Raw genomic sequence first — 223,615 nt, 5'->3', positions numbered from 1 at the left:
CGTCGACGGTGGTGGGCGGCGCGGCCACGCGGAAGGACTCGTCGGACCAATGGCCCAGGTCGATCTGGCGGCAGCGCTCGCTGCAGAACGGACGCCAGAGGTTGTCCGGCGAGAACAGGCTGTCGCCGCCACAGGTCGGGCAGGGGACGATGCGCGGCGCCGCAGTGGCGGGGATGAATCGCTCGGTCATGACGATACGGCTGTCAGGAACACAGGGTGAGTTCGAAGGTGGCGTCGACGGGTGCCGGTTTCAAGCGCCCGTCTTCGTCCTGGCGCATCAGCCGGATCGAGACCATCAGGCGGTGGCCGCTGATCTCCGGGACCAGGCCCAGGCTGGGGTCGATGCGCATGCGCAGCAACTGGAAGCTGCGTCCGGGCGGCAGGCTTTGCTGGTACTGACCGGCGTGGGCCGCCACCTTGTGCGGCGAGCCGCTGTCGCGCAGCAGGCCCAGCAGCACGTTCAGCGCCTCGGCCATCGGCATCAAGGTCTGCGCCCACTGCATCAGGTCATTGCGCCGCCGCACCGGCAGCAACTGCTGCCAGGCGTAGTAGGCGGGCAGGTCGAACTCGCAGGTGCCGCCGGGGATGGAGATGCGGCTGCGGATGCTCATCAGCCATTCATGGGTCGTGAGCGCGTGGCCGGCCTTGCCGGGGAGCTGGTTGAGCTTGTCGAACGCGGCGTCGATGCGGCCGACCACCTCGTCCAGCACCGCTTCCGAGACCGCCGGGTTGCCCCGGTAGCCGTTGAATTGGGTGCGATGGCGCTCCAGTTCCTTGAGCAGGTCCGCTTTCAAGTCGGCGCGCGACGCGACGTCCATCACTTCGAAGATGGTGGCGAGCGCGTAGTGGTGATCCAGCGCGGTGTCTCGCGCCATCAGCTGTCCCAGCCGATCGAACAGGTGTTCGAGCCTGAGCATCGTGCGGATGCTCTCGTTGAACGGGTATTCGTAGAGGACCAAGTCGACCATCCCTTTGCGGCAAGCGGCCATTGTTCCACAGCATGCCGGCGCATCACCCCGATCGGGGCAGGGGTGGTCAGAACAAGGGACTGGCGAGCAGATCCCTGAGCTCTTGATGGAGTTCAGGCAGCGTGAGCCCCTCGTTATGGATCACGGCGTCGGCGGCGGCGCGCCGCTGAGTGCGCGTGGCCTGCTGGGCGAGGATGGCCCGCACGGCCGCCTCGCTCAGGCCCGACCGCGCCATGACGCGCGCGATCTGTGTCTCCTCGCGGCAGTCCACGACCAGGACGCGGTCCACCAGACGGCGCCAGCGGCCGGACTCGACCAGCAGGGGGACATCGAACACCACCCGCTGGCCTGGCGCCGCGAGCGCGGCCTGGCGGGTTGTCTCGGCGCCAATCATCGGGTGCAGGATGGCTTCGAGCGCCTGCTTGGCTGTGGGGTCGCGGAAGGCCAGGTCGCGCATCGCGGCGCGATCCAGCGCGCCGTCTGCGGAGACGAAAGCCGGGCCGAAGCGCGCCTCGATCGCCGCCATCGCCGCGCCCCCCGGGACGGTCAGCGCGCGCGAGATGGCATCCGTGTCCACCAGCAGCGCGCCTCCGAGCTCGACCAGCGCCGCCGCAACGGTGCTCTTGCCGCTGCCGATGCCGCCGGTCAGGCCGATGCGCACGGTGGATGGGCCGCGAGAACGATCAGACCGGCTGCAGGCCGAGCCATGCGGCCACGCGCGTGGTCCCGGTCAGCAGCACCGCCAGTCCGCCTCCGGCGAGGAAGGGGCCGAAGGGCACATAGCGGCCCTCGCGCAGACCGCCGCTCATCTTCAGGCCGATGCCGACGAAGGCGCCGATCAGCGATGCGAACAAGGCCACCGGCAGCACCATCTGCCAGCCCAGCCAGGCACCCAACGCGGCCAGCAGCTTGAAATCGCCGTAGCCCATGCCTTCCTTGCCGGTCGCCAGCTTGAAGACCCAGTAGATCGTCCACAGCGCCAGATAGCCCACCACCGCGCCGATCAGCGCATCCTGCAGCGAGACCGGAATCCACTGGGCATAGGCGGCGATCAGGCCAGCCCAGAGCAGCGGCTGGTTGATGCTGTCGGGCAGCAGCGTCGTGTCCCAATCGATGCCGGCCAGCGCCACCAGCGCCGCGGCGAAGCCGCAATACAGCAGCGTCGCCGGCTGGGCGCCGAAGCGCCACGCGACACCGGCGAACAACAGGCCGGTCAGCAGTTCGACGAAGGGATAGCGCTTGGAAATCGGGGCCTTGCACGAGGCGCACTTGCCGCCCAGCCGCAGCCAGCCAAGGACCGGCAGGTTCTCGTGCCAGCGCAGCCCGTGGCCGCAATGTGGGCAGCGGGATGCCGGGCGGATCAGCGAAAAAACCGGGAGCCGATCGAGTGCCTCGCGCAGCGGCACGGCGGACGCGGCCAGCCGCTGGGCCTGGGCCGCGTCGAGTCCGGCGTGCGTGCGCAGGTCGTCCTCCTGCGACAGCTGATCGGCGCAGTCGGACAGCCAGGTGCGCTGCAGCATCACCGGCAGCCGGTAGATCACCACGTTCAGGAAGCTGCCCACGCACAGGCCGATGAGGCCGAGGTACGCGGGCGAGAGCAGCGCTTCCAGCAGAGGCTGGTCCAGCACTTAGACCACCGCGCCCAGCTTGAAGATCGGCAAGTACATCGAGACGACGATGCCACCGATCAAGCCGCCGAGGAAGACGATGATCAGCGGCTCCATCAGGCTGGACAGCGCCTTCACCGCGTCGTCCACTTCTTCTTCGTAGAAGTCGGCCGCCTTGCCCAGCATGTGATCCAGCGATCCGGACTCCTCGCCGATCGATGCCATCTGCAGCACCATGATCGGGAAAATGCCGGTGGTCTGCATCGAGGTGGTCAGCGAGGCGCCGGTCGACACGTCGCGCTGGATCTTCTCCGTCGCCTCGACGAACACCGCATTGCCCGAGGCGCCGCCGACGGAGTCGAGCGCTTCGACCAGCGGCACACCTGCGGCGAACATCGTCGCCAGCGTGCGCGTCCAGCGGGCCACCGCCGACTTGTAGATCAGCTGTCCGAAGATGGGGACTTTCAGCAGCAGCCGGTCCATGAACTTCTGCATCTTCTCCGAGCGTTTCCAGCTCTGAAAGAAGAAATAGAGGCCGCCGCCGATCACGCCGAAGATCAGCCACCAGTACGCGACGAAGATCTCCGACATCGCCATCACGAACAGCGTGGGAGCGGGGAGGTCCGCGCCGAAGGACTTGAACACGTCCTTGAAGGCCGGGATGACGAAGATCATGATCACGGCGGTCACGACGAAGGCCACGATCATCACCGCGATCGGGTAGGTCAGTGCCGACTTGATCTTGCCCTTCAGCGCGACGGTCTTTTCCTGGTAGATCGCCAGGCGATCCAGCAGCGCTTCCAGGATGCCGCCCTGCTCGCCGGCCTCGACCAGGTTGCAGTACAGCGCGTCGAAGTAGAGCGGGTGCTTGCGGAAGGCGGCCGACAGCGAAGTGCCGGTCTCGACATCCTGCCGGATGTCGGTCAGCAGCTTGGTCAGCCGCGGGTTCGGCGAGCCCCGCGCCACGATGTCGAAGGCCTGCAGCAGGGGCACGCCGGCGCGCATCATCGTCGCCAACTGGCGCGTGAAGACGGCGATGTCCTTCTGCTTGATGGACTTGCCGCCTGAACTGCGGCGCTTCTTGACCTTCGTGACCAGGATGCCCTGGCGGCGCAGCGAGGCGCTGATGACGGCCTCGCCGCCGGCGCGCATCTCACCGCGGACGATCTTGCCGTTGCGGTCCTTGCCTTCCCATTCGAAGACGAATTCCTTGATGCCCTTGGAAGAGCTCCTGCCGCTCGCGGTGGTCGTTGCCATATCACCTCCTGCCGTCGCGCCGGTTGACCGGCGCTCCCAATCTTTGACTCGTTCGAACGGTCCCGGTGGCCCGATGCCAGACGCGCAAACGCGGCGCCCGCGAGCGCCGCGTCATCCGCCTGGCCTCATTCGTTGGTGGCCGCCAGCACCTCTTCCAGTGTCGTGACGCCCGCCCGGACCTTCACCAGCCCCGACTGCCGCAGATCGCGCACGCCATCCGCGCGCGCCTGCTCGGCAATGTCCATGGCCGTTCCCTCGGACAGGATGATCCGCTGGATTGCCTCGCTGATGGGCATCACTTGGTAAAGGCCGACACGTCCCCGATAACCATTGTTGCAACTTGAGCAGCCCACCGCGCGGTAAGGCTTCCAGCTGCCGTCCAGATCGCTCTCCGCGAAGCCGGCGCGCAGCAGCGCGTCGCGCGGATAGTCGGCCGGCGCCTTGCAGTTCTCGCACAGCCGCCGCGCCAGGCGCTGCGCGGTGATCAGCAGCACGCTCGACGCGATGTTGAACGGCGCCACACCCATGTTCAGCAAACGGGTGAGCGTCGTCGGCGCGTCGTTGGTGTGCAGCGTCGACATCACCATGTGGCCGGTCTGCGCGGCCTTGATGGCAATGTCCGCGGTTTCCAGGTCCCGGATTTCGCCGACCATGATGATGTCGGGATCCTGGCGCAGGAAGGCCTTCAGCGCTGCGGAGAAGGTCAGCCCCGCCTTGTCGTTGACGTTGACCTGGTTGATGCCGGGCAGGTTGATTTCCGCCGGGTCCTCGACGGTCGAGATGTTGGTGCCGGGCTGGTTCAGGATGTTCAGGCAGGTGTACAGCGACACCGTCTTGCCCGAGCCCGTGGGACCGGTCACCAGGATCATCCCGTAGGGCCGGTGGATGCACTGCAGCAGCCGTTCCTTCTCGATCTTCTCGTAGCCCAGCGCCTCGATGCCGAGCTTGGCCGAGGAGGGATCCAGGATACGGATCACGATCTTCTCGCCGAACAGCGTCGGCAGCGTGGAGACCCGGAAGTCGATCGCCTTGGAGCCGAACTTGAGCTTCATCCGCCCGTCCTGGGGGATGCGTTTCTCGGAGATGTCCAGCCGCGAGATGACCTTGATCCGCGACGCCAGCTTGTCCTTGATCGCGATCGGCGGCTGCGTGATCTCACGCAGTTCCCCGTCGACGCGGAAACGGACACGATAGTGGTACTCGAAGGGCTCGAAATGCAGGTCCGACGCCCGCATGTTGATGGCGTCCACGAGCATCTTCTGAAGGAAGCGCACAACCGGCGCGTCCTCCACGTCGGTGATGTCCTGCGTTTCCTCGGGAGGCGGTGCGTCGTCCTCGGCGATGTCGAAGTCGAAGTCCTCGCCGGAGATCGCCTCGAGCGCTTCCGACGCCGAGGCCGCCGAGATGCCGAGCAGCTTCACCAGCTTGTCGTGCTCGACGATGATCCATTCCGGAGTCAGCTGCGTCGCGAACTTGATGCGTTCGACGACCTCCTGCTCGGTCGGATCCGCGCCGCCGATGAACAAGCGATTGCCCCGGCGCGCCAGCACCACGACCTGGTACTGCGCGGCCAGCTTGGCATCGATGATGTTCTGCGGGAGCTTGTGCGCATCGACGGCGCTCAGGTCCAGCAGCGGCAGCGCCAACGCGTGCGACAGCGTGTGGGCCAGGTCGGTCGGGGACACGCCGCCGGAGCCGATGACGGCATTGACGAAGCTGGTTTTCTTCTCACGGGCGAGCTTGACCAGGTCCTCGGCGGCCTGTGGCTTGAGCTTGCCGGCATGCACCAGCACGCGCGCAACGCCGGACAGGGCGGACTGAGGGGGTTCGGCCAATGTGGTGTCCACGGATATCGCCATCGGGTTGGTCTTGCCGTAGGCCGGCGGTGAGCCGGGAGGAACCCCTCACTTTACCCCCATGGACGGAGGGGTGGCGGCAGGGTGCTCCCGGGCATTCGATGAAGTTACACGCTTCGTGCAATTTCGGCGTTGGGCACTGGAAATTGAGCGCGAAATGTGCGAAGGGGAGGCCTTCCGGCGGAGCGTCTACCAGTGGAACGTCAGACCCACGCTGCCCTGCGGCGAGGCGTTGATCCGCGACCCGCCCCCACTGGCGGCGAGGCGCCCCAACTCGCCGTAGACGCTGGCGGACGGAGAGAGGGTCAGCGTGAAGCCCGCCGCGAGTTCGGTGGCGGCGCCGCCGCCGTTGGTCGCGACGTCGGTCGTCCACGCCGGACCGGCGAAGCTCGTGAGGTCGCGTCCGCCGCTCGTGCGGTACAGGTTGAGGCGCGCGTAGGGTTGCAGGCGGCCGGCGCTGGTCGCCATCTCGCCTTTGAGGCGCAGGCCCAGCCGTCCCGTCCACCGGCCTTCGACCGCCTGCCGCACCGTGGCGCCGCTGATCTGCGCGTCGTCGAAGCGGCTCTTCTGATAGATCAACTGGGCTTGGGGTTCGACGCTCCACCCGATGGAGACGGGGAAGGCCTTGCCGGCTTCGACGGAGGCGGTGATCCCGCCAGCACGAACGGAGGAGTTCGTGTCATCGCCGGGGCGCACCTGGTAGCGATGGCTTCCCAGTTGCAGCACGCCATCGGCGTAGATGCCGTCGGTACCGCTCCACGTCGCGTAGCCACCCAGATGACGCAATTGCAGGCGGGTGGTGCCGGCGCGTCCATCGGTCTCGCCGAACCGGCCATCCACGTCCGCCCGGCTGTCCATCAGACCGAAGAAGACGCCCGCGCGCCATGCGGCGTTCGCCAGCAGATCGGTGCCGGCCTGCATGCCGGAGACGTGATCCCGGCTTCGCGGAGCGGCGTCGCCGGTCTGGCGGATGTCGAGGTCGCTGTGCAGGGCCCGTGCCCAGGTGCGGCGACCGGCGTGGTCGCCCGTTTCGTCGCCCATCCGGCGGTGAAGATTGCCCAGCATCGTCATGTCGGCCTGGCGCAGCTGCGCCGGCAGTGCGGCGTAGACCGGCACGTCGGTCCGATACGTGGAGCGCAGATACCAGTCCTGACCAGCGCCCGCCGCGTCGGCCGCGTGAAGTTCGTACCTGTAGGCGCCGGCGTCCACATGACCGCCATCCAGCGCGAACGCGTCCTTGGTGGTCTGCGCTGTCGTCGTGGCGCCATTGATGGCTTCGACGATCCGGATGCCGTCGCCGGAAGTCGGTGCGCCCAGACCGCCGACGTTGGTGATCTGCAGCGTGGTGTGGCCGCTTGCCGTGCCGCCATTGACCACGATGCGATCGGTCGGCGAGCCGGAATCGCCCAACGCGCTGCGAAGTTGCACCGTGCCGCCCTGGCCGGCCCAGTCGCCGGTGACGGTGAGCGTGTGGGGCGAGAAGACCTCTGCGGACGACGGCATCGCGATGTGGCCCGCGAGTTCGAGGCCGCTCAAGGTGGAGTCGGCGGTCATCGTCCATTGACTCGTGCGGTCGACGGCGAGACGGGCACCCGCGATGCCGCCCGCGAGGCGTGACGATTCGAGCAGCCGCAGGTTCAGCGAGCTCGAGGCATCGGCGGAGACACTGCCGTTCAAGGTGCTGCGACTTGCCGTCGCGGTGAACGTGCTGCCGTTGATGGCGTTGAGCAGATGCTGCCCGTCGATGGCGCTTGCCGTGGTGTCGTTCAACGAGAGTGCGCCACCCGAGGCGCCGTCGACACGGATGAGATCGCCCGAGGTGTTGCTGATGACGAAGCGGTCAAAGCGAGCTTGCTGCGAGGCGCCGGGGGTGAAACCGATGGCGACGCCCGCCGCCCGGATCGTGCCGCCGCCGGTCGCGGCGATGGCGGCGTTGTCGCCGATGAGCAGTGCGCCGTAGCTGGTGGTGTCGGTCGTGTTGATCTGCAGCGTGCCCGTTGCGCTGATCGCGCCACCCACGTCGGCCAGCAGACCGGCCGCATACGCTTCGGGATTGCCCGCGGGAGTGTCCGCCTGCGTGGCGCCGCTGACGCTGATCGTCATCGCGCCAGCCAGATTCACTTGCGAGCCGCTGTCTCTCGCGGAGATGCCCTGGCCATTGACGCTGCTGACGGTGATGGTGGTGGTTGACGTTGCGCCTGCATTCACGATGCCGCCCGTCACCGTCCGGATGCCGGATCCGTTGACGCCGTTCACGGTGATCTCGGCTGGGCCGTTGTAGGTGATGGTGCCCGCCGTCTTCACCTTCAGGCCCGACGCCTGGAGCCCACTGGCGCTGAGGTTCAGTCCGCCGTTCAATGTGACGGCGCCTGCGGTGTCGGCGACAACGGCGTCGGACCTCGAATCGCCCATCGTGCTGACGGTGACATCGCCGTTGGCGATCAGGGTTCCGCTGATCGCGCGCAAGCCCGGCGAGTAGGCGCCGCCGCTGCCCATCGTGATCTGGCTCGCGCCGTTGAGTGTGATCGTGCTGCCGGCATCCTGGGCCAGCACGCCATGATTACCCGAGCCATCGGGCAGCGTGATCGACAGCGGTCCGTCGACGGTGATGGACGCGCCCGCGGCTGCGACGAGCCCCAGGTTGCCGGCCCCGTTGACGCCGGTTCGGCCGATGGTGGCGCCTTGTTGCAGGCCAATCTGCGAGCCGGGCCCGGCGGCGTAGACACCGGATATCGCGTTGCCCGACAGCAGCATGGAGACCGCGGACGGCGCATTGATCGCTGCGCCGTTCAGCGAGGACAGAACGCCCGTGCCAGATGCCGCGCCAGCGCCCGAATAGCTGCCGCCTGCGGCGGAGCACGTCGAGCCATCACTGGCCTGCAGCCAGGCGCCGGTCTTCACGGTGCATGACGCGAAGGCCTCGTGGGGGACGAACGCCGCGGCGATCAGTGCCGCGATCAGCAGGCGGGAGGGTGCGCCGGCATCGAGAGCAGGCAACGAGATGGGAGAGCGGCGTCCTCGCATGATGGATTCCTTGACAACACGAATGGCATTCGGCTGGCTCAAGGAGATGGGTCCCGCGAGCCGTGGCCGGGGACGTGAATGTAGGGAGCGACGCAGCGCGCGTCCTGTCGGACTTCCAACGATGCGATGTCGGGGTGACATCGAAGGCCGGGCAAGGCGCTGGCGCGCAGGTCGGGCTTCGATCGGACAAGGAAAAGCCCAGACAAAGAAAAAGCCCAAGTGGGTGATCCACTTGGGCTTTTCATTGAATCCTGGTCGGGGTGAGAGGATTCGAACCTCCGGCCTCTACGTCCCGAACGTAGCGCTCTACCAGGCTAAGCTACACCCCGTTTTGGTCATTCGATCGAGATTCTGTTCAAGAACTTCTCTCCACCGACTGAGCCGCAAATTCTAGCAGGCTTTCTTTCCACTTGGAAAGAGGGAGTGCCGACAAATGTTGTCTCGCCTGTGCGACCTCCGCGCGAGCCGCCTCGCGGGTCGCCTCCAGGGCGCCGGTGCGGCGCACGATGCCGACGATGTCCTGCAGGCGCTCGACCTCGCCGTGCTCGATCGCGTGCCGGATGAGTGCGCGATCGTCGGGCGTGCCGCGCTCCATGGCGATCAGCAGCGGCAGCGTGGGTTTGCCTTCACGCAGATCGTCGCCCACGTTCTTGCCGAGCGCCTCGCTGGTGCCTTCGTAATCAAGCGCATCGTCGATCAGTTGGAAGGCCGTGCCCAGCGAGCGACCGTAGCCGGCGCATGCCTCCTCCAGTTCGGCCGGCGCGTCGGCGAGCACTGCGCCCAGACGCGCGCTGGCCTCGAACAGCTTGGCGGTCTTGTAGCGGATGACACGCAGGTAGTTGTCGACGGCGACATCCGGGTCATGCATGTTCATCAACTGCAGGACCTCGCCCTCGGCGATCACATTGGTCGCGTCGGCCAGCACCTCGAGCACCCGCATGCGGTTCACCGAGACCATCATCTGGAAGGCGCGCGAGTAAAGGAAGTCGCCGACCAGCACGCTGGCGGCATTGCCGAACAGCGCGTTGGCGGTCTGCTTGCCGCGGCGCAGCGCGGATTCGTCCACGACGTCGTCGTGTAGCAGCGTCGCAGTGTGGATGAACTCCACCACGGCCGCCAGTTCCCGGCTGGCGGGGGAGTCGGCGCCCAGAGCGTTGGCGAACATCAGCACCAGCTTCGGCCGCATCCGCTTGCCGCCGGCATGAATGATGTAAGCGGAGATCTGATTGATCAGCGCGACGTCGGAGCGAAGCCGTTGTGCGATCACGGCGTCGACTTCATTCATCTGCGCGTTCAGCGCCTCGAGGACCTCGGCAACTGGGGTAGAGGCCATGGGCTGCACTCTGGACTCACTGTGAGGGGAAGCGCGGATTATAGGAAGGCGCGGGCGTATCCCGGACCGCGCCGTCGCCGCCTTCGCACAGCGCGAGCGCCGCGTGGCGAAAGGCGCCGCGTTCATGGCGAACCGCACGCGGGAGGGCGTGAAGGCCCATGGCTGCGGGCTTTGCGGGCACCCCGGGTTTGCGTCCGGCGGCATGCCTGTGCTACATTCTCGGGCTCCGCATCTCCATGCGGTGTTTTTTCTTGGGCGGTCGGCGAGTCTCTCGTGGTCCGCTCGCATGTGAAAGGGCTGATATGTACGCGGTCATAAAAACCGGTGGCAAGCAATACAAGGTTGCTGCTGGCGAAAAGATCAAGGTAGAACAGATTGCTGCGGAAGTTGGCCAAGAGATCGTGATTGACCAGGTGCTGGCTGTCGGAAACGGCGCTGACCTGAAGATCGGGACTCCCTTGGTTGCTGGCGCCAGCGTCAAGGCCACCGTGGTGGCTCATGGCAAGCACGACAAGGTGCGCATCTTCAAGCTGCGTCGTCGCAAGCACTACAAGAAGAGCCAAGGCCATCGCCAGACGTTCACCGAGCTGGAAATCAGCGCGGTCAACGGCTGATCCCCTGACTCTCTCGTAATCTGATCAAGGAGTAATCCATGGCACAGAAAAAGGGCGGCGGCTCGACACGAAACGGCCGCGACTCGAAGCCGAAGATGCTTGGCGTCAAGGTGTACGGCGGCCAGACCGTCTCGGCAGGCTCGATCATCGTCCGCCAACGCGGCACGAAGTTCCACGCCGGCACCAACGTGGGCATGGGCAAGGACCACACGCTGTTCGCGCTGATCGACGGCACGGTGTCCTTCGCCGTCAAGGGCGAAAACAACCGCTCGACCGTCGTCGTCACGGCGATCTGAGCTTGTTGATGTCCTGACGCCGCGTCGCGGGGGTGATCCTCCCGCGCTCGGCGGACGCAGAGCCCCGGCTTCGCCCGGGGCTTTGCTTTTTCGGAACTCGCCACGCCGCGAGGTCCGCGCCGACCGCGAGCTCCGGCGAAACCTGACTCGCCCCGATTCAAAGCATGAGCTCGCGCGGGAGCGCGAGGGCGTGAATTACGATAGCCCGGCTCCGGGACTGAAGGCCATCCATGAAGTTCGTTGACGAAGCCACCATTGATATCGCTGCCGGCAACGGCGGCGCGGGTTGCGCCAGCTTCCGCCGCGAGAAGTTCATCCCCTTCGGCGGCCCGGATGGCGGCGACGGCGGCCGCGGAGGCAGTGTCTACGCGATGGCCGACCGCAACCTCAACACGTTGATCGACTACCGCTACGCGCGCCGTCACGAGGCGCGCAATGGGGAAGCCGGCCGAGGCTCGGACCAATTTGGCGCCGCGGCCGAAGACATCATCCTCAAGGTGCCCGTCGGCACCATCGTGCGTGATCTGGAAACCGACGAGATCATCGCCGAGTTGCTCGAGCCGGACGTGCCGGTGCTGCTGGCCAAGGGCGGCGACGGCGGGTTCGGCAACCTGCACTTCAAGACCAGCACCAACCGCGCGCCGCGGCAGAAGACGCCCGGCTGGCCCGGCGAAGTGAAGAAGGTCAAGATGGAGTTGCGCGTGCTGGCCGACGTCGGCCTGCTCGGGCAGCCCAATGCCGGCAAGTCGACGCTGATCGCGGCCGTCTCCAACGCCCGGCCCAAGATTGCCGACTACCCGTTCACCACGCTCTATCCGAACCTGGGTGTCGTGCGCGTCGCGCCGGAGAAGAGCTTCGTCATCGCCGACATCCCCGGCCTGATCGAGGGTGCCGCCGAAGGCGCCGGCCTTGGTCACCAGTTCCTGCGCCATCTGCAGCGCACCCGGGTGCTGCTGCACGTGGTCGATCTGGCGCCGTTCAATCCGGACGTCGACCCGGTCGCGGAGGCCAAGGCCATCGTCAAGGAGCTGAAGAAGTACGACGAGGCGCTCTATGAGAAGCCGCGCTGGCTGGTGCTGAACAAGCTCGACATGGTGCCGGCCGAGGAGCGCGCCGCGCGGGTCAAGGACTTCGTGAAGCGCTACAAGTGGAAGGGGCCGGTGTTTGAGATTTCCGCGCTGACGCGCGAGGGCTGCGAGCCGCTGATCCGCGCCATCTACGAGCATGTGGCGGCGCTGCAGGCGCCGCCGGTCGAGGATCCGGATGCGCGTTTCGACGAACCGGTGATCGATCCGCCGAAGGCCTTCCAGGAGACGCGCAAGACGCGCGCCGCCAAGGTGAAGGCGATCAAGGCCGCGAAGGCGGGAGCCGAAGGCGCGCCGGCCGCCGCGAAATCGACGAAGGGCAAGAAGGGCGGGTCGCCGGAGAAGGCAGAAAAGCCGCCCGAGCGCGATCCGCGTTTCGACCCGCTGCCCTGACTTCCGGTTTCACCCCTCCGATCCCCTGATCCTTCCAGCGCATGAGCAACGGCAATCCCCACGGTGAACTGACTGGTGTCCTGAAGGACGCGCGACGAATCGTCGTGAAGGTCGGATCGAGTCTGGTCACCAACGAAGGCCGAGGCGTTGATGCCGAGGCCATCGGCAATTGGTGCCGCCAGCTCGCCGAACTCGCGCGCGAAGGGCGCGAGGTTGTGATGGTCTCGAGCGGGGCGATCGCCGAGGGCATGAAGCGCCTCGGATGGGCGAGCCGCCCGAAGGAGCTGCATGAACTGCAGGCGGCGGCGGCGGTCGGCCAGATGGGCCTGGCGCAGATGTACGAAACCAAGCTGCGCGAACAGGGGCTCACCAGTGCGCAGGTGCTGCTCACGCACGCCGACCTGGCGGACCGCGAGCGCTATCTGAATGCCCGCTCGACACTGCTGGCGCTGCTGCAGCATCGCGTGCTGCCGGTGATCAACGAGAACGACACCGTCGTCAACGACGAGATCAAGTTCGGCGACAACGACACGCTGGGCGCGCTGGTCGCGAACCTGGTCGAAGCGGATGCGCTGGTCATCCTGACCGACCAGAAGGGGCTGTACTCCGCCGATCCGCGCAAGGACCCGAACGCGCGCTTCATCGATCGCGCGACGGCTGGCAAGCCCGAGCTCGAGGAGATGGCTGGCGGCGCCGGCTCCAGCATCGGGCGCGGCGGCATGATCACGAAGATCCTGGCCGCCAAGCGCGCGGCCAGCAGCGGCGCGAACACCGTGATCGCCTGGGGGCGCGAGCCCGACGTGCTGCTGCGCCTCGCGGCGGGTGAATCGATCGGCACGGCGCTGCTGGCCTCGACGGCGAAACTGGCGGCGCGCAAGCAGTGGATGGTCGACCACCTGCAGCTGCGCGGCAAGGTCGTCGTCGACGCGGGCGCGGCCATCAAGCTGCGCGAGGAAGGCAAGAGTCTGCTCCCGATTGGCGTGCAGGAGGTGTCGGGGGAATTCCACCGGGGCGATGTCATCGCCGTCGTGGACATGGCCGGCAAGGAGCTGGCGCGCGGACTGACCAACTACGGCAGCGCCGAAGCGAGGCTCATCGCGCGCAAGCCGTCATTCGACATCGAGCGCGTGCTCGGCTACTCGGCCGAGCCGGAATTGATCCATCGCGACAACCTCGTGCTGCGCTGACGCTGAGCGTCGCGAGCCGAAAAGACAGGCGCCCCGCGGGGCGCCTTCGTGTTTCTGTCTCGGTGAGAAGCCTCAGCCCTTGCCGGACTCCGAGCTGCCGTCCTGAGTGATGCCGGGCGGGGCGGCGCCATGTGCCTCCTGGGGCTCGCGCGGCGCGGATCCAGCAGCGTCCGGTGGACGCGGGTGACCCGGGTCCTGCCGCTGATGATCCTGCGGCTCGCCGTGGCTGCCATGCCGGTCGCCGCGCGGTGGCGGCCGCATGCCGGCGCGCAGGTAGCGGTTGTGATGGTTCAGCCTCGGCAGGAACCGCGCGAGCTCCGTCAGCGCCATCTGGTAGACGCCGCGCTTGAACTCGATCACGGCCTCGAGCGGCACCCAGTACTCGTTCCAGCGCCAGGCGTCGAACTCGGGGTGGTCGGTGGCGCGCAGGTTCATGTCGCTGTCGCGCCCCATCATCTGCAGCAGGAACCAGATCTGCTTCTGGCCGCGGTAATGGCCGCGGGCGTCGCGCCGGATGAAATGGTCCGGCACTTCATAGCGCAACCAATCCCGCGTACGCGCGATGATGCGCACATGGTCTGCAGTGAGGCCCACTTCCTCATGCAGCTCTCGAAACATCGCCTGCTCGGGCGTTTCTCCATGCTTGATGCCCCCTTGGGGGAACTGCCAAGAATGGGTGCGTATGCGCTTGCCCCAGAACACCTCGTTCTTGTGGTTGAGCAGGATGATGCCGACGTTGGGCCGGAAGCCTTCACGGTCGAGCATAATCAACCTCAAATCATTCGTTGGATTGATTATTGCACCGGGGCTACAGCCCGGCGCGATCATCGCTAACCCTCGGTGGTGAACGGTCTTTCCGCGGCGGCATGGCTGACCGCGGACTTTTATTTTCTGCGCCCATGAAAGCCTCCCAGTTCTTCATCTCCACGCTCAAGGAAGCCCCCGCCGACGCGGAAATCGTCAGCCACAAGCTCATGATGCGGGCCGGCATGATCAAGCGCCTGGGCGCCGGCATCTACAACTACATGCCGATGGGGCTGCGCGTGATCCGCAAGGTGGAGAACATCATCCGCGGCGAGATGAATCGCGCCGGCGCGGTGGAGTTGCTGATGCCGGTCGTGCAACCGGCCGAGCTGTGGCAGGAGACCGGCCGCTTCGACAAGATGGGCCCCGAGCTGCTGCGCGTGAAGGATCGCCATGGCCGCGACTTCATCATCCAGCCGACGTCGGAAGAGGTCATCACCGACATCGCCCGCCAGGAGCTGCGCAGCTACAAGCAGCTGCCCAAGAACTTCTATCACATCCAGACGAAGTTCCGCGACGAGCGCCGGCCCCGCTTCGGCATCATGCGCGGGCGCGAGTTCACGATGAAGGACGCGTACTCGTTCGACCGGGACAAGGACGCGGCCGGCCGCAGCTACGACAACATGTACGCGGCCTACTGCCGCATCTTCGACCGGCTGGGCCTGCAGTACCGCGCCGTCGCGGCCGACACCGGCGCGATCGGGGGCGATCGCTCGCACGAGTTCCAGGTCATCGCCGAGACCGGCGAAGACGCGATCATCTACTGCCCGACCAGCGACTACGCGGCCAACATCGAGCTGGCCGAGGCGCTGTCGCTGATCGCCTCGCGTGGTGCCGCGACGCAGGCGCTGACGAAGACGCCGACGCCCGGCAAGGCGACCTGCGCGGATGTGGCCGAGCTGCTGAAGCTGCCGCTGTCGCAGACGGTGAAGTCGCTGGTGCTGGCGACCGACGAATTCGATGAGCACGGCACGATCGTCAAGTCGCAGGTCTGGCTGCTGCTGGTGCGCGGCGACCACGACCTGAACGAAGTGAAGGCCGGCAAGCTCGAAGGCCTGAAGGGCGGTTTCCGCTTCGCCACCGCCGCCGAGATCGACGCCCATTTCGGCTGCAAGCCCGGCTACCTGGGCCCGATCGGCCTGAAGCAGCCGGTCAAGGTCATCGCGGACCGCACGGTCGCGAACATGTCCGACTTCGTCTGCGGTGCCAACGAGGCGGACTTCCACTTCACCGGCGCGAACTGGGGCCGCGATCTGCCCGAGCCCGACCTGGTCGCCGACATCCGCAATGTCGTCGAGGGTGATCCCTCGCCGGACGGCAAGGGCGTGCTCGCGATCCAGCGCGGCATCGAGGTTGGCCATGTGTTCTATCTCGGCACGAAGTACTCGGCCGCGATGGACGCGACCTATCTGGACGAGAACGGCAAGCCGCAACTGATGGAGATGGGCTGCTACGGCATCGGCGTCACCCGCATCCTGGGCGCGGCGATCGAGCAGAACCATGATGAGCGCGGGATCATCTGGCCCGACGCGATCGCGCCGTTCACCGTCGTGATCTGCCCGATCGGGATGGACCGCAACGAGGACGTGAAGGCCGCCGCGAGCAAGCTGCATGACGAGCTGCTTGAACTGGGCGTCGACGTGCTGCTGGACGACCGCGGCGAGCGGCCGGGTGCCATGTTCGCCGACTGGGAGCTGGTTGGCGTGCCGCATCGCGTGGTGATCTCCGACCGCGGCCTGAAGGAAGGCCAGGTCGAATATCAGGGCCGGCGCGACGCCGCGGCGACCAAGCTGGCGCTGGCCGAGGTCGTCGCTCACCTGAAGCAACGCCTGGCGTGAGCCCGGCCCGTCCGCCGCAGCGCGTCGCGGTGGTGGACGCGCTTCGCGCGCTGGCGCTGCTGCCGGTCGTTGCGATCAACTGGGTGGGCTACCCCGCGCTGCCCGACGGCGGCCCCATGAGCCCGCCTTCCCCGGTGGGAAGCCCGGTCGCGGAGGCGCTGAGCTGGTTCCTGCATGCGCTGGTCGCGGGCAAGGGCATCGCGCTGCTGGCCTTCCTGTTCGGGTATAGCCAGGGACTGTCGCAGACACGCGGCGCGCAAGCGCTGGCCAAGCGCCGGCGGCGGCTCGCGAAGATGCTGACGCTGGGCCTGCTGCACGGGACGCTGCTCTACATGGGCGACATCCTGACCCTCTATGCGATCGCCGGCTCGGTGCTGGCGCTGTGGGCGGGGCACTCGATGGCGAGGCTCAAAGTCAGACTGCGAGTGCTGATCGCCCTGGAGCTGGCCGTCATCGCGCTGACCGTGGTGCTCGCCAGCCTCCCCTTGTCCGGTGAGCCCTCGATGTCGCTGTCGGTGCCGGCCCCGTGGGGGGATTGGGTGCTGCGCAACGCCGGCCACTTCCTGGCGACCACGATCGCCTTCGCGACGCTCGGCCTGCCCGTGCCGCTGCTGCTGATGACGGCGGGACTGATGGCATCACGGCTTCGTCTGTTGTCGCATCCGCGCTGGGAGCCCGCGCTGCGTCGCTGGTCGCGCCGCTGGCTCTGGCTGGCCGTGGCGGTGAACGTCGCGTTCGTTTCGCTGCTCTGGCCAGGCCTGCGCGACGGCGACGTCGCGATCACGAGCCGCTTCGCGATCTTCTATCTCTATCCGACCCTGCTGCTGCTGAGCGCCGCGGTCCCCGCCCTCGTGTTGCGGCTGCGGCAGGAGCCCCGCTGGCTGGAAGCGCTGGCGCCACTTGGCCGGCATACCCTGACGCTTTATCTGCTCAGTTCGGTGCTGAGCTGCGCGCTGTTCAGTGGCGCCGGCCTGGCGTGGCAGCCGGGCACTGCCGTCGTCGCCGGGCTCGCCCTGGCTTACTGGGTCAGCGGCCTGCTGGTTGCGCAGGCGCTCGGACCGCGACGTTTGCCGCTGGAGCGCTGGCTCTCTCGCTGACGGCCGGGCGCGGCGCCGTTATGCTGCCGCGCCGCCTTCCCTGACTTTCCGATCGAATCCGATCCCGTTGTTTCCGTGACTGTTCCTGGCTCCAAGACGATGTCTCCGACCACGCGTCGCGCGCTGCTGTTGGCGGGCGCCGCGGCCTGCCTGCCTCGCCCGGCTTTCGCCGGGGCGCAGGTCGAGGAGCCGCTGGCCGATTCGGTCCGCTCGGCGTTGTCGGCGGCGATCGCCTCGGACGCACCGCCCAAGCCGCGCTTCGACGCGATCGAGCCGCGGCTGGCCTACCTGCGCTGGCTCGGGGAAATGAGCGAGCGCATGAAGCGCAAGAAGAGCGAAGCGCAGACGCGGATCGAGTTCCTCGAGACGATCTGGTACGAGAGCGCGCGGGCGGGCCTCGAGCCGGCGCTGGTGCTGGGCCTGGTCCAGGTCGAGAGCGGCTTCCGCAAGTACGCGATCAGCGTCGCCGGCGCGCGCGGCTACATGCAGGTGATGCCGTTCTGGTCCAAGCTGATCGGCGACGGACAGGCCTCCCGGCTCTTCCACATGCAGACCAACCTGAGATTCGGCTGCGTGATCCTGCGCCACTACCTGGACCTGGAGAAGGGCAACCTCTACCTGGCACTGGGCCGCTACAACGGCAGCCGAGGGCGGCCGGAATACCCCAACATGGTGATGGGCGCGCGCAAGGGCTGGCTGATGCCCGGCCAGACCTGAGCGGCCGGCGCGGCCGCCACGGGGCCTCAGGCGTTCGGACGCAGTCCTTGCCAAGCGCGCGGCGTCGCGCCGGGCAACTGGGCCAGTTCGAGTACCCGCTCGACGGTTTCGGCGACCATCTCCTCGATCGAGGCGGGATGTAGATACAAGGCTGGGAGCGGCGGGAAGATGATGCCGCCCATCTCGGTCACCGCGGTCATGTTGCGCAGATGGGCGAGATTGAAGGGCGTCTCGCGGACCATCAGGATCAGCCGGCGGCGCTCCTTGAGCGTGACGTCGGCGGCCCGCGTCATGAGGTTGTCCGACAGCCCGTGGGCGACGGCAGCCAGCGTTCTCATCGAACACGGGGCGACCACCATGGCCGCCGTCGGGAAGCTGCCGCTGGCGACACAGGCGCCGACGTCGCCGGGTGCATAGGCGAAGTCCGCCTCGCGCTCGAGCGCGTCGCGCGCCAGTCCGAGCTCGTGATGCGCGTTGAGCACACCGGCGGGGCTGAGCACCAGATGCGTTTCCGCGCCGAGGGCGCGGGCACGGCGCAGCAGCTGCAGTCCGTAGGCCGCGCCGGTTGCGCCGGTGATGCCGACGATCAGGCGCGGACGCTGCGGCGCGGGCGTCGTCATCAGGCCTTGGCCAGCAACTGCTGCAGCTCGCCGCTCTCGTACATCTCCATCATGATGTCGGAGCCGCCGACGAACTCGCCGTCGATGTAGAGCTGCGGGATGGTGGGCCAGTTGGCGTATTCCTTGATGCCCTGGCGGACGGCCTCGTCCTCGAGCACGTTGAAGGTCTTCAGCTCGGAAGCGCCGCTGGCCTTCAGGATCTGGATCGCGCGACCGGAGAAGCCGCACATCGGGAACTGGGCCGTGCCCTTCATGAAGAGCATGACGCGATTGCCCTTGACCAGGTCATCGATGCGTTGCTGAACGTCGCTCATGGGGAATCCTCTGGAAGCTTGGGGGAAGGCGGGTACGCAAGCGCGGCAGGTGCCGTGCCAAGCCCGCTTCTGGATAGCGAGCCGCAAGGGAGCCGGCACCGGCGCTGCGCGATCCGGCGATTATCGGGCAGCGGACAAGCCCGCGCTCGGCGCGGCCCAAGGCGCCCGGACCACGCTCAGATGCCGCTGGCGATCAGAAGCTGTAGCTGACGCCGAACTGGACGATCGGCTTGTAGCGCAGGTCCGAGGACAGATCGGACTGGGGCGCGCTGTTGCCCAGCCGCAGGCCCGCGGCTCCGCCGCCGACCATGCCCACGTCGGCGCTGAAGCCCCAGCCGCCGCGCAGCGAATAGCTGGTGTAGCCGACGCCCACGTACGACAGCGACAGGTTGGGCTCGCGCTCGGGGCCGGTCAGCAGGCTGAGGCTGCGGCTGCCGGCGGAGAGCGACGGCGTGAGCGTCGCGCCGCGTCCGAGCGCGAGGCCGGAGCTGCTCTGCAGCAGCGACATCGGCCCCAGCATCAGCCCGCCGGTGGCGCGCAGGCCACCGCGCGTGCCGGCGCCCAGGCCGGAGCCGGTCAGATAGTAGTCGGCCAGCAGGTTGGCGCTCAGCAGCCGGCTGCCGCGGCGGGCGTCGAAGGAGAGGCTCTCGTCGTCCTGGCTCTGGCTCACCTGCAGGCGCGCCTGCCAGCTCGTGAAGGCGTGTGGATTCGGCTTCAACTGCAGGCCCTGCTGAGCCCATGCGGCGCCGGCCATGCAGACACTGCCGGCCAGGACCACGGCAAGGCGCAGGAGCAAGGGGGCGGCGCGCATGACAGGTCTCCCAGACTGACGGAATCCGCCCGACCAATTTCGGGCGTCGTTTCGAATCATGCTACGCCCGAGCCGGTTACGGCGCCAGATCGAGTTGCGGGGGTTTCACCGCGGTGTTGCAGATTCCCGGCGCGGTTTCCCGCAGTGTGGAAACAAGGTGTGAGGCCGGTTGCTTTCGGCCGCGCGGCAAGTCAGCCGGGCCAGCGGCCGCCGCTCGCGCGCGGCTGGCCGCCCAGGTCGCGGCGGTTCTCGACGTCGACGAAACCGCGTTCGCGCAGGAGTGCCATCACGGCGTCGGCCTGGTCCCAGCCGTGCTCCAGCAGCAGCCAGCCGTCCGCGCGCAGCCAGGCCGGCGCCCCCTCGATCAGGTGGCGCAGGTCGTCCAGACCATCCCCTTCGGGGGTGAGCGCCGTGCGCGGTTCGTGCTTCAGCGCGTCCAGGTGCTGGTCGTCCCCCGCCACGTACGGGGGATTGCTGACGATCAGGTTGAAGGGAACCTGTCCCGCCAGGGGCTCGAACCAGCTTCCCAGGTGTCCGTCGACCTGCAGGCCGAGCCGCTGTGCGTTGTCCAGCGCCACGGCGAGCGCGCCCGGACTGAAGTCGACCATGCGGACATCGGCGTCCGGCCGCTGCGACTTGATCGACAGCGCGATCGCGCCGGTGCCGGTGCCCAGGTCCACGACGCGCTGCGCGCGCGGGCCGTCCAGGCGCTCCAGCGCCCACTGCACCAGCAGCTCGGTGTCGGGGCGCGGGATCAGCGTGTCCGGCGTGACGCGCAGGGTCAGGCCGAAGAACTCCTTCTCGCCGGTGAGATAGGCCAGCGGTACGCCGTCCAGACGGCGTGCCAGCCAGTGATGGAAGCGCTCCGCCGCCGCCGCGTCGAGCAGGTCCGTGTCGTGTCCGATCAGCCAGGCGCGCGAGACCCCCAGCAGCGCCTGCAGCAGGTATTGCGCCTCGGCGCGCGGCAGGCCGGCGGCGATCGCGGCACGCTCGGCGCCGGCCAGCGTCGTCAGCGGGGCGCCTTGTGTGGCGCTCATGCCGCGCCGCCTTCCAGCGCCGCCAGTTGCTCCGCCGCCTGCGCCTGCTGTAGTCCCAGCAGCACGTCGCGCAGATCGCCATCCATGATGGCGCCGAGCTTGTACAGCGTCAGATTGATGCGGTGGTCGGTGAGCCGGCCCTGCGGGAAGTTGTAGGTGCGGATGCGGTCGCTGCGGTCGCCGCTGCCGATCAGGCTCTTGCGCTGGGCGGCCTCCTTGGCGGCGCGCTCGCTGCGGTCCTTCTCGCGCAATCGCGCGGCGAGCACCGCCATCGCCTTGGCCTTGTTGCGGTGCTGGCTGCGATCGTCCTGGCACTCGGCGACCAGGCCGGTGGGCAGGTGCGTGATCCGGATCGCGCTGTCGGTCTTGTTGACGTGCTGCCCGCCGGCGCCGCTGGCGCGGAAGGTGTCGATGCGCAGGTCGGCGGGATTGAGCTGGATCTCCTCGGCCTCGTCCGGCTCGGGCATCACGGCGACGGTGCAGGCGCTGGTGTGGATGCGGCCCTGCGACTCGGTGGCCGGCACGCGCTGCACGCGATGGCCGCCCGACTCGAACTTCAGCTGGCCGTAGACGCCGTCGCCATCGAGCCGCAGCACGATCTCCTTGAAGCCGCCCAGATCCGACGCGTTGGCCGACAGCACCTCGCAGCGCCAGCCCTGGGCTTCGGCGAAGCGGGTGTACATGCGGGTCAGGTCGCCGGCGAACAGCGCCGACTCGTCGCCGCCGGTGCCGGCGCGGATCTCGAGGAAGGCGGGCCGGTCGTCGTCCGGATCCTTGGGGATGAGCGCGAGCTGGAGTTCCTGGTCGAGCTGCTCGAGGTCCGCCTGGGCGGCGGTGATCTCCTCGCGCGCCATCGCCGCCATGTCGGCGTCGCCGCTGTCGAGCAGTTCGCGCGCCGCGGCGAGGTCCTGCTCGCGCTGGAGGTAGCGCCGGTAGCGCTCGACCAGTGAGGCCACCTCGGCCTGCTCGCGCGTCAGCGCGCGGTAGCGCTTCATGTCGGCGGCGATGCTGCCGTCGGCGAGCGTGGTGTCGAGTTCCGCCAGCCGGTAGCCGAGGCGGTCGAACTGCTGGCGCAGGGCGTCTTTCATGTGGGGAATGGGGGAGCGGAAGGGGTGACCGGTGCGGTCACGGAAGCGGCGCAAGGGCTCGCGAAGCTGCGAGCGGACAGTGAGCGCCGCTACGAGTCCGCTTCGTCGCCGAGGAGGTCCGGCCGCAGCGCCGGGGTTCTCGCGCTGCCGCGCAGGAACAGCCGCGAGACGGTCTGCGCCATCTGCAGGCGCTGCTCGCCGTCGCTGGCGTTGAGCTCGGCCATCGCGCCATGCAGCATCTTCTGCGTCAGGCCGCGCGAGAGCGCCTCCAGCACGCTGTCGATGTCCTCCCCCTTGGCGATCAGCTTGCGGGCACGCTGGATCTCGGCTTCGCGCCAGCTGTCGGCCTGCTGGTGCAGCGCCTGGATCAGCGGCACCGTGTGGCGCTGGCCCAGCCAGTGGATGAAGCTCTGCACGCCCGTCTCGATGATGGCCTCGGCCTGCTGGACCGCCGCCTGGCGCTTCTCGCCGGCGGTCTGGACCAGCTTGGACAGGTCGTCCACGGTGTACAGGTAGACGTCGTCGAGCTGGGCGACCTCCTGCTCGATGTCGCGCGGGACCGCCAGGTCGACCATGAACATCGGCCGGTGGCGGCGCTTCTTCAGCGCGCGCTCGACGGCGCCCAGGCCGATCAGCGGGAGGCTGGAGGCGGTGCAGGAGATCACCGCGTCGAATTCATGCAGGCGGTCGGGCAGGTCGGCCAGGCGGAAGGCTTCGGCGCCAAGATGAAGGGCGAGCTTCTCGCCGCGCTCCAGCGTCCGGTTCGCCACCGAGATCGACTTCGGTCCCTTGGCCGCGAAATGCGTGCCGACCAGTTCGATCATCTCGCCCGCGCCCACCAGCAGCACGCGCAGGTCAGCCAGGTTCTCGAACAGCTGAGCGGCCAGCCGCACCGACGCGGCCGCCATGCTGATCGAGTGGCTGCCGATCTCGGTCGAGCTGCGGACTTCCTTGGCCACCGAGAAGCTGCGCTGGAACAGCTGATGCAGCGTGGTGCCGAGGGTGCCGGCCGAATCGGCCTCGCGCACGGCCTGCTTGAGCTGGCCGAGGATCTGCGGCTCGCCCAGCACCATCGAATCCAGTCCGCTGGCGACCCGGAACGCATGGCGGGCGGCGGCGCTGTCCTCGACCACGTACGCATGGTCCATCAGCGTCGCGCTGCCGACGCCGCCCACCTGGGCGAGCCAGTCGACGGCGGGGCGGACCATGTCGGCGTCGCCGGCGACGTAGAGTTCGGTGCGGTTGCAGGTGGAGAGGATGGCGGCTTCGGCCGAGGGCGCCGCGCGGCGGCGGCCGGCGGCGATCTGGTCCTGGAAGCGGGTCAGCGTCGGCGCCAGTTGCTCGAGCGTGAACGCGAAACGTCCGCGCAGATCGAGCGGCGCGGACGTGTGGTTCAGACCGAGGGCGAAGACGGACATGGGCGCGATTATAAAATTCCGCCCCGGCCCGTGCACCGCGCGGGCCTTGGCGGCGCGCACTTCGCCCGGGGGAGCCCCGGAAAGCGTCAAGAACGGCCCTTTCGCCGCCAATTCCGTCACCCATTTCCCTCGCGCGGAGCGAACCGACCCGTGGACCCACTCGACGCCGTCTGGCATTTCGGCAACCTGATCCTGCCCGCCTGGGGTGTGGCCGCGCTGATGGCGATGGCGCTCAAGCTGATCTGGCGCGAGACCACCGCCGGCATGCGCTGGCGCACGCTGACCGGCTGGGGCGGCTTGGGCGGGACCATGGGCACGGCCGCGGCGCTGATGCTGCTGGGCAGCGACGGCACGATGGCCGGCTACGCGCTGATGCTGATCGGCATCACCGCCGCCCAGTGGGGCGTCAGCTACAAGCGCTGATCAGGCGTCCGCGGCGAGCGGCACCTCGCCGCGCAGCGAGTGCGCGAAGGCCTCGGTGATGCGCATCGGGATGATCTGGTGCATCAGCCGCTCGTTGCCCTTGAAGTTGACGATGCGGTTGCACTCGGTGCGCCCCATCAGCTCGGTGGCGTCCTTGCGCGCATGGCCCGAGACCAGCACCGGCACCGTCTTGCCGACCATGCTCTCGTTGTAGCGCACGGCGGTGGCCTCGATCTCGGCCTGCAGCTCCTGCAGGCGGCGCACCTTCACTTCATGAGGCGTGTCGTCCGCCAGATTGGCGGCCGGCGTGCCGGGGCGCGGGCTGAAGATGAAGCTGAACGAGGCATCGAAGGCGACGTCGCGCACCAGTTGCATGGTCTTCTGGTGGTCTTCGTCAGTCTCGCCGGGGAAGCCGACGATGAAGTCCGACGCGATCCGGATGTCCGGCCGCACCGCGCGCAGCTTGCGCACGATGCTCTTGAACTGCAGCGCGGTGTAGCCGCGCTTCATCGCCATCAGGATGCGGTCCGAGCCGTGCTGCACCGGCAGATGCACATGGTTCACCAGCTGCGGGATCTTGCCGTAGGCGTCGATCAGGCGCTGGCTGAACTCGTTGGGATGGCTGGTGGTGTAGCGGATGCGCTCGATGCCGGGGATCTCGGCCACGTATTCGAGCAGCAGCGCGAAGTCGGCGATCTCGTCCGAGCCGCCCATCGTCCCGCGGTAGGCATTGACGTTCTGGCCGAGCAGCGTCACCTCCTTGACGCCCTGGTCGGCCAGGCCGGCGACTTCCTCGAGCACGTCCTCGAAGGGGCGGCTGACTTCCTCGCCGCGGGTGTAGGGCACGACGCAGTACGAGCAGTACTTCGAGCAGCCTTCCATGATGGACACGAAGGCGGATGCGCCCTCGACCTTGGCGGGCGGCAGGTTGTCGAACTTCTCGATCTCCGGGAAGGAGATGTCCACCTGCGGGCGGAGCTGCTCCCGGCGCTGGGCCAGCATCTGCGGCAGGCGGTGCAGGGTCTGCGGGCCGAAGACGACGTCGACATAGGGCGCGCGCTCGATGATGGCGGCGCCTTCCTGGCTGGCGACGCAGCCGCCGACGCCGATCATCACGCCCTTGGCCTTCAGGTGCTTGATGCGGCCCAGGTCGGAGAACACCTTCTCCTGCGCCTTCTCGCGGACCGAGCAGGTGTTGAACAGGACGAGGTCGGCCTGCTCGACGTCGGTGGTGGGTTCGTAGCCTTCGGCGGCGCGCAGGACGTCGGCCATCTTGTCCGAGTCGTACTCGTTCATCTGGCAGCCGAAGGTCTTGATGAAGACTTTCTTGCTCATGGGGCGGGACGTCCGTGGTTCAGGGCTTGCGCCAGACCTGGCTGGCCTGGTCGAAGACCAGGCGGGAGGCCTGCTCGGGCGTGGTCGGCCAGGTCTTGTTGGCCAGTTCGACGTCGTTGAGCAGCCAGACTTCCATCAGCAGGCCGTTGATGTCGGTCGTGTAGAGCACGGTCGCCTTCTGGTCGAAGAGCGAGCCTGGCGTCGCGACCAGGTCGACGGCGTTGCGGATGCGGGCGCCGGGCGCGAGGCGCGCCGGCTTGCCGTTGAGCCGGACGTCGGGCGTGACGCCGAAGACGATCTCGCCGCGCAGCGCGCGCTGCGGAAAGTAGCGGTGTCCGGGAGCGGCCTGCGCCTGGGCGGTCGCGGGCACCGCGAGCGGGGCGATGCCGGCGAAGGCCGTGACGAGGGCGAGGAGGGCAGTGCTGGCGGCGGCCGCCATCGGCAGGCGACGGCGGGGCAGGTCGGGCGAGGCACAGCGGGACATGGTGTAGATCCAGTGGCTGCGGAAATGCGCAAGGGCGCAAGTGTAGCGGCGGCCCGTCCGCCGGGGCGGGACCGGCCTCGCGAGCCGTTACAGGCGGCCGGGGATGGCGGCCTGCGCGATGGCGGCGGGCGCCGGCTCGGGCAGCACGTAGACAACGCCATGGCCGCGCCCCAGCACCGGGGTCACGACGCGGTCGAAGAACTCGCCGGCGACGATCACGCAGCCCAGCGAGATCCGGTTGTCGTCCGGAGAGGGTGAGGCCAGGCGCTCGGCGCGGCGCTCCTGGGCCGGGCTCGGGCGCAGGCGGTGGATGGCGAAGGCGGCGTCGTAGTCGACCCAGATGACGGTCTCGCCCTTGAGGTTGGGGCCGGGCTGGCTGTCGTAGCGCCCGGCGGGCGTGGTGCGCCAGGCCGGCGGGATGCCGGCGGCGACCATCTGGCCGACGCCCGGCGCGACGCTGTCGCCGCGGGCCAGGCCCAGCAGCGCGGGTGCGGTGCCGGCGAGCCGGCCATCGGCGTGGAAGACGAAGAGCCGGGCCTCCTTCTTGTCGACGACCGCGAAGGGCAGCCCCCGGGCATCGCCGCGTTCGAAGGCGGTGCGCGCCATCGCGCGGGCTTCCGGCGAGACGGATTCGCCGCGGAAGTCGACGGCGGGCGCGGCCCCGGCGGCCATCGCGAACAGCGGCAAGCCCGCCAGCATCCAGACCAGTCCGCGCCGCAGCGCGGGCCCCAACGACCCGATCGACTTCATGTACTGCCCGATGTCCTTCTGGCGGACCGTTTCTGCTTGCCTCGGCAAGGGCCGGGCTGTCCGCTGGGGCCGCATATTAAGGAGCAACGGCCTGTTTCAAATGTCGATCTGTGCGCGGAAACGCCCGGACTTTCCCGGGAATTTGTAAACCGGGCGAAGAGCGGCAGGAATCGGCGTACGTTAGCGGGCGCCAAACCCCGTACGCGTACGGCCATTACCGGCCAGCAACATCGGCGCGCGCGCGGACACACAAAATCCGCGCTCCACCTCGCCTGGCGCGTGCCGGCAAGAAGAGAGCAACGATGACAACGATCGTGGGAATCCGGCCATGCTGATGGCCGCCGTGCGCGTCGCGCTGCGACGCCCGTACACCTTCTTCGTGCTGGCGCTGCTGCTGCTGATCCTTGGTCCGCTGGCGGCGATGCGCACGCCCACGGACATCTTCCCGGAGATCCGCGTCCCGGTGATCGCCGTGGCCTGGCAGTACACCGGGCTGCCGCCGGACCAGATGGCGGGACGCATCTCGACGCTGTTCCAGCGCTCGCTGACGACCACCGTCAACGACATCGAGCACATCGAGGCCAACACCTATCCCGGCGTCTCGGTGGTGAAGATCTTCTTCCAGCCGGGCGTGAACATCTCGGTGGCCAACGCGCAGGTGACCGCGATCGCGCAGGTCGCGGTGCGCCAGATGCCGGCCGGCACGACGCCGCCGCTGATCCTGAACTACAACGCGGCCACGGTGCCCATCCTGCAGCTCGCGCTGTCGGGCAAGGGGCTGTCGGAACAGCAGCTGTTCGACCTGGGTTTCAACACCATCCGCACGCCGCTGGTGACCGTGCCCGGCGCGGCGCTGCCGCTGCCCTACGGCGGCAAGCAGCGCCAGGTGCAGATCGACGTGAACCCCGCCGCGCTGCAGGCGCGCGGGCTGTCGGCGCAGGATGTCGCCAGCGCGCTGGCGGCGCAGAACGTGCTGACGCCGATCGGCACGCAGAAGATCGGCGAGCTCGAATACACGCTGCAGCTCAACAGCGCGCCCTCCGCGATCGAGGATCTGGGCCGGCTGCCGGTGAAGGTGGCCGGCGGCTCGACCGTCTACCTGCGCGACGTCGCCGACGTGCATGACGGCAACGCGCCGCAGACCAACATCGTCCACGTCGACGGCGGCCGCTCGGTGCTGATGTCGGTGCTGAAGAACGGCGCGGCCTCCACGCTCGCGATCGTCGACGGCGTGCGCGCCAAGCTCGCCGAGCTGCGGCCCTCGCTGCCCGATGAACTCGAGGTCAAGCCGATCAACGACCAGTCGGTGTTCGTGCGGGCGGCCATCAAGGGCGTCGCCATCGAGGGCGCGATCGCCGCCGCGCTGACCAGCGCGATGATCCTGCTGTTCCTGGGCAGCTGGCGCTCGACGGTGATCATCGCGGTGTCGATCCCGCTGTCGATCCTGGGATCGATCATCGGCCTGGCGGCGATCGGCGAGACGCTGAACCTGATGACGCTGGGCGGCCTGGCGCTGGCGGTGGGCATCCTGGTCGACGACGCGACCGTGACCATCGAGAACATCAACTGGCACCTGGAGCACGGCAAGGGCGTGGAAGCGTCGATCATGGATGGCGCGCGCCAGATCGTGACGCCGGCCTTCGTGTCGCTGCTGTGCATCTGCATCGTGTTCATCCCGATGTTCTTCCTGGAAGGCGTGTCGCGCTTCCTGTTCGTGCCGATGGCCGAGGCGGTGATCTTCGCGATGGTGTGCTCGTTCATCCTGTCGCGCACGCTGGTGCCGACGATGGCCAAGTACCTGCTGCGTCCGCATGCGCCGCTGACCGATGGCCACGGCCACTTGGCGCAACCGCCGTCGCGCAATCCGCTGGTGCGCTTCCAGCGCGACTTCGAGGCGCGCTTCGAGCGCGTGCGCGAGGGCTATCGGGCGCTGCTGGAGACGGCGCTCGGCCGGCGCCGGCCCTTCCTGGTCGGCTTTGCCGCGGTGGTGCTGGTGTCCTTCGCGCTGGTGCCCTTCATCGGCAGCAACTTCTTCCCGCAGGTGGATTCGGGCCAGATCCTGATGCATGCGCGGGTGCCGGTGGGCACGCGGGTGGAGGAGACCGCGGCGCGCTTCGCGCGCATCGAGCAGGCGATCCGCCGCGTCATTCCGTCCGAAGGCATCGAGACCATGGTCGACAACATCGGCCTGCCGCCGTCGTCGATCAACCTGACCTACAACAACACCGGCGTGCTGGGCACCTCCGATGGCGACTTCCAGATCGCGCTGAAGGAAGGCCACCCGCCGACGGCCGACTACGTCCGCCGCCTGCGCGAGGCGCTGCCGCGCGAATTCCCGGACACGACCTTCTCGTTCCCGCCGGCCGACATCGTCAGCCAGATCCTGAACTTCGGCGCGCCGGCGCCGATCGACGTGCAGGTGCGCGGGCGCGACGTCGACGCGAACTTCGTCTACGCACAGCAGTTGCTCAAGCGGATCAAAGCGATCCCCGGCGTGGCGGACGCGCGCATCCAGCAGTCCAACAAGGCGCCGGTGTTCAACGTCGACGTCGATCGCACGCAGGCGCAGCTGCTGGGCCTGACCACGCGCGACGTCGCCAACAGCCTGGTGGTGAATCTGGCCGGCAGCAGCCAGGTCGCGCCGACCTTCTGGCTGAATCCGCAGAACGGCGTGAGCTACTCGATCGTGATGCAGACGCCGCAGCACCAGCTCGATTCGCTCGCCGCGCTGGGCAATCTGCCGATCGGCAACGGCGCGGCGGCGGGCGGCTCGACGCTGGGCGGGCTGGCCAGCTTCCAGCGCGCGACCGGTCCGGCGCTGATCAGCCAGTACGACGTGCAGACCATGGTGCAGATCCACGCGACGACGCAGGATCGCGACCTCGGCGCGGTCGCGGGCGACATCCGCCGCGTGCTCGCGGAGACGAAGGCCGAGGTGCCCAAGGGCTCGAACGTGCAGTTGCTCGGCCAGGTGCGCACGATGGACCGCGCGTTCTCGGGCCTGCTGTTCGGGCTGCTCGGCGCGGTGGTGCTGATCTACCTGCTGATCGTCGTGAACTTCCAGTCCTGGCTGGATCCGGCGGTGATCGTGTCGGCGCTGCCCGCGGCGCTGGCCGGCATCGTGTGGATGCTGTTCGCGACCGGCACCACGCTGTCGGTGCCGGCGCTGACCGGCGCGATCATGTGCATGGGCGTGGCCACGGCCAACAGCGTGCTGGTGATCAGCTTCGCGCGCGAGCGCCTGGAGGTCCTGGGCGACGCCACCGCCGCCGCGCTGGAGGCGGGCTTCGTGCGCTTCCGGCCGGTGCTGATGACGGCGCTCGCGATGGTGATCGGCATGCTGCCGATGGCGCTGGGCCTGGGCGAAGGCGGCGAGCAGAACGCGCCGCTGGGACGCGCGGTGATCGGCGGGCTGATCTTCGCGACCTTCGCGACGCTGGTCTTCGTGCCGGTGGTGTTCAGCCTCGTGCATCGCCATCACCGCGGGACCGCGGCCGCTGCCGGCTCCCTCGAACCGAACGACTTGACCGCCGGCGCCGCGACCGCGCTGCCCGGGGCCGGAGATCCCTCCCATGCGAACTGATGCCAAGGCCGCCGAGGCCACCCGTCCTCCACGTTTCAAGCTCGCCGCGACTGTCGCGGTGATGGCGGCGATCGTCATCGTCGCGGCCGGCCTGTGGTCCCGCAGGTCCAACGCCGAGCAACTGCGCGGCGCGGCCGAGGCGCGCGGCCAGCCGACTGTCGCGCTGATCGCGCCGCAGCCGCTGGCCGAGGGCGGGCTCGAGTTGCCCGCGCGCATCGAAGCCTGGTCGCGCGCACCGATCTACGCGCGCGTCAGCGGCTACCTGAAGCGCTGGAACGTCGACATCGGCGGCAAGGTGAAGGCGGGACAGCAGCTTGCCGAGATCGAGACCCCCGACCTCGACCAGCAACTGATGCAGGCGAAGGCCGAGCTCGCGACGGCGCGCAGCAACGCGGCGCTGGCGGCGAGCACGGCCAAGCGCTGGCAGGGGCTGCTGGCGTCGGATTCGGTGTCCAAGCAGGAGGTGGATGAGCGCACCGGCGACATGGCCGCGAAGCAGTCGCAGGCGGCGGCGCTGCAGGCCAACGTCGAGCGCATCGAGGCGCTGAAGCGCTTCACGCAACTGAGCGCGCCCTTCGATGGCGTCGTGACCGCGCGCAATACCGACGTGGGCGCGCTGATCAACGTGGGCGGTGCGCCGGGGAGCGAGCTGTTCGTCGTGTCGGACATGCGGCGGCTGCGGGTCTACGTGAACGTGCCACAGCGACAGGTCGCGCAGGTGCGCACCGGCGACAAGGCTGTGCTGACCGTGCCCGAGCGGCCGGGCCAGCGTTTCGCGGCGACGGTGCAGTCGCTGGCGCAGTCCATCAACACGGCGAGCGGGGCGATGCTGGTGCAGCTCGCCGTCGACAACGACAAGGACGAACTGCTGCCGGGCGGCTTCGCGACGGTGCGCTTCGAAGGGGCGGCCAAGGGCGAGGCGGCCCAGGCGGCGGGCGGCGTGTCGCTGCCGCCGGGCGCGGTGATCATCAACAAGGATGGCGTGCAGGTCGCGACCGTCGACGCGGGCAACCGCGTGCGCCTGCGCAAGATCACGATCGCGCGAGACATGGGCACCCGGATCGAAGTGGGCGCGGGGCTCAGTCCCGCTGATCGCGTCATCGCGAATCCTCCGGACGGGCTCGCCGAGGGCGACCTCGTGCGCGTCGCGCAGCCGGCGGCATCGCCGACCGCGTCGACGTCCGTGGGCGCGCCGAAGGGACGGTCATGAGCACGTGCGGCAAGCGGCACCTGAGCGCGGGGATCGCGCTCGCCGTGACGGCATGGCTGGCCGGCTGCGCGCAGGCGCCGCGGACGCAACTGCCCGACGTGCCGATGGCCTCGGCCTTCAAGGAGGCGCGTGGCCCTTGGATTGAAGCGGGCGGCTCGACGGCGGCGATCGCCTTCGACGGCTGGTGGCAGGGATACGGCGATCCCGAGCTCGACGCGCTGCAGCGGCGGCTGATCGAGAACAGTCCCGATCTCGCCTCGGCGCTGGCGCGCTATCAGCAGGCGAAGGCGGCCACCGACAGCCTGCGCGCCGCGCAGTCGCCGACGCTCAACACCTCGCTCAATGCGCAGCGCGACCGGCAGTCGGAGAGGCGGCCGCTGCGGGTGCTCGGGCCGACCTCGCCCGATTGGTACAACAGCGCGACGCTGGGCCTGGACCTCAGCTATGAGGTCGATCTGTGGGGCCGGGTGTCCCGGCAGGTCGAGGCGGGTGTGGCTTCGGAGCGCGCCGCCGCGGCGGATCTCGCCGCCGCGCGGCTGGCGCTGCAGGCGCAGCTGGCCGACTCGCTGCTGCAGCTGCGTGGACTCGATCGCGACAACGCCTTGCTCGCCGATGCCGAGGAGGCCTACACGCGCGCCTTCGATCTGATCTCGCGCCGGCACGAGGCCGGCATCGCCTCGGGCCTGGATCAGGCGCGGGCGCAAGGGCAACTGGAATCGGCGCGCTCGCAGCGGCGCCAGTCGCAGGCGCAGCGCGCGGTGCTGGAGCACGCGATCGCCGCGCTGGTCGGCGCGAACGCGTCGAGCTTGCGCATCGAGCCGGCGCCGGCGCTGCGGCTGGCGACGCCGGTGGTGCCGCCCGGCTTGCCGTCGACGCTGCTGGAGCGGCGTCCCGACATCGCGGCCGCCCGCCAGCGCGTCGTGGCGGCGACGGCGACGCTGGGCGTCGCGCGGACGGCGTTCTTTCCGTCGGTCGTGCTGAGCGCGCAGGGCGGCTTCCAGAGCAGCGATCTGGGCCGCTTCATCGAGGCGCCCAACCTGTTCTGGGCGATCGGTCCGACGCTGGCGATGAACCTGCTCGACGGCGGGCGGCGCAAGGCGGAGGAAGCGCGCGCGAAGGCGGCGCTCGATGAATCGGCGCAGCGTTATCGCGGCACGGTGCTGGCGGCGTTCCAGCAGGTGGAGGACCAGCTCGTGCTGCTGGATCGCTATGGCGAGGCGCTCGAGGCGGAGAAGAGATCGGTCGATGCGGCCGAGCGCGCGCTGGCGCTGGCGACGAACCGCTATCGCGCGGGCGCGGCGGCGTATCTGGAGGTCGTCACCTCGCAGACGGCGGGCCTGCAGGCCAGGCGCAGCGCGGTCGATCTGGAGACCAGGCAGAGACGGGCGACGGTGGCGCTGGTGAAGGCGCTTGGCGGTGGTTGGAACGCCGAGACCGAGTTGAAGGCCAGTGCTGCGCGCTGATCGAGTCGCCGTGCTTTGATGTACCCGTAACGCCAGATCGGCAAATGTAAAACGCCTTTCCGAAATCTGGCGTTCTCGTTAGTCTGCGCCCCGTTGTCGACATGGCCGCGCCTGCGCGCTGGCGTGTCGGCACATGGCCGCTGCCCACGGCCACCGTCCCCGATGCGGATCCTGCTGGTCCGCGCCGCGCGAGGCGGGATCGGCTGTTGGGTGTTCCCGAGCAGTTTTTTGATTCACCGGTGACCGGTGGTGGCGGAGCCATGCCCGCGCCCCGGTTCGCCTCAACGAGACATTGGGAGACAAGCGATGAAGCGCATTCATTTGAACGAGTCCACCGACTTGGTCGCACCGAAGCCGCCGCAGGCCGGCCCACTGCGCGCGCCGAGTCCACGGCACGGTCTGGCGGCCATGGCGGTCGCGGTCGGTGTCGTGGCGCCGATGGGCGCCGCGCAGGCCGTCGACTGGCCGTCAGGCTTCTCCAAGTGCGCCGATGAAGGCGGCACCTGCAAGGTCGGCGATACCGCTCGGCAGGTGTCCTTCGGCGTGAAGGACAAGTGGGTGATCAAGACGCTCAGCGGCAGCGTGGCGTGCACGTCGGCGACCTTCGGCGGCGCCGATCCCAACCCGGGCGTGAACGAGAAATGCGCGGTGGGGCCGGCGGGCTCGCCAGCTCCTGCGCCTTCGCCGTCTCCAGCGCCAGCCCCTGCGCCTTCGCCGGCTCCCGCTCCATCACCGGCTCCGGCGGGGCAGAGCGGCGGCTACGCGGGCGCGGTCACGGGCGGCGGCAGCACGACGCCGGTCACCGTGAAGACCGCCGCCGAGATGCAGGCCGCGATCAACGCCTACAGCGGCAGCGGCGGCCTGGTGATCCGCTACGCGGGCACCTTCGACTTCGGCACCATTCCCGATCCCTGCGCGCAATGGAAGAAGCCCGCAGGCGCGGTCGTCGAGATCAAGAACAAGAGCGACGTCACCATCGAGGGCGTCAACGGTTCGGCGGCGAACTTCGGTCTGGCGGTCAAGGCGGCGGCGAGCAACATCATCATCCGCAACATGACGATCGGACTGCTGCCCGGCTCCATCGACGCCATCGGCATCGAAGGGCAGAGTGGCAAGTTCCCGAGCAATGTCTGGATCGATCACAACACGCTGTTCAGCTCGCTGGCCGAGTGCTCGGGCGCGGGCGACCTGGAGTTCGACGGCCTGGTCGACAACAAGGCGGGCGCGCATCACCTGACCTACTCGTACAACTACATCCACGACCATCACAAGGTCGGGCTGATCGGCTCGAGCGACAGCGACGCGAGCGACCGCTACATCACTTTCCACCACAACGTGTACAGCAACGTCGGCTCACGCATGCCGCTGCAGCGCGCGGGCTATACGCACCTGTACAACAACCTCTATTCGAAGGTCCTCACGTCGGGCGCGAATATCCGGATGGGCGGTTACTCGCTGATCGAGGGCAACTACTTCGAGCAATCGCAGAATCCGGTGACCTCGCGCGACAGCCCCTCGATTGGTTATTGGGAACTGCGGAACAACAACGTGAAGAGCCCGGCCGATTTCGCGACCTACGGCATCACATGGGTGGCGAGCGAGTCCAGTCCGTCGCGCGACGCGACCGACTGGAAGTCGACGGCGAACTTCCCGGTGGGGATTCCGTATTCGTACACCGTGCACGACCCCGCGTGCGTCAAGCAGAAGCTTCCGAGCGTGGCCGGAGCAGGGAAGAACCTGGCGACGCTGAGCTGCAATTGATGGGCTGATGAATAAGGGCCTTCGGGTGCGAAGGCCCTCGGCGCCGATATTCAATTGCGGCCCAAACGAAAAACCCCGCAAGACTTGCGTCTTGCGGGGTTTTGTATTTGGTGGCGCTTCAGGGATTCGAACCCCGGACCTGCGGATTATGATTCCGTCGCTCTAACCGGCTGAGCTAAAGCGCCTTGCGAAGAACGCGACTATAGCAAGCTTTTCGCGGACAATGCAAGTCCCGCCGACGCCGACAACAAAAATAGTTCGGCGGCCCGTCCCTCGCGAGCACCTCATGTTCAGCTTCCTCAAGAAAAAACTCGGCTTCGGCTCGTCCGATCCCACACCCGCGCCCGAACCCGCGCCGGCTCCCGAAGCCGCCCCTGCGCCCGCGCCGATCGCAGCCCCCGCCGTCGAGTCCCCCCCGGCTCCGCCGCCCGCCGTCCCGCAAGTCCTGGCCCCCACGCCTGAACTGGCGCCTCAGCCGGCACCTCCGTCCGCGCCTGTCCCCGCGCCGGCTCCGACTCCGACTCCGACTCCGACTCCCGCTCCCGCTCCCGCTCCCGCTCCCGCTCCAATCGTCAAGCCTGTCCTCGCCCCAGTACCGGCTCCCGCTCCCGTCGTCAAACCCGCCCCTGCGCCGGCACCGGCCCCGGTGGCCGCGCCCGCTCCGGTCGTCGAGCCCGAGCCCGAACCCGCGCCTCGCAAGAGCTGGATGGACAAGCTCCGCCAGGGGCTGCGCAAGACCGGTTCGAGCATCGCGCAGGTCTTCACCGGCACGCAGATCGACGACGCGCTCTATGAGGAGCTTGAGGCCGCGCTGCTGATGGCCGACACCGGCGTGAAGGCCACCGAGTTCCTGCTCGAGGACCTCAAGCGCCGCGTCAAGGAGGCCAAGGCCACCGACCCCGCCGCCGTGCGCCACCTGCTGGTGGACGCGCTGACCGAACTGCTGCAGCCGCTTCAGCGCCAGTTGGTGATCGGCGAGCAGTCGCCGATGGTGATGATGGTCGTGGGCGTCAACGGAGCCGGCAAGACGACCAGCATCGGCAAACTCACGCGCCACCTGGCCGACGCCCAGGCCAACGTGCTGCTCGCCGCCGCCGACACCTTCCGCGCCGCCGCGCGCGAGCAGCTCGCCGTCTGGGCCGATCGCAACCGCGTGCAGATCGTCAGCCAGGAAGGCGGCGATCCGTCCGCGGTGACCTTCGATGCGGTCGTGGCTGGCAAGGCGCGTGGCTGCGATGTCGTGATCGCCGACACCGCCGGCCGCCTGCCGACGCAGCTCCATCTGATGGAGGAGCTCAAGAAGATCAAGCGCGTGATTGGCAAGGCGCAGGAGGCCGCGCCGCACGAGGTGCTGCTGGTCGTCGACGGCAACACCGGTCAGAACGCGCTCACCCAGGTCAAGGCCTTCGACGACGCGCTCGGCCTGACCGGCCTGATCGTCACCAAGCTCGACGGCACGGCCAAGGGCGGCGTGCTGGCGGCCATCGCGCGCGAGCGCCCGATCCCCGTCTACTTCATCGGCGTGGGCGAGAAGCTCGAGGACCTGCAGACCTTCGATCCCCGCGAGTTCGCGCTCGCGCTGCTGGAATGACGTCGAAGTCCCCGGTCGCCAATCCGTCGAAGGACGGCAGTGATTGGGGACGGTGAGGTGTGAGGTTTCGGCGCTTGCCGCCGGGGCCTCATACCTCGGCGGCCAACGCCCGGGCCTTCGCAGGACACGTGAAGGCTCGGACAGCAAAAGAGCTCCCAAGTGGAGCTCTTTGCATTTACATCGGGAAGCCGCCGCCCCCGCCGCCCATGAGGTTCTTCAGCCCGCCCATCTTCTTCATCATCTTCATCAGGCCGCCGCCCTTCATCTTCTTCATCATCCCCTGCATCTGGTCGAACTGATTGAGCAGGCGGTTGACCTCCTGGATCTGCACGCCGGCGCCGGCGGCGATGCGGCGTTTGCGGCTGGCCTTGGTCTTGCCGTCCATCAGCAGCGCGGGCTGGCGGCGTTCCTTGGCGGTCATCGCGTTCAGGATGCCTTCCATGCGCTTCATGTCGCGTTCGGCCTTGTCCATGTCGGCGGCGCCGGCCTTGGCGGTCATCTGCGTGGGCAGCTTGTCCATCAGTCCCGACAGCCCGCCCATCTTCTTCATCTGCGAGATCTGCGCCAGGAAGTCGTTCAGGTCGAAGCCGTCGCCCGACTTGAGCTTTTCCGCCAGCTTCTGCGCCGCTTCGACGTCCACGCCCTTCTGGACTTCCTCGACCAGCGCGACGATGTCGCCCATGCCGAGCACGCGGCCCGCGTGGCGGTCGGCGTCGAAGACCTCCAGGCCGTCGATCTTCTCGGACACGCCCGCGAACTTGATCGGTGCGCCGGTGACCTGCTTGACCGACAGCGCCGCGCCGCCGCGCGAGTCGCCGTCGAGCTTGGTCAGCACGATGCCGGTCAGCGGCAGGGCCTCCTTGAACGCCTTGGCCGTGTTGACCGCGTCCTGACCCTGCATGGCGTCGACGACGAACAGCGTCTCCACCGGCTTGAGCGTCGCGTGCAGGTCGCGGATCTCGGCCATCAGCGCCTCGTCGATCGCCAGACGGCCGGCCGTGTCCACCAGCAGCACGTCGAAGAAGTGGCGCTTCGCGTGGTCGAGCGCGGCCAGCGCGATGTCATGCGGCTTCTGGTCCGGCGCCGACGGGAACCACTCGGCGCCCGCCTGCTTCGTCACCGTCTTGAGCTGCTCGATCGCGGCCGGGCGGTACACATCCGCCGAAACCGTCAGCACCTTCTTCTTGCGTTTCTCGGTCAGGTGCTTGGCCAGCTTGGCGGTCGTTGTCGTCTTGCCGGCGCCCTGCAGGCCGGCCATCAGGATGATGGCGGGCGGCTGTGCGGCGAGGTTGATGTCGGCGATGCCCTCGCCCATCGTCGCCGCCAGTTCCTTATGGACCACGGAGACCAGGACCTGGCCCGGATTCAGCGAGCCGGCCACCTCCTGGCCCAGGGCCTTCTCCTTCACGCGGGCGACGAAGTCGCGCACCACCGGCAGCGCGACGTCGGCCTCCAGCAGCGCCATGCGCACTTCGCGCAGCATGTCCTGCACATTGGACTCGGTGATGCGGGCTTGGCCTCGCATCGTCTTGACGAGCCGGCTCAGTCGATCGGTCAGGGTGGATGCCATCGTAGAAGCGCCCCCGTGAAAGAGGGCGCGCGTCATTACACTTTGCGGATGATTTTATCGTTCGCCTCCGCAGAGCCCAGCGGCCCCCTCCTGGCCGCCCTCAGCGCCGCCGGGGCTCTGGCCTACGCGGCGGCCGCCGCCTTCGCTCACCGGCGGCCGCTCACCTGGCGCCCGGTGCTGATTCTGGCCTGGGTGCTGCACCTGGCCGCGCTGGTCGTGGACGTCGGCGGCATTGGCGCCGCGCCGGTCAATGGCGGCCACGCCGCGCGCTTCGGCTTCGCCCCCTCGCTGTCCATGACGGTCTGGCTGGTGACCGGCGTCTACCTGGTCGAGAGCCGCTTCCTGCCGCTCCCCTCGGCCCAGCGCCTGCTCAGCGTGCTCGGCCTGGCGGTGATGCTGGTGGCCTGGATGTTCCCCGGCGAATACCGCCCCCAGGCCGGCTCGCCGCTGGCGCCGCTGCACTGGGCGATGGGGCTGGCCTCGTACGGGCTGTGCGGCGTCGCGGTGATGCACGCGGTGATGCTCAATCGCGCCGAGCGCCAGATGCGCGCGCAGAAAGGGCAGGGCGCGCCGATGCTCGGCACGCCGCTGCTGCGCCTGGAGCGGCTGACCTTCCAGTTCGTCGGCGCCGGCGTCGTCGTGCTGTCGATCGCGCTGCTGCTGGGCGTGGCGTTCACGCCGCACTGGAAGTGGGACCACAAGACGCTGTTCGCCGTGCTGGGCTGGCTCGTGTTGACCGGCCTCCTGACCGGCCGGCGCGTGTTCGGCTGGCGCGGCAGGCGCGCCACGCGCTGGCTCTACTTCGGCGCCGCGCTGCTGCTGCTGTCCTATGCGGGCTCGCGCTTCGTGCTCGAGGTCATCCTCCAGCGTCCGCCCACCTGACCCCTTCCGGCCTCCTCATCGTGATCAAGCTGCTCTTCTGGATCGTCCTGCTGGCGGTGGTCGCCTTCGTGCTCGGCTTCAAGCGCGGCCGTCCGGCGCCGCGCGAGGAGCAGCCGGACCGCCGTCCCGCCCCGCCGCAGGCGCTGCCGGAGTCCATGGTCCGCTGCGCCGAGTGCGGCACGCACCTGCCCGAGAGCGAGGCGCTGCCCGGCCGCGGCGGCCACTTCTGCGGTGCTGCGCACCGCGCCGCGCACGAGGCCCGCCTCGAGGCGGCCGACGCCGCCCGCGCGCGCGGCGGCGCCTGACGCCGGCGGCCCGCATGGCGACCTCCGAGTCCGGCAGCGCGATCAGCGCCAGCACCATCCAGCGGCTGTACCGCGCCTTCATGGGCGCGCGCGCGGCGCTGGGCCTGGCGCTGCTCGCGACGCAGTCGATCGCCAGCCTGATGGGCGCCAAGCCCACGGGCTGGGCCGCGCTGTTCTCGCTGGTCTACGGCGCGCAGGCGGTGCTCGCGTGGGTGCTGCCGCGCTGGTTCGGCGGTGGCGACACGCCGCCCAAGGATCGCGCCGGACTGACGACACGCCAGTTCATGGTCAGCATCGGCGCGGACCTGCTGCTGTTCACGCTGCTGCAGGTGCGCGATCCGGTCGGCCCGTATGGCGCTCTGTTCTTCATGCCGGCGCTGATGGCCGGCGCGTTGCAGCCGCGGCTGCGCGCGCTCGCCTGCGCCGCGCTGCCCAGCCTGGTGCTGCTCCTGCTGTCGGGCTGGGCGGTGTTCAACGACCATGACGGCGCGCTGCACATCAGTCAGGCGGGGCTGCTTGGCTGCGGCCTGTTCGTCGTCACGCTGCTGGCCAACGAGATCGCCGCCCGCCTCGCCCGCGAGGAGCGCGCCGCGCGCGGCAGCCTCGAGTACGCGCGCCAGCAGGCCGATCTGAACCGGCTCGTCATCGAGGAGATGGAGGAGGGCGTGCTCGTGGCCGATCGCCGCGGCCTCGTGCGCACCGCCAATCCAGCGGCCCGCGCGCTGCTGTCGGAGGGCGCGTCGCTGCGTTCGGGCTCGTTCCGGCTCGACGCGGCGCCGGCGTGGAAGCCGCTGCTGCGCGCGATCGAGAAGGCCTTCGCCGGCGAGCTCTGGCCCGAGTCCGGCCGCGACCTGCTGCTCGACTTCGGCCGCGGCTCGCAGCGCTCGCTGCGGGTGCGGATGCGCTTCACGCTGCGCCCGCTGGATGGCGACGACCTGTGCGTGCTCTTCCTCGAGGACAACCGTCACCTCGAGGCTCGCAACCGCCAGGAAAAGCTGGCCGCGATGGGACGCGTGTCGGCCGGCATCGCGCACGAGATCCGCAATCCGCTCACTGCCATCGCGCAGGCCAACGCGCTGCTGTCCGAGGACGTCGCGCAGGAGCCCCGGCTGGAGCAGTTGACGCGGATGATCGCGTCCAACGTCGAGCGGCTCAAGCGGCTGGTCGACGACGTGATGGAGGTGGCGCCCGGCATCGCGCCGGTCGCGCTGACGCTGGCCGCCGCGCCGCTGGTGCGCGAGTACTGCGCCGACTGGAGTGCCACGCAGCGCCTGCCCGAGGGCGAGGCCAGCCCGCTGCGCGTCGAGGTCCAGCGCGACACGCTGCTGGTCAGCTTCGAGCCGGAGCATCTGCGCCGCGTGCTGATCAATCTGCTGGACAACGGCCTGCGCCATGCGCGCCCCGGACCCGGCGCGCTGCGCGTGCAGCTGGCCGAGGACGGCGAGTGGGTGCGGCTGTCAGTGTTCAGCCGCGCCGAGCCCATCCCGGCCGAGGTCGAAAGACACTTGTTCGAGCCCTTCTTCTCGACGCGCAGCCGTGGCTCGGGCCTGGGCCTGTACATTTGCCGCGAGCTCTGCGAGCGTTACGGCGCGCGCATCGATTACCACCGGCGCTCCGCCGACGCGGGCAGCGGCCCGGATGCCGGAATGAACGAGTTCCGCGTGCTGCTGCCGCGGCCGTCCTCGACGCCGTCCATGCTGGCCTCGATCCCGTCGATGGGGCCGGACTCCCACTTCCCCGATACCGAACTCCATGAGCGCTGATCCCCGCCTGCTGGTCGTCGACGACGAGCCCGACCTGCGCACCCTCTACGAGATGACGCTGCTGCGCGAAGGCTTCACGCTGGACAGCGCCGGCACCGTCGAGGACGCGCTCGAGCGGCTGAGCGCGCGCCGCTACGACGCCGTCATCACCGACATGCGGCTGCCCGACGGCAGCGGGCTGGACATCCTGCGCTGGCTCGAGCAGCAGGGGCGCAGCGAGCGCGCGCTGGTCATCACCGCCTACGGTTCGGCGGAGAACGCCGTCGAGGCGCTCAAGGCCGGCGCCTACGACTACCTGACCAAGCCGGTGGACCTGCGCCAGTTCCGCATGGTCGTGGCCTCGGCGCTGGGCCGCGCGCCCAAGGCCGAGGGCACCGTGCCCAAGCCGTTCTCGTCCGCGCCCGCACCGGTGGCGCCCGCGGCTCCCGTCGCTCCCGTCGCTTCCGCGGCGGCGCGGACTTCCTTCAACGACGACGAGCCGGACGCGTTCGCGCCCACCCAGCCGGCCGGGCTGGATCCGCTGCCGGCGCGGGAAGCGCCCGCGGCCGCGCGCGCGCCGGCGCTGGAGCGCCGCAAGGCGCCGCGCACGCCGCCGCTGACCGGATCCGCGTCGGCGCTGGACCGGCTCGTGGGCGACTCGGCGCCGATGCGGCAGGTGCGCGATCTGATCGAGAAGGTCGCGCGCAGCATGGCGCCGGTGCTGCTCAATGGCGAGTCGGGCACCGGCAAGGAGCTCGTCGCGCGCGCGATCCACGACGTCAGCGCGCGCCGCCCGCAGCCCTTCATCGCGGTCAACTGCGGCGCCATCCCGGAGCAACTGCTCGAAGCCGAGTTCTTCGGCTACCGCAAGGGCGCATTCACCGGCGCGACCGAGGACCGCGAAGGCTTCTTCCAGGCCGCGCAGGGCGGCACGCTGTTCCTCGACGAAATCGGCGACCTGCCGCTGGCGATGCAGTCCAAGCTGCTGCGCGCGCTGCAGGAGCGCTCGGTGCGGCCGGTCGGCGCGGTCGCGGAAATGCCGGTCAACGTGCGGCTGCTGAGCGCCACGCACAAGGATCTGGCCGCCGAGGTCGGGGCGGGGCGCTTCCGCCAGGACTTGTATTACCGGCTCAACGTGATCCAGATCCGCGTGCCGCCGCTGCGCGAGCGCATGGAGGACCTGGCGCCGATCAGCGCCCGCATCCTGCAGCGCATCGCCGCCGACGCCGGCGTGTCACCGGTGCCCGCGCTGACGGGCGCGGCGCTGGCGACGCTGTCGCGCTACAGCTTCCCGGGCAATGTCCGTGAACTGGAGAACCTGCTGCATCGCGCGCTGGCGCTGTCCAGCGGCGAGGGCATCGACCTGGCCGACCTCGGTCTGCCCGACAGCGTGCTGGGCCCGGACGACGCGGCCGGCGAGCCGCCCTTCGCCGCGATGGCGCCCGCGTCCGGCGCCGCGCCGTCGGCCGAGGCGAACGGCGGCGCGGCGCTGCCGACCGACCTGGCGAAATACCTCGACGAGGTCGAGAAGCAGATCCTGCTGCGCGCGCTCGAGCAGCACCGCTACAACCGCACCGCGGCCGGCGCGAGCCTGGGGCTGTCGCTGCGGCAGATGCGCTACCGGATGGCGCGGCTGGAGATCTCGGTCGGCGGCGACGAGGCTTGAAAGGCCTTTTGATGCCACGCCCGGCGCCTCGCGCTGGGCGCATGGCGACCATGACCCCACCGCCGATGGCGGCTAAGGGAAGGTCCTAGGCGGTACTTGTCCTAGCCCCCGGGGACGCGGGGCCGGACCGTCATCGAACCGCCATCGCCGCGAGTGCAGCAACCATCGACGTTTGCAGACCATTCCGTCCCGCAACCCGCGTCAATCCTCGCGCTCCGAACTCGATGCGCGAATCCATCGGGCCTGTGCGGGGTCAGGTCTTCCCGCTAGCCCAGCGCATGGACCGAGTCAAGCGGTGACGCCACTAGCGGTAGTTCCTTGAAGGTCCCGCGACCACTAGATATAGTGTTTTGCATGCTATCCTGCTGACCTTCGCAAACACGGCGATGAATGCTCCAACAGATGTCTTGCCCGCGGCGCCGGCCCCCCAGCCGGAGCACCGGGACTCCCAAGCCCAGGCGCATCAACAGCATCGCGAACATCACCTGACCCCCTGATCGTTTGGCCCCTCGCTTACCCGGGGCCGGGCGAAGCCTTTTTGTTTTTTCGAATCCAGAACAGACGAGGATCCCATGCAGACTGTCGCCGCCACACCGACTGCTGAAACGGGCCTGGCTCAGACTCCGCGCGAGTCCGCCGCCGCTTCGGCCAGCTTCCCGCAGCACCAGATCATCCGCCGCAACGGCGCGGTGGTGCACTTCGAGCCGAGCAAGGTGGCCGTGGCGATGATGAAGGCGTTCCTGGCGGTGCACGGCACCAGCGGCGCCGCCTCCGCCAGCGTGCGCGAGACGGTCGACGCGCTGACCGAGTCGGTCGTGAAGGCGCTGGTGCGCTCGCGTCCGGGCGGCGGCACCTTCCACATCGAGGACGTGCAGGATCACGTCGAACTGGCGCTGATGCGCGGCGGCCACCACGAAGTGGCGCGCGCCTACGTGCTGTACCGCGAGCGCCGCACCCAGGAGCGCGCCGCTCAGGGCGAGCAGCGCCAGGCCGCGGTGCTGGAGTCCGGCATCTCGGTGACCGAGAACGGCGTGCGCGTGCCGCTCGACCTGAACAAGCTGTCCGCGCTGATCTCGTCGAGCTGCGAGAACCTGGGCGCCGACGTCAAGCCGGATCCGATCCTGGCCGAGACCAAGCGCAACCTGTACGACGGCGTCCCGATGGACGAGGTCTACAAGGCCGCGATCCTGGCCGCCCGCACGCTGATCGAGAAGGACCCGGGCTACACCCGCGCCACCGCCCGCCTGCTGCTGCACACGATCCGCAAGGAGATCCTGGGCCGCGAGGTCACGCAGGCCGAGATGGCCACCCAGTACGCCGACTACTTCCCGACCTTCATCAAGAAGGGCGTGCAGGCCGAGCTGCTGGACGAGAAGCTGCAGCAGTACGACCTGGCCAAGCTGGGCGCCGCGCTGAAGGCCGAACGCGACCTGCAGTTCGACTACCTGGGCCTGCAGACGCTGTTCGACCGCTACTTCCTGCACGTGGACGGCACCCGCATCGAGATGCCGCAGGCCTTCTTCATGCGCGTGGCCATGGGCCTGGCGCTGAACGAGATCGACCGCGAAGCGCGCGCCATCGAGTTCTACGAAGTCCTGTCGACCTTCGACTTCATGAGCTCCACGCCGACGCTGTTCAACTCCGGCACGCGCCGCTCGCAGCTGTCGAGCTGCTACCTGACGACGGTGGCCGACGACCTGGACGGCATCTACGAGGCGCTGAAGGAAAACGCGCTGCTGTCCAAGTTCGCCGGCGGCCTGGGCAACGACTGGACCCCGGTGCGCGCGCTGGGCTCGCACATCAAGGGCACGAACGGCAAATCGCAAGGCGTCGTCCCCTTCCTGAAGGTGGTCAACGACACCGCCGTCGCGGTGAACCAGGGCGGCAAGCGCAAGGGCGCCGTCTGCGCCTATCTGGAGACGTGGCACCTGGACATCGAGGAATTCCTCGAGCTGCGCAAGAACACCGGCGACGACCGCCGCCGCACCCACGACATGAACACGGCGAATTGGATTCCCGACCTGTTCATGAAGCGCGTCATCGAAGGCGGCGAGTGGACGCTGTTCAGCCCGTCGACCTGCCCGGACCTGCACGACCTGTTCGGCAAGGCCTTCGAGACCGCCTACACGGCCTATGAAGCCAAGGTCGACCGCGGCGAGCTCAAGCTCTACAAGCGCATGCCGGCCCGCGACCTGTGGCGCAAGATGCTGACGATGCTGTTCGAGACCGGCCATCCCTGGATCACGTTCAAGGACGCCTGCAACGTCCGCAGCCCGCAGCAGCATGTCGGCGTCGTGCACTCGTCCAACCTGTGCACCGAGATCACGCTGAACACCAACGACAACGAGATCGCGGTCTGCAACCTCGGCTCGGTGAACCTGGCGCAGCACCTGAAGGACGGCAAGATCGACCAGGAGAAGCTGAAGAAGACGGTGGCGACGGCGATGCGCATGCTCGACAACGTCATCGACATCAACTACTACGCGGTCAAGAAGGCGCGCGACTCGAACCTGCGCCACCGTCCGGTGGGCCTGGGCATCATGGGCTTCCAGGATGCGCTCTATCAACTGCGCGTGCCCTACGCGTCCGACGCCGCCGTCGAGTTCGCCGACCGGTCGATGGAAGCCGTCTGCTACCACGCCTACTGGGCCTCGACCGAGCTGGCCGCCGAGCGTGGCCGCTACAGCAGCTACCGCGGCTCGCTGTGGGACCGCGGCATCCTGCCGATCGACTCGCTGGACCTGCTGGCCGAAGCCCGCGGCGGCTACGTCGACGTGGACCGCTCGTCGTCGCTGGACTGGGACGCGCTGCGCGCCAAGATCGCCCGTGACGGCATGCGCAACAGCAACTGCGTGGCGATCGCGCCGACCGCGACGATCTCCAACATCATCGGCGTCGACGCGTCGATCGAGCCCTGCTTCGGCAACCTGTCGGTGAAGTCCAACCTGTCGGGCGAGTTCACCGTCGTGAACGAGCACCTGGTGCGCGATCTCAAGAAGCTGGGCCTGTGGGACGACGTGATGGTGATGGACCTCAAGCACTTCGACGGCTCGCTGCGCCGCATCGACCGCGTGCCCGAGGACCTCAAGCAGCTCTACGCGACCGCCTTCGAGGTCGACACCGTGTGGCTGGTCGAAGCCGCCGCGCGCCGCCAGAAGTGGATCGACCAGGCCCAGAGCCTGAACATCTACATGGCCGGCGCGTCGGGCAAGCGCCTGGACGAGACCTACAAGCTGGCCTGGCAGCGCGGTCTGAAGACGACCTACTACCTGCGCACGATGGGCGCGACGCATGCCGAGAAGAGCACCGTGCAGAACGCGGGTCAGCTCAACGCGGTGAGCAGCTCGATCGGCGGCATGAGCGCCGCGCCGGCCGCGAGCGCGCCCATCGCCGCCGCGCCGGTGCAGACCGCGACTGCGCCGTCGATCGATGACGTGACGCCGGCCACCGACGTCAAGTTCTGCGCCATCGACGACCCCGGTTGCGAGGCCTGCCAGTAATCGGAACAGGAGCTGCCGGCGCTGCGCGCTGGCAGCTCCGACGCTCGCGATGCGAGCGTTCATCGATGTTTGCGGCGATCGGCGATTTTTTCCGCCGGTCCTCGCGAGCGATCGATGAACGCTTGATCAGACCTTCGCTCCGGCTCCCGCCGCGCGCCGTGATCGCGCGGCATCGCACTCATCAGGAGATGCGGCGCACACGGTTCAGCGCATCGAATGCGATGCGGACCAGCAACAGCGAAGCGGCGTCAAAGTCAAGAAGTCCTTTGTGTTTGAACACAACACTCCGATAATCCGCGACCATAGGAAGACCACCATGCTGGTTTGGGAAGAAGACCGTCAACCTTCGAGCAACGCGCCGCAGTCGGGCGCATCGATCCACGCAGCGACGCACGCCGTCGCGCGTGATGCCGCCGCCTCCGCGGCTGGCTCGGTGTCCTCTTCCGCGGCGTCGATCGGCAGCGCCAGCGAGCGCCGCGTGAACGTCGCCGACAAGCGCATCATCAACGGCCAGACCGACGTCAACCAACTGGTCCCGTTCAAGTACAAGTGGGCGTGGGAGAAGTACCTCGCCACCTGCGCGAATCACTGGATGCCGCAGGAAGTGAACATGTCCCGCGACATCGCGCTGTGGAAGGATCCGAACGGCCTGAGCGAGGACGAGCGCCGGATCATCAAGCGCAACCTCGGCTTCTTCGTGACCGCCGATTCGCTGGCCGCCAACAACATCGTGCTGGGCACCTACCGCCACATCACGGCTCCCGAAGCGCGCCAGTTCCTGCTGCGCCAAGCCTTCGAGGAAGCGATCCACACCCACGCCTATCAGTACATCGTCGAGTCGCTGGGCCTGGACGAGAGCGAGATCTTCAACGCCTATCACGAGGTGCAGTCGATCCGCGACAAGGACGAATTCCTGATCCCGTTCATCGACGCGATCATGGATCCCAACTTCGTCACCGGCACCCCGGAAGCAGACCAGACGCTGCTCAAGTCGCTGATCGTCTTCGCCTGCCTGATGGAAGGCCTGTTCTTCTACGTCGGCTTCACGCAGATCCTGGCGCTGGGCCGTCAGAACAAGATGACCGGCGCCGCCGAGCAGTACCAGTACATCCTGCGCGACGAGTCGATGCACTGCAATTTCGGCATCGACCTGATCAACCAGATCAAGCTCGAGAACCCCCATCTGTGGACCCCGGAATTCCGCGCCGAGATCAAGGCGCTGTTCCAGAAGGCCGTGGAGCTCGAGTACCGCTACGCCGAGGACACCATGCCGCGCGGCGTGCTGGGCCTGAACGCGGCGATGTTCAAAGGCTACTTGCGCTACATCGCGAATCGTCGCGCGACGCAGATCGGCCTCGAGGCGCTCTTCCCGAACGAGGAAAACCCGTTCCCGTGGATGAGCGAAATGATTGACCTGAAGAAGGAACGCAACTTCTTCGAAACGCGAGTGATCGAATACCAATCGGGTGGCGCGCTGTCCTGGGATTGAGTCCCGGGGCGGAGCGACCCTCGAGCATTGTTTGTTGAAGAAGAGATCAAGCTTGGCGATGCGCCGACCGACCGACATAGAAGCGGCGGAGGCGCAGCGCAACCCGATTCACCGCACCGCGGAGCGCAACTCCCGCGCGTCGTGGGCGGTGAATACCTGCACCGGCATCAACCGGTTGATGACGGGCAGGGCTATTTCCACTTGATCAAGGAGAACTGAAATGGCAACTGCGAAGAAGGCCGCTCCGGCCAAGAAGGCGGCTCCGGCCAAGAAGGCCGCCGCGAAGAAGGCTCCGGCCGCGAAGAAGGCCGCTCCGGCCAAGAAGGCTCCGGCCGCCAAGAAGGCCGCTCCGGCCAAGAAGGCTGCCGCGCCGGCGAAGAAGGCCGCTGCCGCCAAGAAGGCTGCTCCGGCGAAGAAGGCCGCTCCGGCCAAGAAGGCTGCGGCTGCGAAGAAGGCCGCTCCGGCGAAGAAGGTCGCTGCTGCCAAGAAGGCGGCTCCGGCCAAGAAGGTCGCCGCGAAGAAGGCTCCGGCCGCCAAGAAGACCGCTGCCGCCAAGAAGCCGCCGATCAAGGCGACCGCTGCCAAGGCTGCGAAGCCCGCCGCGAAGAAGGCTGCTCCGGCGAAGAAGGCCGCTGCCCCCAAGAAGGCCGCTGCTGCGAAGAAGGCTGCTCCCAAGGCCGCCGCGAAGCCCGCTGCGAAGCCGGCCGCCAAGAAGGCTGCTGCTCCGAAGAAGGCTGCCGCCAAGCCTGCCGCTGCCCCTGCCGCGAAGCCCGCTGCTGCGCCGGCTCCTGCCGCGAAGACCGCGCTGAGCCCGCAAGCCGCGTGGCCCTTCCCGACCGGCAACAAGCCCTGAGCTTGAACGATGACCGGACCCGCGGGTCCGGTTCATCTCCCTCGAAAACCCGGCGCAAGCCGGGTTTTTTCTTTGGGGTCAGGGATAGAAGAGTTCGACCGAGTAGCCGCTGATCTTCAGCGCGCCGCTGTCGAAGACGAGCTGCAGCTGCTGGTCCGCGCCGCCGGGCAGCGAGGCGCGTCCAGCCTGCATCTCCGCCGGGGACAGCATGCGCCGCACGACGAGCGCGCCGCTGGCGTCGGTCAGGCTCAGGTCCACCCACGGCTGGGCAACTTCCCAGTTGCTGCGGTTGCGCAGGCTGATGCTGAAGCGGTAATGATTGGCCGTGCCTGCCGGATTGAGGCTGCTGCTCTCGACGCTGAGCGCCTCGATGTGCTGCCAGGGCTTGAGTTCCTGGCCCATCGCCTGCGCCATCGACACAAGCACCGGCTTGGCCGCCGGATACTGCGCAGCGATCGCCTCGCGCGCATGCCACAGCAGCTGACCCATCAGGCCGAGCGCCAGCACGGTCGTGGCCGCGACCAGCGCGATGCGGACGCCGGGACGGTTCCAGCGGCGGGCCGCCTCCGCCTGACGCATGAAGCTGGGCAACTGATCAGGGAGCACGCTCGGCGCGCCCGGCTCGGCCGCGGCTTCCGCGGCGGCGCGCGCGGCCATCAACTCCGACTCGGCGGCCAACACCGTCATCGTCGTCTCGGGACTCGCCACCGGCGCGCGTGCGCGCGGCCGGCGCTTGAAGGGATTCCACGAGCGGCGTGGCTTCGCGGCCTTGGCGGCACGCTTGGCCTCGGCGATCGTCTCCTCGTCCGGCGGCATCATCGACGAGGTCGGCTCAAGCGAGGGCTCCAGCGCCGGCTCGTCCGCGCGCAGCTGCGCGGCGGTCGCCGGGCTGAGCGCGAAGGTCACGTCGGGCCGGTCGTCGTCGATCATCGGCGGCGGCAGCTCGTCCTCTTCGAAGCGCATGCCCTTGGGTTCGGGCAGATGGGCGCGCGGATCGGGCGCTGGAGGCGGCTGGTCGAGGAAGGGCTCGCGGCGCGCCTCGTGGGCCTCGTCGTCGAAGGCGCTGCTGGCGGCATGGAAGCGCGACTCGAGCAGGCTGTCCGCCGGATCGTCGTCGGCCACGCGCCGTGGGGGCGCGAAGGGGTTCAGTGCCTCGTCGTCATCGGCGATCCAGCCGCTGTCGCGATGGCTGGGCGGCGAGGGCGGCGCAGGCGCGAAGATCGGCGTGGGTTGCAGCGCCATCGGGGGCGGCGCCACGGGCGCAGGCAGCGGCGCCGGCCGGCTCGGCTGGAAGTCGCCATGAAAGGGTGGATGGGACGCAGCGGGCGCCACGGGCGCGGGTGGTGCCGGCTGACGCGCGACAGGGGCCGGCTCGGCCGGCGCACCCAGCGGCGGCCAGGGCGGCGGGCTGTCGCGCTCCAGGTCGAACAGCTGTTCGCGCGCGTCGAACACCTCGGCGCAACGGCCGCAGCGCACCCAGCCCTCGGAGACGCGCAGCTGGTCCTGCACCACCCGGAAGATGGTGCCGCAGGTCGTGCAGCGGGTCGCGAGATTCATGGGTGCGATGATGCCACGAAGCAGGGTCAGTCCTTGCCGCGCCCCGCCCGTGGGTGACACGCGGTCACCAGGTGGCGGATGGCGCGCAAGCGGCTGTTCATCGGGTCAAACGGGCGTCGGGGGGGAGGCTGGCGGTCAGGCGGCGCGGCGCGCGGTCATCAGGATCCAGCCGTCCTCGCGGTCCGAGACTTCGAGCTGGACGTACGGCGCATACGCCGCCTTGAGCTCGTCGGCCTGGCGCTCGAGGATGCCGGCCAGCACCAGATGGGCGCCTGGCCGCAGATGGTTGCACAGCAGCGGCGCGAGCAGCTTCAGCGGCGTCGCCAGGATGTTGGCCAGCACGACGGGGTACTCGCCCTGCGCGGCATCGGGCATCGCGGCGTTCAGCGTCACGCCGTTGTCCTTGGCGTTGTGCGTCGAGGCGATCAGCGCGGCCGGGTCGATGTCGACGGCGTCGATGGACTTCGCGCCGAACAGGCCAGCCGCGATGGCCAGGATGCCGGAACCGCAGCCGTAATCGAGCACGCGATCCCAGTGGGCGGCCTCGGCGCCATGGCGCGCGATCCAGCGCAGGCACATGCGCGTCGTCGGATGGGTGCCGGTGCCGAAGGCCAGGCCCGGATCCAGGCGCATGACCTGCCTGGCCTGCGCCGGAGCCTGGTGCCAGGACGGGACGATCCAGAACTCGGGCGTGATCTCCACCGGCGCGAACTGCGATTGCGTCAGCCGCACCCAGTCCTGCTGCGCCACGGTCTGGATCGCCTGCACGTGGACGTCGGTGGCCCAATCCTGCGCCAGGATCAGCGTCGCGGCCTCGGTGGCCTCGGCTTCCTCGGCGAACAGCGCCTTCACCACCGAGCGCTCCCAGCCCGCGCGCGGCGCCGGCATGCCGGGCTCGCCGAACAGCGCGCGCTCCGCGGGCGTGTCGGCATCGGCATCCTCGACGGAGACGGCCAGCGCGTCGATCTCCATCAGCGCGTCGCTGACGGTCTCGACATCCTCCTCGCGGCAGATCAGCACGAGTTCGTGCAGCAGGGGATCGTTGGCGTGGTCTTCGCCGTGGTTTTCGCTCATGGCGGCTCCGGAACTTCGGGGACTTCTGAAATGGAGAAGCCCTCAAGGCGGACCAGCGTCCACGCTTGAGGGCCTGCGCATTGTCGCTCAGCGACGGTCGGCGCCGATGGGGCTCAGCGCTTGTGGGCGGCCATCCACTGCTCGAGGTAGTGGATGTCCGTGCCGCCTTCGATGAACTTGGCGTCGGCCATCAACTCGCGGTGCAGCGGGATGTTGGTCTGGATGCCTTCGACGACGGTCTCCGACAGCGCGATGCGCATGCGGGCCAGGGCCTGCTCGCGGGTGTCGCCGTGGACGATGATCTTGCCGATCATCGAGTCGTAGTTCGGCGGCACGAAGTAGTTGGTGTACGCATGCGAGTCCACGCGCACGCCGGGACCGCCTGGCGGGTGCCACATCGTGATACGGCCGGGGGACGGGATGAACTTGACCGGGTCCTCGGCGTTGATGCGGCACTCGATCGAATGACCGCGCATCGTGATGTTGCGCTGGGTGAAGGGCAGCTTCTCGCCGGCGGCGATGCGGATCTGCATCTGCACGATGTCGACGCCGGTCACCAGTTCGGTCACCGGGTGCTCGACCTGCACGCGGGTGTTCATCTCGATGAAGTAGAACTCGCCGTTTTCGTACAGGAACTCGAAGGTGCCCGCGCCGCGGTAGCCCATCTTCTTGCAGGCCGCGGCGCAGCGGTCGCCGACGCGCTCGATCAGGCGGCGCGGGATGCCGGGCGCCGGCGCTTCCTCGATGATCTTCTGGTGGCGGCGCTGCATGGAGCAGTCGCGCTCGCCCAGCCAGACGGCGTTCTTGTGACCGTCGGCCAGCACCTGGATTTCCACGTGGCGCGGATGCTCCAGGAACTTCTCCATGTAGACCTGCGGGTTGCCGAAGGCCGCGGCCGCCTCGGCCTTGGTCATCTGCACCGCGTTGACCAGCGCGGCCTCGGTGTGGACCACCCGCATGCCGCGGCCGCCGCCGCCGCCAGCGGCCTTGATGATCACCGGATAGCCGATCGCGCGGGCGATGCGGACGATCTCCTTGGGGTCGTCGGGCAGGGCGCCTTCGGAGCCGGGGACGCAGGGCACGCCAGCCTTGATCATGGCCTGCTTGGCCGAGACCTTGTCGCCCATGGTCCGGATGTTGTCCGGGGTCGGGCCGATGAAGGTGAAGCCGCTGCGCTCGACGCGTTCGGCGAAGTCCGCGTTCTCGGACAGGAAGCCGTAGCCGGGGTGGATCGCTTCCGCGTCGGTCACCTCGGCCGTAGCGATGATGGCCGGCATCGACAGGTAGCTCTGCGCGGAGGGGGCGGGGCCGATGCAGACGGCCTCGTCGGCCAGCTTCACGTACTTCGCGTCGCGGTCCGCTTCCGAATACACGACGACCGACTTCACGCCCAGCTCGCGGCACGCGCGCTGGATGCGGAGCGCGATCTCGCCGCGATTCGCAATGAGGATCTTCTTGAACATCTCGGGCGCCTTACTCGATGATGATCAGCGCCTGGCCGAATTCCACCGGTTGGCCGTTCTCGATCAGGATCTTCGTGATCGTGCCGGACTTGTCGGCCTCGATCTCGTTCATGATCTTCATCGCTTCGATGATGCAGATCGGGTCGCCTTCCTTGACCTGCTGGCCGACTTCCGCGAACGGTTTGGCGTTGGGGCTCGACGCGCGGTAGAAGGTGCCGACCATCGGCGACTTCACGACATGGCCGGCCTCGACGGCCGGCGCTGGCGCGACCGCCGGGGCAGCCGGCGCGGCGGCGGCCGCTGGGGCCATCGGGGCGGCGACCATCTGCGGCGCGGCCTGCATCATGGGCATGCCCGCCACGACGGGCTGGCCATCGGACTTGACGATGCGCACCTTGCCATCGGCTTCGGTGATTTCAAGTTCAGAGATGTTCGACTCGGAAACCAGGTCGATCAGGGTCTTGAGCTTGCGCAAATCCATAAGAACTCTCCAACGGGGATCGGTTGTGATCTTCGGTGACGTCTTCCGGTCCGTCATGCGGGTCGACGGACCGCGGCGCTCAGGGGGACGAGGCCGGCCGGCTCAACTGCTCGATCGCGAACTGCAGCGCCAGCCGGTAGCCGGCCGGGCCGAGCCCGCAGATCACGCCTTGCGCGATCGCCGACACGTAGCTGTGGTGGCGGAACGGTTCGCGCTTGTGGACATTGGACAGGTGCACTTCGACCACCGGCAACGCCACCGCCGCCAGCGCATCGCGGATCGCGACGCTGGTGTGGGTGTAGGCCGCCGGATTGATGAGGATGAAGCGCGTGCCGTCGCGTCCGGCCGCCTGAATGCGGTCCACCAGCGCACCTTCGTGGTTGCTCTGGTAGCTCTCCAGCGCTACGCCGGCTTCCTGCGCGATCCGGCGAAGATCTGCATCGATCTCCGCCAAAGTGGTCGCGCCATACACCCCGGGCTCGCGGGTGCCGAGCAGATTGAGGTTGGGGCCGTGTAGTACCAGGACTTGCATTCAGCGACCGGTCCCGCCAATTAGAGCGAAGACACTAGAAGCGTAAAAGGGTGGACTTTACGCCTTTTGACCCCAGATCCCTGCAGCAGCGCAAAAATAAATGGCTTGACCCGGCGAGGGGCGGCCGCTATGGCCGCTCGCCCCTGCTTCTCGGGGTTGACCCGGAGTCAGGCCGCGACGGAGCGCGCCATCTCGCGCAGTTCGTCGAGGTGGGTGGCGCCGAGTTTGCGCCAGATCGGTTCGCCTTGCGGGCCGAACGCGACGGTAAATGGCAGGCCGCCCTTGGCGTTGCCCAGCGTCTTCGACAAGTCGGTCCCCGTGAGCCCGGCCAGCGCGACCGGGAATTTCAACGGAATCTTTTCAAGGAAGCCGCGCACCGGCGTCGGCGCGTCGACCGCCAGACCCAGCACCTGCCAGCCCTTCGGCGCGAACTCGTCGTGGAACTGATTGATCTCCGGCAGCTCCTTGACGCAGGGGGCGCACCAGGTCGCCCAGAAGTTCAGCAGCAGCGGCTTGCCGCGCAGGTGATTGGCGGGCTGATAGGTTTGCTGGTCGAGCGTGTCGAAGCTGGCATTCCAGAAGGCGGCGGCCTGCGCGGAGAGCGGTCCGGCCGCGTTGCCGGCCGCTTCAGCGGCTTGGCGTTCGTGACGCAGCGCGACGAACGCCCCGCCGCCAGCCGCCAGCACGCCGGCGGCGCCCAATCCCAGCACTGCGCGTCGTTGCATTCAATGGTCCTCGTTGGTCATCAATTGGCGCAGGGCCGCCAGATCGCCGCGTTCGGTCCGGCCGCGCGCGTCGGGCTTGAGCGCACCGCGCAGGTCGTCGTGGTCCAGGATGGTCAGGGCGATCGTGACCCGTTCGTTCAGCGCGCGGCAGGGCGCGTCCAGGATCAACTGGTCGACGGTCTGACCCTTGGCATTGCGCGACTGGCCGACGTCATAGTCGATGCCCTGGTTGAGCAGCGCGATCTCCGCCGATTTGCTGTCATCGCAATACAGCTGCAGATGGATATGGGAGAGCCGCGTCGCAGTGCCGCGCCACACGGCGCCGCTCAGGTGCGGGCGGAATTCCGCCAGACGCTCCATCCAGGTGGCGGCCAGTTCGCGCAGCGCCTGCAATTCGGCCGGCTGCGTGTCGGCGCAGAAGATGTCCAGGTACTCGCGCACCTGGTCCTCGAGTTCGTCGTTGCTCGGCAGTGCGGTGCGGGGCGGCAGGCCCAGCACCTTCAGCGCACGCGACTTGGCGGGGCCGTATTCCAGGCCTTCCTCCACCACCAGCCGGGCGGCGGCAGCGGCGATCTCGGTGGTCAGTTCGGTGGTCATGGCGTTCTGGTCGCTCGGCGGGAAGCTCGGCGGGAAGTCCGGGCGGGAGCGCTCAGGGTACCTCGACCGCGCCCATCCGGGCCTCGATGGTGCCAGCCCGGCCGATCACGTAGGGCGAGCCAGGGCGTTTCTCGAACCGCTTGGGCGCCGGCAGCATCACCGCCAGCCGGGCCGCCTGGTTCGGACCGAGCTTCGACGCGTCGACGCGGTAGTAATGACGGGCCGCGGCCTGGGCGCCGAACACGCCTTCGCCCCATTCGACGTTGTTCAGATAGATCTCGAGGATGCGCTGCTTGCTCAGCAGCGCCTCCAGCATGAAGGTCAGCACGAACTCCTGGCCCTTGCGCACGAGGGTGCGCTCGGAGTTCAGGAACAGGTTCTTGGCCAATTGCTGCGTGATCGTCGAGCCGCCGATGACCTTGGGGACCGGCGGCGGCCGGCTGGAGCTGGCCTTCGTGAGCCGGGCGGCGCGCTTGTCGGCCTGCTCCTGAGCGCGCTGGTTCTTGTCCCAGGCCTTCTCGATCGCGTCCCAGTCGACGCCGCCATGCTCGCTGAAGCCGGCATCCTCGCTGGCGATGACGGCGCGCTTGAGGTGGCGGCTGATCAGGTCGTCGTCGACCCACTGCTGCGCCCAGAGGATCTGGTGCTTCTCGCGCAGCAGGCGCAGCGCTTCCGAGCGCTGGAAGGTGGTCGACTGCGGCGACACCACCGCCATCAGCGCGATGCGGGCGGCGAAGAACAGCTGCAGGCAGACGAGGCTGACCAGCAGCATGCCGGCGAAACGCCAGAACTGCTTCATGCCGGCGCCTCAGTGCGCGCCGAGCTGCCGCCGCACGCCGGCCAGCACGGTCGCGCTGTCCGGGCGCACGCCGCGCCAGACGAAGAAGGCCTCGGCGGCCTGTTCGACCAGCATGCCGAGTCCGTCGAGCGTGAGCCCGCCCGGGCCCGCCTGATCGGCCGCCCAGGTCAGGAAGGGGGCGGCGGAGGCGCCATACATCATGTCCACCGCCAAGCCGCCGCGTGCCAGCACCGGCAGGTCCGGGTCCGGTAGCGGCAGGCCCGCGCCGCTGAGCGAGGCGCTGGTGCCGTTGATCAGCACGTCATGCCGGCCTTCGGGCGCGGCGGCGTCCAGACCCCCCGCGCTCAGGCGCACGCCATGCTGGCCGGCCCAGTCGCGGTGGCTCTCGGCGAGCGCCAGCGCCTTGTCCGCGCTGCGGTTGACGATGCGGATCTCCGCCGGCCGGCCGCCGATCAGCGGACCCAGCACGCCGGCCGACGCGCCGCCGGCGCCGATCAGCAGCACGCGCAGCCCGCGCAGCGGCCGCTGCGCGTTGCGTTCGATGTCGGCGACCAGGCCGGCGCCGTCGGTGTTGTCGCCGAGCCAGCCGCCCGCCGCCTCGTCATCGAAGCGCATCGTGTTGACCGCGCCGGCCAGTTGCGCGCGCGGCGTCTTGCGCGCGGCGAGGCGGAAGGCTTCGAACTTGAACGGCACCGTGACATTGCAGCCGCAGCCGCCCGCCGCGACGAAGGCGCGGATCGAGGCTTCGAACGCGTCCAGCGGACACAGGAGCCGTTCATACACCAGCGACTGGCCGGTCTGCGCGGCGAAGGCGGCATGGATCTCGGGCGATCGGCTGTGCGCGACCGGATTGCCGGCGACCGCGTAGCGGTCGACGCCGGCGTCGAAGGCGGAAGGGGCAGCGCTCATGACGGCTCGGGCTCCAGGCTCTATCTCTCTATCTATATAAGGGGGCGGCCGTCAGGACGGCTGCGCGCTGAGTGTCGTCTCGAGGTTCTCGTCGCGGGTGAAGCGGAAGCGCGAGGTGATGACCAGCACTTCGGCGCCCTGGCGCATCTGCGCCGTGAACTGGCCGAACGGCGCGCTGGCGCGGACGATGGCGACGGCGCGCCGGTCCAGCACCGCATTGCCGGAGCTCTGCACGATGTCGGTCTCGACCACGCGGCCGCGCGCGTCGACGTGGATGTTCATGGTCAGCTCGCCGTAGAGCTTGCGTCCCTGGTAGGTCGGAAAGTCGCGGGTGCCGCGGGCTTCGATGCGGCGGCGGAGCTGGTCGTAATACTGCGCGTAGACCACTTCGCGGGTGGCCGGGCTGACATAGCGCTTCTTGGGGCGCGAGTTCTCGTCGTTGACGCGCTTTTCGATCTCGGCGAGCAACTGCACGAGCTGCCGGCGGCGTTCGGCCTGCTGGCGCGCCTCGGGCGTGCCCTTGTCGCGCAGCGGATCGGGCACCGGCAGGATCGCGAGCTCGCGCCGCACGCGCGTCAGCAGCTGCTCCTGCGCTTCCTGCAGCTGCTGGATCTGGCTGTGCTGGACCTCGGTGCTGTCGCCCGTCTCGATCCTGGGCGACGGCGGCAGCGGCGAGGTGGCGCGCACGTCGCCGGCCACCTCGCCGCCGCCGGCCAGGCTGGCCTGCGCGAGCGCCTGCGCCTTGACGGGCGCCTCCTGGCCGCGCGCGTTGACGAGGATCACCTCCAGCGGTGTGTCCTGGAACAGGCGGTCGAACTGGTCGGGCGCGACGAACTTCAGCGTGCCCAGTCCGACGTGCACGCCGACCGAGAAGATCAGCGCGGCGGACAGGGGGCTGAGCTTGGACAGGGCGGCGAGCTTGGGCATGGCGTCGGGGTTCAGGCCGCGCTGGACGGCGCGGGGGCCGCGGCGGTGCTGCCGTCGGTGCCTTCGTCGTTGACGTCGATCGCCAGCGTCAGCACGCCGCTCGGCTCTTCGTCTTCCTCGGTGTCATCGGCTCCGGCCGGGGCGGCCTCGGCATCCAGGCGCTCGACCAGGCTGGCGTGGACGTCCAGCGTCAGCTCGTCCAGTCCGGTGATGCGCACCTTCACGTGGCTGTTGCGCGGCAGGCTCTCGCAGCCGAGCGCGCGGAACACCAGCGGCAACTCGTCGGCGCGCACCAGGCCGTCCTTCAGCACGGAGGCGGTGAGCTCGGTGATGCCCTGCTGCTGCAGATGGCGCAGCGTCCAGTAGCGTTCGATGCCGGACTGGAAGCCGTTGTAGGCGCTGTAGGCGGCGTCGAAGCCCGAGATGATCGAGAACAGCTGCGCGTCCTTGGGCTTGAACGGTGCGGCCAGCGCGGCGGTGCGGCCGTGGCGGGCGCAGGCGATGATCTGCCACTGGTTCACGAGGTCGACGTAGCGGCGCAGCGGCGAGGTGGCCCAGGTGTACTGCGCCACGCCCATGCCGGCGTGCGGCGCCGGCTTGGTGCCCATGCGCACCTTCATGCCGGGCGCGAGGCTGGCCTGGCTGCGGTAGATGCCGGGCACGCCGCAGTCGGCGAGGATGCCGCCCCAGCTCGAGTTGGCCAGGATCATGGCCTCGGCCACGATCAGGTCCAGCGCGGCGCCGCGTTGCCGCACGCTGATGGTGACTTGCTCGGTGCCCGCCGGCTCGTGTGCGCCATCGCTGTCGAGGCGGAAGTTGTAGTCCGGCCGGTTGAAGGTCTCGGGCTTGCCGCGCACGACCTCGCGCTTGGCCTTCAGGTCCTTGGCCAGGCGGTAGGCGAAGGCCAGCTCCGCCGCGAAGGCGTAGTCCGCCGGCGCGGCGCCCGTGAGCGTCGCGTCGGTGATGACGTGGTCGAGCTTGTCGTGGCGCAGATTGGCGGCGATGGGCACGCGCTCGAGCCTGGTCTCGCGGGCGGTGATCTCGAGCGTGGCCTCGTCCATGGTCAGGTAGATGCTGACGGCGGGGCAGTCGCGGCCTTCGATCAGCGTGTAGGCCTGGACGACCTCGTCGGGCAGCATGGTCAGCTTCCAGCCCGGCATGTAGACGGTGGAGAAGCGTTCGCGCGCGACCTTGTCGACCGGCGAGTCCGGCTGGATCGCCAGGCCCGGCGCCGCGATGTGCACGCCGAAGATCACCGTGCCGGTGCCCAGGCCCTGGACGGACAGCGCGTCGTCGATCTCGGTGGTGGCGGAGTCGTCGATCGAGAAGGCCTGGACGGGCGCCAGCGGCAGCTCGTCCTTGATCTCGGGCGCGGACAGCGCGGGGAAGCCGGTGCCTTTGGGGAAGTGCTCGAAGAGGAAGCGCTTCCAGTGGAACTGGTAGGGGCTGGCGATGGCGCCGGCGTCCTTGAGCAGGTCCAGCGGCGCTTTCTGGCTGCGCCGGGCGGCTTCGACGACGGCCTTGTACTCGGCGCCGTTCTTGTCCGGACGGAACAGGATCTTGTAGATCTGGTCGGCGATCGGCGCCGGGCACTGGCCCGCGGCCAGCTCGACGGCCCACTGTTCGATCTGGGCGGCGATCTGCTTCTTGCGCTCGATGCCCAGCAGCGCGGCCTTGACGATGTCGGCCGGCGCCTTCTTGAACTGGCCCTTGCCGACGCGGCGGAAGTAGTGCGGCGCCTCGAACAGCCGGAACAGCGCGCCGGCCTGCTGGCTGAGCGTCGCTTTCGCGTCGAAGTAGTCGCGCGCCAGGTCGGCGAAGCCGAACTCGCCTTCGGGCGCGAACTCCCAGGCCAGATCGAGGTCGATCTCCTGGGCCAGACGCTGGCCGTCCGCAATCAGTTCGGCCGGGGAGGGCTTGTCGAACTTGAGCAGGACATGGGCGGCTTTCACTTTGACGCGCTTGCCCGAATCGAGCTCGATCTGCATCGAGGATTCGGCTTCGGACAGGATGCGGCCGGCGAGAAATTTTCCGGCGTCTTCGAACAGGGCAAACATAGCTGCGGGATTGTCGCTGATCGTGGAGGGGGGACCCGATGGGTGCGCGTGGGGGGCGTGTCAATTCGTTGTCAACGCGCGGTCACGCCGGCTTCGCATACTCGCCGCGCTCTGTCCGCCTTCATGCCACCGCGTTTCCACACCCTCATTGCCGCGCAGTTCTTTTCCGCGTTGGCCGACAACGCGCTCCTGATCGTCGGCATCGCGTTGCTGCGCGAGATGGGGCAGCCGGCCTGGTGGGCGCCGCTGCTCAAGCTGTCCTTCACCGTGGCCTATGTGGGACTGGCGCCGGTGGTGGGCCTGATCGCCGACGCCTGGCCCAAGGTCGCGCTGATGACCTGCATGAATGGGCTGAAGGCGGCGGGTGTCGGCGCGATGGCCCTGGGGCTGGACCCCTTGCTGGCCTTCGGCATCGTCGGCACGGCCGCGGCCTGCTACGCGCCGGCCAAGTACGGGCTGATCACGGAGATCGTGCCGCCGACGAAGCTGGTTGCGGCCAATGGCTGGATCGAGGTGTCGGTCGTGTGCTCGGTGCTGCTGGGGACGCTGGTGGGCGGGCTGCTGGTGAGTCCGTGGTGGATGGCGGCGATCGGCACGCTGGGCGCCGGCCGGCCGCTGGTGGCATCGCTGTGCGCGCTGCTCGGGATTTATGGGCTGGCGGCACTGCTCCAGCTGCGCGTGCCGGAGAGCGGCATCCGGTATCCAAGGCCGCCGCGCCGGGCGCGGGAGATCCTGGGCGATTTCCGCGTGGCCAATCGCGCGTTGTGGCGGGACCGGCTGGGCGGACGGCTGTCGCTGTCGATGACGACGCTCTTCTGGGGCGCGGGGGCGACCTTGCAGCTGGCCGTGCTGCAGTGGGCGCAGGAGGTGCTCGGGCTGCGCTTGAATCAAGGGGCCTACCTGCAGGCGACGGTGGCGATCGGCGTCGTCGCGGGGGCGGGCCTTGCCGGGCGGTGGATCGCGCTGCACCACTCGCTGCGGGTGATGCCGCTGGGGCTGATGCTGGGGGCCTTGATGCTGGCGACGCCGTGGGTGACGTCGCTGGGCGGGGCGCTGCCGGCGATGGTGCTGGTGGGGGCGGTCGGCGGCGCGATGGTGGTGCCGATGAATGCGCTGTTGCAGCACCGGGGCGTGCAGATCCTGAGCGCGGGCCGTTCGATCGCGGTGCAGGGCTTCAACGAGAACCTGAGCATCCTGCTGATGCTCGGGGCCTGCGCGGTGCTGCAGGCGCTCGGCGTGCCGCTGGTGTGGCTGATGAGCGGCCTGGGGCTGTTCGTCTTCCTGTGCGTGCTGGTGCTGATGATCCGGCGCCGCGCGCGTCACGAGACGCTGGTGCCCGGTGCCGCCGAGGGCGGCATCTCCGGTTGATTCAGAGCGCCCGCGCTTGCATCCGCGAGAGCTGCGATCCCGCGCGCAGCGCGATGGACGTGCCGTCGATCGCCGAGGCGTAGACCTGCTCGATTCCTTGCACGATGCTGTCCCAGTCGAGCGACTCCGCGCTCTCGCGCGCCGCGAGCGCCATGGCGCGCAGCCGCGGCGGCTCCTCGAGCAGCGCGAGCGTGCGGGCATGGAAGGCATTGGCATCGTTGAACGGCGCCAGTCCGCCGTTGACGCCGTCGCGCAGCAGCAGCGCGGCCGCGGCGTATTGATAGGCCATCACCGGCATGCCGCTGGCGAGCGCTTCCGGCGTGACGTTGCCGTAGGTCTCGGTGATCGAAGGGAAGACGAACAGATCGCCGCTGGCATAGCAGGCGGCGAGGTCCTCGCCATGGCGCATGCCGGCGAAGACCACGTTGGCCGATGGCGGCAGCGCCTGCTCGAGTTCGGCGCGCGCCGGCCCATCCCCCACCAGCACGAGCCGCGCGCGCGGCTGGCGCTGTCGGATCGCGGGCCACAGGTCGACGAGCAACTGGAGATTCTTCTCCGCCGCGAGCCGCCCCACGTGCACGAGCACCGGATCCCCCGGCGCGGCGCCCCAGCTGTCGCGCAGCGCCTCGCTGCGGCGCGACGGATGGAAGAGCTGTGTGTCGACGCCGCGCGCGATCACGCTCACGTGGCGGAAGCCCTGCGCCATCAACTCGCTGGCGAGCGCGGCATTGGGCACCATCGTCGAGTGGCAACGGTTGTGGAACTTGCGCAGGTAGGCCAGCAGCGGCCGGCGCAGCCAGCCGATGCCGTAATGCTGCGCATAGGCATGGAAGTTGGTGCGGAACTCCGACACCACCGGCAGCTTGAGCTGGCGCGCGGCCTGCAGCGCGGACCAGCCCATCGGCCCCTCGGTGGCAATGTGGACGATGTCGGGCCGCTTGCTGGCCCAGAGGTTCACCAGCGTGCGCTTGGACACGACGCCCATGCGCAGGTGCGGGTAGCGCGGCACCGGCAGGCCGCGCATCAGCACCTCGTCCACGGGCGCGCCGGCCTGTGCGGGCGCGCCGGCCGGGGCCTGCCGAGGGCGCAGCAGCTGCACCGCGTGATCGCGCGCCTGCAGCCCCTTCACGACGCACGCGATGCTGCGCGCCACGCCGTTCACCTCGGGCGGATAGGTCTCCGTCACGACCGCGACGCGGAAATGCCGCTGGCGGGTGGGGAGCTCGTCGACTTCGAGTTCGATCGGCGGGGTCGTCATGGCGCGGATGATGGGCACCCAACGCAACAGTTCTGTGACGGCGCGCACCGTCACGCGCCTGAAACACCCGATGGACACAGTCGCCACGCGTCCGTCATCGAGCCATCGCCGCACCGTCACGGCGTTGCCATCGATCGGCGTCACGCTCCACCGCTCATCTCAAGGACGAGGCCCGCATGAAGGACTTTCTGGCACTTCTGAACGAACAGCGTTGGGACGACCACCGCTACTACCACCATTGCCGCATCAACCAGTCGCTGCATCTGCTGAGCGCCTGCTGCTTCGTGATCGCCTATGGACTGCTGCTGGTCGATCCCGCCTGGTCGGCGCTGCTGGCGTGGGGCGTGTCGATGACCAGCCGGCAGGCCGGCCATTTCTTCTTCGAGCCCAAAGGCTATGACCACGTCAACCAGGCGACCCACGAGCACAAGGAAGAGATCAAGGTCGGCTACAACCTGCGCCGCAAGGTCGTGCTGATGGCGCTGTGGGCCGCGTCGCCGATCGCGCTGTGGCTGCAGCCGGGGTTGTTCGGTCTGTTCGAGCCGGCCGCCAGCTTCGTCGACTACCTGCACCAGCTCGGCCTGGTGTGGTTCTGGTTGGGCGTGGGCGGCCTGGTGTTCCGCGTGCTTCAGCTGGCGGTGATCCGCGACCTGCGCACAGGCCTGGCCTGGGCGGCGAAGATCATCACCGACCCCTTCCACGACATCCAGCTGTACCACCGGGCGCCGTTGCAACTGTTGCGCGGAGAGCGGCTCGATCCGGCGCTGTGGCCGCGCGGCGATGGGCACAATGCCGGCAACGGCGAACAGGCGGCCTGACTCATCCGCGCGAAGATGCGGGGCTCCGGCCGGCCCGCCGGGCCCAAGGAGTCTTCCGCATGACCTCAGCTCAACGGCGCCCACGGGCGCCGATGTCTTTGGTGCTGACGGCCGCCGCCGCCATCGCGGCGCTGGCTGGCTGCGCCACGCCACTGCCCAATACCGGCAATCTCCGGACCGTCGGCGGTCCGATCGTCTACACCAAGGTCGGCCATGGCGAGCCGACCGTGGTCTTGCAGTCCGGCCTGGGCGACGGGCGAGATCCCTGGGCGGGCATCGTGCAGTCGCTGCGCGGCGAGTACAGCGTCTTCGCCTACGACCGGCCCGGTTACGGTGAAAGCACCGCCACGCCGCCGGTGCCGCGCAATCCCTGCGGCATCGCGACCGAGCTGCACGGCCTGCTGCAGAGCGCGGGCATCAAGCCGCCGTACGTGCTGGTCGGGCACTCGATCGGCGGTCTCTATCAGTACGCCTACTCGCGCCTGTATCCCGAGGAGGTGGCGGGGCTGGTGCTCGTCGACGCGACGCATCCGATGCATCTGCGGCGCATGCAGGTCGAGGTACCGGTGATGGCCAATGCGCTGGACAGCATGAGCCGGCGCGTGTTCCGGGGAATGATGCAGGCGGAGTTCCTGCAGCAGCAGGACTGCGTCGATGCGCTGCTGCAGAAGCCGCGGCCGGACGTGCCGGTGCGCGTGCTGACGCGGACGGTGTATTCGCCGACGGAGACGGCGAGCGGCTTCGAGACCATGGTCCACGGCCTGGAGCCGAACTGGCTGCCGCTGGTCGGAGGCAAGGAGCTCCAGCCGGTGGAGGGGGCCGGGCACTACATCCAGCGCGACAAGCCGGAAGCGGTGGTGGAGGCGATCAAGGAGGTCGTCAAGGCAGCGCGGGAGCGGGCCCATCCTTCCCTGCCTCCCGGCCCGGAAACAGCCCTCGGATCACCCCCAGGAACGCCGCCAGCACGCTGACGGTGACACCGGTGGTGACGGCGATCAGGACTTGATCGGACCACATCTCGATGCCGAGCGTGGCCTTGATGCTGCCTTGGAGCAGCAACAGGCAGGTCCACATGACGATGCAGGCTGCCGCCATGCCATAGGCCTTGGCGGCGTAGATTTGCCGCAGGCGGCGATTGGCAGCCATGTCCGCCGCCTGCTGGGCTTTCGCGTCGGTATCGAGGGATTTCTCGCGGGCCCTGTACGGCCCCTCTTCATGCTCGAGGTGATCCGGCGAAGAGCTGCACGCACCTAGCATCCAGTCATTCAAACGGGCGTCCATGATCAAAGCGTCGGGTCGTTGCGGATGTCTTCGTTGAGCATGGGCCCGCCGTCCGCCGGTCCCTGGGACCAAGCCGAGTTCGGCAGGTGGGTGAGGTCGGAGAGGGCGAGACCGGACTTGTCGCCATAGGCGGACACAATGGCATCGACAAGCTCCCTCGCCTTGACCGCCGTCTCCGGCAGATAGGGTTCATTCCACACGAGCGGGTCGTCATGCTGGGTGAGAGTCCGGATCAACTGGCCGACGCGTTGTGATCCGTACGCGTTCAGTTGGTACTCGATCGATGGAAGCACAGGACCGTGCTTCTCGCGGATGAACGTGTCCTGGAAGAGTGGACGTCCCAGACCCTTGAGATGCCACGCTTGGGCGAAGTACATGAGCTTCTGCAGCTTCATCGAGTTCAGGCCGTGCAGTTGGCCATCGATGGCTCGCTGGATGAAGGCATTGGCGACGGAATAGGCGGAAAACATGCGACGACTCCTCACGGCACCCGCGAATGCGCATGCCAGGCGGAGCAGTCTAGGAATCGCGCCTCGCCAATGACAGCGGGCCGCGCTGACATTCGTCAATGAACGCCCGGAAGCCCGCTTTGGGGGGAAGGCGTCAGCTTCGATTCAGTTTCGACTCAGCTTCACGCGCATCAGCCGTGCAAGCCCAGCGTTTCCATCAGCACGCGGCGCTTGATCGCCTGGTTGCTCGGCAGCGCGGGGCTGCTCCACCAGCCGCCGTCGCGCATCGCGCGGGCCGCGGCGACGATGCGGCGCTGGACCTCGGCGAAGTCCTCGTCGCTGAAGTCCAGGCTGAAGATCAGCCGCCCCGTTCCCACCCAGCTCAGGGCCAGGCCTTGCTCGCGCAGGAAGTACTGCAGCATCCAGTTGTAGCGCGAGGGCTCGGTGTAGCAGAGCGTCCAGATCGACGACATGTTGGCCGCGCGCAGCGGCAGCTGCTCGGCCTGGAGCGCGGCGTTCAGGCGCGTGCGGCGCGCGTCCTGCTGCTCGTCCTGCGCGTCGATCTGGCGCAGCCGCTCGGGGTCCTCCAGCGCGTCGAGGAACACGGACATCGCCCCCATCACATGCGGATGCGTGTTGAAGGTCCCGCGCGCGAAGCAGATGTCGGCTGGACGCTCCTCGCGGAAGCGCTTCATCCACGCCGCGCGGCCGCAGACCACGCCCACGGGCAGGCCGCCGCCCAGCGTCTTGCCGTACGTGACCAGGTCGGCCTGCACGCCGAAATAGGCCTGCGCGCCGCCGGCTCCCAGGCGGAAGCCCATGAAGACCTCGTCGAAGATCAGCGCGATGCCGCGCTCGGTGCAGACCTCGCGCAGCGCGCGCAGCCAGGCGGCGTACGCGGCCTTGTCGTAGGACGCCCGGCGCGAGCTGTCCACCAGCGAGCCGTCGCCCGGCGCCGGCTTGTTCGGATGCAGCGCCTGCAGCGGATTCACCAGCACGCAGGCGATGTCGCGCCGCGTGCGCAGCACCTGCAGGCTGCGCGCATGCATGTCGCGCAGCGTGTAGGTGCGCTCGGCCGGCAGCGGATTTCCGGGGCCCGGCTGCGCCTCGTCCCACCAGCCGTGGTACGCGCCGCAGAAGCGCACCAGATGCGTCTTCCCCGTGTGATAGCGGGCCAGGCGCACTGCCTGCATCACCGCCTCGGTCCCGGACATGTGGAAGGACAACTGGTCCATCCGCGCGTGCGCCAGGATGCGGCGCACGTTGTCCTCCACCAGCGGGTGATAGACGCCGAGCACCGGCCCGAGCGCCTCGACCCGCTTCGCGCCTTCGGCGATGCAGTGCTGATAGAAGCGGTAGCCGAACAGGTTCACGCCATAGCTGCCCGCCAGGTCGATGAAGCGCTCGCCATCGAGGTCGGTGAGCCAATGGCCGTCGCTGGACGCCATCACCGGGCCCAGCGGCAGCTCGCGCTGCACGAGCGGGCTGAACGGCGGCGGCACGCGATAGCTGCTGGTGAACTGCAGGTCGGGCAGCGAGGGCTTCATCGCCTGCGTGGCCGCGATGCTGCGCGCGTGGCGCGTCTTCAAGGTGCGCGACAGCGCGCTGAAGCTGGCACGCCGCCGGGCGACGATCTCGGCGGGCGCGTCGTCGGCGCTGAAGAATCGCGCGTCGTCGAAGCGCTGCGTCTTCATCAGCCGCGCCAGCCGCACCGCCATGCGCGAATGGCCCGCCAGCGACGGATGCTTGGCGCGCGACAGCTGCAGCCGGCGCCAGCCGGCGGGCGCGCAATAGAGCGCCGTCAGCCCCGCCACGGCGGCGGCCACCGGCAGCAGATCGAAGGTGAAGAACGTCGCGGACATGGGCATGGACCTCCGGAGCCTCGTTCAGCTGTCACACAGCGTTGGCAAATTACGGAGATATGTATCCGACGGAATTGACATGTCCATGAAACTGGCCCGCTGGCGCGATCGTCTGACCCAGCAGGAAGACCTCAATTTCCTTCTCACCAACCGGGTGCCGCGCCTGGCGCTGACCCGCTTCATGGGCTGGTACAGCCGCATCGACAGTCCCGCGCTGACGCGCCTGAGCGTCGCGGTGTGGCGGCTGTTCACCGACCTGGACCTGAGCGAGGCCGAGCCGCCCGCGCGGGGCTACCGCTCGCTGCGGGATGTCTTCACGCGGCGGCTCAAGCCGGGCCGCCGGCCGGTCGATCCGGCGCTGGCGGCCCTCGTCAGCCCCTGCGACGCCATCGTCGGCGCTTTCGGCCCGGTGACGCGCGGCATGGCGCTGCAGGCCAAGGGCATGGACTACCGCATCGCCGAGCTCTTCGGCGACGCCGCGCGCGCCGCGCCCTATCTCGACGGCAGCTACCTGACGCTGCGGCTGACCTCGGCGATGTACCACCGCTTCCATGCGCCGGCGGACCTGCGCATCCAGCGCGTGACCCACATCGCCGGCGACACCTGGAACGTCAATCCGATCGCGCTGAAGCGGGTCGAGCGGCTGTTCTGCCGCAACGTCCGCGCGGCGGTCGAATGCGCCTTGCCGGACGGCACGCCGATCGCGCTGGTGCCGGTGGCGGCCATCCTCGTGGCCAGCCTGCGTCTGCACGCGCTCGATCTGACGCTGCGGCCGGACCATCCGGGACCGCACCGCTTCGAGCTCGGCCACGATCACGTCCGCGGCGAGGAGATGGGCTGGTTCGAGCAGGGCTCGACCATCATCGTGTTCCTGCCGCCGGGCGTGAAGCTGTCGCCAGCCTTGCGCACCGGGTCGCGTCTTCGCATGGGCGAAGCGATCGCGCATCTACCATCCGCGGATGGCGATGAATGACACGATGCAGCCTCCCGCGCTCCGCGCGCTCGACGTGCCCTACGGCGGCGACGAGCACGGGCTGATCTGCGGCTTCTGGATCCACCCCGGGCAGCCGACCGAGGCGCTGCCCACGCTCGCGCTGGCGCAGGCGCGGCTGGCGCGGCCGGAGGGCGGCTTCCTGTGGCTGCATCTGAACCTGGCCCACGCCGGCGCGCTGCCCTGGCTGCGGCGCCACGCGGCACTGGCCGAGAGCTTCGACGAGGCGCAGCAGCAGGGCTCGCGCTCCTCGCGCATCGAGCGCGTGGGCGATCACCTGTTCGCGGTGCTCAACGACGTGACCTTCGATTTCGCGTTCGATGTCGGCGACGTCTCGACGCTGTGGATGCAGGTCAGCGAGCATCTGGTGCTGAGCGTGCGGCGCGCGCCGCTGCGCTCGGTGGACCGGCTGCGCATGGCGATCAAGCGCGGCGACCAGCCGCGCTCCAGCGTCGCGCTGCTCGATCATCTGCTGCGCGATCAGGCCGACGAGCTGCAGCGCATCGTGCGCCAGGCCACCGAGCGCGTCGACGACATCGAGGACGCGCTGCTGGCCGGCCGCCATGTCGGCCATGAGACCGAGGTCGCCGCGCTGCGCCGGCTGATGGTGCGGCTGCAGCGGCTGCTCGCGCCGGAACCGAGCGCGCTGCTGCGCATGCTCTCCAATCCGCCCGGCTGGGTCGCGGAGCAGGACAAGCAGCAGCTGCAGCAGGCGAGCGAGGAGTTCGCGCTGGTGCTGCGCGACATCCAGGCGCTGCAGGAACGCATCCGCGCGGTGCAGGACGAGACTTCGGCGCGCGTCGCGCAGGAGAACAACCAGACGCTGTACGTGCTGACGATGGTGACGGTGCTGGCGCTGCCCATCAACCTGATCAGCGGGCTGTTCGGCATGAACGTCGGCGGGTTGCCGCTGCTCGAGCACAAGCACGGGTTCTGGGTCGTCGTCGGTCTGATCGTCGTGCTGACGGCGGCGCTGACCGTGCTGGTGCTGCGCGCGACAGGCCGGCGCAAGTAGCCCGCGCGGCGGGCGCGGTCAGAGTCCGAGGAAGGCCGTCAATTCATCGAGGTGGTCGTCGAAGTTCGCCAGACCGTGATCGCTGCCCTCGAGCAGCTTGATCCGGCAGCGCGCATAGCGCGCCTGCATCTCGCGCCAGTCGAGCACCTCGTCGCCCTTGGCGATCACCGCCATGATCCGGTCCGGGTGCGCGAGCTCGCCGGCGCTCAGCGCGACCAGTTCCCCGACGAACTCGGGCCGGAAGAAGAAGTGCTCCTCCGGGTTCTGCCAACAGGTCTGCTTGCCGATGTAATGGGCGAGGTCCCGCGCCGGATCGACGGCCGGATTCAGCAGCGCGGTCCGCGCGCCGGTGCGCTGCGCGACCCAGGTCGCATAGAAGCCGCCGAGCGAACTGCCCATCACCGCCATCGTGTCGCGCGGCCAGTCGCGGATCAGCGTGTCGACGAGTGCCATCGCCTCGCGCGGCGAGGGCGGCAGCTGCGGTGCGGCGAAGACCAGGTCCGGCCGGTGATCGGCGGCCCAGCGCGCCATCCGCTGGGCCTTCGCCGAGCGTGGCGACGAGCGGAAGCCATGCAGGTAGAGCAGGTGGGTGCGGCGCGCGGGCGTGGGGGAGGGCGCTGACATCGAGGCGGGACTCATGGGCCGGCAGTGTAGGGCGCGCACATTCGTCAAGAACGGGAAGGGTCACTTCCGGCAGGGGGTGTCCCGCGGGCGATCATCGCCACCCGCGCGGTTGACGAGGGCCGCGCGCTCGTTAGTGCGCATTGACGCGACGGCGCCCGCCCCGCACATTGCCGGCTTCGCCGGGACGCACGCAGCCACGGGACTGCGGCGCCCGCTTTCTCAACCGGGCCCGGCCGGCCGTTCCGGACGGACCCCCGACCACATCGATCCATGATCCATCGGGACACGATCCAGCTGACGGCCATCGCGGCCGCGGCCTTGCTGCTCACCGCCTGCGCCACGACCGGCACGACCAGCTCTCCTTCCGCGCCGGCCGCCCCGGCGCAGGCGGCTTCCGCGCCGGCCACCGCCGCCTCCGGCGCGCCGGGCCAGCCAGGCGCCAGTTCGCCGATGACCGCGCCGCGTCCCCCCGCCGATCCCTCCGCGCCCAAGCCCTATGCCGAAGTCAGCCGCGACGCCAAGCGCACCGACGGCCTGTTCCCGGTGGTGCGAAAGGACGAGAAGGTCTGGCTCGAGATCCCGCGCGCGATGCTGAACAAGCCCTTCCTGTTCACCATCAACATCTCCAGCTCGATCGGCGAGCGCGGCTTCTACGCCAGCCAGATGGGCCCCGAGATGCTGGTCGAGTGGCGCCGCGTGGGCAACATGATCCAGCTGGTGGCGCTGAACACCGAGTTCCGCGGCGAAGGCGGCGGCAAGCGCGCCGTCGACGAGGCCTTCTCGCCCAGCCTGATCGCCGCCGGCCCGGTCGCGAGCGCCGACCACCCCGAGCGCAAGGCCTTCCTGGTCGACGCCGGCATGCTGCTGACCGACATCCCGGGCATGTCCACGCGCATGGAAATGGCCTACCGGCTGCCCTACAACGTCGATCGCAGCAACTCGTACTTCGAGCAGACCCGCGCCGACGAGCAACTGACCACGCTCAACGCCAAGGTCCATTACTTCACGCCGCGCATCCCTGCGCCGCCGCTGGTCCCGCCGCCGGTGCCCGTGCCGTCGCCGCCGCAGTCGGCGCCGGATCCGCGCTCGATGTTCATGGGCTTCGTCTACAACTTCCGCGCGCTGCCGGCGGAGCCGATGGCGCCGCGCCGCGCCGACGGCCGGCTGGGCCACTTCACCGAGACCTTCACCGACCTGGGCGACGACGTGAAGCCCAATCCGCGGGTGCACTACATCAACCGCTGGCGCCTGGAGAAAAAGGATCCGGCGGCGGCGCTGTCCGAGCCGGTGCAGCCCATCGTCTACTGGATGGACAAGAACATCCCGCCGAAATACCGCGCCGCGGTCGAGGCCGGCATCCTCGAATGGAACAAGGCCTTCGAGAAGATCGGCTTCAAGGAGGCGATCGTCGCGAAGCAGCAGCCCGACGACGCGGACTGGGACAACATGGACGCGTCGCATGCGTCGATCCGCTGGTTCGTGGGCGCGGACGTGGGCTTCGCCATCGGCCCGAGCCACATCGATCCGCGCACTGGCGAGATCCTGGACGCCGACATCGGCATGAGCGACGTGTTCGCCCGTGGCGGACGCGCCTTCATCAGCGAGGACGCGCCGCGCGGCATGAACGGCCAGATGGTGTCGTCGCTGGGCGAGGAGGCGCAGGCGCTGGCCGCGCTGAACAAGGGCTGGCGCGAGGGCCGCAACGCGACCTACTGCACCTACGCGCATGACGCGGCGGCGGAGATGGATTTCGCGTTGGACGTGCTCGAGGCGCGCGGCGACATCGCGCCCGACAGTCCCGAGGCCGAGGCCTTCATCCAGGCGCGGATCAAGGACGTGATCATGCATGAGGTGGGTCACACGCTGGGGCTGAAGCACAACTTCAAGGCCTCGACGCAGGTGACGCAGGCGCAGCTCAAGGACAAGGCCTGGACCGAGGCGCATGGCCTGTCGGCCTCGGTGATGGACTACAACGCCTACAACATCCCGCTGGAGGGCGAGGCGCCGACCACCTACAACAACACGACTCTGGGCGCCTACGACTACTGGGCGATCGAGTACGCCTACAAGCAGCTGCCCAGGGAGCAGGAGGCGGCCGAGCTGCAGCGCATCGCGTCGCAGAACACCCAGCCTGGCCATGCCTACGCGGACGACACCGACGCCGGCGGTTTCGGGCCGTTCGACGGCATGGATCCGACGATCAACCGCTTCGACCTGGGCGACGATCCGCTGGCCTATTTCCGCAAGCGGCTGAAGCTGACGCAGGAGCTGTGGACGCGGGTGCAGAACCGGCCGCCGGTGGCCTCGGATGATCCGCTGCGGCAGCGCCGCCAGCTGGCCAGCGGCTTCAACCAGCTGGCGCGCGCGTCGGACCTGGTGGGCAAGTACGTCGGCGGCATGTACACGCACCGCGACGTGCCGGGCTCAAGCGTCGCGGCGATGCGGCCGGTCGATCCGGCGCGTCAGCGCGAGGCGCTGCGCTTCCTGGCCTCGGGCATCTTCAGCGCCGACAGCTTCCGCTTCAAGCCGGAGTTCCTGACCTCGATCACGACGGACTACGTCGAGTTCAACCGCGCGGGCTTCGTCAACATCCCGGCGGCGGTGGCGCGGGTGCAACTCGGCGCGCTGGACCGGCTGCTGCAGGCGCAGACGGCGATCCGCCTGATGGAGCTGCCGAACTACGTGCCGGCGTCGCAGCGCAAGGGGCTGATCACGATCAACGAGGTCTACGGCACGCTGCAGGCCTCGATCTGGAGCGAGCTCAAGAGCGGCGCCGACATCGACCCGCTGCGCCGCAACCTGCAGCGCGAGTATCTGCGCCGGCTGCAGGCCAACCTGACCAAGGGCGGGGCGGCTTCGGGCCAGTTCGCCGATGCCTACGCGATGCTGCGCCTGCATGCCGTGCAGCTGCAAAGCGAGCTGCGCGCGGCGCAGGGCAAGGGCTCGCCGGAGACACGCGCCCATCTGGCCGAGAGCCTGGACATGCTCAGCAGCGTGCTGAAGGCGACGATGCTGAGGACCTGAGGGCGGACGCAGCCACTGGGCTCGGTCCATCAGCGCAAAGGCCGGCGAAAGCCGGCCTTTTCCGTTGGCGTTCCGTCGCGGAACGCGGTGCCCGTGTCATGCCAGGGGCATCAATTCTTTTCATGGGCCCGGCGGGCATTCGGGCGCCGGGCTCAGCGGTTCGGGCAAGAGGTCGCCGCCGGGCAGGATGCGGGCGACGCGGATCACGCATCGGCGGGCCTCGCGCTGCACGTCCAGCCAGGCTTCGTAATTGACGCCCGGCTCGGGCACGAAGGTCGCGCGGATCTGCGGGCAGGTACCGCCTTCGCTGCCCACTCCGCCGTACCCGTAGTCCACGGACACCGGCATGTCCGCGTCGATGAAGCGCTCGACGTGATAGCCGTTGAAACCGCGCCTGGACTCCGTCTGCTTGGAGGGCGCCATGCCGATGGTCTGGTCCTCCGGGCGCGAGCCGATCGACGTCAGCGCGGTCAGCAGATTCCCGCTGCCCGCGGCCTTGCGGGAATCCGGCGCGACGCAGGCCGCGCCGTTGGTCAGCCCGCCGATCAGGCCGTTGTCCTGGAACATCCGGATGCGGGCCTTGCCGGCCAGCGTTGACGGGCGCCGGTTCGAGGCGATGGCGAACAGGTTGGAGGCGGGAGGGCCGCCTTCGGCCTGCGCGCCGGACGAGGCAGGCGAAGCAGGCGAGCTCGCAGAAGCGCCCGGCGCCGCCGATGCTGCCGCGGCGCCAATCTCAGCGGCGAGCCGCTCGACCATCTGCGCGGCGGCCAACTGCTGCGCCGTCGGCGCTGGCGGTGCAAGGACCTGCTCCAGCCGTTGCCGGCCGGAGTCCTCGCCGAGCGCGGCGGCGAAGACCGGCGCGCAGACGGCGCGGAACTCGGCTTCCATCGGTGCGGCCAGACGCTGCGCACGCGCGTCGCGCACGCGGGGCTGCTCGTAATTGAGCTCGGCCGCATAGGGCACGCCTTGCGCGTCCAGCGACGCGAAGCGCAAGGTCCCGCCTTCGATGATGCGGCCGGGGTCGCATTGGACGAAGCGGCGGTACGCCGTCGAGAACTGCCGGTTGGCGGGGCGGCCCGGCGCGGGCGTCACCACTTCCCGCACCCAGTAGGTCTGCCAGGTGCCCGGTCCCGTCGGCGGCGCCTTGGTCAGCGGATGCTCGATGGCACGCAGCGCCGCGGCGGGCACCGGCACCGCCGCCGAGATCAGCCGCTCGATGGTGCGGCTGCGGTCGCGCCCGAGATCGGCCGGCCCCAAGGATTGCGCGGTCACGGGCGTTGCGTCGTTCCACACCGTGATGAGCCGCCGTTCGCTCAGGCCATAGCCGAACAGCGTCCCATTGGGATAGTCGACAGCCTGGAGGACCGAGCCATAGGCGTCGGTGTAGGCGAACGCCGGCGCGTGGCAGATCACGGCGAGGGTCGCCGCGCACAGCGCGGTCAGGCGGGGACGGCGTGGTCCCGATGCTGCTTGATTCATTCCAGCCGGGCCTCCCTGGCCCCCTTCAATCAGAAGGGACCCACCTTAGCGAGGTAACGCCGGCCAGACCATCGCCCTTGGGGGAGAGGGACGGCATGAAGGCCGTCTGCGTGAAGGAATGCGGCGCGCCGTGCCGCAGAGTGATGCAGGAAGCAGACAGCGCGCCGGCATCATCCGGCCGCGGAGCGCGGGCTCAGTGCTGATCGCCGACCGGGTAACGCCGCTCCGCGGCGACGATGTCCCACACGGCGATGAACATCGCCGCGATCAGCGGGCCGATGACGAAACCATTGATGCCGAACACCGCCATCCCGCCCAGCGTCGACAGCAGCACGACGTAGTCCGGCATCTTCGTGTCCTTGCCGACCAGCAGCGGCCGCAGCAGGTTGTCCACCAGCCCGATCACCACCGTGCCGAACAGCAGCAGCCCCACGCCCGACGCCACCTGTCCAGTCGCCAGCAGGTAGATCGCCACCGGCGCCCACACCAGCGCCGCCCCCACCGCCGGCAGCAGCGACAGGAAGGCCATCAGCACCGCCCACAGCACCGGCGCGTGGATGCCCAGCACCCAGAACGCGAAACCGCCCAGCGCGCCCTGGATCGCCGCCACTGCAATGTTGCCCTTCACCGTCGCGCGGATCACCGTCCGGAACTTCTCGCCCAACTGGCGCTTGTAGGAGTCCTGCAGCGGCAGCGCGTCGCGGATGCGCAGCGACAGCTGCTCGCCATCCCGCAGCAGGAAGAACAGCAGATAGAGCATCACGCAGAAGCTCACCAGGAAATCGAAGGTGTCCTGGCCGAAGCCCAGCGCCTTGGTCGCCATGAACTGGCTGCCCTGATTCAACGCCGCGCCCAGCTTCTCCTGCAGGTTGGACAGATCGTGCAGGCCGAGCCGCCCCAGCACCTCCAGCAGCCACGACGGCAGCGCCGCGTAGACCTGCGCCACGTAGGTGCCGAAGTTGAACTTGCCGGACTTCACCATCTCGAAGACCACGGCCGCCTCCCGCACCAGCGCGCCCATCACGTAGGTCATCGGCAACACGACCAGCAGCAGGATCACTAGGATCGTCAGCCCCGATGACACCCCCGAGCGCCCTGTCTTGCGCAGCAGCCGCCGGTACAGCGGCTGGAACACGATGGCCAGCGCCACCGCCCACAGCACCGCGCTCAGCATCGGCCACAGGATCCAGCCGAACGCCACCGTCACCAGCGCCAGCAGGCACAGGAAGGACCGGTTCTGCAGCGCAGGCACCAGCTTGCCAGGACCACTCATCGTGTCGTTGCTCCTTGGGGGTCAGGCGGGCCCTCGGCCCGCGGGGGCGCAGGATCGCCGGTTTACTTCAGCGCGTCCAGCAGCTTTTCGTGGATGCCGCCGAAACCGCCGTTGCTCATGCACAGCACATGGTCGCCCGGCCGCGCCACGCGCTTGACCATGGCCACCAGCGCATCGACATCGGCGCCCACCAGGCCTTGCTCGCCCAGCGGGGCCAGCACCTCGGCGGCGTCCCAGCTCAGGCCGTCCTGGTTGCAGAAGCTGAGGTCGGCTTCCTCCAGCGCCCAGGGCAACTGCGCCTTCATGGTGCCCAGCTTCATCGTGTTGGAGCGCGGTTCGAAGACCGCCAGGATGCGTTCCTGCGGCGCGATGCGCCGGCGCAGGCCGTCGATCGTCGTGTGGATCGCTGTCGGGTGGTGCGCGAAGTCGTCGTAGACCTTCACGCCGCCGGCCTCGCCGCGCAGTTCCAGCCGGCGCCGCACGTTCTTGAACGCGCCCAGCGCCTCGGCGGCCCGCTCAGGATCCACGCCCACATGCTCCGCCGCCGAGATCGCCGCCAGCGCATTGAGCTGGTTGTGCTCGCCCAGCAGCTCCCAGTTGACGTGACCGACCTTCAGGCTGCCCCGCAGCACGTCGAAGGACTGCGGCTCGCCGCGGGCGCGCAGCGCGCCGGGCTCCTCCTTGCGCGCGCCGAAGCGCTGCACCTCGCTCCAGCAGCCGCGCGCGAGCACCCGCTGCAGCGATTCCTCCCGCGCGTTCACCACCAGCCGCCCCGCCGCGGGCACCGTCCGCACCAGGTGGTGGAACTGGGTCTCGATGGCCGCCAGGTCCGGGAAGATGTCCGCGTGGTCGTGCTCGAGGTTGTTCAGGATCGCCGTGCGCGGCCGGTAATGGACGAACTTGCTGCGCTTGTCGAAGAAGGCGGTGTCGTATTCGTCGGCCTCGATGACGAAGTATGTTCCGCCCCCCAGGCGCGCCGACACGCCAAAGTTTTGCGGCACGCCGCCGATCAGGAATCCGGGTTCGAGCCCTGCCGACTCCAGGATCCAGGTCAGCATCGACGTCGTGGACGTCTTGCCGTGCGTGCCGGCGACGGCCATCACGTGCTTGCCTTGCAGCACGTGCTCGGCCAGCCACTGCGGTCCGCTGGTGTAGGGCAGGCCGTCGTCCAGGATCGCCTCCATCAGCGGGAAGCGGCCTTCCGACGAGCGCGTCACCACGTTGCCGATGACGAACAGGTCCGGTTTGAGCGCCAGTTGCTCCGCGCCGAAGCCCTGGATCAGGTCGATGCCCAGCGCCTCGAGCTGCGTGGACATCGGCGGATAGACGTTGGCGTCGCAACCGGTCACGGTGTGGCCGGCCTCTCGCGCGAGCGCCGCCAAACCGCCCATGAAGGTGCCGCAGATGCCAAGGATGTGGATATGCATGTCTGTCTCTCAGCCGCTGTACCAATGGGTAAGCAAGCGTAATGCCTGTCGCTAAACGAAAAGTTTGCGACAACCTGGTCCGTCGTTTGCCCTGGCGCGTGAGGGAATGGTGTCAAACCGGTGTTGTGTGGGCGTCAGCGCAGGGCCTGACGCGCCGCCTCCAGCGTGGCGTCGATGTCCGCGTCGGTATGGGCGGCGGACACGAAGCCGGCCTCGTAAAGCGCCGGCGCCAGGTACACGCCGGCTTCCAGCATCGCGTGGAAGAAGCGGTTGAAGCGCTCCTTGTCGGTGACCATCACCGCGGTGTAGTTCTGCGGCAGCTCCGGCAGCAGGAAGAAGCCGAACATCCCGCCCTCACTGTCAGCGCTGAACGGCACGCCGTTCTCGGCAGCGACCGTTTTCAGGCCGTCCACCAGGCGGCGCGTGCGCGCGGACAGGGCCTCGAAGAATCCCGGCTTTCTGATTTCGCGCAGCGTCGCCAAGCCGCAGGCCGTGGCCACCGGGTTGCCCGACAGCGTGCCCGCCTGATAGACGCCGCCCAGCGGGGCGAGGTGGCGCATGATCTCGCGGCTCGCGCCGAAGGCCGCCAGCGGCATGCCGCCGCCAATGACCTTGCCGAACACGCTGATGTCCGGCACGAAGCCCGGGATCAGCTCGGCATAGACGCCCTGCGCGCTGCGCAGGCCGACGCGGAAGCCGGTCATGACCTCATCCAGCACCAACAGCGCGCCGTGCTCGCGGCACAACTCGCGCAGACGCTTCATGAAGGGCACGCTGGCGCGCACGAAATTCATGTTGCCGGCAATCGGTTCGACGATCACGCACGCCAATTCCCGGCCGTGCAGCGCAAAGGCTTCTTCGAGCTGGGCGACGTTGTTGTATTCCAGCACGATGGTGTGCTGGGCGGTCGCCTCGGGCACGCCGGCCGAGGTCGGATGGCCGAAGGTCGCCAGGCCCGAGCCCGCCTTCACCAGCAGCGCGTCGGTGTGGCCGTGGTAGCAGCCCTCGAACTTGATGAACTTGTCGCGCTGCGTCGCGCCGCGCGCCAGGCGGATGGCGCTCATCGTCGCCTCGGTGCCGGAGCTCACCAGCCGGATCTGCTCGCAACTGGGCACCAGCGACAGGATCTCCTCGGCCAGCTCGATCTCGCGCTCGGTCGGCGCGCCGAACGAAAAGCCCTCCAGCGCCGCGCGCTGCACCGCCTCGAGCACCGCCGGATGGCCATGACCCAGGATCATCGGGCCCCAGGAGCCGATGTAGTCGATATAGCGCTTGCCGTCGGCGTCGACGATGTGCGCGCCTTCCCCGCGCGCGATGAAGCGCGGCGTGCCACCCACCGCGCGGAACGCGCGCACCGGCGAGTTCACGCCGCCAGGAATGACGCGCTGGGCGCGGGCGAACAGGGTCTCGTTCTGGCTCATATCGGAAATTCGGTACTGCTTGAAAAGCTGATGCTCGAAAAGCCGAAGGCGCCGCGCGGGCGCCTTCGTCAGTCTCAATGGATCCGGCGCGGGCCGCGGCTGGGCGGCTCCTCGATCGCCAGGTCCTCGGGGGAGGGGGCCGCTTCGGCGCCTTCCTCACCCTCTTCGCCGGGCGGCAGCGCCCAGAAGAAGCGGTCGGGCACCACGTTGCCCATGCCGGGGCGGAAGCCCGCCTCCAGGGACTGGTCCAGGAAGGCCAGCGCCTCGCCGACGGCATCGTGGGGCTCGGAGCCGACCGACAACAGCGCCGCCAGCGCCGCCGACAGCGTGTCGCCGGAGCCGACGAAGCTGGCTTCGAAGCGCTCGAACTTCTCGCCGGTGATCGCGCCCTGGGCGTTGGCCAGGACGTTGTCGATGTATTGATTCGGCAGCTGGATGCCGGTCACCAGCACGTGCGCGGCGCCGTGCTGCTGTGCCGCGACCGCCAGCTCGCGCGGCGAGGCGGGGCGGTCGGCGTCCCAATCCGGGAGCAGGCAGTCGAGCAGCGTCTTCTGGTTGCCCACCAGCACCAGCGTCTGCGGCAGCACCAGCTCGCGGAACGCGTCCAGGTAGCTCTGCTGCTGTTCCTCGTCGAGCCAGGAGATGCTCGGCAGATAGGCCACCAGGGGCACGTCGGGATAGTCGGACAGCACTTCCGCGACCGAGGACACGCCCTCGGCGCTGCCCAGGAAGCCGACCTTCCAGGCGGCGACGGGGACGTCCTCGAGGATGGAGCGGGCCTGCTCGACGATGCAGTCGCCGTCCAGCGTCTGGTGGTCGAAGACCTCGGCGGTGTCGCGCATGACGATGGCGGTGACCACCGGCAACGCATGCGCGCCCATCGCGGCGATGGTCGCGACGTCGCCGGCGCTGCCGCCGGCCCCGCTGGGGTCGGACGCGTTGAAGCTCATCACGCAGGCCGGCGGCGGGGACTCTTGCTCGTCGATGGCGGCGGCGTCCTGGGGATCTTGCTGGTGCGGGTCTGGGCGGCTCATGGATGGTTGGCGCGAAGCCGTGAACTGATGCGCATAACGTGAAGAAGCACCGCTACCGACTGTTGTTTCATCGGTACTTCCGCCCACCGGCTCGGACCGGGTGCGTGGCTACAATCTTTCGATCATTGTAGTGATGCAAAGTCAACCCATCGTGAGCGAAGCAAGGACCTGGATGTGCCTGATCTGCGGCTGGATCTATGACGAGGCCGCGGGCGATCCCGAACACGGCATCGCCGCCGGCACGCGCTGGGAGGATGTCGACATGAACTGGACCTGCCCCGAATGCGGTGCCCGCAAGGAAGACTTCGAAATGGTCCAGATCTGATCCATCGATGGTCCGGCGCCTGGCGCCGCGCGAGTCTCAGGCGTCCTCGCCTGTCGCGAGCCTGAAATCTCTCTGACAACCGACACCTGAACAATACGGAGAACAGCTTGGATTCGAGCGCGAGCCCCCGCACGGCGACCAAGGTGCTGGTCATCGACGACAGCAACACGATCCGCCGCAGCGCCGAGATCTTCCTGAAGCAGGGCGGCCATGAGGTCGTGCTGGCCGAGGACGGTTTCGATGCGCTGGCCAAGCTGAGCGATTACCAGCCCGACCTGGTGTTCTGCGACATCCTGATGCCCCGCCTGGACGGCTACCAGACCTGCGCCATCATCAAGCGCAATCCGCAGTTCGCCTCGGTGCCGGTGATCATGCTGTCCTCCAAGGACGGACTCTTCGACAAGGCCCGCGGCCGCATGGTGGGCTCGCAGGACTACCTGACCAAGCCGTTCACCAAAGACCAGTTGCTGCAGGCCGTGCAGCAGCACCGCAGGGAGGGCTGACCGCCACGGCGGACGACCCTCCACCCCCGACCCCATACCCCCGTAATCCAACGACGCTCACGCCAGGCTCGACCGACGACCCCATCGACGCGATTCGACGAGCCATGCAAGAGGGAAATCCCATGCCCATCCACAAGATCCTGCTGGTCGACGACTCGAAGACCGAGCTGCACGCGCTGAGTGACCTGCTGACCAAGCGCGGCTTCACCGTCCGCACCGCCGAGAACGGCGAAGAGGCCATGAAGCGCCTGGCCGAGGACAAGCCCGACCTGATCCTGATGGACGTGGTCATGCCCGGCCAGAACGGCTTCCAGCTGACCCGCGCGATCACCCGCGACGAGCGCTACGCCGATGTGCCGGTGATCATGTGCACCAGCAAGAACCAGGAGACCGACAAGGTCTGGGGCATGCGCCAGGGCGCGCGCGACTACGTCGTCAAGCCGGTCAAGGCGGACGACCTCCTGGCCAAGATCAAGGCGCTGGGCTGACACCATGGCCAACAAGCAAGCACTGCGCGAACTTCAACAACGGCTGGCGCAGCGCATGCAGGCGGCGCGCGAGGCGCCCCAGGCCGCCAGCTGGCTGGCGGTGGAATGCGCGGGCCTGGGCCTGCTGCTTCCTCTGAAGCAGTCCGGCGAGATCTTCACGCCCGTGCCGCTGCAGGCCGTGCCCTACACCCAGCCGTGGATGCTGGGCGTGGCCAACCTGCGCGGCGGGTTGCACACAGTGGTGGACCTGTCGGCCTTCCTGGGCCTGCGCGGTCCGGCCCCGCTGACGTCAGCCCACCGGCTGGTGTCGATCAACCCGGACCTGGGCATCAACTGCGCGCTGCTGGTGGACCAGCTGCTGGGGCTGCGCGGCGACGAACAACTGCAGGCCGAGCCCGACGCGGGCGGCCATCCCGATTTCGCCCCTGCCCGCATGCGCGACGGGCAGGGCCGGCGCTGGCAAGTGCTGGACCTGGATGCCTTGACGCAGCATCCGCAATTCCTGCGCATTGTGTTGAACTGAAGAGCCAGACGACGGTCCGTTTCCGGCGCCGATTCGACGAACGAGATGAACGAGGGTGAGATGAGCTTCCTGGACAAGATCAAGAACAAGGGCAAAACCGAGGGCAACGACGAAGTCGACGCCAGTTCCCGCACGGAGCATCCCGCTTCGGTGCCGGCGGACACGCAAGACTTCCAGCCCTCGATCATCACGGCGGCCCAGCCCACGCCGGAATTCCAGGACACGTCCGCGGGCTATCAGCCTTCGGCCAGCGCCCCGGAGGCCCAGACCCCGATGCCGGCGGTCAAGCAGCCCGAACACCGCCGCACCGGCCTGTTCACGGCGCTGGTGGCGGTCGGTCTGATCGGCACGGCCACCTTCGTGTCGACGGCGCTGATCAGCTCCAACCGCTCGGCGGCGCAGGTGCGCGGCGCCGGTCAGGCCGCGACGCAGTCGCAGCGTCTGGCCAAGGCGGTCTCGACCGCGCTGCTGGGCAACAAGAACGCCTTCCCCGAGATGAAGGAGGCGTCGGAGATCCTGACCGGCGTGACCGGCTCGCTGCATGACGGCAGCGGCGAGTTGGCCAAGGCGCCGGGTTCGGTCGAGCCGCTGATCGAGAAGATCCTGCCGATGGTGGCGCGCGCCGACAAGAACACCAAAGTGATGCTGGCGCAGGAGAAGGTGCTGACGCAGGTCGGCGCCGCGCTGCGCGCGATCAACCGGCAGTCGTCCGACCTGCTGGAAAGCGCCGAGGCGGTGGCCTCGCTGTCGCTGCAGAGCTCGGCCCCGACCGGCGAAGTCGCCGCGGTCGGACAGCTGGTGATGCTGACGCAGCGCATCGGCAAGTCCGCCAACGAATTCCTGACGCAGGAAGGCGTGAGCCCCGAGGCCGTGTTCCTGCTCGGCAAGGACTTGAACGCCTTCCGCGAGATCGCCCAGGCGCTGCTGAACGGCAACCCCGAGCTGCGTCTGAACGGCGCCAAGGACCCGCAGGTGCGCGAGCGCCTGAAGGTGCTGCTGACCCAGTACGACCAGACCCGCACGCAGGCCACCGCGATCCTGTCGAACCTGCAGGGCCTGGTGTCCGCGCGTGAGGCGCAGACGGCGATCCTCAACGACTCCGAACTGCTGCGCAAGGACCTGGACGACCTGGGTCAGGGCCTGGAATCCGCCGGCGGCATGAACCCGCTGGTACTGATCGGCATGGTGGCCTCGCTGGCGCTGCTGGTGGTGGGCGCGCTGGGCTTCCTGCGGCTGTACGTCTCCGACCAGGCGCGCCGCGCCCAGATGGCGGAAGAGCAGCGCCGCGAGGCCGAGGCGCAGGAGCAGGAAGCCAAGCGCGTCAACGACGCGAACCAGGCCGCGATTCTGCGACTGATGAACGAACTGCAGACCGTCGCGGAAGGCGACCTGACGCACCAGGCGACGGTGACGGAGGACATCACGGGCGCGATCGCCGACTCGGTGAACTACACCGTGGAAGAACTGCGCTCGCTGGTGCATCAGGTGCAGACGACGGCGGTGCGGGTGACGGACACGACGGCTCAGGTCGACCAGACCTCGACCGAGCTGCTGGCCGCGTCGACCGAACAGCTGCACGAGATCCGCGCCACCGGCGAGGCGGTGCTGCAGATGGCGCACCGGATCAACGACGTGTCCGCGCAGGCGCAGCAGACCGCCGACGTGGCCCGCCAGTCCCGGCAGGCCGCCGAGCAGGGTCTGCAGGCGATGCAGAACAACATCGGCGGTATGAACCAGATCCGCGACCAGATCCAGGAAACCTCCAAGCGGATCAAGCGCCTGGGCGAGTCCTCGCAGGAGATCGGCGAGATCACCGAGCTGATTTCGGACATTACCGAGCAGACCAACGTGCTGGCGCTGAACGCGGCCATCCAGGCCGCGTCCGCGGGCGAAGCGGGCCGCGGCTTCTCGGTGGTGGCGGAAGAAGTGCAGCGGCTGGCGGAACGCTCGGCCGACGCGACGCGCCGGATCGCGGCGCTGGTCAAGACCATTCAGACCGACACGCACGACGCGGTGGCCGCCATGGAGCGTTCGACGCTGGGCGTGGTGGAGGGCACGAAGCTGTCCGACGCGGCCGGCCGCGCGCTGGAAGACATCGACTCGGTGTCGCGTCGCCTGGACGAGCTGATCGGCCAGATCTCGGCGGTGGCGCAAAACGAAGCGCGCGCCGCCAACGAGGTCGGTGCCAACATCCAGCACATCTTCGCGGTGACGGAGCAGACTTCCGACGGTACGCGTTCGACCGCCCAGATGGTGCATGAGCTGTCGCGGTCGGCCGAGGCGCTGAAGCAGTCGGTGGCCCGGTTCAAGGTGTCCTGACCGGCGGCGCCGGCAGATCAGGGAACGCCCCGCACCTCGACGACATAAAAGACAGAACATAGAGCGAGCATGGACCTTACGCGCGAATCCGAGTTCCCCGCCGACCTGAGCCCCTTGGCCTGGGTCCAGGAGGAGCTGCGCCGCACGCTGGAATCGGTGCACAAGGCCCTTCGCCGGGTGCTGCGTGACACCGATGCGCGGTCGACGACCCTGGGTGGCGATGGCCAGCCCAGCCCGGCGCTGCAAGGCGCGGCCCAGCAGATGCACCAGGCGGCCGGCGTGCTGTCGGTGGTCAGCCTGCCGGCGGCGGCGCACCTGCTGCGCGCGGCCGAGGCGACGCTGTTCCGCCTGGCCGAGCATCCGGCCGGCGTGACCATCGCCGAGGTCGAGGCCGTCGAACGGGCCGACTTCGCGGTGCTGGCGTTCATCGCCAAGACGCTGGCCGGCGGCCAGCCCAGTTCGCTGGCGCTGTTCCCCGCCTACCAGACGCTGCAGGAACTCAACGGGGCGGGCCGCATTCACCCGGCCGACCTGTGGACCGAGGAATTCCGCTGGCGCGAGCTGCCGCTGGACCGCAAGGTCCGCGCGCTGACGCCCGAGCAGATGCGCGCCCCGTTCGAGGCGCTGCTGCTCAAGCAGATGCGGGCGCCGGCGCCCGGCCAGGGCCAGTTGCTGAGCGACCTGTGCGCCGGCTTGGCGCTGACCCAGTCGCAGCCGAACGGGCGCACGCTGTGGATGCTGGCCGCAGGCCAGTTCGAGGCCCAGTCGCGCGGTCTGCTGCCGGTGGACACCCTGGTCAAGCGGCTGGGGTCGCGCCTGCTGGCGCAGCTGCGCGCCGGCTCCGACGCGGCGCCATCCGAGCGCCTGGCCAAGGACCTGCTGTTCTTCTGCGCGGCCGCCAAGCACGCCGAGCCCGGCGCCGCGCCGCGTCTGGACGCGGTGCAGCAGGCCTACGGGCTGGTCGAGCCGGCCGCCGTCGACTACCGTGACGACACGCTGGGCCGCATCGATCCGAACTGGGTCGCCGCCGCCAAGAAGCGCGTCGCCGCCGCGAAGGAATCCTGGGCCTCCGCCGCCGAAGGCGAGACGCATCGCCTGGGCGGCCTGGACGAGCAGTTCGCACAGGTCTCCGAATCGCTGCAGAAGCTGTTCCCGAGCGGCGAGGTGCTGGGCGACACGCTGCGCCGCGCCGTCGTGGCGACGCTGCGCTCGGGCCGCGCGCCCGAGCCCGCGCTGGCGATGGAAGTCGCCACGTCCATGCTGTATCTGGAAGCGGCCCTCGAGGACGAGGCCTTCGACCAGCCCGAGCAGGGCGAGCGCGTCAAGAGCCTGGCCCGCCGCATCGAATCGAGCGGCCACGGCGAAGCGCCGCTGCCGCTCGAGAGCTGGATGGAGGAGCTCTACCGCCGTGTCGCCGACCGGCAGACGCTGGGCTCCGTGGTGCATGAACTGCGCGCCAGCCTGTCCGAGGTCGAGCGCCAGTGCGACGAATATTTCCGCGACCCGAGCAAGCGCGACCTGCTGATCCCCGTGCCGGGACAGCTGCAGGCGATGCGCGGCGTCTTCAGCGTGCTGGGGCTGTCGCAGGCCGCGCAGGCGACGCTGCGGATGCGTGATCAGGTCGACGAACTGGCCAATACCGAGGTCGATCCGACACTGCCCGGCCCGCGTGCGCAGTTCGACCGGCTCGCCCACAACCTGGGCGCGCTCGGCTTCCTGATCGACATGCTCAGCGTGCAGCCGCAACTGGCCAAGCGCATGTTCCGCTTCGAGGAAGACACCGGGCTGCTGCAGTCCCTGGTCGGCCGCGAGAGCGAGCAGCACGCCCCTGCGCTGGAAATGGCCGCCGACGATGCCGCGGCGCAGCCGCAGCTGCTCGACCAGTTGCAGGCGACGGCGCAGGCCGTCGCGCAGGGCGAGCGTCCGGCTGAGGAGCTGGCGCGCGACCTGGAGCGGATCTCCAACGAAGCCCGCGCCGCCGACGACCTCGGCCTGGCGCAGGCGGCGCAGCAGGCGCAGCAACAGCTGCTGGCCTCCGGCGGCGACGCCGCTGGCAGCCACGCGGCCGAGTCGCTGCAGCAGTTCATCGAGGCGGCCGCGCCGGTCGCCCCGCCGGCGCCCGCGCCAAGCGCCCCGATCCCGCAGGCCGAGGCCGCCATCGACGAGGAGATGCTGGGCATCTTCCTGGAAGAGGCCGCCGAGGTCGTGACGACCGCCCGCGAGGCGCTCGCCGCGCTGGCCCGCAGCGGCAGCGACAAGGAACAGCTCACGACGGTGCGCCGCGCCTTCCACACGCTGAAGGGCAGCTCGCGCATGGTCGGGCTGAACGAGTTCGGCGAAGCCGGCTGGGCCTTCGAGCAGCTCTACAACCATCGCCTGTCGGAGCATCCGCAGGCCGATTCGGATCTGCTGCGCGCCAGCAACGAGGCGCTGGACGCCTTCCAGGCCTGGGCCGAGGCCATTGGCGACGGCCGTCCGCACGGCTTCCACAGCGCGCCGTTCCGCGCCGCGGCCGATGCGCTGCGTCTGGAGAACCGCTACGCGCCGCTGGCGGTGTCGGCCGAGCCGGCCGCTCCGGCTGTGGAGATCCCTGAACTGGTCGAGGTGGCGGAAGTCGCCGAGCTTCCGGCGCTGGCCGAGGTGCCCGATGTGGTCGACGTCGTCGAGGCCGCCGAGGTGCCGGAGGTCCAGGAGATCGCGGCGCTGGACACCGCGCACGAGGTCGATCTCTCGGGCCTGTCGGCGCTGCCGGAACTGTCGCTGGCCGACGAGGTCGCCGCGCCGGCGCTGGCGGCGTCCGACCTGCCCGCGCTGGACCTGCCGGGCCTGGACGTGGCCCCGCTGCCGGTGCCCGACCTGGACGTGGTCACCGCGATCGACGCCGCCGCGGCGAGCGACCTGTCGCTGGACTTCCCGAGCGAAGTGCCCGAACTGACACAGGCCGTGCCGGAGCTCGTCGCGACGGTCGACCTGGACGCGCTGTCCGCGGCCGATCTGCCCGCGTTGACGGTGGAGCCGCCGGTGCTCGACACGCCGATGGCGCTGCCAACGGTGGCGGACGAGGTCGAGCCGGCGCTGCTGGAACCGGCTGCGGCCGAGATTCCGGCCGCCGACGCGACCGTCACGATGGACCTGCCCGAAGGCTGGCCGTCGGATGCCTCGCTGCTCGAGATCGAGGCCACGACGCCGATGACGCTGGACGAGGTGGGCATCGAGCCGGCCGCCGGCGAGCCAGCGCTGGACCTGCTGGATCTGTCCGACCTGAACACCGAGCCGGTCGCCGCGATCGAGCCGCTGTCCGCGCCGGATCTGTCGCTGACGCTGGATCTGGGCAACGAACTGGTGTCCGCGCCGGCCGAGGAGGCCCAGGCCGCCGAAGCGCCGTCCGCACCGCAGACGCACGAGGCCTTCCCCGACGAGGCGACGCTCGACCTGAGCGGTCTTGATCAGGCGGATGACACGGCCGCCGCGACGCCGCCGGAAGGCCTGTCGCCGCGCAGCCTGTCCGACCTGGACCTGCCCGATCTCAGCCTGGACACGCCGGCAGAGCCGGCGGAGCCCGTGACTCACGCGGCGCCCGCGCTGAGCCTAGTGGGCGGCACCGCCGTCACGCCGCCCGCGGACGAGGCCGCCGCCGAGGCGCCCGCCGCCGAGGACAGCGACGAAGGCGTCAAGGTCATCGGCCCGCTGCGCATCAGCATCGCGCTGTTCAACATCTTCCTGAACGAAGCCGACGAGCGTTCGCGCCGCCTGCAGGTGGAGTTGAGCGAGTGGGCGCTGCTGCCGCAATCGCCGCTGCCGCAGGACGCGGAAGCGCTGGCGCACGGCCTGGCCGGCAGCGCCGCGACGGTGGGCTTCGATGATCTGTCGACGCTCGCCCGCGCGCTGGAGCACACGCTGGAGCGTGCGCAAGGGCATGAGGTCGCCGATCCGGCGCTGTTCCAGCGCGCCGCGGACGAAATCCGCCGTCTGCTGCACCAGTTCGCCGCCGGTTTCCTGAAGGAGGCCGATGCCGGCCTGCTGGCAGAGCTGCAGGCCTTCGAGCCAGGCGCCGCGCTGCCCGATGGCCACGCCGACAGCGATGAAGGCCTGTTGGCCATGTCGCTGGAGGAGGTCTCGACGGCCTCGCTGCCGCCCAGCCTGCTGAGCGTGCCGGCCGAGCCGGTCGCCGTGACCGGTCCAGCCTCGTTCCACGAGGCCGCCGAAGCCACCGACGACGATTTCGACTTCAGCCAGCCCGACCAGATCGAGCCGGAGCTGATGCCGTTCTTCGAGGAAGAGGCCGAGGACCTGGTGAGCCAGCTGCACGCCGCGCTGCGCGAGTGGGCGGCCCAACCGGCCGACACCGGCCGCGCCGCCGCCTGCATGCGGGTGCTGCACACCTTCAAGGGCGGCGCCCGTCTGGCCGGCGCGATGCGCCTGGGCGAGCAGGCGCACCGTCTGGAATCGCAGATCGAACATCTGGTGGCCAATGGCGAGCCGAGCTACGAGCAACTGCTCGCGCTGCAGGACGCTGGTGATGGCCTGGAGCACAGCTTCACGACGCTGCAGCGCACCTGGCGCAACCCGGCGCCGGTGACGCCCGCGCCGATGGCGCCGCCGGCACCGGCCGCTCCGGTGGCCGCGCCGGTGGTGGATCTGCCCGCGCCGATTCCGCCGACCGAAGCGGTGGAAACCGTGCAGGCGCCGGCTGAAGGCTCCGACGCGATTCCCGCACCGGTGGCCGAGCCCGAAATCGCTCAGCTGTCGGACGCCGCGGAGCTCGTCGAACCGGCACCGCAGGTCGCCGAAGCGATCGACGAGCCTGTTGTTGAGTCTGCCGCCGAACCGGTGGTCGAGGCCGTCGAGCCCGTGGCCCAGGCGGTCGTCGAAGCGCCGGCCCCCGCGCCCGCCGTGGCCGCGCCGCCCGCCGACATCGAGATCGACTGGGCTCACTTCAGCGAGGTCGCCGAACTCGGCCAGCCGCTGGAGAGCGCCCCGGTGGCGCCCGCCGCGCAAGTGCGCGTGCGTGGCGTGCTGCTGGAACGCATGGCTGCGCTGTCCGGCGAAGTGTCGATCCGCCGCGCCCGTCTGGAATCCGAAATGGGCCAGATGCGCACGTCGCTGTCCGACCTCGACGACAACCTGGAGCGCCTGCGCACCCAGCTGCGCGAGCTCGAATTGCAGGCCGAGGCCCGCATCGCCGCGCGCCAGGAAGCCGCCCATGCCACCGGCAAGGACTTCGACCCGCTCGAATTCGACCGCTACACCCGCTTCCAGGAACTGACCCGGATGCTGGCCGAGTCGGTCAACGACGTGGCGACGGTCCAGCGCGGACTGCAACGCAACGTCGCGGCCGGTGAAGACGAACTGGCCGCCCAGGCACGGTTGAACCGCGAGCTGCAGGACGATCTGCTGCGCACGCGGATGGTGGAGTTCGACAGCAGCTTGGCCGAGCGCCTGCACCGCGTCGTCCGCCAGGCGTCCCGCGAGAGCGGCAAGCAGGCGCAGCTCGAGATCCGCGGTGGCGGCGTCGAACTGGACCGCGCGGTGCTGGAGCGTCTGACCGGCGCCTTCGAGCACCTGCTGCGCAACAGCGTCGTGCATGGCATCGAGACGCCGGAGGTGCGCCAGCAGGCGGGCAAGGCGCCGGCGGGCCGCATCGTGCTGAATCTGCATCAGGAAGGCAACGAGATCCAGGTCCGCTTCAGCGATGACGGCGCCGGCCTGAACCTGGCCCGCATCCGCGCCCGCGGCGAGAGCCAGGGCCTGATCCAGCCGGGTCAGGAGCTGAGCGACGCGCAGTTGATGGACCTGATCTACGAGCCGGGCTTCTCGACCGCCGAGTCGCTGACCGAGATGGCTGGCCGCGGCGTCGGCATGGACGTGGTCCGGTCCGAGGTGAACACGCTGGGCGGCTACGTGCTGACGCAGTCGACCGCCGGGCAGGGCGCCAGCTTCGAGCTGCGCGTTCCGCTGACGACGGCGCTGACGCAGGTCGTCGTGCTGCGCTACGGCGATCGCAAGGTCGCGGTGCCGGCCAGCCTGATGCTGTCGGTGCAGCGCCTGTCGGCCGAGCAGGTCGAGCAGGCCTATGTCGACGGCTCGCTGATGGCGGCCGGCGAGCGCATGCCGTTCTACTGGCTCGGCGGCCTGATGCACCACAGCGACCGCGGCACGCCGCACGGCAAGACGCTGCCGGTGGCGCTGGTGCACAGCGCGCAGCAGCGCCTGGCGCTGCATGTCGACGAAGTGCTGGGCAACCAGGAAGTCGTCATCAAGAACCTGGGCCCGCAGCTGATGCAGGTGCCGGGCCTGGCGGGCATCAGCCTGCTGGCGTCGGGCGACGTGGCTCTGATCTACAACCCGGTGGCGCTGGCCAACCGCTATGGCCATGCCGCGCAGCAGCGCGTGCACGACGCCGAGGCGGCCGCGCGCCAGGTGCTGATCGAGGAGTCCAAGGTCGCGCTGGCGCCGCTGGTGATGGTGGTGGACGACTCGCTGACGGTGCGCCGCGTGACGCAGCGCCTGCTCGAACGCGAGGGCTACCGCGTGCTGCTGGCCAAGGACGGTCTGGACGCGATGGAGCGTCTGGCGGGCGACGAGCTGCCGGCGGTGGTGCTGTCGGACATCGAGATGCCGCGCATGGACGGTTTCGACCTGGTGCGCAACCTGCGTGCCGACGCGCGCCTGGCGGGGCTTCCCGTGATCATGATCACGTCCCGCATCGCGCAGAAACACCGCGACTATGCACAACAGCTCGGAGTCGACGATTACCTGGGCAAGCCCTATGACGAGGAGCACCTGCTGGGTCTGATCGCCCGATACACTTCGCACCAATCCGCCGGAGCACCGGCGAGGGCGTAGCGTCCGGACTCCCCGGACATCGGTCGAAGCCGGCGCCAATCCCACACGCCACGCTGAGAACACCATGTCCGGGGTCGTCGACCATCTTGCCGAACTGACGGGCTTCCGTGATCGCGACGTCATGGACGTCACGCTAGTCACCGCGCTGCGTGATCTGCTCAGCGGCCCGGCGGCGGCGGTGGCGATCTACCGCGTCGTCGGCGAACCCGGCCAGCAGCGCTGGCTGACCCGCGCCCGGCTCCATGCCGGCGATGCCGTCGCCACGGCGGACTCTCTCTGGGTCGATCCCGACACGCTGCCCGCGCTGGGCGCCTTTCCGCGTCGGCTCGACTGCCTGACCCAGCGCAGCGTGCTGCAGCAGCGCGAAAACAACCTGTGGGTGACGCTGTTCCCGCTCGCGACCGAGCGCGAGATCGTCGGCGTGCTGGAACTGCACACCGCGCGCCGGCTGAAGGCCGACGCGCAGCGCATGGTGAGCAGCGTGCTGCGGATCTATCACAACTTCCAGGGCCTGCTGGACTACAGCGAGCGCGACACGCTGACCGGCCTGCTCAATCGCAAGACCTTCGACGAGAGCTTCCTGAAGGCCGTGTCGGAACTGCCAATGCGTTCGGCCGCGCCGGACGAGTCCGGCGACGACCGCCGCCATGCCGCGGTGCATCCGCGCTACTGGCTGGGCGTCATCGACATTGACCACTTCAAGTCGATCAACGACCGCTTCGGCCATCTGATCGGCGACGAAGTGCTGCTGCTGCTCTCGCGCCTGATGCGCAGCAGCTTCCGCTTCAACGACCTGCTCTACCGTTTCGGCGGCGAGGAGTTCGTCGTGCTGATGCGCTGCGAGGACGAACCCGACGCGGCCCACGCGTTCGAGCGCTTCCGGCACAACACGGCGCACTACGCGTTCCCGCAGGTGGGGCGCATCACCGTCAGCATCGGCTTCACGCAGATCCGCGGCGGCGACTCGCCGGCCGCGGCCTTCGAGCGCGCGGACAAGGCGGTCTATCACGCCAAGGGCGCTGGCCGGAATCAGCTGCAGAGCTATGCCGCGCTCGTCGCGCAGGGCACGATGGTCGAGCCGAGCCATCTGAGCGACGTCGAGCTCTTCTGAGCTGCGACGCGGCGCCGTCCTCCCAGGCCCGCCCGCGCCATCCGCCACCTTGTTTCCCGGCCGTCCCCGGGCAAGTCCTGACCCTGGCCGTACGCCCTCAGGCAACCGCCTTGCAGCGGGCCGGGCGCCGGCGTGGCGTTCGCCGCACGCGACCTGTGAGCGGGGACTTGCTTTTCCTGCGCGGCCCCTCTAGCGTTAGGCCCATGTGAGCGTCCCCCGCGAGGGGCGCCGCGTGACGCCCCGCTCGAAGGGCGCGAGAGAGAAGCGCGACGAGCCGTCGCGATGTCGAATGCAGTGGGGTGGATGCCAGTGCCGTTGTCATCGGTTGAGCGCAGGCATCCACGGGGTGGTATGCAAACGGGCCACGACGCCCGACCTTCCATGCGCTTGCTGACCTTTCCGGTGGCTGCAGGGCTGTTGCTGGCCGGCTGTGTCGCCTTCGTGGCCACTGCCTACGGCGAGTACCGCAGTCTGGGCGAACTGACGCGTCAGGAGGGCCTGCGCGCGCATGCGCTGCGCACGCAGCAGCTGATCTCCGACCTCAATGCGCTGCTCATCGACCTGGAGACCGGCACCCGCGGCTTCCTGATCACGGGCGATGCCGTCTTCCTGCAGCCCTATGAGCGGGCACGGCAGGATCTGGACGCGAGCTACAACCAGCTCAAGGAGGCGCTGGCGCGCTCGGGCGACGCGCAGGAAGCGGCCTTCACGCGGCTGGACCGCTTCATCGCCGAGCGCCGGCTGCAGGTCGAGAGCAACGTTGAGAACCGCTGGCGCCGCGGCGAATCGGCGCTGAAGGACCGCCAGGCCTATGTCGCGGGCAAGCAGTTGATGGATGAAATCCGGGGCGAACTGGGCCGTTTGAAATCCTTGCAGCAACGCCGGATCGACGGCATCGAGTCGGCGGTCGCGCTGCAGACGCGGGAGACCACCTTGCTGGCGCAGGTGCTGCTGCTGGCCGGGGGACTGATGGTGGCGGCGGCGATGGGCGCGCTGTGGGTCGAGCGCGAACGCCGCGACAGCGCCGAACGCGCGCTGCGCGAGAGCCATGCGCGGCTGGAAGGGGCGGTCGCTGAGCGCACCCGCGAGCTGAGCGAGGCGCTCGGCCGCATCCAGAGCTTCGCCGCGGAGCTGGATCGCAGCGTCGAGGCCGAGCGGCGCCGGCTCGCGCGCGAGGTCCATGACCATCTGGGCCAACTGGGGACGGCGGCCAAGATGCTGGCCCTGTCGATGGCGCGCAAGATCGCGCCGGCCAAGGAGCCGATGCATGACGAGATGCTCGCCATCGCCGACGAGGTCATCGGTGCCGCCCGCCGCATCTCCAACACCTTGCGGCCGCCGTTGCTGGACGATTTCGGCTTCGGTGCCGCGGTGCAGCATTACGTGCAGGGGCTGCAGCGGCAGAGCGAGCTGGTCGTGGACCTGGACCTCGCGCCGGACGACGCGCTCAGCAGTGAGCAACACAACCAGTTGTTCCGCCTGCTGCAGGAAGCTGCCACCAATGTGCTGCGGCATGCGCAGGCGCACCAGCTCTCCATCGAATCCCGCGTGGAGGACGGGGCCTACCGGCTGCGCATCGAGGATGACGGCGTCGGGCCTGGGGATGTGCGCGCCGATGCGTCCGGCTTGCGCAACATGCGGGAGCGCGCCGTGCTCGCCGGGGGGGAGTTGAGCTTCGGCCCGGCCCCCCGGCGCGGCACGCGGATCGAGGTCCGCGTGCCGCTGGCGGCCGCGGATCGGCAGGAGGACGGTGCCGGCGACGGCCCGGATCGGGAGAACGAGGAGGGCTGGAATGAGGTTTCTGATCGTTGACGACCATCCGATCATGCGGCTCGGGGTCAAGCAGTTGATCCAGGGCCAGTGGCCGCAGGCAGTGATCGACGAAGCGTCGACCATCGCCGAGGCGCTTCAGCAGGGTCAGGCCCACAAGCCCGACGCGCTGGTGCTGGACCTGTCCCTGCCCGACGCCAGCGGCACCGAGGGCGCGAGCCGCATGCTGCGGGCGCTCAAGGGCGTGCCGGTGCTGGTGCTGAGCCTGAACGCGGAGTCGGCCTACGCGGCGCGGCTGCTGCAGATGGGCGTGTCGGGCTACCTGCCCAAGGACAAGGCTTCGGAGGAGCTCACCGTCGCGCTGCAGCGGCTGCTGCAGGGGGGGCGTTACGTCACGGCGGCGATGGCGGACCACCTGCTGGGCTTGCTCAGCGGGGCCACGCCCAGCCAGCTTCCGCACGAGCAGTTGTCGGCGCAGGAGCACCGCGTGATGCTGCTGATCGCCGCGGGCAAGACGCCGGCGGAGATCGCCGACACCATGCACCTCTCGGCCAAGACGGTGGGGACTTACCGGGCGCGGATCCTGGAGAAGACCGGCTGGCGCAACAACACCGAACTGACCAAGTACTGCGTCCAGCACGGGCTCACCGACATCCAGTGAGCGGGCCGCGGCTGTAGGCGATTGCCGGACAAATGCTGCGGACGGACCCCGACAGCAGCTTGCGCGGGGTGCCGCTGATGCGCGCGAGGGGCCTCGCGCAAGATGCCGGACAGGCGGTGACGACCGGTTGCCGCCGCGCTCCGGAGATCCCTTTCATGGATATTTTTCTCGTCGAGGACTCGTCGGCCATCCGGCGCCTCCTGGCACGGCGGCTCGAGGACATGCCCGGCGTGCGCGTCGTCGGCGAGGCGGATTCCGCGCCTCAGGCGATCGCGCTGATCGACTGGCTGCAGCCCGACACGGTGCTGCTGGACATGACGCTGCTGACGGGGACGGGGGTCGACGTGCTGCGCGCGCTGCGGCGCAAGGGCTTCGGCGGCCGCATCCTGATGTTGACGCACCATGCGATGGACGCCTATCGCGACATGTGCATGCAGGCCGGCGCCGACGGCTTCTACGACAAGGGCAGCGGCCTGGAATCGCTGTTCGGCGACCTCGACGAGCTGCTGCAGAGCGAGCGCGCCACGGGCCGGCAGTCGCGGCCCTCGGCGCTGCTGCGCGACACGGCCACGGGCTTGCTGGGCCAGGTGGCACTGCTGGAGCGGCTCGACCAGGTGCTGCGCATGGTCAACGCGGAGGCCGGCAAGGTGGCCGTGACCGTCATCGTGCTCAAGGGGCTGGAAGCGCTGCTGCGCAGCCAGGGCGTGCAGGCGGCGGCGCCGGTGCTGGTCGAGATCGGCCGGCGGCTGTCGGGCTGCGCGGGTCCGGCGGATCTGCTGGCCCGGCATGCCAACGAGCAGTTCGCGCTCGTCGTCTCGCGCGCCGGCTCGCCGCAGGAGGCCGAGGCGATGGCGGAACGGATCCGGGAGTCGCTGGTCCATCCCTTAGACCTGGGCGGGCATCCAGTGCGGCTGGACAGCCATGTCGGGCTGGCGCTGTATCCCCGCGACGCGGTCTCGGCGCGCGGTCTGCTGATCCTGGCCGAGGCGCGCGCGCACGGCGCGCGACTGCCGGAGCGGGGCAGCGCCGTCGTGCACTGACCCGCCGCGGGCCGCGCTTCATTCGAAGGCGCGGTCCTTCACGACGGCGTAGCGGTCCATGGTCGCCATGCGCGCCGTCTCGTGACGCACGATCGGCTCGGGGTAGTCGCGGCCCAGCACGACGCCGCAGGCGGCCAGTTCGGCCGGCTTTGCGAGCCAGGGCGCGTGGATCAGCTTCGGCGGCAGTTTCGCGAGCTGCGGCAGGTAGCGCTTGATGAACTTCCCGTCCGGATCGAACTTCTCGCTCTGATTCACCGGATTGAAGATGCGGAAGTAGGGCTGCGCATCACAGCCGCTCGACGCGGCCCACTGCCAACCGCCGTTGTTGGCGGCCAGGTCGAAGTCGATCAGCTGCTTCGCGAAATAGGCTTCACCGCGGCGCCAGTCGATCCCGAGGTCCTTGATCAGGAAACTCGCGGTGACCATGCGCAACCGGTTGTGCATGTAGCCGGTTTCATTGATCTGATGCATGGCCGCGTCGACCAGCGGATAGCCGGTTCGGCCCTGGCACCAGGCCTCGAAGTCCGCGTCGGCATCAGGCCCGTCGGCCCACTGGATGCGGTCGTACTCGGAGCGGAACGCGCGCTCGGCCACGCGCGGATGGTGGTGCAGCACCTGGTGGTAGAAGTCGCGCCAGATCAGCTCGGACAGCCAGGTCCTGGCGCCCTCGCTGCCGCCGTCCGGTGCGTAGCCGCGCTGCCAGGCCTCGCGCGCCAGGCGCCGGATCGAGATCGTCCCGAAGCGCAGATGCGTGCTCAGATAGCTCGGGCCCTTCGCCGCCGGGAAGTCGCGCGTGTCGGCGTAGCGGTCGATGCGCTCGAGGAACTCGTCGAACAGGCGCCGCGCGCCCGCGCTGCCGCCCGTCAGCGCCGCGGACAAGCCGGCGGGCTCGAAACCGATGTCGCCCAGTGAGGGGATCGCGCGCGGCGCGATGCCGGCGCGGTTGGCGAGCGCCGTCAGATCGGCGAGCCGCGCCGCATGCCGCTCGACGGGATAGCTGTTCAGGAAGAAGGGCGTGATCTCGCGCAGCCACGCGTTCTTGTAGGGCGTGAAGACGCCGTAAGGCTTGCCCGAGCCGGTCAGGATCTCCGAGCGCTCGAAGACGACGTGGTCCTTGAAGCTCTCGACCTGCACGCCGCGCGCGAGCAGCGCCTCGCCCACGGCGGCGTCGCGGCGCAGCGCGGCGGGCTCGTCGTCGTGGTTGAAGTACAGCGCGTCCACGCCCAGCGCGGCGGCCAGCGCCGGGATCTCCGCCTGCGCGGCGCCGTGGCGCACGATCAAGCCGGCGCCGGGCGCCAGCGCCGCCAGCTCGGCGTCCAGCGCCCGCAGCGCATCCAGGATGAATGCCACGCGGCGGTCGGCGCGCGGCAGCGCGTCGAGGATCTCGGTGTCCAGCACGAAGGCGCAGTAGACCCGTTCGTGCCGCCGGAGCGCGTGGTACAGCGCGGCGTGATCGTCCGCGCGCAGATCGCGCCGGAACCAGACAAGGGCGTTCATGGAGACGGAGTGTCGGTGAAATAGAATCCGCGCCTATGTCCAAGGAACGCATCGACCTCACCAATCAGTTCCTGATCGCCATGCCAGGCATGGTGGACGAGACCTTTGCCGGCTCCGTCGTGTATCTGTGCGAGCACAACGAGAAAGGCGCGCTGGGATTGGTCATCAACAAGCCGATCTCGCTCACGCTGGGCAACCTGTTCGAGAAGGTCGAGCTCGAACTGAACGACGAGGACATGGCCGCGCGGCCAGTGTTCTTCGGCGGCCCGGTCCAGACGGAGCGCGGCTTCGTGCTGCACGAGCCGCTGGACGAGCAGGGCAACCACTACAACGCGACGCTGGCCGTGCCGGGCGGGCTCGAAATGACCACCAGCCGCGACGTGCTGGAGGCGCTGTCCAGCGGCGCGGGTCCCAAGCGCGTGCTGGTCACGCTGGGCTACAGCGGCTGGGCCGCCGGCCAGCTCGAGGAGGAGATCGGCCGCAACGGCTGGATCACCGTCGACGCGACGCCCGAGATCATCTTCGACACGCCCATCGAGGAGCGCTACGACAAGGCGCTGGCGCTGCTGGGCATCGATCCGCGCATGCTCAGCCAGGAGGCCGGGCACGCATGAGAACCGTGAGCCCCCCAGTCGCTTCGCTCCTGCCCCCGAGGGGCGCTGCCCGACTTGGGGCGGCCCGGCGGCGGGCATGACAGGTCGCGTCGCCATGAGCACGGCCGCGTCTCCTGCTTCTTTCGTTTCTCCTCTCGCATTCGACTTCGGTACCAAGCGTCTCGGCGTGGCGACCGGCAACCGGATGCTGGGCAGCGCGCGCGGGTTGCGGACGATCACGGAGCAGGGCGATGCGCGCTGGGCCGCGATCGCGGCGCTGATCCAGGAGTGGCAGCCCGATGCGCTGGTCGTCGGCGTGCCGCGTCATCCCGACGGCGCCCCGCATGAGATGACCGCCCGCGCGCTCAAGTTCGCCGGGCAGTTGCGCGGCCGCTACCGGCTGCCGGTGGTCGAAGTCGACGAACGCTACACCAGCGCGGAAGCCCAGTCCCAGGGCGCGCGCGACCTCGATGCCGCCAGCGCGGCATTGATCCTCGAACAATTCTTCCGGGAACACCCATGAGCACATTGCACCTCGATGCGGAAGCGCTCTACGCCGACCTCGCGCGCGGCGTCCAGCGCCTGCTGCAACCCGACTGCGCGCTGGTCGGCATCTGGTCCGGCGGCGCTTGGCTCGCCGAGCGCCTCCAGCAGGACCTGAAGCTGCCGGGCCAGCACGGCGTCATCTCCAGCGCGCTGCATCGCGATGACTTCGGCAGCAAGGGCATGAACGCCAGCGCCGATCACACCAAGCTGCCCTTCGAGGTCGAGGGCCGCCACATCCTGCTCATCGACGACGTGCTCTACACCGGCCGCACCACGCGCGCCGTCATCAACGAGCTGTTCGACTTCGGCCGGCCCGCGAGCGTGACGCTGGCGGTGCTGGTGGACCGCGGCGGCCGCGAGCTGCCGATCGAGCCGGCCTTCTCGGCCGCGCGGGTCGCGGTCGCGCCCAACCAGCGCCTGAGCCTGGCCAAGGACGAGGCGGGCCGATTCAGCTTCGACGTGAAGGGGGACTGAACCCATGCTGAGCAAACGCAACCCCCAGCTCAACAAGCATGGCGAGCTGATCCACCTGCTGTCCACCGAGGGCCTGCCCAAGGCCATCCTGCATCAGATCCTGGACACGGCGGGGACCTTCCTGTCGGTCAACGACCGCGAGGTCAAGAAGGTGCCGCTGCTGCGCGGCAAGTCGGTGTTCAACCTGTTCTTCGAGAACAGCACCCGCACCCGCACCACCTTCGAGATCGCCGCCAAGCGCCTGTCGGCGGACGTGATCAACCTGGACATCGCGCGCTCCAGCACCGCCAAGGGCGAGACGCTGCTGGACACCGTGTCCAACCTGTCGGCCATGCATGCCGACATGTTCGTTGTGCGCCACAGCGAATCGGGCGCCCCCTATCTGATCGCGCAGCACTGCGCGCCGCATGTCCACGTGGTCAACGCCGGTGATGGCCGCCACGCGCATCCGACGCAGGGCCTGCTCGACATGTACACGATCCGTCACTACAAGAAGGACTTCAGCAATCTGACGGTGGCGATCGTCGGCGACATCGTCCACTCGCGCGTCGCGCGCAGCGACATCCACGCGCTGACCACGCTGGGCGTGCCGGAGATCCGCGCCGTCGGACCGAAGACGCTGGTGCCGGGCGACCTCAAGGACATGGGCGTGCGCGTCTGCCACGACATGGCCGAGGGCGTGAAGGATGCCGACGTCATCATCATGCTGCGCCTGCAGAACGAGCGCATGGGCGGCGCGATGCTGCCCAGCGCGGGCGAGTACTTCAAGAGTTTCGGCCTCACGCCGGAGAAGCTGGCGCTGGCCAAGCCCGATGCCATCGTCATGCATCCGGGCCCGATCAACCGCGGGGTGGAGATCTCGTCCACCGTCGCCGACGGCCAGCACAGCGTGATCCTGCCGCAGGTCACCTTCGGCATCGCGGTGCGCATGGCGGTGATGTCCATCCTCGCGGGGAACGAAGCATGAAGATCCTGATCCAGAACGGCCGCCTGCTCGATCCCGCATCGGGCCTCGACCAGACCGGCGACCTCGCCATCGCTTCGGGCCGCATCGTCGGCCTGGGCCAGGTCGGCGACTTCAACGCCGAGCGCGTCATCGACGCCACGGGCCTGGTCGTCGCGCCGGGCCTGGTGGACCTGGCCGCGCGGCTGCGCGAGCCGGGCCACGAACACGAGGGCATGCTGGAGAGCGAGCTTGCCGCCGCGGCGGCCGGCGGCGTGACCAGCCTGGTCTGCCCGCCCGACACCGATCCGGCGCTGGACGAGCCCGGCCTGGTCGAGATGCTGAAGTTCCGCGCCCGCAAGCTCAGCCGCTGCCGGCTGTTCCCGCTGGGCGCGCTGACGCGCGGCCTGGCCGGCGAGGCGCTGACCGAAATGGCAGAACTGACCGAGGCCGGCTGCGTCGGCTTCTCGCAGGCCGCCGAGCCGGTGCGCAACACGCTGACCTTGCAGCGCGCGATGCAGTACGCCGCGAGCTTCGGCTACGCGCTGTGGCTGCATCCGCGTGATCCCTGGCTGAGCGGCGGCGTCGCGGCGAGCGGCGCGGTGGCGACGCGGCTGGGCCTGTCCGGCGAGCCGGTCGCGGCCGAGACCATCGCGCTGCACACCATCCTGGAACTGGTCCGCGTGACCGGCTGCCGCGTCCACCTGTGCCGCCTGAGCAGCGCCGCTGGCGTGGAGCTGGTGCGAGCCGCCAAGCGCGATGGTCTGCCGGTCACGGCGGACGTCTCGATCAACTCGCTGCATCTGACCGATGTCGACATCGGCTACTTCAACCCCTCGATGCGCGTGCTGCCGCCGCTGCGCCAGCAGCGCGACCGGGACGCGCTGCGCGCCGCGCTGGCCGACGGCACGATCGATGCGCTGGTCAGCGATCACAACCCGGTCGCGGCGGACGAGAAGTCGCTGCCCTTCGCCGAGGCCACGCCGGGCGCGACCGGTCTGGAACTGCTGCTGAGCCTGGCGCTGCGCTGGGGCCAGGACGAAGGCCTGTCGCTGGCGCGCACGCTGGACACCATCACCGGCCGTCCGGTCAAGGTGCTGGGCGGTGCGCTGGGCTCGCTGTCCGCGAGCGCGGGGCGGCTGGTCGAGGGCGGTGTCGGCGACGTCGTTGTCTTCGACGCCGAGGCCACGGGCGCGGTGACGCCGGAGCGCCTGGTCAGCCAGGGCAAGCACACGCCGTTCTCGTTCGACATCACCGGCTTCGAGCTGCCGGGCCGGGTGCGCTACACGCTGGTGGCCGGCACGGTTGCCTTTGAATCGCTGGTCACCGGCGTCGAGCGGACGGTCTGATGCGCGCGCTTGTCGGTGTGTGGCGGGCGCTGCGGATGCTGGCGCACATCGGCCACGGCGTGTATCTGGTGCAGGTGCGTTGGCGCGGTTTCGACGTGCCGACGAAGCAGCGGTATGTCGGCTGGTGGTCGGGCAAGCTGCTGAGGGTGCTGGGTGTGAAGCTCGAGTCGCCGGGCCCGCAGGCGCCGGCGCCGCGCCTGATCACGGCGAATCACATCTCGTGGCTGGACATCGCGGCGATGCACGCGGTGATGCCGGAGGCGCGTTTCGTCTCGAAGGCGGACATCGCGACGTGGCCGCTGGTCGGCTCGCTGGCGACGGCGGTGGGCACGCTCTACATCGAGCGTGCCAGCAAGCGCGACGCGCTGCGCGTGGTGCACAAGACGGCGGAGGCGCTGGCTGCTGGCGAAACGGTGGCGGTGTTCCCGGAAGGCACGACGGGAGCGGGTTACCCGCTGCTGCCGCTGCACGGCAATCTGCTGCAGGCGGCGATCAGCACGCATACGCCGCTGCAGCCGGTGGTGCTGCGCTGGCACCAGCCGGGCAAGCCGTACAGCGAGGCCGCGCAGTACATCGGCCAGATGTCCTTGATGGAGAGTCTGTGGCGCATCCTGACCGCGAAGGACCTGGCGGTGGAAGTACGCTCGCTGCCGGCGATGCCGACGGAAGGCCTGGATCGCCGCCACTTGGCGGAGGCCCTGGCCGAGCGGATTTCAAGCGCACTCCCCAGGCCCTGAGTCCTCGGTCGTTCGGGGACGGCAAGGCATGGGGTTTCGGCGCTTGCCGCCGGGGCCCCATGCCTTGGCGGCCAAGCGCGCCGCTGTTCGCAGGCAGGCGGTCACCGAAGAACGCGGGTACGCCGGATGCCCTGGCCCGGCCGAATTGATGTGAGGAACCGGCGATGCTGCTGTGCTTCGACGACGAACAGGAATTGGCCACCCGTCTGGCCCGGGAACTGGGTCGCCCATTGGGTGTGATTGCGCGCCACCGTTTCCCGGATGGTGAGGTCCGCCTGGTGCTTCCGAAGCCGTTGCCATCGGACATCATCGTGCTGCGCGGTTTGCAGCATCAGCCCAATGACCGGCTGGTCGAGTTGCTGATCGCTGCGCCGGCGGCGCGAGGCTGGGGTGTCAAGCATCTGATGCTGGTGGTCCCCTACCTGGCCTACATGCGGCAGGACATGGAGTTCACGCCGGGTGAGGCGGTGAGTCAGCGCCATGTGGCGGCGCTGCTGTCGGCGCAGTTCGATCGTGTGGTGACGGTGGATCCGCACCTGCACCGGATTGCGAGCCTGGATGAAGTGATGCCGCCGGGGCGCGGGGTCGCGCTGTCGGCGGCGGCCTTGCTGGGCCGTTTCATCGCGGGGCAGGTGCCGGGTGCGGTGCTGGTGGGCCCGGACGAGGAGTCGGCGCAGTGGGTGGCCGAGGCGGCGCGCGCTGGCAAGCTGGAGCATGCGATTGGCCGCAAGGTGCGGTTTGGGGATACGCAGGTGCAACTGGCATTCCCTGATCTGGATGTGCGGGGTCGCGCGGTGGTGCTGCTGGATGACATGGCGTCGACGGGCCGGACGCTGATCGGCACGGCGCGCGAGGCGCTCGAGCGGGGCGCGGCGAGCGTCGACGTGGCGGTGACGCATGCGCTGTTCAATGGCGATGCGCTGCCGGCACTGCGCGAGGCGGGAGTCCGGCATGTGTGGAGCAGCAATGCGGTGCCGCACGAGAGCAATGCGGTCTGCGTCGCGGAGCTGCTGGCGACGGCGTTGCGGAGGAAGTGACTGTCCGGATGATCCGGGCGCTCCGAACGAAAAAGCCCGGCATCGCCGGGCTTTCGTCTCGTGGAGGGGCGCGAGAAGCGGCGTTACGCCTTGCCCTGGCTGGCCACGGCGGCGGCGGCCTTGGCCGCGGCTTCCGCGTCGCCGAGGTAGTAGCTCTTGATCGGCTTCAGGTCCTTGTCCAGCTCGTAGACCAGCGGAATGCCGTTGGGAATGTTCACCCCGACGATCGCGTCGTCGGCGATGCCGTCCAGGTACTTCACCAGCGCCCGGATCGAGTTGCCGTGCGCCGCGATCAGCACGCGCTGCCCCGACCGGATCGCCGGCGCGATCTGCTCGTTCCAGTAGGGCAGCACCCGCGCCACCGTGTCCTTCAGGCATTCCGTCAGCGGAATGTCCGAGGGCTGCAGCCCCGCGTAGCGGATGTCGCCGCGCTCGCTGCGCGGGTCCGAGGCCTCCAGCGCCGGCGGCGGCGTGTCGTAGCTGCGGCGCCAGACCAGCACCTGCTCGTCGCCGTACTGCTTGGCCATGTCGGCCTTGTTCAGCCCCTGCAGGCCGCCGTAATGGCGCTCGTTCAGGCGCCAGCTGTGACGCACCGGCAGCCATTGGCGATCCATCTGGTCCAGGCAGTGCCACAGCGTCCAGATCGCGCGCTTGAGCACCGAGGTGTGCGCGACGTCGAAGTCCAGCCCGGCCTCCTTCAGCAGACGGCCCGCCTGCTTGGCCTGTTCCACGCCGGTCGGCGTCAGATCCACATCGGTCCAGCCGGTGAAGCGGTTCTCGAGATTCCAGGTCGATTCGCCATGGCGAATCAGCACGAGCTTGTACATGGGTCTTGAATGGGGGTTCGTGAAGGGGGCCGGGGACCGGCAGGCCCGGCGGATTCTAGGGGCTGCCTTTCGTCGATCCCGGCCGCGCCCGCCGCGCCCAGGCTTCCGGAGCGCCGACGCGTGCTTTCGTTTCAGGCGAAACAACGGCGTTTCTATAATCCGCGGCTTTTGGATTCACCGTACAGGCCCCGCCTTGAAGTTTCTTCTTGAAAACTGGTATCTCGTGCTCGCCGCCCTGGTGTCGGGCGGTCTGCTGCTGTGGCCGATGCTGCGCGGCAAGGGCGGCGGCGTGGCGACCTCCGAGGCCGTGCGCCTGGTCAACCGCGAGAAGGGCGTGCTGATCGACGTCAGCGAGCCCGACGAATTCGCCGCCGCGCACGCCACCGGCGCTCGCAACGTGCCGCTGTCGACGCTGACTGGCACGGAGCTGCCGGCTAAGCAACTGCCCGGCAACAAGGCCCTGCCCGTGGTGCTGATGTGCAAGACCGGCGCGCGCGCGCAGCGCGCCGCTGGCATCCTTCAGAAACAGGGCTACGCGAACGCGGTCGCGGTCCAGGGCGGTCTGGCCGCCTGGCGCGAAGCGAGTTTGCCGGTCGAGAAGTCCGCGGCCTGACCGCCCTGGCGACCGCACCGGCCCCTGGGCCGGCACACGAAGACGCTCGACACGATTCTTGGAGAACAGGCGATGGCCGCCGTGAAGATGTATACGACCCTGGTCTGCCCGTACTGCGTGCGGGCGAAGTCCCTGCTCAAGCAACGCGGCGTGGACCGGATCGAGGAGGTCCGCGTGGACCTGGATCCGGCGCAGCGCGACGCGATGATCCAGCTGACCGGCCGGCGCACCGTGCCGCAGATCTTCATCGGGGACACCCATGTCGGCGGTTGCGACGACCTGATCGCGCTGGACCAGCGCGGCGGACTTCAGCCGCTGCTGGCCGCCTGACCGGCTGGCGTGCGGCCAGCCTCCGGCTCGCCGCGCGACTCTCGCGAACCCTTCACGGAGCGTCCCGGGCGCTCGGTCATAATGCCCGCCACGGCTCGCCGCTGGCGGGCTTTTTCATTTGGATGACCCTCATGGCCGACGACACCAACACCCCCGTGTTCCAGATTCAGCGCATGTACCTGAAGGACCTGTCGCTGGAGCAGCCGAACGCCCCCGCGATCCTGCTAGAGCAGGCGCCGCCGCAGGTCGACATCAAGCTCTCGCTGGCCGCCGAGCCGGTGGCCGACGGCCTCTTCGAGGTCAGCGTCACCGCCACCGTGACCACGACGGTGCAGGACAAGACCCTGTTCCTGATCGAGGCCAAGCAGGCCGGCATCTTCGAGATCCGCAACCTGCCGCAGGACCAGCTGGAAGGCATCCTGGCCATCGTGTGCCCGCAGATGATCTATCCGTACCTGCGCGCCATCGTCTCCGACGTCTGCACCCGCGCCGGCTTCCCGCCGGTGATGCTGACCGAAGTGAACTTCCAGGCGATGTTCGAGGCGCAGCAGGCGCAGATGGCCGGCGGACAGATCAACGGCGAAGCCGCTGTCCCGAACTGAGCCCCGGCCCATGAACGCGCCGGCCTCGCGGACCCGTCCGCCGGCCGGCGTGTTTCATTCCGAGCGACGAATCGAGTGTCCGACTCTGAATCCGAATCCCGATGCCTGACTCCCGATCGCAGGATCCGACGATGACTGCTCCGCGCATGAAGATCAGCGTGCTGGGCGCCGGTGCCTGGGGCACGGCGCTGGCGATCGCCGCCAGCGCACGTCACGAGGTGACGCTGTGGGCGCGCGATGCCGCCGCGGTCGCCGCGATGCGCGCGGCCCGGCGCAATGCGCGCTATCTCCCTGAGTCGCCGCTGCCTGAGGCGCTCGCCTTGACCGGCGATCTCGACGCCGCGCTCGCGCATGGCCGCGAGGGATTGATCGTGATCGCGACGCCGATGTCGGGCCTGCGCGGCATGCTGGCCCGGTTGCCCGATGGTGCGCGGGCGCAATGGCTGTGCAAGGGCTTCGAAGCCGGGACCGGGCTGCTCGGGCACGAGATCGCGCGCGAGGTCGCGCCGCGGCTGGCCACCGGCATCCTGTCGGGACCGAGCTTCGCGCAGGAGGTCGCCGCGGGGCAGCCGACCGCGCTGGTGTCGGCGTCCGGCGACGCGGCGCTGGCGGCGCTGGGCGTGCAGGCCTTCCACAGCGAGCGGCTGCGGGTGTACTCGTCGGCCGATCCGGTCGGCGTGGAGGTCGGCGGCGCGGTGAAGAACGTCCTCGCGATCGCGGTCGGCATCGCTGATGGACTGCGGCTGGCGGCTGAAGCGAAGGGGCTCAAGGGGCCTGGACTCAACGCGCGTGCCGCGCTGATCACGCGCGGTCTGGCGGAGATGCAACGGCTCGCCCTGGCGCTCGGCGCGCAGCCGGAAACGCTGCTGGGACTCGCCGGACTGGGCGATCTGGTGCTCACCGCGACGGGGGATCTGTCGCGCAACCGGCGCGTCGGTCTGCTGCTGGCCGAGGGCCTGGACCTGCCGGCCATCCTCGCCAAGCTGGGCCACGTGGCTGAAGGCGTGTACAGCGCGGCGACCGTGCTGGCGCGCGCCCGGCGGGCCGGCGTCGACATGCCGATCACCGCCGCGGTCGTCGAGGTCCTGGAGGGCCGCCTGACGACGCACGCGGCCATGGACGCGCTGATGGGCCGGCAGGCCAAGGCGGAGTGGCAATGAGGCGCCGTGAGCTGCTCTACGCCGCGGGCGCCGCCGCGCTGGGCGCGATGTCAAGTGGCGCGGACGCCGCAGCGGGCTGGCCGTCGCGGCCGATCCGGCTGGTCGTGCCATTCCCGGGCGGCAGCTCGCCGGACCTGATCGCGCGCTATCTCGCCGAGCCGCTCGCGCAGGCGCTCGGGCAACCTGTCGTCGTCGACAACAAGCCTGGCGCTGGCGGCAACATCGGCACCGGCGCGGTCGCCAAGGCCGCGCCCGATGGCCACACGCTGCTGTTCACGATCCAGGGACCGCTGATCACCGCGCCCTTGCTGTCGAAGGGGCTGCCCTACGACCCGCAGCGCGAACTGCGTTCGGTGAGCTTCATCGCGAGCTCGCCGAACGTGCTCGCCGTGCCGCCGTCGCTGGGGGTGGACACGCTGGCGCAGTTCGTGGCGCTCGCCAGGCGCCGGGCCGGTGAATTCAACTACGGCAGCGTCGGCAACGGCAGCGCCGCGCATCTGGCGATGGAGGCCTTCATCGCCCGCGCCGGATTGCGGATCGTCCATGTGCCGTATGCCGGCTTCCCGCAGGTCGTCAACGCGATGCTCGCCGGCCAGGTGCAGGCGGGCTTCATGGTGCCCGCGATCGCGATGCCGCAGGTCAAGGCGGGCAAGCTCAAGGCGCTCGCGGTGACGAGCGCCGGACGCTTTGGCGCGCTGGCCGAGCTGCCCACTGTCGCCGAGTCGGGCTATCCCGGGTTCGAGGCGACGTCGTGGCAGGCGCTGCTCGCGCCCGCCGGCACGCCGGATGCGATCGTGCGGCGGGTGTCGGATGAAGTGGTGCGCATCGTCCGCGGCGAGACGTTCCGGCACGAGTTGCTGCCGCTGTATTTCAGCGCCGCCGGCACCTCGCCCGAAGGGCTCGACGGCCTGATGCGCGACGAGCGCGTGCGCTGGGGCGCGCTGATCAAACAGTTGAAGCTCGAGCGCGAGTAGGACGCCCGATCACACGCCGTCCGCGTAGCCGTTCTGGCGCCAGCCCTCGAAGACCGAGACCGCCACCGCGTTGCTCAGATTCAGGCTGCGCTGGCCTTCGCGCATGGGCAGCCGCACGCGCTGTTCCAGCGGGAAGCCATCGCGCAGCGCCGGCGGCAGGCCGGAGGTTTCGCATCCGAAGATCAACCAGTCCCCTGGCTTCAGCGCCACCGTCGGCAGCAGCCGGCTGCCGCGCGTCGTGAACGCGAACATCCGTGCCGCATCCGGCTGCTCCGCCGCGAGGAAGCTCGCCCAGTCCGCATGCCGCAGCACCGGCGCGTACTCGTGATAGTCCAACCCGGCGCGCTGCAGCAGCCGGTCCTCCATCGAGAACCCCAGTGGCTCGATCAGATGCAGCCGGCAACCGGTGTTGGCCGCCAGCCGGATCACGTTGCCGGTGTTGGGCGGAATCTCCGGATGGACCAGCACGATGTTGAACATGGAGGGAACGCTCTTCTCGAAAAGGGAATGGGATCTCGCGGACCACGGCTATGGCTACGGCTACGGCGTGCGCGCCGCCACCCAGGCCTGCACGTCCGCCGCGCCGGCGCGCCGCAGCGCGTCCGCCGCCTCGTGCAGCGTGGCGCCGCTGGTCATGACGTCGTCGACGATCGCGACCCGCAGTCCGCGCACCGGCTTCACGACGGCAAAGGCGCCGCGCAGGTTGCGGCGGCGCTCGTCCAGCGGCAGTTGCGCCTGCTGTCCGGTGTGCCGCACCCGCATCAGCGTCAGCGCGCAGAGCCGGGATTGTCGCCGCGCGCCCGCGAGGCGGCGTGCGAGCTCGTGCGCCTGGTTGTAGCCGCGCTCGCGCAGCCGCTCGGCGGACAGCGGAATCGGCAGGATCAGATCCGGCGGCTCGACCGCCGCCAACGCCAGCGCGCGCGACAGCCTGCCGGCCAGCAGCGGCGCGAGTTCCAATCGCGCGCCGAACTTCAGCCCCAGCAGCAGCCGGTCCCACGGGAAGCAGTAATCCATCGCCGCGACGCAACGTGACAGCGGCGGCGCATGCGCCGCGCAGCGCCCGCAACGAGCCAGACTCGCGCCGGGCGGCAGCCGCAGGGCGCAGCGCGCGCATCGCGGCCCATCCGCGACGGGATGCAGCGCCTGGCAATCGGAACACAAGGGTCCCCGGCACCAGCAGCGGCACAGCACGCATTGCCCGGGCCATTCGAAGGCCCGTCCGATCCCCGCGATCCCGCGCGCCATCGAGGATCGCGCCAATGACCAGCGCCGCCAGAGGTCAAGCATGGCCGCCTACAATCGCGCCCCATGACTGGGAACGAGGCCTTGCCGCCAAGCACACAGCAGATCGATGCGGGCGCGGCGCGGCGGCAGCGCCGCCGCCTGGCCGCGTCCGGCGAAGCGCCCTGGCTGCATCAGGAAGTGGCCTCGCGCATGCTGGACCGCCTGCCGGTGATCCGTCTTCAACCGACCGCCGTGCTGCAGAGCCGCCCTTCGACGGGCGGTGGCGACGCCGGCCTGCGCCAGCACTATCCGCAGGCGACGCAGCTGTGGCTCGAGCCCGAATCCGACATCCGCGCGCTGCAGCAGCCGCGCGCACGGCGCGGCTTCATGCAGTCGGTGATGGACAAGCTGCGCGGCGGCAGCGCCACCGAGCTCGTCGCCGAGCCGCCGGCCGGTGCCGCGCAGCTCGCGTGGTCCAACATGGAATTGCATGCCGAGGCCGACAAGCCCGCGCTGGTCAAGCGCTGGCACGCGGGCCTCGCGGTCGAAGGCTGCCTGATGTTCTCGTGCCTGGGGCCCGACAGCTTCATCGAGCTGCGCCCCATCTACGCCCGCGAGGGCTGGGGCCCGCCGGCGCCGGACTGGGTCGACATGCATGACCTGGGCGACCTGCTCGTGCATGCCGGCTTCGCCGATCCGGTGATGGACCAGGAGCACCTGCGCCTGACCTGGGGCTCGCCGCAGGACCTGCTGCGCGACCTGCGCGCGCTCGGCGGCAACCTCGCGCCGGCCCGCATGCGCGGTCTGCGCACACAGGCCTGGCGCGACCGGCTGCTGGCCGCGCTCGAGTCGCTGCGCGGCCCCGACGGCCGTCTGGCGCTGAGCATCGAACTGGTCTATGGCCACGCGTTCAAGCCTCAACCGAAGGTGAAGGTCGCGGCCACCACCGAGGTGTCGCTGGACCAGATGCGCGCCATGGTGCGCGGCGCGGGCAAACACTGACCCCCATCGCGCGCGGGCTCGGCTAGGCCGCCGCGCACCGTGCGCCGTCAGAGCGGATGTCAGAGGGAAAGAGCGTCCATTCTGAGGGTAATCCTGGGCCGTTCGGCGCGCGGGGGGCGGTCATAGTGCGGCAGGGGAGTGGACTAGAATCCGCGCCCGACTGGAGTACGTCTGCTGGCCCCGTAGGTTTCTGCCACCGCTTGGCATCGAAGCCCGCGCTACAAGCGGGATCGAGCGCCGCAGCCGCCTGGAAGAGACACCGGGTGACACGAGCTTGAGAAAGACAGGATAAAGAGACGACCATGACGATTGACAACAGTTGTGTGCAACTGGGGCGCCGCTGCAGCCAGCTCGCGTTCGGCCTGATGGCCGCGCTGGCCAGCCGGGCCGCCCTGGCGGTCGGAGATCTCCCCGGAGGCCCGGCCGTCAACCAGCTGAACCTGCAGCCGCCGGTCACCAAGATCGCGCACGAGCAGATGTGGCTGCACAACATGATGCTGATCCTGTGCCTGGCGATCTTCATCGCCGTGTTCGGGGTCATGTTCTATTCGATCTTCAAGCACCGGAAGTCCAAGGGCGCCGTCCCCGCCAACTTCCACGAGAGCGTGAAGGTCGAGATCGCCTGGACCATCGTCCCCTTCATCATCGTCATCCTGATGGCGCTGCCCGCGACCAAGGTCGTGGTGGCGATGAAGGACACCACCAACTCCGACCTCACCATCAAGGCCACCGGCTACCAGTGGAAGTGGGGCTACGACTACCTGAAGGGCGAGGGCGAGGGCATCGGCTTCGTCTCGACGCTGGACGCCTCGCACCGTGCGCTGTCCGACAGCGGCAAGCCCGGCGACGTCGACAACTACCTGCTCAAGGTCGACAACCCGCTGGTGGTGCCCGTGGGCAAGAAGGTCCGCATCATCACCACCGCCGACGACGTCATCCACGCGTGGATGGTGCCGGCCTTCGGCGTCAAGCAGGACGCGATCCCCGGCTACGTGCGCGACACCTGGTTCAAGGCCGAGCAGACCGGCGACTTCTACGGTCAGTGCGCCGAGCTCTGCGGCAAGGAGCACGCGTACATGCCCATCCACGTGCGCGTGCTCAGCGCCAAGGACTACAGCGCCTGGGTCGCGGGCGAGATGAAGAAGATCGCCGCCAAGGCCGACGATCCCAGCAAGGTCTGGACGATGGACGAGCTGATGGCCCGCGGCCAGAAGCTCTTCGACGCCAACTGCGCGGTCTGCCACAAGGCCGACGGCAAGGGCGCGGGCCAGTTCCCGGCGCTGGACGGCTCCGCGATCGTGAAGAACGAGGATCACACCCAGCAGCTGCACCTGGTGCTCAACGGCAAGGGCCAGATGCCGGCCTGGAAGACGGTGCTCAAGGACAGCGAGCTCGCGGCCGTCGTCACGTACACGAAGAACGCGTGGTCCAACAAGACGGGCCAGATCGTGCAGCCGTCGGAAGTCGTGGCCGAACGCGCCAAGTGACCCGACCCGCCACCGAGGAATTGACATGAGTGCAGTGCTCGACCACCCGACCGGTCATGCCCATGACCATGACGATCACCACGACCATCACGCCCCGACAGGCTGGCGGCGCTGGGTCTTCGCCACGAACCACAAGGACATCGGCACGATGTACCTGCTGTTCAGCTTCACGATGCTGATGATCGGCGGCATCCTGGCGCTGTGCATCCGCGCGGAGCTGTTCCAGCCCGGGCTGCAGTTCTTCAATCCGGAACTGTTCAACCAGTTCACCACCATGCACGGGCTGATCATGGTGTTCGGCGCGATCATGCCGGCCTTCGTCGGCTTCGCGAACTGGATGATCCCGCTGCAGATCGGCGCGTCGGACATGGCCTTCGCGCGGATGAACAACTTCAGCTTCTGGCTGATGATCCCCGCCGCGCTGATGCTGGTGAGCTCGTTCTTCATGCCCGGCGGCGCGCCCGCCGCCGGCTGGACGCTCTACGCGCCGCTGACGCTGCAGATGGGCCCGTCGATGGACGCCGGCATCTTCGCGATGCACATCCTGGGCGCGTCCTCGATCATGGGCTCGATCAACATCATCGTGACCATCCTCAACATGCGGGCCCCCGGCATGACGCTGATGAAGATGCCGATGTTCGCGTGGACCTGGCTGATCACCGCCTACCTGCTGATCGCGGTGATGCCGGTGCTCGCGGGCGCGATCACGATGACGCTGACCGATCGCCACTTCGGCACCAGCTTCTTCACGCCCTCGGGCGGCGGCGACCCGGTGATGTACCAGCACATCTTCTGGTTCTTCGGCCACCCCGAGGTCTACATCATGATCCTGCCGGCCTTCGGCATCGTGAGCCAGATCGTCCCGGCCTTCGCGCGCAAGCGGCTGTTCGGCTACGCCTCGATGGTGTACGCCACCGCCTCGATCGCGATCCTGTCCTTCATCGTGTGGGCGCACCACATGTTCGCCACCGGCATGCCGGTGACGGGCCAGCTCTTCTTCATGTACGCGACGATGCTGATCGCGGTGCCTACCGGCGTGAAGATCTTCAACTGGCTGGCGACGATGTGGCGCGGCTCGATGACCTTCGAGACCCCGATGCTGTGGGCCGTGGGCTTCATCTTCGTGTTCACGATGGGCGGCTTCACCGGCCTGATCTGCGCGATGGCGCCGATCGACATCCAGATCCAGGACACCTATTACGTCGTGGCCCACTTCCACTACGTGCTGGTGGCCGGCTCGCTGTATGCGCTGTTCGCCGGCGTCTACTACTGGGGGCCGAAGTGGACCGGCGTCATGTACTCGGAGACGCGCGGCAAGATCCACTTCTGGGGCTCGCTGATCACGTTCAACGTGACCTTCTTCCCGATGCACTTCCTGGGCCTGGCCGGCATGCCGCGCCGCTATGCCGACTACCCGATGCAGTTCGCCGACTTCAACATGCTGGCATCGATCGGCGCCTTCGGCTTCGGGTTGATGCAGGTCTACTTCTTCCTGTTCGTGGCGATCCCGATGATGCGCGGCAAGGGCGCGAAGGCGCCGCAGAAGCCCTGGGAAGCGGCCGAGGGCCTGGAGTGGGAGGTGCCGTCGCCGGCGCCGTTCCACACCTTCGAGACCCCGCCCAAGATCGACGTCACCGCGACGAAGATCATCGGCTGAGCCCCGGACGCCCCTGGACGCCGACATCGAGGACCGAGCCATGGCCCTGACGCCCGAGCAACGCCGCAGCAATCTGCGCCTGGCGCTGATCCTGGCCAGCGTGGCCGCCGTGTTCGCGATCGGCTTCGTCGTCAAGATCGCGTTCTACGGCGTGTCCTGAGCGGCGCGAACGAGCGATGAGCACGCCCAAGCTGTCCGCCTGGATCCGCCGGGAGAACCTGCGGATGACCGGCAAGCTGCTGGTGGTGGTGGCGGTGATGTCGTGCTTCGGCTATGCGCTGGTGCCGATGTACCGCGCGATCTGCACGGCGCTGGGCATCAACGTGCTGTCGCTGTCCGAGCGCCAGCACGCGGTGCGCGCCGAGGACGTGAAGAACACGCAGGTCGACTACAGCCGCCAGATCACGATCGAGTTCGACGCCAACGCGCGCGGCCCCTGGGACTTCAAGCCGGCCACGCGCCACCTGGTGGTCCATCCGGGCGAGTTGACGACGGTGATGTACACCTTCCAGAACATCCAGACGCGGACCATGTCGGCGCAGGCGATCCCGAGCTACGCGCCCAAGCAGGCGACGCCGTATTTCAACAAGCTGGAGTGCTTCTGCTTCAACGAGTACACGCTGAAGCCGGGCGAGCAGAAGGAATGGCCGGTGGTGTTCGTCATCGACCCGAAGATCCCGAAGGACGTGCGCACGATCACGCTGTCCTACACCTTCTTCGAGGTCGCGGGCAAGGGCAAGGCGCAGGCGGCGGCCCCTGCCGTGCGCGGCGAGCCGCGCAGTTGAGCGCGACCGGTGGAAACGACGATGTCCGAAGACCTGAGGCCGGGCGAGGATCTGAAGCAGGCGATGCAGCGCAGGGGATCCTTCCTGGGCACGCTGCGCGCGGTGGCCTGGTCCTTCTTCGGCGTGAGGAAGGGATCGGACTACGAGAAGGATGTGTCGCAGCTCAATCCGCTGCACGTGATCGCGGCCGGCGTCATCGCCGCGGCGCTGTTCGTGGTCGGATTGATCCTGCTGGTCCGCTGGGTGGTGAGCAGCGGTGCGGCAATGAACTGAGAACCGAGTTCGAGGAGAAGAACGCATGTCGGCAACGACGACTCATGGGAATACGCCTTACTACTTCGTGCCCGGCCCGTCGCGGCACCCGGCGATGGCCGCCTTCGGCCTGTTCTGGGTGATCCTGGGCGCGGCGCAATGGATCAATGGCCATGACTGGGGCAAGTGGTCGCTGCTGGTGGGCCTGCTGTGGTGGGCCTTCACGCTGAAGCAGTGGTTTGGCGACGCCATCCGCGAGAGCGAGGGCGGCCTGTACAGCGACCGCATCGACGTGTCGTTCCGCTGGAGCATGGGCTGGTTCATCTTCTCGGAGGTGATGTTCTTCGCGGCCTTCTTCGGCGCGCTGTTCTGGTCGCGCGGCTACAGCATCCCGACGCTGGGCAGCCTGGACAACGCGCTGCTGTGGCCGGACTTCAACGGCCTGTGGCCCAGCGTCGCGGCTGGCGCGACGGCCTCGCCGGCCGGCACGGTGGAGGCGTTCTCGACCATGGGCCCGTGGCCGATCCCGACGATCAACACGGCGCTGCTGCTGACCTCGGGCGTGACGCTGACGATCGCGCACCACGCGCTGATCGCCGGCCACCGCGCCAAGACCATCGGCTGGATGTGGGCGACGGTGATCCTGGGCCTGACCTTCCTGGGCTTCCAGGCCTACGAGTACGTGCACGCGTACCACGAGCTCAACCTGAAGCTGAACTCGGGCATCTTCGGCTCGACCTTCTTCATGCTGACCGGCTTCCACGGCTTCCACGTGTTCGTGGGCATGCTGATGCTGCTGTTCATCACGCTGCGGCTGATGAAGGGGCACTTCACGCCGGACCGCCACTTCGGCTTCGAGGGCGCGGCCTGGTACTGGCACTTCGTCGACGTGGTGTGGCTGGGCCTGTACGTCGTCGTGTACTGGATGTGATGGCGCTGCACAGCGCGCGATGAAGAAGCGCCGCTCGATGCGGCGCTTTTTCTTTTCGCACGGTCCGGCGATCGGTCGGCTACTTGCCGACGGGCAGGCCGGTCGGATGGATCCAGCCCATCCAGGCGCTGAAGAGGATGAACAGGAACAGCGCCACCGAGAGCGCGACCCGCACCGCCAGCGCCCGGGCCATGGTGGCCCGGCCCTTGTGCTTGCGCAGCATCAGGACGCCCGCCGAGAACAGGGCGCCCAGGATGCCGATGAACGCGATGAGGACGATGAATTTCATGGCGGACGATTATTCCCACCGAAGCGCGGCCGCGACATCGGGCCGGCCCCGAAGGCGCCATGGCGCCGTGGTGATGGCGACGCTGGCCGGCGTGGCGGCGGCGGTGTCGCTGGGGCTCTGGCAACTCGATCGCGCCGATCAGAAAAAGGCGATGCAGCGCGCGATCGACGAGCGCGGCCGGATGGCGCCGCTGTCCACGGCCGCGCTGCCGCCGGCCGACCAGCCGCCCGCGCCCGCGCTGGAGCACCGGCGGGCCGCGCTCGCCGGCCGCTGGGACACGGCGCACACGGTCTACCTCGACAACCGCGTCATGGACGGCCGCACTGGCTTCTACGTGGTGACGCCGCTCCGGCTCGAGGGACGCCAGGACGCGATCCTGGTGCAGCGCGGCTGGGGGCCGCGCAACGCCGCGCAGCGCGAGGCACTGCCGCCGGTGTCGACCTCCACGGGCGATGTGCGGATCGAGGGGCGGCTGGAGGCCGCCGTGTCGCGCGCCTATGCGCTGGGCCGGGACGCGGAGACGGGACCGATCCGGCAGAATGTCGACCTCGCGGCCTTCCAGGCCGAGACGGGCCTGCGCCTGCTGCCGCTGGTGCTGCTGCAGACGGAGCCCGACCGCGTGGATGGCGCGCAGGCCCGGCAGCCGCCCGTGCCGCCCGCCGACGGGCTGCTGCGCCACTGGCCGCCGCCGGCGGTCGACCTCCACAAGCATTACGGCTACGCGTTTCAATGGTTTGCGCTCGCGGCGCTGATCCTGGGTCTTTATGTCTGGTTCCAAGTCCTCGCTCCCTACCGCGCTGGCCGAGCCGCCCGTGCCCACGAGTCTCCCGATGACCAACGCCCTGTCTGACGGCCAGGATCATGGCCGCGACGCCGCGCCGGCGCCCGCCGACACGCCGCTGCCGCCGGCCGGCCCGGTGACGCTGGCGGTGCACACGCTGCCGATGCCCGAGCTCGACCCGCCCCGGCGATCGCGCTGGACGCTGTGGCTGGTGCTGCTGGTGTGCGCGGCGCCGGTGGTGGCGTCCTACTTCAGCTTCTACGTGCTGGACCTGCGCGGCCGAGCCTATGGCGACCTGATCACGCCGACGCGCGACCTGCCGGCGGCGATGGCGCTGACGACGCTGCAGGGCGCGCCGGTGGCGGCGGACTCGCTCAAAGGCCAGTGGCTGCTGACCTACGTGCCGGACCGCGCCTGCGACACGGGCTGCGAGCGCATGCTGTTCATGCAGCGTCAGCTGCGCGAGATGCTGGGCAAGGACCGCGACCGGCTCGACAAGCTGGTGCTGGTGCCCGACGACGTCACGCTGACGCCGGCGCAGGTCGACGCGCTGACCGCGCATGGCGCGCCGGCCACGGTGCTGCGCGCCAGCCGCGCCGCGATCGAGGGCTGGCTGATGGCCGCGCCGGGCCACCGGATGGGCGAGCACCTGTTCCTGGTCGATCCGATGGGGCGCTGGATGCTGCGCTCGCCGGCGGCGCCGGATCCGTCCTCGATGAAGAAGGACCTCGAGCGCCTGATGCGCGCCAACGCCGGCTGGGACAAGCCGGGCCGTTGAGAACAGGAACGCAGGCGCGCATGAACGGATTGGCGATCGGTTTCGATTTCGAGCCGCTGCTGGAGCTGCTGGCGATGGCCGCGCTCATCGGCGCGGTGCCGCTGCTGGCGTGGCAGTGGCGCCATCGCGGCGATCCGGCGGCGAAGCGGCTGCGCGCGCTGACGCTGCTCGCGACCTTCCTGACCTTCGACCTGATCCTGATCGGCGCGCTGACGCGGCTGACCGATTCCGGGCTGGGCTGCCCGGACTGGCCGGGCTGCTATGGCAGCGCGTCGCCGCTGGGCGCGCGCGACGAGATCCATGCCGCCCAGTCGGCCATGCCCACCGGGCCGGTCACGCATGGCAAGGCCTGGATGGAGATGGTCCACCGCTACATGGCGGGCGGCGTCGGCTTCCTGCTGGTGGTGCTGGCCGGGCTGAGCTGGTGGCTGTGGCGGCGCAGCCGGCGCGAGGGCGGGACGACGCCATCGCCGTGGTGGGCGACGCTGTCGCTGGTCTGGGTGCTGGTGCAGGGGCTGTTCGGCGCCTGGACGGTGACGATGAAGCTGTTTCCCGTGATCGTCACGACCCACCTGCTGCTGGCGCTCGGATTGCTGATGCTGCTGGCCTGGCAGGCCGAAGCCTATGAGCCCCGGCCGCTGCGCTGGCCGGCGGGCCTGCGGCGCGCGTTCGCGGCGTTCACGCTGCTGGTGATCGCGCAGGTGGCGCTGGGCGGCTGGGTCAGCACGAATTACGCGGTGCTGGCCTGCCAGGACTTTCCGACCTGCCAGGGACAATGGCTGCCGCCGGCCGATTTCGGCCATGGCTTCACGCTGTGGCGGGAACTGGGCCGCGGCGCGCAGGGCGGTTTCCTGCCCTTCGAGGCGCTGACGGCCATCCACCTGACGCACCGCGGTGGCGCGATGATCGTTCTGGCCGCGATGCTGGCGCTGGCCTGGACGCTGTGGCGCCACGACGGCGACGATCGCCGCGAGGCCCGCCGCTGGGCGCGCCGCCTGCTGGCGGTGGGCGCGTGGCAACTGGCCTCGGGCCTTTCCAACGTGGTGCTGGGCTGGCCGCTGGTGGCGGCCCTGGCCCATACCGGCGGCGCCGCGGCGCTGCTGCTGATGTGTTCCATCGTGCTGGCGCGGCTGCGCGCCGGCACCCTGACGGTGAATCTGAAATGAGTTCCGCGACGCAGGCCGCCATGCCCTCCCGCTGGTGGCAGTTCTACCAACTGACCAAGCCCAAGGTCGTGCAGCTGATCGTGTTCTGCGCGGTCATCGGCATGGCGCTCGCGATCCCCGGACTGCCGCAGGGCAGCGAGTGGACACGGCTGGTCGCGGCGACCGCCGGCATCTGGCTGGTGGCCGGCGCGGCGGCGGCGTTCAACTGCTTGATCGAGCAGCACATCGACGCCAAGATGAAGCGCACCGCCTGGCGGCCGACCGCCCGCGGCGAGTTGAGCCGCAATCAGACGCTGGCGTTCTCGGGGCTGCTGTGCGCGCTGGGCTCCGGGATCCTGTACCTGCTGGTGAACCCGCTGACGATGTGGCTCACCTTCGCCACCTTCGTCGGCTACGCGATCATCTACACGGTGATCCTGAAGCCGATGACGCCGCAGAACATCGTGATCGGTGGCGCCTCGGGCGCGATGCCGCCGGTGCTGGGATGGGCCGCGATGCGCGGCGAGCTGGGCGCCGAGGCCTGGCTGATGTGCCTGATCATCTTCCTGTGGACGCCGCCGCACTTCTGGGCGCTGGCGCTGTACCGCAGCGAGGACTACCGCAAGGCCGGCCTGCCGATGCTGCCGGTGACGCATGGCAACGAGTTCACGCGGCTGCAGATCTTCCTGTACACCTGGATCCTGTTCGCCGCGACGCTGCTGCCCTTCCTGACCGGCATGAGCGGCTGGATCTATCTGGCCGCGGCCATCGTGCTGGGGCTGATGTTCTGCCATCACGCGTTCAAGCTGTGGCGGGCCTACTCGGAAGCGCTGGCGCGCAAGACCTTCCTGTTCTCGATCCTGCATCTGTCGCTGCTCTTCGGCGCGCTGCTGCTCGATCACTACGTCAGTCCCTGGCTCGCCTGAACGGGCGGGACCTCCTTTTCGGATCGGATGTGCCGATGATCTCGCGACGTCATCTCTGCGCCGGCGCCCTGGGCGCCGCGGCGCTGCTGTCAGGCTGCGACAAGCTGGGCTTCTCGTCGGCGCCCAAGACCAGCTTCCAGGGCGTGGACCTGACGGGCGCCTCCTACGCGCGCGGCTTCAGCCTGCCCGATCAGAACGGGCGCACGCGCACGCTCGAGGACTTCAAGGGCAAAGTCGTCGTGGTGTTCTTCGGCTTCACGCAATGCCCGGACGTGTGTCCGACCACGCTGGCCGAGCTCGCCCAGGTGAAGAAGGCGCTCGGACCCGACGGCGACAAGGTGCAAGGCGTGTTCATCACCGTCGACCCGGAACGCGACAAGCCGGAATTGCTCAAGGCCTATCTGGAAAGCTTCGATCCCGCCTTCGTCGCGCTGCGCGGGACGCCGGAACAGGTCAAGGAAGTGGCCAAGGAGTTCAAGGTCTATTACGCCAAGGTGCCAGGGAAGACGCCAGACAGCTACACCATGGACCACACGGCGGCCAGCTTCCTGTTCGATCCGCAGGGACGCATCCGGGTGTTCTCGCGCTATGGGGCAGGGGCGACGGCGCTCATGGGGGATATCAGGGCGCTGCTCGCGGGGCAGTGATCGAGCGATCGGCCGGCGAGGGCCAGGGGGCCGGCCCTCATACGTCTCGCAGGCTCCACAAATCGGGCCGGCCCCCTGGCCCTCGCCGGCCTCCGGCACGAGACGGGACCTGCGGACGCGGAATGCAGAAGGCCTCGCACTGCGAGGCCTTCGTGCTTGGGCGCGGGAGAGCGCTTAGGCGGTGGCCGTCATGGCCTTGCGCATCTTCTTCATCGCCGCCACCTCGATCTGGCGGATGCGCTCGGCGGAGACACCGTATTCAGCCGCCAGTTCGTGCAGCGTCATGCCGCCCGAGCTGTCATCGTTCACCTTGAGCCAGCGCTCCTCGACGATGCGCCGGCTGCGGGGATCCAGCACGTCCAGCGCCTGCTGCAGACCATCGCTGGCCAGGTGATCGCGCGAACGCGACTCCAGCACCCGCGTCGGCTCCTGCGTGTCGTCCGCCAGATAGGCGATCGGCGCGAAGCTCTCGCCGTCGTCGTCGGTCTGCGGCTCCAGCGCCACGTCGCCGCCAGACAGCCGCGTCTCCATCTCCAGCACCTCCTCACGCTTGACGTTGAGCTGCTCCGCCACCTGGGCGATCTCACTCTCGGTCAGCGAGGCGCGCTGCTGGTTCTCGGCGCCTTCCTTCAGCGCATGCTTCATCGAGCGCAGATTGAAGAACAGCTTGCGCTGCGCCTTGGTCGTCGCGACCTTGACCATGCGCCAGTTCTTCAGGATGTACTCGTGGATCTCGGCCTTGATCCAGTGCATCGCGTAGGACACCAGGCGGACGTTCTGGTCCGGGTCGAAGCGCTTGACCGCCTTCATCAGACCGACGTTGCCTTCCTGGATCAGGTCGCCCTGCGGCAACCCGTAGCCCAGATATTGGCGCGAGATCGACACCACCAGCCGCAGGTGCGACAGCACCAGCCGGCCCGCGGCATCCACGTCGCCCTTTTCCTTCAGGCGCGTGGCGTAATCCTTCTCTTCCTCCGGCGTCAACAGCGGAATGCGGTTGATCGCCGTGATGTACGCATCCAGATTCCCCAGCGAAGGCACCAGGGACCAGGGATCGCGGACCGTCAATGCGAGGTTGGTGGACATGTGTTCATTTCTCCTTATCGGACCCGGTCCTCCGGGCCGATGAGCGGGAATATTAGCACTCATGCCCGACGAGTGCTAAAGCTCCTCGATTCGGGTCGGTCCCGGAAGGGGTTCCTCATCGAATGAGTGTGGACGGCCCGTCTTAGAGCCTGCTTAAGTCATTGATTTACCGAAGAAACAGGCAGCTCGAAACTGAAAGTCGAGCCCTCTCCGGGCACGCTGGCGACCTGCAGGCGGCTGCCCATCAGTCCCAGCAGGCGCTGCGTGATGACCAGCCCGATGCCGGTGCCCTCGATGCCGCCGACCTCCCGGCCCAGCCGGTTGAAGGGCTGGAAGAGCTGCGCCATCTGCGCCTCGGTCATGCCCGGGCCGGTGTCGGTGACGCTGAGTTCCACCCTCTCATCCCCGGATCGCCGCGCGCGCAGCCAGACCCGGCCGCCGTCATGGTTGTATTTGATGGCGTTGCTCAGCAGGTTGGTGAGGACCTGGCGCAGGCGGGTGTCATCGGCGCGCAGGACGCAGGCTTCAGGCGCGAGTTCGACCTCGATCGAGATGCCGCGCCGCCGCCGCTGGCTCTCGACCATGGCGAGGCTGTCCGCGGCGATCGGCTCCAGGTCATGCGTCTGCATCTGCACGCGCATCTGCCCGGCGTCGAGCCGGGACAGGTCCAGCGTGTCGTCGATCATCTGCAGCAGATGCCAGCCCGACTGCTGGATCTGCGCGAGCCAGCCGCGCTGACGCGGGCTGAGGTCCGGATCCCGATCCGCCTCCAGCAGTTGAGCGAAGCCCAGCATCGCATTGAGCGGTGTGCGCAACTCGTGGCTCATGCGGGACAGGAACTCGTTCTTGGCGCGGTTGGCGGCGAGCTCGGCCTCATGGGCGCGCTCGAGTTCGGCCAGCCTTCGCTGTTCGCCGATGTCCTCGACCACGCCCAGCAGCCGGTACGGCTGCCCCTGCGGATCGCGCAGCAGGCTGACGGTGGAGCGGACCGTGATCACCTGCCCCTGGGCGCCGACGTAGCGCTTGATACGGCTGTAGCGGTCGAGCTCGCCTCGGATCAGCGCCATCCCGAGCCGGCTGTCCTCGGCGCGGTCGTCGGGATGGGTGATCGCCATGATGGAGCGCGCCTTCAACTGCTCGGCGCTCATGCCCAGCAGGTGGCAGAAGTAGGGGTTGATCTCCTGCGGCCGGGCGTTGACGTCGCAGGAGACGACGCCGATGGGCGCGTGCTCGACGATGGTCCGGAAGCGCTCCTCGCTGGCGCGCAGGCGGTGGGTGGCCTCGTCGACACGGCGCGCGATCCGGGCGGTGTTGCCGGTGACGGAGAGCAGCAGCAAGCCCAGCAGCGCCGTGCCCACCAGTCCGGCCAGGGCGAAGGGCAGGGCGGCGCCGCCGTCGAGCGCCGGCAGGCCCGCCGGGCTGTAGACGATCAGCCGCCAGGCGCGGCCGGAGAAGTCGAGGTCGCGCGTGCGGCTGGGCAGCGAGGCGGGCAGGCGCAGGCAGCGTTCGTCGCCAGCGAGCAGCGGATGGCGGCTGCCCGCGGTGATGTCGAGCAGGCAGTAGTCCAGCCCGCCCGCGCGCGGCCCGAGCGCGTCGTGCAGCAGCTCCTCGGGTCTGAGCGTCGCGAAGGCCAGGCCCAGCGGCCGGCGCGCGCGGCCGGCGGCGTCGCGCGGCTCGGCGCTGCCGCCCTCATAGAGCGCCCGGTAGATCACCACCCCCATCAGCGTCACGCCGACATCCTGCGACAGCGCGAAGCTCTCGCTGGCCGACGGCTGGCCGGTGGCGATCGCCCGGTCCTGCGCTGGATGCGCGGCGGCGATCGCGCGGATGTTGGCGCCCAGCGCCGGCCGGTTGCGGGCGAAGGGCGCGATCAGGCGGATCGGCAGGACGTCCGCCGCGGGATCCACCGGCAGGTCGCCAGGCCGCCGGCGCTCGTAGACGCGATAGGTGTCGTAGCCGTCGGCGCGGGCGGCGCGTTCGAAGGCGGTGATGTCGCCCGGCGCCACGAACGGCGCCCAGCCAACCGCGTAGACCGCGCCACCGCCGCGCGCGCGCTCGGCGTGGGCGCGCTCGAAATCGGCCCGGCTGATGCCGGGCGCGACCATGAGCAGGCTGTGGTTGGCCTCGAGCGCCGTGAGCGGCATCGCGAGCGCGTTCGCCATCGTGTTGAGCGCGTTGGCCGCCTCGAGGTCGAAGGCATGTCGGCGGCGGCCCTCCTCGTTGCGGACGACATGCAGGGTGGCGCCGAACAGCAACGCGCAGGCCACCACGAGCGGCAGCGCGACGCTCAATCGCCGCGGCGCCCAGTGCGCGCGCGGGCGGCCGAACAGCGCCAGCGCGACCGGCGCGCCGATCAGCACGCCGATCGCGTCGCCCACCCACCAGCCCAGCCAGTGCGGCAGCAACTGCGGCGTGCCGATCGCGCCGGTGAGCCACAGCCCCGCGACACCGATGCTCGGCGCGATCAGGCAGGCGATGCCGGCCGTGGCCAGCAGGAAGCGCAGCAGCTCGGCGGGCTCGCACAGCGGGGGATCGCGCTCGGTCCAGCGCTGCGCGAGCGCGGCGCCCACCCAGGCCTGCAGCGCGCCGCCGATGCCCACGACGATCGGCTGCAGGCCGTTCAACTGCCCCCGTTCGAGTCCGATCGCGGCGCTGACCGCCATGCCGCCGGCGACGATGCCCGGCAGCACGCCGGGCCCCCATCGCAGCACGGCCGCGACGGCCAGTCCGGCCGCCGGAAAGATCGGCGAGAAGTAGTCCGGCGGCAGGATCAGCGCCAGCGCCAGGACGCCGAGCACCGCATAGGCCAGCGCGAGCGTGGCGTTCAGCGTCAGGAACCGCAGAGGGAATCCACGGAGACCACCAGGCGGAGCGGAAGGAGACGCATCGGTCATCCCCAAAGCCTACCTCCGGCCCGGCGGAGGCGGCATCGCGAGTTCCCCAGGACCGGACACCTGTCCTCGGGCACCAACGGCTTCAGGCTGGCGGCGCCCAGCCCAGACCGAGGCTCTTCTGCAACGCGACGAAGTCCTTCAGCAGCTCGGCCTCGCTGTCCAGCGATTTGAGGCGCGCGTCGGTGTCCAGGCGCCGCGCGTCCAGCAGGTCGACCTGGCTCGCGGCGCCGGCGTCACGCCGCTGGCGGGCGAGGTCGAGGGTACGGCCGGTTGAACCCGCCTGCGACTGCAGATGCCGGACCGCTTGGCGCTGCCGGCCGAAGCGCGTCAGCGCGGTGTTGGCGTCCTGCAAGGCGCCCAGCACGGCGGCCTGATAGTTCGCGGCGGCTTCGTCGCGGCCGGCCTCGGCCTGCCGCACCGCGGCGGCGGTCCGGCCGAAGTCCAGGAAATTCCAGCTCAGATAGGGCACCGCGGCCAGCGCGACCTTGTCCGCACGGAAGAGCTGTGCGGGCGCGTTCGCCGCCACGCCGACATTGCCGAACAGGCTCAGCTTCGGAAAGTACTTGGCGGTCTCCTGGCCGATCTGGGCGGTGTGGCTGGCCAGACGGCGCTCGGCCGCGCGGATGTCCGGCCGGCGCCGCAGCAATGAGGCGGGATCGCCGATGGCGACTTGCGCGGGCGCGCTCGGCAAGGCCGGATCGTCCGCCGCGAGCGCCGCATCGAGCGCGCCCGGCGCCTGGCCGGTCAGCAGCGCGAGGCGATCCAGCGAGCCGGCGATCGCCGCCGCCACGTCCGCGAGCGCCGCTTGCGTGCCCTCGCCCTGCTGGACGCGTTGCTCGACCTCGTCGCTGGTCGCGACGCCCTGGCCGCGCCGCTGGCGGACCAGCGCCAGCGCCTGTTCATCGGAGGAGGCCTGCGCGCTCAGCAGTGTCCGGCGCCGCTGCTGAGCGCGCAGGCCGACGTAGGCCGAGGCGACTTCCGCCGTCAGCGAGACCTGCGCGTCGGCCAGGTCGGCGCGCACGGCCTCGGCCTGGGCGGAGGCGGACTCGATCGCGCGGCGCGTGCCGCCGAAGAGGTCGACCTCCCAGCTCGCATCGAAGCCAGCGCTGTAGAGATGCAGCGAGGACTCGCGGTCGGTGCCCGGCCCTTGCCAGACACCGGCGCCGAGCGCGGTGGCCGAGGCCTTGGGCCGGCTGCCCGCTTCCTGCTGGTCGAAGCTGGCGCGGGCGGCGCGCAGGCGCGCCTCGGCGGCCTGGAGCGTCGGACTCCGGGCCAGCGCCTGATCGACGAGCGCGTCGAGCGCCGGATCGTTGAGCGCGCGCCACCACGCCGCGACGGCGGGCGAGGCGCCGGTGACGCTGGCGGCATCGCCGGTATCGCCGGTGTCGCCAGCATCACGCGCGAAGCGCGGCTGCTGGAGCGCGACGCTGGCGACCGCGGGGGCGCCTCGATAGTCGGGGCCGACCGAGGCGCAGCCGGCGAGCAGCAGCATCGCCACGGCCGCCGCGGCGGCGGACAAGGGGGTGAGCGCCGTCCGGCCCAGGGGACGGGGGAAGGGGAAGGCGAAGGGAAGTCTGGCGTTCATGGCGGAGTCGGGGGGCGTCTCAATGCGCGTCGCGGGTCGCGGGCGCGGGCGGGCGCGCCATCGCGCCTGCAGGCCCGGCAGGTCCGGCGGGCCTGGGCGTCCTGAGCGTGAGCGCGAGCGGAATGCACAGCAGCAGCGCGGCCGCGAGCACGTGGAAGGTTTCGGAGAAGGTCATCACGCTGGCCTGCTGGTGGATGCTCAGGACCAGCTCGCGGATCGTCTGCAGCTGCGCGTGGGCGAAGTCGCCGACCTGGGCGAAGCGGCTTGCCGCGCCAGCCGCGAGGCGCTCCTGCAGCAGCACCGAATTGGCGTTCAGCGTTTCGCTCAGGCGCTCGACGTGCAGGCTGTTGCGGCGGTCGATGAAGGTGCCGGCGATGGCCAGTCCCACCGAGCCGCCAAGGTTGCGCGCCATGTTGTAGATGCCGGCGGCGTCGCCGGAGTCCTCGCGCGATACCGTCGCCATCGAGACCTGGTTGAGCGGCATCATGCACAGCACCTGTCCCAGGCCGCGCAGCAGCTGCGAGCCGACGAAGTCATGACCGGCGCTCTGCGCCGTCAGGCCCACGTCCAGCAGGCAGCTCGCGGCGAAGCAGAGCAGGCCCAGGACCACCAGGATGCGCAGGTCCATCCGCGTGATCAGGCGCGGCAGGACGGGCATCATCAGGAAGGCCGGCACGCCGGCCAGCAGCATGATCGCGCCCGACTGCTGCGCGTTGTAGCCGGCGATCAGCGCCAGGAACTGCGGCACCAGATAGGAGATGCAGTACAGGCCCGCGCCGACCGTGAACACGATGACGATGACGCTGGCGTAGTGGAGGTTGCGCATCAGCTTCAGCCGCAGGATGGGCCGGGCCGCGTAGCGCTGCGAGAGCGCGATCATCAGCATGCCGGCCGCGGAGACCAGGCTCAGCGCCACGATCATCGAGGACTCGAACCAGCGCTCGCGCTGGCCTTCCTCCAGCACCACCGTCAGCGTCGACAGCCCGATCGCCAGGCCGGCGATGCCCAGCCAGTCGGCGCGGATGAACTCCTCGAGATGCGCGCGCTGCGCCGGCAGCCCGAGCAGCAGCAGCGCCAGCAGCGCGGCGCAGACCGGCACGTTGATGAAGAAGCACCAGTGCCAGCTGGCGTTCTCGGTCAGCCAGCCGCCCAGCACCGGCCCGAGCAGCGGCCCCAGCAGCACGATCAGGCCGAACAGCGTCATGCCCACCGGCAGCTGATGGCGTGGCAGCCGCGTGCGGATGATGGTCTGCGCGGTGGGGATCATCGCGCCGCCGGTGAAGCCCTGGCCGATGCGCGCCAGGATCAGCGTCGCGAGGTTGCCCGATAGCCCGCACAGCACCGAGAACAGCGTGAACAGCGCCGCGTTGCCGACCAGGAAATTGCGCAGTCCGAAGACGCGCGTGAGCCACGCGGCCAGCGGGATCATGACGATCTCCGACATCAGGTAGCCGGTCGAGATCCAGGTCCCCTCGGTGCCGGTAGCGCCGATGGCGCCCTGGATCTGCGGCAGCGCCGAGTTCGTGATCGAGATGTCCAGCGTCGCCATCAGCGCGCCCAGCGCGCCCGCCGCCACCGCGATCCAGTCGCCGGCGTGGGCGTCAGGCTCCGCGTGCGCGAGCGCTTCAGCCATGGCGCGCCCCGCGCGTGTCGATCTCGGCGGTCACGGACAGGCCCGGCAGCAGCCGCTCGCGCAGCGCCGGCTCGGCCTGCACGCGGATGCGCACCGGCACGCGCTGGACGATCTTGGTGAAATTGCCGGTGGCGTTCTCCGACGGCAGCAGCGCGAACTGCGCGCCGGTGCCGGGCGAGAAGCTCTCGACGGTGCCGTGCAGGTCCGCATCGGGCAGCGCGTCCACATGCAGCGTCACCGGCTGGCCGGCGCGCATGCGGCCGATCTGCGTCTCCTTGAAGTTGGCGACCAGATAGACGTCCTGCGTCGGCACCACGGTCATCATCCGCGTGCCCGGTTGCACGAACTGGCCCACGCGCACGGTGGTGTCGCCGATGCGGCCGTCGATGGACGCGCGCACGACGGTGTCGTCGACGTCCAGGTGGTTCTGGCGCAGCGCGGCCTCGGCGGCTTCGACCTGCGCCTTCGATTGCGCGACCTGCGCCTGGCTCGACTTCAAGCGGCCGTCAGCGGCCTTCACCGCGGCCTGGGCGGCGGCCAGGCTGGCCATCGCCTGGTCGCGCGTGTTGCGCAGCTCGGCCAGCCGTTCGGCGCTGGTGGCGCCGGTGGCGGCGAGCGGCGTGTGGCGCGTGACTTCGTCCTGGGCATGCGCCAGCGACAGGCGCGCGGTGTCGGCCTGGGCCTTCGCCTGGGCGAGCTGGCCCTGCTGCTGGAGGATGTCCGCCTCGTAGCGGCGGATGTCGGCCTTGCGGCCGTCGATGGTGGCCTGCGACTGATCGGCCGCGGCCTGGTATTGGCGCGCGTCCAGCTTGACCAGCGGATCGCCGCGCTTCACCGCCTGGTTGGCCACGACGTAGACCTGCGTCACATAGCCGCCGACCTTGGGCGCGGCGGTGACGCCGTCGGCCTTCAGGTAGGCGTCGTCGGTGCTCTCGATGAAGCGGCCGACGCTCCACCAATGGGCGCCGTAGGCGCCGGCGGCGACCAGCGCGGCGACGGCCAGGGTCATCAGGAGGGGCTGGCGGCCGCGGGCGGGCGCAGCGGCCGGCGCAGGGACCGGCGAAGGCGCCGGCGAGGATGCCGGCGCGGAAGGAGACCCGTTCGGGCCGGCGGGAGTCTGGAGCGACATGGGACAGGCCGGCAGCGCCGGCGCGATGAATTATTCCGGTCGATATCTTTTTCCAGTCGGAATATTTATGTCAAGTGCTATATTTTTGGTTCCATGACCCAACGCCCTGTCCGAGCCCCCCGTCACCGTGCCGAAGCCGCCTATGCGCGCGGCGAGGAAACCCGCCGCCGCATCATTGATGTGGCGCTGCGGCTGTTCAGCGAGCGCGGCTTCGAAGGCGCGTCGACGCGCGAGATCGCCAAGGCCGCGGGCGTCAATGCGCCGGCGCTGCAGTACTACTTCGACAACAAGGAAGGCGTGTACCGCGCTTGCGCGCAGTACATCGCGGACAGCTCGGCCGCGCATTTCGGGCCGGTGGTGACGCGCACGCGGCAGGTGCTGGACGACCCCGGCGCCACGCCGGACCAGCTCTTCGAGGCCTTTGGCGGGATGCTGGACGCGCTGACGGATTTCCAGCTGCTGCCCGACGATGCCGAGTACCGCCGCCTGTTCATCGCGCATGAGCAGATCGGCCACGCGCCGGGCGTGCTGTTCGAAATCTTCGACAAGACGCTGCGGCCCCAGATGGGCGAGCTGTCCGCGCAACTGGTGTCGCGCTATTGCGGCATGCCGGTGTCGGACCCGCTGCTGGCCATGCGCGTGATGATGCTGTGCGGCCAGGTGATGGTGTTCTCGCTGGGCCGGCGCACGATGCTGACCAAGCTGGGATGGGAGCGCTTCGGCCCGGAGGAGGTCGCGACCATCAAGCGCGCCGCGCGCGTGCACAGCCGCGTGCTGATGGACAGCTGGCGCGGGGAATCGCCACACGCCGCTGTCCCCTGAACGCGTGGGCAAGCCACGGGCCCGGCTGGCTGGACTTCCTGCGGGCTTGAGCCTCTAATCGTCCGGTCATCAGCGGGCCGGGAAGAGGCGCATCAGCGCTCGCCGGCCCTGTCACGCAGGGGGGCTGCGATGTCCGACGCCAGCAGGATCGATGGGGTCGCGGGACGATGGCGCTTGGCCGCAAGGCCGCGCGCCTGGGCGCTCATGCTCGCCGCGGCACTGCTGCTCGCGCTGCTGCCCGGCTGCGAGCGCGCCGATGACGCGCCGCTCGCGCCGTCCGGACGGCCCGAATCCCTCGTCATCGCGCTGACGCCCTATGCCGGCGCGGCACCGGCTTTCGTGGCGCTGGCCGAGGGCTTCTTCGAGCGCGAAGGTCTCACCGTCACCGTCCAGCGGCATCCCTCGGGCAAGGCCGCGCTGGACGCGGTGCTCGAAGGCAAGGCCGATCTCGCCACCGTCGCCGAACTGCCCGTCGCGCTGGCCGCGGTGCGCGGACATCCGGTGACCATCCTCGCCACGCTGTCCACGCAGAGCGACCATGCCATCGTCGGCCGCACCGACCTGGGGGTCGGATCGCCGGAGTCGCTCAAGGGCAAGCGCATTGGCGTGAGCGCGGGCACCAGCGGCGATTTCATGCTCGACGTGATGCTGGTGCGCCAGCGGCTCTCGCGCGCGGACGTGCGCGTCGTCGACCGCAAGCCGCAGGAGCTGGCCGGCGCGCTGGCCAGCGGCGAGGTCGACGCCATCGCGACCTGGGAGCCCTACATCGACGATGCGCGCCGGCAGCTCGGCGATCGCGCCGCGGTGTTCCCGAGCGATGGCGTCTACGACTCGAGCTTCAACCTCGCGGCGCTGCGGCGCTTCGCGCTGCAGCGCGGGGAGACGGCGCGGCGCGTGCTCGCCGCGCTGCAGCGGGCCGAGCAACTGCTCGCGCGCGACCCGGCCGCCTGCGAGCCGATCGTGGCGCGCTCGCTGGGCAAGGCGCCGGGCGAGACGCGCCAACTGCTCGCGCGCAGCCGCTTCGCGCTGACGCTGGAGCAGCATCTGCTGGTGGTGCTGGAGGACGAAGGGCGCTGGGCGCTGAAGAACCGCGTCGCGACGGCGGCGCAGGCGCCCAACTTCCTCGACGCGGTGTACCTCGACGGCCTGGCCGCGGTGAAGCCGCGCGCGGTCACGATCATCCGGTAGCGGCACGCCATGAAGATCTCCACCCGCTTCGCGATCGTCGGCGCCGCCTGCGCGGCCGCGGCGCTGGCCATCGCGATCGCGCTGGGCATCTCCGGCCGCCAGGTGGAGCGGGGCATCCACAAGAACCGCGCCGCGGCCGACATCGTCGAGTCCGTGGCGGGCCTGCGCTACCTGTCGCTCGAGTACGCGCGTCAGCCCGAAACCCGCATCGAGGTGCAGTGGGCCAGCGCCTACCGCTCGCTGGGCGCGGTGCTGGGCCGGGCGGCGGACTTCGATTCGCGCGAGGAGCAGGAGAGCGTCGCGCAGATCCGCGAGGCCTACGACAAATCGCCGGCGGTGTTCGCCGAGCTGGTGCGGGCGCAGCGCGCGCGCCAGGCGGGCGAGGGCGATCACCTGGTCCTGGACGAATGGGCCGGGCGGCTGACCGCCGCGATGGCGCGCAAGTCGCTGATCATGATGACCGAGTCATTCCGGCTGCAGGACATCAGCCGCGAGGAAGTCGGGGCCGCGCAGCAGCGCGCCTTCGCGATCGTGCTGGGCTTGCTGGCGGCGCTCGCGGCGACGCTGGCGGGCAGCATGTTCTTCGTCTTCCGCGGCATCGCGCGGCCGCTGGCCCGGTTGCGCGAAGGCATGCGGCGCGTGGGCGCCGGCGATCTGGCGCACATCGTCGGCGACACCGGCTCGGACGAGATCGCCGAGCTGGCGCGCGAGTTCGACCGCATGAGCGCGCTGCTGCGCACCACCACGGTCTCGCGCGACCGCCTCGCCGACAGCGAGGAGCGGACCCGGCTGATCCTCGATGCCGCGCTCGACGCGGTCGTCGGCATCGATGCCGAGGGCCTCATCACGCACTGGAATCCGCAGGCGCAGGCCATCTTCGGCTGGAGCCGGGACGAAGTGGCGGGCCGCTCGCTGGCCGATGTCGTGGTGCCGGAGCGCTTCCGCGACGCGCATCGGGCCGGTCTGCGGCGCTATCTCGAGACCGGCGTGGCGACGGTGCTGGACCGGCGCGTCGAGCTGCGCGCGCTGCGGCGCGACGGCAGTGAATTCCCCATCGAACTGGCGATCACGGCGCTGCGCGCGAGCGGCGGCGGCGTGAGCTTCAACGCCTTCCTGCGGGACATCACGGAGCGCAAGCTCGGCGAGGCCCGGCTCAAGGCGCAGCTGGCGAGGCTGGATCTGCTCAACCAGATCACGCGCGCGACCGGCGAGCGGCAGGATCCGCACAGCATCTTCCAGGCGGTGATCCGGCATCTGGAGGACCATGCGCCGGTCGACTTCAGCTGCGTGTGCCTGCGCGATCCGGAGGGCGGCACGCTGCGTGTCACCGGCGTGGGCATCAAGAGCGCGCCGCTGGCGATGGAGATCGCGCTGCCGGAGCAGGCGGCGCTCTCGATCGACGGCAACGGCCTGTCCCAGTGCGTGAAGGGCCACCTGGTCTACGAGCCCGACGTGAACGCGGTGCCTTTCCCCTTCCCGCAGCGCCTGGCGCGGGGCGGGCTGCGCTCGCTGGTGATGGCGCCGCTGCAGTCGGAGAACCGCGTGTTCGGCGTGCTGGTGGTGGCGCGGCGCGAGGCGCAGGCGTTCAGCAGCAGCGACTGCGAGTTCCTGCAGCAGCTCAGCGAGCACGTCAGCCTGGCCAGCCACCAGGCGCAGCTGCACGCGGCGCTGCAGCAGGCCTACGACGACCTGCGCCAGACGCAGCAGGCGATCCTGCAGCAGGAGCGGCTGCGGGCGCTGGGCCAGATGGCCAGCGGCATCGCGCACGACATCAACAACGCGATCTCGCCGGCCATGCTCTACACCGAGAGCCTGCTCGAGCGCGAGCCCGGGCTGAGCGCGCCGGCGCGCCGCGCGCTCGAGAACATCGCCCGCGCGATCGACGACGTGGCCGCGACGGTGGCGCGCATGCGGGAGTTCTACCGCCAGCGCGAGAGCGGGCTGGCGCTCGCGCGGGTGCGGCTGAACGAGCTGGTGCGGCAGGTGGTGGAGCTGACGCGCGCGCGCTGGAGCGACATGCCGCTGCAGCGCGGCGCGGTGATCCGGCTGCACACCGACCTGGCTGCCGAGGATCCGGTGGTGCTGGGCACCGACAACGAGTTGCGCGAGGCGCTGATCAACCTCGTCTTCAACGCCGTCGACGCGATGCCCGACGGCGGGGAGCTGACGATCCGCACGGCGGTCGAGCTGGCGTCCGGGACCGCGTCGGGGGTGCTGTCCAGCGCGGTGGCGCTGGAGGTCGCCGACACTGGCATGGGCATGGACGAGGCGACGCGGCGCCGCTGCCTGGAGCCCTTCTTCACGACCAAGGGGGAGCGCGGCACTGGCCTGGGTCTGGCGATGGTCTATGGCATCGCGCAGCGGCATGGCGCCGATCTCGACATCCGCAGCGCGCCTGGCGAGGGCACTCGGGTGGCGCTGCGCTTCAGCGCGCCGCCGGAGGACGCCGGCGCCGCCCCGCCGCCACCGGCCGAGTCCGAGGACCCGCCGCCGCCGCAGCGGATTTTGCTGGTCGACGACGATCCGCTGCTGCTGCGGTCGCTGCGCGAGACGCTGGAGGCGGACGGCCATGCGGTCGAGACGGCGCACGCGGGGCAGGCCGGCATCGATGCGTTCCGCGCCGCGATGCATCGCGGCAACCGCTTCGAGGTCGTCGTGTCCGACCTGGGCATGCCGCACATCGATGGCCGCCAGGTCGCGGCGGCGGTCAAGGCGGCGTCGCCCGACACGCCGGTGATCCTGCTCACCGGCTGGGGTCAGCGGCTGGTCGACGAGGGCGACATGCCACGGCATGTCGACCAGGTGCTCAGCAAGCCGCCCAAGCTGCGGGAGCTGCGCCGGGCCTTGTGGCGCGCGATCAGGGAGACCTCGTGAGGGGCGCGGCCTGGCTCCCGGCGCGCTGGCCGCTGCGGCTGCAGGTGGCGGCGCTGGTCGTGGCGGTGTCCTCGCTGCCGCTGGCGCTGTGGGCCTACGTGGACCTGAGGCACAGCCGCGAGCGCATGCTGGACAGCCTCAAGAGCCTGCTGGAGGCGCGGGCCGACCAGATCGTGCGCGAGGTCGATGCCTTCCATCGCGGCTACCGCAACGCTTCGCAGCGCCTGGTGCGCCTTCCGGAGTCCGGCGCATTCTGCGACGCCGATCCGCCGCGGCGGGCCGCCCTGCTGGCCGGCGTGCAGGGGGCGCTCTCGACCTTTCCCAACAGCGACGCGGCCGTGCGCGGCGCTGCGCTGATCGACGCGCGCGGGCGTGTGATCGCGGCGACCGAAGAGAAGCTGGTCGGCGCCGAACTCGGCGAGCGGCCCAACGTCCAGGCGGCGTTGGCCGGGCGCGAGGTCATTTCCGATCCCTACATCTCGTCGCCGCGCAGCGGTGCCGCGCCGACGGTGGGGTACTTCGCGCCGCTGGCGGGCCCGGACGGCGTGCGCTGCGTGGCCGCGATCTGGGTGCGGGCGGAGGCGTTCTGGCAGGCGGTCCGCAGCTCGAATGAGCAGGCGGGCAAGGACAGCTTCGCCGTCATCTTCGATCACGCCGGCATCCGCATCGCCCACACCTACAGTGAGGACATCGTGTTCCGGCCCGGCGGCGCGCTGCCGCCGGCGGAGCTCGAGCAGTTCGTGGCCAAGCAGCGCTTCGGCGCGCGCACGCGGGAGCTGCTGACCGACGTGCGGCCCTTCCCCGAGCAGTTCGAGCGGGCCCGTTCGGCCGCGCCGGACCTGGCGGTCTTCCGGGGCTGGGCGCCGGTGAACGCGCAATGGAACTACGGCGTGGCGCGGCGCTTCCGGACGGTGGACTGGACCGTGTTCTACATGGTGCCGGAGCGGGCCTTCGTCGCGGAGATCGACGGCATGACGCGCCAGCGGCTCGCGCTGGCCGCCGTCATCATCGCGGGCTCGGGTGTGGCCGGCCTGCTGCTGGCGGGCGGCATCCTCAGGCCGATGCGCTCGCTGGCGCGCGCCGCCCGGTCGCTGGCCGCCGGCGACATGAGCATCCGTGTTCCGAGCACGCGCGCCGACGAAATGGGCGATCTGGTGAATGCCTTCAACGCGATGGCGGACGATCTGCAGACCAAGGCGGAGCACGTGGCGCGAGCCAACGATGCGCTCGAGGCGCGCGTGCGCGAGCGCACCGCCGCGCTGAGCGCGGAGGTGGCCGAGCGGCAGGGCGCGGAGGCGCGCCTGCAGGCGCAGCTCGAGCGGCTGCAACTGCTGGACCAGATCACCGCGGCGATCGCGGAGCGGCTCGATCTGCCCAGCATCTATCAGGTGGTGATCGGCAGCCTGGAGGACCGGCTGCCGGCCAGGCTCGTGAGCGTGCTGACGCTGGATGCCGAGCGGCGCATGCTCGCGCCGGTGCGCACCGGCACTGGCTTCGAGGCGCTGGCGGGCGCGCCGGGATCGGGCGATGGCGTGGTGCCGGTGGGCGGCACCGACGTGGCGCGGGCGCTGGAAGGGCAGTTGGTCTACGAGCCGGATCTCACGGAGCTCTCGCTGCCGCTCGCGCGGCGCCTGGTCGATCACGGGCTGCATTCGATGGTGCTGGCGCCGCTGCGGGCTGGCGACAGTACGTTCGGCCTGCTGCTGGCGGCCCGCAAGCCGAGTCACGGCTTCACCAGCGCGGAGTGCGAGTTCCTGCGCCAGCTCAGCGCGCACGTCGCGCTGGCGGCGCGCCAGGCGCAGCTGCACGGCGACCTGCAGCGCGCGTACGACGAGCTGACGCAATCGCAGCAGACGGTGATGCAGCAGGAGCGGCTGCGCGCGCTGGGGCAGATGGCCAGCGGCATCGCGCACGACATCAACAACGCGATCTCGCCGATCGTGCTCTACACCGATGAGCTGCTCGAGCGCACGCCGGGCCTGGACGAGCGCACGCGCTCGCGGCTGGCGGTGATCGCCCGCGCCATCGACGACGTCGCCGCGACGGTGGCGCGGATGCGCGAGTTCTACCGCCAGCGCGATTCGACCGCGCGCCACGGTCGGCTGCAGTTGAACGAGCTGGTCCCGCAGGTGGTGGAGCTGACGCGCGCGCGCTGGAGCGACATGCCGCAGCAGCGCGGCGCGGTGATCCGGCTGGTGAGCGAGCTCCACCCCGCGCTGCCCGAGATCCTGGGCGGCGAGAGCGAGTTGCGCGAGGCGCTGATCAACCTGATCTTCAACGCGGTCGACGCGATGCCCGATGGCGGCGTGCTGACGCTGCGCACGTCGATGCGGCCGGCGGCCGACGCTGGCGCCGATGCCGGCCCGGCGGCGCGGCGGCATCGGGTGCTGATCGAGGTGTCCGACACCGGTGTCGGGATGGACGAGGCGACGAGGCGGCGCTGCCTGGAGCCCTTCTTCACGACCAAGGGCGAGCGCGGCACCGGCCTGGGCCTGGCGATGGTCTACGGCGTCGCGCAGCGGCATGACGCGGTGCTGGAGATCGACAGCCGCGTCGACGGCGGCACCACGGTCCGTCTGGCGTTCGCGGCGCCGGAGACCGTGATGGCCGCCGCGGCTGAGCCGGTGGACCTGGCGCCCGCGCGGCCGCTGCGTGTCCTGCTGGTGGACGACGATCCGCTGATCCTGCGCTCGCTGCGGGAATCGCTGGAAGGCGACGGCCATGCGGTGGTGACGGCCGATGGCGGGCAGGCGGGCCTGGACGCGTTGCGGGACGAGGCGGCCGGCGGCTTCGACGCGGTCGTGACCGACCTCGGCATGCCCTATGTCGACGGCCGGCGCGTGGCCCTGGCGGCCAAGGCGCGGCGGCCGGGGCTGCCGGTGATCCTGCTGACCGGCTGGGGACAGCGCCTCATCGCGGATGGGGAGACGCCGCCTGGCGTCGACCTGGTGCTGGGCAAGCCGCCCAAGCTGCGCGAGCTGCGGACGGCCCTGGCGCGGCTGGTGCCGCAGCCGGCCTTGAAGGGAGAGCACGCATGAGTCCGAACGGTCCCGCGGGTCCAGCGAGTCCCGCGCCGGTGCGTCTGCTGATCGTCGATGACGAGGCGCGCCACATGGAGGCGCTGCGCGACACGCTGAGCGGCCATGGCTACGAGGTGGCCGGCCACGCGAGCGCCGCGTCGGCGCTGTCGGAGCTCAGGCGGCGGCCGTTCGACGTGCTGCTGACCGACCTGGTGATGCCTGGCATGACCGGCATCGAGCTGCTGCGCGCGGCGCTGCAGATCGATCCGCAGCTGGTGGGCATCGTGATGACGGGCGAGGGCAGCATCGCCACCGCGGTGGAGGCGATGCGCTCGGGGGCGACGGATTACGTGCTCAAGCCATTCCGGCTGGCGTCCATCCTGCCGGTGCTGGGGCGCGCGGTGGAGATCGGCCGCCTGCGGCGCGAGAACACCGCGCTGCAGGCCAGCCTGCGGCAGCGGGCCGACGAGCTCGAGGCCAGCAACCGCGAGCTGGACGCCTTCACGCGGTCGGTGTCGCATGACCTGCGCACGCCGCTGAATGCGCTGCTCGGCTTCTCGGTGCTGCTGCAGCAGACGGTGCAGACGCTGTCGCCGCGCGAGCGCAGCTGGCTCGAGGGCATTCAGCAGGCGGCGGAGCACATGACGCACCTGATCGAGGCGCTGATGCGGCTGTCGCAGATGGGGCGGCGTGCGCTGGCGCTCGCGCCGGTCGATGTGGCGGCGCTGGTGGGCGAGGTTGTCGATGAACAGCGGCGCGTGGCGGGCGCGGCGGCGGTGCGTTTCGTCGTCGGGGAGATGCCGCCGGTCGTGGCGGACGGGCCGATGCTGCGCCAGGTGTTCGCGAACCTGATCGGCAATGCGGTGAAGTATGCGAGCCGCAGCGAGCCGCCCCGCGAGGCGACGATCCGCATCGGCGGCGAGCGCGATGGCGCGGAGGCGGTCTTTTTCGTCAGCGACGACGGTCCGGGCTTCGATCCGGCGGATGCGGAGCGGCTGTTCGATGCCTTCATCCGGCTCAAGGGGGCGGATGGCGTCGAGGGCCATGGGGTGGGGCTGTCCATCGTGCAGCGCATCGTGCAGCGGCACGGGGGGCGGGTCTGGGCGGTGTCGGCGCCAGGGCAAGGCGCGACCTTCCGGTTCGCGCTGCCGGCGCAGCCGCAAGGGTGAGTTCATTGCGAATCGGATGGTGGGATTCGAGCCCTTGTGGGGATTGCTCAACTCTCGAAGCGCCCATGAGGCCAACACGCAACGTATCCGGGCGCCGCTGAAATCGACCCTCCCCGAACGGGCCTTTAATGACTGCTTGCCGTGGTGTTGAAGGTGGTGACGAGATGGGGACGAAGGACGTGGCTGGAGAGCAGGTTCAACCGCGCGCGGGCGTGGCGCCGACCGGAGGGATCGAAGACCAGGTTGTCGACGCCGCCCGCAAGCGGGCCGACGAGGTCGTGCAGCAATTTGAGCGAGGCGGGTATTTCCCGACCTATGACGAACTGGACGAAGCGGAAAAAACCTGGCGGCTTCAGCACACGCGCGAACTGGTGCGGCAGATCTATATCGCGGACCCACGGGTATTCGACGACGGCAACGAAAAGCAGGCCAAGATCATCATCCGCCTGCTTGATCGATTGGCGGTGTCGAATGAGAGCGACGCGCTGATGGATGTGCTGGACGGCGTTCTCGAATTGGATGCCGAATCAATGACGCGCCTGGCGAATCAACTTCGCTTGTCGTCGATGGAAAACATCGCCGCCTCCATCGAGGTATTGCAACGGCGGGCGATGGCGGTGCAGCAAATGCGGCATCTGATGACCGCGCACTATCGTGACGTGCTCGAAACGCCGGATCTTCAGCGGATCATTGAAAACAATACGTGGCTTTTTGGTCCGCAGTACGAGACGCTGGGCGCCGAAGACGATACCTTTGCCGAGATCGCCAGGAAGGCCCGCGATCAAGTGTTCGGGACGTCCGAACCTGAACTGGCGGATGTCGAGCAGGCAGACGATCTTCCAGGCGCGAAGCGCCAGGCGGACCTGTTCCTGGCAAGGAAATTTCCGACCTTCGATTCGAGCGGGCGACAAATCTACAAATGCATCGTCATCGAGATCAAGCGTCCGGCGATCTCCCTCAACACGAAGCACTTGAGGCAACTTGAGGACTACGCAGAGATTCTCAGGCGGTTGCCCGAGTTCAAATCCGTCAAGATGCATTTCGAGCTGATCCTCGTGGGCCGGCAGATTTCCTCGGCGTCGGTCCTGATCGAAGATCGACTCGAAGAGCTTTCAGATCGCGGTGATCTCGGCCTTGTCTTGAACCGGCCGCGAATGAAGCTCTACGTGATGAACTGGTATTCGCTGCTGGACAGCTTCGATCTGACCAACGGCTTCATGCTGGAAAAGCTCAAGATGAAACGGGCAGAGCTGGAATCCAAGACCAAGAGCCAGTTGGTTGCCGAGCTTCAGGTCGCTCATTGAATGGTCACCGCGGCCACATGCAACTCGATACTTGCTTACATTCCTTGGCCTCGATGACGAGACGATCCAATGGTGACCTCTCTGCTTCGGGTCGTGCTGCCCCCATTCCTGATCCTGGGCTCGATGACGGCATGCGCCGCGCCGGAGCCTTTTTCGTGCCCAGCCGAACTTGGTCCGACCGAGCAAAAGGCGCTCCAAACCCCGGCCGGGTGGAGTGCGACTGTCGAGGGTTCCGGCCCGGCGCGCCACGCGTTGACGGGATTCATGATCAATCTCGGTCCGGTGACGAAGTCGGATGGCGCCATCTATGACGATCTGCGCCAGAAGAAGGATGGACAGGGCGGCGTGACGGAAACAGCGACCTGGAAAGTTGACGCACTCGACGACGCCTATGCGGTATGCACGTACCACCGCACGGCGGTGGTGCTGAGCCGGCCGCTGAAGGGCTACACCGAGTGCAGGATGGTTCAGGAGCGCAAGCGGGATTCGGCCTTCCGGTTAAAAGAAGCCGGCTGCCGCTGAGAAAAAGAAAAAGGCCTCGAATGAGGCCCTTTGGAATCTCTCCGGATATTCGTCCCGGATCAGACGTTGAACAGGAAGTTCAACACGTCGCCATCCTTGACGACATATTCCTTGCCTTCCGCCCGCATCTTCCCGGCGTCCTTCGCGCCCTGTTCGCCCTTGAATTGGATGAAATCCTCGAAGGCGATCGTCTGCGCGCGAATGAAGCCGCGCTCGAAATCCGTGTGGATCACGCCCGCCGCCTGCGGCGCCGTGTCGCCGATGTGGATCGTCCACGCCCGCACTTCCTTCACGCCCGCCGTGAAGTAGGTCTGCAGCCCCAGCAGCTTGAAACCCGCCCGGATCAGCCGGTTCAGGCCCGGCTCGTCCTGACCCATCTCGGCCAGGAACATCGCGCGGTCCTCATCCTCCATCTCCGAAAGCTCCGCCTCGGTCTTCGCGCAGATCGCCACCACCGGGCCGTTCTGCGCCGCCGCGTATTCCTTCAGCCGGTCCAGGAAGGGGTTGTTCTCGAAACCATCCTCCGCCACGTTGCCCACGAACATCGCCGGCTTGGCCGTGATCAGGCACAGCGGCTTCAGGATCACCCGCTCCTCCTTGCTGAAGTCGATCGTGCGCACCGGCTTGGCCTGGTCCAGCGCCGCCTGGCACTTCTCCAGCACCTTCACCAGCGCAATCGCCTCCTTGTCACCGGCCCGCGCCACCTTGTTGTAGCGGTGCAGGCTCTTCTCCACCGTGCCCAGGTCCGCCAGGCACAACTCGGTCTGGATGACCTCGATGTCGGCGATCGGGTCCACCTTGCCGTTCACGTGGATCACGTTCGGATCCTCGAAGCAGCGCACCACGTTCACGATCGCGTCCGTCTCGCGGATGTGCGACAGGAACTGGTTCCCCAGGCCTTCCCCCTTCGACGCGCCAGCCACCAGGCCCGCGATGTCCACGAACTCCACGATCGCCGGCACGATGCGCTCCGGCTTCACGATCTCCGCCAACTGGCCCAGGCGCGGGTCCGGCAGCTCGACGATGCCGACATTGGGCTCGATGGTGCAGAAGGGATAGTTCTCGGCGGCGATGCCGGCCTTGGTCAGCGCGTTGAAGAGGGTGGACTTGCCCACATTGGGCAGGCCCACGATGCCGCATTTGAGGCTCATGGTCGACTTTCGGAAAAGCTGATGTCTTGTGTGGGCCGGCGGCGACGCGCGCAGGCGAAGAAGGCGGCATTTTAGTCAACCCGCAATTCCTTCCAGGGAGCACCGCCGCCGCCCCTGCCTACAATCCCCGCCCATGGAAAAGTACGACGTCCTGGTGCGCGGCAGCGGCTGCGTCGGCCGCAGCCTGGCGCTGGCGCTCGGCGCCCGCGGCCTGCGCGTGGCCCTGCTGACCCGTCCGCCCGCCCCGGCGACCCCAGGCGCTTCGGGCGCTTCGGCCGACGTCCGCGCCTACGCCCTCAACGCGAGCTCCGTCGCGCTGCTGAGCCGCCTGCGCGTCTGGGAAGGCCTGGCCGAGGACGCCCGCACCCCCGTCCACGACATGCGCATCCACGGCGACCGCGCCGGCGCCGAACTGCATTTCAGCGCCTGGCAGCAGGGCGCCGGCGAACTGGCCCACATCGTCGACGCCGCCGCGCTCGAGGACCAGCTCGACGCCGCCTTGCGCTTCGCCCCGCATGTGCAGCGCGTGACCGAGCCGGTCCCCGCCACGCTGCAGGCCCTGTGCGAAGGCCGCGACACCGTCGCCGCCCAGGAGTTCGGCGTCCATTACGAGCGGCACGACTACGGGCATCTGGGCGTCGCCACCCGGCTGACCGCCAGCAAGCCGCATCAGGGCCAGGCCTGGCAGTGGTTCCGCTCCCCGGACGTGCTGGCGCTGCTTCCCTTCGACCGCCCCGAGCCCGGCCACAGCTATGGCCTGGTGTGGTCGCTGCCGCGCGAGGAGGCCCGCCGCCTGCTCGCCGCCGGCCCGGCCGAGTTCGAATCCGCGCTGCTCGAAGCCACCGGCGGCGCGGCCGGCACGCTCAAGCTGGCCGGCGAGCGCCAGGCCTGGCCGCTGCAGCTGTGCCGCGCCGACACGCTCTGCGGCCCCGGCTGGGTGCTGCTGGGCGATGCCGCGCACCTGGTCCATCCGCTGGCCGGCCAGGGCCTGAACCTGGGCCTGGCCGACGTCGAGGCCCTCGTCGACGTCATCGCCGCCCGCGAGTCCTGGCGCAGCCTCGGCGACGAGAAACTGCTGCGCCGCTACGCCCGCGCCCGCGCCGCGCCGACCTGGGCCATGGGCGAACTGACCGACAGCCTGCTGCGCGGCTTCGCCAGCCAGGTGCCGGTGATCGCGCGGCTCCGCAACGAGGGTCTGCGCCTGGTCGATCGCGCCGGCCCGCTGAAGAAATGGCTCACGGCGCGCGCGCTCGGCCACTGAACGGTCCTGTCCGTTCGTCCCACGATTTTCGAAAGTCCCCCATGAAGTCCTCGATCCTCCCCCGCAAGTCCCTGGCCCTGGCCGCCGCGATGACCGTGCTCGGCCTGATCGGCTGCTCGGCGCAGGCCAACGAGGAGACCATCCGCAAGAACCTCGCCGCCGTGATGCCCAAGGACATCAAGATCGACGAGGTCCGTCCCGCGCCCATCCCCGGCCTTTGGGAACTGCGCATCGGCAGCGAGATCCGCTACACCGACGCCACCGGCCAGTACCTGATCGAGGGCGAGATCCTCGACCTCAAGAACCGCCGCCGTCTGACCCAGGAGCGCATCGAGAAGATCACCGCGATCGAGTTCGCGTCGCTCCCGCTGAAGGACGCGATCGTCTGGAAGAAGGGCGACGGCAAGCGCCGCATCGCCGTCTTCGCCGATCCGAACTGCGGCTACTGCAAGCGCTTCGAGAAGTCGCTGCAGGAGGTCGACAACATCACCGTCTACACCTTCGTGATCCCGATCCTGGGCGGTGACTCGCCCGCCAAGTCGCGCGCCGCCTGGTGCGCCAAGGACAACACGCTGGCCTGGCGCAACTGGATGATCGACGGCACCGCGCTGCCCAAGTCCGAGGCCAGCTGCGACGCCACCGCCATCGACCGCAACCTCGCGCTGAGCCAGAAGATCCGCGTCACCGGCACGCCGGCCATCCTCTTCGAGGACGGCACCCGCGCGCCGGGCGCGATCAGCCCGGAGCAGCTCGAGCAGCGCCTGCAGGCCGTCCAGAACGCGGACAAGGCCCAGAAGAAATCCTGATCCGGCCCGGATCGCCACGGCCCCGCCCACTTCGATGAACGACCGCTCCGCCCACACCGCCCCGGCCCATGCCGCCTCGGCCTCCGTCAACCCGGTCGCGCTGCGGCTCGGCTACGCTGGCCTGATCCCGTTCGTGCTCGGCGCGGCGCTGGTGTGGCTGGTCCGCGAGGACGCCCATCCCTACGTCACCGACGGCCTGTCGCGCTACGCGGCGGTGGTGATCTCCTTCCTCGGCGCGATCCACTGGGGCCTGGGCTTCCGCCAGAACATCCCGTCGCCGGCGCCCTTCATCTGGGGCGTGGTGCCGGCGCTGCTGGCCTGGATCGCCTCGACCATGCCGGCCTACGCCGGGCTGGTCGTCGAGGGCGCGCTGCTGATCGCCTGCTATGTGTGGGACCGCCGGACCTATCCGGCGCTGGGCGCGTCCGCCTGGCTGACCCTGCGCTTCCGGCTCAGCGCCGTGGCCGCGCTGAGCTGCTTCATCGCCGCCCAAGGCACGTGATCGAGAACCGCCCAGCCGCGCGCCGCGGCCGGGCAAAAGGCTTGTAGGCTGCCCTCATGACCGCCCGCCCCACGATCCACTACCGCATCGCCGCCGCCGATCCGCACGCGCACCGCTTCGAGGTCACGATGACCGTGCCGGCGCCTGATCCGGACCAGGTCCTGAGCCTGCCGGTCTGGATCCCCGGCAGCTACCTGGTGCGCGAGTTCTCCCGTCACCTCGGCGCCATCACGGCGCGCCAGGGCACGCGCGAGGTGACGGTCACGCAGATCGCGAAGAACCGCTGGCGCTTCGACTGCACCGGCCGCGCCGCGCTGGTGGTCAGCTATCCGGTGTACGCCTTCGACACCTCGGTGCGCGCAGCCTTCCTGGACGCGCATCGCGGCTTCTTCAACCCGACCAGCCTGTGCCTGCGCGCGCAGGGCAAGACGGAGCTGCCGCATCGCGTCGAGCTGGCCGGCCTGCCGGCGGGCTGGGACATCGCGACGGCGATGACACCGGTCGAGGACGCGAAAAGCCAGTTCGAGGCGGCCGACTACGACGAGCTCGCCGACCATCCGTTCGAGCTGGGCCCGTTCTGGCGCGGCGAGTTCGTCGCGGGCGGCGTGCCGCATGAGTTCGTCGTATCGGGCGCGCTGCCGGTCTTCGATGGCGAGCGGCTGCTGCGCGACGCGCAGAAACTCTGCGAGACGCAGATCCATTTCTGGCACAACGGCAAGGGCAAGCCGCCGATGGCGCGCTACGTGTTCCTGCTGAACTGCACCGACGACGGCTACGGCGGCCTGGAGCACCGCGCCAGCACGGCGCTGATCGCGTCGCGGCGCGACCTGCCGCGGCTCGGGCAGACCGAGGTCAGCGAGGGCTACGCGAAGCTGCTCGGCCTGATCAGCCACGAGTACTTCCACACCTGGAACGTCAAGCGGCTGCGGCCCGATGTCTTCGAGCGCTATGACTACGAGCAGGAGAACTACACCGAGCTGCTGTGGTTCTTCGAGGGCTTCACCTCGTACTACGACGACCTGTTCCTGGTGCGCGCCGGCCTGATCGACGAATCGCGCTACCTGAAGCTGATCGCGCAGACCTTCACCCAGGTGCTGGGCGCGCCGGGCCGCAAGCATCACAGCGTGGCGCGCTCCAGCTTCGAGGCCTGGACCAAGTACTACCGCCAGGACGAGAACACGCCCAATGCCGTCGTGAGCTACTACGCCAAGGGCGCGATGGTGGCGCTGGCGCTGGACCTGTCGCTGCGCGGCGCGGAGAAGGGCGACAAGCCGGCCTCGCTCGACGACCTGATGCGCGGTCTGTGGAAGGACACCGGCGGCGGCCTGGTCAGCGAGGCCCGCATCCTGGCCAAGCTCGCGGACCTGGGCGGCGAGGCGATCGCGCAGACGCTGTCCACCTGGGTGCATGGCACCGACGACCTGCCGCTGCCGCAGTTGCTGGAGAAGTTCGGCGTGCGCTGGTCCCATGACAAGCCGACGCTGGCGCAGCGCCTGGGCCTGCGCGTGGCGGAGGCCGATGGCGTGGTGACGATCAAGAACGTGCTGCTGGAGGGCGCCGGGCTGGCGGCCGGCTTGAGCGCGGGCGATGAACTGATCGCCTGCAACGGTTGGCGCATCCGCAAGCTCGAGGACCTGCCGCTGACGCTGAACCACGTCGATCCGCAGCAGCTCGAGCTGCTGGTGGCGCGTGACCAGCGGCTGCTCACGCTGATGCTGACGCTGCCGACCCAGGACAGCGCCGCGCGGCCGGTCTGCCTGGGCCTGCTGGACAAGGCGCCGGCGCGCGCGCAGAGCCTGCGGCGCGCATGGCTGGGCGGCTGAGCGCCGTCCGCGGCGAACCCGGCAGAGCCCGGCGCCGCGGCGCTGTCGCGCTGGCCGCCCTGACGCTGGCGGTGCTGGCGGTCCACCTGTGGCTGCTGAGCGGCGCGCGCGATCTGCATGACCAGTGGATGCCGGCAACGCCGGAGCCCGAGCGGCTGAAGGCGGCATTCGTCCGCGAGCTCAAGCCCGCCGCGCCCCCGCCGCCCGCGGCGGCGGCGAAGCAGGAAGGACCGCCAGGCGCGCCCAAGCGCGTCGTGCAGACGCTGCCGGCGACCGTGGGCGCCGGCCCGGCGCCGCTGCCCCCCGATCCCGCCGCGAGCCAGCCGCCGCCCGAGTTGCAGGCGCTCGCGATGCCGCCGGCGCTGGCCGTCTCCGAGGCGGCCGGCGACTGGATGCCGGGCATCGAGTGGCCGCTGTCCACCGAGCTCGACTACAAGCTGACCGGCGACTACCGCGGCCCCGTCTATGGCGATGCCCAGGTGCAATGGCTGCGCGAGGGCTCGCACTACCAGGTCCATCTGGAAGCGTGGATCGGGCCGAAGATCGCGCCGTTGATGTCGCGCCGCCTGAGCAGCGATGGCGAGATCACGCCCATCGGCCTGGTGCCGCGGCGCTTCGATGAGGTGACCGGCGGCCTGGCGGGGGGGCGGCACTCGACGCTGCGCTTCGACATCGGCGGCGTGATCATGGCCGACGGACGCCGCGAGCCAGCGCCCGACGGCACGCAGGACGCGGCCAGCCAGTTCGTCCAGTTCACCTGGCTGTTCCTGACGGGGCGGCAGACGGTGGCGGGGGACACGCTGATCCAGCAGCCGCTGGCGCTGCCGCGCAATCTCCATCTGTGGCGCTACCGGATCGTCGCGCTGGAGGAGGTCGCGACGCCGCTCGGGCCGATCCCGGCGTGGCACGTGGACTCCGACATGAGCGACACGCGCGGCGACATGCAGGCCGAATTCTGGCTGGCGCCGTCGCTGCAGTACCTGCCGGTGCGGGTGCGGCTGTGGCAGAACCGCGCGAAGGATCCGCGCACGCAGATCGACCTCGTGCTGAAGGCGCCGCCCCGGCAGGCGATGCCGGCGGCGCCGTCGCCGGTGGCGCCGGCATCTTCGGCGGCGTCGGCGCCTCTATAGTTGCCGCCATTCCAGCTGAGGAGACATCCCATGATCCAGGCCCTGAGCGGCGTGAGCTTCGAGAACATCCTGGTCGAGGTCGCCGGCACCGGCGAGCGCAAGACCGGCGTGATCCGCCTGAACCGCCCCAAGCAACTGAACGCGCTGAGCGACCCGCTGATGGATGAACTGGGCCGCGCGCTGCTGGCCTTCGACGCGGACGACGGCATCGGTTGCATCGTGCTGACGGGCAGCGAGCGCGCCTTCGCCGCGGGCGCGGACATCCCGACGATGGCGCCGCACACCTTCATGTCGGCGTTCAAGAGCGGGCTGATCTCCAAGAACTGGGAAACGATCCTGCAGGTGCGAAAGCCGGTGATAGGCGCGGTGGCGGGCTTCGCGCTGGGCGGCGGCTGCGAGCTGGCGATGATGTGCGACTTCATCATCGCGGCCGAGACGGCGCGCTTCGGACAGCCGGAGATCAAGCTGGGGATCATTCCCGGCGCGGGTGGCACGCAGCGCCTGCCGCGCGCGATCAGCAAGAGCAAGGCCATGGACATGCTGCTGACGGCCCGGATGATGGACGCGGCGGAAGCGGAGCGCGCGGGGCTGGTGTCGCGGGTGGTGCCGGCGGAGCAACTGATGGCCGAGGCGCTGACGGCGGCGGAGACGATCAACGGCTTCAGCGGGCCGTCGACGATGCTGATCAAGGAGCTGGTGAACCTGGCGTACCAGGGCGGGCTGACGGAAGGCGTGGCGATCGAGCGCCGGCACTTCCATGCGCTGTTCGGCACCGACGATCAGCGCGAAGGCATGGAAGCCTTCCTGGCGAAGCGGGCGCCGATCTTCAAGCACCGCTGAAGGGGGGCGGCCCTCGCCCGCAAGCGGGTGAGGAAGTCACGGGCAGGGTGGCGGGGACGGGGCGTCGAAACTGAAACAATCCTTGACCCCGAGCGGTGTACGCCTGTCCCTGCGGCCGCGATTGTTGACGATCCGTGAACGGATCTTTCCAGAATGGCTAGTGTTTTCCCGGAGGGGCGACGCCTAGAGTTCAGCCCATGGACGACGCGGAGTGCGGAGTCCGGTGCCACGAACCGCTGAGGAGCCCACCATGAACACGCTGACCAAGACCGCCCTGATCGCCGCCGCCTTCCTGACCGCCGGCGTCACTTTCGCCGCCGAACCGGTGGAAAAGACCCGCGCCGAAGTGATCGCCGAGCTGCAAGCCGCCCGCGATTCCGGCGAGGTCGCCGCGCTGAGCGCTGAGCAGGCCGGCGTCGGTGCCCTGAACAACGGCATCAACGCCCCGACGGCTACCCAACTGGCCGCCAAGGCCGCCGCGCAGAAGACCGCCGCCAAGAAGGGCGCGTCGAACGAAGGCAACGCCGCCAAGTAAGGCACGCCGCTTCCCCCCTCGACACTGCCGGGCGCACCGGCCGGCCAGGGGAAGGCCAAAGGAAAAGGGACACCTCGCGGTGTCCCTTTCTGCTTTGGGGCCTTCTTTTCTTGCGCCGTCGCCCGCTTGGGGAGAGGGCCAGCGGCCGTCCGCCGTTGCTCAGCCCTCGCGCCGCAGCGCCGGGAACAGGATCACGTCGCGGATCGACGGGCTGTCGGTGATCAGCATCATCAGCCGGTCGATGCCGATGCCGCAGCCGCCGGTCGGGGGCATGCCGTACTCCAGCGCGCGGATGAAGTCCGCGTCGAAGAACATCGCCTCCTCGTCGCCGGCGTCCTTGTTGGCGACCTGCGCCTGGAAGCGCGCGGCCTGGTCCTCGGCGTCGTTCAGCTCGGAGAAGCCGTTGGCGTACTCTCGGCCGGTGATGAACAGCTCGAAGCGCTCGGTCAGGGTCGGATCCGTGTCCGACGCGCGCGCCAGCGGCGACACCTCCACCGGGTAGTCGACGATGAAGGTCGGCTCCCAGAGCTTCTCCTCGACCGCCGCCTCGAACAGCCCGAACTGCAGCGCCGACAGGCCCCAGTGCGCCGGCGCTTCCTCGCCCAGCGCCTTCAGCCGGGCGCGCAGCACCTCGGCGTCATCGGCCTCGGCCTCGCTCACGCCGGCGTGCACGATCAGCGATTGGCGCACCGACAGCCGCGTGAACGGCTTCTCCAGATCCACCGGCTTGCCGGCGTAGCTCACCACCGCGCTGCCCGTCGCGGCGCGCGCCGCGTGGCGGATCACTTCCTCGGTGAAGCTCATGACCTCCTGGTGGGTCCAGTAGGCCGCGTAGAACTCCATCATCGTGAACTCGGGGTTGTGCCGGACGCTGATCCCCTCGTTGCGGAAGTTGCGGTTGATCTCGAACACGCGCTCGAACCCGCCCACCACCAGGCGCTTCAGATAGAGCTCCGGCGCGATGCGCAGGTACATCTCCTGGTCCAGCGCGTTGTGATGCGTGATGAAGGGCTTCGCGTTCGCGCCGCCCGGGATCGGGTGCAGCATCGGCGTCTCGACCTCCAGGAAGCCGTTCTCCACCATGTAGGAGCGGATCGAGGACACCGCCTTGGAGCGCGCCACGAAGCGCTCGCGCGCCTTGCCGTCGGAGATCAGGTCGGCGTAGCGCTGGCGGTATTTCTGCTCCTGGTCGGCCATGCCGTGGAACTTGTCCGGCAGCGGGCGCAGCGACTTGGTCAGCAGCCGCAGCGTCGTGACCTTGACCGACAGCTCGCCGGTGCGGGTGCGGAAGAGCGTGCCTTCGGCGCCGAGGATGTCGCCCAGGTCGAAGTGCTTGAAGTCGTTGTAGACCTCGTCGCCCAGCGCGTCCTTGGACAGGAACAGCTGGATCGCGCCGGTGGCGTCCTGCAGCGTGGCGAAGCTGGCCTTGCCCATGATGCGCTTGAGCATCATGCGGCCCGCCACCGTCACGGCGACGGCCTGCGGCTCGAGTTCCTCATTGGGGAGCTCGCCGTACTGCGCCTGCAGCGGCTGCGCGCGGTGCTGGGGTTTGAAATCGTTGGGGAAGGCCGCGACGCCCCGGGCTTTGGCCTTCTCGCGGATGGCGGCGAGTTTCTCGCGGCGTTCGGCGATCAGCTTGTTGTCGTCTTGTGCGGGCGCCGCTTGGTCGGCGCCGGTGTGGGGGGCTTGGGGCTGGCTCATCGTGGACCTGGAAAAAGCTGGGCGCGATTTTAGGCTTTTAAAATCGCGCCCCATGCCTCAGTTCCCCATCCTGGACCGCCCCGTCCGTGTCGCCCTTGTCGGCTGCGGCCGCATTTCGAAGAACCATGTCGAGGCGCTGACCCGTCACGCGGGCCGCGCCGAGCTGGTCGCCGTCTGCGACACGCGCCCCGAGGCCGTCCAGGCCGCGCTGGCCCAGACCGGCCTGCCCGCGCAGCAGGGCTTCCTGTCGCTGGACGCGCTGCTGGCCGGCTCCGATGCCGATCTGATCGTGCTGTCCACGCCCAGCGGCCTGCACGCGCAGCAGGCCATCGCCTGCGCCCGCGCCGGCCGCCACGTGCTCAGCGAGAAGCCGATGGCGACCAAGTTCGAGGAAGGCCAGGCCATGGTCCGCGCCTGCCGCGACGCCGGCGTGAAGCTCTTCGTCGTCAAGCAGAACCGCCTCAACGCGACGGTGCAGCTGGTCAAGAAAGCGCTGGACCAGGGCCGCTTCGGCCGCATCTTCATGAGCACCGTCAACGTGTTCTGGACCCGCCCGCAGAGCTACTACGACGCCGCCCGCTGGCGCGGCCGCTGGGACATGGACGGCGGCGCCTTCATGAACCAGGCCAGCCACTACGTGGACCTGCTGGACTGGCTGGTCGGCCCGGTGGACAACGTGCATGCCTATACGGCCACGCTGGACCGCGACATCGAGGCCGAGGACACCGGCGTGCTGGCGCTGCGCCTGCGCCACGGCGGCCTGGCCAGCATCAACGTGACGATGCTGACCTATCCGCAGAACCTGGAAGGCTCGATCACCATCCTTGGCGAGAAGGGCACGGTCAAGATCGGCGGCACGGCGGTCAACAAGATCGAGCACTGGGCCTTCGACACGCCCCATCCCGACGACGAGCTGGTGAAGAACGCCAGCTACGAGACCGCCAGCGTCTACGGCTTCGGCCACGCGGCCTACTACGACAACGTCATCCAGACGCTGCGCGGCGAGGCGCAGGCGCAGGTCGACGGCTACGAGGGCCTGCGCTCGCTGGAGCTGCTGATCGCCGCCTACCGCAGCGCGCGCGACGGCCAGCGCGTCGGCCTGCCGCTGGTGTTCTGACATGGGCTGGTGGAAGCACGACAGCGCCATCGTCGACGACGGCGCGCAGCTCGGCGACGGCACCAAGGTCTGGCACTTCAGCCATGTCTGCGCCGGCGCGCGCATCGGCGAGGGCTGCTCGCTGGGGCAGGGCGTCTATGTCGGCAACGACGTGACCATCGGCCGCAACGTGAAGATCCAGAACAACGTGTCGGTCTATGACGCGGTGACGCTGGAGGACGACGTCTTCTGCGGCCCGTCGATGGTCTTCACCAATGTCTACAACCCGCGCTCGGCGGTGCCGCGCAAGAGCGAATACCGCCGCACGCGGGTCCAGCGCGGCGCGACGCTCGGCGCCAACTGCACCGTCGTCTGCGGCGCGACGATCGGCGAGTACGCCTTCGTCGGCGCTGGCGCGGTGGTCAAGGGCGACGTGACGCCGTATGCGCTGATGGTCGGCGTGCCGGCGCGCCAGATCGGCTGGATGAGCCGCCATGGCGAGAAGCTCGGCCTGCCCGTGGAAGGCCAGGGCCGCGCGGCCTGTCCGGCGAGCGGCGATCTCTACGAACTCAACGGCCGGGCGCTGCGCCTGGTGGATCCCACGGAGCCCCAGGCATGAGCCTTCCCTTCATCGACCTCAAGGCGCAGTACGCCGCGCTCAAGCCGAGCATCGACGCGCGCATCCAGCGCGTGCTGGATCACGGCCAATACATCATGGGCCCGGAGGTCAAGGAGCTCGAGGCCGCGCTGGCCGCCTACGCCGGCACGCGGCACTGCATCACCGTGGCCAGCGGCACCGAGGCGCTGCTGATCGCGCTGATGGCGCTGGACCTGCAGCCCGGCGACGAAGTCATCACCACGCCCTTCACCTTCGCCGCGACGGCCGAGACCATCGTGCTGCTCGGCGGCGTGCCGGTGTTCGTCGACATCGAGCCGGACAGCTGCAACCTGGACGCCGCGCTGATCGAGGCCGCCATCACGCCGCGCACGAAGGCGATCATGCCGGTGAGCCTGTACGGTCAGGTGTGCGACATGGACGCGATCAACGCGATCGCGGCGCGGCACGGGAACATCCCGGTCATCGAGGACGCGGCGCAGAGCTTTGGCGCGACGTACAAGGGCCGCAAGAGCTGCGGCCTCTCGACCTGGGGCGCGACCAGCTTCTTCCCCAGCAAGCCGCTGGGCTGCTACGGCGACGGCGGCGCGCTGTTCACCGATGACGACGCGCTGGCGCAGGCCGCGCGCGAGATCCGCGTCCACGGCCAGAGCCAGCGCTACACCCACACGCGGGTGGGCGTCGGCGGGCGCATGGACACGCTGCAGTGCGCGGTGGTGCTGGGCAAGCTGGAACGCTTCGACTGGGAGATCGCGCAGCGCCTGGCCATCGGCGAGCGCTATCAGCAGCTGATTGGCGAGCTGCCGCTGCAGCGCCTGGCCGTGCGCGAGGACCGCGATTGCGTGTGGGCCCAGTTCACCGTGCAGGTGGACCGCCGCGACGCGGTGGCCGAGGCGCTCAAGCAGGCCGGCATCCCGACCGCGATCCACTATCCGAAGCCGCTGCACCGCCAGCCCGCCTACGAGCAGCGCTGCCGCGTCGCGACGCCGCTGCCGCATGCCGAGGCGGCCGCGGCACGCGTGATGAGCCTGCCGATGAGCGCCGACCTGAGCGCGGCGCAGCAGGACCAGGTGATCGCCGCGCTGCGGGCCGCGCTGGCCTGACGCGGCGATCGTTCCACACCGCCACGACAAGGCCACACCGATGCAGCTGGGCTACACGCTGGACGCCGTGCGCGGGCGAATGCGCGCGCGGGTCGCGGCGTGGCTGGGACTGGGCGTCGGCGTGCGCGCGCAGATCCATCCCGGCGCGCGGGTGCGCTGCGGCGCGGGCAGCGCGCTGGGCAACGGCAGCATCCTGTACCGCGATGTCCAGGTGCTGGCCACGGGCGAGGGGCGCTTCACCATCGGCGCGCGCAGCCACGTCGCGCCGGGCGGCTACCTGCTGGTGGGCGGCCAGCGCCTGAGCATCGGCGACGACGTCGCCATCGGCCCGGGCCTGATGCTGTTCTGCGAATCCAACGCGGTGACCGCGCGAGGGCTGTTCCGCGATCACTACCGGCGCGCCGACATCCGCATCGGCAACAACGTGTTCATTGGCGCGCGCGTCACGGTGCTGCCGGGCAGCGTGATCGACGATGACGTCGTGGTCGCGGCGCACGCGGTGGTGCGCGGCCATCTGGTGCGCGGCTGGGTCTACGGCGGCGTGCCGGCGGTGCCGCTCCACCGGATCGACGGCGTCAAGACGCCGCCGGACCCGTCATGAAGGGTCATGTCGCCAGTGCGCTGCGCTGGCGCGACTTGCCCGCCGCGCTCTGGCACTGGCTGCGGCGCGGCCCCGGCAGCGCGGAGGACTTCCGCGCCGCGTTCGCGCGCAGCCTGGGCCTGGACCCGGCGCGGGACGGCGAGCTGCGGCTGTTTGGCGCCGGGCGCGCGGCGCTGCATGCGTTCACCGCGTCGCTGGAGTTGCCGCCCGGCGCGGAGGTGCTGCTGCCGGGCTACACCTGCGTGGTCGTGCCCAACGTGTTCATGCACCTCGGGCTGAGGGTGCGCTACGTCGACATCGCGCCGGACGATTTCAATCCCACGGCGGCGGCGATCAGCGCGGCCATCGGTCCGGCGACGCGGCTGGTCGTCGTGCCGCACAACTTCGGGCTGGTGCTCGAGGGCCTGCAGGCGTTGATGGCGTCGCATCCGGACGTGGTCTTCGTCGAGGACGCCGCTCACGCGTGGGGCAGCACCGACGCGCAGGGGCGCGTCGCCGGCACGCTGGGCCACGCGGCGTTCTTCTCCTTCGAATACTCCAAGCCGTTGACCACCGGCATCGGCGGCGCGCTCGTGATCCGTGACGAGGCGCTGCGCGCGCGCTTCGCGGCCCGCATGCCGGCGCTGCATGCGCCATCGGCGCGGGCGGTGGTCAAGCAATGGCTCACGCTGTGCTGGCATCGCCTGACGATGAGCCTGCCGCGCGCCGCGCTGCGCGTGCTGGCCGCGCTGCTGCGCGCGCCGTCGCGGATGCTGGGCGTCGTCGCGAAGACGCCTGACAGCGAGGTCGCCGGCGACACGCAGCCCGACTACCGCGCCGGGCTGCATCCGCTGAGCGCCGCGCTGGGCCTGATGCAGGCGCGCCGCTTCGCCGAGATCCATGCACTGCGCCGCGCGCAGGCGGCCGGTTACGACGCGCTGCTCGCGAATCTCCCCGGCTGGGAGCGGCCCGCGCGAGCGGCTGGCGCCGTGCTGCTGCGCTACCCGCTGCGGCTGCCCGGCGCCGCCGCGCGCGACGCGGCGATCGCCGCGCTCGACGCCGAGGACATCGTCGGCGGCACCTGGTTCGACGACGTCGTGCATCCGCGCGGCAGCCGCCGCTTTGGCTATGCCGAAGGCGACTGCCCGAACGGCGAGCGCGCCGCGCGCGACGTGCTCAACCTGCCGCTCGGCCGCCACGCGCGCCTGAGCGCGGCGCAGCGCGCCGCCGTGCGCGCGATCGCCGAGCGCCACGGAGGAGCGTCCGCATGACCGTGCGCCGCCGCTTCGCCCAGCTCGCCGGCGCGTCGATGCTGACGCAGGCGTTGCCGATGCTGATCGCGCCGCTGCTCACGCGCTGGTATGGCGCCGAGGCGCTCGGCCACTGGGCGCTGTTCGTCGCGCTGGCGGCCAATCTCGCGACCATCGCCAATGCCCGCTACGAATACGCCATCGTGCTGCCGCGCCGCGATGGCGAGGCCGCGCTGGTGCTGCAGCTGGCGCTGTGGATCGCGCTCGGCGTGGGCCTGCTGACCGCTGTCGGCGCCAGCGCCTGGCACCTCGCGATGGCGCATCACGCCAAGCTCGGTGGCCGCTGGGTCGCGCTCGACCAGCTCGACCCCTGGCTGCTGATGCTCGCGCCGGTGGTCGCGCTGGCGGGCATGCAGCAGGCGCTCAGCCTCTGGAACAACCGCCAGGGCCGCATCGACGTGATCGCGCAGGCGCGCGTGCTGCAGCAGGGCGTGATGGCGGCGGCGCAGGCGCTCGCCGCGCTGGGCGGTTTCGCCGGCGTGGCCGCGCTGGTGCTGTCGCAGAGCCTGGCCGCGCTGCTGGCGCCGCTGTGGCTGCTCGCGCGCGGCAGCCGCTGGCGCCGTGCGACGCGGCTGGACCAGTCCGGCAAGTCCTGGCACTGGCGCCACCTGAGGCGGCTGGCCTGGCGCTACAAGCAGTTCCCGCTGCTCAACAGCCCGCACGCCTTCGTCAACGCGGCGCAGGAGACGCTGGTGCTCGCGCTGATCGCCGCCTGGGCCGACGCGGCCACGGCCGGCTACTACGCGCTGATGGTGCGGCTCGTGAAAGCGCCGGCGACGCTGGTCGGCGGCGCGCTGTCCGAGGCGCTGCTGGGCGAGCTCGCGCGCGACTGGCAGCGCGGCGTCGACCTGCGCCCGCGCCTGATCCGCGGCATCAAGCTGCTCGCGCTGGTGGCGCTGCCCTGCATGGCAGTGCTGATCGCGGCCGGGCCGGCGCTGTTCGGTTGGCTGCTGGGCGCCGGCTGGGCGACGGCGGGCGAGTACGGCCGCTGGCTCGCGCCCTATGTCGCGGCCCACTTCATCGCCGCGCCGCTGACCGTCACGCCGATGGTCACGGGGCGGCAGCGCGGCGCGCTGGTCTTCAGCCTGGTGGGCAACGCGCTGTACGTGCTGCCGGTCGCGCTGGTGCTGAGCGCCGGCGGCCGGCTGACGACGGCGCTGGGCGCCATCGCGGTGCTGCTGCCGATCTATTTCGCGATCTACCTCGCGTGGCTGGTGCGCGGCGCGGCGCCGCGTCCGGCCCTCGACGGAGTGCCTGCATGAGACTGGTCCTGATCGGGGACGGCGAGAGTCCCCACCTCCTGAAATGGGCGCGCGCGCTGTCGCAGCAGCGCGAGCTCGAACTGTGGGCCGCGTCGACACGCGGCTTCGCGCCGGAGTTCCACTTCCTGATCCCCGAGGACCGCCGCCTCGCGCTGAACACCGATCCGGCCCACGCCGGCGGCAACTTCGCGGTGCTCAAGCAGTTGCCGGCGCTGGGCGCATGGCTCAAGCGGGTTGATGCCGACTGGCTGCATGCGCACTACCTGACCTCGCATGGCACGCTGGCCTGGGCGGCGCGGCGCGGCTGGAAGCTGCGCGCGCGCATCGCCGGCTCGGCGTGGGGCAGCGACATCCTGGTCACGCCCGGTCAGGGCTGGGCCTACCGCTGGCTGACCACGCAGGTGCTCAAGGCCTGCGCGATCACGACCTCCGATTCCGAGCACATGAGCGCCCGCATGCGCGAGCTCGGCGCGAGCGAGGTGATGACCTTCCCCTTCGGCCTGGAGCAACTGCCCAAGCAGAACGTGCGCAAGCAGCCTTGGCTGTTCTTCGCCAATCGCGGGCTGGAGCCGATCTACCGCCCGCATCGCGTCATCGAGGTCTTCGCCGCGATCGCGGCGCGACAGCCGCAGGCGCGCCTGGTCGTCGCCAACGACGGCTCGCTGCGCGGCGCGCTCGAGGCGCAGGTGGCCACGCTCGGCCTGAGCGGCCGCGTCGAGTTCACCGGCCGCCTCGACGCCACTTCGCAGGGACGCCGCTACGCGCCGGCACGCTGGTTCCTGAGCCTGCCGGAGAGCGACTCCGTGTCGGTCTCGGTGCTGGAGGCGATGGCGCACGAGTGCCTGCCCATCCTGTCCGACCTGCCCGCCAATCACGAGGTGCTGGGCACCGCCGGCAGCCTCGAGCTGGTGAGCCCGGGGACGCTGCTCGGCCGCCATGGCCTGATCCTCAAGGAGGACGAAGACCTGACCACGCTGCCCGACCGGCTGGAACTGCTGGCTGGTCAGGCGGAGGTCGGCGGCCAGCCGATCGATGCCGACCGGCTCGGCGCCGCCAACCGCGCGTGGGTCGCGGAGCATGCGATGTTCGGGCCCGCCGTGACGCGCTTCATCGCGCGATTGAAGTCCCTATGAAACTGCTGCTGATCAATCACTACGCGGGCTCGCCGAAGCACGGCATGGAGTTCCGCCCGTACTACCTGGCCCGCGAGTGGGTCCGCGCGGGCCATCAGGCGCTGATCCTGGGCGCGTCCTACTCGCATGTGCGCAGCACGCAGCCGGAGCCCGGCATGGCCGCGATGAGCGGCGTGAACTACCTGTTCTACGACACGCCCGAGTACCAGGGCAACGGCGTCGGCCGGGTCAAGAACATCTGGTCCTTCTGCCGCCAGGTCTGGAAGGACGCCGACATCCTGGCGCGCGAGTTCGCGCCGGACGTGGTGATCGCATCCAGCACCTATCCGATGGATGTGTGGGTCGCGCGGCGTATCGCGAAGCTGGCCAAGGCCAAGCTCGTCTACGAGGTCCACGACCTGTGGCCGCTGTCGCCGATCGAGCTGTCGGGCATGTCGAAGTGGCATCCGTTCGCGATGCTGTGCCAGAAGGCGGAGAACGATGCGTATCGCGACGCCGACGCCGTCGTGTCCATGCTGCCCAAGGTGCATCAGCACATGGCCGCGCACGGGCTCGATCTGAAGAAGCTGCACATCGTGCCCAACGGCATCACGCTCGACGAATGGTCCGAGCAGGGCGAGCCGCTGGACGCCGCGATCCAGGCGCACCTGGATGCCGAGCGCGCGGCGGGGCGCACCGTCGTCGGCTATGCGGGCTCGATGGGCGAACCCAACGCGCTCGATGTGCTGCTGGATGCCGCCAAGCGGCTGAAGGAGCGCGGCGATCCGGCATCCGCGGCGCTGAGCTTCGTGCTGGTCGGGGGCGGCCACCTGCGCGAGCACCTCGAGGCCCGCGTGCGCGACGAGGCGCTGACGAACGTCGCGATGTTCCCGGCGATCCCGAAGGCGCAGATCCCGTCGCTGCTGCAGGGGTTCGACATCGCCTACATCGGGTGGCAACGCACGCCGATCTATCGTTTCGGCATTGCGCCCAACAAGCTGATGGACTACATGATGGCCCAGCGTCCGGTGCTGCATTCGGTGGAGGCCGGCAACGATCCGGTGGCCGAGGCCGGCGCGGGCCTGACCGTGCCGCCGCAGGACGCGTCCGCCGTCGCCGCTGGGCTGCTCCAGCTGGCCGCCGTGCCCGTCGCGGAGCGCGCGGCGATGGGCCGGCGCGGGCGCGAGTTCGTGCTGGCGAATCACACCTATCCGGTGCTGGCGCAGCGCTTCATCGACGCGGTGTCCTGACCTGTCGCGAGGACCTTTGCCATGACCCAGGACCGGGAACTTGAGGCGATCGCCCAGCGCTACGCCCGCCGCGACGAGCGGCTGGCCGGGCTGGAGCGCTACAGCCTGCTGCGCCCGGAGGTCTGGCAGATGCTGCACGAGCGCCAGGCGGCGATGTGGCGGCTGCTGGCGGCGCACCGCGCGGCGCAGCCCGATCCGGCCGCGCCGGTGGCGGACTGGCGCATGACCGAGGTCGGCTGCGGCGCCGGCGGCAACCTGATGGACATGCTGCGGCTGGGGCTGCGGCCGCAGCACCTGACCGGCATCGAGCTGCTGCCCGAGCGCCTGGACGCGGCCCGCGCGGCGTTGCCGCAGCAGGTGCGGCTGCTGGCGGGCGATGCCTCGCAGGCGCAGGTCGAGCCCGGCAGCCAGGACCTGGTGCTGCAGTCGACGGTGTTCTCGTCGATCCTGGACGACGCGCTGCAGGCGCGGCTCGCGGGCGCGATGTGGCGCTGGCTGCGGCCCGGCGGCGCGGTGCTCTGGTATGACTTCATCGTCGACAATCCGCGCAATCCCGACGTGCGGGGCGTGCCACTCAAGCGCGTGCGCGCACTGTTCCCGGAGGGCCGGATGACGGTGCGCCGCGTCACGCTGGCCCCGCCGATCGCGCGCGCCGCCTGCCGGCTGCATCCGGCCGCCTACCGCGTCCTCAACTCGATTCCCCTGCTGCGCAGCCACGTGCTGGCGCTCATCACCAAGACACCATGAGCCACAACGCCGACCAGAAGCTCCCCTTCCTGCCCTTCGCGCTGCCCGAGCTGGGCGACGAGGAGATCGCGGAAGTCATCGACACGCTCAAGAGCGGCTGGATCACGACGGGCCCCAAGGCCAAGCGCTTCGAGCAGGCCTTCGCCGAATTCCTGGGCGAGCCGCAGATCGAGTGCATCGCGGTCAACTCCGCGACCGCCGGCCTGCACCTGGCGCTGGAGGCACTGGGCATCGGCCCTGGCGATGAAGTCATCACGACCACCCATACCTTCACCGCGACGGCCGAGGTGGTGCGCTACATGGGCGCGGACGTGAAGCTGATCGACATCGATCCAGCCACGATGAACCTGGCGATCGATCAGATCGAGGCTGCCATCACGCCGCGCACCAAGGCGATCATCCCGGTGCACTACGCCGGTCTGGCGGTGGACATGCTCTCGCTGCTGGACATCGCGCGCCGGCATGGGCTGAAGGTCGTCGAGGACGCGGCCCATGCGCTGCCCACGACGCTGGAGAAGGAGCTGATCGGCACGATGGGCAGCAACGCCACGGTGTTCAGCTTCTACGCCAACAAGACGATGACGACGGGCGAGGGCGGCATGCTGGTCACGCGCGATCCCGAGCTGGCCAAGCGCGCCCGCGTGATGCGGCTGCACGGCATCAATCGCGATGCCTTCGACCGCTTCACGGCCAAGGTGCCGAGCTGGTACTACGAGATCGTCGCGCCGGGCTTCAAGTACAACCTGACCGACATCGCCGCGGCGCTGGGGCTGCACCAGCTCAAGCGGCTGCCGGCCTTCCAGCGGCGCCGCGAGCAGATCGCCGCGCGCTACTTCGAGGCGCTGGCCGGTCTGCCGCTGATCCTGCCGCCGAAGGCGCCGGACGGCGACGTGCACAGCTGGCACCTGTACGTGCTGCGCCTGTCGGACGAGGCGCCGGTGAGCCGCGACGTCTTCATCGAGCGCATGTTCGAGCAAGGCATCGGCTGCAGCGTGCACTACGTGCCGCTGCACCAGCATCCCTACTGGAAGGAGCGTTACGGGCTGACGGGGGCGATGTTCCCCGAGTCGCAGAAGGCCTACGAGCGCACGGTCACGATTCCGCTGTACACGGCGATGACCGACGAGCAGGTCGAGCGCGTGATCGGCGCGGTCCGCCGCAGCCTCGGCGCCTGAGCCGCTTGAACGGACTCCAGCGAGGCACGGGAAGGCCGATGGCCAAGCGACTCTTCGACATCGTCTGCGCGGCGGTCGGGCTGCTGCTGCTGAGTCCGCTGCTGCTCGCGGTGGCGGCGTGGATCAAGCTGGACTCGGCGGGGCCGGTGATGTTCCGGCAGGAGCGGGTGGGGCGGTTCGGGCGGACCTTCCGGATCCACAAGTTCCGGACCATGCGGGTGGACGCGCCGCGGCTGGGCCCGCAGATCACGATCGGCGAGGACGCGCGCATCACGCGCAGCGGCCGCTGGTTGCGCGCGACCAAGGTCGACGAGCTGCCGCAGCTGTGGGACGTGCTGCGCGGCGCGATGAGCCTGGTGGGGCCGCGGCCGGAGGTGCCGCGCTATGTCGCGATGTACCCGGCGGAGCTGCGCGAGGTGGTGCTGTCGGTGCGGCCGGGGATCACCGACCCGGCCTCGCTGAGCTTTCGCAACGAGAGCGAGTTGCTGGCCAAGGCGGCGGATCCGGAGCGCGAGTACGTCGAGGTGGTGATGCCGATGAAGCTGCGGCTGGCGGCGGACTATGTGCGCAATGCCAGCCTGGGCGGGGATATCCGGCTGATCCTGGCGACGCTGGGCGCGATCAAGGCCTGAGCGGGCCGCAGAACAAGAGAACACGATGAACTGGTTGTCCCTGGATGCCTTCCTGACGCGGATCCGTCCGTTCCGGGAGAGCCTGGCGCTCGCGCTGGACATGGTGGCGGTGGCGCTGGCCTGGCAGGCGACGTATCTGTTCCGGCTGGGTTTCGAGCGCTGGTTCGAGGCCAGGCCGGGCTACGACCACTGGGTGATGCTCGCCATCGTGGCGCTGTATGGCGTGCTGCTGAAGCTGTTCCGCGTGCCCAAGGGGATGTGGCGCTTCAGCGGCTTCGGCGAGGTGAAGCGGCTGGCGGCGGTGTGCGTGATCGCCGGCCTGGTCGCGGCGGTGGCGGTGCTGATGGCGCAGCTGACGGCGGTGCCGCGCGCGGTGCTGGCGCTGCATCCGGTGTTCACGCTGATGGCGCTGGCGACGATGCGCATGGGTTACCGGATGCTCTACGAGCACATGCGCAGCCGCATCAGCGGCAGCGCGCAGGAGCAGCGCCGCGCGCTGGTGATGGGCGCGGGCGATGCAGGCCGGCTGCTGGTGGCGGGCATCCAGCACCAGCAGGGCTGGGTGGTGGTGGGCTATCTGGACGACGCGCCGGAGAAGCGCGGCGCGCGCGTGGCCGGGGTGCCGGTGATCGGCACGCTGGGGGATGCGGCGCGGCAGGCGGAGCTGCACGGCATCACGCATGTGATCGTGGCGATGCCGGGCGCGACGACGGTGGAACGTCGCCGCGCGCTGGACCTGGCGGGCAAGACGGGGCTGGCGGTGCTGACGGTGCCGAGCAGCCAGGAGCTGCTGGCCGGCCGCGCGGTGAACCAGGTGCGCGACATCGAGCCGGAAGACCTGCTCGGCCGCGAGCCGGTGCAGCTCGACGAGGGCGGCATCAGCGAGTGCATTGGCGGCAAGGTGGTGCTGATCACGGGCGCGGGCGGGTCGATCGGCTCGGAGCTGTGCCGGCAGGTGGCGCGGTATGGGCCGTCGAGGATCGTGCTGTATGAGCTCAGCGAGTTCGCGCTGTACCGGATCGAACAGGAGCTGGGCGAGAAGTTCCCGCACATTCCGCTGGTGCGGTTGATCGGGGATGTGAAGGACCTGGAGCATCTGCGCTTCACGTTCGGGAAGTACCGGCCGCAGATCGTGTTCCATGCGGCGGCCTACAAGCATGTGCCGCTGATGGAGGAGGAGAACGCCTGGGCGGCGCTGCGGAACAACACGCTGGGGACGTATCACGCGTGCGTGGCGGCGGCGGAATCGGGGGCCGAGCGCTTCGTGCTGATCTCGACGGACAAGGCGGTGAATCCGACCAACGTGATGGGCGCGACGAAGCGGGCGGCGGAGCTCGTGATCAGCCACATGGCCGGGCAGGGGCATGCGACGAAGTTCATGGCGGTGAGGTTCGGGAACGTGCTCGGGAGCAGCGGGAGCGTGATTCCGAAGTTCAAGGAACAGATCGCCAGGGGCGGGCCGGTGACGGTGACGCATCCGGAGATCATTCGCTACTTCATGACGATCCCGGAGGCGGCGCGGCTGGTGCTGCAGGCGGGGGCGATCGGGGAGAGCGGGCAGGTGCTGGTGCTGGACATGGGGGATCCGGTGAGGATCGTGGATCTGGCAAAGACGATGATCCGGATGGCGGGGAAGAGCGAGCAGGAGATCGGGATCCGGTTCACCGGGTTGCGGCCGGGGGAGAAGCTGTATGAGGAGCTGATCGCGGATTCGGATCAGACGCTGCCGACGCGGATCTCAAGGGTGAGGATCGCGAAGCTCGGCGACCAGCATGCGGATGGGGCGCTGCTGGAGTGGGTGAAGGGGGCGATGGATAACCGGCATTGGGCGCGGGAGGAGGTCGTCGGAGGATTGAAGCAGTGGGTGTCGGAGTACGGCGTGCCCGTGCCGCGGCTCGCTTCGGATGCTGCCGCTGGAGAGGCGTCGCGGTGAGCCGGCGCGGCATCTCCGTCCCGCTCCGGCGCGCGGCCTGGATGGTGCTGCTGGCCCTCGTGATGGGACTGTCGCTGGCGGCCACAACGGCCGGCCGGCGCTGGCTGCACCGCGTCGACAGCGAGTGGTTGGGCGAGCGGATCATGGACACGTTGACGCGCGTCCGGTCCTCGGAGGATTGGTCGTCCGCGCAGCCGCTGCAGCCGAGTCAGGACTATCGCTGGCTGAAAGCGGCAGGCGCGCCGATCCGGATCGCCCATGCGCTCGGGGAATCAGGCATGCCGACCGCGAACACGCTGGGGGCGATGCGGCGCGCGTACCAGGCAGGGTTCAGGATCTTCGAGGTCGATTTGGTGCTCGAGGATGGTGAACTCCGCTGTCAGCACGACCCAGGGCCTCAGACGGAAATGGTGCGCGACGGATGCACCTTCGAGACCTTGCTCGGCGCCTTGCCTCCGGACGCCTTCCTGGTGCTCGACATCAAGACGGACTTCGAGGCGGTGGGCCGGCGGATCGTGGAGCGAGTGACGGGCACCAGCGATGCCCCGCGAGTGGTGTTCCAGCTTTACCGGCCAGAAGACTTTCGCAGCTTTGGTCTGTGGCAGAGTCAGGCGCCGCTGCCGGGACCGATCCTCACGGCTTACCTGTCGCATCGTCGGGTCGATCACGTGGCGGCCAACGTCGGGCGCCTTGGAGTCAAGGCGTTGACGCTGCCGCTGGAGCGTCTCCCGGCACTGAGCGTCCGGCCCGGTGGCGTGTCGCTGCTCGTGCACCCGGTGCACAGCTGCGAAACCTGGGGACAGGCGAGGAATCGCGCCGATGGCGCGTACGCGCTATCGTCCCTGCGCTGTGGCGACCACCCGCTGTGATCATCAATGAGTTCTCCGTTCCCGCGCATCACGCCCTTCGCCATGCCCGCCGCAGCGAGCCCGGGCGCGCGCGCGGCCGTGGCGGCCCTGCGATTCGCGATCGTCGTCGTCGCGCTCCATGCGCCGTCATGGATTACCGCCTGGGTTTTTCAAGCACCTCGGGCTGAAGAGCGGCCGCTAGTCAACCTGGACCTGCTGCTCGCGGCGGCGATCGCCTGCGTGTCGACAGTCGCGGGGGGCGTGACGCTGGTGCTGGCTTGGGCGGCGGACTTCATCCGCGCGGCGGCAAAGAATTACCACTTCATGTCGGCGATGGACTTCGTGGATGCGGCGCGCTTCGTGGACATGGTCAATGTGCGCAGTTTCCTTTCCGTGTCGGTGCTCGGGCTGGTGCTGGGCTTCCTTGCCTGTCTATGGCTGGCGCTCTGGGCAACGCGTCGACGCAGGCGCATGGCCTGGCCGCTGTTGGGACTGGCCGCGCTGGCCGTGTGCGGAGACATGGCCAATGGGTCCTTCCACGTCTTCGGCCTCGACAAGGACAGCCGCATGGTGACCATGAACTTCGCCGGCAGCCCGATGTGGAACGTGTGGCGTTCAGAGCGGCAGAGCCTGATGACGGCCGGTCCCCCGCGGCCGATGAGCGATCCGGCGACGTTCCGCGCGCTGTCGGCGTGGCAGGAGGCGAATCCAGGCCGAAGCTCGATGCTGGTGCTGGTCGAGTCGATGGGCCTGCCGCGCGACGCGGCGCTGCGGGCCTGGCTCAGGCAACGGCTGGTCACGGCGCGTGTGATGAGCCGCTGGGACGTCACGATGACGGACGAGGCGTTCATCGGCACCACGACGTCAGGTGAACTCCGGACTTTGTGTGGCCTTCAGGGCCACTATTCGCGGCTGGATGCCAAGACCGCCGAGGGCTGCCTGCCGCGGCGACTCGCGAGCCAGGGGCTGACCGCCATCGGCATCCACGGCTTCGGGCTGCGCATGTTCGATCGTGCCGAGTGGTGGCCCCGGATCGGACTGGCGCCGTGGCTGTGGCCCGCTGGCGGCTCGCCACGCATGAACTGCAATCAGGCTTTTCCGGGCGTCTGCGATGACGCGGTGCTGGCGCAGGCCGTGAAGGAGGCGCAGAGACCGGGCCGCTTCGTCTATGCGCTGACGCTGGACACCCACCTGCCGCTGGACTCGCGCGAGGCGGCGCCGCTGCCCGCGGCGCTGCGCAGCGCGTGCGCCGCTTCGGCGACGCCGGAACCGGCCTGCCGGCTGGTCGGCAGACTGGGCGACCTGCTGGCGCAGCTCGAAGGGACGCTGGCGGCCTCCGAAGCCACGCCGTTCCTCGTCGTGGTGGGCGATCACATGCCGCCGTTCGGCGAAGCGATCAACAGGGAGGCGTTCGACGCCCTCCGCGTCCCGATGTTCGTGATGACGCCACGCTGAGACCGCGTGGCCGCGCCGGTCCGGCGCCGCTCAAGCCTCAGCGCGGGGACTCGTAGATCGCCGTGATCTTGTCCATGCGCGCGGACAGCGTGTAGCGGGCCAGCACCTTGGCCCGGGCCTGGGCCGAGAAGCGCGCGCGCCAGCCGGGGTCATCGACGAGCTCGATCAACGCGGCCGCGAGGGCCTCGTCGTCGTCGAGCGGGAACAGCCGGCCGTCGCTGCCGTCCTCCACCAGGTGGTGGTTGCCGGGAATGTCGCTGGCCACGACCGGAACAGCGGAAGACATCGCCTCGAGGATCGCCAGGGGCATGCCCTCCCAGCGCGACGGCAGCACCATCAGGTCGAGCGCCTTCAGCAACTCGGGCACGTCGCTGCGCCAGCCCAGGATACGGATGCGCTGCGCGTCACCGCTGGCCTGGATGGCGGCTTCCAGTTCGGCCCGGAACTCGCCGTCCCCGATCATGAAAAAGCTGACGTTCGGCCGCAGCGCCGTCACGCGGATGGCCGCGCGCACGAAGCACTGCGGATTCTTCTGCAGCCACAGGCGGCCGATCATGCCCACGATGACGTGGTCCGCGTCGTGGACGCCGAATTCGCCAGCGCGCAGCGCGGCGCGGCGCTCGGGTGAGGCGGGCGCGTAAGCGTCGACATCCACGCCATTGGGCAGCAGCGTCAGGCGGCTCTCCGGCACGCCGAGGAGGTCCCGGGCGATGGCCTTGTCGGTGTCGTTGAGCACGATCATCCGGTCAGTGACCTGACCGGCCTTGCGCTCGAGGAACTTGAAGATGGCCTTGATGGCCTGGCGCGACTCGCCCGGGAATGCGTAGCCATGCACCGTATGAACGATGGTCGGGACCTTGGCCGCCTTGGCGGCCAGGCGTCCCAGGATGCCGGTCTTGGACGAATGCGTGTGGACGATGTCCGGACGTTCGGCCCGGAAGAAATCTCGCAGTGCGAGGTAGGCCTGCACGTCGCGCCTGGGCGAGATCGCGCGCTCCAGTTCGGGGACCAGATGCACGCGCACGCCAATCCTGCGCAGCTGTTCGGTGAACTCGCCCTCACACTTGCACACGGCGATGCGCTCATAGCGGGCCGGGTCCAGATGGGCCAGTTCATCGAGGGACACCTTTTGCACGCCGCTCATCAGGGGCAGGAGCTGAAGGTGGACGATCTTCTTGCGGGTGGTCATGAGAGACGGGATCAGAGCTCGGAGAGCGTGCGCACCAGGCTCAGGGCCGCGTTGTGCCAGGTGAAGGTCTCGGCGCGGGCGCTGCCGGCGCGGCGCAGCGCCTCCAGCCAGGCGTCGTCATGGAGGGCCCGCCGCATCGAGGCGCGGATGTCTTCCACCGAATACGGATCGAAGAAGGCCGCGCCACTGCCGCAGATCTCCGGGATCGACGCCGCGCGGGCAGCCAGGACCGGGCAGTCGCAGAACATTGCTTCAACGGGCGGCAGACCGAAGCCCTCGTAGATGGAGGGGAAGACGTACACACGGGCGTTGCTGTACAGCGCCTTGATCTCGTCGTCGGTCAGGCGGCCGGCGCGGACGATGCGAGAGTCCTCGCGGGCCGCATTCGAGCTGTTCGCGAACACGGTCGCGTTGCTCCCGCCCACGACGACCAATCGGGCTTGCGGATCCTCCAGGCCGGCGAAGGCTTCGATGAGACGCGCGAAGTTCTTGTTGGGATTCGCGCTGCCGACGGCCAGGAAGTAGCGGCCCGACTCGACACCGAGCTTGGCGAGCACCGCGTCGTCGGCGGGCTGGCGGCGCATGTGGTCGGCCCCGCAGTGGACGACAGCGATCTTGTCCGCCCTGATGCCCAGGTGGTGGACCAACCGCCCCTTGGAGAACTCCGACACGGTCAGCACCCGGCGGCTGAGCCGGCCCTGGACCTTGAACAGCAGCCGGTACCAGCGCACGAAGTTCGCGCTGAAGGACGTGGGGACGTCGAAGACGGCCGTGTCGTGGAAGGTGCAGACCTGACCGAACTTGATCAGCGGCGTGCTGCCGGCAAGGTTGATCAGCGTCGCGCCGCGAGCGGCCCAGGGCAGGCGGACCTGTTCCCAGAGGTGCAGGTTGCCCGAGGGGATCTCGCGGATCTGGATGTGGCGCAGCGCCGGCAGCGGCTGCACGCGCTTGGACGGGACCAGCAGCACCACGGGGCTGGGCGCCATCCAGGCGCCGTCGGCCAATAGTGCGTCGAAGGCCTGCAGGAGCTCGATCGCGTAGCGCTGGACGCCGGTCAGGGATTGAGCGAGGAACTTGCCGTTGATGAAGAGCATGTAGTGATGTCAGGCGGCGACCGGAGAGACCGGCGGCGTGGGGGCGGGCAGGGCTGTGCGCCTCTTCTTTTTCCGGATCACGGGCGGAAGCGAGCGTCCCGACAGTGCGATGGCGATGACCACAGCGGCGGCGGGATTGAAGAACATGTAGGAGCTGATGGACTGCACCAGCAGACCGACCAGGGCGATGCGGACCCAGCGGGACGGCGTGACCGACAGCGCGTAATGGAAGACCCAGAGGTAGGAGAGCAGGTACAGCACGCCGCCATAAGCCAGAAACATGGCGGGGTCGTTGTTGGGATACCAGTCCAGCTGCGGCGTCGGGAAGTTGGCCAGGTCGTAGAGGTTGAGGAAGTAGCCGTAGAGGCCGGGACCGACACCGAAGGGATGGTCCAGCCACATGTTGATGCACACGCCCAATGCGTTGATCCGCTCGGATGCCGAGCGCTGGAATGAGAGCAGGGTCAGCAGTTCATCCAGATGGATCCAGACGACGATGCAGAGCACCGCGAACAGCAGCGCGTAGACCGGCGTGACGTAGCGGCGCAGGCGCTGCGGATAGCCCATCAGCAGCGCGGCGCCCGAGGCCACGATCGCGCCGGCGCTGAAGGTGTGGGCCAGCACGAGCAGGCCCAGGAGGGGCCATCGGCTTCGCGCGAAGACGCGCAGGCAGCACACCACCATGAGGCTGGTGCCGTAGCCCAGGGGTTCGAACTCGAAACCCATGAGCCGCAGATAGCCGGAGTCGTACACGCCGCTGAAGGGCCCCAGGCCGGCGCGCTCGAAGTAGGGCAGGTCGAAGTGGACGCCGGAGTACATGCGCAGCATCTGCAGCAGGCCCGGCAGCAGCGACAGCGCGTAACACCAGTCCAGCGTCCTGCGCATCCTGGCATCCGACACGGTGCGGAAGAAGTGAGTCAGGCCCGTCACCACCAGCAGGTAGGCCACGGTGCGCACCACCGTCATCAGCAGCGAGGCCTCCGGCGACGAATAGAGTCCCTTGTCGCTGGTCAGGCTGTTGTCGCCCGTGCCCAAAGTGAACATCGCCGGCAGACAGGCCAGGAGAGTGGCCAGCAGGAAGAAGCCGTAGCAATTGAAGACGCGCTGGACGGTGCGGGGGGATTGAAGCGCACCGGTGAGGCTGAGCAACGCCAGCACCTCGGTGAACTTGAACGGCCCGACGCGCGGGAAGGTCCACGACAACAGGGCGACGCCGGTGGCGGGCGCGGAGGGCAGTCCGCTGCCGCTGGGGCGCTGGGGCGCTGGGGCGTTCATCGTCGGGGGCTCCATGTCTGGGAAGGGCCGTTCATCAGCCCCATCGCGGTGAGCATGCGGCTGGCGGCTACCTGCCAGGAGAAACGGCCATGGTCGTCCGCCACGACGCTGCGGTCGGCTGTTGCCAGCAGGCGCGCCAGCCCCGCCGCGATCTCGGCCGGGGCGGCCTGCAGGTCCGTCAGGTGGATGCCGTCGATCACGGCCGCGAGTTCCCGGAAGATCGGAATGTCATTGGCGATGACCGCGCAATGGCCCACGGCCTCGAGGATGGGTAGACCGAAGCCTTCGTAGAGGCTGGGGAAGACGAGGTAGTCCGCGGCGCTGTAGAGCGCACGCAGGGCCTGGTCCGAGATGCGCTGATGGATGCGGATGCGCGGATGCTGGCGGATCGCCGTCCAGACGGCGTCGCCCAGCACGTCACCCCAGGCGTCGCCGCTGACCAGGTCCAGGGTCAGGCGCGGATCGCGCTCGGCGGCGATGAGGAAGGCCTGCAGGAAGCGCGGGACGTTCTTGCGCGGCTCCATCGATCCGACCACCAGCAGCGACAGGGTGGCCGGGTCGCGGGGGGGGCGTTTCGTGGCGGCCGAGTTCAGGTCGGGCGTGCGCCCGGGGTAGCACACCTTGGCGCGATCCAGCGGAACGCCGAGCTGGGCCGCCATGTCGTCGCGCGTGGTGCGGGACACGCAGAACTGGTGATCGGCGCGGCGGATCGAGCGCGGCGCGAAGAAGCCGGTGAGCAGGCGGTTCGTCCGCGCCATGGTGTGCGGGAACAGTTCGAAGACAAGGTCGTGCACGACGACGCCTTGTTCGAGTTTGCCGGTGCGCCAGAGCGGCAGCACGTGCTGTGTTCCGAGGAAGTGGGTCGCGCCGAGCTGGCGCGCCAGCGCCGGCACGCGCAAGGTCATCCAGAGGGTGCCGGGCAGGCGGGAGAGCGGATGCGTGTCGTGCAGACAGTCGATGCCGTCGGGAAGCGAGGCGTTGCTGCGGATCGGCTTGTTGGAGACGAGCGTGGTCCGGAACGCTGGCGGGTGGGGCCACGCCGCGACCAGCTGTTCCACGAAGCGCGTGATGCCGTTGCGAGCGCCGTTGAGCGGGCGCGCGTCCACCAGGAGGTGCGGCTGGGGCGGGACTGAGCGCTCGGTCATGACGGGTCAGCCGCGCTTGTCGAGCAGGAAGCGGTGGTGCTCGAAGCGTCCGAGCCAGGCGGCGAGCTTCACCAGTTGCGCGTACCGCCGCACGCCCAGGACCTTGAGCAGCAGGCGCATCGCGCCTTCCACCTTCCGGATCTTGCCGGCCATGTCGCCGACCGTGGCCTTCGAGTAGTTCGCCTTGGCGGCCGGGCTGCGGTCGAGCAGACCGGCGGACGCGAGCTCTGCATAGAAGGGGCCGCCGGCGGTGAAGGGCGCGGCGAAGCTCGCCTCCTTGGCCCGCACGCGGTAGAGGCGCCGATGTGGCTGGGTGATGGGCGTGCCGTCGTCGAAGGCGGCGAAGGCATAGGGCACGGCCAGCAGGCGCTCATAGCCGTTGGCGTGCACCGCCTCGCGGTACTGCTGCGCGAAGGCCAGCAGGGTCGGTGTGGTGTAGCTGCCCTGATGGTGGGCGGGGGTGTGCTTGGTGAGCGAGTTGCCGCGGAACTCGAAGCCGGAGAAGTGGAAGAAGATCAGCGGATCGCGGCCGGCGAAGTAGGTGCCGTCACGGCGTTCGATCGGGCGCTCGGCGAGGTTCCAGTGGGCGGCGTTCACGCCGTAGTGACGCACGACCTGCAGTTCGTCCTGGAAGAAGACGGGCGCGTAGTCCATCCACTTCTGGTCGGTGTGCAGGCCGTCCACATGGTCGGCGTAGCAGTACTCGCGCAGACGCGCGTCCCACCAGTCCAGGATGCGGGGGGTGGACGCGGTGCGGCGGAGGGCGCAGAAGCCCAGATTGAAGATGCCTTCCCAGAGATGACGGAACTCCGGGTAGGGGTGGTCGTCGGCCAGGCGGCAGTCGATCAGGTGGGGGGCCAGATAGAGCGTCTTGTCCGGCGTGCCTTCGGTGATGGGATCCAGGCGTTGATAGAGGTGGGTGTCCGGGTCCATGTAATAGACCAGGTCGACGGCCGGGTCGGCGAACAGGGACTTGAACATCAGCGGCTTGATGGCCGTGCAGTACTCGGTGATGTTGTATTTGAACGCGATGTCGTCCAGCTCGGCGCGCGGCAGCAGGTCCAGCGCGGAGACCAGGCGGTGGCCGGGATGACGCGTCGCAGGAAGCAGCCCATCCAGTTGATCGAGGCCATCGGCGACGCAGATCGTGAAGCGGGCCTCGGGGTGGTGGCGCGCGATGGAGTCGCCGAGGGTCAGCGCCAGGCTGAGGTAGTTTCTGGCGGTGATCGTGAAGATGTGGATCATGACTGGATCGGTGCCGCGGAGCGGCTGCCGGGGGACAGGGTCTTGAGAACTCGGGCGGGGACGCCGCCGACGATCGCGTAGGGCGGAACGTCGCGGGTCACGACGGCGTTGGCGCCGACGATGGCGTGGCGGCCGATGCGCACGCCGGGCAGCACGCAGGCGCCCTCGCCAATCCAGACGCCGTCCTCGATGACGACGGGCCCTTTGGAGAACACCTTGCGCACGGAGGGCGGGACGTCGACGTCGTGATAGTCCGGAGCGCCGTGGCTGTGGTCGGAGATGTAGACGCGGCTGGCCAGCAGCACGTCGTTGCCGATGGTGATCTCGTTGACGCAGCCGATGTGGCAGTCGTAGTTGATGCTCACGCGGTCGCCGATCGTGATGCGGGGCGTGAAGCGTTTGTCCAGGTGGCGATCGAAGGCCTCGATGCGCAGGCCAGGGAAGGCGTCGAAGCCGGAGCCGATGTGGATGAAGCGGCCGCCGTAGATGATGCGGGGGGAGCGGATCAGCGCGTTGGGGCCGCAGGCGGCGAACCGCTGGCGATGCCAATGGCTGAAGGCGCTGTCCTTGATCCGGCCGAGCCGGTCAATGATCTTGAACAGGAATGGCATCAGCGTTGCGCGGTAGTGGCGGGCGGGGCCATCGCCTCGACGGCATGACGGGCCCGATAGCGGCGCAGCAGCATCACCGTCCAAGGTAGCGTGACGAGTGCGCTGATGCCCGCATAGAGCGCCATCATCAGTGGAATGGGCGCGTCGGCCGTCGTCAGCACCACGGCCACGGTGCACAGCGCGGAGACGATGGAGACCGGGACCATGGGTTCCTCCCGGTGCGCACGCATGTAGCTTGCACACGCATAAACGAGGACGTTGATCGTGGTCGCAATGGCGAGCCACCACAGGGTCCAGCCGCTGGCGAGGCGATGCAGACCCGGTACCGCAAAGGCCGTAGCGATCGCGACCGTGCCGACGAAACCGAAGGACAACAATCCCGTGAACGCCGTCGAGCGGATCGTGACGGCCCGGAACAGACCGTTCAGGGCCATCGATTCGCCACGGGAAATGTGCATCGTGAACGCCGGCGTCTTGGCGTTGATCCAGCTCAGTCCGACGGTCGTGGCCGCGTTGAAGATCGCCATCGCCATGCCGAACTGGCCAGCTTCGCGTGCGCCGTGGTGAGCGAAGATGATGGGCGTGAACAGGTTGAAGATGAAGTAGCCGCAGGCCCAACTGACGGCAATGCGCCATTGCAGCGGAAAGATGTCCTTGCGCCAGCTGATGAGGGGCTGACGGCCGTCGTCGGCGACGGCCTCGCGACGCCGGAGTTCCCCGCGGGCGCGCAGCCAGAGCAGGGTGACCAGCGATGACACCCCCGGCACCGCGACGGCGACCCACAGGCCAGCGCCTGCGATCAACAGCAGCCACATCGCGCCGTAGCCGACGAACGACTGGATCAGGCGCAGGCGAGCCACCTGACCGACGCGGCCCGTGCCTTCAATGATGGCCAGGCGCGGGCTGAGGAACAGGTTGACCGCCGAGGTCAGCACCAGGGCGAACCAGGCAAGCTCCCACTCCGGCGCAGGGAGTGCGGCGCGTCGTTCGAAGAAGACGTGGCCCGCGAGGCCGCCTACCGCTGCGAACAGCACGGCAGCCACGAGGTACCAGCGCGTGACGAGCCGGCGAATGGCCTGCAGCCGAGCGCGTCGCGCTGCGTCACCGCTGACCGTGCCGTCGTCGTGGAACTGGAGATGGGCCGCCTCATGCCCGACCAACTGGACGATGACCTGGTTGAGACCGAGCTCGAAGAAGACCTGCAGCGCGAGCAGACTGCCGAAGGTGTAATAGAAGCCCTGCTGCGCTGGCGAGAGCCAGAAGGGCAGCAGCAACGTGGTGACACCGCCGGCGAGGATGCCCCAGCCGCGGAAGAGCAAAGTCGCCAGGACGTGGAAGTCAAGGCCCGCGGCGCGCCAGAGGCGCTGCGCCCGTCCGTGTTCTGACCGCAGGGCGCTCATAGGGCGTGCAGTCCGCCGCTGAGGCGTGCGCGCAGCAGGTCCAGGCGCGACACGATTCGCGTGGTGACGTGCGACAGCTTGAGCAGCCCTTTCGCCATGCGGGGGGACGCATCCGCCATCGGCCGGATCAGCAGCCGGTATGGCAGGGTGCGGCCAAGTTCAGGACCGAGTGTGGCTGTCACGCTTTCGCTCTGGTCGAAGTTGCCCGCCTTGGCCTCGCGGAAGGCCCAGACGAGGTTGGGCAGGTAGGCGATCGACGCCCTGGAGATGACGTCCGCCGCGATCGACTCGAGCGCGCGATTGCCCGACAGCGCGTCTCGCACAATGCGCGGGAAGTTCTGGCCGAACACCTTCAGTACGGCATAGCCGCCCGAAGCTCCGGACGTCGCCAGCATGCAGGGAGTGGCGACATGCACGAAGCGCTCTCCCTGCTTCAAGGCATCGAAGATCCAGCCGAGTTGTACGAGGTTGGTGCCGGTATACCGTCGCAGCGAGGAGGTCGACACCAGTTCCGTGCGGACGATGCTGCCGGAGATGAATGTCGTCCAGATGTGTACGCGGCGCGCGAAAGTCGCCCGGTCATTCAACGAAGCTCGGAGCGGGCCGGTGGCGCCTGCCTCGTCGTGGCTCGACAGCGTCGGCGTCCAACGGCTGTCCATGTACAGCAGGTCGGGCTGCTGCATGTCGAGCAAATGCAGCAGTGCCGCAATGGCGCCAGCCCGCGGCAGGTCGTCGTCGCCGATGATCCAGAAATAGGTCGAGTTCACCTGCTCGACGCACCGGCAGAAGTTCTCGTCGGGGCCAACGTTCGTCTCGTGCCGGAGCACCCGCGTATCGGTCCAAACCGAGGCGAAGTCCCGCGCGACGTCCGGCGTGTCGTCCGAAGACGCGTTGTCGCCGACCACGACGGCGACGCGGCCTTCCAGACCTCGGAGTTCCACCTTCAGCGCGCCCAGCAACATCCGCAGACAAGGCGCGCGGTTGAAGGTGGGGATGATGATGGTGAGTGCGGGAGTAGCCGGAGATGCGAGCACGGGATTTGGCGTCTGGTGGTGCGCGGGCGTTTGCGACGGTGGAAGGGAACTCAGGCGGTCAGGCCGCCGAGCCGGTTCAGCGTCGCCTGGGAGCCGACGGTGCCGCAAACGGCGGGACTCAGCGCCACGGGCCGGACCGTGCAGGCGAGCGCGGCGTCCATCGCCTTCGCTTCCAGCAACCACGAGCCGAAGCCGCCGTCCTGCAGGTGATCCTCGATCGTCACGACCTCATCATGAGCGCGCAGCAACCCGGCCTGCGCGGGCTTGTCGGCCATGGACCAGAGCGGCATCGTGTACACCGCCCGATCGGCATGCTCGTCCGTCTTGATCCAGTCCATCGCGATCTGGAGACCAGCGCCGGTGCTGAGCAGGGCGCGCTTGTCGTTGCCCTCGCGCACTTTCAGCCAGCGCCCAGGAGCGACTTCGGGCGGAGCACCGTGGAAGTTCGGCTCACCCGCCTTGCCCAGACGCAAGTACGACGGGCCCGGGTTCTCGACCAGATAGCGCATGCAGGCGCGCGTCTCCATCGGATCGCCGGGCGCGGCGATCAGCATGTTGGGCAGCGTGCGCATCAGCGCGTAGTCCTGCACCGCGTGGTGGGAGTAGCCCAGTGCGCCATAGGCCAGGCCACCACCCACGGCCACCACGGTGACCGGCAGCTTGTGATACGCCACGTCGTTGCGGATCTGCTCCGCGCAGCGGAAGGTCGGGAAGTTGGCGATGGAGTACGTGAAGACGTGATAGCCCTCGGACGCCATGCCGGCGGCCAGGCCGGTCATGTTCTGTTCGGCGACGCCGGCATTGATGAAGCGGTCCGGAAACTCGTCGGCGAAGGGCTCGACGACGGAGTAGCCGAGGTCGCCGACGATCAGCGCGATCTGCGGATGCTGGCGGGCCAGCGTCACCAGTTCCTGGATGAAGGCATTACGCATGATTCAGTTCTCCCAGCGCCTGGGCGAGTTGTTCCGCGGAGGGCGACTTGTAGTGCCAGTCAACGCTGTTCTCCATGAAGCTGACGCCCTTGCCCTTGGTCGTGTGGGCGATCAGGAAGGAGGGCTTGCCGGGCTCCCACGGCAGCGCGCTCAACAGCGCGGTCATCGCGGCATGGTCATGGCCATCGACCTCACGGACGGCCCAGCCGAAGGCGCGCGCCTTGTCGGCCAGCGGCTCCACACGCAGCGTCTTGTCGACGGTCGTGAGGCTCTGCAGCTTGTTGTAGTCGACGATCGCGACCAGGTTGTCCAGCTGATGGTGGGCGGCGAACATCATTGCCTCCCAGTTCGAGCCTTCGCCGAGCTCGCCATCGCTGAGCAGCACGGCCGTGCGCCAGTCCTGCTTCGAGCGCTTCGCGGCCAGCGCCTTGCCGGTGCCGAAGGGCAGGCCATGACCCAGCGAACCGGTGGAGAACTCGACGCCCGCCACTTTGTGGCTGATGTGGTTCATCAGCACCGAATGGTCCTGGCCGTACTTCAGCAGGTCGTCCGTGGGGAAGAAGCCGGTCTCGGCGAGCGCGGCGTAGATCGCGACGCAGGCGTGGCCCTTGCTCAGGATGAAGCGGTCTCGCTGCGCCGCCGTCGGCTGCTTCGGATCCAGGCGCAGCACCTGGCCATAGAGCACGGCGACGATGTCGCAGATCGAGAGGGCGGAGCCAATGTGCGAGGCCTTGGCCCGGTGCACCATCTGCAGCGCCTGGATGCGCATGCGGCGGGCCAGGTCCTGGCTGTCGATGTGGAGGCTGTTCATGTCAGTCCCGGGAAGAGGAGGCGGCCCAGCGGGCCGTGCGAAGGATGGCGTCGTCCAGGCCGGCCGTCGCGGTCAGGCCGAGTTCAGCGGCGATGCGGTCGACCGAGGGCAGATAGGCCTGCGGCGCGGCGCCAGGGCGCGGCGTCTGGGCGATCCGGACTTCGCCGGTGCCTTGCAGGACGTGATTGACGCGATGGGCGAGCTCACCGATCGACAGCGCCTCGGCACCACCAACGTTGTAGGCGCGGCCGCTTGGCGCGTCGAAGAGCATCACCCAAAGCCAGTGCGCGAGGTCCGCGGCGTAGAGATAGCTGCGCAGCGGGGTGCCGTCCCCCTGGATGCGGATGTCCTCGCCACGCAACGCGGCGCCGATGAAGTTGCCGATGGCGAAATGCTTGTCGAGCGGCAGGTGCGGCCCGACGAAGGCGAAGCAGCGAGCGATCGACACCTCGAGTCCCGGACGCGCCGCCGTCGCCATCGCGCACAGCAGCTCGCTCACCCGTTTGCCTTCGCCGTAGGCCGAGGCCGGCGCCAGCGGATCGGGCGCGCCGGTCCAGTCCTCTGGGATGGCGCCGAGTTCCGGCGGCGTGCGGCCGTAGACGGCGCCGGAGCTCAGCAGCAGCAGGCGGCGGGGCGCGGTGCCGGGCGACATCGCATCGAGGACGCGGCGCGTGCCCGTGGTACAGGTGTCCAGGATGTCTGCCGGTGTGCTGGTGGCCACGACATCGGTCGCCGCATGGATGGCGAAGCTGCATTCGCCCGCCGCCTCCGGAGCGAGGCTCCGCACGTCGCCGGTGAGCCACTCGATCCCGGCGGCGCCGCGCAGTTCGGCGAACTCGTCGAGGAAGGCCTCCGGCCGGCGGCTCAGCACGACGACGCGCGCGGCCAGGTCCAGCCGCTGGTTGGCGTGCAGGAAGGTCGCCAGCAGCCACTTGCCGATGAAGCCGGTTCCGCCGGTCAGCAGCAGGCGCTGACCGCGCAGACGTTCCCAGCGGGCACCGACCGCATCGACGACGCGGTCCAGGTCTTCGGCCGGCAGCCGCAGAGGGGAAGAGGCAGCGCTGCTCATGCTCAGAAATTCACGCCGAAGAACTCTTCCAGCTTGCCCGCGATGTAGTCCAACTGCTCCTGGCCCAGCGCCGGGAAGGTGCCCAGCCAGAAGGTCTGGTTCATCACGACATCAGTGTTGGTCAGCTCGCCGCTGATGCGGTAGTTGCGGCCGGCCATGTAGGGCTGCTTCGTCAGGTTGCCCGCGAACAGCAGCCGCGTGCCGATCTTGTTCTCTTCCAGGAAGTTGATCAGGTCCGCGCGCTTGACGCCGGCCGTCTCCTTCACGATCAGCGGGAAGCCGAACCACGACGGCTCGCTGTTGGGCGTCGCTTCGGGCAGGTGCAGGAACTGCTCGACGCTGGCCAGCTTGGCCTTCAGGTAGGCGAAGTTGGCGCGGCGCTTGGCGATGAACTCCTCGACACGGTCCATCTGCGCCAGCGCGCAGGCGGCCTGCATGTCGGAGATCTTCAGGTTGTAGCCCAGGTGGCTGTACGTGTACTTGTGGTCGTAGCCGTCCGGCAGGTCGCCGCCCAGTTGCTCCTTGGTCCAGCAGAAGCGCTTGTCGCAGGTGTTGTCCTTGCCGGGCGGGCAGTAGCAGTCACGGCCCCAGTCGCGGAAGGACTCAGCGATCAGCTTCAGCTCGGCGTTGTTGGTGAACACCGCGCCGCCTTCGCCCATCGTGATGTGGTGCGCCGGGTAGAAGCTCAGGGTGCCGATGTCGCCGAAGGTGCCGACCAATTGGCCGTTGTACGTCGCGCCCAGCGCGTCGCAGCAGTCCTCGACCAGCCACAGCTTGTACTTCTTGCACAGCGCCGTGACCACGTCCAGGTTGAACGGGTTGCCCAGGCTGTGGGCCAGCATGATGGCCTTGGTCTTGGGCGTGATCGCCGCCTCGATCTTGCTGGCGTCGATGTTGTGCGTGGCCAGGTCGACGTCGACGAACACCGGCACCGCGCCGAACTGCACGATCGGGTTCACCGTCGTCGGGAAGCCGGCCGCGACGCCGATGACCTCGTCACCCTGCTTGATCGCGCGGTCGCCCAGCTTCGGGCTGGTCAGCGCCGAGAACGCCACCAGGTTGGCCGACGAGCCGGAGTTCACCGTGATCAGGTACTTCACGCCCAGGAACTGCGCCAGGCGCTGCTCGAACATGGCATTGAAGCGTCCGGTGGTCAGCCAGCCGTCCAGCGAGGCGTCGACCATCATCTTCAGTTCGCCTGCGCCGATGACCTTGCCGGACACGGGCACGGGAGTCTGGCCTGGCACGAAGGCCTTGGGGGCATACGCGATGTCGGCGTATTGCTGGACCAGCTCGCTGATCTGGCTGCGCAGCTTGTCGAGCTGCGGCTGGAAATTGACGGGGGTGGTGCTCATACGTCGGCTCGGTATTGGGAGATTTGATTCAGGCAGGCGGCGCGCATGTCCTGGCCGGACAACCAGGCTTGATGCCATTCGGTGATGCGGGTCAGCGCGGTCTCGAGCGACCAGCGCGGGGCCCAATGCAGGCGCTGCCGCGCCTTGGAGATGTCCAGCTTCAGGAAGCTGGCTTCATGGGGATGGTTCCCCGGCTGCAAGGTCCAGGAGGCGCCGTCGCCCCAGGTCTCGCACAGGTGCTCGACGATCCACTGCACGGGACGGGCGTCCTCGTCGCGCGGACCGAAGTTCCAGCCTTCGGCATCGGCCTGGCCCTGCGTGTACAGACGCTCGGCCAGCAGCAGATAGCCCGACAGCGGTTCCAGCACGTGCTGCCACGGGCGGATCGCATGCGGATTGCGGATCAGCACCGGCTGCTTGTCCTGCAGCGCGCGCAGGATGTCCGGGATCAGCCGGTCCAGCGCCCAGTCGCCACCGCCGATGACGTTGCCCGCGCGGGCCGTGGCCATCGCGATGCCGGCGTCCTTCAGGAAGGACTTGCGGTAGGCGGAGCTGACCAGCTCCGCGCAGCCCTTGCTGTTGGAGTAGGGATCGTGGCCGCCCATCGGCTCGTCTTCACGGTAGCCCCAGACCCACTCGCGGTTCTCGTAGCACTTGTCCGTCGTGATGTTGACGATGGCCTTGACGGAGCCGGCATGGCGCGCGGCCTCGAGCACGTGCACCGTGCCCATCACGTTGGTGGCGTAGGTCTCGATCGGCTGGTGGTAGGACAGCCGTACCAGCGGCTGCGCCGCCATGTGGATGACGATCTCGGGCTTGAAGGCGTCGAACTCGGCCTTCACCGCCGCGAAGTCGCGGATGTCGGCGATGCGGTGCTCCATGCCTTCGGCGACTCGGGCGACGTCGAACAGCGCGGGCTCGGTCGGCGGCGTCAACGAGACGCCGCGCAGTGTCGCGCCCATGGATTGCAGCCACAGGCTCAGCCAGCTGCCCTTGAAGCCAGTGTGGCCGGTCAGCAGGACGCGCTTGCCCTGCCAGAAGGCCGGATCGGTCTGCGCGATGCCGGTCATTTCCAGGTCTTCCACGGCGCCTTGCCGGCGGACCACAGCTCTTCGAGATAGGTCTTGTCGCGCAGCGTGTCCATCGGCTGCCAGAAGCCGTGATGCTCGTAGGCCATCAGCTCGCCATCGGCGGCCAGGCGCTGCAGCGGCTGCTGTTCCCAGACCGTGGCGTCGTCCTCGAGGTAGTCCAGCACGCGCGGCGACAGCACGAAGAAGCCGCCGTTGATCATGGCGCCGTCGCCCTTGGGCTTCTCCATGAACTGCTTGATCTGATGGCCTTGGATGTCCAGCGCGCCGAAGCGGCCGGGCGGGTAGGTGGCGGTCAGCGTCGCGGCCTTGCCATGGGTCTTGTGGAAGTCGATCGCGGCGCCGATGTCGACGTCGCTCACGCCGTCGCCATAGGTGAAGCAGAAGGCCTCGTCGTTGCGGACGTAGTCGGCGACGCGGCGCAGGCGGCCGCCGGTCATCGAGTCGTCGCCGGTGTCCACCAGCGTGACGTTCCAGGGCTCGGCGCGCTTGTGATGGACTTCCATCCGGTTGCTGCGCATGTCGAAGGTGACGTCGGACATGTGCAGGAAGTAGTTGGCGAAGTACTCCTTGATCACGTAGCCCTTGTAGCCGCAGCAGATCACGAAGTCGTTGACGCCGTGGTGCGAATACATCTTGAGGATGTGCCACAGGATCGGCTTGCCGCCGATCTCCACCATCGGCTTCGGACGGGTGGAGGTCTCTTCGCTCAGTCGGGTGCCGAGGCCGCCGGCCAGGATCACTGCTTTCATGGAAAGGTCCTATCGGATCGGTAGGGAGTTAGGTCGCGGCCGAGCACACGAACGCGTCGGAATGGAACTGCCGGTCCGGAAGTCCGGCGGCGTGGAGCTTGGCTTGAGCGCCATGGATCATGGCGTCCGAACCGCAGGCGTAGACGAGGGTGTCGGCGAGGTAAGGGTGCTCGCGCAGCATCACGTCCTGCACATGGCCGCGCTCGCCGGTCCAGTCCTCACCGGCGCGGGAGAGCACCGGCACGAAGCGGAAGGCCGGCAGCGCTTCGAAGCCCTCGGGCTGCCAGTAGAGGTCCTCGCGATGGCGGCCGCCCCAGTAGACGGTCACGCCGCGCGGCTGTGCGTCGGCCGGCATCGAGGCCAGGCCTTCGAGGATCGCCTTGACCGGCGCGATGCCGGTGCCGGTGGCCAGCAGGACGAGGTCCTTGCCGGCCTGGCCGCGCAGGAAGAAGGTGCCCAGCGGACCGCGCAGCCGCAGCAGGTCGTTGGCCTTGGCCTGCTGGAACCAGTAGCGGCTCATCGCGCCATCGGGCACTTCGCGGATGTGCAGCTCGATCTGCTTGTCGGCGCGCGGCGCGTTGGCCACCGAGTAGCTGCGGCGCAGGCCCTCCGCGCCGATGACGTCGATGTACTGGCCGGGCAGGAAGTCCAGCGCCGAGGTCGGCGGCAGGCGCAGCATCACGCGCACGACGTCGGGGGACAGGCGCTCGATCGACTGGATGCGGCAGGGCAGGGTCTTTGCCTCGGGCAGCACCACGTCGCCGAGATCCTCGATCTCCAGCTCCACCGGGCCGCAAGCCTGACGGACGCAGGTCAGGATGAAGCCGTGGGCCTTGTCCTCGGCGCTCAGACCGAGTTCGTCGTGCAGCGCCGCCGTCTCGCCGGAACGCACGCGGCCCTTGCACGAGCTGCAGCGGCCGGTGCGGCAGCTGTAGTCGAGCACGACGCCTTGGCGCAGCGCGGCGTCGAGCAGCGCTTCGCCGCTCTGCGCTTCAAAAGCCTTGCCGCTGCTGATGGTGACGGTGTGCATCCCTGGAATCTCTCGCTTCTTCTTCACTGGCGCTCGTCGCGGCCGCCGGCTTCCCCGGAAGTCGGCGCGCCGGAAACGCTATTGACGCCCTGCCGGGACACTTCCACCCTGAGCGCGTCGATCTCGCGCTGGAGCTGCTCGAACTCCGCTTCCTTGAGCGCCAGGAAGCGGCGCGCCATGCGCATCTTCGCGTGGACGCCCGTCGGCGTCAGGATGTAGACGTAGCCGAGCTTGTTGTCCGACCGGCGGAAGTTGTTCACCTTCACCCATCCGCGATCGATCACCGCCCGCAGGCAGTAATTCATCTTCCCGACGCTCACGCCCAGCCGCTTGGCCAGATCGCGCTGGTTGCTGTCGGTCTTGCTTTCCAACTGGCTCAGCAAGGCGTAGTCGAGCTCGTTGTCGGATGGGCTTGGATCGGTCAAGGGGTACCCGTTCAATCGTTGAACGGGCGGCACTCTAACACGGTCGAACCGAAGCTCCCGCGCCTCAGACCGAAGCGTTGCGCCGGCGCAGCCCTCTCACGGCGAAGAACGCGGTGAGCAACAGACCAGCGATCACCGCGGACGCCACCGCAATCGCGGCGCGCCGCGGCTTGCTCTTGCGCTCCGGGGGCGTGGCCGGATCCAGCACCTGGATCAGCGTCCCCTCCCGCGCCTCGTCCATCTTCGCCAGCTCGAACTGCTTGGCATAGATTTCGAAGAGCGCCTCCTGGTATTTGAATTCCCGATACGCCGTGACGTAGTCCTGGTTGCTGCTCGACTCCAGTGGTCGCTCGAACTGCGACAGCTGAGCACGCAGACTGGCCAGCGCCGCCGCCTGCTGCTGGACCTCCGGCGAGTTGTCGGTCAAGGACTTGCGCAGGGCGCCAAGACGCACTTCCGTCGCGGCGATCTCCGCCTTGGTCCGGGCATAAGCCTCGGCGGCGGCCTTGGGCTCGCTCTTCAGCGCGCCTGCCGTGAAGCCTGTCTTCTGCACCTGCAGCTGCGCGGCCTGCAGTGCATCCTTGGTCTGATGCAGTTGCTGGTCGAAGAAGGCGCGGCGCTGCTGCGCCTCGGTCAGCGCCAGATGATTCGTGACCCAGCGCAACTCCTCCACGTAGGCATTGGCGATCTCCGCCGCGCGCTTCGGGTCCTCGTCGTCGACGTCGATGTCGATCAGGTTGTCCTTCTTACCGGGCGTGATGCGGACGTTGCCGCTCAACTGCTTGATCGCGTCCTGGCGGAACTTGGCCTCGTAGAGCGACATCAGCTTGAACCGGTCGATGATGCGGTTGCTGACCGTGACGCTCTGCATCACCGAGACATACTGGTCCGCCGGGCTCTTGATGCCGCCGCCGCCCGCCAGGCCCGCCAGCGCGCCCAGGGACTGCAGCGCCGCAGCCGCGGAGTTCTGCTGCTGTTGCGGGCTGATGATGGTCGCGCGGGCCGTGAAGATCGGCGTGATCAACATCGAAACGCCGTAGCCCGCCGCGCCTGCGAGCAGGGCGCCAGCGACGATCTTCTTCGTATGCGGCAGGACGGCGTCGAGGATCGCGCTCAGCGGAATGCCGTCCTCGGCCTCGTCCTGGTGCGACATCCGCGCTTCGGCGGTCAAGGGAGTGCTCGTGGACATGTCAGTTCTTGATCGTCTTCAGCGCCGCAGCACCCAGACCGAATTGATAGAGGATCTGCGTCCAGTCCTTGGCTTCCTGGATGAACGTGGTCTTGTTCATCTCCTCGGGCACGAACACCGTGTCACCGGGCAGCGCCGGCAGACCGCTGAAGCTGGAGCCGAAGCCCAGCCAGCCGCTGCTCGACTGACGCGCGCTCACCACCGTGCCGTTGGCGCGGATCACGAACACGCCGCCAGCATCCGCGCCACGCGTCGGACCGCCAGCCAGCTTCATCACGTCGTCGACCGTCGCGTTGTTCTGCAGCAGGAAACTGCCCGCGTTGAACACGCTGCCGAAGACGCCGACCGTGGTCGGCCTCGACGGAATCAGCAGCCGGTCGCCGTCCTCGACGGTCAGGTCGGGCAGCTGTTTCGTATCCGACTCCAGCTGCAGCACGACGCGCCCCGTGGGCCGCACCGCGCGCAGCCGCTGCACCAGCCGCTCCGTCGCCGAGGCGCGCTGCGTGTTGGCCGCGGCCTCGTCGGCGCTGGTCGCCCGCTGCGTGGTGCTGTACTTGGTGAGCTCGGTCTCCATGTCCCGCAGCGCGCGGTCGTAGTTCTCCTGCTGCGACTGGCGCACGCTCTCGCGCGAGAAGTCGGTGCCGAAGACGTACGCCTGCGGCGTCAGGCCGCCCGCCGCCGCGATCGCGTCCGGCAGCGTGCTGCTCGGCGGCAGCACGTACTCGCCCGGACGCGCGACCTCGCCCTCGACGGTGACGCGCTTGTACTGCTTGTACAGCGGCAGCGCCGTGTTGACGCTGCTGAACGCGCGGATCACGTCGCCGTTGGACGCCACCGTCTTCAACTGCGCCGGCAACTGCAGCTCGCGCACGCGGCGGTCGTTGCGGTCGCTCAACTGCTCGATCGACACGCGCGAGCGGTCCGCCACCGCGCTGAAGCCGCCAGCCATGCGCAGCACGTCATCCACCGTCTCGTTCGGCTTGAGTTCGACGATGGTCTGCTTGTTCACACTGCCCAGCACGGCCACCTGCGGGCCGATCGGGCCGATGTGCACGACGTCCTCCGCCTGCAGCGCGCGGTCGCTGGCCTTGTCGCCCTTGAGCAGCAGGTCATAGGCGTCGAAGGTCGACACCACCTGCCCGTTGCGGCGCAGTTCGATCTGCCGGAAGCTGCCGGCCGCCGACGGACCGCCCGCGCGGATCAGACCGGTGACGATGGTCGCCAGGCTGCTCACCGTGTACGCGCCCGGCTTCGCGGTGAAACCGGTCACGTAGATGCGGATCGACCGCAGCTTGCCCAGCGAGGTGCTCACCTGGAAGTTCTTGAAGACCTGCGCGATGCGCGCGCGCACCACGTCGTTCAGGTCGCCGTAGCGCACGCCCGACACCAGCACCGGACCGACGCGCGGGATCGTGATGCGGCCGGCGCGGTCCACCGTCAGGCGCAGGTCGGCGTCCACCGAGCCCCAGGCCGTGACCTGGATTTCGTCGCCGACGCCGATCAGGTAGTCCGCCGGCGCCTGCCGCGGGCCGTCCGACTCGGCGCCGCGCGTCTGCCGGTCATCGAGCATCAGGTCCGCGCCCAGGCGGCGCACGACGTTGTCCGCCGACACGGCCGCCGTCTTGCCCAGGCCGCCGCCCTGCGTCTGCGACACCGTCGCGGACATCGTCGCGTAATCGGTGTTGAGCAGCTCGGAACGCTTGAGCGCATCCAGCGTGAGCGGATCCGTCAGGTCGATGCCCAGCAGCTTGTTGACATAGATCTCGAACTCCCCCGGCACGTACTTGGGCGGACGGGGCTGCTGCAACTGGCTCTGCTGCTGTTGAAGCTGCTGTTGCTGTTGCTGCTGTTGCTGCACCGACGACGAGTCTTGCGCATTGCGGTTGGTGCCGTTCAGCCGCACGGGGCCGCTGAGGTCGCTCGTGGGGTCGGAGGAAGTCTGCTGGCCGTTGACCGTCACCTGCGCGAAGGCCGGGGCCGCCATCAGGCAGGCCGTCAGCAGCGCCAGCGCGGACCGGTGGAAGGGCAGTGCTCGAGTCGTCGTGGACACCGGCGAAAGGGCGCGTTGGGCGCGAAGTTCCATGCGTGATCTCGTCTCAGATGTGCTGGGCCGCCCGCGGCGGCCCTCGGGGCAAGGGGCGGAGCGGCCAGCGCGGCATTCTATGGCAGCGCTGTTGCGCCAAAACCGCCCTGGCCCGTGAAGCCGCTCGTTACACTGCCGGCCATGTTGTATTTGCTCATCCCGTTCGCACTCGCGGCGATCGTCACGCTCTACGTCGTGCACTCGTCGACCGTGCACGGGCATCTGTCCGCAGACCACGACCTGTCCGGCCCGCAGAAGTTCCACGCCCGGCCCGTGCCCCGCATCGGTGGCGTCGGCATCTTCGTCGGCCTGGCCGGCATGGTGGCGCTGGCCGTCCTGCTGAAGCATCCCCAGGCCCGCACCGGCGCGCTGCTCCTGCTCAGCGGTGTCCCCGCCTTCGCCGCCGGCCTGATCGAGGACTTCACCAAGAAGGTCCCCCCGCGCGAGCGCCTGATCGCCACCATGATCTCCGCCGGCCTGGGCTGCTGGCTGCTGAGCGCGATGATCACCCGCACCGACATCCCGGGCCTGGACTTCATCGTCGCCACCACCGTCGGCGCCGTCCTCGCCACCGTCTTCACCGTGGCCGGCGTCGCCAATTCGGTCAACATCATCGACGGCTTCAATGGCCTGTCCTCGATGTGCGTCAGCCTCATGCTGCTGACCTTCGCCTATGTCGCCTACCAGGTCGGCGACACCGAACTGGCGCTGTGGGCGCTCGCCGGCGTCGGCGCGATCCTCGGCTTCTTCGTCTGGAACTACCCCGCCGGCCTGATCTTCCTGGGCGACGGCGGCGCGTACTTCATGGGCTTCTTCCTGGCCGAGATCGGCATCCTGCTGATCCACCGCCATCCGCAGGTCTCGCCGCTGTTCGCGCTGATGGTCTGCATCTACCCGGTCTTCGAGACGGTCTTCTCCATCTATCGGCGCCGCTTCCTGCGCAACACCAGCCCCGGCGATCCGGACGGCATCCATCTGCACTCGCTGATCTACCGCCGCCTGATGCGCTGGGCGATTGGCGCCCGCGACGCGCGGCTGATGACGCGCCGCAACTCGATGACCGCGCCCTACCTGTGGACGCTGTGCCTCTCCTCGCTGGCGCCGGCGCTGCTGTTCTGGGACTCGACGCCGATGATCGCCGGCTGCATGGTGCTGTTCGGCGCGGCCTACGTGGCGCTGTACTGGCGCATCGTGCGCTTCCGCACCCCGAAGTGGATGGTCTTCCGCGGCGACCAGCGCAAGCTGACGGACCGCTCCGTGCCCTGATGCACACGGCCGATGCGGGGTTTCCCGGGTCCGATGGGGGCTTGGAGGATAATCCGCGCCCATGACCGACACCACCCCGCCGCCGAGCCCGCGTTTCGACACGCTGCCGCTGAACCCCAAGCTGCTGCGCGCCGTCGCCGACCAGGGCTACGCGACGATGACGCCCATCCAGGCCAAGGCGATCCCGATCGTCCTCGAAGGCCGCGATGTCATGGGCGCCGCCCAGACCGGCACCGGCAAGACCGCCGCGTTCTCGATCCCGCTCCTGCAGCGCATGCTCAAGCACGAGAACGCCTCGATGTCCCCCGCCCGCCACCCGGTGCGCGCCCTCGTGCTGGCCCCGACCCGCGAGCTCGCCGACCAGGTCGCCAACAACGTCAAGGCCTACGCCAAGCACACGCAGCTGCGCGTGGCCTGCGTCTTCGGCGGCATCGACATGAAACCCCAGACGCTGCAGCTCAAGGCCGGCGTCGAGGTCCTGATCGCCACGCCCGGCCGCCTGCTCGACCACATCGAGGCCAAGAACGCCGTGCTCAACCACGTCGAGTACGTGGTGCTCGACGAGGCTGACCGGATGCTCGACATCGGCTTCCTGCCCGACCTGCAGCGCATCCTGAGCTACCTGCCCAAGACGCGCCAGACGCTGCTGTTCTCGGCGACCTTCTCGCCCGAGATCAAGAAGCTGGCGCAGAGCTACCTGCAGGAGCCGGAACTGGTCGAGGTGGCCCGCCCGAACGCGACCGCGTCGACCGTCGAGCAGCGCTTCTTCAGCGTCGACGACGATGACAAGCGCGCCGCGATCAAGCAGCTGCTGCGCCAGCGCGAGATCAAGCAGTCCATCGTCTTCGTGAATTCCAAGCTCGGCGCGGCGCGTCTGGCCCGCGCCTTCGAGCGCGACGGGCTGAAAACCGCGGCGCTGCACGGCGACAAGTCTCAGGACGAGCGCCTGAAGTCGCTCGAGGCCTTCAAGCGCGGCGAGGTCGAGTTGCTGGTCGCCACCGACGTGGCGGCGCGCGGCCTGGACATCGCGGACCTGCCGGCCGTCTTCAACTTCGACGTGCCGTTCAACGCCGAGGACTATGTGCACCGCATCGGCCGCACCGGCCGCGCGGGCGCCTCGGGCCTGGCCTTCACGCTGGTGACCAAAAGCGACGCGCGTCTGGTCGGCGAGATCGAGAAGCTGATCAAGCGCAAGCTGGACCTGGAGCCGATCGAGCTCGAGGAGGCGCGCCGGCGCTTCGATGGCGGTGATCGCGGTGAGCGGGCGCCGCGCGGCGAGCGCTCCGACCGGGGCGGTGATCGCGAGGAGCGGGGTGAGCGCCGTGACTTCCGCCGTGAGCGCGAGGACCGCCGCGACGAGACCTATGGCGGGCACGCGCCGGCTCGCGCCCCGCAGCGTCAGGCCTACGACCCGCTGTTCGACAAGCCCTATGAGGCGGCCGAAGGCGCCGAGGCCCCGTCCTGGGAGAAGGGGCCGGCCAGCGCGCCGCGCGGCGTCTCTTCCAACATCAAGCCGAAGAAGAAGGTCGCGGCCCTTTTCGGCGCCAAGAAGCCGCCGGTCACCGCCGACAGCGAGTCCTGATCAACGCGCGCCGATCAGCGCGCCCCCAGGATCGCGAAGACCGCGGGGACCTTCTCCGGCAGTGTCCTCGGCGCCTGGCGCCATTGGGCGACCGTGGCCGAATGCGTCCACGCGCCCTTCAGGCTCAGACCGCAACTGACCGACAGCATCGTGCCCGGCTTCAGCGACGCCAGCAGCGCCTGCAGCAGCGCGGCGTTCCGGTAGGGCGTCTCGATCATCAGCTGGGTCTGCTGTTCGCGCGCGGACCAGGTCTCGAGCGCCTTGACGCGGGCTGTGCGCTCCGCGCCCTCCACCGGCAGGTAGCCAACGAAGGCGAAGCTCTGGCCATTCAGGCCGCTCGCCGCGATCGCCATCAGCAGCGAACTCGGTCCGACCAGCGGCACGACGTCAAGCTTCGCCGCATGCGCCGCCGCGACGAGCCGCGCGCCAGGGTCGGCCACGGCCGGCATGCCGGCTTCGGAAATCAGTCCCAGGTCGTGTCCGTCGAGCGCCGGCTGGAGCAGCGCCATCCACGCCTTGTCCTCAGTTGCCGCCGCCGCGGCGTTCGACGCCGGGCCGCGCCCCTTGGGCGGGCGGGGCAACTCCTCGATGCGCTGTTCCTGCAGCGGCACCGCCAGCGGATGGATCGCGCCGACGCGCTTCAGGAACGCGCGCGTGGTCTTCGCGTTCTCGGCGGCCCAATGGGTGATGGCCGCGGCGCGCGCCAGCACGGCATCGGGCAGGACGTCGCGCAGGTCGACCTCCTGGCCGTCCATGCCGAAGTCCAGCGTGTTGGGAACGAGATAGAGGCGGCCACGGGTCATCTAGGGGTCTCGGCAATCAGGTTCAGGACGTCGAGCCCGCCGCGGCGCAGCAGTGCGGCGGTGCGGATCAGCGGCAGGCCGATCAGCGCGGTCGGGTCGTCGGAGTCGATGGCGTCCAGCAGCGCGATGCCCAGGCCCTCGGCCTTGGCGCTGCCGGCGCAGTCATAGGGTTGCTCGGCGCGCAGGTAGCGCTCGATCTGGACGTCGCTCAAGGCGCGCACGCGCACGCGCACCGGCGCGACGTCCTCCGCCACGAAGCCGGTGGCCCCGCAGACGACCGCCAGCGCGGTGTGGAAGACCACCGTGCGGCCGCTCATGGCGCGTAATTGCTCGACGGCCCGCTCGTGCGAGCCCGGCTTGCCCAGCGACTGGCCGTCCAGGTCCGCGACCTGATCCGAGCCGATCACCAGCGCTTCGGGAAAGCGCGCCGCCACCGCGTGCCCCTTCGCCAGCGCCAGCCGTCGCGCGAGCGCTTCGGGCGCTTCGCCAGGCAGGGGTGTTTCGTCGACGCCGGGCGCGGCGGTGTCGAACGGGATCCGCAGGCGCTCCAGCAGCTCGCGCCGGTAGCGGGAGGTGGAGCCCAGGATCAGCGGCCGGTGCGGCGGGGGATGGGCGGTCATGGGGCGGGATTCTCCCATCGGCGCAGAGGCGGCTCGTACACTTGCGCCCCATGAAACCGCGTTCGTTCGATCCATTGAAGCTCGATGTCGGTGCCTTCGCCCGCGAAGGCGCCTCGCTCGAGGGCGAGTGGCCCGCCCCGAGCCTGCCGCGACTGGCCGAGGCGGCCGCGCCCGAGTCCGACCCGGCCCAGTGGCCACCCGTCCGCTGGTCCGCGCAGGGCGAGATCCGCACCCCCAAGGGCGGCGAGGCGCAGATCTGGCTCGCGCTGTCGGCGCAGGCGCAGGTCTCGCTGACCTGCCAGCGCTGCCTCAAGCCGGTGCGCGAGGACCTCGAGGTGTCGCGGTGGTTCCGCTTCGTCCGGGACGAGGACCAGGCGGCGGAACTCGACATGGACTCGGAGGACGACGTGCTCTCGCTGCCGCGGCATCTCGACCTGCGTGAACTGGTGGAGGACGAACTGCTGCTCGAGCTGCCGGTGGTGCCGCGTCACGAGGAGTGCCCGGAGCCGCTGCCGCACGCCAACATCGATGAAGAGGAGGCGCCCTCGCAAGAGCGCCCGAATCCGTTCGCCGCGCTGGCTGCGCTGAAGAAGGGCGCCGGCGGCAAGGCGTGAGGCGAGGGAATTCTCTGCGCCGGATTTGCGGTGAAGTTGGCCGCTGTGCTATAGTTTCCGGCTTTCCCGGTTCGAAATGTGCGTCCATGTGGGACGCCGCGCCGGGACCGAGGCGTCGGTAGCGGAGCATCCTCGTCGGATCCGCGGCACAGCTCGAGTTCTCTCGAGAGCCCGAGCAAGCCTCGAATCACCGAAGCCAGCCGAAGCCTTTAGGAGAATCAATCATGGCCGTTCAGCAAAACAAGAAGTCCCCGTCCAAGCGTGGCATGCACCGCTCGCACAATGCCCTGGGCACCCCGGGTACCGCGATCGAGCCGACCACCGGCGAAGTGCATCTGCGTCACCACATCAGCCCCAATGGCTTCTATCGTGGCCGCAAGGTGCTGAAGACCAAGGCCGACGCCGCCTGATCGACATCGATCAGCCGGTCCGGAGAGCCGATCGACAGGCTCCCCGCCTGGTCCACGAATGAAGAAAGCCCGGTTCAGCGCCTAGCGTTGCCGGGCTTTCGCATTTCCGCCTTCCCGCTGTTTTCCCCTTCCCCGCGTCCTTGCCGGCGTGGATCCGCCGCCCGAGTGTCCGGACGGCGCGGTCCGGCTGGGGCGGCTGTCGCGCACGCTTCTTGCGGGGTCGCTACAGTCGCAGTTTCGACCGGTGATTTCTCTCAGGCTTCGATGACCGCAACTTCCGCCACCCGCTCATCGCCCTCCGCCGAGCCGCTCCGTCTGGCGGTGGACTGCATGGGCGGCGACCACGGACCTTCCGTGACGCTTCCGGCCTGCCAGGCCTTCCTCGCCGCGCACCCGCAGGCGGAGCTGCTGCTCGTCGGCCAACCCGAGGCGCTCAAGGCCGCGGCCTCGTGGCCCCGCGTGCGCATCGTCCCGGCCAGCGAGGTGGTCAGCATGGACGACCCGATCGAGGTCGCGCTGCGCCGCAAGAAGGACTCGTCGATGCGGGTCGCGATCTCGCAGCTCAAGCCGGGCAAGGACGGCTCGGCTGCCGCGGCGCAGGCCTGCGTCTCGGCCGGCAACACCGGCGCGCTGATGGCCGTCGCGAAGTACCTGCTCAAGACGCTCGAGGGCATCGACCGGCCCGCCATCGCCACGGTGATGCCCAATCAGACCGGCGGGTTCACGACGGTGCTGGACCTGGGCGCCAACGTCGACTGCGGCCCCGAGCACCTGCTGCAGTTCGCCGTGATGGGCAGCGCGCTGGTCTCCGCGGTCGACGGCAAGGAGAACCCCACGGTCGGCCTGCTGAACATCGGCGAGGAGATGATCAAGGGCAACGAGACGATCAAGCGCGCCGGCGAGCTGCTGCGCGAAGCGGCCGCGCATGACCAGCTCAACTTCCACGGGAACGTCGAAGGCAACGACATCTTCAAGGGCACGACCGACATCGTCGTGTGCGACGGCTTTGTCGGAAACGTCGCGTTGAAGACGGCCGAAGGCCTGGCCAGCATGATCTCCAGCTTCATCAAGGCGGAGTTCACGCGCAATGCCTGGACCAAGATGATCGCGGTGCTGGCGATGCCGGTGCTGCAGCGCTTCAAGCACCGCGTCGACCATCGCCGCTTCAACGGCGCCGCGCTGATGGGCCTGCGCGGGCTCGTGTTCAAGAGCCACGGCTCCGCTGATGCCTTCGCTTTCGAGCAGGCCTTGAACCGGGCGTATGATGCGGCCCGCAACCGGCTCCTAGACCGGGTTCACGATCGCATCGTCGCGACGCTGCAGGCGCTTCCAGCCCCTGCGCCAGAGGAGGGCGGCGATGCAGGAGACACGGCGGCCACCGCCGCCCACGCTGCATGACCACTGCTTCCACGCGCTTCGCCCGCATCCTCGGTACGGGCAGCTACCTGCCCGCCAATCGCGTCACCAATGCCGCCCTGGCGGAACGCCTGGCTCATGACGGGATCGACACCTCGCATGAATGGATCGTCGAGCGCACCGGCATCCACGCCCGTCACTTCGCCGATCCGCACGTCACCTCCAGCGATCTCGCGCTGCCGGCCTGCCTGGCGGCGCTCGAGTCGGCCGGCGTCCGCGCCGAGGAGATCGACCTGATCATCGTCGCCACGTCCACACCGGACATGGTGTTCCCCTCCACCGCCTGCCTGCTGCAGAACAAGCTGGGCATCCATGGCTGCGCCGCGTTCGACGTGCAGGCCGTGTGCTCCGGCTTCGTCTACGCGCTGACCGTGGCCGACGCAATGATCAAGAGCGGCGCCGCCCGCAAGGCGCTGGTGGTGGGCTCGGAAGTGTTTTCGCGCCTCCTCGACTTCAAGGACCGCACGACCTGCGTGCTGTTCGGCGATGGCGCCGGCGCCGTGGTGCTGGGCGCGAGCGATGAACCCGGCATTCTGGCGAGCGAATTGCATGCCGACGGCCGCCATGTCGACATCCTCTGCACCCCGGGCACCGTGTCCGGCGGCGAGGTGCTCGGCCATCCGCTGCTGAAGATGGACGGCCAGGCGGTGTTCAAACTCGCCGTGGGCGTGCTGGAGAAGGTGGCGCGCTCGGTGCTCGACAAGGCCGGCCGCACCGACGCGGACATCGACTGGCTGATCCCGCATCAGGCCAACATCCGCATCATGCAGGGCACGGCCAAGAAGCTGAAGATGCCCCTGGACAAGCTGATCGCGACGGTCGACGAGCATGGCAACACCTCGGCCGCATCGATCCCGCTGGCCCTGGACGTGGCCGTGCGCGCCGGCAAGATCAGACGCGGTGACACGGTGATGCTGGAAGGCGTCGGCGGCGGCTTCACCTGGGGCGCGGTGCTGCTGGATTTCTGATCGGCCGCTGATGCCGCCGTGCCCGGAGCGCCGCGCGCTGGCGGGCGCCGCGTGCCTGGCGCGCGTGTCACGCGCGTTTCTCCCTTTGTATGGATAGTCTCGGACTCGAATCGCCATGAGCAAGAACTTCGCAATCGTCTTTCCTGGACAGGGCTCGCAGTCCGTCGGCATGCTCGACGCCTGGGGCGATCACCCGGAAGTGGTCCGCACGCTGGCCGAGGCCTCGGCCGCGCTGGGCGAGGACATCGGCGCGCTGATCAAGAACGGTCCCAAGGAACAACTGGACCTGACGACCAACACCCAGCCCGTGATGCTGACCGCGGGCATTGCCTGCTACCGCGCCTGGATCGCGGAGACGGGCCTGGCTCCGGCCGCGGCGGCCGGCCACTCGCTGGGCGAGTACACCGCGCTGGTGGCCGCTGGCGCGCTCAGTCTGGCTGACGCGCTGCCGCTCGTGCGTTTCCGCGCGCAAGCCATGCAGGAGGCGGTGCCGGTAGGGACCGGCGCGATGTCGGCGATCCTGGGCCTGGACGCGGCGGTGGTTCGCGAGGTTTGCCAGCAGGTCGCCGCCGAATCTGGCGAGGTGGTCGAGGCGGTCAACTTCAACGATCCGAAGCAGACCGTGATCGCCGGCTCCAAGGGTGGCGTCGAGAAGGCGAACGAGGCGCTCAAGGCCGCTGGCGCGAAGCGCGCGCTGCCGCTGCCGGTGTCGGCGCCCTTCCATTCCAGCCTGATGAAGCCGGCCGCCGACCGCCTGCGCGAGAAGCTCGCCGCGGTCAGCTTCACGCCGGCCGCCTTCCCGGTGATCAACAACATCGACGTCGCCGTCACCGACGACGCGGTGGCGCTGCGCGACGCGCTGTACCGCCAGGCCTTCGGCCCGGTGCGCTGGGTGGAGGTCATGCAGGCGCTCAAGGCGCGCGGCCTGGCCACCGTCATCGAGTGTGGCCCCGGCAAGGTGCTGGCCGGCATGGCCAAGCGCATCGACGGCGAGATCGCCGCCGCCACGGTGCTGGACCCTGCCTCGCTGGCCGAGGCCAAGGCGCTGCTGGCCTGATCGTTCCGACCCCCATCCAGATTTCGTTCGAGGAATTTCCATGTCCGACAGCAAGCAAGTGGCGCTGGTGACCGGCGCCAGCCGTGGCATTGGCCGCGCGATCGCGCTGACCCTGGCCCAGAAGGGCTACGTCGTCATCGGCACCGCGACCAGCGAAGCCGGCGCTCAGTCCATCACCGAGGCACTGGCCCCCCATGGCGGCCGCGGTGCGGTGCTGAACGTGAACGACGTCGCCGCGGTCGACGCGCTGGTCGACGCGATCGTCAAGCAGGACGGCAGCCTGCAGGTGCTGGTCAACAACGCCGGCATCACGAAGGACATGCTGTCGATGCGCATGAAGGACGAGGACTGGGATGCCGTCCTCGACACCAACCTGAAGGCCGTGTTCCGCATCAGCCGCGCGGTGATGCGCCCGATGATGAAGCAGCGCTATGGCCGCATCGTCAACATCACGTCGGTGGTCGGGGCTTCGGGCAACGCGGGCCAAGCCAACTACGCGGCCGCGAAGGCCGGCGTCGCGGGCATGACGCGTGCCCTGGCCCGGGAATTGGGCAGCCGCTCGGTGACCGTGAACTGCGTGGCGCCCGGTTTCATCGCCACCGACATGACCGACGTCCTGCCCGAGGCGCAGAAGACCGCGCTGCTGGCGCAGATTCCCGCGGGCCGCCTGGGCGACCCGGCCGAGATCGCCCATGCGGTGGCGTTCCTGGCGTCGCCGGAGGCGAGCTACATCACTGGCGTGGAGTTGCACGTCAATGGCGGCATGTACATGAATTGAGGCGGGCCGCCCATTCCGGGCGGCCCGCCCACCGGATTCACCCGGCCGGTGTGGGGCTGATAGAGTGCGAGCGCGCGCCGTCTCCATCGTGGAAGGCGCGCCTCGGGAGGTCCGACTAGGGGCGCCACTCTAAGGCCTTAGAATCCCGGGTTGTTCTAGCAAACCACCCCCTCCTGGAGGAGTCATGAGCGATATCGAAGCACGTGTCAAGAAAATCATCGCCGAGCAACTCGGCGTGCCCGAAGCCGATGTGACCAATGAAAAGGCCTTCGTCGCCGATCTGGGCGCTGATTCTCTGGACACCGTGGAACTGGTGATGGCCCTCGAAGACGAGTTCGGCATCGAGATCCCGGACGAAGAGGCCGAGAAGATCACCACCGTTCAACTGGCGATCGACTACGCGGTCAAGCACCAGAAGGCGTAAGCAAGCAGCATGAGCCGTCGTCGCGTCGTCGTCACCGGACTCGGCCTGATCTCGCCCGTGGGCAACACGGTCGAGCAGGGCTGGGCCAACATCGTGGCCGGTCGGACTGGCATCGACACCATCACCCGTTTCGATGCCAGCAACCTGGCCTGCCATTTCGCTGGCGAGGTCAAGGACTTCAAGGTGGATGACTACATCCCCGCGAAGGAAGCTCGCCACATGGACACGTTCATCCATTACGGGCTGGCGGCGTCGCTGCAGGCGATCCAGGACTCGGGCCTGCCCACCGGCGACGCGCTGAGCCCGGAACTGGCTGAGCGCATCGGCGTGCTGGTCGGCTCCGGCATCGGCGGGCTGCCGATGATCGAGGAGACCCACGCGGAACTGACCAACCGCGGCCCCCGCCGCATCAGTCCGTTCTTCGTGCCGGCGTCGATCATCAACATGATCTCCGGCCACGTTTCGATCAAGTGCGGTTTCAAGGGGCCGAACCTGGCCATCGTGACGGCCTGCACGACGGGTTTGCACAGCATCGGCCAAGCCGGCCGCATGATCGAGGCGGGGGATGCCGACGTCATGGTCGCGGGCGGCTCCGAATCGACGGTGTCCCCGCTGGGTGTCGGCGGCTTCGCCGCGGCCCGTGCGCTGTCCACCCGCAACGATGACCCGAAGACCGCATCCCGTCCCTGGGACAAGGACCGCGACGGTTTCGTGCTGGGCGAGGGCGCCGGCGTGCTGGTGCTCGAGGAGTACGAGCACGCCAAGAAGCGCGGCGCCAAGATCTACGCGGAGCTGGTGGGCTTCGGCATGAGTGCCGACGCGTACCACATGACCGCGCCGGACGTGGACGGCCCGACGCGCTCGATGCGCAACGCGCTGCGCAACGCGGGGCTCAACCCGGATCAGATCCAGTACATGAATGCGCATGGCACGTCCACGCCACTGGGCGATGCCAACGAGACCAACGCGATCAAGCAGGCCTTTGGCGATTACGCCAAGCAGGGCCTGGTGGTGTCGTCGACCAAGTCGATGACCGGCCATCTGCTGGGCGGCGCGGGCGGCATCGAGTCCGTCTTCACCGTCAAGGCAATCCATGATCAGGTCGCCCCGCCGACGATCAACATCTTCAACCAGGATCCCGAGTGCGACCTGGACTACTGCGCCAATGAGGCGCGGAAGATGCCGATCGAGTACGCCGCGAAGAACAACTTCGGCTTCGGCGGCACGAACGGCACGCTGATCTTCAAGCGGATCTGATCCGCCGCGCGACACGATCGGGGTGGCGAGCATGGCGCCCGATCGATCGACACCACGCCGGGCCGCTGCCCGGCGTTTTTCATTGCCGCCGGATCCGCGATGGGAGCGGGTGCAGCGCGCACTGCTTGGCGCCGGTGCCGTGGCGGCCGCGCTTGCCGTCTTGCAGCAGTTGGGGATGGGCGGCGGAGCGTGGATGCTGGCTATCGTTGCCCTGGGCGCCGGAGCCGCCTTGGCGCTGCCCGTCGCGCGGCGCCGGCCGCGAACGCTGCGCTGGGATGGTCGGCAATGGTGGTGGGATCGGCCGGGAGAGCCGCTTGCCGTTGCGCCACAGGTCTTCATCGATCTGGAGCAGTGGATGCTGTTGCGCCTCGATGCCTGGCAGCCGGAAGGGGACGCGATCGTCTCCAGCCGGCGATCGCAGTGGGTTGCGGTGTCGCGACGCGCGCTCGGCGCGCAATGGTCAACGCTGCGGCTGCATCTGTTCCATGCGCCGGGCTGACGCGATGCCCGTCGTGAAATCCGGGCATGATGTGAGCCTTCTGTTCCAGCGTCGCCACCAGCGAGTGTCCATGCCCAATCTCGATCGTTCCTGCTCTCTTCGACGTCTCGCTTTGGCGCTCGCCAGTGCCGCTTTGCTGGGCGGGTCCCTCATGGCCGCCGCCCAGACCAGCGCCGCGCCGGTCTCAGGAACGTTGCCAGTGGCTGCGCCGGAGTTGGCGCGCGCGCTGCCGGACTTCAGCATCCTGGTCGAGCAGGCAGGCCCGGCGGTGGTCAACATCCGGACGTCGGAAAAGGTGAAGGTGGCCAACGCGCAGGTCGACGAGCAGATGCGCGAGCTGCTGCGCCGTTTCGGTATTCCCGTGCCACCGCAGCGCCGCACGCCCCCGGGGGCAGCGCCGACGCCTTCGCCAGCGCCGGACGACGATGAGGACGATGACGCGCCGCAGCGCAGAGGGTTGGGGTCGGGCTTCGTGATCGGTGCGGATGGCTATGTGATGACCAACGCGCATGTCGTCGACGACGCCGACGAAGTGACGGTCACGCTGACCGACAAGCGCGAGTTCAAGGCCAAGGTCATCGGCCTGGACCGGCGCACCGACGTCGCGGTGCTCAAGATCGAGGCCAACAACCTGCCGTTGCTGCGCATGGGGGATGTCGGCAAGCTGAAGGTGGGCGAATGGGTCATGGCCATCGGCTCGCCCTTCGGTTTCGACAACACCGTCACCGCAGGCATCGTCAGCGCCAAGGCGCGGGACACGGGCGATCTGCTGCCGCTGATCCAGACCGACGTCGCCATCAATCCAGGGAACTCCGGCGGCCCGCTGCTGAACCTGCGCGGTGAGGTGGTCGGCATCAATTCCCAGATCTACAGCCAGTCGGGCGGCTTCATGGGAATCTCCTTCGCCATTCCGATCGACGAGGCCATGCGCGTCGCCGACCAGTTGCGCGCCAACGGCCGTGTGACGCGCGGCATGCTGGGCGTCTATCCGGACGACGTGAGCAAGGAAGTGGCCGAAGCCATCGGGCTTGGCAAGCCGCAAGGGGCGCTGGTCAGCCGTATCACGCCGGCCGGACCCGGCGAGAAGGCGGGACTCCAACTCGGCGACGTGATCACCAGGTTCGACGGCAAGGCCGTGGAGAAGGCGGTTGATCTGCGCCGGCTCGCTGCTGCCGCGAGGCCCGGCACGAAGGTGCCGCTGCAGGTGTTCCGCCGCGGCGTGTACAAGGAACTGACCGCCACCCTCGACGCGTTGCCTGACGACCGCGCCGCCGCAACGCCCGATGCCGAGACGCCCGCCGCCACCGGCGCGCAGGCCTGGGGACTGACCGTCAGCGAACTGTCCGAGGCGCAGCGCAAGGAGCTCAAGGTCGACGGCGGTCTGCGCATCGACACGGCAGACGGCCCGGCAGCGCGCGCGGGCTTGCGGGTGGGCGACGTCATCCTCTCGGCCAACAACGCCGAGGTGAAGACAGTCAAGCAGTTCCAAGCGGCCCTTTCCAAGATGGAGAAGGGCAAGCCGCTGCAGATGCTGGTGCGCCGGGGCGAGGTCGCGACCTATGTCGTGCTGAAGCCGGGCAAGGGATAAGCCTCTTCTTGGCATTGACCGAATCGGTGTTGCCCACCACCGTCAACCTAGCGCAGGCCCGGGGCTTTCCGCGATATGAAAAATCGGCCAGCGACTTGTGCGGGTTCAATCCGATAGCCGTCGGTTGGTGCTTGCTCACGGTTGTGACCAAGGCGGGGTATTGGTGCCTCGCTCCGCTACAATCCGGGCGCGTCCGGCCAGCTTTGTCGCTGTTCCGACGGTGAATCGGAAGGCTTCATTTTGACGGGCTCAGCGATCCACAGGATGTCCTCAGTTTTTGTGGATAACCTGTGCACAAAATCGCTGTTGGCGATGGGCAACGGCCGAGAAGCTCGCATCCATGCGGTTTCCAGGGCGGGCCTTTTGGCTACAATGAAAGCCCAACAAGCAGTTGCCATACGTTTTGTTGGAAGGCGCGTCACCGTTTCGACGTGCCTTTTTTTTATGTCCTGTTCGGGCCCTGAGAAGGGCCATGCATCACCGCCTCGACCGGCCGTCCGCAGTGTGTCTCAGCGTGCTCCGCTCGAGCGCCGCTGGTGTGGCGGGCGAGTTCGCGGTCTCCATCCGAGTCCATGAACCACATCCGCAATTTCTCCATCATTGCCCACATCGACCACGGCAAGAGCACCTTGGCCGACCGGATCATCCAGCGCTGCGGCGGGCTGTCGGACCGGGAGATGGAGGCGCAGGTGCTGGACTCGATGGACATCGAGCGCGAGCGCGGCATCACGATCAAGGCGCAGACGGCGGCGCTGCGCTACAAGGCGCGCGATGGGCAGGTCTACAACCTGAACCTGATCGACACCCCGGGGCACGTGGACTTCTCGTACGAAGTGAGCCGCTCGCTGTCCGCGTGCGAGGGCGCGCTGCTGGTGGTCGACGCCAGCCAGGGGGTCGAGGCGCAGACCGTGGCCAACTGCTACACCGCGCTCGAGCTCGGCGTTGAAGTGATCCCGGTGCTGAACAAGATGGACCTGCCGCAGGCCAATCCGGAAGGCGCCAAATCGGAGATCGAGGACGTCATCGGCATCGACGCGACCGACGCGATCCCCTGCTCGGCCAAGACCGGCATGGGCATCGACGACATCCTCGAAGCCGTCATCACCCGCATGCCGCCGCCCAAGGGCGTGGCCGAGGCGCCGCTGCGCGCGATGATCATCGACTCCTGGTTCGACAACTACGTGGGGGTGGTGATGCTGGTGCGGGTCGTCGACGGCACGCTGAAGAAGGGCGAGCGCATCCGGATGATGGCCACCAACGCCGTCTATCCGGCCGAGCACCTGGGCGTGTTCACGCCCAAGTCCGAGAACCGCGACCAGCTGAACGCCGGCGAGGTCGGCTTCATCATCGCCGGCATCAAGGAACTGGCGGCGGCGAAGGTGGGCGACACCATCACGCTGGAGAAGAAGCTCCCGAACAACCTGGGTCCGGCCACCGAGGCGCTGCCTGGCTTCAAGGAGATCCAGCCGCAGGTGTTCGCCGGCCTCTACCCGACCGAGGCCAGCGAGTACGACCAATTGCGTGATGCACTGGAAAAGCTCAAGCTGAACGACGCCTCACTGCGCTTCGAGCCGGAAGTCTCGCAGGCGCTGGGCTTCGGTTTCCGCTGCGGCTTCCTTGGCTTGCTGCACATGGAGATCGTGCAGGAGCGTCTGGAGCGCGAATTCGACCAGGACCTGATCACCACCGCGCCCAGCGTGGTGTACGAGGTCCAGCTCGGCGACGGCGAAGTGATCGAGGTCGAGAACCCGTCCAAGATGCCCGAGCAGAGCAAGATCGGCGAGATCCGCGAGCCGATCGTGACGGTCCACCTGTACATGCCGCAGGAATACGTCGGCCCGGTGATGACGCTGGCCAACCAGAAGCGCGGCGTGCAGCTGAACATGGCGTACCACGGCCGCCAGGTGATGCTGACCTACGAGATCCCGCTGGCGGAGATCGTGCTGGATTTCTTCGACAAGCTGAAGTCGGTCTCGCGCGGCTACGCGTCGATGGACTACGAGTTCAAGGAGTACCGCGCCTCGGACGTCGTCAAGGTGGACATGCTGATCAACGGCGACCGGATCGATGCGCTGTCGCTGATCGTGCACCGCTCGCAATCGCAGTTCCGCGGCCGGCAGGTGGCGGCCAAGATGCGCGAGATCATTCCGCGCCAGATGTACGACGTGGCCATCCAGGCGGCCATCGGCGCCAACATCATCTCGCGCGAGAACATCAAGGCGCTGCGCAAGAACGTGCTGGCAAAATGCTACGGTGGTGACATCACCCGCAAGCGCAAGCTGCTGGAGAAGCAGAAAGCCGGCAAGAAGCGCATGAAGCAAATCGGTTCGGTGGAGGTGCCGCAAGAAGCCTTCCTGGCCATCCTCCAAGTCGAAGAATAAGACTCCGAATGAAAGCCATGAGCGCACTGACCGGGTTGCTGTATGCCGCCCTGATCGCCTACCTGGGCGGCTGGTACAAGGGCTACTGGAACGGCAACTTCTCGCTGCTGCTGCTGATCCTGACGACGGTGACGCTGGCGTACTGGCTGGCCGAGCGCTTGCACTTCCAACCCGCGCGTGAACGCGCGGCCCAGGCACTGGCCCAGGCTGACGAAAGGCGCCGCGCCTCGCTGGCAGCGCAAGGCATCCAGCGTGTCGACGGCGACGTCGAGGGCGCGCGCCAGGAGATCCTGCGCCAGCCCTGGTGGCTGGACTGGACCGCCGGGCTGTTCCCGGTGATCCTGATCGTGTTCCTGCTGCGATCGTTCATGTTCGAGCCGTTCAAGATCCCGTCGGGCTCGATGGTGCCGACGCTGATGATCGGCGACCTGATCCTGGTGAACAAGTTCCACTACGGCATCCGGCTGCCGGTGATCAACAAGAAGATCATCAGCAACAACGACGTGAAGCGTGGCGACGTGGTCGTGTTCCGCTATCCGCAGAATCCGACCGTCGACTACATCAAGCGCGCCGTCGGCCTGCCGGGCGACGAGATCGCCTACCTGAACCAGAAGCTGTATTTGAACGGCAAGCTGGTGGAGACCACCGAGCAGGGCCAGTTCTTCGACGACGATCCGAGCCCGAGCGCCATGCGTTTCCGGCAGCGCTTCACCGAGAAGCTGGGCGACGTGGAGCACCAGATCCTGGTGGACCCGAACGCGCGTGGCGGCATCTACAAGCTCTACGATTTCCCGAACAACGAGAACTGCAAATACACGCTGGAAGGCGTGACCTGCAAGGTGCCAGCCGGCCATTACTTCATGATGGGCGACAACCGCGACAACTCGCAGGACTCGCGCTTCTGGGGTTTCGTGCCGGATGAGAACATCGTGGGCCGCGCCTTCGTGGTCTGGATGAACTTCGGCAACCTGAAGCGCATCGGCGGCATCCAGTGACGGCGGGCCGGCACGCGGCTAACCTGTATCGACATCAATATCGGAGCAAGACGTGATGAGGGCACGGAAGATTCAACGCGGCATCAGCCTGCTGGGCCTGCTGTTCTGGGCGGTGATCATTGGCGGCGGCTCGGTCGTGCTGCTGCGCGTGGTGCCGACGGTGATGGAGTACTACACGATCCAGCGCGCGATCGACAAGATCGCCAAGGACAGCCCGCCGACGGTGGCGGCCGCGCGTGATTCGTTCGAGCGCACCAAGCAGATCGAATATTCGATCGTGAGCATCGAACCCAAGGATCTGACCATCACCAAGGTCGACGACAAGGTGAAGATCAGCTTCGCCTACGACAAGGAAGTGCCCCTGTTCGGCCCCGCATTCCTGTTGATCAAGTACAAAGGCGAGTCGCACTGACTCGCCCGACCGGTTCCCGTCCATGACACCTCACGCGCTCGACGCCTTTCAGCAACGCCTGGGCTACCGCTTCTCGCAGGCGGGGCTGCTGCAGCGCGCGCTGACGCATCGCAGCTTTGGCCAGCAGCACAACGAGCGCCTGGAGTTCCTGGGCGACGCGGTGCTGAACCTGGCGGTGTCGGCTCTGCTGTTCGAGCGCTTCGCCGGCTCGGACGAGGGGGACCTGACCCGGATCCGCGCGCACCTGGTGCGCGAGGACAGCCTGCACCGGCTGGCGCTGCAGCTGCAGATGCCGGAATGCCTGCGCATGAGCGAGGGCGAGGCTCGTGGCGGCGGCGCGCAGCGTCCGTCGATCCTGGCCGACGCGCTGGAGGCCGTGATCGGTGCCGCCTTCCAGGATGGCGGCTACGAAGCGGCGCGCGAGATCGTGCGCCGGCTGCTGGGCGAGACCATCGCGGCCAGCGGCATCGACCAGTGGGCCAAGGACTCCAAGACCGCGCTGCAGGAATGGCTGCAGGCGCGCAAGCTGGCGGTGCCGGCCTACCGCATCGTCGAGACGCGGGGCCAGGCGCATGCCCAGACCTTCACCGTCGAATGTGAAGTGGCCGCGCTGACGCTGTCGCGCCGCGGCGAAGGCCGCTCGCGCCGGATCGCGGAGCAGGAGGCGGCCAGGCAGGTGCTGGACGAACTGCTCGCTGGCGACCGCCCCGGCACCGGCCTGCGCGACTGACGCGGAGCCCGCGATGAACGCACCCACCCCTCCGAAGACGCCCGAGGCGGCGTCTTCGTCCGATCCCCTTTCCGACACCACTTCTTCCGTTTCCAAGGACCCGACCCTGAACGCCCCGCACGACCCCGAGACCCCGCTGGACCACGACGCCGATGCCGCCGCGCATGACGGCGGCGAACAGGACGAGGAGGGCGCCGAGGGCGGCCTGCCCGAGGTCCAGGGCGGCATCGGCGCGATGCCTTACGAGGGCGACGCGCGCTGCGGCCTGATCGCCATCGTCGGCCGGCCCAACGTGGGCAAGTCCACGCTGCTGAACGCGCTGGTCGGCCAGAAGGTCTCGATCACGTCGAAGAAGGCGCAGACCACGCGTCACCGCATCACCGGCGTGCGCACCGTCGACGAGGCGCAATTCGTCTTCGTCGACACCCCCGGCTTCCAGACCAAGCACAGCACGGCGCTGAACCGCAACCTGAACCGCACGGTGCAGGGCGTGCTGGCGGACGTGGACCTGGTGCTGTTCGTGGTCGAGGCGGGCCGCTTCGGCCTGGACGATGCCAAGGTGCTGTCGCTGCTGCCGCAGGACAAGCCGGTGGTGCTGATCGCCAACAAGCTGGATGCGGTGCACCGCCGGGCCGAGCTGATGCCCTGGCTCAAGAGCATGCAGGAGCGCCGCAACTTCAGCGAGTTCGTCCCGCTGTCGGCGAAGAAGGACTCGGACGTCCAGCGCCTGTTCCAGATCCTGAAGCCGTATCTCCCGAACCAGGAATGGTTCTATGAGGAGGATGCGCTGACGGACCGCAGCGAGAAATTCCTGGCCGCCGAGATGATCCGCGAGAAGCTCTTCCGCCTGACCGGCGACGAGCTGCCCTACGAGGCGACGGTGATCATCGACCGCTGGGAGGAAGAAGGCAACCTGCGCCGCATCGCCGCGACCATCGTGGTCGAGCGCGACGCCCAGAAGGGCATGGTCATCGGCCAGGGCGGCGAGCGCCTGAAGCGCATCGGCTCCGAGGCCCGCCAGGAGCTCGAGACGCTGATGGACGCGCGCGTGTTCCTGGAGCTGTGGGTCAAGGTCCGCTCCGGCTGGGCCGACAGCGAGGAACACCTCAGAAGCTACGGCTACGAGTGAGCACGGCACGCGCTCGCTGACGATCCGCGTCCATGGCCCCCCGCGCCCCCAAGACGCCCGCCACGCAGGCGGCTTTCGTCCTGCATCACTACGACTGGAGCGAGACCAGCCTGGTGCTGGACCTGTTCAGCCGCGAGCACGGCCGGCTGGCGGTGGTGGCCAAGGGAGCCAAGCGGCCGTATTCGCAGCTGCGATCGGTGCTGCTGCCGTTCCTGCGTCTGCAGGTGACGCTGTCCAAGCCCTCGAAGATGAACGAGGACGGCGCGGCCGAGGTGCAGTCGCTGCGCGGTGCGGAATGGGTCGGCGGACAGACGCTGCCCAGCGGCGCGGCGTTGTTCAGCGGCTATTACGTCAACGAGCTGCTGCTGAAATTCCTGCCCCGGCAGGAGGCGCAGCCTGAGCTGTTCGACGCCTATGCGGCGCTGTTGCCGCAACTGCGCTCCGTTGACGACGCGCAGTTCGCGCTGCGCGCCTTCGAGTTCCGGCTGCTGGCCACCTGCGGCCTGCTACCCGACCTGAGCGTGCTGGCGACGACGCAGGCCCCGCTCGATCCCGAGCGGTCCTACCTGCTGGCGCCGGAGTCGGGCGTCATCGTGCCGACGCACGACGCGCCGCAACTGAGCGGCATGGCCTTCATCCAGTTGCAGGCGGCGCTGCTGCACGGCAGCCAGGCGGCACTGCAGCAGGCCTGCGAGTTCGCGGGGCCGGCCTTGAAGCCGCTGCTGCGAGGATTGCTTCACTATCATCTGGGGCATCGTCCTCTGCGGACGCGGCAAGTGTTGCTCGACGTCCAGAAGCTGCTCACATGAATCCGCTGATCGCTCCCGAAGCCGGCCGCCACGAGGCGCGCTGCGCCTTGTCCGTCAACGTCAACAAGGTCGCCCTGCTGCGCAACACCCGGCACCTGGGCATTCCCAGCGTGACGCGCGCGGCGCAGCTGTGCCTGGAGGCCGGCGCGCAGGGCATCACGGTGCACCCGCGTCCCGACGAGCGCCACATCCGCGCCGATGACGTGCGCGAGCTGGCCGCGCTGATGAAGGCCTGGCCGCAGGCCGAATACAACATCGAGGGCAACCCGACGCAGAACCTGATGGCCTTCATCCGGGAAGTGCGGCCGCATCAGGCGACCTTCGTGCCGGACAGCGAGGACCAGTTCACCTCCGATCACGGCTGGACGCTCCCGGCCGACAACGAGCGGCTGCGGCCGATGATCGCCGAGTGCAAGTCGCTGGGCGTGCGGGTGAGCCTGTTCATGGATCCTTTGCCGGAGGCGATGGCCCACGTGGCCGCGCTGGGCGCGGACCGCATCGAGCTCTATACCGAGACCTGGGCGAGCGCCTTCGGCACCCCGCGCGAGGCCGAAGTGCTGGCCGGCTTCACGGCGGCGGCGCGGGCGGCGCTGGCGCAGGGACTCGCGATCAACGCGGGACATGACCTGAACCGCGACAACCTGACGCGCTTCCTGCGCGAGGTGCCGGGCGTGGCGGAGGTCTCGATCGGCCACGCGCTGATCGCCGACGCGCTGGAACTCGGCTACGCCGAGACCGTGCGCGACTATCAGCGCTGCATCCAGCGCGCGTACGTCTGATTGCAATCCGGCACGCCATCCACACGAACCGGGCACGAAGCGCGCACCTGCCGCGCATGAAAGGGCCGCGATGATCTACGGCATCGGCACGGACGTCTGCGACATCCGGCGCATTCGTCAGACCTTCGAGCGGCGCGGCGAGCGCTTCGCCGAGAAGGTGCTGGGCCCGCACGAGATCGGCGTGTTCCGCGCGCGCTACGCGAAGGTGCCGGCGCGGGGCATCGCCTACCTGGCGACGCGGTTCTCGGCCAAGGAGGCCTTCTCGAAGGCGATCGGCATGGGCATGCGCATGCCGATGACGTGGCGGGACTGCGAGGTCGTCAAGGCGCCCAGCGGCAAGCCGGAGATCCGGCTGCACGGCGGCCTGGCCCAGTGGTTCGAGGCCAAGGGGCTGAGCGCCCACGTGACCGTGAGCGACGAGACGGACTACGCGACGGCGTTCGTCGTCGTCGAGACCCGGGGCTGAGCGCGAGCCGGTTCGCGCGCCCCACGACAGAGACAACGGAGAGACAAGCATCCATGACCGACTCCCTGCATTCGCCGGTGATCCTGGACATCGCCGGCACGGCGCTGACGGCGGACGACCGCCGCCGGCTCGCGCATCCGCTGACGGGCGGGATGATCCTGTTCGCGCGCCACTTTGAAAGCCGCGCGCAACTGACGGCGCTGTGCGCCGAGGCCAAGTCGATCCGGCCGGATCTGCTGATCGCCGTGGACCAGGAAGGCGGCCGCGTGCAGCGCTTCCGCACCGATGGCTTCACGGCGCTGCCGGCGATGCGCACGCTCGGCGAGCTGTGGATGGAGGACGCGATGCGGGCCGTGCAGGCCGCGACGGCCACCGGTCTGGTGCTGGCGCTGGAGCTGCGCGCCTGCGGCGTGGACATGAGTTTCGCGCCGGTACTGGACCTGGATCATCAGGACGAGGGCCGGCAGTCGGTGAGTCCGGTGATCGGCTCGCGCAGCTTCCATCGCGATCCGCGCGTGGTGAGCCTGCTGGCGCAGAGCCTGATGCAGGGCTTCGCGCTGGCGGGCATGGGCAGCTGCGGCAAGCACTTCCCGGGGCATGGCGCGGTGAGCGTCGATTCGCATGTGGGCGTGCCGGTGGACACGCGCTCGCTGAAGGCGATCCTGGCGGAGGACGTGCGCCCGTTCGAATGGCTGAGTCTGAGCCTGTCGGCGGTGATGCCCGCGCACGTGATCTACCGCAAGGTGGACGGCCGCCCGGCGGGCTTCAGCCGGCGCTGGCTGCAGGACATCCTGCGCGACCGGCTGGGCTTCGCGGGGGCGGTGTTCAGCGACGACCTCGGCATGGCCGCGGCGCGCGTGATCGAGGGCCGGCCGGTGGGCTACACCGAGGCGGCGCTGGCGGCGCTGGGCGCGGGCTGCGACCTGGTGCTGCTGTGCAACCAGAGCCTGGAGCAGGGCGGCCGCGCGATCGACGAGCTGCTCGACGGCCTGAGCCAGGCGCAGTCGTCCGGCGCGTGGGCGCCGGCGATCGACAGCGAGGCGCGCCGCGCGGCGCTGGTGCCGCAGTCGGCGCCGCTGACCTGGGATGAGCTGATGCTCGCGCCGAGGTACCTGGAGGCGCTGGCGCGGCTGCCGTGATGGCGCGGCGCATCCGCAATCGATAGGATGCCTCGCCGCGTCCCGCCTTGTTCCTCCCGAAGCGTTCCTTGACACTGCCCCGCTGACAGGCCCACATCCGTCCGCGCGGCGGCTTCCATGTCGAGGAGCCCGTCCGCGCCGGACGGCGGCCAAGGAGGACTCCCAGTGATCAACGCTGTCATCGACCTTTCCCACCACAACCAGGTGTCGAGCTTCGCCGCGGCCGCCGATGCGGGCGTCATCGGCGCCATCCACAAGGCGACGCAGGGCTTCTCATACAAGGATCCCACCCTCGACGACCATCGCACCCGCGCGCGTCAGGCTGGCCTGCTGTTTGGCGCCTATCACTTCGGCACCTCGGGCGACCCCGTCGCGCAGGCGGAGTTCTTCCTGAAGACCGTCGGTGATCCGTCGATGCTGCTCGTGCTCGACTTCGAACCCAATCCGCAGGGTCACGACATGTCGCTGCTCGAGGCCGAGCAGTTCGTGCATCACGTCTTCCAGAAGACGGGACGCTATCCGGGGCTGTACTCGGGGCACACGATCAAGGAGGCGCTGGCCGCAGCCGGGATCGCGTCGCCCGAGCAGACCGAGCTGTCCAAGTGCTGGCTCTGGTTCGCGCGCTACGGCGCGCCGCCGCTGATTCCCAAGGTCTGGGAGCACTGGACGCTGTGGCAGTACACCGATGGCGCGGCCGGCGACGCGCCGCACGAGGTGCCGGGCATCGGCCGCTGCGACCGCGACCAGTACTTCGGTACCGAGGCCAAGTTGCGGGCCTTCTGGTCCAGCCCCTGAGCGCCCATGTTCGAGCGACGCGCTCCACCCCGATGGGTGGGCGCGCGTGGCCGCGCCGGCCAATTGGACTCTGCCCCAACTGACCGGACAACGATCGATCAGGGAGCGGGCCAGCATGACGCTGACCATGGAGGGCGTGCTGGCTCGGCGACCAGAGCGGGCTGCGGCGCTCAGCGCCCTTCTGCCCGCGCCATCTTCGCGAACCAGGCCGACTGCCCGGTCTTGTTGAGCTGGTACCAGGCCTCGAGGGGGTCGGGTGAGTAGATGTCGAGCGTCTCGAAGATGGCGCGCGCGAAGTCCAGCGCTGACATGCCGCCGGCGGTGATCAGCCCGCGGTCGATGACGACGGGCTCGTCGACGTAGCGGTCGCTGCCAGCGTACTCGGGCACGCCCTTCAGATAGGACAGCGCGTTGCTCGTGTGCTGCCGGCCGTCGAGCACGCCGAGCCGTGCCAGGCCCGCCGTGGCGCCGCAGATCGCGGCCACGCGCTTGCCGGCATCGAGGAACTCCTTGGCCTTCTTCGCCGCTTCCAGGTGCTCGCCCTTGTCCCAGCCGGCGCCGCCGGGAAGGATCAATAGCTCGCTGTCGTCGGGGAACAGCGTCGAAAGCCGGATGTCGGGCATCACCGACAGGCCGCCCATCGATCGCGCGAGGTTGGCGCCCGCGGCGGCGACGGTCTTCACCTGCCAAGTCCCCGGTGATTTCTGGAACTCCGGCGTGTTGATGCCGGCGACCGCGTAGGCAGCCTCCCAGTCGGCGAAGCCCTCGAAGAGGTAGAGATGGACGATGCGGGATGGAGCGTTCATGCCGCAGGGGCGGCAAGGTGCGTGCCCACGGCACCGCGTCCAGGGGAGATCAGGCGCCGAGTTTCTTCAGCGCGCAGTGAGTTGCTTGGCGAGCCGGACCATGGGTGTCCGCGTCAACTCGTTGGAAGCGCGCTCGGCCAGCGCGAAGCCGTTGCGCGTGTAGAGGGCGATGAGCGGCGCGTTCGTTGACGATGTCCAGGTGCAGCACTGCGGCAGGCCGCGCGCTCTGAACCACGACTCCGCGTGCTCGAGCAACTGTTGCGCGACGCCGAGCCGCCGTGCCTCCGGCACGACGTAGGTCGTGGAGACCAGCCCGAAGGGCGTGCCGTCCGCACTTGTTTCGATCCGATAGATCGTGTGCCCGACGATCGCGCCGGCGGGGTCCTGGGCGACGACGACCGCGGCGGCCCGCCCGTCCAGATGCCATCGCACCCGATCGCGCAGCCAGTCCATCGAGTACATGCCGCCGCCGGCTTGCTCACCTTCCACCTCGACGAGAGTCGCCCGCATGCGCTGGGCGACGAGGTCGATGGCGGCGGTCTCGTCGAGCGTGATGGCGCGGAGTCGCATGGTGTTCGGGGCAGAGGATGCGTGATGTTAAAGGCTACTGGTCTGAGGGACACTCGCGCCATGTCCGCATTCCCGCCGCTGATTGCGCCTTCCCTGCGCCTCGAACCTGTCTCTGTCGATCACGCCGAAGAGATGCACGCCGTGCTCGCCGATCGCTCGATCTACGAGTTCCTCGCGCCGGAGACGCCACCGACGCTCGACTGGTTGAAGGCGGCTTTCGAGCGGCGATCGAAGGGGGCTTCTCCCGACGGCAGCGAGCTCTGGTTCAACTGGATGATCCGGCGCGATGACGGCCGGCTGATCGGCTATGTGCAAGCGACGATCGAAGCACGCGACCGCTGCTGGATCGCCTACGTCATGAACGCGGAAGCACGAGGTCATGGGCACGCGACGCGGGCCGCTACTGCGATGCTCGACTACCTGCTCGCCGCCCACGGCGTGACGCGATTCCTGGCCTCGACGGAGACGCGCAATGCGCGCTCGATCGCGCTGCTCTCGCGATTGGGGTTCGAGCCCGCTCCGATCGAACTCGCTGAAACCATCGACATCGAAACGACCGATCGTCTCTACCAGCGACTGCACGCCTCAGCGTAATCGCGTCAGCATCGCCTGAAGGGCAGGCTCCGACAACTCGCCGGTGCGCTTGGCCACCAGGCGGCCGGAGGCATCGAAGAGCAGCGTCGTCGGATAGCCGGCCTGCTTGAATGCCGCGCTTGCCTGGCGCCGTTCATCGATGGCGACGTTATCCATCGTGAGGCGTTGAGCGCTCAACCACTTCGCAACGTGGTCCGCGTCCTCGCCCTGGTTGATGAAGACGAAGCGCACGTCGGGGCGATCGCGCTGCGCCTGCGCGAGCATCGGCATCTCGCGCACACAGGGGCCGCACCAAGTCGCCCACAGGTTGACGAGCACCGGCTTGCCATCGCGCGCGGCGAGGTCCAGGCGTTCGCCGTTCAACTGCGTGAACTGCAGCGCTGGCAGCGGCGCGGAAGCAGGCTGCAGCGCGAGCTGGATCTGTCCCGCGACGATCAACGCCGTCCCGATCGCCAGCGGCACCGATGCCGACACGCGCAGGGCCGGCGCGTTCCTCAATCGGAAGGTCGCGTACATCCACATCGCGATGATCCCGATTTCGGGCGACCAGCCGCCATCACGAATGTTGAAGGCGCTGAGCGGATGCTCGGCGTAGAGCTCCTTGTACTGATAGAGGAAGCCCAGCCGCGCGAACAGCAGCGCGACGAGCAGGCCTCGCCAGAGCAGCGGACCGGCCTCCTGCCGGCGCCGGCGCGCGAGCATCGAGGCCACGGCGCTCGAGACCGCGACAGCGATGCACAGATGGACAAAGGTCCACGGCAGGACCAAGGGGCCGATCGCGACGGCTTCGCTCATGGCTTGCTTCGGGGCTACCGCGCTCGAGGGGTCAATCGATCGGGCAATCCTAGCTGCGAGAGAGCCGCCGTTAACATCGCCGCTTCCTGTTGCGTGCGCTGGGAGATCGTCGTGGATGTGACCGCTTGGTTGGGCTTTGTCAGCGTGGCGTTGTTCGTCACCTTCACGCCGGGACCGGCCGTGCTGATGGCCATCTCGAACTCGCTCAGCGTCGGGCCGCGGCGCGCGATGGTGGGCTCGCTGGGCAATGCGATCGGGCTGCTGGCCGTGTCCGCCGCGACGACGGCCGGGCTGGGCGTACTGCTCAGCACCTCGGCCAAGGCCTTCCTCGTCGTCAAGCTGCTCGGCGCCTGCTATCTGGTCTGGCTCGGCGTCAAGCAGTGGCGCCAGGGCGAACGCATGGCCTCGATCGCGGACGGCGACGCAGCCGCCGCGGAAACGGCGGGGCTCTCGCGCCGGGCGCTGTTCATGCGCGGCATCCTGGTCGCGCTCACCAATCCGAAGGCGATCCTGTTCTTCACCGCGCTGTTTCCGCAGTTCATGAATCACTCCGAGACGGCGATGCGCGACTTCGTCGTGCTGACGGTGACCTTCTCGCTCTGCGCGGTACTGGCGCATGGCTTCTACGTCGTGCTGGCCCGCGCGCTGCGCCGTGGCCTGGCCTCGCCCCGCCGCGTGAGGATCATGAACCGCAGCTTCGGCGCGTGCTTCGTGGCGCTCGGCGTGAGCCTTCTCGGTTGGCGCGGGCGGACGCAGTAAGCGCGGCGCCGGCATGTTCTCGCACGTGTTCATCGGCGTCGGCGATTTCGACCGGCGCTCGCGTTCTACACGCCGCTGATGGCGGCGCTCGGGCCGCCGCAGCGCTTCTGCGATCCCTCTGGGACGCGGGGACTGACGCCTCGTTCCCCGGTGCGCAGCCTTACTCGTCCGCCGTGATTCGCACCACCAGCGCTGCGGCGCTCGCGACGGTCGCCAGGCCTGTCACGCCCAGCCACCCGAGCGATGACAGCAGCGCGCTCCCCAGTGCCGCGCCCGTGGCCATGCCGATGAACATGCCGGTGAACAGCAGCGCGTTGAGGCGGCTGCGCGCGGCCGGGTCGAGGCTGTAGACGATCGTCTGGTGCGCGACCAGCGCCGCCTGCACGCCGAAATCGAAGACGATCGCCAGCGCCACCAGCACCACGATCGCCGCCGATCGATCCAGCCACGCCGTTACCGACATCGCCGCGAACGACAGCGTCACCAGCAGCGCGCCGAGCTTCGTCACGACGCCAGGACCGCGCTTGTCGGCGATGCGGCCCGCCAGCGGCGCCGCCAGCGCGCCAGCCGCGCCCGCCAGACCGAAGGCGCCCGACACCGCGCTGCCCAGCCCGAAGCGCTGATGCAGCATCACCGCCAGCGTCGACCAGAAGGCGCTGAACGCCACCGCGAGCAAGGCCTGTGCGATCGCGGCGCGGCGCAGCGTCGGCCACGAACGCCACAGGCCGCCCAGCGAGCGCAGCAGCGCGCCATACGTCGTGCGCATCGCCGGCGGGGACGACGGCAGCCAACGCCAGCTCGCCAGCCCCGCGATCGTCAATGCCAGCGCCGCGATGCCATAGACCCACCGCCATCCGAGCAGGTCGGCGATCACGCCGCTCATCACTCGTGACAGCAGAATGCCCATCAGCAGCCCGGTCATGACCTGGCCGACGATGCGGCCGCGATGCTCCGCGGGGCTGAGGGCCGCCGCCATCGGCACCACGTCCTGCGCCAGCGTCGCGGTCAGGCCGAGCAGCGCGCTCGCCGCCAGGAAGGGCGCGAAGCCCGGCGCGAATCCGCTCAGCAGCAGCGTCGCGATCAGCAGCGCGAACTTCGTCAGGATGACCTTGCGGCGATCGAAGCGGTCGCCCAGCGGCGTCAGCAGCAGGATGCCCGCCGCATAGCCGAGCTGCGTCAGCATCGGCACCGCGCCGATGCCAGCGCTCGAGGCGTGCAGATCCTCGGCCAGCGGCGCCAGGATGGGCTGGCTGTAGTACAGCGACGCCGCGCCGAGTCCCGCCGAGGCCGCCAGCAAGACGATCAGCGGCGCGGACGGCGCGCTGGCCTCGCGCGGCGCGGCGGCGGAGGTCGATTGAAAGGGAAGGGTGGTCATGGCAACTCCCGAAGGGGCGATTCAAGAAAGCAGAAGGACAGAAGATGCGGGTTCGCATCGAATGACCTGCATTCTTCGGATTCGCAGGCCTGGCCGGAACCGGTCCGGCATGCACAGCAGCCATACGCGCGGCGTATAAAGCGGTCCATGAACGAGACCACCCGGGACAGCGGCCAGGACCGCCTCGCGCTACTGCAGACCTTCCTCCGCGTCGCGGAGGCCGGCAGCTTCTCCGCCGCCGCGCAGCAGCTCGCCACCACGCAGCCGACCGTCAGCCGGCGCGTGCAGATGCTGGAGTCGCTGCTCGGCGCGCGGCTTGTCGAGCGCTCGACGCGCGGGCTGCGGCTCACCGAGGAGGGCGAGCGCTGCGCCGCGCAGGCGCAGGACCTGATCGATGGCTGGCAATCGCTGGCCGAGGAGCTCGATGGCGGCGACGAACTGGCCGGCACGCTGCGTCTGCGCGTGCCGCATGCGTTCGGGCAGAGCCAACTGATCGATCCGCTCGCCGCGTTCCTGACGCGGCATCCGCGTGTGTCGGTCGAATGGATGCTGCAGGACCAGTTGCCCGACTTCAGCCGGGAGAACGTCGACTGCTCGCTCTTGGTCGGCGAAATCAGCCAACCCAATCTGATCGCGACGCAGCTGGCCGAGGTGCCGCGCGTGCTCGTCGCCGCGCCGGCGCTCGCGAAGAAACTGCCCAAGGGCCTGGACCGGAAATCCCCGGAGGAGATCGCCGCGCTGCTCGGCGCGCAGCCATGGCTGGCGCTGCTGGCGTTCTATCGCGACGGCATCGACCTCACCGCGTCGAAGGGGGAAGGGCGCATGCATGTGAGCTTCCGTCCGCGGCTGGGCACGGACAGCCTCTTCGCGCTGATCGAGTCCGTGCGGCGGGGACTCGGACTGGCGCTCGTCTCGCAATGGGCGGTGATGGACGACCTCGCGCAAGGGCGGCTCGTGCGGCTGCTCCCCGATTGGTGCGCGTCACCGCTGCCGATTTCGCTCGTCTATCCCTCGCGGCGGCTTCAGCCCGCACGGCTGCGGGCCTTTCTGCAGGTCATGCGGGAGGTCATTCCGACGATGCGGGGGATACGGGAAGTCCGGCGGAAGTGAGTGCTTGTCGACGGGCAAACAAGCGCTCTCAATGCTGAGGGGGTGCCCTACTTGTCCGAGTGGGAACGGCGTCTTGGACCTCAGAACCAGTCAGTGCCAATGACGACCTCGACGCGTAGATTGCCAGTCCTGGATCCACTCCCAGCGAGAGAGAGGTAGTGAATGGAAATCGATGTTTTTCTGGCGCTGACGAGCGCGGGTGTCTCGGAAGCGCAGGCGCGGTCAGCGGCAGAGGCCATTCGGAAAGACATGGCGGCCGAGATTCGAGAGGCGCAGAAGGAGGTCGCCACGAAGTTCGATATCTCCAACATCAAGGTTGACATCGCCAATCTCAAAGTGGAGATGGCCAACATGAAGGCCGAGTTGTTCCAACGGATCGCCGACATGCAGCGCTTCACGGTGACGTCCATGTTTGGGGGCTTCGGCGTGCTGGCGGTGCTCATGACCTTGTTCAAGTTCATGGGCTGACCAGAATGCTGACGCGCAGAAAAAAGGACCGCCCTCGGGCGGTCCTCGTCATTGCGCGGCCGGCTCTCCGGCGCGCTTCAGGCGCTCACGCGCTCAGCCCTTGGTGGCGGGCTTGGCTGGCGCGGCCTTCTTCGCGGTGGGCAGGGCCTTGCCGTTGGCCGCCATGGTCATGTCCATGTCCATCCGCATGTTGCCCTTGGCCCCCTTCATGTCCATGCCCATCGACATCGTCATCGTGCTGCGCAGCATCAGGCGATCCGCGATCCGCAGATCCATCTTGCCCTTGCCCGAGCCCGTCATCGCCCCCTGCACCGGAGCCGGGGCCGATGCCGCGGAAGCCGGCGCCTCGGGCGCCGATGCCGACGAGGCCGCCGCCGCCGGACCCGCGAAGCTCATGTCCATTCGCATGTCCACGTCAAACGACGCCACGCCCTTGTTGATCGCCGTCAGCGTGTACTTGCCCAGCACCTTGCCGGTCGGCGCGCCGCCGGTGGGCAGGTTCAGGTCGATCGGCATCTCCACCGACTCGCCGACCTTCATCGTCTGGCCGTTGAACTTGCGCATCCAGTCGAAGCTCTGGTTGAAGATCTTCTCCTGCATCTCCTTCGACAGCGCCTGCTGCGCCTGCATCGTCGGCGGCAGCTCCAGATCGATCTTGTCGAACTGGTCGTTCTTCAGCTGCGCCGTGAAGCGGATCGGCCCCTGCTGCGGCAGCGGCCGCACCTGACCCGTCGCGTCACGCATTTCGCTCTTGAGCGAGTTCACCTCGGCCTTCAGCGTGTAGCTGCCGTCCGCCGCCTTCGGCGTCGTCGATAGCACCTGACGCATCGCCATCTGCATCGTGACCGGCATCGTCGCCTTCATCTGCTCGGCCTGCGCGCGAGCCTGCTCCGGCGCGTCGGCGGGCAGCTGCATGGACATGTTCATCTTCATGTCCATGGTCACGTCCACCTGCTGCCTCACCGACGGCAACGGCACCATGTTGAGCTTGACGCTCTCCTGCGCCAGCGCCGCCGGCGCCACGAATGCGGCCTGCACGGCCAGCGCGGCGGCCAGCGAAACGAAACGACTCATCGGAAACTCTCCCGGAATCGGGGCCTCAGCCCCGGTAGTTGTCCTGCATGCGGTAGCCCCGCGCGTACAGCGCGAACAGCAGCGCCGCCAGCAGCGCGAAGGCCGCGAAGAAGAACATCTGGAACGCCGTGACGCTCGTGCCCGTGGACTGGATGTACGTGGTGACCGCCTCGCCCTTGACGCTCGAGTTGGCCAGCAGCACCCACAGGTTGCCGATCGTCACCGACAGGTTCCAGAAGCTCGTGATCACGCCCTTCATCGCCAGCGGCGCCTGACTGTAGGCGAATTCCAGACCCGTCGCGGACACCAGCACCTCGCCCAGCGTCAGCAGCGCGTAGGGCAGGACCTGCCACAGGATGGACAGCTCCCGGCCGTCGTCGATGCTCAGCTGGATGCCGCCCACGACGATCCACGCCAGACCCGCGAACGCAATGCCAGCGCCCATCCGGCGCAGCGCCGTCAGCTTCAGGCCCAGGCGCTCCAGCACCGGATACAGCACGAAGTTGTTGAACGGGATCAGGATCATGACCAGCGCCGGATTGAGCGCCTGCATCATCGAGGACTCGAACCACGCCGGCTTGGTCATCTGGTCGGCCTGCAGCACCCAGGTCGAGGCCTTCTGATCGAACAGGGACCAGAACGGCGTGACCAGCGCGAACAGCACCAGCAGCCGCAGCACCGTGCGCACGCCCTCGACCGCCTCCACCGGATGGACGGCGCGGGCGCGGTCCAGCTGCATCCAGGCGCCGGCGCCGCCGAAGCCCATCAACAGCACCAGCGCCGAGCAGAACGCGATCACGAAGCCCAGGTTGGGCGTCAGCGCCAGCGCGCCGATCGCCAGCACCACGCCCAGCCCCGCGACCACCAGCCCGCCACGGCCCTGGCCCGGCGCCTGCGAGAGCAGCGCCGTGCGCACCACCTTCAGGAAGCCGTTCGGGTCGCGATGCGACTCGCCGGCGGGCAGGTGCGTGTACTTGCGGCGGCCGCTCCAGAAGATCGCCGTCGCCATGAACATCAGCACGCCCGGGATGCCGAACGCGACGCTCGCCCCGAACTTCTTCAGGAAGATCGGCATCAGCAGCGACGCGAAGAATGAGCCGAAGTTGATGATCCAGTAGAAGGCATCGAACACCTTCTGCGCCAGCGTGCGGTTGCTCTTGTCGAACTGGTCGCCGATGAACGAGCTCACCAGCGGCTTGATGCCGCCCGAGCCCAGCGCGATCAGGAACAGGCCGAAGTAGAAGCCCTTGAGGTTGTTCTCGAAGAAGGCCAGGCAGGCGTGGCCGGCGCAGTACACCAGGCTCAGCCAGAGGATGGTGTTGTACTTGCCGAAGAAGCGGTCCGACAGCCAGCCGCCCAGCAGCGGGAAGAAATAGACGCCGATCACGAAGGTGTGGAACACCTCCTTGGCCTCGCCCTTGCGCAGCGGCTCCGGAATCGCCAGCAGCAGGCTGGTCATCAGGAACACCGTCAGGATGTTGCGCATCCCGTAGAAGCTGAAGCGCTCGCAGCCCTCGTTGGCGATGATGAACGGGATCTGCGGCGGCATCTTCGGCGCGGCCTGCGTGGCCGCGCCCGCCGCGCCGCCGGCCGGCTGGTCCGCTGCGATGGTGGTCGAGTTCAAGGGGAAGTCTCCGTCGTGTCGTCGAGCGCTTGTGACGCCCTAAAAGGAAAGCCGCCGGAGGATGCCCCGGCGGCTATCGAAAAACTGAACCTGTCTTGACCCCTCTCCCGCAGGCGGGGAGAGGGAGTCCCTGCGAGGGGATCAGGCTTCGAAGGGAAGCTTGAACTGGTTGAGGTCCTTGCGGGTTTCGACCAGCACCAGCGGGCCCTCGTCGAGCACGACCACCGGCGCGGGCTCGCGGCCCAGCGGTGCCGGAGCGGGCTCGGCGGCGATCGCGGCCTGCACGGCGGCGATCTTGTCGGCATCGCTGTTGACCCAGGTCAGACCGGCGCTCTCGGCGACCGCGTTCAGCTCGCCCAGCGGCAGCTCGAAGCGCGGCACGACCGGCGCAGCGGCCACCGGAGCAGCCACCGGGGCCGGAGCCTGCACCACCGGCGCGGTCGCCTGCACGGGTGCCTGCTGGGGCTCGTCGCCGAGCGCCAGTTGACGCGGCGCGGCGCCCGCATCCAGCACGATGCCGTTCAGCGCGGCGGTGGCCGGCGTGGCGGCTTCGCCGTCGGCAATCACGCCATCGGCGGGAGCGCCTTCGCCCGGAGTGCCTTCGCCCGGCACGCCTTCGCCTTCGCGGCGGTCACGGCGATAACGGTCGCGGCCACGGCCACGGCGGCGGCCTTCGCGGCCTTCCTGACCTTCTTCACCGGCCGGGGCTTCCTCGCCATCGACCACCGGCGCTTGCGCGGACTCGGCGCCCTCGGCGAACGAGGTCTCGCCAGCGGCCGGGGCCTGGCCCTCGACCAGCGCGCCTTCGACCTGCTCGCCCTCGGCGCCACGCTCGCCACGGTTGCCGCGACGGCGGCGGCGGCGGCCTTGGCGCTCGTCGCCGGCCTCACCGGTCACAGCGCCCTCGAGCGGCTGGGTGTCGGCGAAAGCGATCTGGGATTCCGTGTTGGCGGCTTCGGTGCCGGCCAGCGGCAGTTGCTGCTCCTGCGCCTCGGCGGGGGCGCGCTCCTCGCGGCGGCGGCGGCCTTCGCCGCGCTCGCCCCGGTCGGCGCGCTCGCCACGCTCCGCACGGTCACCGCGCTCGGCACGGTCCTGGCGCGGCGCGCCTTCGACGGCCTGCTCCGGCTTGTCGGCGCGCTCGTTGCGACGATGACGATCACCTCCGCGCTCGCCACCGCGCTCTCCGCCGCGATCACCACGCTCGTTGCGCTCGCCCCGCTCGGCGCGCTCACCGCGCTCCGGACGGTCGCCACGGCCTTCCTGCTGCGGCTTGCCCTCGCTGCGCGGCTTGCCGTCGCGGGCCTTCGGATCGTGGCGCTCGCCGCGTTCGCTCCGCTCACCGCGCTCGCCACGGCGGTTGCGATCACCGCCACGGGCGTTGCGATCGCGCTCACCGCGCTCGCCGCGTTCCTTCTTGGCGGGCTCGCCGGTCTTGGCCTCCGGAGCCGGCGCGGCTGCCGGCGCTGGCGCGCCACCGAACAGGTTCTTCAGCCAGCCGAAGAAGCCGCCACTGGCGGCCACCGGGGCCGCCGGAGCGGCCGCCACCGGGGCCGGGGCCACCGGTTCCGCGGCCTTGGGCGCCGGAGCCGCCACCGGCATCGGCGCCGGCTGCTCGGGCAGCAGGCCCTTGATCACCGGCTCCTGCTTGTTCTTCTTCTCGGCGCCGCGGCGGGTGATGCCCACCTCTTCCTGCGGCTCCTCGATCATCGTGTAGCTCGCCTGCAGGTTCTCCAGGCGCGGATCGTCGTGGCGCAGGCGCTCGAGCTTGTAGTTCGGCGTCTCCAGATGCTTGTTGGGCACCAGCAGCACGGTCACGCGCTGCTTCAGCTCGATCTTGGTGATCTCGGTGCGCTTCTCGTTGAGCAGGAAGCTGGTCACTTCCACCGGGACCTGCACGTGCACGGCCGCGGTGTTGTCCTTCATGGACTCTTCCTGGACCATGCGCAGGATCTGCAGCGCCGACGACTCGGTGTCGCGGATGTGGCCGGTGCCGTTGCAGCGCGGGCAGGTGATGTGGCTGCCTTCGCTCAGCGCCGGACGCAGGCGCTGGCGGCTCAGCTCCAGCAGGCCGAACTTGCTGATCGAGCTGAACTGCACGCGGGCGCGGTCCTGGCGCAGCGCGTCGCGCAGGCGCTGTTCGACCTCGCGGCGGTTCTTGGACTCCTCCATGTCGATGAAGTCCACGACGATCAGGCCGCCCAGGTCCCGCAGACGCATCTGGCGCGCGATCTCGTCGGCGGCTTCCAGGTTGGTGCGGGTGGCGGTTTCCTCGATGTCGCCGCCGCGGGTGGCGCGCGCCGAGTTCACGTCCACCGAGACCAGCGCCTCGGTGTGGTCGATCACGATGGCGCCGCCCGACGGCAGGTTCACCGTGCGGCTGAAGGCCGTCTCGATCTGGTGCTCGATCTGGAAGCGGCTGAACAGCGGCGCGTCGTCACGGTAGCGCTTGACCTTGTGCGCCGTCTCCGGCATCACATGGCTCATGAACTGATGGGCCTGCTCGAAGATGTCGTCCGTGTCGATCAGGATCTCGCCGATGTCGGCGGTGAAGTAGTCGCGGATCGCGCGGATCACCAGCGACGACTCCTGATAGATCAGGAACGCGCCCTTGCCGCCCCGGGCCGCCTCGTCGATGGCGGTCCAGAGCTTGAGCATGTAGTTCAGGTCCCACTGCAGCTCGGCCGCGCTGCGGCCGATGCCCGCGGTGCGCGCGATCAGCGACATGCCCTTGGGGTAGTCCAGCTGATCCAGCGCTTCCTTGAGCTCCTCGCGGTCCTCGCCCTCGATGCGGCGCGAGACGCCGCCGCCGCGCGGGTTGTTGGGCATCAGCACCAGATAGCGGCCCGCCAGCGACACGAAGGTCGTCAGCGCCGCGCCCTTGTTGCCGCGCTCTTCCTTCTCGACCTGGACCAGCAGCTCCTGGCCTTCCTTGATCACGTCCTGGATCTTGGCCGAGCGCACATCGGCGCCGTCCTTGAAGTACTGGCGCGAGATCTCCTTGAACGGGAGGAAGCCGTGGCGGTCCTCGCCGTAATCCACGAAGCAGGCTTCCAGCGACGGCTCCACGCGCGTCACGACCGCCTTGTAGATGTTGCCCTTGCGCTGCTCGCGGCCTTCGATCTCGGTCTCGAAGTCCAGCAGCTTCTGTCCATCGACGATGGCCAGGCGACGCTCTTCCTGCTGCGTCGCATTGATCAGCATGCGTTTCATCAGTTCTCCTCCACGCCAGCGTGTTTGCCGCTGACGCGCATTCAAGTGAACCGCTGCCGGAGATTCACCGGCGGGCGATTCGACCGATGCACGAGAAACGCGAAAGAACCAATGAAAGGATCGCCCTGGACTGCAATTGAACGGCGCGTTGACCGTTCAGCGATGCAGCGTTGGCGCGTGCGCCGCGGGCCCCGGATCGGCTGTTCCGGTCCTCATGCGCGCCGCTTCAGGCGCGACCCGACCACGGCCGGAGCCCGGCGTGTGGACGAAGCCATCACGCGCTCGCAGGCGGCGGGGGGTGGAATGAACCGAAGAAAACATCCGGAAACGGAGCCTGGGTGCTGACGTCAGCGCCAGGGCTTGCGGCCCCCTCGCTGACGTCGTGAAACCTTGTTGTGCTGCCCGCGCCGCCCGCCCGCATCCGAGGATGAAGAGGACCGCGTGAGCATGGTTCTGACGACGTTGCTCTGCCATCCGGCCCTCGTGCCTGCCCGCTCGCTTTGGGAAGCGGGCCCGACGACGCTGACCTGATGTTGCATCACCAAAAGTAATGAGTAGCCTACTCACAATGGCTACTCACTGCCACGTTCTTGCCGAGCTCGAACGCTGTCGTCCGAGTAAAATGAGAAAAATCAAATACTTACAACGCAAACGTGGCAAGCAGCATTATAGGGGCTAAAGCCCGCAAGGCCGCCCCAGGGACTGCCCGCAGTGCCACGAGGGGCGCCGCCCGCCCCGCAGCCGCCCCGCCGGCGGCCCCCGCGGCCCCGGCGTCCGCCTCCGTGGCCGCCCCCGCGCCGGCCCAGGTCCGGCTCCTGACGGTGGACGAAGGCTCCGCCGGCCAGCGCCTGGACAACTTCCTGATCCGCGAACTCAAGGGCGCTCCGAAGACGCTGGTCTACCGGATCATCCGGTCCGGCGAAGTGCGCATCAACAAGGGCCGCTGCGCCGCCGACTCGCGGCTGGAGATCGGCGATGTCGTGCGCGTGCCGCCGGTGCGGCTGGCGGAGAAGCCCGCCGACGCGGCGGTGCCAGCGCGTGAGTTCCCGGTCGTGTTCGAGGACGAACACCTGATCGTCGTCGACAAGCCGGCCGGGGTCGCGGTGCATGGCGGCTCGGGCGTGAGCTTCGGCGTGATCGAGCAGTTGCGCCGGGCGAGACCTCAGGCCAAGTTCCTCGAGCTGGTGCACCGGCTCGACAAGGAGACCTCCGGCCTGCTGATGATCGCGAAGAAGCGCAGCGCGCTGACGCACCTGCAGGACCAGCTGCGCGACCGCGAGACCGGCAAGACCTACGCCGCGCTGGTGAGCGGCGCCTGGCCCAAGGGCCGCAAGGTGGTGGACGTGCCGCTGCTGAAGTTCGTCGGCAGCGACGGCGAGCGCTGGGTGCGCGCGGTGACGAATCCGAAGGACCCGCAGGCCGGCGAGGCCAAGCGGTCGATCAGCCTGGTGACGGTGGCCGAGGCGCTGCCCGGCTACAGCCTGCTGGACGTGACGATCAAGACCGGCCGCACGCACCAGATCCGCGTGCACCTGGCCCACGAGGGCCATGCCATCGTCGGCGATCCGAAATATGGCGATTTCGAGGCCAACCGCGCGCTGGCGCGCGGCGCGCTGCGTTTCGACCGGATGTTCCTGCACGCGCGGCAGCTGCGCTTCGCGCATCCGGCCACCGGCGACACGCTGACCCTGACCGCGCCGCTGCCCCCCGAGTGCGAGACACTCCTGGCCGCGCTGCGCCGCCCGGCGTCCTGACCGGCCGGCCTTCACGAGTCCTTCATCCATGCCTCAACGTTTCGACCTGATCGTCTTCGACTGGGACGGCACCCTGTTCGATTCCACCGCCCTGATCGTGCGCTGCATGCAGGCCGCCGCGGCGGACCTGGGCCTCACGCCGCCCTCGCGCGAGCGCGCCGCCTACGTCATCGGCATGGGCCTGATCGAGGCGCTCCAGTACGCGCTGCCCGGGCTGGACCCGTCGCGCTATCCGGAGCTGGGCCAGCGCTACCGGCATCACTACTTCGCGTCGGCGCACGAGGTGACGCTGTTCGAGGGCGTGCCGCGACTGCTGCAGGACCTGAAGGCCAGGCATCACTGGCTCGCCGTCGCGACCGGCAAGAGCCGGCGCGGGCTCGACGAGGCGCTGGCGGCGGTCGACATGACGACGTTGTTCGACGGCACCCGCACCGCCGACGAGACGGCCGGCAAGCCCAATCCGCAGATGCTGCTGGAGCTGATGCGCGAGTTCGGCGCCGATCCCGAGCGCACGCTGATGATCGGCGACACCACCCATGACCTGCAGCTGGCGCGCAATGCCGGCTGCCCGGCGGTGGCGGTGACCTACGGCGCGCATGCGCACGAGTCGCTGCTCGATTTCGCGCCGCTGCTGGTCGCGCACGACGTGCCCACGCTGCGCGACTGGCTGCTGGCCAACGCCTGACCCCTTTCCGCCGACCGAATGACGCCCGAGCAAGAACTGCCCCCGGTGCCGCTGTGCGCCTCCTCCGAGCTGGAGGAGCGCGGCCGCGCCCACACCTTCGACGTGCTGCATTTCCGCCAGCCGGCCTCGGCCTTCGTGCTGCGCTTCGACGGCCAGGTGGTGGGCTATCTCAACCGCTGCGCGCACGTGCCCACCGAGATGGACTGGCAGGAAGGCGAGTTCCTGGACAGCCGCAAGGAATTCATCATCTGCAGCATCCACGGCGCGGTCTACCACCCGCTGGACGGGCGCTGCGTGACCGGCATGTGCGGCCGCATGGGCCTGACCAAGCTCGATGTGCGCGAGCGCGACGGACAGATCACTTGGTACCCTTCCCGCGACACGCGGCCCGTCTTCGAGGACTGAATGAGCAACGACAACGACCCCGATCTGCCGCGTCCGATCCCCGACGCGACGCCCCGTCCCGAGGACATGCTGAAGCAGGAGCCGCCACCGGCGGCGCCAGCGGCATCAGCGACGCAAGCCGCGTCCGGCCGCTACGAGCACGTGCTCGAGCAGTTCGCCCATGACTACCTGCGCGACCGCCGCAGCGATCGCCGCTGGAAGACCTTCTTCCGGCTGATCTGGGTGACGCTGGCGCTGCTGCTGGTGTGGTCGATGTTCGCGTCCAGACACCATGGCGGCGCGGCCTCGGGCCCGCACACCGCGCTGGTCGAGGTGCGCGGCGAGATCGCCCCCGACACCGAGGCCAGCGCCGAGCTGATCAACGCGGCGCTGAAGGCGGCGTTCGAGGACCAGGGCTCGCAGGCGGTGGTGCTGCGCATCAACTCGCCGGGCGGCAGCCCGGTGCAGGCCGGCATCGTCAACGACGAGATCAAGCGGCTCAAGGCGCTGCACAACAAGAAGGTGTACGCGGTCGTCGAGGAGATCTGCGCCTCGGGCGCGTACTACATCGCCGCTGGCGCGGACGAGATCTATGTCGACAAGGCCTCGGTGGTGGGCTCGATCGGCGTGCTGATGGATGGCTTCGGCTTCACCGAGGTGATGAAGAAGGTCGGCATCGAGCGCCGGCTGATGACCGCGGGCGAGAACAAGGGCATGCTGGATCCGTTCTCGCCGGTTTCGCCCAAGCAGCAGGCCTACGCGCAGGCGATGCTGGACCAGATCCATCAGCAGTTCATCAAGGTCGTGCGCGAGGGCCGCGGTCCCCGCCTGAAGGAGACGCCGGAGATGTTCTCGGGCCTGTTCTGGAACGGCGAACAGGCAGTGCAGATGGGCCTGGCCGACGGCATGGGCAACCTGGACTACGTGGCGCGCGAGGTCGTGAAGGCCGAGGACGTCATCGACTACACGCCGCGCGACAACGTGGCCGAGCGCATCGCCAAGCGCTTTGGCGCGTCGTTGGGCGAGGGCGCGGTCAAGGCGATGCGCTCGATGGCGACGATCCGGTAAGCTCGCGCCGCGTCATCGCCCGACCCAGCCATCGCTCGGCAGGCCGTTCCGTTTCCCCTGTCCTCAGGATCGAACCCATGAACACTGCCTTCCGCGGCGCCGCGCTGGCGCTGCTGCCGATGCTGGTCGCCGCCTGCGCGTCACCCGGCGCGTCACCCGGCGCGTCACCCGGCGCGGCGCCGGTCTCCCGGGCCGCCTCCGCTTCCGCTTCCGAGCCGGCATTCGTCCTGCTCGGTGAGCTGCACGACAACCCCGAGCACCATCGCGCGCGCGCCGCGCAACTGCGCGAGCTCCTCGCGCGGGAGCCGCAGACGGTCGTGGTCTTCGAGCAGTTCTCGCGCGCCGAGGACGCGGCGGTCGCGCGGGCCCGGCAGGACCATCCCGGCGATGTCGAGGCGGTGATCGATGCCGCGAAGCTCGATCGCCAGGGCTGGCGCTGGCCGCTGCATCAACCGCTGTTCGAGGCCGCGCTGCAGTCGCCAGCGAGCGTGCGTGGCGGCAACCTCGACCGCGACCAGGCGCGCCGCATCGTGCGCGAGGGCGACGCGGCCTGGCCCGCGGAGCTGCTCGCGCTGCGCTCGCGCGTGAGCTGGAACGAGGCTCAGCAGGACGCGCTGCGCAAGGACATCCAGGACGGCCACTGCGGCGCCATGCCCGAGGCGATGCTGCCCGGCATGGTGCAGGCCCAGCGCGCGCGGGATGCGGCGATGGCGCAGGCGATGCTCGACGCGCGGCGGTCCGGCGCCAAGCGCGTGGTGCTGATCGCGGGCAACGGGCATGTGCGGCGCGACGTCGCCGTGCCGGTCTATCTGCGGGCAGCCGGCGTGCCGGCCTCGGACATCGATGCGATCGCCTATCTCGAACCAGGCAGCGCCGTGCCCGATGGCGGCTATGACCGCATCGAGCGCGCCCCGGCGCCGCCGCGCGAGGATCCCTGCGCGCAGTTCAAGCGCTAGCCCGCCGCGGGCGGCCCGGGCGCTAGGCCAGCACCACCTCGACGCCGCGGCGGCGCAGCTCGCCGACGATGGCGTCGTCGGCGTCCTTGTCGGTGATCAGCATGTCGATCTGCTCGACCGGCGCGATCACCGACAGGTTGCGCTTCATCAGCTTGGAGGCATCGGCGACCGCGACGATCTGGCGCGCGATCTTCATCATCTGCGCGTTGAGCTGCGCCTCGAGCAGGTGGGGGGTCATCAGGCCGATGTCGGGATCGAGGCTGTCCACGCCCAGGAACAGCCGGTCCGCGTAGAGGCTCTGCAGCGCCGTGACCGCCTGCGGACCGGAGAGCGAGTACGAGTTCTGCCGCAGCAGCCCGCCCGGCATGATCACGTTGACGTTGGGGACGGAGGCGAGCAGCACCGCGATGTTCAGCGCGTTGGTGATGACGTTCAGCGACTGCAGCCGCATGCCGCGGATCTGCTTGGCGATCTCCTCGGTCGTGGAGCCGGAGTCGAGCAGGATGGTCTCGCCGTCGCGGATCAGCCGGGCCGCCTCGATGGCGATGCGCACCTTCTGCTCGTGATGCAGCTTCTGCTTGACGCCGATCGGCACCTCCTCGGTGTCGCGGTGGGCGAGGGCGCCGCCATGCGTGCGCAGCAGCGCGCCGGTGGCGGCCAGTGCGTTCAGATCGCTGCGGATCGTCACGACCGAGATGCCGAAGCGCTCAGCCAGCTCTTCGACCGTCACCTTGCCCTGCGCCTGCACCTGCTCGCGGATGAGCTGCCGGCGCTCGTCGATCAGCAGCGAGGCGTCCGCCTTGTCGGCGGAGGTGGACGTGGGCATGGTCATGGAAATCGGAAGTCGCGAACTTTCGAATGATATCGACGGCTCATGCGGCTGCGGCGGCAGCGGCAACGGGCACCAACCGAACGCCCACCAGCCGCGCCGCATGCATTGCCGCGCCGAGTTCCGGCCCGAACCGCGGTGCCATCAGCATCGCGCCCGGTAGTGCGCGGGTCAGAGCGGCGCGCAGCGCATCGGTCACCGCCGCGCCCGCCTCGAAGACGCCGCCGGTGTACGAGACCGGCACGCCGGCCCCCACCGGCAGCTCCAGCCTTCGCGCCACCGCGCCGGCCAACGCCGCGAGTTCCTCGCCCGCGCGAGTCAGCAGCGCGCCTGCCTGCGCGTCACCATCGGCCGCCGCGGCCGACGCCAGCCGCGCGAACTGCGCCAGCCGGCTGCGCGCCGCGTGGCCATTGATCGCCGCGCAGAGATCGAGATCCTGCGCCAGTCCGAAATGCCCGCGCACGAGCTCCAGCAATGGCCCAGGCTCCGCGCGCCCATCGGCCATGCGAGCGAAGAGCGCCAATCCCTCGCGTGCGAGCCAATATGCCGAGCCCTCGTCGCCGAAGACCTCGCCCCAGCCGCCGCTGCGCGCATCGCGCTCGCCCCATTGGCCATACGCCATCGAGCCGGTGCCCGCGACCAGGCTGATGCCGTCCTCGCCGCCGAGCGAGCCGGCCCAGCTGCAGATCATGTCGTTGCCGATGCGCGCGCGGGGCAGCACGCCCTCGAGCAGCGCGTCGAACGCGCCTTGCAGCGCGCTGTCCTCGCCATGCGCCGGCAGGCCCGCGAAGGCGGACGTGACCTGCGCCGGCGCGAGCTGCGCCTGCTTGAGCGTCTCGGCGACGCCCTCGCGCAGCAGCGCGCGCAGCGCGTCGAAGCCGATCTCCAGGTAGTAGCTGGTGCCGCTCACATGCCGCGCGAGCAGGCGGCCCTCGCCGTCGAGCAGCAGGAACGAGGTCTTGGTGCCGCCGCCGTCGATGCCGAGGAAGACGGGACGGCCGGCGCGGTCCAGCGATGCGGAGCTCATGGCGTTCATGGAGCCGGAGGGTTGAGCGGGTGGATGATGACGCCGCTGACGACGCGGGTCACGGTGCCCGAGGCGCTGGGATTGTCGGGCGTGATGCCGAGCTTCAGCGAGGCCAGCATCGCCAGGCACTGCGCGAAGACCAGCGCCACCGGCGCCAGCGCCAGGTCCGGCGCGTTGACCGGCAGCGCGATCAGCACGTCG

General features: G+C 69.1%; 202 protein-coding genes and 2 tRNA genes (2 of these 204 running past the window's edge). 120 read left to right on the top strand and 84 right to left on the bottom strand.

Going from position 1 to position 223,615, the window contains the following annotated elements; genetic code table 11:
* From ABDW61_RS04025 to ABDW61_RS03985, 9 genes are all read right to left on the bottom strand, one after another.
* A protein-coding gene (locus ABDW61_RS04025) for a DNA gyrase inhibitor YacG (protein WP_343636435.1) crosses the window boundary here: on the bottom strand, positions 1-190 show its 5' portion. Its footprint begins 20 nt before the window's first position; only the first 190 of its 210 coding nucleotides appear in the window; its start codon is at positions 188-190; its stop codon lies off the left edge, out of view.
* A 13-nt stretch (positions 191-203) separates the two neighbouring features.
* A complete protein-coding gene (gene zapD, locus ABDW61_RS04020) occupies positions 204-959 on the bottom strand; it encodes a cell division protein ZapD (protein WP_343636899.1) in 756 nt (251 codons plus the stop codon).
* Between the two features lie 76 nt (positions 960-1,035).
* Positions 1,036-1,629, bottom strand: coding sequence for a dephospho-CoA kinase (coaE, locus tag ABDW61_RS04015; protein ID WP_343636432.1), 594 nt, complete (start codon positions 1,627-1,629; stop codon positions 1,036-1,038).
* Between the two features lie 22 nt (positions 1,630-1,651).
* Positions 1,652-2,596 (bottom strand): A24 family peptidase, encoded by a 945-nt coding sequence (locus ABDW61_RS04010; protein ID WP_343636431.1) that lies wholly within the window; start codon positions 2,594-2,596, stop codon positions 1,652-1,654.
* The gene (locus ABDW61_RS04005) at positions 2,597-3,832 is read right to left on the bottom strand and encodes a type II secretion system F family protein (protein ID WP_343636430.1); all 1,236 of its coding nucleotides are present in this window, start codon (positions 3,830-3,832) and stop codon (positions 2,597-2,599) included.
* Between the two features lie 125 nt (positions 3,833-3,957).
* Positions 3,958-5,691 (bottom strand): type IV-A pilus assembly ATPase PilB, encoded by a 1,734-nt coding sequence (gene pilB, locus ABDW61_RS04000; RefSeq protein ID WP_343636429.1) that lies wholly within the window; start codon positions 5,689-5,691, stop codon positions 3,958-3,960.
* Between the two features lie 186 nt (positions 5,692-5,877).
* Positions 5,878-8,754 (bottom strand): autotransporter outer membrane beta-barrel domain-containing protein, encoded by a 2,877-nt coding sequence (locus ABDW61_RS03995; RefSeq protein ID WP_343636427.1) that lies wholly within the window; start codon positions 8,752-8,754, stop codon positions 5,878-5,880.
* A 210-nt stretch (positions 8,755-8,964) separates the two neighbouring features.
* Positions 8,965-9,041: transfer RNA gene (locus ABDW61_RS03990), tRNA-Pro, on the bottom strand.
* Positions 9,042-9,067: 26 nt separating this feature from the next.
* Positions 9,068-10,045 carry a polyprenyl synthetase family protein gene (locus ABDW61_RS03985; protein ID WP_343636897.1) on the bottom strand — a complete coding sequence of 326 codons (978 nt, stop codon included), beginning with the start codon at positions 10,043-10,045 and terminating at the stop codon, positions 9,068-9,070.
* 302 nt (positions 10,046-10,347) lie between these two features.
* Between ABDW61_RS03985 and rplU the strand changes: the two genes are divergently transcribed.
* The 4 genes from rplU to proB all read left to right on the top strand — a co-directional run bounded on the left by rplU (position 10,348) and on the right by proB (position 13,620).
* Positions 10,348-10,659, top strand: a complete 312-nt coding sequence (rplU, locus tag ABDW61_RS03980; RefSeq protein ID WP_067065598.1) for a 50S ribosomal protein L21 — start codon at positions 10,348-10,350, stop codon at positions 10,657-10,659.
* A 38-nt stretch (positions 10,660-10,697) separates the two neighbouring features.
* The gene (gene rpmA / locus ABDW61_RS03975) at positions 10,698-10,955 is read left to right on the top strand and encodes a 50S ribosomal protein L27 (RefSeq protein ID WP_343636425.1); all 258 of its coding nucleotides are present in this window, start codon (positions 10,698-10,700) and stop codon (positions 10,953-10,955) included.
* Positions 10,956-11,185: 230 nt separating this feature from the next.
* Positions 11,186-12,433, top strand: a complete 1,248-nt coding sequence (cgtA, locus tag ABDW61_RS03970) for an Obg family GTPase CgtA (RefSeq protein ID WP_343636423.1) — start codon at positions 11,186-11,188, stop codon at positions 12,431-12,433.
* A 41-nt stretch (positions 12,434-12,474) separates the two neighbouring features.
* Entirely contained in the window at positions 12,475-13,620 is a 1,146-nt protein-coding gene (proB, locus tag ABDW61_RS03965; RefSeq protein ID WP_343636421.1) for a glutamate 5-kinase, read from the top strand.
* A 72-nt stretch (positions 13,621-13,692) separates the two neighbouring features.
* Here the strand turns inward: proB and ABDW61_RS03960 are convergent, their stop codons facing one another.
* A complete protein-coding gene (locus tag ABDW61_RS03960; RefSeq protein WP_343636895.1) occupies positions 13,693-14,385 on the bottom strand; it encodes an RNA pyrophosphohydrolase in 693 nt (230 codons plus the stop codon).
* Positions 14,386-14,519: 134 nt separating this feature from the next.
* Here ABDW61_RS03960 and ABDW61_RS03955 point away from each other — a divergent pair, with 134 nt between their 5' ends.
* The 3 genes from ABDW61_RS03955 to ABDW61_RS03945 all read left to right on the top strand — a co-directional run bounded on the left by ABDW61_RS03955 (position 14,520) and on the right by ABDW61_RS03945 (position 18,076).
* On the top strand, positions 14,520-16,262 hold the full coding sequence (locus ABDW61_RS03955) for a proline--tRNA ligase (RefSeq protein WP_343636419.1): 1,743 nt from the start codon (positions 14,520-14,522) through the stop codon (positions 16,260-16,262).
* A complete protein-coding gene (locus ABDW61_RS03950) occupies positions 16,259-17,359 on the top strand; it encodes a DUF418 domain-containing protein (RefSeq protein ID WP_343636417.1) in 1,101 nt (366 codons plus the stop codon). The genes ABDW61_RS03955 and ABDW61_RS03950 overlap by 4 nt, the downstream gene beginning before the upstream one ends.
* Before the next feature lie 99 nt (positions 17,360-17,458).
* A complete protein-coding gene (locus tag ABDW61_RS03945; protein WP_343636415.1) occupies positions 17,459-18,076 on the top strand; it encodes a transglycosylase SLT domain-containing protein in 618 nt (205 codons plus the stop codon).
* 26 nt (positions 18,077-18,102) lie between these two features.
* Here the strand turns inward: ABDW61_RS03945 and ABDW61_RS03940 are convergent, their stop codons facing one another.
* The 6 genes from ABDW61_RS03940 to hemA all read right to left on the bottom strand — a co-directional run bounded on the left by ABDW61_RS03940 (position 18,103) and on the right by hemA (position 23,364).
* A complete protein-coding gene (locus tag ABDW61_RS03940) occupies positions 18,103-18,696 on the bottom strand; it encodes a UbiX family flavin prenyltransferase (RefSeq protein ID WP_343636413.1) in 594 nt (197 codons plus the stop codon).
* Positions 18,696-19,010, bottom strand: a complete 315-nt coding sequence (gene grxD, locus ABDW61_RS03935) for a Grx4 family monothiol glutaredoxin (protein WP_343636411.1) — start codon at positions 19,008-19,010, stop codon at positions 18,696-18,698. Before grxD ends, ABDW61_RS03940 begins: the two co-directional genes overlap by 1 nt.
* Positions 19,011-19,203: 193 nt before the next feature.
* The gene (locus tag ABDW61_RS03930) at positions 19,204-19,821 is read right to left on the bottom strand and encodes a hypothetical protein (protein ID WP_343636409.1); all 618 of its coding nucleotides are present in this window, start codon (positions 19,819-19,821) and stop codon (positions 19,204-19,206) included.
* A gap of 191 nt (positions 19,822-20,012) precedes the next feature.
* Positions 20,013-20,858: a peptide chain release factor N(5)-glutamine methyltransferase gene (gene prmC, locus ABDW61_RS03925; RefSeq protein WP_343636407.1), complete on the bottom strand. Its 846-nt coding sequence runs from the start codon at positions 20,856-20,858 to the stop codon at positions 20,013-20,015.
* Positions 20,855-21,946, bottom strand: coding sequence for a peptide chain release factor 1 (gene prfA / locus ABDW61_RS03920; RefSeq protein WP_343636405.1), 1,092 nt, complete (start codon positions 21,944-21,946; stop codon positions 20,855-20,857). Before prfA ends, prmC begins: the two co-directional genes overlap by 4 nt.
* Positions 21,947-22,035: 89 nt before the next feature.
* Positions 22,036-23,364: a glutamyl-tRNA reductase gene (gene hemA, locus ABDW61_RS03915; RefSeq protein ID WP_343636403.1), complete on the bottom strand. Its 1,329-nt coding sequence runs from the start codon at positions 23,362-23,364 to the stop codon at positions 22,036-22,038.
* A 150-nt stretch (positions 23,365-23,514) separates the two neighbouring features.
* On the opposite strand from hemA, the gene ABDW61_RS03910 reads away from it, so the two are divergent.
* On the top strand, positions 23,515-23,787 hold the full coding sequence (locus ABDW61_RS03910; protein ID WP_343636401.1) for a hypothetical protein: 273 nt from the start codon (positions 23,515-23,517) through the stop codon (positions 23,785-23,787).
* Here the strand turns inward: ABDW61_RS03910 and miaB are convergent, their stop codons facing one another.
* The 3 genes from miaB to ABDW61_RS03895 form a co-directional block, all read right to left on the bottom strand.
* The gene (gene miaB, locus ABDW61_RS03905; protein WP_343636399.1) at positions 23,788-25,122 is read right to left on the bottom strand and encodes a tRNA (N6-isopentenyl adenosine(37)-C2)-methylthiotransferase MiaB; all 1,335 of its coding nucleotides are present in this window, start codon (positions 25,120-25,122) and stop codon (positions 23,788-23,790) included.
* A 19-nt stretch (positions 25,123-25,141) separates the two neighbouring features.
* Positions 25,142-25,606: a hypothetical protein gene (locus tag ABDW61_RS03900; protein ID WP_343636397.1), complete on the bottom strand. Its 465-nt coding sequence runs from the start codon at positions 25,604-25,606 to the stop codon at positions 25,142-25,144.
* 87 nt (positions 25,607-25,693) lie between these two features.
* On the bottom strand, positions 25,694-26,356 hold the full coding sequence (locus ABDW61_RS03895; RefSeq protein WP_343636395.1) for a L,D-transpeptidase: 663 nt from the start codon (positions 26,354-26,356) through the stop codon (positions 25,694-25,696).
* 331 nt (positions 26,357-26,687) lie between these two features.
* Between ABDW61_RS03895 and ABDW61_RS03890 the strand changes: the two genes are divergently transcribed.
* From ABDW61_RS03890 to ABDW61_RS03875, 4 genes are all read left to right on the top strand, one after another.
* Complete coding sequence (locus ABDW61_RS03890) at positions 26,688-29,939, top strand: efflux RND transporter permease subunit (protein WP_343636893.1); 3,252 nt, start codon at positions 26,688-26,690, stop codon at positions 29,937-29,939.
* A complete protein-coding gene (locus tag ABDW61_RS03885) occupies positions 29,929-31,149 on the top strand; it encodes an efflux RND transporter periplasmic adaptor subunit (protein WP_343636393.1) in 1,221 nt (406 codons plus the stop codon). The genes ABDW61_RS03890 and ABDW61_RS03885 overlap by 11 nt, the downstream gene beginning before the upstream one ends.
* Positions 31,146-32,612, top strand: coding sequence for an efflux transporter outer membrane subunit (locus tag ABDW61_RS03880; RefSeq protein WP_343636391.1), 1,467 nt, complete (start codon positions 31,146-31,148; stop codon positions 32,610-32,612). The genes ABDW61_RS03885 and ABDW61_RS03880 overlap by 4 nt, the downstream gene beginning before the upstream one ends.
* Before the next feature lie 306 nt (positions 32,613-32,918).
* Positions 32,919-34,373, top strand: coding sequence for a polysaccharide lyase family 1 protein (locus tag ABDW61_RS03875; protein ID WP_343636389.1), 1,455 nt, complete (start codon positions 32,919-32,921; stop codon positions 34,371-34,373).
* A gap of 108 nt (positions 34,374-34,481) precedes the next feature.
* Here the strand turns inward: ABDW61_RS03875 and ABDW61_RS03870 are convergent.
* Positions 34,482-34,558, bottom strand: a tRNA-Met gene (locus ABDW61_RS03870).
* 101 nt (positions 34,559-34,659) lie between these two features.
* Here ABDW61_RS03870 and ftsY point away from each other — a divergent pair.
* Complete coding sequence (ftsY, locus tag ABDW61_RS03865) at positions 34,660-35,964, top strand: signal recognition particle-docking protein FtsY (protein WP_343636387.1); 1,305 nt, start codon at positions 34,660-34,662, stop codon at positions 35,962-35,964.
* A 175-nt stretch (positions 35,965-36,139) separates the two neighbouring features.
* Here the strand turns inward: ftsY and ffh are convergent, their stop codons facing one another.
* Complete coding sequence (gene ffh, locus ABDW61_RS03860) at positions 36,140-37,534, bottom strand: signal recognition particle protein (protein WP_343636385.1); 1,395 nt, start codon at positions 37,532-37,534, stop codon at positions 36,140-36,142.
* 48 nt (positions 37,535-37,582) lie between these two features.
* Between ffh and ccsA the strand changes: the two genes are divergently transcribed.
* The 8 genes from ccsA to ABDW61_RS03820 all read left to right on the top strand — a co-directional run bounded on the left by ccsA (position 37,583) and on the right by ABDW61_RS03820 (position 47,971).
* Complete coding sequence (gene ccsA / locus ABDW61_RS03855; protein WP_343636383.1) at positions 37,583-38,416, top strand: cytochrome c biogenesis protein CcsA; 834 nt, start codon at positions 37,583-37,585, stop codon at positions 38,414-38,416.
* A 20-nt stretch (positions 38,417-38,436) separates the two neighbouring features.
* Positions 38,437-38,721: a PP0621 family protein gene (locus tag ABDW61_RS03850; protein ID WP_343636381.1), complete on the top strand. Its 285-nt coding sequence runs from the start codon at positions 38,437-38,439 to the stop codon at positions 38,719-38,721.
* A gap of 14 nt (positions 38,722-38,735) precedes the next feature.
* Positions 38,736-40,484: an ATP-binding protein gene (locus tag ABDW61_RS03845; protein ID WP_343636379.1), complete on the top strand. Its 1,749-nt coding sequence runs from the start codon at positions 38,736-38,738 to the stop codon at positions 40,482-40,484.
* A complete protein-coding gene (locus ABDW61_RS03840) occupies positions 40,474-42,129 on the top strand; it encodes a sigma-54 dependent transcriptional regulator (RefSeq protein ID WP_343636377.1) in 1,656 nt (551 codons plus the stop codon). Before ABDW61_RS03845 ends, ABDW61_RS03840 begins: the two co-directional genes overlap by 11 nt.
* Before the next feature lie 572 nt (positions 42,130-42,701).
* Positions 42,702-45,629 carry a ribonucleoside-diphosphate reductase subunit alpha gene (locus ABDW61_RS03835; RefSeq protein ID WP_343636375.1) on the top strand — a complete coding sequence of 976 codons (2,928 nt, stop codon included), beginning with the start codon at positions 42,702-42,704 and terminating at the stop codon, positions 45,627-45,629.
* 316 nt (positions 45,630-45,945) lie between these two features.
* Positions 45,946-47,118, top strand: a complete 1,173-nt coding sequence (locus ABDW61_RS03830) for a ribonucleotide-diphosphate reductase subunit beta (protein WP_343636373.1) — start codon at positions 45,946-45,948, stop codon at positions 47,116-47,118.
* 52 nt (positions 47,119-47,170) lie between these two features.
* Positions 47,171-47,323 (top strand): hypothetical protein, encoded by a 153-nt coding sequence (locus ABDW61_RS03825; RefSeq protein ID WP_343636371.1) that lies wholly within the window; start codon positions 47,171-47,173, stop codon positions 47,321-47,323.
* Positions 47,324-47,338: 15 nt separating this feature from the next.
* On the top strand, positions 47,339-47,971 hold the full coding sequence (locus ABDW61_RS03820; protein WP_343636369.1) for a histone: 633 nt from the start codon (positions 47,339-47,341) through the stop codon (positions 47,969-47,971).
* A 78-nt stretch (positions 47,972-48,049) separates the two neighbouring features.
* Here the strand turns inward: ABDW61_RS03820 and ABDW61_RS03815 are convergent, their stop codons facing one another.
* The 11 genes from ABDW61_RS03815 to ABDW61_RS03765 all read right to left on the bottom strand — a co-directional run bounded on the left by ABDW61_RS03815 (position 48,050) and on the right by ABDW61_RS03765 (position 59,092).
* Complete coding sequence (locus ABDW61_RS03815) at positions 48,050-49,528, bottom strand: zinc-ribbon and DUF3426 domain-containing protein (protein WP_343636367.1); 1,479 nt, start codon at positions 49,526-49,528, stop codon at positions 48,050-48,052.
* Between the two features lie 135 nt (positions 49,529-49,663).
* A complete protein-coding gene (gene prmA / locus ABDW61_RS03810; RefSeq protein ID WP_343636891.1) occupies positions 49,664-50,560 on the bottom strand; it encodes a 50S ribosomal protein L11 methyltransferase in 897 nt (298 codons plus the stop codon).
* Positions 50,561-50,715: 155 nt separating this feature from the next.
* A complete protein-coding gene (accC, locus tag ABDW61_RS03805; RefSeq protein WP_091727054.1) occupies positions 50,716-52,065 on the bottom strand; it encodes an acetyl-CoA carboxylase biotin carboxylase subunit in 1,350 nt (449 codons plus the stop codon).
* Positions 52,066-52,075: 10 nt separating this feature from the next.
* Positions 52,076-52,546 carry an acetyl-CoA carboxylase biotin carboxyl carrier protein gene (gene accB, locus ABDW61_RS03800; RefSeq protein WP_343636889.1) on the bottom strand — a complete coding sequence of 157 codons (471 nt, stop codon included), beginning with the start codon at positions 52,544-52,546 and terminating at the stop codon, positions 52,076-52,078.
* A 79-nt stretch (positions 52,547-52,625) separates the two neighbouring features.
* Complete coding sequence (gene aroQ / locus ABDW61_RS03795; RefSeq protein WP_343636365.1) at positions 52,626-53,078, bottom strand: type II 3-dehydroquinate dehydratase; 453 nt, start codon at positions 53,076-53,078, stop codon at positions 52,626-52,628.
* A gap of 167 nt (positions 53,079-53,245) precedes the next feature.
* Positions 53,246-53,803: a TlpA disulfide reductase family protein gene (locus ABDW61_RS03790; RefSeq protein ID WP_343636364.1), complete on the bottom strand. Its 558-nt coding sequence runs from the start codon at positions 53,801-53,803 to the stop codon at positions 53,246-53,248.
* A complete protein-coding gene (locus tag ABDW61_RS03785) occupies positions 53,804-54,400 on the bottom strand; it encodes a hypothetical protein (RefSeq protein ID WP_343636363.1) in 597 nt (198 codons plus the stop codon).
* 52 nt (positions 54,401-54,452) lie between these two features.
* Positions 54,453-55,199 carry a transglycosylase domain-containing protein gene (locus tag ABDW61_RS03780; RefSeq protein WP_343636361.1) on the bottom strand — a complete coding sequence of 249 codons (747 nt, stop codon included), beginning with the start codon at positions 55,197-55,199 and terminating at the stop codon, positions 54,453-54,455.
* Between the two features lie 9 nt (positions 55,200-55,208).
* Entirely contained in the window at positions 55,209-56,108 is a 900-nt protein-coding gene (gene aroE, locus ABDW61_RS03775) for a shikimate dehydrogenase (protein ID WP_343636359.1), read from the bottom strand.
* Positions 56,109-56,159: 51 nt separating this feature from the next.
* On the bottom strand, positions 56,160-57,035 hold the full coding sequence (locus ABDW61_RS03770) for a TonB family protein (protein ID WP_343636357.1): 876 nt from the start codon (positions 57,033-57,035) through the stop codon (positions 56,160-56,162).
* An 11-nt stretch (positions 57,036-57,046) separates the two neighbouring features.
* The gene (locus tag ABDW61_RS03765) at positions 57,047-59,092 is read right to left on the bottom strand and encodes an RNB domain-containing ribonuclease (RefSeq protein WP_343636355.1); all 2,046 of its coding nucleotides are present in this window, start codon (positions 59,090-59,092) and stop codon (positions 57,047-57,049) included.
* 123 nt (positions 59,093-59,215) lie between these two features.
* On the opposite strand from ABDW61_RS03765, the gene lplT reads away from it, so the two are divergent.
* A complete protein-coding gene (gene lplT / locus ABDW61_RS03760) occupies positions 59,216-60,460 on the top strand; it encodes a lysophospholipid transporter LplT (protein WP_343636354.1) in 1,245 nt (414 codons plus the stop codon).
* Position 60,461: 1 nt separating this feature from the next.
* Here lplT and ABDW61_RS03755 read toward each other — a convergent pair whose 3' ends face one another.
* A complete protein-coding gene (locus ABDW61_RS03755; protein WP_343636351.1) occupies positions 60,462-61,718 on the bottom strand; it encodes a glycosyltransferase family 1 protein in 1,257 nt (418 codons plus the stop codon).
* A 176-nt stretch (positions 61,719-61,894) separates the two neighbouring features.
* Between ABDW61_RS03755 and ABDW61_RS03750 the strand changes: the two genes are divergently transcribed.
* Both ABDW61_RS03750 and ABDW61_RS03745 read left to right on the top strand, forming a co-directional pair.
* Positions 61,895-62,536 carry a hypothetical protein gene (locus tag ABDW61_RS03750; protein ID WP_343636349.1) on the top strand — a complete coding sequence of 214 codons (642 nt, stop codon included), beginning with the start codon at positions 61,895-61,897 and terminating at the stop codon, positions 62,534-62,536.
* A gap of 59 nt (positions 62,537-62,595) precedes the next feature.
* A complete protein-coding gene (locus ABDW61_RS03745) occupies positions 62,596-63,507 on the top strand; it encodes an alpha/beta hydrolase (protein WP_343636347.1) in 912 nt (303 codons plus the stop codon).
* Here ABDW61_RS03745 and ABDW61_RS03740 read toward each other — a convergent pair.
* From ABDW61_RS03740 to ABDW61_RS03730, 3 genes are all read right to left on the bottom strand, one after another.
* Positions 63,416-63,817, bottom strand: coding sequence for a hypothetical protein (locus ABDW61_RS03740; RefSeq protein WP_343636345.1), 402 nt, complete (start codon positions 63,815-63,817; stop codon positions 63,416-63,418). The two genes, ABDW61_RS03745 and ABDW61_RS03740, sit on opposite strands and share 92 nt — an antisense overlap.
* Before the next feature lie 2 nt (positions 63,818-63,819).
* Positions 63,820-64,287: a Panacea domain-containing protein gene (locus tag ABDW61_RS03735; protein ID WP_343636343.1), complete on the bottom strand. Its 468-nt coding sequence runs from the start codon at positions 64,285-64,287 to the stop codon at positions 63,820-63,822.
* Between the two features lie 170 nt (positions 64,288-64,457).
* Positions 64,458-66,128, bottom strand: coding sequence for an aminotransferase class III-fold pyridoxal phosphate-dependent enzyme (locus ABDW61_RS03730; protein ID WP_343636341.1), 1,671 nt, complete (start codon positions 66,126-66,128; stop codon positions 64,458-64,460).
* A 79-nt stretch (positions 66,129-66,207) separates the two neighbouring features.
* On the opposite strand from ABDW61_RS03730, the gene asd reads away from it, so the two are divergent.
* Together asd and ABDW61_RS03720 are read left to right on the top strand one after the other, a co-directional pair.
* Positions 66,208-67,101 (top strand): archaetidylserine decarboxylase, encoded by an 894-nt coding sequence (asd, locus tag ABDW61_RS03725; protein ID WP_343636339.1) that lies wholly within the window; start codon positions 66,208-66,210, stop codon positions 67,099-67,101.
* Entirely contained in the window at positions 67,088-68,134 is a 1,047-nt protein-coding gene (locus tag ABDW61_RS03720) for a transporter (RefSeq protein WP_343636337.1), read from the top strand. The genes asd and ABDW61_RS03720 overlap by 14 nt, the downstream gene beginning before the upstream one ends.
* Before the next feature lie 18 nt (positions 68,135-68,152).
* On the opposite strand, the gene ABDW61_RS03715 is transcribed toward ABDW61_RS03720, so the two are convergent.
* Complete coding sequence (locus ABDW61_RS03715) at positions 68,153-68,758, bottom strand: YqiA/YcfP family alpha/beta fold hydrolase (protein ID WP_343636335.1); 606 nt, start codon at positions 68,756-68,758, stop codon at positions 68,153-68,155.
* Positions 68,759-69,028: 270 nt separating this feature from the next.
* Here ABDW61_RS03715 and ABDW61_RS03710 point away from each other — a divergent pair, with 270 nt between their 5' ends.
* Positions 69,029-71,782: a zinc-dependent metalloprotease gene (locus tag ABDW61_RS03710; RefSeq protein ID WP_343636333.1), complete on the top strand. Its 2,754-nt coding sequence runs from the start codon at positions 69,029-69,031 to the stop codon at positions 71,780-71,782.
* A gap of 120 nt (positions 71,783-71,902) precedes the next feature.
* Here ABDW61_RS03710 and ABDW61_RS03705 read toward each other — a convergent pair whose 3' ends face one another.
* The 5 genes from ABDW61_RS03705 to ABDW61_RS03685 form a co-directional block, all read right to left on the bottom strand.
* Entirely contained in the window at positions 71,903-73,261 is a 1,359-nt protein-coding gene (locus tag ABDW61_RS03705) for a hypothetical protein (protein WP_343636331.1), read from the bottom strand.
* A 193-nt stretch (positions 73,262-73,454) separates the two neighbouring features.
* Positions 73,455-74,534 (bottom strand): AI-2E family transporter, encoded by a 1,080-nt coding sequence (locus tag ABDW61_RS03700; RefSeq protein ID WP_343636329.1) that lies wholly within the window; start codon positions 74,532-74,534, stop codon positions 73,455-73,457.
* Between the two features lie 62 nt (positions 74,535-74,596).
* Positions 74,597-75,961: a UDP-N-acetylmuramate:L-alanyl-gamma-D-glutamyl-meso-diaminopimelate ligase gene (mpl, locus tag ABDW61_RS03695; protein ID WP_343636327.1), complete on the bottom strand. Its 1,365-nt coding sequence runs from the start codon at positions 75,959-75,961 to the stop codon at positions 74,597-74,599.
* Positions 75,962-76,095: 134 nt separating this feature from the next.
* Entirely contained in the window at positions 76,096-77,382 is a 1,287-nt protein-coding gene (hemL, locus tag ABDW61_RS03690; protein ID WP_343636325.1) for a glutamate-1-semialdehyde 2,1-aminomutase, read from the bottom strand.
* A 74-nt stretch (positions 77,383-77,456) separates the two neighbouring features.
* Positions 77,457-78,416, bottom strand: a complete 960-nt coding sequence (locus tag ABDW61_RS03685; protein WP_343636323.1) for a bifunctional hydroxymethylpyrimidine kinase/phosphomethylpyrimidine kinase — start codon at positions 78,414-78,416, stop codon at positions 77,457-77,459.
* 133 nt (positions 78,417-78,549) lie between these two features.
* Here ABDW61_RS03685 and ABDW61_RS03680 point away from each other — a divergent pair, with 133 nt between their 5' ends.
* The 10 genes from ABDW61_RS03680 (at position 78,550) to ABDW61_RS03635 (ending at position 94,002) form a co-directional block, all read left to right on the top strand.
* Complete coding sequence (locus ABDW61_RS03680; protein WP_084452486.1) at positions 78,550-78,741, top strand: rubredoxin; 192 nt, start codon at positions 78,550-78,552, stop codon at positions 78,739-78,741.
* 107 nt (positions 78,742-78,848) lie between these two features.
* Complete coding sequence (locus ABDW61_RS03675) at positions 78,849-79,244, top strand: response regulator (protein WP_343636321.1); 396 nt, start codon at positions 78,849-78,851, stop codon at positions 79,242-79,244.
* 122 nt (positions 79,245-79,366) lie between these two features.
* Positions 79,367-79,732 carry a response regulator gene (locus ABDW61_RS03670; RefSeq protein ID WP_343636319.1) on the top strand — a complete coding sequence of 122 codons (366 nt, stop codon included), beginning with the start codon at positions 79,367-79,369 and terminating at the stop codon, positions 79,730-79,732.
* A gap of 4 nt (positions 79,733-79,736) precedes the next feature.
* On the top strand, positions 79,737-80,255 hold the full coding sequence (locus ABDW61_RS03665; RefSeq protein ID WP_343636317.1) for a chemotaxis protein CheW: 519 nt from the start codon (positions 79,737-79,739) through the stop codon (positions 80,253-80,255).
* Between the two features lie 60 nt (positions 80,256-80,315).
* Complete coding sequence (locus ABDW61_RS03660) at positions 80,316-82,574, top strand: methyl-accepting chemotaxis protein (protein WP_343636315.1); 2,259 nt, start codon at positions 80,316-80,318, stop codon at positions 82,572-82,574.
* Between the two features lie 69 nt (positions 82,575-82,643).
* On the top strand, positions 82,644-89,420 hold the full coding sequence (locus ABDW61_RS03655; protein WP_343636313.1) for an Hpt domain-containing protein: 6,777 nt from the start codon (positions 82,644-82,646) through the stop codon (positions 89,418-89,420).
* Between the two features lie 64 nt (positions 89,421-89,484).
* Complete coding sequence (locus ABDW61_RS03650; protein ID WP_343636311.1) at positions 89,485-90,531, top strand: GGDEF domain-containing protein; 1,047 nt, start codon at positions 89,485-89,487, stop codon at positions 90,529-90,531.
* A 381-nt stretch (positions 90,532-90,912) separates the two neighbouring features.
* Positions 90,913-92,343, top strand: a complete 1,431-nt coding sequence (locus ABDW61_RS03645) for a CHASE3 domain-containing protein (RefSeq protein ID WP_343636309.1) — start codon at positions 90,913-90,915, stop codon at positions 92,341-92,343.
* Positions 92,324-92,962, top strand: coding sequence for a response regulator transcription factor (locus ABDW61_RS03640; RefSeq protein WP_343636307.1), 639 nt, complete (start codon positions 92,324-92,326; stop codon positions 92,960-92,962). Before ABDW61_RS03645 ends, ABDW61_RS03640 begins: the two co-directional genes overlap by 20 nt.
* A 155-nt stretch (positions 92,963-93,117) precedes the next feature.
* A complete protein-coding gene (locus ABDW61_RS03635) occupies positions 93,118-94,002 on the top strand; it encodes a response regulator (RefSeq protein WP_343636305.1) in 885 nt (294 codons plus the stop codon).
* A gap of 18 nt (positions 94,003-94,020) precedes the next feature.
* Here ABDW61_RS03635 and ABDW61_RS03630 read toward each other — a convergent pair whose 3' ends face one another.
* Positions 94,021-95,499 (bottom strand): deoxyribodipyrimidine photo-lyase, encoded by a 1,479-nt coding sequence (locus ABDW61_RS03630; protein ID WP_343636303.1) that lies wholly within the window; start codon positions 95,497-95,499, stop codon positions 94,021-94,023.
* Between the two features lie 35 nt (positions 95,500-95,534).
* On the opposite strand from ABDW61_RS03630, the gene ABDW61_RS03625 reads away from it, so the two are divergent.
* The 7 genes from ABDW61_RS03625 to ABDW61_RS03595 all read left to right on the top strand — a co-directional run bounded on the left by ABDW61_RS03625 (position 95,535) and on the right by ABDW61_RS03595 (position 101,178).
* Entirely contained in the window at positions 95,535-96,113 is a 579-nt protein-coding gene (locus tag ABDW61_RS03625) for a YqgE/AlgH family protein (protein ID WP_343636301.1), read from the top strand.
* A gap of 76 nt (positions 96,114-96,189) precedes the next feature.
* Entirely contained in the window at positions 96,190-96,615 is a 426-nt protein-coding gene (ruvX, locus tag ABDW61_RS03620; RefSeq protein ID WP_343636299.1) for a Holliday junction resolvase RuvX, read from the top strand.
* Positions 96,612-97,112, top strand: a complete 501-nt coding sequence (gene pyrR, locus ABDW61_RS03615; RefSeq protein ID WP_343636297.1) for a bifunctional pyr operon transcriptional regulator/uracil phosphoribosyltransferase PyrR — start codon at positions 96,612-96,614, stop codon at positions 97,110-97,112. Before ruvX ends, pyrR begins: the two co-directional genes overlap by 4 nt.
* Before the next feature lie 4 nt (positions 97,113-97,116).
* On the top strand, positions 97,117-98,079 hold the full coding sequence (locus ABDW61_RS03610) for an aspartate carbamoyltransferase catalytic subunit (protein WP_343636295.1): 963 nt from the start codon (positions 97,117-97,119) through the stop codon (positions 98,077-98,079).
* Complete coding sequence (locus ABDW61_RS03605; protein ID WP_343636293.1) at positions 98,076-99,404, top strand: dihydroorotase; 1,329 nt, start codon at positions 98,076-98,078, stop codon at positions 99,402-99,404. Before ABDW61_RS03610 ends, ABDW61_RS03605 begins: the two co-directional genes overlap by 4 nt.
* Positions 99,404-100,141 carry a lysophospholipid acyltransferase family protein gene (locus tag ABDW61_RS03600; RefSeq protein ID WP_343636291.1) on the top strand — a complete coding sequence of 246 codons (738 nt, stop codon included), beginning with the start codon at positions 99,404-99,406 and terminating at the stop codon, positions 100,139-100,141. The genes ABDW61_RS03605 and ABDW61_RS03600 overlap by 1 nt, the downstream gene beginning before the upstream one ends.
* A 164-nt stretch (positions 100,142-100,305) precedes the next feature.
* Positions 100,306-101,178, top strand: coding sequence for a ribose-phosphate diphosphokinase (locus tag ABDW61_RS03595; protein WP_343636288.1), 873 nt, complete (start codon positions 100,306-100,308; stop codon positions 101,176-101,178).
* An 83-nt stretch (positions 101,179-101,261) separates the two neighbouring features.
* Here ABDW61_RS03595 and gpmA read toward each other — a convergent pair whose 3' ends face one another.
* Positions 101,262-102,005, bottom strand: a complete 744-nt coding sequence (gene gpmA / locus ABDW61_RS03590) for a 2,3-diphosphoglycerate-dependent phosphoglycerate mutase (RefSeq protein WP_343636286.1) — start codon at positions 102,003-102,005, stop codon at positions 101,262-101,264.
* A gap of 193 nt (positions 102,006-102,198) precedes the next feature.
* Here gpmA and ABDW61_RS03585 point away from each other — a divergent pair, with 193 nt between their 5' ends.
* From ABDW61_RS03585 to ABDW61_RS03565, 5 genes are all read left to right on the top strand, one after another.
* Positions 102,199-102,618 (top strand): rhodanese-like domain-containing protein, encoded by a 420-nt coding sequence (locus ABDW61_RS03585; protein ID WP_343636284.1) that lies wholly within the window; start codon positions 102,199-102,201, stop codon positions 102,616-102,618.
* 72 nt (positions 102,619-102,690) lie between these two features.
* Entirely contained in the window at positions 102,691-102,948 is a 258-nt protein-coding gene (gene grxC / locus ABDW61_RS03580) for a glutaredoxin 3 (RefSeq protein ID WP_343636282.1), read from the top strand.
* A gap of 131 nt (positions 102,949-103,079) precedes the next feature.
* On the top strand, positions 103,080-103,550 hold the full coding sequence (gene secB / locus ABDW61_RS03575) for a protein-export chaperone SecB (RefSeq protein ID WP_343636279.1): 471 nt from the start codon (positions 103,080-103,082) through the stop codon (positions 103,548-103,550).
* Between the two features lie 146 nt (positions 103,551-103,696).
* Positions 103,697-104,710 carry an NAD(P)H-dependent glycerol-3-phosphate dehydrogenase gene (locus ABDW61_RS03570; RefSeq protein WP_343636887.1) on the top strand — a complete coding sequence of 338 codons (1,014 nt, stop codon included), beginning with the start codon at positions 103,697-103,699 and terminating at the stop codon, positions 104,708-104,710.
* Complete coding sequence (locus ABDW61_RS03565) at positions 104,701-105,684, top strand: tripartite tricarboxylate transporter substrate binding protein (protein WP_343636277.1); 984 nt, start codon at positions 104,701-104,703, stop codon at positions 105,682-105,684. The genes ABDW61_RS03570 and ABDW61_RS03565 overlap by 10 nt, the downstream gene beginning before the upstream one ends.
* A 9-nt stretch (positions 105,685-105,693) precedes the next feature.
* Here ABDW61_RS03565 and ABDW61_RS03560 read toward each other — a convergent pair whose 3' ends face one another.
* Together ABDW61_RS03560 and ABDW61_RS03555 are read right to left on the bottom strand one after the other, a co-directional pair.
* Positions 105,694-106,164 (bottom strand): tRNA (cytidine(34)-2'-O)-methyltransferase, encoded by a 471-nt coding sequence (locus ABDW61_RS03560; protein ID WP_343636275.1) that lies wholly within the window; start codon positions 106,162-106,164, stop codon positions 105,694-105,696.
* 60 nt (positions 106,165-106,224) lie between these two features.
* Complete coding sequence (locus tag ABDW61_RS03555; RefSeq protein ID WP_343636273.1) at positions 106,225-106,698, bottom strand: ComF family protein; 474 nt, start codon at positions 106,696-106,698, stop codon at positions 106,225-106,227.
* Positions 106,699-106,992: 294 nt separating this feature from the next.
* Between ABDW61_RS03555 and ABDW61_RS03550 the strand changes: the two genes are divergently transcribed.
* From ABDW61_RS03550 to ABDW61_RS03520, 7 genes are all read left to right on the top strand, one after another.
* Positions 106,993-107,910 carry a biotin synthase gene (locus tag ABDW61_RS03550; protein WP_343636271.1) on the top strand — a complete coding sequence of 306 codons (918 nt, stop codon included), beginning with the start codon at positions 106,993-106,995 and terminating at the stop codon, positions 107,908-107,910.
* Positions 107,911-108,275: 365 nt separating this feature from the next.
* Complete coding sequence (coxB, locus tag ABDW61_RS03545) at positions 108,276-109,397, top strand: cytochrome c oxidase subunit II (protein ID WP_343636885.1); 1,122 nt, start codon at positions 108,276-108,278, stop codon at positions 109,395-109,397.
* Between the two features lie 25 nt (positions 109,398-109,422).
* Positions 109,423-111,054, top strand: coding sequence for a cytochrome c oxidase subunit I (gene ctaD / locus ABDW61_RS03540; RefSeq protein ID WP_343636269.1), 1,632 nt, complete (start codon positions 109,423-109,425; stop codon positions 111,052-111,054).
* 40 nt (positions 111,055-111,094) lie between these two features.
* Positions 111,095-111,214, top strand: a complete 120-nt coding sequence (locus tag ABDW61_RS03535) for a cytochrome oxidase small assembly protein (RefSeq protein WP_343636267.1) — start codon at positions 111,095-111,097, stop codon at positions 111,212-111,214.
* A 16-nt stretch (positions 111,215-111,230) separates the two neighbouring features.
* Positions 111,231-111,839, top strand: coding sequence for a cytochrome c oxidase assembly protein (locus ABDW61_RS03530; protein ID WP_343636265.1), 609 nt, complete (start codon positions 111,231-111,233; stop codon positions 111,837-111,839).
* 21 nt (positions 111,840-111,860) lie between these two features.
* Positions 111,861-112,112 (top strand): DUF2970 domain-containing protein, encoded by a 252-nt coding sequence (locus ABDW61_RS03525; RefSeq protein WP_343636263.1) that lies wholly within the window; start codon positions 111,861-111,863, stop codon positions 112,110-112,112.
* A gap of 25 nt (positions 112,113-112,137) precedes the next feature.
* Complete coding sequence (locus tag ABDW61_RS03520) at positions 112,138-113,022, top strand: cytochrome c oxidase subunit 3 (protein WP_343636261.1); 885 nt, start codon at positions 112,138-112,140, stop codon at positions 113,020-113,022.
* Positions 113,023-113,101: 79 nt separating this feature from the next.
* Here ABDW61_RS03520 and ABDW61_RS03515 read toward each other — a convergent pair whose 3' ends face one another.
* Positions 113,102-113,311, bottom strand: a complete 210-nt coding sequence (locus tag ABDW61_RS03515) for a DUF2909 domain-containing protein (protein WP_343636260.1) — start codon at positions 113,309-113,311, stop codon at positions 113,102-113,104.
* Positions 113,312-113,384: 73 nt separating this feature from the next.
* Here ABDW61_RS03515 and ABDW61_RS03510 point away from each other — a divergent pair, with 73 nt between their 5' ends.
* Genes ABDW61_RS03510 through ABDW61_RS03490 form a run of 5 tightly spaced genes read left to right on the top strand, consistent with a single transcriptional unit; the run spans position 113,385 to position 117,588 of the window.
* Positions 113,385-114,161, top strand: a complete 777-nt coding sequence (locus ABDW61_RS03510) for an SURF1 family protein (protein WP_343636258.1) — start codon at positions 113,385-113,387, stop codon at positions 114,159-114,161.
* Positions 114,142-114,870, top strand: a complete 729-nt coding sequence (locus ABDW61_RS03505; protein ID WP_343636256.1) for a hypothetical protein — start codon at positions 114,142-114,144, stop codon at positions 114,868-114,870. Before ABDW61_RS03510 ends, ABDW61_RS03505 begins: the two co-directional genes overlap by 20 nt.
* A gap of 20 nt (positions 114,871-114,890) precedes the next feature.
* On the top strand, positions 114,891-116,036 hold the full coding sequence (locus ABDW61_RS03500; protein WP_343636255.1) for a COX15/CtaA family protein: 1,146 nt from the start codon (positions 114,891-114,893) through the stop codon (positions 116,034-116,036).
* Positions 116,033-116,941, top strand: coding sequence for a heme o synthase (gene cyoE, locus ABDW61_RS03495; RefSeq protein ID WP_343636252.1), 909 nt, complete (start codon positions 116,033-116,035; stop codon positions 116,939-116,941). The genes ABDW61_RS03500 and cyoE overlap by 4 nt, the downstream gene beginning before the upstream one ends.
* Positions 116,942-116,976: 35 nt before the next feature.
* On the top strand, positions 116,977-117,588 hold the full coding sequence (locus ABDW61_RS03490; protein ID WP_343636250.1) for an SCO family protein: 612 nt from the start codon (positions 116,977-116,979) through the stop codon (positions 117,586-117,588).
* A 174-nt stretch (positions 117,589-117,762) separates the two neighbouring features.
* Here the strand turns inward: ABDW61_RS03490 and rpoH are convergent, their stop codons facing one another.
* The 5 genes from rpoH to ABDW61_RS03465 all read right to left on the bottom strand — a co-directional run bounded on the left by rpoH (position 117,763) and on the right by ABDW61_RS03465 (position 125,915).
* Complete coding sequence (gene rpoH, locus ABDW61_RS03485; RefSeq protein WP_343636248.1) at positions 117,763-118,674, bottom strand: RNA polymerase sigma factor RpoH; 912 nt, start codon at positions 118,672-118,674, stop codon at positions 117,763-117,765.
* A 158-nt stretch (positions 118,675-118,832) separates the two neighbouring features.
* A complete protein-coding gene (locus tag ABDW61_RS03480) occupies positions 118,833-121,568 on the bottom strand; it encodes an ATP-binding protein (RefSeq protein WP_343636246.1) in 2,736 nt (911 codons plus the stop codon).
* Positions 121,569-121,650: 82 nt separating this feature from the next.
* Positions 121,651-123,060, bottom strand: a complete 1,410-nt coding sequence (locus ABDW61_RS03475) for an efflux transporter outer membrane subunit (RefSeq protein WP_343636883.1) — start codon at positions 123,058-123,060, stop codon at positions 121,651-121,653.
* Positions 123,061-123,172: 112 nt separating this feature from the next.
* A complete protein-coding gene (locus ABDW61_RS03470) occupies positions 123,173-124,786 on the bottom strand; it encodes an MDR family MFS transporter (protein ID WP_343636244.1) in 1,614 nt (537 codons plus the stop codon).
* A complete protein-coding gene (locus tag ABDW61_RS03465; RefSeq protein WP_343636242.1) occupies positions 124,779-125,915 on the bottom strand; it encodes an HlyD family secretion protein in 1,137 nt (378 codons plus the stop codon). The genes ABDW61_RS03470 and ABDW61_RS03465 overlap by 8 nt, the downstream gene beginning before the upstream one ends.
* A 93-nt stretch (positions 125,916-126,008) precedes the next feature.
* On the opposite strand from ABDW61_RS03465, the gene ABDW61_RS03460 reads away from it, so the two are divergent.
* The 7 genes from ABDW61_RS03460 (at position 126,009) to ABDW61_RS03430 (ending at position 136,814) form a co-directional block, all read left to right on the top strand.
* Positions 126,009-126,737, top strand: coding sequence for a CerR family C-terminal domain-containing protein (locus ABDW61_RS03460; protein ID WP_343636240.1), 729 nt, complete (start codon positions 126,009-126,011; stop codon positions 126,735-126,737).
* Between the two features lie 174 nt (positions 126,738-126,911).
* Positions 126,912-127,925 carry an NrtA/SsuA/CpmA family ABC transporter substrate-binding protein gene (locus ABDW61_RS03455; RefSeq protein WP_343636238.1) on the top strand — a complete coding sequence of 338 codons (1,014 nt, stop codon included), beginning with the start codon at positions 126,912-126,914 and terminating at the stop codon, positions 127,923-127,925.
* A gap of 9 nt (positions 127,926-127,934) precedes the next feature.
* Positions 127,935-130,799, top strand: a complete 2,865-nt coding sequence (locus tag ABDW61_RS03450) for a PAS domain S-box protein (protein ID WP_343636236.1) — start codon at positions 127,935-127,937, stop codon at positions 130,797-130,799.
* Complete coding sequence (locus tag ABDW61_RS03445; RefSeq protein WP_343636234.1) at positions 130,796-133,837, top strand: ATP-binding protein; 3,042 nt, start codon at positions 130,796-130,798, stop codon at positions 133,835-133,837. Before ABDW61_RS03450 ends, ABDW61_RS03445 begins: the two co-directional genes overlap by 4 nt.
* Positions 133,834-134,988 carry a hybrid sensor histidine kinase/response regulator gene (locus ABDW61_RS03440; protein ID WP_343636232.1) on the top strand — a complete coding sequence of 385 codons (1,155 nt, stop codon included), beginning with the start codon at positions 133,834-133,836 and terminating at the stop codon, positions 134,986-134,988. The genes ABDW61_RS03445 and ABDW61_RS03440 overlap by 4 nt, the downstream gene beginning before the upstream one ends.
* Before the next feature lie 128 nt (positions 134,989-135,116).
* Positions 135,117-136,292 (top strand): hypothetical protein, encoded by a 1,176-nt coding sequence (locus ABDW61_RS03435; protein ID WP_343636231.1) that lies wholly within the window; start codon positions 135,117-135,119, stop codon positions 136,290-136,292.
* Between the two features lie 69 nt (positions 136,293-136,361).
* On the top strand, positions 136,362-136,814 hold the full coding sequence (locus ABDW61_RS03430) for an STY0301 family protein (RefSeq protein ID WP_343636229.1): 453 nt from the start codon (positions 136,362-136,364) through the stop codon (positions 136,812-136,814).
* 59 nt (positions 136,815-136,873) lie between these two features.
* Here the strand turns inward: ABDW61_RS03430 and ychF are convergent, their stop codons facing one another.
* Positions 136,874-137,965 carry a redox-regulated ATPase YchF gene (gene ychF, locus ABDW61_RS03425; protein WP_343636227.1) on the bottom strand — a complete coding sequence of 364 codons (1,092 nt, stop codon included), beginning with the start codon at positions 137,963-137,965 and terminating at the stop codon, positions 136,874-136,876.
* A 133-nt stretch (positions 137,966-138,098) separates the two neighbouring features.
* Between ychF and ABDW61_RS03420 the strand changes: the two genes are divergently transcribed.
* The 7 genes from ABDW61_RS03420 to ABDW61_RS03390 all read left to right on the top strand — a co-directional run bounded on the left by ABDW61_RS03420 (position 138,099) and on the right by ABDW61_RS03390 (position 144,862).
* Entirely contained in the window at positions 138,099-139,226 is a 1,128-nt protein-coding gene (locus ABDW61_RS03420; RefSeq protein ID WP_343636225.1) for an FAD-dependent monooxygenase, read from the top strand.
* A gap of 41 nt (positions 139,227-139,267) precedes the next feature.
* Positions 139,268-140,032, top strand: a complete 765-nt coding sequence (locus ABDW61_RS03415) for a DsbC family protein (RefSeq protein WP_343636223.1) — start codon at positions 139,268-139,270, stop codon at positions 140,030-140,032.
* 34 nt (positions 140,033-140,066) lie between these two features.
* The gene (locus ABDW61_RS03410; RefSeq protein ID WP_343636221.1) at positions 140,067-140,534 is read left to right on the top strand and encodes a DUF3429 domain-containing protein; all 468 of its coding nucleotides are present in this window, start codon (positions 140,067-140,069) and stop codon (positions 140,532-140,534) included.
* Between the two features lie 56 nt (positions 140,535-140,590).
* Positions 140,591-142,357, top strand: coding sequence for a PDZ domain-containing protein (locus tag ABDW61_RS03405; protein ID WP_343636219.1), 1,767 nt, complete (start codon positions 140,591-140,593; stop codon positions 142,355-142,357).
* Positions 142,342-143,487, top strand: a complete 1,146-nt coding sequence (locus ABDW61_RS03400) for a DUF3108 domain-containing protein (RefSeq protein WP_343636217.1) — start codon at positions 142,342-142,344, stop codon at positions 143,485-143,487. The genes ABDW61_RS03405 and ABDW61_RS03400 overlap by 16 nt, the downstream gene beginning before the upstream one ends.
* Positions 143,488-143,517: 30 nt before the next feature.
* Positions 143,518-144,327 carry an enoyl-CoA hydratase gene (locus ABDW61_RS03395; RefSeq protein ID WP_343636215.1) on the top strand — a complete coding sequence of 270 codons (810 nt, stop codon included), beginning with the start codon at positions 143,518-143,520 and terminating at the stop codon, positions 144,325-144,327.
* 250 nt (positions 144,328-144,577) lie between these two features.
* A complete protein-coding gene (locus ABDW61_RS03390; RefSeq protein WP_343636213.1) occupies positions 144,578-144,862 on the top strand; it encodes a DUF4148 domain-containing protein in 285 nt (94 codons plus the stop codon).
* Between the two features lie 159 nt (positions 144,863-145,021).
* On the opposite strand, the gene lysS is transcribed toward ABDW61_RS03390, so the two are convergent.
* The gene (gene lysS / locus ABDW61_RS03385; RefSeq protein ID WP_343636211.1) at positions 145,022-146,563 is read right to left on the bottom strand and encodes a lysine--tRNA ligase; all 1,542 of its coding nucleotides are present in this window, start codon (positions 146,561-146,563) and stop codon (positions 145,022-145,024) included.
* Between the two features lie 52 nt (positions 146,564-146,615).
* On the opposite strand from lysS, the gene ABDW61_RS03380 reads away from it, so the two are divergent.
* Genes ABDW61_RS03380 through ABDW61_RS03315 form a run of 14 tightly spaced genes read left to right on the top strand, consistent with a single transcriptional unit; the run spans position 146,616 to position 161,682 of the window.
* Positions 146,616-147,680: a Gfo/Idh/MocA family oxidoreductase gene (locus ABDW61_RS03380; protein ID WP_343636209.1), complete on the top strand. Its 1,065-nt coding sequence runs from the start codon at positions 146,616-146,618 to the stop codon at positions 147,678-147,680.
* Between the two features lies 1 nt (position 147,681).
* Complete coding sequence (locus tag ABDW61_RS03375; protein WP_343636207.1) at positions 147,682-148,278, top strand: acyltransferase; 597 nt, start codon at positions 147,682-147,684, stop codon at positions 148,276-148,278.
* Positions 148,275-149,378 (top strand): DegT/DnrJ/EryC1/StrS family aminotransferase, encoded by a 1,104-nt coding sequence (locus tag ABDW61_RS03370; RefSeq protein ID WP_343636205.1) that lies wholly within the window; start codon positions 148,275-148,277, stop codon positions 149,376-149,378. Before ABDW61_RS03375 ends, ABDW61_RS03370 begins: the two co-directional genes overlap by 4 nt.
* Before the next feature lie 40 nt (positions 149,379-149,418).
* Entirely contained in the window at positions 149,419-149,979 is a 561-nt protein-coding gene (locus ABDW61_RS03365; RefSeq protein WP_343636201.1) for a DapH/DapD/GlmU-related protein, read from the top strand.
* Positions 149,976-151,229 carry a DegT/DnrJ/EryC1/StrS family aminotransferase gene (locus ABDW61_RS03360; protein ID WP_343636199.1) on the top strand — a complete coding sequence of 418 codons (1,254 nt, stop codon included), beginning with the start codon at positions 149,976-149,978 and terminating at the stop codon, positions 151,227-151,229. The genes ABDW61_RS03365 and ABDW61_RS03360 overlap by 4 nt, the downstream gene beginning before the upstream one ends.
* The gene (locus ABDW61_RS03355) at positions 151,226-152,530 is read left to right on the top strand and encodes an oligosaccharide flippase family protein (RefSeq protein ID WP_343636197.1); all 1,305 of its coding nucleotides are present in this window, start codon (positions 151,226-151,228) and stop codon (positions 152,528-152,530) included. Before ABDW61_RS03360 ends, ABDW61_RS03355 begins: the two co-directional genes overlap by 4 nt.
* Positions 152,527-153,663 (top strand): glycosyltransferase, encoded by a 1,137-nt coding sequence (locus ABDW61_RS03350; RefSeq protein WP_343636195.1) that lies wholly within the window; start codon positions 152,527-152,529, stop codon positions 153,661-153,663. The genes ABDW61_RS03355 and ABDW61_RS03350 overlap by 4 nt, the downstream gene beginning before the upstream one ends.
* Complete coding sequence (locus tag ABDW61_RS03345; RefSeq protein ID WP_343636193.1) at positions 153,660-154,892, top strand: glycosyltransferase family 4 protein; 1,233 nt, start codon at positions 153,660-153,662, stop codon at positions 154,890-154,892. Before ABDW61_RS03350 ends, ABDW61_RS03345 begins: the two co-directional genes overlap by 4 nt.
* A 21-nt stretch (positions 154,893-154,913) precedes the next feature.
* Positions 154,914-155,639 carry a class I SAM-dependent methyltransferase gene (locus ABDW61_RS03340; RefSeq protein ID WP_343636191.1) on the top strand — a complete coding sequence of 242 codons (726 nt, stop codon included), beginning with the start codon at positions 154,914-154,916 and terminating at the stop codon, positions 155,637-155,639.
* Positions 155,636-156,814 carry a DegT/DnrJ/EryC1/StrS family aminotransferase gene (locus ABDW61_RS03335; protein WP_343636189.1) on the top strand — a complete coding sequence of 393 codons (1,179 nt, stop codon included), beginning with the start codon at positions 155,636-155,638 and terminating at the stop codon, positions 156,812-156,814. The genes ABDW61_RS03340 and ABDW61_RS03335 overlap by 4 nt, the downstream gene beginning before the upstream one ends.
* 38 nt (positions 156,815-156,852) lie before the next feature.
* On the top strand, positions 156,853-157,446 hold the full coding sequence (locus tag ABDW61_RS03330) for a sugar transferase (RefSeq protein WP_343636187.1): 594 nt from the start codon (positions 156,853-156,855) through the stop codon (positions 157,444-157,446).
* Between the two features lie 25 nt (positions 157,447-157,471).
* Positions 157,472-159,379 carry a nucleoside-diphosphate sugar epimerase/dehydratase gene (locus tag ABDW61_RS03325; RefSeq protein ID WP_343636185.1) on the top strand — a complete coding sequence of 636 codons (1,908 nt, stop codon included), beginning with the start codon at positions 157,472-157,474 and terminating at the stop codon, positions 159,377-159,379.
* 41 nt (positions 159,380-159,420) lie between these two features.
* Positions 159,421-160,248, top strand: a complete 828-nt coding sequence (locus tag ABDW61_RS03320; protein WP_343636183.1) for a hypothetical protein — start codon at positions 159,421-159,423, stop codon at positions 160,246-160,248.
* Between the two features lie 6 nt (positions 160,249-160,254).
* Positions 160,255-161,682 carry a hypothetical protein gene (locus ABDW61_RS03315; protein ID WP_343636181.1) on the top strand — a complete coding sequence of 476 codons (1,428 nt, stop codon included), beginning with the start codon at positions 160,255-160,257 and terminating at the stop codon, positions 161,680-161,682.
* 37 nt (positions 161,683-161,719) lie between these two features.
* On the opposite strand, the gene ABDW61_RS03310 is transcribed toward ABDW61_RS03315, so the two are convergent.
* The 18 genes from ABDW61_RS03310 to ABDW61_RS03225 all read right to left on the bottom strand — a co-directional run bounded on the left by ABDW61_RS03310 (position 161,720) and on the right by ABDW61_RS03225 (position 181,409).
* The gene (locus ABDW61_RS03310) at positions 161,720-162,871 is read right to left on the bottom strand and encodes a glycosyltransferase family 4 protein (RefSeq protein WP_343636179.1); all 1,152 of its coding nucleotides are present in this window, start codon (positions 162,869-162,871) and stop codon (positions 161,720-161,722) included.
* Positions 162,872-162,882: 11 nt separating this feature from the next.
* On the bottom strand, positions 162,883-163,965 hold the full coding sequence (locus tag ABDW61_RS03305; protein ID WP_343636177.1) for a glycosyltransferase family 1 protein: 1,083 nt from the start codon (positions 163,963-163,965) through the stop codon (positions 162,883-162,885).
* 9 nt (positions 163,966-163,974) lie between these two features.
* Positions 163,975-165,240: a hypothetical protein gene (locus ABDW61_RS03300; protein WP_343636175.1), complete on the bottom strand. Its 1,266-nt coding sequence runs from the start codon at positions 165,238-165,240 to the stop codon at positions 163,975-163,977.
* A complete protein-coding gene (locus ABDW61_RS03295) occupies positions 165,237-166,385 on the bottom strand; it encodes a glycosyltransferase family 1 protein (protein WP_343636173.1) in 1,149 nt (382 codons plus the stop codon). Before ABDW61_RS03295 ends, ABDW61_RS03300 begins: the two co-directional genes overlap by 4 nt.
* A 6-nt stretch (positions 166,386-166,391) precedes the next feature.
* Entirely contained in the window at positions 166,392-167,630 is a 1,239-nt protein-coding gene (locus tag ABDW61_RS03290) for a hypothetical protein (RefSeq protein WP_343636171.1), read from the bottom strand.
* Complete coding sequence (locus ABDW61_RS03285) at positions 167,627-168,241, bottom strand: acyltransferase (RefSeq protein ID WP_343636169.1); 615 nt, start codon at positions 168,239-168,241, stop codon at positions 167,627-167,629. The genes ABDW61_RS03290 and ABDW61_RS03285 overlap by 4 nt, the downstream gene beginning before the upstream one ends.
* Positions 168,241-169,641 (bottom strand): hypothetical protein, encoded by a 1,401-nt coding sequence (locus tag ABDW61_RS03280; RefSeq protein WP_343636167.1) that lies wholly within the window; start codon positions 169,639-169,641, stop codon positions 168,241-168,243. Before ABDW61_RS03280 ends, ABDW61_RS03285 begins: the two co-directional genes overlap by 1 nt.
* Positions 169,638-170,675, bottom strand: coding sequence for a glycosyltransferase family 2 protein (locus ABDW61_RS03275; protein ID WP_343636164.1), 1,038 nt, complete (start codon positions 170,673-170,675; stop codon positions 169,638-169,640). Before ABDW61_RS03275 ends, ABDW61_RS03280 begins: the two co-directional genes overlap by 4 nt.
* A 50-nt stretch (positions 170,676-170,725) precedes the next feature.
* Complete coding sequence (locus ABDW61_RS03270; RefSeq protein ID WP_343636162.1) at positions 170,726-171,607, bottom strand: transketolase C-terminal domain-containing protein; 882 nt, start codon at positions 171,605-171,607, stop codon at positions 170,726-170,728.
* Positions 171,600-172,418, bottom strand: a complete 819-nt coding sequence (locus ABDW61_RS03265) for a transketolase (protein ID WP_343636160.1) — start codon at positions 172,416-172,418, stop codon at positions 171,600-171,602. Before ABDW61_RS03265 ends, ABDW61_RS03270 begins: the two co-directional genes overlap by 8 nt.
* Position 172,419: 1 nt before the next feature.
* Positions 172,420-173,487 carry an NAD-dependent epimerase/dehydratase family protein gene (locus ABDW61_RS03260; RefSeq protein WP_343636158.1) on the bottom strand — a complete coding sequence of 356 codons (1,068 nt, stop codon included), beginning with the start codon at positions 173,485-173,487 and terminating at the stop codon, positions 172,420-172,422.
* Between the two features lie 2 nt (positions 173,488-173,489).
* Positions 173,490-174,842 (bottom strand): lipopolysaccharide biosynthesis protein RfbH, encoded by a 1,353-nt coding sequence (rfbH, locus tag ABDW61_RS03255; RefSeq protein WP_343636157.1) that lies wholly within the window; start codon positions 174,840-174,842, stop codon positions 173,490-173,492.
* Complete coding sequence (gene rfbG / locus ABDW61_RS03250) at positions 174,839-175,918, bottom strand: CDP-glucose 4,6-dehydratase (protein ID WP_343636881.1); 1,080 nt, start codon at positions 175,916-175,918, stop codon at positions 174,839-174,841. The genes rfbH and rfbG overlap by 4 nt, the downstream gene beginning before the upstream one ends.
* Positions 175,909-176,682 (bottom strand): glucose-1-phosphate cytidylyltransferase, encoded by a 774-nt coding sequence (rfbF, locus tag ABDW61_RS03245; RefSeq protein ID WP_343636155.1) that lies wholly within the window; start codon positions 176,680-176,682, stop codon positions 175,909-175,911. Before rfbF ends, rfbG begins: the two co-directional genes overlap by 10 nt.
* A 28-nt stretch (positions 176,683-176,710) precedes the next feature.
* Entirely contained in the window at positions 176,711-177,712 is a 1,002-nt protein-coding gene (locus ABDW61_RS03240) for an FAD-binding oxidoreductase (protein ID WP_343636153.1), read from the bottom strand.
* A gap of 23 nt (positions 177,713-177,735) precedes the next feature.
* Entirely contained in the window at positions 177,736-178,137 is a 402-nt protein-coding gene (locus tag ABDW61_RS03235) for a MarR family EPS-associated transcriptional regulator (RefSeq protein WP_343636151.1), read from the bottom strand.
* 64 nt (positions 178,138-178,201) lie between these two features.
* Positions 178,202-179,326: a Wzz/FepE/Etk N-terminal domain-containing protein gene (locus ABDW61_RS03230; protein ID WP_343636149.1), complete on the bottom strand. Its 1,125-nt coding sequence runs from the start codon at positions 179,324-179,326 to the stop codon at positions 178,202-178,204.
* Between the two features lies 1 nt (position 179,327).
* Positions 179,328-181,409: an SLBB domain-containing protein gene (locus tag ABDW61_RS03225; protein ID WP_343636147.1), complete on the bottom strand. Its 2,082-nt coding sequence runs from the start codon at positions 181,407-181,409 to the stop codon at positions 179,328-179,330.
* Between the two features lie 141 nt (positions 181,410-181,550).
* On the opposite strand from ABDW61_RS03225, the gene ABDW61_RS03220 reads away from it, so the two are divergent.
* The gene (locus ABDW61_RS03220) at positions 181,551-182,675 is read left to right on the top strand and encodes a glycosyltransferase (protein ID WP_343636145.1); all 1,125 of its coding nucleotides are present in this window, start codon (positions 181,551-181,553) and stop codon (positions 182,673-182,675) included.
* A 61-nt stretch (positions 182,676-182,736) separates the two neighbouring features.
* Positions 182,737-184,257 carry a DEAD/DEAH box helicase gene (locus tag ABDW61_RS03215; protein WP_343636143.1) on the top strand — a complete coding sequence of 507 codons (1,521 nt, stop codon included), beginning with the start codon at positions 182,737-182,739 and terminating at the stop codon, positions 184,255-184,257.
* Positions 184,258-184,271: 14 nt separating this feature from the next.
* Here the strand turns inward: ABDW61_RS03215 and ABDW61_RS03210 are convergent, their stop codons facing one another.
* Both ABDW61_RS03210 and ABDW61_RS03205 read right to left on the bottom strand, forming a co-directional pair.
* Positions 184,272-185,060, bottom strand: coding sequence for an SAM-dependent methyltransferase (locus tag ABDW61_RS03210; RefSeq protein WP_343636141.1), 789 nt, complete (start codon positions 185,058-185,060; stop codon positions 184,272-184,274).
* Positions 185,057-185,680, bottom strand: coding sequence for a Maf family nucleotide pyrophosphatase (locus ABDW61_RS03205; RefSeq protein ID WP_343636139.1), 624 nt, complete (start codon positions 185,678-185,680; stop codon positions 185,057-185,059). The genes ABDW61_RS03210 and ABDW61_RS03205 overlap by 4 nt, the downstream gene beginning before the upstream one ends.
* Before the next feature lie 50 nt (positions 185,681-185,730).
* Here ABDW61_RS03205 and ABDW61_RS03200 point away from each other — a divergent pair, with 50 nt between their 5' ends.
* From ABDW61_RS03200 to ABDW61_RS03105, 20 genes are all read left to right on the top strand, one after another.
* Complete coding sequence (locus ABDW61_RS03200) at positions 185,731-186,294, top strand: YceD family protein (protein ID WP_343636137.1); 564 nt, start codon at positions 185,731-185,733, stop codon at positions 186,292-186,294.
* Positions 186,295-186,518: 224 nt separating this feature from the next.
* On the top strand, positions 186,519-186,704 hold the full coding sequence (rpmF, locus tag ABDW61_RS03195) for a 50S ribosomal protein L32 (protein ID WP_091726670.1): 186 nt from the start codon (positions 186,519-186,521) through the stop codon (positions 186,702-186,704).
* Positions 186,705-186,968: 264 nt separating this feature from the next.
* Positions 186,969-188,102, top strand: coding sequence for a phosphate acyltransferase PlsX (plsX, locus tag ABDW61_RS03190; RefSeq protein WP_343636135.1), 1,134 nt, complete (start codon positions 186,969-186,971; stop codon positions 188,100-188,102).
* Positions 188,099-189,088, top strand: a complete 990-nt coding sequence (locus tag ABDW61_RS03185; RefSeq protein WP_343636133.1) for a beta-ketoacyl-ACP synthase III — start codon at positions 188,099-188,101, stop codon at positions 189,086-189,088. The genes plsX and ABDW61_RS03185 overlap by 4 nt, the downstream gene beginning before the upstream one ends.
* Positions 189,089-189,203: 115 nt before the next feature.
* On the top strand, positions 189,204-190,145 hold the full coding sequence (fabD, locus tag ABDW61_RS03180; protein ID WP_343636131.1) for an ACP S-malonyltransferase: 942 nt from the start codon (positions 189,204-189,206) through the stop codon (positions 190,143-190,145).
* Positions 190,146-190,185: 40 nt separating this feature from the next.
* Positions 190,186-190,923, top strand: coding sequence for a 3-oxoacyl-ACP reductase FabG (gene fabG, locus ABDW61_RS03175; RefSeq protein WP_343636129.1), 738 nt, complete (start codon positions 190,186-190,188; stop codon positions 190,921-190,923).
* A 184-nt stretch (positions 190,924-191,107) separates the two neighbouring features.
* Positions 191,108-191,347, top strand: a complete 240-nt coding sequence (gene acpP / locus ABDW61_RS03170; RefSeq protein WP_058936430.1) for an acyl carrier protein — start codon at positions 191,108-191,110, stop codon at positions 191,345-191,347.
* 9 nt (positions 191,348-191,356) lie between these two features.
* The gene (fabF, locus tag ABDW61_RS03165) at positions 191,357-192,604 is read left to right on the top strand and encodes a beta-ketoacyl-ACP synthase II (RefSeq protein ID WP_343636127.1); all 1,248 of its coding nucleotides are present in this window, start codon (positions 191,357-191,359) and stop codon (positions 192,602-192,604) included.
* Positions 192,605-192,635: 31 nt separating this feature from the next.
* Complete coding sequence (locus ABDW61_RS03160) at positions 192,636-193,103, top strand: hypothetical protein (RefSeq protein ID WP_343636125.1); 468 nt, start codon at positions 192,636-192,638, stop codon at positions 193,101-193,103.
* Between the two features lie 70 nt (positions 193,104-193,173).
* Positions 193,174-194,691 carry a DegQ family serine endoprotease gene (locus tag ABDW61_RS03155; RefSeq protein ID WP_343636879.1) on the top strand — a complete coding sequence of 506 codons (1,518 nt, stop codon included), beginning with the start codon at positions 193,174-193,176 and terminating at the stop codon, positions 194,689-194,691.
* Positions 194,692-195,263: 572 nt separating this feature from the next.
* Positions 195,264-197,072, top strand: a complete 1,809-nt coding sequence (gene lepA, locus ABDW61_RS03150; protein WP_343636124.1) for a translation elongation factor 4 — start codon at positions 195,264-195,266, stop codon at positions 197,070-197,072.
* Positions 197,073-197,080: 8 nt separating this feature from the next.
* Entirely contained in the window at positions 197,081-198,067 is a 987-nt protein-coding gene (gene lepB, locus ABDW61_RS03145) for a signal peptidase I (RefSeq protein ID WP_343636123.1), read from the top strand.
* A gap of 55 nt (positions 198,068-198,122) precedes the next feature.
* Entirely contained in the window at positions 198,123-198,479 is a 357-nt protein-coding gene (locus ABDW61_RS03140; RefSeq protein WP_343636122.1) for a DUF4845 domain-containing protein, read from the top strand.
* Between the two features lie 22 nt (positions 198,480-198,501).
* Entirely contained in the window at positions 198,502-199,209 is a 708-nt protein-coding gene (gene rnc / locus ABDW61_RS03135; protein ID WP_343636121.1) for a ribonuclease III, read from the top strand.
* Positions 199,210-199,444: 235 nt separating this feature from the next.
* Positions 199,445-200,338, top strand: a complete 894-nt coding sequence (gene era, locus ABDW61_RS03130) for a GTPase Era (protein ID WP_343636877.1) — start codon at positions 199,445-199,447, stop codon at positions 200,336-200,338.
* A gap of 32 nt (positions 200,339-200,370) precedes the next feature.
* Positions 200,371-201,147, top strand: a complete 777-nt coding sequence (recO, locus tag ABDW61_RS03125) for a DNA repair protein RecO (RefSeq protein ID WP_343636118.1) — start codon at positions 200,371-200,373, stop codon at positions 201,145-201,147.
* Positions 201,144-201,926: a pyridoxine 5'-phosphate synthase gene (locus tag ABDW61_RS03120; protein ID WP_343636116.1), complete on the top strand. Its 783-nt coding sequence runs from the start codon at positions 201,144-201,146 to the stop codon at positions 201,924-201,926. The genes recO and ABDW61_RS03120 overlap by 4 nt, the downstream gene beginning before the upstream one ends.
* 70 nt (positions 201,927-201,996) lie before the next feature.
* Positions 201,997-202,392: a holo-ACP synthase gene (gene acpS, locus ABDW61_RS03115; protein WP_343636114.1), complete on the top strand. Its 396-nt coding sequence runs from the start codon at positions 201,997-201,999 to the stop codon at positions 202,390-202,392.
* Positions 202,393-202,445: 53 nt separating this feature from the next.
* On the top strand, positions 202,446-203,531 hold the full coding sequence (gene nagZ, locus ABDW61_RS03110; RefSeq protein WP_343636112.1) for a beta-N-acetylhexosaminidase: 1,086 nt from the start codon (positions 202,446-202,448) through the stop codon (positions 203,529-203,531).
* Positions 203,532-203,696: 165 nt separating this feature from the next.
* The gene (locus ABDW61_RS03105; RefSeq protein WP_343636110.1) at positions 203,697-204,326 is read left to right on the top strand and encodes a glycoside hydrolase family 25 protein; all 630 of its coding nucleotides are present in this window, start codon (positions 203,697-203,699) and stop codon (positions 204,324-204,326) included.
* Positions 204,327-204,496: 170 nt separating this feature from the next.
* Here the strand turns inward: ABDW61_RS03105 and ABDW61_RS03100 are convergent, their stop codons facing one another.
* Together ABDW61_RS03100 and ABDW61_RS03095 are read right to left on the bottom strand one after the other, a co-directional pair.
* A complete protein-coding gene (locus ABDW61_RS03100; RefSeq protein ID WP_343636108.1) occupies positions 204,497-205,132 on the bottom strand; it encodes a DJ-1/PfpI family protein in 636 nt (211 codons plus the stop codon).
* A 66-nt stretch (positions 205,133-205,198) separates the two neighbouring features.
* Positions 205,199-205,702, bottom strand: coding sequence for a GNAT family N-acetyltransferase (locus ABDW61_RS03095; protein WP_343636106.1), 504 nt, complete (start codon positions 205,700-205,702; stop codon positions 205,199-205,201).
* Positions 205,703-205,762: 60 nt separating this feature from the next.
* Between ABDW61_RS03095 and ABDW61_RS03090 the strand changes: the two genes are divergently transcribed.
* Entirely contained in the window at positions 205,763-206,296 is a 534-nt protein-coding gene (locus tag ABDW61_RS03090) for a GNAT family N-acetyltransferase (RefSeq protein ID WP_343636104.1), read from the top strand.
* Here the strand turns inward: ABDW61_RS03090 and ABDW61_RS03085 are convergent.
* On the bottom strand, positions 206,288-207,091 hold the full coding sequence (locus ABDW61_RS03085; RefSeq protein ID WP_343636102.1) for a TlpA disulfide reductase family protein: 804 nt from the start codon (positions 207,089-207,091) through the stop codon (positions 206,288-206,290). The genes ABDW61_RS03090 and ABDW61_RS03085 overlap by 9 nt on opposite strands.
* 111 nt (positions 207,092-207,202) lie before the next feature.
* Here ABDW61_RS03085 and ABDW61_RS03080 point away from each other — a divergent pair, with 111 nt between their 5' ends.
* The gene (locus tag ABDW61_RS03080) at positions 207,203-207,850 is read left to right on the top strand and encodes a LysE family translocator (RefSeq protein ID WP_343636100.1); all 648 of its coding nucleotides are present in this window, start codon (positions 207,203-207,205) and stop codon (positions 207,848-207,850) included.
* A gap of 160 nt (positions 207,851-208,010) precedes the next feature.
* Here the strand turns inward: ABDW61_RS03080 and ABDW61_RS03075 are convergent, their stop codons facing one another.
* On the bottom strand, positions 208,011-209,225 hold the full coding sequence (locus tag ABDW61_RS03075; RefSeq protein ID WP_343636098.1) for an MFS transporter: 1,215 nt from the start codon (positions 209,223-209,225) through the stop codon (positions 208,011-208,013).
* Positions 209,226-209,372: 147 nt separating this feature from the next.
* Between ABDW61_RS03075 and ABDW61_RS03070 the strand changes: the two genes are divergently transcribed.
* A complete protein-coding gene (locus ABDW61_RS03070; RefSeq protein ID WP_343636096.1) occupies positions 209,373-210,335 on the top strand; it encodes a LysR family transcriptional regulator in 963 nt (320 codons plus the stop codon).
* Between the two features lie 162 nt (positions 210,336-210,497).
* Positions 210,498-210,803: a hypothetical protein gene (locus ABDW61_RS03065; RefSeq protein WP_343636094.1), complete on the top strand. Its 306-nt coding sequence runs from the start codon at positions 210,498-210,500 to the stop codon at positions 210,801-210,803.
* Between the two features lie 93 nt (positions 210,804-210,896).
* On the opposite strand, the gene ABDW61_RS03060 is transcribed toward ABDW61_RS03065, so the two are convergent.
* The 3 genes from ABDW61_RS03060 to ABDW61_RS03050 form a co-directional block, all read right to left on the bottom strand.
* On the bottom strand, positions 210,897-211,877 hold the full coding sequence (locus ABDW61_RS03060; protein WP_343636092.1) for a hypothetical protein: 981 nt from the start codon (positions 211,875-211,877) through the stop codon (positions 210,897-210,899).
* Between the two features lie 25 nt (positions 211,878-211,902).
* On the bottom strand, positions 211,903-213,426 hold the full coding sequence (locus ABDW61_RS03055; RefSeq protein ID WP_343636875.1) for an oligopeptide:H+ symporter: 1,524 nt from the start codon (positions 213,424-213,426) through the stop codon (positions 211,903-211,905).
* A gap of 216 nt (positions 213,427-213,642) precedes the next feature.
* On the bottom strand, positions 213,643-216,711 hold the full coding sequence (locus ABDW61_RS03050; protein WP_343636090.1) for an Rne/Rng family ribonuclease: 3,069 nt from the start codon (positions 216,709-216,711) through the stop codon (positions 213,643-213,645).
* 782 nt (positions 216,712-217,493) lie between these two features.
* Here ABDW61_RS03050 and ABDW61_RS03045 point away from each other — a divergent pair.
* From ABDW61_RS03045 to ABDW61_RS03025, 5 genes are all read left to right on the top strand, one after another.
* On the top strand, positions 217,494-218,465 hold the full coding sequence (locus ABDW61_RS03045; RefSeq protein WP_343636088.1) for an RluA family pseudouridine synthase: 972 nt from the start codon (positions 217,494-217,496) through the stop codon (positions 218,463-218,465).
* Positions 218,466-218,493: 28 nt separating this feature from the next.
* Positions 218,494-219,150 carry an HAD-IIIA family hydrolase gene (locus tag ABDW61_RS03040; RefSeq protein WP_343636086.1) on the top strand — a complete coding sequence of 219 codons (657 nt, stop codon included), beginning with the start codon at positions 218,494-218,496 and terminating at the stop codon, positions 219,148-219,150.
* A gap of 18 nt (positions 219,151-219,168) precedes the next feature.
* On the top strand, positions 219,169-219,555 hold the full coding sequence (locus ABDW61_RS03035; RefSeq protein ID WP_343636084.1) for a Rieske 2Fe-2S domain-containing protein: 387 nt from the start codon (positions 219,169-219,171) through the stop codon (positions 219,553-219,555).
* 66 nt (positions 219,556-219,621) lie between these two features.
* Positions 219,622-220,602: a S49 family peptidase gene (locus ABDW61_RS03030; RefSeq protein WP_343636873.1), complete on the top strand. Its 981-nt coding sequence runs from the start codon at positions 219,622-219,624 to the stop codon at positions 220,600-220,602.
* Between the two features lie 77 nt (positions 220,603-220,679).
* A complete protein-coding gene (locus tag ABDW61_RS03025) occupies positions 220,680-221,558 on the top strand; it encodes a ChaN family lipoprotein (RefSeq protein WP_343636082.1) in 879 nt (292 codons plus the stop codon).
* A 22-nt stretch (positions 221,559-221,580) separates the two neighbouring features.
* Here the strand turns inward: ABDW61_RS03025 and ABDW61_RS03020 are convergent, their stop codons facing one another.
* The 3 genes in view from ABDW61_RS03020 to ABDW61_RS03010 are tightly spaced (at most 46 nt apart) and all read right to left on the bottom strand, a layout consistent with a single transcriptional unit that may run on beyond the window.
* Entirely contained in the window at positions 221,581-222,384 is an 804-nt protein-coding gene (locus tag ABDW61_RS03020; protein ID WP_343636080.1) for a DeoR/GlpR family DNA-binding transcription regulator, read from the bottom strand.
* Between the two features lie 46 nt (positions 222,385-222,430).
* Positions 222,431-223,414, bottom strand: coding sequence for a BadF/BadG/BcrA/BcrD ATPase family protein (locus ABDW61_RS03015; RefSeq protein ID WP_343636078.1), 984 nt, complete (start codon positions 223,412-223,414; stop codon positions 222,431-222,433).
* A 5-nt stretch (positions 223,415-223,419) separates the two neighbouring features.
* On the bottom strand, positions 223,420-223,615 hold the end of the coding sequence (locus tag ABDW61_RS03010; RefSeq protein WP_343636076.1) for an SIS domain-containing protein. Its footprint extends 980 nt past the window's final position; the window shows 196 of its 1,176 coding nt (coding positions 981-1,176); the start codon falls outside the window, past its right edge; it ends in the stop codon at positions 223,420-223,422.

Source organism: Roseateles sp. (assembly GCF_039595595.1).
Classification (GTDB): domain Bacteria; phylum Pseudomonadota; class Gammaproteobacteria; order Burkholderiales; family Burkholderiaceae_C; genus Roseateles.
Note: the sequence above shows the minus strand (reverse complement) of the source record. Positions and strands in the feature narration are given on the sequence as shown.

What these genes read in the sequence shown, in the direction of transcription:
- ABDW61_RS04005 (WP_343636430.1), bottom strand. Translation starts at nt 3,832, where the DNA reads ATGGCAACGACCACCGCGAGCGGCAGGAGCTCTTCCAAGGGCATCAAG.
- pilB (WP_343636429.1), bottom strand. Translation starts at nt 5,691, where the DNA reads ATGGCGATATCCGTGGACACCACATTGGCCGAACCCCCTCAGTCCGCC.
- ABDW61_RS03985 (WP_343636897.1), bottom strand. Translation starts at nt 10,045, where the DNA reads ATGGCCTCTACCCCAGTTGCCGAGGTCCTCGAGGCGCTGAACGCGCAG.
- rplU (WP_067065598.1), top strand. Translation starts at nt 10,348, where the DNA reads ATGTACGCGGTCATAAAAACCGGTGGCAAGCAATACAAGGTTGCTGCT.
- rpmA (WP_343636425.1), top strand. Translation starts at nt 10,698, where the DNA reads ATGGCACAGAAAAAGGGCGGCGGCTCGACACGAAACGGCCGCGACTCG.
- cgtA (WP_343636423.1), top strand. Translation starts at nt 11,186, where the DNA reads ATGAAGTTCGTTGACGAAGCCACCATTGATATCGCTGCCGGCAACGGC.
- proB (WP_343636421.1), top strand. Translation starts at nt 12,475, where the DNA reads ATGAGCAACGGCAATCCCCACGGTGAACTGACTGGTGTCCTGAAGGAC.
- ABDW61_RS03960 (WP_343636895.1), bottom strand. Translation starts at nt 14,385, where the DNA reads ATGCTCGACCGTGAAGGCTTCCGGCCCAACGTCGGCATCATCCTGCTC.
- ABDW61_RS03955 (WP_343636419.1), top strand. Translation starts at nt 14,520, where the DNA reads ATGAAAGCCTCCCAGTTCTTCATCTCCACGCTCAAGGAAGCCCCCGCC.
- ABDW61_RS03945 (WP_343636415.1), top strand. Translation starts at nt 17,459, where the DNA reads ATGTCTCCGACCACGCGTCGCGCGCTGCTGTTGGCGGGCGCCGCGGCC.
- ABDW61_RS03940 (WP_343636413.1), bottom strand. Translation starts at nt 18,696, where the DNA reads ATGACGACGCCCGCGCCGCAGCGTCCGCGCCTGATCGTCGGCATCACC.
- grxD (WP_343636411.1), bottom strand. Translation starts at nt 19,010, where the DNA reads ATGAGCGACGTTCAGCAACGCATCGATGACCTGGTCAAGGGCAATCGC.
- ABDW61_RS03930 (WP_343636409.1), bottom strand. Translation starts at nt 19,821, where the DNA reads ATGCGCGCCGCCCCCTTGCTCCTGCGCCTTGCCGTGGTCCTGGCCGGC.
- prmC (WP_343636407.1), bottom strand. Translation starts at nt 20,858, where the DNA reads ATGAGCGCCACACAAGGCGCCCCGCTGACGACGCTGGCCGGCGCCGAG.
- prfA (WP_343636405.1), bottom strand. Translation starts at nt 21,946, where the DNA reads ATGAAAGACGCCCTGCGCCAGCAGTTCGACCGCCTCGGCTACCGGCTG.
- hemA (WP_343636403.1), bottom strand. Translation starts at nt 23,364, where the DNA reads ATGTCCGTCTTCGCCCTCGGTCTGAACCACACGTCCGCGCCGCTCGAT.
- miaB (WP_343636399.1), bottom strand. Translation starts at nt 25,122, where the DNA reads ATGAGCAAGAAAGTCTTCATCAAGACCTTCGGCTGCCAGATGAACGAG.
- ABDW61_RS03900 (WP_343636397.1), bottom strand. Translation starts at nt 25,606, where the DNA reads ATGTCCCGCTGTGCCTCGCCCGACCTGCCCCGCCGTCGCCTGCCGATG.
- ABDW61_RS03895 (WP_343636395.1), bottom strand. Translation starts at nt 26,356, where the DNA reads ATGAAGTCGATCGGGTCGTTGGGGCCCGCGCTGCGGCGCGGACTGGTC.
- ABDW61_RS03885 (WP_343636393.1), top strand. Translation starts at nt 29,929, where the DNA reads ATGCGAACTGATGCCAAGGCCGCCGAGGCCACCCGTCCTCCACGTTTC.
- ABDW61_RS03880 (WP_343636391.1), top strand. Translation starts at nt 31,146, where the DNA reads ATGAGCACGTGCGGCAAGCGGCACCTGAGCGCGGGGATCGCGCTCGCC.
- ABDW61_RS03875 (WP_343636389.1), top strand. Translation starts at nt 32,919, where the DNA reads ATGAAGCGCATTCATTTGAACGAGTCCACCGACTTGGTCGCACCGAAG.
- ftsY (WP_343636387.1), top strand. Translation starts at nt 34,660, where the DNA reads ATGTTCAGCTTCCTCAAGAAAAAACTCGGCTTCGGCTCGTCCGATCCC.
- ffh (WP_343636385.1), bottom strand. Translation starts at nt 37,534, where the DNA reads ATGGCATCCACCCTGACCGATCGACTGAGCCGGCTCGTCAAGACGATG.
- ccsA (WP_343636383.1), top strand. Translation starts at nt 37,583, where the DNA reads ATGATTTTATCGTTCGCCTCCGCAGAGCCCAGCGGCCCCCTCCTGGCC.
- ABDW61_RS03845 (WP_343636379.1), top strand. Translation starts at nt 38,736, where the DNA reads ATGGCGACCTCCGAGTCCGGCAGCGCGATCAGCGCCAGCACCATCCAG.
- ABDW61_RS03840 (WP_343636377.1), top strand. Translation starts at nt 40,474, where the DNA reads ATGAGCGCTGATCCCCGCCTGCTGGTCGTCGACGACGAGCCCGACCTG.
- ABDW61_RS03835 (WP_343636375.1), top strand. Translation starts at nt 42,702, where the DNA reads ATGCAGACTGTCGCCGCCACACCGACTGCTGAAACGGGCCTGGCTCAG.
- ABDW61_RS03830 (WP_343636373.1), top strand. Translation starts at nt 45,946, where the DNA reads ATGCTGGTTTGGGAAGAAGACCGTCAACCTTCGAGCAACGCGCCGCAG.
- ABDW61_RS03820 (WP_343636369.1), top strand. Translation starts at nt 47,339, where the DNA reads ATGGCAACTGCGAAGAAGGCCGCTCCGGCCAAGAAGGCGGCTCCGGCC.
- ABDW61_RS03815 (WP_343636367.1), bottom strand. Translation starts at nt 49,528, where the DNA reads ATGAATCTCGCGACCCGCTGCACGACCTGCGGCACCATCTTCCGGGTG.
- accC (WP_091727054.1), bottom strand. Translation starts at nt 52,065, where the DNA reads ATGTTCAAGAAGATCCTCATTGCGAATCGCGGCGAGATCGCGCTCCGC.
- accB (WP_343636889.1), bottom strand. Translation starts at nt 52,546, where the DNA reads ATGGATTTGCGCAAGCTCAAGACCCTGATCGACCTGGTTTCCGAGTCG.
- aroQ (WP_343636365.1), bottom strand. Translation starts at nt 53,078, where the DNA reads ATGCAAGTCCTGGTACTACACGGCCCCAACCTCAATCTGCTCGGCACC.
- ABDW61_RS03790 (WP_343636364.1), bottom strand. Translation starts at nt 53,803, where the DNA reads ATGCAACGACGCGCAGTGCTGGGATTGGGCGCCGCCGGCGTGCTGGCG.
- ABDW61_RS03785 (WP_343636363.1), bottom strand. Translation starts at nt 54,400, where the DNA reads ATGACCACCGAACTGACCACCGAGATCGCCGCTGCCGCCGCCCGGCTG.
- ABDW61_RS03780 (WP_343636361.1), bottom strand. Translation starts at nt 55,199, where the DNA reads ATGAAGCAGTTCTGGCGTTTCGCCGGCATGCTGCTGGTCAGCCTCGTC.
- aroE (WP_343636359.1), bottom strand. Translation starts at nt 56,108, where the DNA reads ATGAGCGCTGCCCCTTCCGCCTTCGACGCCGGCGTCGACCGCTACGCG.
- ABDW61_RS03770 (WP_343636357.1), bottom strand. Translation starts at nt 57,035, where the DNA reads ATGCCCAAGCTCGCCGCCCTGTCCAAGCTCAGCCCCCTGTCCGCCGCG.
- ABDW61_RS03765 (WP_343636355.1), bottom strand. Translation starts at nt 59,092, where the DNA reads ATGTTTGCCCTGTTCGAAGACGCCGGAAAATTTCTCGCCGGCCGCATC.
- lplT (WP_343636354.1), top strand. Translation starts at nt 59,216, where the DNA reads ATGCCACCGCGTTTCCACACCCTCATTGCCGCGCAGTTCTTTTCCGCG.
- ABDW61_RS03755 (WP_343636351.1), bottom strand. Translation starts at nt 61,718, where the DNA reads ATGACGACCCCGCCGATCGAACTCGAAGTCGACGAGCTCCCCACCCGC.
- ABDW61_RS03750 (WP_343636349.1), top strand. Translation starts at nt 61,895, where the DNA reads ATGAAGGACTTTCTGGCACTTCTGAACGAACAGCGTTGGGACGACCAC.
- ABDW61_RS03745 (WP_343636347.1), top strand. Translation starts at nt 62,596, where the DNA reads ATGACCTCAGCTCAACGGCGCCCACGGGCGCCGATGTCTTTGGTGCTG.
- ABDW61_RS03740 (WP_343636345.1), bottom strand. Translation starts at nt 63,817, where the DNA reads ATGGACGCCCGTTTGAATGACTGGATGCTAGGTGCGTGCAGCTCTTCG.
- ABDW61_RS03735 (WP_343636343.1), bottom strand. Translation starts at nt 64,287, where the DNA reads ATGTTTTCCGCCTATTCCGTCGCCAATGCCTTCATCCAGCGAGCCATC.
- ABDW61_RS03730 (WP_343636341.1), bottom strand. Translation starts at nt 66,128, where the DNA reads ATGTCCGCGACGTTCTTCACCTTCGATCTGCTGCCGGTGGCCGCCGCC.
- asd (WP_343636339.1), top strand. Translation starts at nt 66,208, where the DNA reads ATGTCCATGAAACTGGCCCGCTGGCGCGATCGTCTGACCCAGCAGGAA.
- ABDW61_RS03720 (WP_343636337.1), top strand. Translation starts at nt 67,088, where the DNA reads ATGGCGATGAATGACACGATGCAGCCTCCCGCGCTCCGCGCGCTCGAC.
- ABDW61_RS03715 (WP_343636335.1), bottom strand. Translation starts at nt 68,758, where the DNA reads ATGTCAGCGCCCTCCCCCACGCCCGCGCGCCGCACCCACCTGCTCTAC.
- ABDW61_RS03710 (WP_343636333.1), top strand. Translation starts at nt 69,029, where the DNA reads ATGATCCATCGGGACACGATCCAGCTGACGGCCATCGCGGCCGCGGCC.
- ABDW61_RS03705 (WP_343636331.1), bottom strand. Translation starts at nt 73,261, where the DNA reads ATGAATCAAGCAGCATCGGGACCACGCCGTCCCCGCCTGACCGCGCTG.
- ABDW61_RS03700 (WP_343636329.1), bottom strand. Translation starts at nt 74,534, where the DNA reads ATGAGTGGTCCTGGCAAGCTGGTGCCTGCGCTGCAGAACCGGTCCTTC.
- mpl (WP_343636327.1), bottom strand. Translation starts at nt 75,961, where the DNA reads ATGCATATCCACATCCTTGGCATCTGCGGCACCTTCATGGGCGGTTTG.
- hemL (WP_343636325.1), bottom strand. Translation starts at nt 77,382, where the DNA reads ATGAGCCAGAACGAGACCCTGTTCGCCCGCGCCCAGCGCGTCATTCCT.
- ABDW61_RS03685 (WP_343636323.1), bottom strand. Translation starts at nt 78,416, where the DNA reads ATGAGCCGCCCAGACCCGCACCAGCAAGATCCCCAGGACGCCGCCGCC.
- ABDW61_RS03680 (WP_084452486.1), top strand. Translation starts at nt 78,550, where the DNA reads ATGCAAAGTCAACCCATCGTGAGCGAAGCAAGGACCTGGATGTGCCTG.
- ABDW61_RS03670 (WP_343636319.1), top strand. Translation starts at nt 79,367, where the DNA reads ATGCCCATCCACAAGATCCTGCTGGTCGACGACTCGAAGACCGAGCTG.
- ABDW61_RS03665 (WP_343636317.1), top strand. Translation starts at nt 79,737, where the DNA reads ATGGCCAACAAGCAAGCACTGCGCGAACTTCAACAACGGCTGGCGCAG.
- ABDW61_RS03660 (WP_343636315.1), top strand. Translation starts at nt 80,316, where the DNA reads ATGAGCTTCCTGGACAAGATCAAGAACAAGGGCAAAACCGAGGGCAAC.
- ABDW61_RS03655 (WP_343636313.1), top strand. Translation starts at nt 82,644, where the DNA reads ATGGACCTTACGCGCGAATCCGAGTTCCCCGCCGACCTGAGCCCCTTG.
- ABDW61_RS03650 (WP_343636311.1), top strand. Translation starts at nt 89,485, where the DNA reads ATGTCCGGGGTCGTCGACCATCTTGCCGAACTGACGGGCTTCCGTGAT.
- ABDW61_RS03645 (WP_343636309.1), top strand. Translation starts at nt 90,913, where the DNA reads ATGCGCTTGCTGACCTTTCCGGTGGCTGCAGGGCTGTTGCTGGCCGGC.
- ABDW61_RS03640 (WP_343636307.1), top strand. Translation starts at nt 92,324, where the DNA reads ATGAGGTTTCTGATCGTTGACGACCATCCGATCATGCGGCTCGGGGTC.
- ABDW61_RS03635 (WP_343636305.1), top strand. Translation starts at nt 93,118, where the DNA reads ATGGATATTTTTCTCGTCGAGGACTCGTCGGCCATCCGGCGCCTCCTG.
- ABDW61_RS03630 (WP_343636303.1), bottom strand. Translation starts at nt 95,499, where the DNA reads ATGAACGCCCTTGTCTGGTTCCGGCGCGATCTGCGCGCGGACGATCAC.
- ABDW61_RS03625 (WP_343636301.1), top strand. Translation starts at nt 95,535, where the DNA reads ATGTCCAAGGAACGCATCGACCTCACCAATCAGTTCCTGATCGCCATG.
- ruvX (WP_343636299.1), top strand. Translation starts at nt 96,190, where the DNA reads ATGACAGGTCGCGTCGCCATGAGCACGGCCGCGTCTCCTGCTTCTTTC.
- pyrR (WP_343636297.1), top strand. Translation starts at nt 96,612, where the DNA reads ATGAGCACATTGCACCTCGATGCGGAAGCGCTCTACGCCGACCTCGCG.
- ABDW61_RS03610 (WP_343636295.1), top strand. Translation starts at nt 97,117, where the DNA reads ATGCTGAGCAAACGCAACCCCCAGCTCAACAAGCATGGCGAGCTGATC.
- ABDW61_RS03605 (WP_343636293.1), top strand. Translation starts at nt 98,076, where the DNA reads ATGAAGATCCTGATCCAGAACGGCCGCCTGCTCGATCCCGCATCGGGC.
- ABDW61_RS03600 (WP_343636291.1), top strand. Translation starts at nt 99,404, where the DNA reads ATGCGCGCGCTTGTCGGTGTGTGGCGGGCGCTGCGGATGCTGGCGCAC.
- ABDW61_RS03595 (WP_343636288.1), top strand. Translation starts at nt 100,306, where the DNA reads ATGCTGCTGTGCTTCGACGACGAACAGGAATTGGCCACCCGTCTGGCC.
- gpmA (WP_343636286.1), bottom strand. Translation starts at nt 102,005, where the DNA reads ATGTACAAGCTCGTGCTGATTCGCCATGGCGAATCGACCTGGAATCTC.
- grxC (WP_343636282.1), top strand. Translation starts at nt 102,691, where the DNA reads ATGGCCGCCGTGAAGATGTATACGACCCTGGTCTGCCCGTACTGCGTG.
- secB (WP_343636279.1), top strand. Translation starts at nt 103,080, where the DNA reads ATGGCCGACGACACCAACACCCCCGTGTTCCAGATTCAGCGCATGTAC.
- ABDW61_RS03570 (WP_343636887.1), top strand. Translation starts at nt 103,697, where the DNA reads ATGAAGATCAGCGTGCTGGGCGCCGGTGCCTGGGGCACGGCGCTGGCG.
- ABDW61_RS03560 (WP_343636275.1), bottom strand. Translation starts at nt 106,164, where the DNA reads ATGTTCAACATCGTGCTGGTCCATCCGGAGATTCCGCCCAACACCGGC.
- ABDW61_RS03555 (WP_343636273.1), bottom strand. Translation starts at nt 106,698, where the DNA reads ATGGATTACTGCTTCCCGTGGGACCGGCTGCTGCTGGGGCTGAAGTTC.
- ABDW61_RS03550 (WP_343636271.1), top strand. Translation starts at nt 106,993, where the DNA reads ATGACTGGGAACGAGGCCTTGCCGCCAAGCACACAGCAGATCGATGCG.
- coxB (WP_343636885.1), top strand. Translation starts at nt 108,276, where the DNA reads ATGGCCGCGCTGGCCAGCCGGGCCGCCCTGGCGGTCGGAGATCTCCCC.
- ctaD (WP_343636269.1), top strand. Translation starts at nt 109,423, where the DNA reads ATGAGTGCAGTGCTCGACCACCCGACCGGTCATGCCCATGACCATGAC.
- ABDW61_RS03535 (WP_343636267.1), top strand. Translation starts at nt 111,095, where the DNA reads ATGGCCCTGACGCCCGAGCAACGCCGCAGCAATCTGCGCCTGGCGCTG.
- ABDW61_RS03530 (WP_343636265.1), top strand. Translation starts at nt 111,231, where the DNA reads ATGAGCACGCCCAAGCTGTCCGCCTGGATCCGCCGGGAGAACCTGCGG.
- ABDW61_RS03525 (WP_343636263.1), top strand. Translation starts at nt 111,861, where the DNA reads ATGTCCGAAGACCTGAGGCCGGGCGAGGATCTGAAGCAGGCGATGCAG.
- ABDW61_RS03520 (WP_343636261.1), top strand. Translation starts at nt 112,138, where the DNA reads ATGTCGGCAACGACGACTCATGGGAATACGCCTTACTACTTCGTGCCC.
- ABDW61_RS03515 (WP_343636260.1), bottom strand. Translation starts at nt 113,311, where the DNA reads ATGAAATTCATCGTCCTCATCGCGTTCATCGGCATCCTGGGCGCCCTG.
- ABDW61_RS03510 (WP_343636258.1), top strand. Translation starts at nt 113,385, where the DNA reads ATGGCGACGCTGGCCGGCGTGGCGGCGGCGGTGTCGCTGGGGCTCTGG.
- ABDW61_RS03505 (WP_343636256.1), top strand. Translation starts at nt 114,142, where the DNA reads ATGACCAACGCCCTGTCTGACGGCCAGGATCATGGCCGCGACGCCGCG.
- ABDW61_RS03500 (WP_343636255.1), top strand. Translation starts at nt 114,891, where the DNA reads ATGAACGGATTGGCGATCGGTTTCGATTTCGAGCCGCTGCTGGAGCTG.
- cyoE (WP_343636252.1), top strand. Translation starts at nt 116,033, where the DNA reads ATGAGTTCCGCGACGCAGGCCGCCATGCCCTCCCGCTGGTGGCAGTTC.
- ABDW61_RS03490 (WP_343636250.1), top strand. Translation starts at nt 116,977, where the DNA reads ATGATCTCGCGACGTCATCTCTGCGCCGGCGCCCTGGGCGCCGCGGCG.
- rpoH (WP_343636248.1), bottom strand. Translation starts at nt 118,674, where the DNA reads ATGTCCACCAACCTCGCATTGACGGTCCGCGATCCCTGGTCCCTGGTG.
- ABDW61_RS03480 (WP_343636246.1), bottom strand. Translation starts at nt 121,568, where the DNA reads ATGACCGATGCGTCTCCTTCCGCTCCGCCTGGTGGTCTCCGTGGATTC.
- ABDW61_RS03475 (WP_343636883.1), bottom strand. Translation starts at nt 123,060, where the DNA reads ATGCTGCTGCTCGCCGGCTGCGCCTCGGTCGGCCCCGACTATCGAGGC.
- ABDW61_RS03470 (WP_343636244.1), bottom strand. Translation starts at nt 124,786, where the DNA reads ATGGCTGAAGCGCTCGCGCACGCGGAGCCTGACGCCCACGCCGGCGAC.
- ABDW61_RS03465 (WP_343636242.1), bottom strand. Translation starts at nt 125,915, where the DNA reads ATGTCGCTCCAGACTCCCGCCGGCCCGAACGGGTCTCCTTCCGCGCCG.
- ABDW61_RS03460 (WP_343636240.1), top strand. Translation starts at nt 126,009, where the DNA reads ATGACCCAACGCCCTGTCCGAGCCCCCCGTCACCGTGCCGAAGCCGCC.
- ABDW61_RS03450 (WP_343636236.1), top strand. Translation starts at nt 127,935, where the DNA reads ATGAAGATCTCCACCCGCTTCGCGATCGTCGGCGCCGCCTGCGCGGCC.
- ABDW61_RS03440 (WP_343636232.1), top strand. Translation starts at nt 133,834, where the DNA reads ATGAGTCCGAACGGTCCCGCGGGTCCAGCGAGTCCCGCGCCGGTGCGT.
- ABDW61_RS03435 (WP_343636231.1), top strand. Translation starts at nt 135,117, where the DNA reads ATGACTGCTTGCCGTGGTGTTGAAGGTGGTGACGAGATGGGGACGAAG.
- ABDW61_RS03430 (WP_343636229.1), top strand. Translation starts at nt 136,362, where the DNA reads ATGGTGACCTCTCTGCTTCGGGTCGTGCTGCCCCCATTCCTGATCCTG.
- ychF (WP_343636227.1), bottom strand. Translation starts at nt 137,965, where the DNA reads ATGAGCCTCAAATGCGGCATCGTGGGCCTGCCCAATGTGGGCAAGTCC.
- ABDW61_RS03420 (WP_343636225.1), top strand. Translation starts at nt 138,099, where the DNA reads ATGGAAAAGTACGACGTCCTGGTGCGCGGCAGCGGCTGCGTCGGCCGC.
- ABDW61_RS03415 (WP_343636223.1), top strand. Translation starts at nt 139,268, where the DNA reads ATGAAGTCCTCGATCCTCCCCCGCAAGTCCCTGGCCCTGGCCGCCGCG.
- ABDW61_RS03410 (WP_343636221.1), top strand. Translation starts at nt 140,067, where the DNA reads ATGAACGACCGCTCCGCCCACACCGCCCCGGCCCATGCCGCCTCGGCC.
- ABDW61_RS03405 (WP_343636219.1), top strand. Translation starts at nt 140,591, where the DNA reads ATGACCGCCCGCCCCACGATCCACTACCGCATCGCCGCCGCCGATCCG.
- ABDW61_RS03400 (WP_343636217.1), top strand. Translation starts at nt 142,342, where the DNA reads ATGGCTGGGCGGCTGAGCGCCGTCCGCGGCGAACCCGGCAGAGCCCGG.
- ABDW61_RS03395 (WP_343636215.1), top strand. Translation starts at nt 143,518, where the DNA reads ATGATCCAGGCCCTGAGCGGCGTGAGCTTCGAGAACATCCTGGTCGAG.
- ABDW61_RS03390 (WP_343636213.1), top strand. Translation starts at nt 144,578, where the DNA reads ATGAACACGCTGACCAAGACCGCCCTGATCGCCGCCGCCTTCCTGACC.
- lysS (WP_343636211.1), bottom strand. Translation starts at nt 146,563, where the DNA reads ATGAGCCAGCCCCAAGCCCCCCACACCGGCGCCGACCAAGCGGCGCCC.
- ABDW61_RS03380 (WP_343636209.1), top strand. Translation starts at nt 146,616, where the DNA reads ATGCCTCAGTTCCCCATCCTGGACCGCCCCGTCCGTGTCGCCCTTGTC.
- ABDW61_RS03375 (WP_343636207.1), top strand. Translation starts at nt 147,682, where the DNA reads ATGGGCTGGTGGAAGCACGACAGCGCCATCGTCGACGACGGCGCGCAG.
- ABDW61_RS03370 (WP_343636205.1), top strand. Translation starts at nt 148,275, where the DNA reads ATGAGCCTTCCCTTCATCGACCTCAAGGCGCAGTACGCCGCGCTCAAG.
- ABDW61_RS03365 (WP_343636201.1), top strand. Translation starts at nt 149,419, where the DNA reads ATGCAGCTGGGCTACACGCTGGACGCCGTGCGCGGGCGAATGCGCGCG.
- ABDW61_RS03360 (WP_343636199.1), top strand. Translation starts at nt 149,976, where the DNA reads ATGAAGGGTCATGTCGCCAGTGCGCTGCGCTGGCGCGACTTGCCCGCC.
- ABDW61_RS03355 (WP_343636197.1), top strand. Translation starts at nt 151,226, where the DNA reads ATGACCGTGCGCCGCCGCTTCGCCCAGCTCGCCGGCGCGTCGATGCTG.
- ABDW61_RS03350 (WP_343636195.1), top strand. Translation starts at nt 152,527, where the DNA reads ATGAGACTGGTCCTGATCGGGGACGGCGAGAGTCCCCACCTCCTGAAA.
- ABDW61_RS03345 (WP_343636193.1), top strand. Translation starts at nt 153,660, where the DNA reads ATGAAACTGCTGCTGATCAATCACTACGCGGGCTCGCCGAAGCACGGC.
- ABDW61_RS03340 (WP_343636191.1), top strand. Translation starts at nt 154,914, where the DNA reads ATGACCCAGGACCGGGAACTTGAGGCGATCGCCCAGCGCTACGCCCGC.
- ABDW61_RS03335 (WP_343636189.1), top strand. Translation starts at nt 155,636, where the DNA reads ATGAGCCACAACGCCGACCAGAAGCTCCCCTTCCTGCCCTTCGCGCTG.
- ABDW61_RS03330 (WP_343636187.1), top strand. Translation starts at nt 156,853, where the DNA reads ATGGCCAAGCGACTCTTCGACATCGTCTGCGCGGCGGTCGGGCTGCTG.
- ABDW61_RS03325 (WP_343636185.1), top strand. Translation starts at nt 157,472, where the DNA reads ATGAACTGGTTGTCCCTGGATGCCTTCCTGACGCGGATCCGTCCGTTC.
- ABDW61_RS03320 (WP_343636183.1), top strand. Translation starts at nt 159,421, where the DNA reads ATGGTGCTGCTGGCCCTCGTGATGGGACTGTCGCTGGCGGCCACAACG.
- ABDW61_RS03315 (WP_343636181.1), top strand. Translation starts at nt 160,255, where the DNA reads ATGAGTTCTCCGTTCCCGCGCATCACGCCCTTCGCCATGCCCGCCGCA.
- ABDW61_RS03310 (WP_343636179.1), bottom strand. Translation starts at nt 162,871, where the DNA reads ATGACCACCCGCAAGAAGATCGTCCACCTTCAGCTCCTGCCCCTGATG.
- ABDW61_RS03305 (WP_343636177.1), bottom strand. Translation starts at nt 163,965, where the DNA reads ATGCTCTTCATCAACGGCAAGTTCCTCGCTCAATCCCTGACCGGCGTC.
- ABDW61_RS03300 (WP_343636175.1), bottom strand. Translation starts at nt 165,240, where the DNA reads ATGAACGCCCCAGCGCCCCAGCGCCCCAGCGGCAGCGGACTGCCCTCC.
- ABDW61_RS03295 (WP_343636173.1), bottom strand. Translation starts at nt 166,385, where the DNA reads ATGACCGAGCGCTCAGTCCCGCCCCAGCCGCACCTCCTGGTGGACGCG.
- ABDW61_RS03290 (WP_343636171.1), bottom strand. Translation starts at nt 167,630, where the DNA reads ATGATCCACATCTTCACGATCACCGCCAGAAACTACCTCAGCCTGGCG.
- ABDW61_RS03285 (WP_343636169.1), bottom strand. Translation starts at nt 168,241, where the DNA reads ATGCCATTCCTGTTCAAGATCATTGACCGGCTCGGCCGGATCAAGGAC.
- ABDW61_RS03280 (WP_343636167.1), bottom strand. Translation starts at nt 169,641, where the DNA reads ATGAGCGCCCTGCGGTCAGAACACGGACGGGCGCAGCGCCTCTGGCGC.
- ABDW61_RS03270 (WP_343636162.1), bottom strand. Translation starts at nt 171,607, where the DNA reads ATGCGTAATGCCTTCATCCAGGAACTGGTGACGCTGGCCCGCCAGCAT.
- ABDW61_RS03265 (WP_343636160.1), bottom strand. Translation starts at nt 172,418, where the DNA reads ATGAACAGCCTCCACATCGACAGCCAGGACCTGGCCCGCCGCATGCGC.
- ABDW61_RS03260 (WP_343636158.1), bottom strand. Translation starts at nt 173,487, where the DNA reads ATGAGCAGCGCTGCCTCTTCCCCTCTGCGGCTGCCGGCCGAAGACCTG.
- rfbH (WP_343636157.1), bottom strand. Translation starts at nt 174,842, where the DNA reads ATGAGCACCACCCCCGTCAATTTCCAGCCGCAGCTCGACAAGCTGCGC.
- rfbF (WP_343636155.1), bottom strand. Translation starts at nt 176,682, where the DNA reads ATGAAAGCAGTGATCCTGGCCGGCGGCCTCGGCACCCGACTGAGCGAA.
- ABDW61_RS03240 (WP_343636153.1), bottom strand. Translation starts at nt 177,712, where the DNA reads ATGCACACCGTCACCATCAGCAGCGGCAAGGCTTTTGAAGCGCAGAGC.
- ABDW61_RS03230 (WP_343636149.1), bottom strand. Translation starts at nt 179,326, where the DNA reads ATGTCCACGAGCACTCCCTTGACCGCCGAAGCGCGGATGTCGCACCAG.
- ABDW61_RS03225 (WP_343636147.1), bottom strand. Translation starts at nt 181,409, where the DNA reads ATGGAACTTCGCGCCCAACGCGCCCTTTCGCCGGTGTCCACGACGACT.
- ABDW61_RS03220 (WP_343636145.1), top strand. Translation starts at nt 181,551, where the DNA reads ATGTTGTATTTGCTCATCCCGTTCGCACTCGCGGCGATCGTCACGCTC.
- ABDW61_RS03215 (WP_343636143.1), top strand. Translation starts at nt 182,737, where the DNA reads ATGACCGACACCACCCCGCCGCCGAGCCCGCGTTTCGACACGCTGCCG.
- ABDW61_RS03210 (WP_343636141.1), bottom strand. Translation starts at nt 185,060, where the DNA reads ATGACCCGTGGCCGCCTCTATCTCGTTCCCAACACGCTGGACTTCGGC.
- ABDW61_RS03205 (WP_343636139.1), bottom strand. Translation starts at nt 185,680, where the DNA reads ATGACCGCCCATCCCCCGCCGCACCGGCCGCTGATCCTGGGCTCCACC.
- ABDW61_RS03200 (WP_343636137.1), top strand. Translation starts at nt 185,731, where the DNA reads ATGAAACCGCGTTCGTTCGATCCATTGAAGCTCGATGTCGGTGCCTTC.
- rpmF (WP_091726670.1), top strand. Translation starts at nt 186,519, where the DNA reads ATGGCCGTTCAGCAAAACAAGAAGTCCCCGTCCAAGCGTGGCATGCAC.
- plsX (WP_343636135.1), top strand. Translation starts at nt 186,969, where the DNA reads ATGACCGCAACTTCCGCCACCCGCTCATCGCCCTCCGCCGAGCCGCTC.
- ABDW61_RS03185 (WP_343636133.1), top strand. Translation starts at nt 188,099, where the DNA reads ATGACCACTGCTTCCACGCGCTTCGCCCGCATCCTCGGTACGGGCAGC.
- fabD (WP_343636131.1), top strand. Translation starts at nt 189,204, where the DNA reads ATGAGCAAGAACTTCGCAATCGTCTTTCCTGGACAGGGCTCGCAGTCC.
- fabG (WP_343636129.1), top strand. Translation starts at nt 190,186, where the DNA reads ATGTCCGACAGCAAGCAAGTGGCGCTGGTGACCGGCGCCAGCCGTGGC.
- acpP (WP_058936430.1), top strand. Translation starts at nt 191,108, where the DNA reads ATGAGCGATATCGAAGCACGTGTCAAGAAAATCATCGCCGAGCAACTC.
- fabF (WP_343636127.1), top strand. Translation starts at nt 191,357, where the DNA reads ATGAGCCGTCGTCGCGTCGTCGTCACCGGACTCGGCCTGATCTCGCCC.
- ABDW61_RS03160 (WP_343636125.1), top strand. Translation starts at nt 192,636, where the DNA reads ATGGCGCCCGATCGATCGACACCACGCCGGGCCGCTGCCCGGCGTTTT.
- ABDW61_RS03155 (WP_343636879.1), top strand. Translation starts at nt 193,174, where the DNA reads ATGCCCAATCTCGATCGTTCCTGCTCTCTTCGACGTCTCGCTTTGGCG.
- lepA (WP_343636124.1), top strand. Translation starts at nt 195,264, where the DNA reads ATGAACCACATCCGCAATTTCTCCATCATTGCCCACATCGACCACGGC.
- lepB (WP_343636123.1), top strand. Translation starts at nt 197,081, where the DNA reads ATGAAAGCCATGAGCGCACTGACCGGGTTGCTGTATGCCGCCCTGATC.
- ABDW61_RS03140 (WP_343636122.1), top strand. Translation starts at nt 198,123, where the DNA reads ATGAGGGCACGGAAGATTCAACGCGGCATCAGCCTGCTGGGCCTGCTG.
- rnc (WP_343636121.1), top strand. Translation starts at nt 198,502, where the DNA reads ATGACACCTCACGCGCTCGACGCCTTTCAGCAACGCCTGGGCTACCGC.
- era (WP_343636877.1), top strand. Translation starts at nt 199,445, where the DNA reads ATGCCTTACGAGGGCGACGCGCGCTGCGGCCTGATCGCCATCGTCGGC.
- recO (WP_343636118.1), top strand. Translation starts at nt 200,371, where the DNA reads ATGGCCCCCCGCGCCCCCAAGACGCCCGCCACGCAGGCGGCTTTCGTC.
- ABDW61_RS03120 (WP_343636116.1), top strand. Translation starts at nt 201,144, where the DNA reads ATGAATCCGCTGATCGCTCCCGAAGCCGGCCGCCACGAGGCGCGCTGC.
- acpS (WP_343636114.1), top strand. Translation starts at nt 201,997, where the DNA reads ATGATCTACGGCATCGGCACGGACGTCTGCGACATCCGGCGCATTCGT.
- nagZ (WP_343636112.1), top strand. Translation starts at nt 202,446, where the DNA reads ATGACCGACTCCCTGCATTCGCCGGTGATCCTGGACATCGCCGGCACG.
- ABDW61_RS03100 (WP_343636108.1), bottom strand. Translation starts at nt 205,132, where the DNA reads ATGAACGCTCCATCCCGCATCGTCCATCTCTACCTCTTCGAGGGCTTC.
- ABDW61_RS03095 (WP_343636106.1), bottom strand. Translation starts at nt 205,702, where the DNA reads ATGCGACTCCGCGCCATCACGCTCGACGAGACCGCCGCCATCGACCTC.
- ABDW61_RS03090 (WP_343636104.1), top strand. Translation starts at nt 205,763, where the DNA reads ATGTCCGCATTCCCGCCGCTGATTGCGCCTTCCCTGCGCCTCGAACCT.
- ABDW61_RS03085 (WP_343636102.1), bottom strand. Translation starts at nt 207,091, where the DNA reads ATGAGCGAAGCCGTCGCGATCGGCCCCTTGGTCCTGCCGTGGACCTTT.
- ABDW61_RS03075 (WP_343636098.1), bottom strand. Translation starts at nt 209,225, where the DNA reads ATGACCACCCTTCCCTTTCAATCGACCTCCGCCGCCGCGCCGCGCGAG.
- ABDW61_RS03070 (WP_343636096.1), top strand. Translation starts at nt 209,373, where the DNA reads ATGAACGAGACCACCCGGGACAGCGGCCAGGACCGCCTCGCGCTACTG.
- ABDW61_RS03065 (WP_343636094.1), top strand. Translation starts at nt 210,498, where the DNA reads ATGGAAATCGATGTTTTTCTGGCGCTGACGAGCGCGGGTGTCTCGGAA.
- ABDW61_RS03060 (WP_343636092.1), bottom strand. Translation starts at nt 211,877, where the DNA reads ATGAGTCGTTTCGTTTCGCTGGCCGCCGCGCTGGCCGTGCAGGCCGCA.
- ABDW61_RS03055 (WP_343636875.1), bottom strand. Translation starts at nt 213,426, where the DNA reads ATGCCGCCGCAGATCCCGTTCATCATCGCCAACGAGGGCTGCGAGCGC.
- ABDW61_RS03050 (WP_343636090.1), bottom strand. Translation starts at nt 216,711, where the DNA reads ATGAAACGCATGCTGATCAATGCGACGCAGCAGGAAGAGCGTCGCCTG.
- ABDW61_RS03040 (WP_343636086.1), top strand. Translation starts at nt 218,494, where the DNA reads ATGCCTCAACGTTTCGACCTGATCGTCTTCGACTGGGACGGCACCCTG.
- ABDW61_RS03035 (WP_343636084.1), top strand. Translation starts at nt 219,169, where the DNA reads ATGACGCCCGAGCAAGAACTGCCCCCGGTGCCGCTGTGCGCCTCCTCC.
- ABDW61_RS03030 (WP_343636873.1), top strand. Translation starts at nt 219,622, where the DNA reads ATGCTGAAGCAGGAGCCGCCACCGGCGGCGCCAGCGGCATCAGCGACG.
- ABDW61_RS03025 (WP_343636082.1), top strand. Translation starts at nt 220,680, where the DNA reads ATGAACACTGCCTTCCGCGGCGCCGCGCTGGCGCTGCTGCCGATGCTG.
- ABDW61_RS03020 (WP_343636080.1), bottom strand. Translation starts at nt 222,384, where the DNA reads ATGCCCACGTCCACCTCCGCCGACAAGGCGGACGCCTCGCTGCTGATC.
- ABDW61_RS03015 (WP_343636078.1), bottom strand. Translation starts at nt 223,414, where the DNA reads ATGAGCTCCGCATCGCTGGACCGCGCCGGCCGTCCCGTCTTCCTCGGC.